General features: G+C 61.2%; 215 protein-coding genes, 3 tRNA genes and 1 pseudogene (1 of these 219 only partly in view). 115 read left to right on the forward strand and 104 right to left on the reverse strand.

Features of this window, described 5'->3' with window-relative positions; translation table 11 throughout:
- The 5 genes in view from E0473_RS12020 to cobA are tightly spaced (at most 1 nt apart) and all read right to left on the reverse strand, a layout consistent with a single transcriptional unit that may run on beyond the window.
- Positions 1-558, reverse strand: the 5' portion of a protein-coding gene (locus E0473_RS12020; RefSeq protein ID WP_137681135.1) for a phosphoadenylyl-sulfate reductase. It extends 240 nt beyond the left edge of the window; the window shows 558 of its 798 coding nt (coding positions 1-558); its start codon is at positions 556-558; its stop codon lies beyond the left edge, outside the window.
- Positions 551-1,003 carry a DUF934 domain-containing protein gene (locus tag E0473_RS12025; protein ID WP_137681136.1) on the reverse strand — a complete coding sequence of 151 codons (453 nt, stop codon included), beginning with the start codon at positions 1,001-1,003 and terminating at the stop codon, positions 551-553. Before E0473_RS12025 ends, E0473_RS12020 begins: the two co-directional genes overlap by 8 nt.
- The gene (locus tag E0473_RS12030) at positions 996-2,630 is read right to left on the reverse strand and encodes a nitrite/sulfite reductase (RefSeq protein ID WP_137681137.1); all 1,635 of its coding nucleotides are present in this window, start codon (positions 2,628-2,630) and stop codon (positions 996-998) included. Before E0473_RS12030 ends, E0473_RS12025 begins: the two co-directional genes overlap by 8 nt.
- Before the next feature lies 1 nt (position 2,631).
- Positions 2,632-2,931 (reverse strand): DUF2849 domain-containing protein, encoded by a 300-nt coding sequence (locus E0473_RS12035; RefSeq protein ID WP_137681138.1) that lies wholly within the window; start codon positions 2,929-2,931, stop codon positions 2,632-2,634.
- The gene (gene cobA, locus E0473_RS12040) at positions 2,928-3,695 is read right to left on the reverse strand and encodes a uroporphyrinogen-III C-methyltransferase (RefSeq protein ID WP_137681139.1); all 768 of its coding nucleotides are present in this window, start codon (positions 3,693-3,695) and stop codon (positions 2,928-2,930) included. The genes E0473_RS12035 and cobA overlap by 4 nt, the downstream gene beginning before the upstream one ends.
- Positions 3,696-3,881: 186 nt before the next feature.
- On the opposite strand from cobA, the gene E0473_RS12045 reads away from it, so the two are divergent.
- The gene (locus E0473_RS12045; protein WP_137681140.1) at positions 3,882-4,790 is read left to right on the forward strand and encodes a glycosyltransferase family 2 protein; all 909 of its coding nucleotides are present in this window, start codon (positions 3,882-3,884) and stop codon (positions 4,788-4,790) included.
- Positions 4,791-4,803: 13 nt separating this feature from the next.
- Here E0473_RS12045 and E0473_RS12050 read toward each other — a convergent pair whose 3' ends face one another.
- From E0473_RS12050 to sseA, 3 genes are read right to left on the reverse strand one after another with little or no spacing between them, the layout of a single operon-like run.
- Entirely contained in the window at positions 4,804-5,982 is a 1,179-nt protein-coding gene (locus E0473_RS12050) for a mechanosensitive ion channel family protein (protein ID WP_421721791.1), read from the reverse strand.
- Positions 5,979-7,256, reverse strand: coding sequence for a cystathionine beta-lyase (gene metC / locus E0473_RS12055; RefSeq protein WP_137681141.1), 1,278 nt, complete (start codon positions 7,254-7,256; stop codon positions 5,979-5,981). Before metC ends, E0473_RS12050 begins: the two co-directional genes overlap by 4 nt.
- The gene (gene sseA / locus E0473_RS12060) at positions 7,208-8,053 is read right to left on the reverse strand and encodes a 3-mercaptopyruvate sulfurtransferase (protein ID WP_137681142.1); all 846 of its coding nucleotides are present in this window, start codon (positions 8,051-8,053) and stop codon (positions 7,208-7,210) included. Before sseA ends, metC begins: the two co-directional genes overlap by 49 nt.
- A gap of 80 nt (positions 8,054-8,133) precedes the next feature.
- On the opposite strand from sseA, the gene queF reads away from it, so the two are divergent.
- Positions 8,134-8,592, forward strand: coding sequence for a preQ(1) synthase (gene queF, locus E0473_RS12065; RefSeq protein ID WP_137681143.1), 459 nt, complete (start codon positions 8,134-8,136; stop codon positions 8,590-8,592).
- 3 nt (positions 8,593-8,595) lie between these two features.
- Here the strand turns inward: queF and E0473_RS12070 are convergent, their stop codons facing one another.
- The 11 genes from E0473_RS12070 to E0473_RS12115 form a co-directional block, all read right to left on the reverse strand.
- The gene (locus tag E0473_RS12070; RefSeq protein ID WP_137681511.1) at positions 8,596-9,372 is read right to left on the reverse strand and encodes a sulfite exporter TauE/SafE family protein; all 777 of its coding nucleotides are present in this window, start codon (positions 9,370-9,372) and stop codon (positions 8,596-8,598) included.
- Positions 9,373-9,521: 149 nt separating this feature from the next.
- Positions 9,522-9,962, reverse strand: coding sequence for an RrF2 family transcriptional regulator (locus tag E0473_RS12075; protein ID WP_137681144.1), 441 nt, complete (start codon positions 9,960-9,962; stop codon positions 9,522-9,524).
- Positions 9,963-10,122: 160 nt separating this feature from the next.
- Positions 10,123-10,305, reverse strand: a complete 183-nt coding sequence (locus E0473_RS12080; protein ID WP_137681145.1) for a helix-turn-helix transcriptional regulator — start codon at positions 10,303-10,305, stop codon at positions 10,123-10,125.
- Positions 10,302-10,442, reverse strand: coding sequence for a hypothetical protein (locus tag E0473_RS15410; protein WP_161981584.1), 141 nt, complete (start codon positions 10,440-10,442; stop codon positions 10,302-10,304). Before E0473_RS15410 ends, E0473_RS12080 begins: the two co-directional genes overlap by 4 nt.
- A complete protein-coding gene (locus E0473_RS12085) occupies positions 10,442-10,678 on the reverse strand; it encodes a DUF2312 domain-containing protein (RefSeq protein ID WP_137681146.1) in 237 nt (78 codons plus the stop codon). The genes E0473_RS15410 and E0473_RS12085 overlap by 1 nt, the downstream gene beginning before the upstream one ends.
- Before the next feature lie 88 nt (positions 10,679-10,766).
- Positions 10,767-10,949 carry a hypothetical protein gene (locus tag E0473_RS12090; RefSeq protein WP_137681147.1) on the reverse strand — a complete coding sequence of 61 codons (183 nt, stop codon included), beginning with the start codon at positions 10,947-10,949 and terminating at the stop codon, positions 10,767-10,769.
- Positions 10,946-11,131, reverse strand: coding sequence for a hypothetical protein (locus E0473_RS12095; RefSeq protein ID WP_137681148.1), 186 nt, complete (start codon positions 11,129-11,131; stop codon positions 10,946-10,948). The genes E0473_RS12090 and E0473_RS12095 overlap by 4 nt, the downstream gene beginning before the upstream one ends.
- Positions 11,128-11,661 (reverse strand): LexA family protein, encoded by a 534-nt coding sequence (locus E0473_RS12100; protein ID WP_161981585.1) that lies wholly within the window; start codon positions 11,659-11,661, stop codon positions 11,128-11,130. The genes E0473_RS12095 and E0473_RS12100 overlap by 4 nt, the downstream gene beginning before the upstream one ends.
- 153 nt (positions 11,662-11,814) lie before the next feature.
- Positions 11,815-12,132 (reverse strand): Ogr/Delta-like zinc finger protein, encoded by a 318-nt coding sequence (locus tag E0473_RS12105; protein ID WP_137681150.1) that lies wholly within the window; start codon positions 12,130-12,132, stop codon positions 11,815-11,817.
- Positions 12,129-12,596, reverse strand: a complete 468-nt coding sequence (locus tag E0473_RS12110; protein ID WP_137681151.1) for a hypothetical protein — start codon at positions 12,594-12,596, stop codon at positions 12,129-12,131. Before E0473_RS12110 ends, E0473_RS12105 begins: the two co-directional genes overlap by 4 nt.
- Positions 12,593-12,892: a transcriptional regulator gene (locus E0473_RS12115; RefSeq protein WP_137681152.1), complete on the reverse strand. Its 300-nt coding sequence runs from the start codon at positions 12,890-12,892 to the stop codon at positions 12,593-12,595. The genes E0473_RS12110 and E0473_RS12115 overlap by 4 nt, the downstream gene beginning before the upstream one ends.
- Before the next feature lie 86 nt (positions 12,893-12,978).
- On the opposite strand from E0473_RS12115, the gene E0473_RS12120 reads away from it, so the two are divergent.
- Positions 12,979-13,638 (forward strand): XRE family transcriptional regulator, encoded by a 660-nt coding sequence (locus E0473_RS12120; protein ID WP_137681153.1) that lies wholly within the window; start codon positions 12,979-12,981, stop codon positions 13,636-13,638.
- 254 nt (positions 13,639-13,892) lie between these two features.
- On the opposite strand, the gene E0473_RS12125 is transcribed toward E0473_RS12120, so the two are convergent.
- Together E0473_RS12125 and E0473_RS12130 are read right to left on the reverse strand one after the other, a co-directional pair.
- The gene (locus E0473_RS12125; protein ID WP_338325096.1) at positions 13,893-14,906 is read right to left on the reverse strand and encodes an O-methyltransferase; all 1,014 of its coding nucleotides are present in this window, start codon (positions 14,904-14,906) and stop codon (positions 13,893-13,895) included.
- Positions 14,903-16,318, reverse strand: a complete 1,416-nt coding sequence (locus E0473_RS12130) for an ATP-binding protein (RefSeq protein WP_137681155.1) — start codon at positions 16,316-16,318, stop codon at positions 14,903-14,905. The genes E0473_RS12125 and E0473_RS12130 overlap by 4 nt, the downstream gene beginning before the upstream one ends.
- Positions 16,319-16,567: 249 nt before the next feature.
- Between E0473_RS12130 and E0473_RS12135 the strand changes: the two genes are divergently transcribed.
- From E0473_RS12135 to E0473_RS12145, 3 genes are read left to right on the forward strand one after another with little or no spacing between them, the layout of a single operon-like run.
- The gene (locus E0473_RS12135) at positions 16,568-17,005 is read left to right on the forward strand and encodes a very short patch repair endonuclease (protein ID WP_137681156.1); all 438 of its coding nucleotides are present in this window, start codon (positions 16,568-16,570) and stop codon (positions 17,003-17,005) included.
- Positions 17,002-18,387, forward strand: coding sequence for a DNA cytosine methyltransferase (locus E0473_RS12140; protein ID WP_241657490.1), 1,386 nt, complete (start codon positions 17,002-17,004; stop codon positions 18,385-18,387). The genes E0473_RS12135 and E0473_RS12140 overlap by 4 nt, the downstream gene beginning before the upstream one ends.
- Positions 18,380-19,159: an endonuclease gene (locus E0473_RS12145; protein ID WP_137681157.1), complete on the forward strand. Its 780-nt coding sequence runs from the start codon at positions 18,380-18,382 to the stop codon at positions 19,157-19,159. The genes E0473_RS12140 and E0473_RS12145 overlap by 8 nt, the downstream gene beginning before the upstream one ends.
- A 144-nt stretch (positions 19,160-19,303) precedes the next feature.
- Here the strand turns inward: E0473_RS12145 and E0473_RS12150 are convergent, their stop codons facing one another.
- From E0473_RS12150 to E0473_RS12195, 10 genes are all read right to left on the reverse strand, one after another.
- On the reverse strand, positions 19,304-19,909 hold the full coding sequence (locus tag E0473_RS12150) for an SOS response-associated peptidase (RefSeq protein ID WP_137681158.1): 606 nt from the start codon (positions 19,907-19,909) through the stop codon (positions 19,304-19,306).
- A gap of 197 nt (positions 19,910-20,106) precedes the next feature.
- Entirely contained in the window at positions 20,107-21,129 is a 1,023-nt protein-coding gene (locus E0473_RS12155; protein WP_137681159.1) for a contractile injection system protein, VgrG/Pvc8 family, read from the reverse strand.
- Complete coding sequence (locus tag E0473_RS12160; protein WP_137681160.1) at positions 21,122-21,502, reverse strand: phage tail protein; 381 nt, start codon at positions 21,500-21,502, stop codon at positions 21,122-21,124. Before E0473_RS12160 ends, E0473_RS12155 begins: the two co-directional genes overlap by 8 nt.
- A gap of 2 nt (positions 21,503-21,504) precedes the next feature.
- Positions 21,505-23,691: a phage tail tape measure protein gene (locus tag E0473_RS12165; protein WP_137681161.1), complete on the reverse strand. Its 2,187-nt coding sequence runs from the start codon at positions 23,689-23,691 to the stop codon at positions 21,505-21,507.
- On the reverse strand, positions 23,688-23,894 hold the full coding sequence (locus tag E0473_RS12170) for a GpE family phage tail protein (RefSeq protein WP_421721792.1): 207 nt from the start codon (positions 23,892-23,894) through the stop codon (positions 23,688-23,690). The genes E0473_RS12165 and E0473_RS12170 overlap by 4 nt, the downstream gene beginning before the upstream one ends.
- On the reverse strand, positions 23,819-24,169 hold the full coding sequence (locus tag E0473_RS12175; RefSeq protein ID WP_137681163.1) for a phage tail assembly protein: 351 nt from the start codon (positions 24,167-24,169) through the stop codon (positions 23,819-23,821). Before E0473_RS12175 ends, E0473_RS12170 begins: the two co-directional genes overlap by 76 nt.
- 88 nt (positions 24,170-24,257) lie before the next feature.
- A complete protein-coding gene (locus E0473_RS12180; RefSeq protein ID WP_137681164.1) occupies positions 24,258-24,767 on the reverse strand; it encodes a phage major tail tube protein in 510 nt (169 codons plus the stop codon).
- 42 nt (positions 24,768-24,809) lie between these two features.
- Positions 24,810-25,943 carry a phage tail sheath subtilisin-like domain-containing protein gene (locus E0473_RS12185; protein WP_137681165.1) on the reverse strand — a complete coding sequence of 378 codons (1,134 nt, stop codon included), beginning with the start codon at positions 25,941-25,943 and terminating at the stop codon, positions 24,810-24,812.
- Between the two features lie 29 nt (positions 25,944-25,972).
- Complete coding sequence (locus E0473_RS12190) at positions 25,973-26,302, reverse strand: GPW/gp25 family protein (RefSeq protein WP_241657492.1); 330 nt, start codon at positions 26,300-26,302, stop codon at positions 25,973-25,975.
- 5 nt (positions 26,303-26,307) lie between these two features.
- Positions 26,308-26,835 carry a phage baseplate assembly protein V gene (locus E0473_RS12195; RefSeq protein ID WP_137681167.1) on the reverse strand — a complete coding sequence of 176 codons (528 nt, stop codon included), beginning with the start codon at positions 26,833-26,835 and terminating at the stop codon, positions 26,308-26,310.
- Positions 26,836-27,678: 843 nt separating this feature from the next.
- On the opposite strand from E0473_RS12195, the gene E0473_RS12200 reads away from it, so the two are divergent.
- Positions 27,679-30,873 carry an Lcl domain-containing protein gene (locus E0473_RS12200; RefSeq protein WP_161981587.1) on the forward strand — a complete coding sequence of 1,065 codons (3,195 nt, stop codon included), beginning with the start codon at positions 27,679-27,681 and terminating at the stop codon, positions 30,871-30,873.
- A 180-nt stretch (positions 30,874-31,053) separates the two neighbouring features.
- Here the strand turns inward: E0473_RS12200 and E0473_RS12205 are convergent, their stop codons facing one another.
- Genes E0473_RS12205 through E0473_RS12225 form a run of 5 tightly spaced genes read right to left on the reverse strand, consistent with a single transcriptional unit; the run spans position 31,054 to position 34,988 of the window.
- The gene (locus E0473_RS12205) at positions 31,054-31,281 is read right to left on the reverse strand and encodes a hypothetical protein (RefSeq protein ID WP_137681169.1); all 228 of its coding nucleotides are present in this window, start codon (positions 31,279-31,281) and stop codon (positions 31,054-31,056) included.
- 26 nt (positions 31,282-31,307) lie between these two features.
- Positions 31,308-31,739 carry a hypothetical protein gene (locus tag E0473_RS12210; RefSeq protein WP_137681170.1) on the reverse strand — a complete coding sequence of 144 codons (432 nt, stop codon included), beginning with the start codon at positions 31,737-31,739 and terminating at the stop codon, positions 31,308-31,310.
- Positions 31,740-31,751: 12 nt separating this feature from the next.
- Positions 31,752-33,524 carry a gp53-like domain-containing protein gene (locus E0473_RS12215; protein ID WP_137681171.1) on the reverse strand — a complete coding sequence of 591 codons (1,773 nt, stop codon included), beginning with the start codon at positions 33,522-33,524 and terminating at the stop codon, positions 31,752-31,754.
- A 25-nt stretch (positions 33,525-33,549) separates the two neighbouring features.
- Positions 33,550-34,095, reverse strand: coding sequence for a phage tail protein I (locus E0473_RS12220; RefSeq protein WP_137681172.1), 546 nt, complete (start codon positions 34,093-34,095; stop codon positions 33,550-33,552).
- Positions 34,092-34,988: a baseplate assembly protein gene (locus E0473_RS12225; RefSeq protein ID WP_137681513.1), complete on the reverse strand. Its 897-nt coding sequence runs from the start codon at positions 34,986-34,988 to the stop codon at positions 34,092-34,094. The genes E0473_RS12220 and E0473_RS12225 overlap by 4 nt, the downstream gene beginning before the upstream one ends.
- 137 nt (positions 34,989-35,125) lie before the next feature.
- On the opposite strand from E0473_RS12225, the gene E0473_RS12230 reads away from it, so the two are divergent.
- From E0473_RS12230 to E0473_RS12255, 7 genes are all read left to right on the forward strand, one after another.
- Positions 35,126-35,536, forward strand: coding sequence for a hypothetical protein (locus E0473_RS12230; protein ID WP_137681173.1), 411 nt, complete (start codon positions 35,126-35,128; stop codon positions 35,534-35,536).
- Positions 35,536-35,934, forward strand: coding sequence for a hypothetical protein (locus E0473_RS12235; RefSeq protein ID WP_137681174.1), 399 nt, complete (start codon positions 35,536-35,538; stop codon positions 35,932-35,934). The genes E0473_RS12230 and E0473_RS12235 overlap by 1 nt, the downstream gene beginning before the upstream one ends.
- A complete protein-coding gene (locus E0473_RS15415; protein ID WP_161981588.1) occupies positions 35,927-36,079 on the forward strand; it encodes a hypothetical protein in 153 nt (50 codons plus the stop codon). Before E0473_RS12235 ends, E0473_RS15415 begins: the two co-directional genes overlap by 8 nt.
- The gene (locus E0473_RS12240; protein ID WP_137681175.1) at positions 36,076-36,552 is read left to right on the forward strand and encodes a D-Ala-D-Ala carboxypeptidase family metallohydrolase; all 477 of its coding nucleotides are present in this window, start codon (positions 36,076-36,078) and stop codon (positions 36,550-36,552) included. Before E0473_RS15415 ends, E0473_RS12240 begins: the two co-directional genes overlap by 4 nt.
- A gap of 22 nt (positions 36,553-36,574) precedes the next feature.
- Positions 36,575-36,940 carry a hypothetical protein gene (locus E0473_RS12245; RefSeq protein WP_137681176.1) on the forward strand — a complete coding sequence of 122 codons (366 nt, stop codon included), beginning with the start codon at positions 36,575-36,577 and terminating at the stop codon, positions 36,938-36,940.
- Positions 36,909-37,169 carry a hypothetical protein gene (locus tag E0473_RS12250; RefSeq protein ID WP_137681177.1) on the forward strand — a complete coding sequence of 87 codons (261 nt, stop codon included), beginning with the start codon at positions 36,909-36,911 and terminating at the stop codon, positions 37,167-37,169. The genes E0473_RS12245 and E0473_RS12250 overlap by 32 nt, the downstream gene beginning before the upstream one ends.
- A gap of 393 nt (positions 37,170-37,562) precedes the next feature.
- Positions 37,563-37,763: a hypothetical protein gene (locus tag E0473_RS12255; protein ID WP_137681178.1), complete on the forward strand. Its 201-nt coding sequence runs from the start codon at positions 37,563-37,565 to the stop codon at positions 37,761-37,763.
- Positions 37,764-37,791: 28 nt separating this feature from the next.
- On the opposite strand, the gene E0473_RS12260 is transcribed toward E0473_RS12255, so the two are convergent.
- On the reverse strand, positions 37,792-38,538 hold the full coding sequence (locus E0473_RS12260; protein ID WP_137681179.1) for an SDR family oxidoreductase: 747 nt from the start codon (positions 38,536-38,538) through the stop codon (positions 37,792-37,794).
- 140 nt (positions 38,539-38,678) lie between these two features.
- Between E0473_RS12260 and E0473_RS12265 the strand changes: the two genes are divergently transcribed.
- Complete coding sequence (locus E0473_RS12265; protein ID WP_137681180.1) at positions 38,679-39,554, forward strand: AraC family transcriptional regulator; 876 nt, start codon at positions 38,679-38,681, stop codon at positions 39,552-39,554.
- 216 nt (positions 39,555-39,770) lie between these two features.
- Here the strand turns inward: E0473_RS12265 and E0473_RS12270 are convergent, their stop codons facing one another.
- From E0473_RS12270 to E0473_RS12305, 8 genes are all read right to left on the reverse strand, one after another.
- The gene (locus tag E0473_RS12270; RefSeq protein WP_241657493.1) at positions 39,771-40,457 is read right to left on the reverse strand and encodes a phage virion morphogenesis protein; all 687 of its coding nucleotides are present in this window, start codon (positions 40,455-40,457) and stop codon (positions 39,771-39,773) included.
- A gap of 3 nt (positions 40,458-40,460) precedes the next feature.
- Positions 40,461-40,964 (reverse strand): phage tail protein, encoded by a 504-nt coding sequence (locus E0473_RS12275; protein WP_137681181.1) that lies wholly within the window; start codon positions 40,962-40,964, stop codon positions 40,461-40,463.
- Positions 40,965-40,966: 2 nt separating this feature from the next.
- The gene (locus tag E0473_RS15740; RefSeq protein WP_137681182.1) at positions 40,967-41,188 is read right to left on the reverse strand and encodes a tail protein X; all 222 of its coding nucleotides are present in this window, start codon (positions 41,186-41,188) and stop codon (positions 40,967-40,969) included.
- Positions 41,188-41,664, reverse strand: coding sequence for a head completion/stabilization protein (locus tag E0473_RS12285; RefSeq protein ID WP_137681183.1), 477 nt, complete (start codon positions 41,662-41,664; stop codon positions 41,188-41,190). Before E0473_RS12285 ends, E0473_RS15740 begins: the two co-directional genes overlap by 1 nt.
- Positions 41,664-41,852 carry a hypothetical protein gene (locus E0473_RS12290; protein WP_137681184.1) on the reverse strand — a complete coding sequence of 63 codons (189 nt, stop codon included), beginning with the start codon at positions 41,850-41,852 and terminating at the stop codon, positions 41,664-41,666. The genes E0473_RS12285 and E0473_RS12290 overlap by 1 nt, the downstream gene beginning before the upstream one ends.
- Before the next feature lie 100 nt (positions 41,853-41,952).
- Positions 41,953-42,909, reverse strand: a complete 957-nt coding sequence (gene gpM, locus E0473_RS12295; protein WP_137681185.1) for a phage terminase small subunit — start codon at positions 42,907-42,909, stop codon at positions 41,953-41,955.
- Positions 42,910-42,978: 69 nt separating this feature from the next.
- Positions 42,979-43,992 (reverse strand): phage major capsid protein, P2 family, encoded by a 1,014-nt coding sequence (locus E0473_RS12300; protein WP_137681186.1) that lies wholly within the window; start codon positions 43,990-43,992, stop codon positions 42,979-42,981.
- A gap of 54 nt (positions 43,993-44,046) precedes the next feature.
- Positions 44,047-44,892: a GPO family capsid scaffolding protein gene (locus tag E0473_RS12305; RefSeq protein ID WP_137681187.1), complete on the reverse strand. Its 846-nt coding sequence runs from the start codon at positions 44,890-44,892 to the stop codon at positions 44,047-44,049.
- 153 nt (positions 44,893-45,045) lie between these two features.
- On the opposite strand from E0473_RS12305, the gene E0473_RS12310 reads away from it, so the two are divergent.
- The 3 genes from E0473_RS12310 to E0473_RS12320 all read left to right on the forward strand — a co-directional run bounded on the left by E0473_RS12310 (position 45,046) and on the right by E0473_RS12320 (position 48,820).
- A complete protein-coding gene (locus E0473_RS12310; protein ID WP_137681188.1) occupies positions 45,046-46,869 on the forward strand; it encodes a terminase large subunit domain-containing protein in 1,824 nt (607 codons plus the stop codon).
- Positions 46,866-47,870 carry a phage portal protein gene (locus tag E0473_RS12315; protein WP_137681189.1) on the forward strand — a complete coding sequence of 335 codons (1,005 nt, stop codon included), beginning with the start codon at positions 46,866-46,868 and terminating at the stop codon, positions 47,868-47,870. The genes E0473_RS12310 and E0473_RS12315 overlap by 4 nt, the downstream gene beginning before the upstream one ends.
- Positions 47,871-47,992: 122 nt before the next feature.
- Positions 47,993-48,820 (forward strand): DNA adenine methylase, encoded by an 828-nt coding sequence (locus E0473_RS12320; RefSeq protein ID WP_137681515.1) that lies wholly within the window; start codon positions 47,993-47,995, stop codon positions 48,818-48,820.
- A 425-nt stretch (positions 48,821-49,245) separates the two neighbouring features.
- Here the strand turns inward: E0473_RS12320 and E0473_RS12325 are convergent, their stop codons facing one another.
- The 5 genes from E0473_RS12325 to E0473_RS12345 form a co-directional block, all read right to left on the reverse strand.
- Positions 49,246-50,040: a helix-turn-helix domain-containing protein gene (locus tag E0473_RS12325; protein ID WP_137681190.1), complete on the reverse strand. Its 795-nt coding sequence runs from the start codon at positions 50,038-50,040 to the stop codon at positions 49,246-49,248.
- Between the two features lie 19 nt (positions 50,041-50,059).
- Positions 50,060-51,325 (reverse strand): tyrosine-type recombinase/integrase, encoded by a 1,266-nt coding sequence (locus tag E0473_RS12330; RefSeq protein WP_137681191.1) that lies wholly within the window; start codon positions 51,323-51,325, stop codon positions 50,060-50,062.
- Positions 51,326-51,485: 160 nt separating this feature from the next.
- Positions 51,486-51,561: transfer RNA gene (locus tag E0473_RS12335), tRNA-Thr, on the reverse strand.
- A 97-nt stretch (positions 51,562-51,658) separates the two neighbouring features.
- Positions 51,659-52,546, reverse strand: coding sequence for a ParA family protein (locus E0473_RS12340; protein ID WP_137681192.1), 888 nt, complete (start codon positions 52,544-52,546; stop codon positions 51,659-51,661).
- Positions 52,543-53,859: a replication-associated recombination protein A gene (locus tag E0473_RS12345; RefSeq protein ID WP_137681193.1), complete on the reverse strand. Its 1,317-nt coding sequence runs from the start codon at positions 53,857-53,859 to the stop codon at positions 52,543-52,545. The genes E0473_RS12340 and E0473_RS12345 overlap by 4 nt, the downstream gene beginning before the upstream one ends.
- A gap of 106 nt (positions 53,860-53,965) precedes the next feature.
- On the opposite strand from E0473_RS12345, the gene E0473_RS12350 reads away from it, so the two are divergent.
- Positions 53,966-54,700 (forward strand): PadR family transcriptional regulator, encoded by a 735-nt coding sequence (locus E0473_RS12350; protein WP_137681194.1) that lies wholly within the window; start codon positions 53,966-53,968, stop codon positions 54,698-54,700.
- A gap of 3 nt (positions 54,701-54,703) precedes the next feature.
- Here the strand turns inward: E0473_RS12350 and E0473_RS12355 are convergent, their stop codons facing one another.
- Positions 54,704-55,870 carry a glycosyltransferase family 4 protein gene (locus E0473_RS12355; protein ID WP_137681195.1) on the reverse strand — a complete coding sequence of 389 codons (1,167 nt, stop codon included), beginning with the start codon at positions 55,868-55,870 and terminating at the stop codon, positions 54,704-54,706.
- 200 nt (positions 55,871-56,070) lie between these two features.
- Between E0473_RS12355 and budC the strand changes: the two genes are divergently transcribed.
- Complete coding sequence (gene budC, locus E0473_RS12360) at positions 56,071-56,859, forward strand: meso-2,3-butanediol dehydrogenase (protein ID WP_241657494.1); 789 nt, start codon at positions 56,071-56,073, stop codon at positions 56,857-56,859.
- Positions 56,860-56,929: 70 nt separating this feature from the next.
- Here the strand turns inward: budC and typA are convergent, their stop codons facing one another.
- Positions 56,930-58,750: a translational GTPase TypA gene (gene typA, locus E0473_RS12365; protein WP_137681196.1), complete on the reverse strand. Its 1,821-nt coding sequence runs from the start codon at positions 58,748-58,750 to the stop codon at positions 56,930-56,932.
- Between the two features lie 304 nt (positions 58,751-59,054).
- Here typA and E0473_RS12370 point away from each other — a divergent pair, with 304 nt between their 5' ends.
- On the forward strand, positions 59,055-61,733 hold the full coding sequence (locus tag E0473_RS12370; protein WP_137681197.1) for a TonB-dependent receptor: 2,679 nt from the start codon (positions 59,055-59,057) through the stop codon (positions 61,731-61,733).
- A 115-nt stretch (positions 61,734-61,848) separates the two neighbouring features.
- Entirely contained in the window at positions 61,849-62,304 is a 456-nt protein-coding gene (locus E0473_RS12375; protein WP_137681198.1) for a DUF805 domain-containing protein, read from the forward strand.
- A 42-nt stretch (positions 62,305-62,346) separates the two neighbouring features.
- Here E0473_RS12375 and E0473_RS12380 read toward each other — a convergent pair whose 3' ends face one another.
- Both E0473_RS12380 and E0473_RS12385 read right to left on the reverse strand, forming a co-directional pair.
- Positions 62,347-64,857 carry an ABC transporter permease gene (locus E0473_RS12380; protein ID WP_137681199.1) on the reverse strand — a complete coding sequence of 837 codons (2,511 nt, stop codon included), beginning with the start codon at positions 64,855-64,857 and terminating at the stop codon, positions 62,347-62,349.
- Positions 64,857-65,579: an ABC transporter ATP-binding protein gene (locus E0473_RS12385; RefSeq protein WP_137681200.1), complete on the reverse strand. Its 723-nt coding sequence runs from the start codon at positions 65,577-65,579 to the stop codon at positions 64,857-64,859. Before E0473_RS12385 ends, E0473_RS12380 begins: the two co-directional genes overlap by 1 nt.
- A gap of 153 nt (positions 65,580-65,732) precedes the next feature.
- Between E0473_RS12385 and E0473_RS12390 the strand changes: the two genes are divergently transcribed.
- Complete coding sequence (locus E0473_RS12390; protein ID WP_241657495.1) at positions 65,733-66,347, forward strand: arylesterase; 615 nt, start codon at positions 65,733-65,735, stop codon at positions 66,345-66,347.
- 50 nt (positions 66,348-66,397) lie between these two features.
- Here E0473_RS12390 and recF read toward each other — a convergent pair whose 3' ends face one another.
- Entirely contained in the window at positions 66,398-67,486 is a 1,089-nt protein-coding gene (recF, locus tag E0473_RS12395) for a DNA replication/repair protein RecF (protein WP_137681202.1), read from the reverse strand.
- 227 nt (positions 67,487-67,713) lie between these two features.
- Between recF and E0473_RS15745 the strand changes: the two genes are divergently transcribed.
- Positions 67,714-67,842: a hypothetical protein gene (locus E0473_RS15745; RefSeq protein ID WP_277751519.1), complete on the forward strand. Its 129-nt coding sequence runs from the start codon at positions 67,714-67,716 to the stop codon at positions 67,840-67,842.
- Positions 67,839-68,051 carry a PspC domain-containing protein gene (locus tag E0473_RS12400; RefSeq protein WP_137681203.1) on the forward strand — a complete coding sequence of 71 codons (213 nt, stop codon included), beginning with the start codon at positions 67,839-67,841 and terminating at the stop codon, positions 68,049-68,051. Before E0473_RS15745 ends, E0473_RS12400 begins: the two co-directional genes overlap by 4 nt.
- A 7-nt stretch (positions 68,052-68,058) precedes the next feature.
- Here the strand turns inward: E0473_RS12400 and E0473_RS12405 are convergent, their stop codons facing one another.
- Positions 68,059-68,796: a queuosine precursor transporter gene (locus E0473_RS12405; protein WP_137681204.1), complete on the reverse strand. Its 738-nt coding sequence runs from the start codon at positions 68,794-68,796 to the stop codon at positions 68,059-68,061.
- Between the two features lie 108 nt (positions 68,797-68,904).
- On the opposite strand from E0473_RS12405, the gene E0473_RS12410 reads away from it, so the two are divergent.
- Positions 68,905-68,981: transfer RNA gene (locus tag E0473_RS12410), tRNA-Arg, on the forward strand.
- A 203-nt stretch (positions 68,982-69,184) separates the two neighbouring features.
- A complete protein-coding gene (locus tag E0473_RS12415) occupies positions 69,185-69,376 on the forward strand; it encodes a lasso RiPP family leader peptide-containing protein (RefSeq protein ID WP_137681205.1) in 192 nt (63 codons plus the stop codon).
- Between the two features lie 502 nt (positions 69,377-69,878).
- Here the strand turns inward: E0473_RS12415 and grxD are convergent.
- The 7 genes from grxD to leuC are packed head-to-tail and all read right to left on the reverse strand — an operon-like array spanning position 69,879 to position 73,569.
- Positions 69,879-70,208: a Grx4 family monothiol glutaredoxin gene (grxD, locus tag E0473_RS12420; RefSeq protein ID WP_137681206.1), complete on the reverse strand. Its 330-nt coding sequence runs from the start codon at positions 70,206-70,208 to the stop codon at positions 69,879-69,881.
- Positions 70,209-70,241: 33 nt separating this feature from the next.
- Positions 70,242-70,475, reverse strand: coding sequence for a BolA/IbaG family iron-sulfur metabolism protein (locus E0473_RS12425; protein ID WP_137681207.1), 234 nt, complete (start codon positions 70,473-70,475; stop codon positions 70,242-70,244).
- Positions 70,476-70,485: 10 nt separating this feature from the next.
- The gene (locus tag E0473_RS12430; protein ID WP_137681208.1) at positions 70,486-70,809 is read right to left on the reverse strand and encodes a DUF1476 domain-containing protein; all 324 of its coding nucleotides are present in this window, start codon (positions 70,807-70,809) and stop codon (positions 70,486-70,488) included.
- A gap of 26 nt (positions 70,810-70,835) precedes the next feature.
- A complete protein-coding gene (leuD, locus tag E0473_RS12435) occupies positions 70,836-71,438 on the reverse strand; it encodes a 3-isopropylmalate dehydratase small subunit (protein ID WP_137681209.1) in 603 nt (200 codons plus the stop codon).
- Entirely contained in the window at positions 71,438-71,605 is a 168-nt protein-coding gene (locus E0473_RS12440; protein ID WP_137681210.1) for an isopropylmalate isomerase, read from the reverse strand. Before E0473_RS12440 ends, leuD begins: the two co-directional genes overlap by 1 nt.
- Positions 71,606-71,645: 40 nt before the next feature.
- Positions 71,646-72,143 carry a DNA-deoxyinosine glycosylase gene (locus E0473_RS12445; protein ID WP_137681211.1) on the reverse strand — a complete coding sequence of 166 codons (498 nt, stop codon included), beginning with the start codon at positions 72,141-72,143 and terminating at the stop codon, positions 71,646-71,648.
- A complete protein-coding gene (leuC, locus tag E0473_RS12450) occupies positions 72,130-73,569 on the reverse strand; it encodes a 3-isopropylmalate dehydratase large subunit (protein WP_170308146.1) in 1,440 nt (479 codons plus the stop codon). The genes E0473_RS12445 and leuC overlap by 14 nt, the downstream gene beginning before the upstream one ends.
- Positions 73,570-73,683: 114 nt before the next feature.
- Between leuC and E0473_RS12455 the strand changes: the two genes are divergently transcribed.
- Together E0473_RS12455 and E0473_RS12460 are read left to right on the forward strand one after the other, a co-directional pair.
- Complete coding sequence (locus E0473_RS12455; protein WP_137681213.1) at positions 73,684-74,109, forward strand: acyl-CoA thioesterase; 426 nt, start codon at positions 73,684-73,686, stop codon at positions 74,107-74,109.
- 50 nt (positions 74,110-74,159) lie between these two features.
- Positions 74,160-74,696, forward strand: a complete 537-nt coding sequence (locus E0473_RS12460; protein WP_137681214.1) for a sterol desaturase family protein — start codon at positions 74,160-74,162, stop codon at positions 74,694-74,696.
- Between the two features lie 4 nt (positions 74,697-74,700).
- On the opposite strand, the gene E0473_RS12465 is transcribed toward E0473_RS12460, so the two are convergent.
- The 9 genes from E0473_RS12465 to E0473_RS15420 all read right to left on the reverse strand — a co-directional run bounded on the left by E0473_RS12465 (position 74,701) and on the right by E0473_RS15420 (position 78,106).
- Positions 74,701-75,054 (reverse strand): YbaN family protein, encoded by a 354-nt coding sequence (locus tag E0473_RS12465; protein WP_137681215.1) that lies wholly within the window; start codon positions 75,052-75,054, stop codon positions 74,701-74,703.
- Position 75,055: 1 nt separating this feature from the next.
- A complete protein-coding gene (locus E0473_RS12470) occupies positions 75,056-75,463 on the reverse strand; it encodes a SufE family protein (RefSeq protein ID WP_137681216.1) in 408 nt (135 codons plus the stop codon).
- 117 nt (positions 75,464-75,580) lie between these two features.
- Positions 75,581-75,817, reverse strand: coding sequence for a hypothetical protein (locus E0473_RS12475; protein ID WP_137681217.1), 237 nt, complete (start codon positions 75,815-75,817; stop codon positions 75,581-75,583).
- Positions 75,814-76,098, reverse strand: a complete 285-nt coding sequence (locus E0473_RS12480) for a hypothetical protein (protein ID WP_137681218.1) — start codon at positions 76,096-76,098, stop codon at positions 75,814-75,816. Before E0473_RS12480 ends, E0473_RS12475 begins: the two co-directional genes overlap by 4 nt.
- Complete coding sequence (locus E0473_RS12485; RefSeq protein ID WP_338325097.1) at positions 76,095-76,370, reverse strand: hypothetical protein; 276 nt, start codon at positions 76,368-76,370, stop codon at positions 76,095-76,097. Before E0473_RS12485 ends, E0473_RS12480 begins: the two co-directional genes overlap by 4 nt.
- Positions 76,371-76,440: 70 nt before the next feature.
- Positions 76,441-76,818 (reverse strand): envelope stress response membrane protein PspC, encoded by a 378-nt coding sequence (gene pspC / locus E0473_RS12490; RefSeq protein WP_137681220.1) that lies wholly within the window; start codon positions 76,816-76,818, stop codon positions 76,441-76,443.
- Positions 76,815-77,120, reverse strand: a complete 306-nt coding sequence (gene pspB, locus E0473_RS12495) for an envelope stress response membrane protein PspB (protein ID WP_137681221.1) — start codon at positions 77,118-77,120, stop codon at positions 76,815-76,817. Before pspB ends, pspC begins: the two co-directional genes overlap by 4 nt.
- Before the next feature lie 3 nt (positions 77,121-77,123).
- Positions 77,124-77,870 carry a phage shock protein PspA gene (gene pspA / locus E0473_RS12500; RefSeq protein ID WP_421721793.1) on the reverse strand — a complete coding sequence of 249 codons (747 nt, stop codon included), beginning with the start codon at positions 77,868-77,870 and terminating at the stop codon, positions 77,124-77,126.
- A gap of 80 nt (positions 77,871-77,950) precedes the next feature.
- The gene (locus tag E0473_RS15420) at positions 77,951-78,106 is read right to left on the reverse strand and encodes a hypothetical protein (RefSeq protein ID WP_161981589.1); all 156 of its coding nucleotides are present in this window, start codon (positions 78,104-78,106) and stop codon (positions 77,951-77,953) included.
- Positions 78,107-78,257: 151 nt separating this feature from the next.
- Here E0473_RS15420 and pspF point away from each other — a divergent pair, with 151 nt between their 5' ends.
- The 12 genes from pspF (at position 78,258) to pnp (ending at position 91,048) form a co-directional block, all read left to right on the forward strand.
- Positions 78,258-79,283, forward strand: a complete 1,026-nt coding sequence (pspF, locus tag E0473_RS12505; protein WP_137681222.1) for a phage shock protein operon transcriptional activator — start codon at positions 78,258-78,260, stop codon at positions 79,281-79,283.
- Positions 79,284-79,491: 208 nt separating this feature from the next.
- Entirely contained in the window at positions 79,492-79,830 is a 339-nt protein-coding gene (locus tag E0473_RS12510) for a hypothetical protein (protein ID WP_137681223.1), read from the forward strand.
- A gap of 161 nt (positions 79,831-79,991) precedes the next feature.
- The gene (gene rimP, locus E0473_RS12515; RefSeq protein WP_137681224.1) at positions 79,992-80,552 is read left to right on the forward strand and encodes a ribosome maturation protein RimP; all 561 of its coding nucleotides are present in this window, start codon (positions 79,992-79,994) and stop codon (positions 80,550-80,552) included.
- Entirely contained in the window at positions 80,552-82,204 is a 1,653-nt protein-coding gene (gene nusA / locus E0473_RS12520; protein ID WP_137681225.1) for a transcription termination factor NusA, read from the forward strand. Before rimP ends, nusA begins: the two co-directional genes overlap by 1 nt.
- Complete coding sequence (locus E0473_RS12525; protein ID WP_137681226.1) at positions 82,185-82,934, forward strand: DUF448 domain-containing protein; 750 nt, start codon at positions 82,185-82,187, stop codon at positions 82,932-82,934. The genes nusA and E0473_RS12525 overlap by 20 nt, the downstream gene beginning before the upstream one ends.
- A 9-nt stretch (positions 82,935-82,943) precedes the next feature.
- Positions 82,944-85,535, forward strand: coding sequence for a translation initiation factor IF-2 (infB, locus tag E0473_RS12530; protein ID WP_137681227.1), 2,592 nt, complete (start codon positions 82,944-82,946; stop codon positions 85,533-85,535).
- A gap of 39 nt (positions 85,536-85,574) precedes the next feature.
- On the forward strand, positions 85,575-85,979 hold the full coding sequence (rbfA, locus tag E0473_RS12535) for a 30S ribosome-binding factor RbfA (protein WP_137681228.1): 405 nt from the start codon (positions 85,575-85,577) through the stop codon (positions 85,977-85,979).
- The gene (locus E0473_RS12540; protein WP_241657496.1) at positions 85,976-86,557 is read left to right on the forward strand and encodes a GNAT family N-acetyltransferase; all 582 of its coding nucleotides are present in this window, start codon (positions 85,976-85,978) and stop codon (positions 86,555-86,557) included. Before rbfA ends, E0473_RS12540 begins: the two co-directional genes overlap by 4 nt.
- A 19-nt stretch (positions 86,558-86,576) precedes the next feature.
- Complete coding sequence (locus E0473_RS12545) at positions 86,577-87,293, forward strand: site-2 protease family protein (protein WP_137681229.1); 717 nt, start codon at positions 86,577-86,579, stop codon at positions 87,291-87,293.
- Complete coding sequence (truB, locus tag E0473_RS12550; RefSeq protein ID WP_137681230.1) at positions 87,290-88,285, forward strand: tRNA pseudouridine(55) synthase TruB; 996 nt, start codon at positions 87,290-87,292, stop codon at positions 88,283-88,285. Before E0473_RS12545 ends, truB begins: the two co-directional genes overlap by 4 nt.
- Before the next feature lie 18 nt (positions 88,286-88,303).
- Complete coding sequence (rpsO, locus tag E0473_RS12555; RefSeq protein ID WP_137681231.1) at positions 88,304-88,573, forward strand: 30S ribosomal protein S15; 270 nt, start codon at positions 88,304-88,306, stop codon at positions 88,571-88,573.
- 198 nt (positions 88,574-88,771) lie between these two features.
- The gene (gene pnp, locus E0473_RS12560) at positions 88,772-91,048 is read left to right on the forward strand and encodes a polyribonucleotide nucleotidyltransferase (protein WP_137681232.1); all 2,277 of its coding nucleotides are present in this window, start codon (positions 88,772-88,774) and stop codon (positions 91,046-91,048) included.
- 115 nt (positions 91,049-91,163) lie between these two features.
- Here pnp and E0473_RS12565 read toward each other — a convergent pair whose 3' ends face one another.
- Both E0473_RS12565 and E0473_RS12570 read right to left on the reverse strand, forming a co-directional pair.
- Positions 91,164-92,468 carry a sensor domain-containing diguanylate cyclase gene (locus tag E0473_RS12565; protein ID WP_137681233.1) on the reverse strand — a complete coding sequence of 435 codons (1,305 nt, stop codon included), beginning with the start codon at positions 92,466-92,468 and terminating at the stop codon, positions 91,164-91,166.
- A gap of 219 nt (positions 92,469-92,687) precedes the next feature.
- Positions 92,688-93,200 (reverse strand): DUF1993 domain-containing protein, encoded by a 513-nt coding sequence (locus tag E0473_RS12570; RefSeq protein WP_137681234.1) that lies wholly within the window; start codon positions 93,198-93,200, stop codon positions 92,688-92,690.
- A 121-nt stretch (positions 93,201-93,321) separates the two neighbouring features.
- Here E0473_RS12570 and E0473_RS12575 point away from each other — a divergent pair, with 121 nt between their 5' ends.
- Positions 93,322-94,659 (forward strand): MFS transporter, encoded by a 1,338-nt coding sequence (locus E0473_RS12575; RefSeq protein ID WP_137681235.1) that lies wholly within the window; start codon positions 93,322-93,324, stop codon positions 94,657-94,659.
- Between the two features lie 131 nt (positions 94,660-94,790).
- Entirely contained in the window at positions 94,791-95,570 is a 780-nt protein-coding gene (locus E0473_RS12580) for a helix-turn-helix transcriptional regulator (protein ID WP_161981590.1), read from the forward strand.
- A gap of 308 nt (positions 95,571-95,878) precedes the next feature.
- Here E0473_RS12580 and E0473_RS12585 read toward each other — a convergent pair whose 3' ends face one another.
- The gene (locus E0473_RS12585) at positions 95,879-96,574 is read right to left on the reverse strand and encodes a GcrA family cell cycle regulator (protein ID WP_137681237.1); all 696 of its coding nucleotides are present in this window, start codon (positions 96,572-96,574) and stop codon (positions 95,879-95,881) included.
- A gap of 97 nt (positions 96,575-96,671) precedes the next feature.
- Here E0473_RS12585 and E0473_RS12590 point away from each other — a divergent pair, with 97 nt between their 5' ends.
- Positions 96,672-97,556, forward strand: coding sequence for an ABC transporter permease (locus E0473_RS12590; RefSeq protein WP_137681238.1), 885 nt, complete (start codon positions 96,672-96,674; stop codon positions 97,554-97,556).
- 33 nt (positions 97,557-97,589) lie between these two features.
- Here E0473_RS12590 and hspQ read toward each other — a convergent pair whose 3' ends face one another.
- Entirely contained in the window at positions 97,590-97,970 is a 381-nt protein-coding gene (hspQ, locus tag E0473_RS12595) for a heat shock protein HspQ (protein WP_137681239.1), read from the reverse strand.
- Positions 97,971-98,129: 159 nt separating this feature from the next.
- Between hspQ and E0473_RS12600 the strand changes: the two genes are divergently transcribed.
- Both E0473_RS12600 and E0473_RS15825 read left to right on the forward strand, forming a co-directional pair.
- Positions 98,130-98,219: transfer RNA gene (locus E0473_RS12600), tRNA-Ser, on the forward strand.
- A 339-nt stretch (positions 98,220-98,558) separates the two neighbouring features.
- Positions 98,559-99,145 (forward strand): annotated as a pseudogene (locus tag E0473_RS15825) (IS6 family transposase).
- A gap of 219 nt (positions 99,146-99,364) precedes the next feature.
- On the opposite strand, the gene E0473_RS12610 reads toward E0473_RS15825, so the two are convergent.
- On the reverse strand, positions 99,365-100,135 hold the full coding sequence (locus tag E0473_RS12610; RefSeq protein ID WP_137681240.1) for a 2-keto-4-pentenoate hydratase: 771 nt from the start codon (positions 100,133-100,135) through the stop codon (positions 99,365-99,367).
- Positions 100,136-100,325: 190 nt separating this feature from the next.
- Between E0473_RS12610 and E0473_RS12615 the strand changes: the two genes are divergently transcribed.
- The 5 genes from E0473_RS12615 to E0473_RS12635 all read left to right on the forward strand — a co-directional run bounded on the left by E0473_RS12615 (position 100,326) and on the right by E0473_RS12635 (position 105,449).
- Positions 100,326-101,342 carry a LacI family DNA-binding transcriptional regulator gene (locus E0473_RS12615; protein WP_137681241.1) on the forward strand — a complete coding sequence of 339 codons (1,017 nt, stop codon included), beginning with the start codon at positions 100,326-100,328 and terminating at the stop codon, positions 101,340-101,342.
- A gap of 120 nt (positions 101,343-101,462) precedes the next feature.
- Positions 101,463-102,095, forward strand: coding sequence for an RpiB/LacA/LacB family sugar-phosphate isomerase (locus tag E0473_RS12620; RefSeq protein ID WP_137681242.1), 633 nt, complete (start codon positions 101,463-101,465; stop codon positions 102,093-102,095).
- 60 nt (positions 102,096-102,155) lie between these two features.
- Positions 102,156-102,929, forward strand: coding sequence for a 2-dehydro-3-deoxy-D-gluconate 5-dehydrogenase KduD (gene kduD / locus E0473_RS12625; RefSeq protein WP_137681519.1), 774 nt, complete (start codon positions 102,156-102,158; stop codon positions 102,927-102,929).
- On the forward strand, positions 102,926-103,951 hold the full coding sequence (locus tag E0473_RS12630) for a sugar kinase (RefSeq protein ID WP_162848947.1): 1,026 nt from the start codon (positions 102,926-102,928) through the stop codon (positions 103,949-103,951). Before kduD ends, E0473_RS12630 begins: the two co-directional genes overlap by 4 nt.
- Positions 103,938-105,449 (forward strand): carboxylesterase/lipase family protein, encoded by a 1,512-nt coding sequence (locus E0473_RS12635; protein ID WP_137681243.1) that lies wholly within the window; start codon positions 103,938-103,940, stop codon positions 105,447-105,449. Before E0473_RS12630 ends, E0473_RS12635 begins: the two co-directional genes overlap by 14 nt.
- Here E0473_RS12635 and E0473_RS12640 read toward each other — a convergent pair.
- Both E0473_RS12640 and E0473_RS12645 read right to left on the reverse strand, forming a co-directional pair.
- Positions 105,446-105,802: a cupin domain-containing protein gene (locus E0473_RS12640; RefSeq protein WP_137681521.1), complete on the reverse strand. Its 357-nt coding sequence runs from the start codon at positions 105,800-105,802 to the stop codon at positions 105,446-105,448. The two genes, E0473_RS12635 and E0473_RS12640, sit on opposite strands and share 4 nt — an antisense overlap.
- Positions 105,803-105,930: 128 nt before the next feature.
- On the reverse strand, positions 105,931-107,265 hold the full coding sequence (locus E0473_RS12645) for a pectate lyase family protein (protein ID WP_137681244.1): 1,335 nt from the start codon (positions 107,263-107,265) through the stop codon (positions 105,931-105,933).
- 182 nt (positions 107,266-107,447) lie between these two features.
- On the opposite strand from E0473_RS12645, the gene E0473_RS12650 reads away from it, so the two are divergent.
- From E0473_RS12650 to E0473_RS12675, 6 genes are read left to right on the forward strand one after another with little or no spacing between them, the layout of a single operon-like run.
- A complete protein-coding gene (locus tag E0473_RS12650; RefSeq protein WP_137681245.1) occupies positions 107,448-110,171 on the forward strand; it encodes a TonB-dependent receptor in 2,724 nt (907 codons plus the stop codon).
- 34 nt (positions 110,172-110,205) lie between these two features.
- Positions 110,206-111,207, forward strand: coding sequence for an alpha/beta hydrolase (locus E0473_RS12655; RefSeq protein ID WP_137681246.1), 1,002 nt, complete (start codon positions 110,206-110,208; stop codon positions 111,205-111,207).
- Positions 111,204-112,826: a family 43 glycosylhydrolase gene (locus E0473_RS12660; RefSeq protein ID WP_137681522.1), complete on the forward strand. Its 1,623-nt coding sequence runs from the start codon at positions 111,204-111,206 to the stop codon at positions 112,824-112,826. Before E0473_RS12655 ends, E0473_RS12660 begins: the two co-directional genes overlap by 4 nt.
- A gap of 18 nt (positions 112,827-112,844) precedes the next feature.
- Positions 112,845-113,855 (forward strand): TRAP transporter substrate-binding protein, encoded by a 1,011-nt coding sequence (locus tag E0473_RS12665; protein ID WP_137681247.1) that lies wholly within the window; start codon positions 112,845-112,847, stop codon positions 113,853-113,855.
- Complete coding sequence (locus tag E0473_RS12670) at positions 113,852-114,334, forward strand: TRAP transporter small permease (RefSeq protein ID WP_241657499.1); 483 nt, start codon at positions 113,852-113,854, stop codon at positions 114,332-114,334. Before E0473_RS12665 ends, E0473_RS12670 begins: the two co-directional genes overlap by 4 nt.
- Entirely contained in the window at positions 114,334-115,623 is a 1,290-nt protein-coding gene (locus E0473_RS12675) for a TRAP transporter large permease (protein WP_137681248.1), read from the forward strand. The genes E0473_RS12670 and E0473_RS12675 overlap by 1 nt, the downstream gene beginning before the upstream one ends.
- Here E0473_RS12675 and E0473_RS12680 read toward each other — a convergent pair.
- The gene (locus E0473_RS12680) at positions 115,620-117,116 is read right to left on the reverse strand and encodes a UxaA family hydrolase (RefSeq protein WP_137681249.1); all 1,497 of its coding nucleotides are present in this window, start codon (positions 117,114-117,116) and stop codon (positions 115,620-115,622) included. The two genes, E0473_RS12675 and E0473_RS12680, sit on opposite strands and share 4 nt — an antisense overlap.
- A 146-nt stretch (positions 117,117-117,262) precedes the next feature.
- On the opposite strand from E0473_RS12680, the gene uxaC (E0473_RS12685) reads away from it, so the two are divergent.
- The 4 genes from uxaC (E0473_RS12685) to E0473_RS12700 all read left to right on the forward strand — a co-directional run bounded on the left by uxaC (E0473_RS12685) (position 117,263) and on the right by E0473_RS12700 (position 121,860).
- Positions 117,263-118,663, forward strand: a complete 1,401-nt coding sequence (gene uxaC / locus E0473_RS12685; protein ID WP_137681250.1) for a glucuronate isomerase — start codon at positions 117,263-117,265, stop codon at positions 118,661-118,663.
- Between the two features lie 446 nt (positions 118,664-119,109).
- On the forward strand, positions 119,110-119,250 hold the full coding sequence (locus E0473_RS12690) for a DDE-type integrase/transposase/recombinase (RefSeq protein ID WP_137681251.1): 141 nt from the start codon (positions 119,110-119,112) through the stop codon (positions 119,248-119,250).
- Positions 119,251-119,404: 154 nt separating this feature from the next.
- Positions 119,405-120,640, forward strand: coding sequence for an alpha/beta hydrolase (locus E0473_RS12695; RefSeq protein ID WP_137681252.1), 1,236 nt, complete (start codon positions 119,405-119,407; stop codon positions 120,638-120,640).
- Between the two features lie 53 nt (positions 120,641-120,693).
- The gene (locus E0473_RS12700) at positions 120,694-121,860 is read left to right on the forward strand and encodes an alpha/beta fold hydrolase (protein ID WP_161981591.1); all 1,167 of its coding nucleotides are present in this window, start codon (positions 120,694-120,696) and stop codon (positions 121,858-121,860) included.
- Positions 121,861-121,880: 20 nt separating this feature from the next.
- On the opposite strand, the gene E0473_RS12705 is transcribed toward E0473_RS12700, so the two are convergent.
- Entirely contained in the window at positions 121,881-122,543 is a 663-nt protein-coding gene (locus E0473_RS12705; protein WP_161981592.1) for a TetR/AcrR family transcriptional regulator, read from the reverse strand.
- Between the two features lie 100 nt (positions 122,544-122,643).
- The gene (locus E0473_RS12710) at positions 122,644-124,137 is read right to left on the reverse strand and encodes an alpha/beta hydrolase domain-containing protein (RefSeq protein WP_137681255.1); all 1,494 of its coding nucleotides are present in this window, start codon (positions 124,135-124,137) and stop codon (positions 122,644-122,646) included.
- A gap of 278 nt (positions 124,138-124,415) precedes the next feature.
- Between E0473_RS12710 and E0473_RS12715 the strand changes: the two genes are divergently transcribed.
- From E0473_RS12715 to E0473_RS12745, 7 genes are all read left to right on the forward strand, one after another.
- Entirely contained in the window at positions 124,416-126,038 is a 1,623-nt protein-coding gene (locus tag E0473_RS12715; RefSeq protein ID WP_206663441.1) for a carboxylesterase/lipase family protein, read from the forward strand.
- A 55-nt stretch (positions 126,039-126,093) separates the two neighbouring features.
- Entirely contained in the window at positions 126,094-127,563 is a 1,470-nt protein-coding gene (locus tag E0473_RS12720) for an amidase (protein ID WP_137681257.1), read from the forward strand.
- Positions 127,564-127,884: 321 nt separating this feature from the next.
- On the forward strand, positions 127,885-129,582 hold the full coding sequence (locus E0473_RS12725) for an amidohydrolase (protein WP_206663442.1): 1,698 nt from the start codon (positions 127,885-127,887) through the stop codon (positions 129,580-129,582).
- Positions 129,583-129,652: 70 nt separating this feature from the next.
- Positions 129,653-132,052, forward strand: coding sequence for a TonB-dependent receptor (locus tag E0473_RS12730; RefSeq protein ID WP_137681259.1), 2,400 nt, complete (start codon positions 129,653-129,655; stop codon positions 132,050-132,052).
- A gap of 275 nt (positions 132,053-132,327) precedes the next feature.
- Entirely contained in the window at positions 132,328-133,479 is a 1,152-nt protein-coding gene (locus tag E0473_RS12735; RefSeq protein WP_137681260.1) for an ornithine cyclodeaminase family protein, read from the forward strand.
- Between the two features lie 41 nt (positions 133,480-133,520).
- Entirely contained in the window at positions 133,521-133,946 is a 426-nt protein-coding gene (locus tag E0473_RS12740; RefSeq protein ID WP_137681261.1) for a RidA family protein, read from the forward strand.
- Positions 133,947-133,987: 41 nt separating this feature from the next.
- A complete protein-coding gene (locus E0473_RS12745; protein WP_241657500.1) occupies positions 133,988-135,292 on the forward strand; it encodes an NAD(P)/FAD-dependent oxidoreductase in 1,305 nt (434 codons plus the stop codon).
- Positions 135,293-135,386: 94 nt separating this feature from the next.
- Here E0473_RS12745 and E0473_RS12750 read toward each other — a convergent pair whose 3' ends face one another.
- The 6 genes from E0473_RS12750 to E0473_RS12775 are packed head-to-tail and all read right to left on the reverse strand — an operon-like array spanning position 135,387 to position 140,405.
- Positions 135,387-136,400 (reverse strand): fumarylacetoacetate hydrolase family protein, encoded by a 1,014-nt coding sequence (locus E0473_RS12750; RefSeq protein WP_137681262.1) that lies wholly within the window; start codon positions 136,398-136,400, stop codon positions 135,387-135,389.
- A gap of 5 nt (positions 136,401-136,405) precedes the next feature.
- Positions 136,406-137,047: a maleylacetoacetate isomerase gene (gene maiA, locus E0473_RS12755; protein WP_137681263.1), complete on the reverse strand. Its 642-nt coding sequence runs from the start codon at positions 137,045-137,047 to the stop codon at positions 136,406-136,408.
- The gene (locus E0473_RS12760; RefSeq protein WP_170308144.1) at positions 137,044-137,616 is read right to left on the reverse strand and encodes a VOC family protein; all 573 of its coding nucleotides are present in this window, start codon (positions 137,614-137,616) and stop codon (positions 137,044-137,046) included. Before E0473_RS12760 ends, maiA begins: the two co-directional genes overlap by 4 nt.
- Position 137,617: 1 nt before the next feature.
- Positions 137,618-137,815, reverse strand: coding sequence for a DUF2783 domain-containing protein (locus E0473_RS12765; protein WP_137681264.1), 198 nt, complete (start codon positions 137,813-137,815; stop codon positions 137,618-137,620).
- Positions 137,812-139,419 (reverse strand): FAD-dependent oxidoreductase, encoded by a 1,608-nt coding sequence (locus E0473_RS12770; RefSeq protein WP_137681265.1) that lies wholly within the window; start codon positions 139,417-139,419, stop codon positions 137,812-137,814. Before E0473_RS12770 ends, E0473_RS12765 begins: the two co-directional genes overlap by 4 nt.
- A gap of 26 nt (positions 139,420-139,445) precedes the next feature.
- Positions 139,446-140,405 carry an MBL fold metallo-hydrolase gene (locus E0473_RS12775; protein WP_206663443.1) on the reverse strand — a complete coding sequence of 320 codons (960 nt, stop codon included), beginning with the start codon at positions 140,403-140,405 and terminating at the stop codon, positions 139,446-139,448.
- Positions 140,406-140,614: 209 nt separating this feature from the next.
- Between E0473_RS12775 and E0473_RS12780 the strand changes: the two genes are divergently transcribed.
- Positions 140,615-141,163, forward strand: coding sequence for a MarR family winged helix-turn-helix transcriptional regulator (locus E0473_RS12780; protein ID WP_137681266.1), 549 nt, complete (start codon positions 140,615-140,617; stop codon positions 141,161-141,163).
- A 15-nt stretch (positions 141,164-141,178) separates the two neighbouring features.
- Positions 141,179-142,609, forward strand: a complete 1,431-nt coding sequence (locus E0473_RS12785; RefSeq protein WP_206663444.1) for an aldehyde dehydrogenase family protein — start codon at positions 141,179-141,181, stop codon at positions 142,607-142,609.
- A gap of 70 nt (positions 142,610-142,679) precedes the next feature.
- On the opposite strand, the gene E0473_RS12790 is transcribed toward E0473_RS12785, so the two are convergent.
- The 5 genes from E0473_RS12790 to E0473_RS12810 form a co-directional block, all read right to left on the reverse strand.
- Positions 142,680-143,705 (reverse strand): phosphotransferase enzyme family protein, encoded by a 1,026-nt coding sequence (locus tag E0473_RS12790; RefSeq protein WP_137681268.1) that lies wholly within the window; start codon positions 143,703-143,705, stop codon positions 142,680-142,682.
- Positions 143,702-144,979, reverse strand: coding sequence for an aspartate aminotransferase family protein (locus E0473_RS12795; protein WP_170308145.1), 1,278 nt, complete (start codon positions 144,977-144,979; stop codon positions 143,702-143,704). The genes E0473_RS12790 and E0473_RS12795 overlap by 4 nt, the downstream gene beginning before the upstream one ends.
- A 102-nt stretch (positions 144,980-145,081) precedes the next feature.
- Complete coding sequence (locus tag E0473_RS12800; RefSeq protein ID WP_161981595.1) at positions 145,082-146,053, reverse strand: AraC family transcriptional regulator; 972 nt, start codon at positions 146,051-146,053, stop codon at positions 145,082-145,084.
- A gap of 63 nt (positions 146,054-146,116) precedes the next feature.
- On the reverse strand, positions 146,117-147,133 hold the full coding sequence (gene qhpR, locus E0473_RS12805) for an AraC-like transcriptional regulator QhpR (RefSeq protein ID WP_161981596.1): 1,017 nt from the start codon (positions 147,131-147,133) through the stop codon (positions 146,117-146,119).
- Between the two features lie 207 nt (positions 147,134-147,340).
- Positions 147,341-148,138, reverse strand: coding sequence for an SDR family oxidoreductase (locus E0473_RS12810; RefSeq protein ID WP_137681271.1), 798 nt, complete (start codon positions 148,136-148,138; stop codon positions 147,341-147,343).
- Between the two features lie 138 nt (positions 148,139-148,276).
- On the opposite strand from E0473_RS12810, the gene E0473_RS12815 reads away from it, so the two are divergent.
- The 5 genes from E0473_RS12815 (at position 148,277) to E0473_RS12835 (ending at position 158,688) form a co-directional block, all read left to right on the forward strand.
- Positions 148,277-149,464: an MFS transporter gene (locus tag E0473_RS12815; RefSeq protein WP_338325098.1), complete on the forward strand. Its 1,188-nt coding sequence runs from the start codon at positions 148,277-148,279 to the stop codon at positions 149,462-149,464.
- 390 nt (positions 149,465-149,854) lie between these two features.
- Positions 149,855-152,362 carry a TonB-dependent receptor gene (locus E0473_RS12820; RefSeq protein ID WP_161981597.1) on the forward strand — a complete coding sequence of 836 codons (2,508 nt, stop codon included), beginning with the start codon at positions 149,855-149,857 and terminating at the stop codon, positions 152,360-152,362.
- A gap of 90 nt (positions 152,363-152,452) precedes the next feature.
- On the forward strand, positions 152,453-154,186 hold the full coding sequence (locus tag E0473_RS12825) for an amidohydrolase (RefSeq protein WP_137681274.1): 1,734 nt from the start codon (positions 152,453-152,455) through the stop codon (positions 154,184-154,186).
- A gap of 100 nt (positions 154,187-154,286) precedes the next feature.
- Positions 154,287-155,945: a carboxylesterase/lipase family protein gene (locus E0473_RS12830; protein ID WP_161981598.1), complete on the forward strand. Its 1,659-nt coding sequence runs from the start codon at positions 154,287-154,289 to the stop codon at positions 155,943-155,945.
- 244 nt (positions 155,946-156,189) lie between these two features.
- The gene (locus E0473_RS12835; protein ID WP_241657501.1) at positions 156,190-158,688 is read left to right on the forward strand and encodes a TonB-dependent receptor; all 2,499 of its coding nucleotides are present in this window, start codon (positions 156,190-156,192) and stop codon (positions 158,686-158,688) included.
- Positions 158,689-158,942: 254 nt separating this feature from the next.
- Here the strand turns inward: E0473_RS12835 and E0473_RS12840 are convergent, their stop codons facing one another.
- Both E0473_RS12840 and E0473_RS12845 read right to left on the reverse strand, forming a co-directional pair.
- Complete coding sequence (locus tag E0473_RS12840) at positions 158,943-160,604, reverse strand: amidohydrolase (protein ID WP_161981599.1); 1,662 nt, start codon at positions 160,602-160,604, stop codon at positions 158,943-158,945.
- A gap of 89 nt (positions 160,605-160,693) precedes the next feature.
- Entirely contained in the window at positions 160,694-162,358 is a 1,665-nt protein-coding gene (locus tag E0473_RS12845; RefSeq protein WP_161981600.1) for an amidohydrolase, read from the reverse strand.
- Positions 162,359-162,626: 268 nt separating this feature from the next.
- On the opposite strand from E0473_RS12845, the gene E0473_RS12850 reads away from it, so the two are divergent.
- Complete coding sequence (locus tag E0473_RS12850) at positions 162,627-163,253, forward strand: helix-turn-helix transcriptional regulator (RefSeq protein WP_161981601.1); 627 nt, start codon at positions 162,627-162,629, stop codon at positions 163,251-163,253.
- An 85-nt stretch (positions 163,254-163,338) separates the two neighbouring features.
- On the opposite strand, the gene E0473_RS12855 is transcribed toward E0473_RS12850, so the two are convergent.
- Positions 163,339-163,944: a MarR family winged helix-turn-helix transcriptional regulator gene (locus E0473_RS12855; protein ID WP_137681280.1), complete on the reverse strand. Its 606-nt coding sequence runs from the start codon at positions 163,942-163,944 to the stop codon at positions 163,339-163,341.
- A 97-nt stretch (positions 163,945-164,041) separates the two neighbouring features.
- Here E0473_RS12855 and E0473_RS12860 point away from each other — a divergent pair, with 97 nt between their 5' ends.
- From E0473_RS12860 to E0473_RS12880, 5 genes are all read left to right on the forward strand, one after another.
- Positions 164,042-166,411, forward strand: a complete 2,370-nt coding sequence (locus E0473_RS12860; RefSeq protein WP_161981602.1) for a TonB-dependent receptor — start codon at positions 164,042-164,044, stop codon at positions 166,409-166,411.
- The gene (locus tag E0473_RS12865; RefSeq protein WP_137681282.1) at positions 166,381-167,589 is read left to right on the forward strand and encodes a serine hydrolase domain-containing protein; all 1,209 of its coding nucleotides are present in this window, start codon (positions 166,381-166,383) and stop codon (positions 167,587-167,589) included. Before E0473_RS12860 ends, E0473_RS12865 begins: the two co-directional genes overlap by 31 nt.
- A gap of 17 nt (positions 167,590-167,606) precedes the next feature.
- Complete coding sequence (locus E0473_RS12870) at positions 167,607-168,782, forward strand: serine hydrolase domain-containing protein (RefSeq protein WP_137681283.1); 1,176 nt, start codon at positions 167,607-167,609, stop codon at positions 168,780-168,782.
- On the forward strand, positions 168,767-170,059 hold the full coding sequence (locus E0473_RS12875) for an MFS transporter (RefSeq protein WP_137681284.1): 1,293 nt from the start codon (positions 168,767-168,769) through the stop codon (positions 170,057-170,059). The genes E0473_RS12870 and E0473_RS12875 overlap by 16 nt, the downstream gene beginning before the upstream one ends.
- A 110-nt stretch (positions 170,060-170,169) precedes the next feature.
- On the forward strand, positions 170,170-171,117 hold the full coding sequence (locus tag E0473_RS12880) for a helix-turn-helix domain-containing protein (protein ID WP_137681285.1): 948 nt from the start codon (positions 170,170-170,172) through the stop codon (positions 171,115-171,117).
- On the opposite strand, the gene E0473_RS15545 is transcribed toward E0473_RS12880, so the two are convergent.
- Positions 171,105-171,338: a hypothetical protein gene (locus E0473_RS15545; RefSeq protein WP_206663445.1), complete on the reverse strand. Its 234-nt coding sequence runs from the start codon at positions 171,336-171,338 to the stop codon at positions 171,105-171,107. The genes E0473_RS12880 and E0473_RS15545 overlap by 13 nt on opposite strands.
- Positions 171,339-171,371: 33 nt before the next feature.
- Here E0473_RS15545 and E0473_RS12885 point away from each other — a divergent pair, with 33 nt between their 5' ends.
- From E0473_RS12885 to E0473_RS12915, 7 genes are all read left to right on the forward strand, one after another.
- Positions 171,372-173,723 (forward strand): TonB-dependent receptor, encoded by a 2,352-nt coding sequence (locus E0473_RS12885; RefSeq protein WP_161981603.1) that lies wholly within the window; start codon positions 171,372-171,374, stop codon positions 173,721-173,723.
- 64 nt (positions 173,724-173,787) lie between these two features.
- The gene (locus E0473_RS12890) at positions 173,788-175,332 is read left to right on the forward strand and encodes an alpha/beta hydrolase domain-containing protein (protein ID WP_137681287.1); all 1,545 of its coding nucleotides are present in this window, start codon (positions 173,788-173,790) and stop codon (positions 175,330-175,332) included.
- A 38-nt stretch (positions 175,333-175,370) separates the two neighbouring features.
- On the forward strand, positions 175,371-175,844 hold the full coding sequence (locus E0473_RS12895) for a hypothetical protein (RefSeq protein ID WP_137681288.1): 474 nt from the start codon (positions 175,371-175,373) through the stop codon (positions 175,842-175,844).
- A 685-nt stretch (positions 175,845-176,529) separates the two neighbouring features.
- On the forward strand, positions 176,530-178,083 hold the full coding sequence (locus E0473_RS12900) for a carboxylesterase/lipase family protein (RefSeq protein ID WP_241657529.1): 1,554 nt from the start codon (positions 176,530-176,532) through the stop codon (positions 178,081-178,083).
- Between the two features lie 295 nt (positions 178,084-178,378).
- Positions 178,379-180,634, forward strand: coding sequence for a TonB-dependent receptor (locus tag E0473_RS12905; RefSeq protein WP_137681290.1), 2,256 nt, complete (start codon positions 178,379-178,381; stop codon positions 180,632-180,634).
- A gap of 122 nt (positions 180,635-180,756) precedes the next feature.
- Positions 180,757-183,486 carry a glycoside hydrolase family 2 TIM barrel-domain containing protein gene (locus E0473_RS12910; protein WP_241657502.1) on the forward strand — a complete coding sequence of 910 codons (2,730 nt, stop codon included), beginning with the start codon at positions 180,757-180,759 and terminating at the stop codon, positions 183,484-183,486.
- Positions 183,487-183,623: 137 nt separating this feature from the next.
- A complete protein-coding gene (locus E0473_RS12915) occupies positions 183,624-184,388 on the forward strand; it encodes a sugar phosphate isomerase/epimerase family protein (RefSeq protein ID WP_161981604.1) in 765 nt (254 codons plus the stop codon).
- Positions 184,389-184,424: 36 nt separating this feature from the next.
- Here E0473_RS12915 and E0473_RS12920 read toward each other — a convergent pair whose 3' ends face one another.
- A complete protein-coding gene (locus E0473_RS12920; protein WP_137681292.1) occupies positions 184,425-185,306 on the reverse strand; it encodes a sugar kinase in 882 nt (293 codons plus the stop codon).
- Between the two features lie 37 nt (positions 185,307-185,343).
- The gene (gene manD / locus E0473_RS12925) at positions 185,344-186,552 is read right to left on the reverse strand and encodes a D-mannonate dehydratase ManD (protein WP_137681293.1); all 1,209 of its coding nucleotides are present in this window, start codon (positions 186,550-186,552) and stop codon (positions 185,344-185,346) included.
- Between the two features lie 103 nt (positions 186,553-186,655).
- On the opposite strand from manD, the gene E0473_RS12930 reads away from it, so the two are divergent.
- The 6 genes from E0473_RS12930 to E0473_RS12955 are packed head-to-tail and all read left to right on the forward strand — an operon-like array spanning position 186,656 to position 193,023.
- Complete coding sequence (locus E0473_RS12930) at positions 186,656-187,405, forward strand: FadR/GntR family transcriptional regulator (protein ID WP_137681294.1); 750 nt, start codon at positions 186,656-186,658, stop codon at positions 187,403-187,405.
- 38 nt (positions 187,406-187,443) lie between these two features.
- Positions 187,444-188,853: a glucuronate isomerase gene (gene uxaC / locus E0473_RS12935; protein ID WP_137681295.1), complete on the forward strand. Its 1,410-nt coding sequence runs from the start codon at positions 187,444-187,446 to the stop codon at positions 188,851-188,853.
- Complete coding sequence (locus tag E0473_RS12940) at positions 188,850-190,223, forward strand: mannitol dehydrogenase family protein (RefSeq protein WP_241657503.1); 1,374 nt, start codon at positions 188,850-188,852, stop codon at positions 190,221-190,223. Before uxaC (E0473_RS12935) ends, E0473_RS12940 begins: the two co-directional genes overlap by 4 nt.
- A gap of 37 nt (positions 190,224-190,260) precedes the next feature.
- Positions 190,261-191,265, forward strand: coding sequence for a TRAP transporter substrate-binding protein (locus E0473_RS12945; RefSeq protein WP_206663446.1), 1,005 nt, complete (start codon positions 190,261-190,263; stop codon positions 191,263-191,265).
- Positions 191,258-191,743, forward strand: coding sequence for a TRAP transporter small permease (locus E0473_RS12950; protein ID WP_137681297.1), 486 nt, complete (start codon positions 191,258-191,260; stop codon positions 191,741-191,743). The genes E0473_RS12945 and E0473_RS12950 overlap by 8 nt, the downstream gene beginning before the upstream one ends.
- Complete coding sequence (locus E0473_RS12955) at positions 191,740-193,023, forward strand: TRAP transporter large permease (RefSeq protein ID WP_137681298.1); 1,284 nt, start codon at positions 191,740-191,742, stop codon at positions 193,021-193,023. Before E0473_RS12950 ends, E0473_RS12955 begins: the two co-directional genes overlap by 4 nt.
- A 29-nt stretch (positions 193,024-193,052) precedes the next feature.
- Here the strand turns inward: E0473_RS12955 and E0473_RS12960 are convergent, their stop codons facing one another.
- The gene (locus tag E0473_RS12960) at positions 193,053-194,093 is read right to left on the reverse strand and encodes a LysR family transcriptional regulator (RefSeq protein ID WP_137681299.1); all 1,041 of its coding nucleotides are present in this window, start codon (positions 194,091-194,093) and stop codon (positions 193,053-193,055) included.
- A gap of 29 nt (positions 194,094-194,122) precedes the next feature.
- On the opposite strand from E0473_RS12960, the gene E0473_RS12965 reads away from it, so the two are divergent.
- The 13 genes from E0473_RS12965 (at position 194,123) to E0473_RS13025 (ending at position 206,836) form a co-directional block, all read left to right on the forward strand.
- Positions 194,123-196,555, forward strand: coding sequence for a TonB-dependent receptor (locus E0473_RS12965; protein ID WP_161981605.1), 2,433 nt, complete (start codon positions 194,123-194,125; stop codon positions 196,553-196,555).
- Positions 196,555-197,538 carry an MBL fold metallo-hydrolase gene (locus tag E0473_RS12970; protein ID WP_206663447.1) on the forward strand — a complete coding sequence of 328 codons (984 nt, stop codon included), beginning with the start codon at positions 196,555-196,557 and terminating at the stop codon, positions 197,536-197,538. Before E0473_RS12965 ends, E0473_RS12970 begins: the two co-directional genes overlap by 1 nt.
- Positions 197,539-197,541: 3 nt before the next feature.
- Entirely contained in the window at positions 197,542-198,657 is a 1,116-nt protein-coding gene (locus E0473_RS12975; RefSeq protein WP_137681301.1) for an FAD-dependent oxidoreductase, read from the forward strand.
- A 26-nt stretch (positions 198,658-198,683) separates the two neighbouring features.
- A complete protein-coding gene (locus E0473_RS12980) occupies positions 198,684-199,586 on the forward strand; it encodes a VOC family protein (protein WP_137681302.1) in 903 nt (300 codons plus the stop codon).
- A 4-nt stretch (positions 199,587-199,590) separates the two neighbouring features.
- Entirely contained in the window at positions 199,591-200,748 is a 1,158-nt protein-coding gene (locus tag E0473_RS12985; RefSeq protein ID WP_137681303.1) for an alpha/beta hydrolase family protein, read from the forward strand.
- Positions 200,749-200,776: 28 nt separating this feature from the next.
- Positions 200,777-201,961 (forward strand): MFS transporter, encoded by a 1,185-nt coding sequence (locus E0473_RS12990; RefSeq protein ID WP_137681304.1) that lies wholly within the window; start codon positions 200,777-200,779, stop codon positions 201,959-201,961.
- On the forward strand, positions 201,958-202,650 hold the full coding sequence (locus E0473_RS12995) for a glutathione S-transferase family protein (RefSeq protein WP_137681305.1): 693 nt from the start codon (positions 201,958-201,960) through the stop codon (positions 202,648-202,650). The genes E0473_RS12990 and E0473_RS12995 overlap by 4 nt, the downstream gene beginning before the upstream one ends.
- A gap of 32 nt (positions 202,651-202,682) precedes the next feature.
- The gene (locus E0473_RS13000) at positions 202,683-203,249 is read left to right on the forward strand and encodes a cupin domain-containing protein (protein ID WP_137681306.1); all 567 of its coding nucleotides are present in this window, start codon (positions 202,683-202,685) and stop codon (positions 203,247-203,249) included.
- Positions 203,246-204,223 carry a fumarylacetoacetate hydrolase family protein gene (locus E0473_RS13005; protein ID WP_137681307.1) on the forward strand — a complete coding sequence of 326 codons (978 nt, stop codon included), beginning with the start codon at positions 203,246-203,248 and terminating at the stop codon, positions 204,221-204,223. The genes E0473_RS13000 and E0473_RS13005 overlap by 4 nt, the downstream gene beginning before the upstream one ends.
- Before the next feature lie 67 nt (positions 204,224-204,290).
- Positions 204,291-205,067, forward strand: a complete 777-nt coding sequence (locus E0473_RS13010; RefSeq protein ID WP_161981606.1) for an acetoacetate decarboxylase family protein — start codon at positions 204,291-204,293, stop codon at positions 205,065-205,067.
- Between the two features lie 95 nt (positions 205,068-205,162).
- Positions 205,163-205,567, forward strand: coding sequence for a hypothetical protein (locus E0473_RS13015; RefSeq protein WP_137681309.1), 405 nt, complete (start codon positions 205,163-205,165; stop codon positions 205,565-205,567).
- Positions 205,568-205,741: 174 nt separating this feature from the next.
- Positions 205,742-206,611: an SDR family oxidoreductase gene (locus tag E0473_RS13020; protein WP_137681310.1), complete on the forward strand. Its 870-nt coding sequence runs from the start codon at positions 205,742-205,744 to the stop codon at positions 206,609-206,611.
- Between the two features lie 39 nt (positions 206,612-206,650).
- Positions 206,651-206,836: a DUF3008 family protein gene (locus E0473_RS13025; protein ID WP_137681311.1), complete on the forward strand. Its 186-nt coding sequence runs from the start codon at positions 206,651-206,653 to the stop codon at positions 206,834-206,836.
- A gap of 664 nt (positions 206,837-207,500) precedes the next feature.
- Here E0473_RS13025 and E0473_RS13030 read toward each other — a convergent pair.
- Both E0473_RS13030 and E0473_RS13035 read right to left on the reverse strand, forming a co-directional pair.
- The gene (locus E0473_RS13030; RefSeq protein ID WP_241657504.1) at positions 207,501-209,621 is read right to left on the reverse strand and encodes a beta-glucosidase family protein; all 2,121 of its coding nucleotides are present in this window, start codon (positions 209,619-209,621) and stop codon (positions 207,501-207,503) included.
- A 159-nt stretch (positions 209,622-209,780) separates the two neighbouring features.
- Positions 209,781-212,051: a TonB-dependent receptor gene (locus E0473_RS13035; RefSeq protein WP_241657505.1), complete on the reverse strand. Its 2,271-nt coding sequence runs from the start codon at positions 212,049-212,051 to the stop codon at positions 209,781-209,783.
- A gap of 159 nt (positions 212,052-212,210) precedes the next feature.
- Between E0473_RS13035 and E0473_RS13040 the strand changes: the two genes are divergently transcribed.
- The 8 genes from E0473_RS13040 (at position 212,211) to E0473_RS13075 (ending at position 224,347) form a co-directional block, all read left to right on the forward strand.
- The gene (locus E0473_RS13040) at positions 212,211-213,284 is read left to right on the forward strand and encodes a LacI family DNA-binding transcriptional regulator (protein WP_161981607.1); all 1,074 of its coding nucleotides are present in this window, start codon (positions 212,211-212,213) and stop codon (positions 213,282-213,284) included.
- Complete coding sequence (locus E0473_RS13045; RefSeq protein WP_206663448.1) at positions 213,277-214,836, forward strand: carboxylesterase/lipase family protein; 1,560 nt, start codon at positions 213,277-213,279, stop codon at positions 214,834-214,836. The genes E0473_RS13040 and E0473_RS13045 overlap by 8 nt, the downstream gene beginning before the upstream one ends.
- A 236-nt stretch (positions 214,837-215,072) precedes the next feature.
- Positions 215,073-216,500, forward strand: coding sequence for an AMP nucleosidase (locus E0473_RS13050; protein ID WP_137681316.1), 1,428 nt, complete (start codon positions 215,073-215,075; stop codon positions 216,498-216,500).
- A gap of 314 nt (positions 216,501-216,814) precedes the next feature.
- The gene (locus E0473_RS13055; protein WP_137681317.1) at positions 216,815-220,309 is read left to right on the forward strand and encodes a CHASE domain-containing protein; all 3,495 of its coding nucleotides are present in this window, start codon (positions 216,815-216,817) and stop codon (positions 220,307-220,309) included.
- A 105-nt stretch (positions 220,310-220,414) separates the two neighbouring features.
- The gene (locus E0473_RS13060) at positions 220,415-220,786 is read left to right on the forward strand and encodes a response regulator transcription factor (protein WP_162848948.1); all 372 of its coding nucleotides are present in this window, start codon (positions 220,415-220,417) and stop codon (positions 220,784-220,786) included.
- Positions 220,783-221,916, forward strand: a complete 1,134-nt coding sequence (locus E0473_RS13065) for a DUF6584 family protein (protein WP_137681319.1) — start codon at positions 220,783-220,785, stop codon at positions 221,914-221,916. The genes E0473_RS13060 and E0473_RS13065 overlap by 4 nt, the downstream gene beginning before the upstream one ends.
- Positions 221,913-222,923 (forward strand): HEAT repeat domain-containing protein, encoded by a 1,011-nt coding sequence (locus tag E0473_RS13070; RefSeq protein ID WP_137681320.1) that lies wholly within the window; start codon positions 221,913-221,915, stop codon positions 222,921-222,923. Before E0473_RS13065 ends, E0473_RS13070 begins: the two co-directional genes overlap by 4 nt.
- Positions 222,920-224,347, forward strand: coding sequence for a glycosyltransferase family 2 protein (locus tag E0473_RS13075; protein ID WP_137681321.1), 1,428 nt, complete (start codon positions 222,920-222,922; stop codon positions 224,345-224,347). Before E0473_RS13070 ends, E0473_RS13075 begins: the two co-directional genes overlap by 4 nt.
- Positions 224,348-224,850: 503 nt before the next feature.
- Here the strand turns inward: E0473_RS13075 and fumC are convergent.
- The gene (gene fumC, locus E0473_RS13080) at positions 224,851-226,233 is read right to left on the reverse strand and encodes a class II fumarate hydratase (RefSeq protein ID WP_137681322.1); all 1,383 of its coding nucleotides are present in this window, start codon (positions 226,231-226,233) and stop codon (positions 224,851-224,853) included.
- Positions 226,234-226,272: 39 nt separating this feature from the next.
- Positions 226,273-226,881: a flavodoxin family protein gene (locus E0473_RS13085; protein ID WP_137681323.1), complete on the reverse strand. Its 609-nt coding sequence runs from the start codon at positions 226,879-226,881 to the stop codon at positions 226,273-226,275.
- Between the last annotated feature and the right edge of the window lie 60 nt (positions 226,882-226,941).

The raw sequence follows: 226,941 nt of genomic DNA on the forward strand, positions 1-226,941 counted from the left end.
CTTGGTCCAGTCGCCCAGGGGATTGATCTTGAGGCGGCCTTCTTCGACCTCAAACCGGGGCAGGTTCTGTCGGGTGACCGACTGAAAAGCCTTGCGCCCGGAAATCCACGCATCGAGCCCGGACTTGGCACGCGCCAACGGCTCCACCTTGCGGATTTCGCAGCAGCCATCGGGATCGTAGGACCAGCGCAGACCGCTTTCGTCCTTCTCCGCCAACACCTCGGGCTTGGGCTCGACCACCTGCGAATTGGTCAGGCCCAGGTGCTTCACCAGTGTCTCGCGATAATCCAGCGTCTCGTCGAACATCTTGAGCGTATCGACAAAGATCACCGGCACGCTCGGGTCGGCCTCGGCGACCAGATGCAGCAGCACCGCGCTTTCGGTGCCGAAGCTGGAGACCACGCCCACCCGGCCGATCGCTTTCTCGGCGAACAGCGTAGCAAGCATCTCCTGCGTGGACATCTCGGCAAAGCGCTCGTTCAGCGCGTCGGCATCCGCCTGAGTAAAAGCGGGGCCGGTGTCGATACGGTCAATCTGGCGGGCGGCGGTGTTACCCATGCCGCTTCTGCCAGATCGGTGCGCGGCCGTCGGTGGTCTTCTGATAGACATTGTCCCAGAGGCCAAAGGCACGTTCCGCGTCGGTTTCGTCAAGCATATCAGCAGGCGCGAAGGCGTCGAAACCGCAGCGGCGCATGATCGCGAGCTGGTCGATCAGCACTTCGCCCACGGCGCGGATCTCGCCCTCGTAGCCGGCTTCGCGCAGCACGCGGGCGGCGGAATAGCCGCGTCCGTCCATGAAGCCGGGGAAGTTCACCTCCACCAGCTTGATGCGGCCAAGATGCGGCAACAGTTCGCGCGTGTCGTCGCCCGGTTCGATCCGCACCGCGGCGGCGTTCGACTGGTCGAGGAACGAATCGACGGTAACGGCCGGATGATCGACCACCTCATCTTCGCGGAAGCGGAACTGCACTTCGTTGGGGCTGGTGCCGAGATTATCAGGCATAAAGTGCCTCCTTGAACGGGTCCATGCCGATGCGGCGGTAGGTATCGAGGAAGCGTTCGCCGTCCTCGCGCTGGGCCAGATAGACGTCAGCGGCCTTCTCAACCGCGTCGACAATGCCAGCCTCATCGAAGCCGGGGCCAGTGATCTTGGCGAGGCTGGTATCCTCCGCCTCGCTCCCGCCGAGCAGCAGCTGGTAGTTTTCAGTGCCCTTCTTGTCGACGCCGAGGATGCCGATGTGGCCTGCATGGTGATGGCCGCAGGCGTTGATGCAGCCCGAGATCTTCAGCTTGAGCTGGCCGAGCGTCTCGCCCTTGCCGTTCTCGGCAAAGCGCTGCGAAATCTTCTGCGCGACGGGGATCGAGCGGGCATTGGCCAGGCTGCAATAGTCGAGGCCGGGGCAGGCGATGATGTCGCCGATGTGGTCGATATTGGCGGTGGCAAGGCCAGCTTCGGCCAGCTTGCCATAAAGCTCGTTCAACCGGCCGATCTCGACGTGCGGCAGCACGATGTTTTGCGCATGGGTGACGCGGCACTCGTCGAACGAATATTCCTTCGCAAGGTCAGCCATCACATGCATTTGCTCTGTGCTGGCGTCGCCGGGAATGCCGCCGACAGGCTTCAGGCTGATCGTCACCGCGACATAGCCAGGGGTTTTGTGCGGCATACAGTTGCTGTCGACCCAGCGCGCGAAGTTCTCGTCCGAACGATCAGCCTTGTCGGTGAGGCCGGTCTTGAATTCGGGGTCCTGGAAGTAGGTCTTGATCCGCTCCAGCTCGGCCAGCGGCGGCTCGATGCCCTGTTCCAGCAGATGCGCGAACTCTTCCTCGACCTGACGCGCATATTCGTCCTTGCCCATCTCGTGGACGAGGATCTTGATGCGCGCCTTGTACTTGTTATCGCGCCGACCGTAGCGGTTGTAGACCCGCAGGCAGGCTTCAGAATAGGTGATCAGCTGGTCAAGCGGGACGAACTCGCGGATCAGCGGAGCAATCATCGGGGTGCGGCCCATGCCGCCGCCGACGTAGAACGCGCAGCCGATTTCGCCCGCATCATTCTTCACGATCTGGATGCCGATATCGTGCAGGCGCATAGCCGCGCGGTCGGTATCCGAAGCGATCACGCAGATCTTGAACTTGCGCGGCAGGTGCAGGAATTCCGGGTGGAAGCTCGACCACTGGCGCAGCAGTTCGGCATAGGGGCGCGGGTCGACCAGCTCGTCGGCGGCAGCGCCGGCGTACTGGTCCGAGCTGATGTTGCGGATGCAATTGCCGCTGGTCTGGATCGCATGCATCTCGACCTTGGCGAGATCGGCAAGCAGATCGGGCGCTTCTTCCAGCTTGATCCAGTTGTACTGGATGTTCTGCCGGGTGGTGAAGTGGCCATAGCCGCGGTCGTACTTGTCGGCGATGTCGGCCAGCGCGTGCATCTGCGTGGAGTTCAGCGTGCCATAGGGCACGGCCACGCGCAGCATGTAGGCGTGCAACTGGAGGTACAGGCCATTCTGCAGGCGCAGCGGCTTGAACTGGTCCTCGGTCATCTTGCCTTCGAGGCGCCGGCGCGTCTGGTCGCGGAATTCGGCGACGCGGGTGTCGACCATTTCCTGATCGTAGTTATCGTACTTGTACATGTCAGATCACCCAGTTGAGAGCTTCAGGCTCGGCGGGTTTGAGGGTCAGGTCGGGGCGCACCGTGGGGCCGAGTGCGCGCACGCGATCCTTGATGTGGGCGGGGCGGACCTTGCCTGCCTCGTCGCGGGTCGCCTCGATGGCGTAGCTGGCATTCACCCGGCGCGCGGCTTCCTCGCGGGCGAGGATCGTTTCGGCTTCGTCGCCCACGTCTACTGCGTCGTCGACATGGGGCGACCAGCCTTGGCCGTCCCACCAGGTGACGAGGCCGGTCAAAAGATCGTTTCCGGTCAGGATTTTCACTGTGCGGCCTCCAGAGCCAGTTGTGCGAGAGCAGCGTCACCGCGTGCGGTAACCTCGCCGATGATGATGAGGGCGGGGCTTTTCACAGCCTCGCGCGAAACGAGATCGGCCAGGCCGGCGAGCGGGGCGCGCAGCACGCGCATATCGGCGCGGCAGGCCTTCTCAACCACGGCGAGCGGGGCATCGGGCGCGAGGCCATCGTCCATGAGCTTTTCGGAAATCTGCGCGGCCGTGGAAACGCCCATGTAAATCACGAGCGTGCGGCCCTTGCCGGCAAGGCCTGCCCAGTTCTGCGCGGCAAGGCCCTTGCACTGACCCGCCACGAAGCTGACCACCGACGCATCTTCGCGGTGGGTGAGCGCGATCTGCGCGGCGGCGGCGGCACCGTTGGCGGCGGAAATGCCGGGGACTACCTCGACTGGGACGCCAGCGGCCTGCGCCGCTTCCATTTCCTCACCCCCGCGGCCGAACACGAAGGGGTCGCCGCCTTTCAGCCGCACCACATCGTTGCCCGCCATAGCCTCACGCACGAGCAATTCGTTGATCGCGTCCTGCGGCATCGTGTGGCGCGCACGAGCCTTGGCGACGCTGATCAGGCGTGCGTCGGGTCGCGCCATATCCAGGATCGCGGGATCGACCAGCCCGTCGTGAACGATCACGCGCGCTTGCGAGACCAGCCGCGCGGCGCGCACAGTGAGCAGCTCCGGATCGCCCGGCCCAGCGCCAACGAGATGGATCGTGCCGATATGATAGGTTTCAGCCATGCCATGCAGATGAACGTTCGCCCGCAGCTATTGAAGCGAGAATGCCTTCACGAGAGGGTAGGTCAGCTTTAGCACGCTGCTCGCGCTTCATTGACCTTTAAGCGGCAACCGATATGGACGGGGCTTCTAACCAACAGGTTTTGCGCCGCATTCCGGCACCTTGGCCTACACCGAAGCGGGGACATCATGGCAGAGCCGGTGACGATCTGCATCTGCACCTATCGCAGGCCTTCACTGTTCAAGACGCTCGCCTCGATAGAGCAACTGCGGCTGAGCAATGTCGAGGTGACCGCCGTGCTGGTGGTCGATAACGATGTGGCCGACGCGTTGCGGTCTCAAGTGGACGAAAGAGCCGGCAACTACCGGTTCCCGCTGCGTTACTGCCATGCCCCGGCGCAGAACATCTCGATTGCGCGCAATGCCGCGCTCGATGGCGTCGAAACGCGCTGGGCCGCCTTCATCGACGATGACGAGGTTGCGAGCCTCGACTGGCTGGAAGAGCTTTACGCCGCTGCCGATGAGGCAGAAGCCGTGATCGGGCAAAGCGTGGCGCAGTACGGTTCGGCGCTGCCCGGCTGGGCCGCGCGGTGCGATTTCCACTCGAACAGGATTACCGGCCGGGTGGACAATGCCTACACCTCGAATGCGCTGATCGATGTGGACTTCCTGCGCCGCAACGCCATCCGGTTCCGCGAAGAACTGGGGCGCACGGGCGGGGAGGATACACTGCTGTTCCGTCAGTTGACGGAGAGCGGCGGGCGCATCGTCTATCGCCCGGAATCGGTGGTTTACGAAGAGGTGCCGCAATCGCGCGCCTCGATGACATGGGTATTCAGGCGTATGTATCGCGCCGGTCAGACGCATGGGCTGCTGTCGCGTGAGTACGATGCCAAGGGCTTTTCCCGTCTCGGCTTTACCGCCGGGGCCAAGGCGCTGGTAAGCGCGGCGATGACGGTCGCCAGCCTGCCGGGCACCGATGCCTCGCGCCGATGGGCGGCACGCGCGGCGTTGCATCTCGGTGCCCTCAGCTACCGGGTGCGCCCGACGATCCTCGAAGAGTACGGGGCCACGCCCGCGACCAGCCCATCAAAGTAGCGCTGTCGCGGCCTCACTCCTCTTCGTTTTTCTTCTCCACCCGCTGCGCAATGGCGGCCACAAGCTGTTGAAATTGCGCATTGTCGCGCAGGTTGAGGTCGCGCTGGGGGAAGGGGATCTCGATCTCGTTCTCCTCGAACAGGTCCCACAGCCGCTTCAGCACCGCCGAACGGACATTGCCCACGCCCTCTTCGGGATCGACGATCCAGCAGTGAATCACGAAATTGACCGAGTTGTCGCCATATTCGCTCATCCATACGGTGGGCGGCGGCACCTTGAGCACGCGCGGGCAATCCTTGGCGGCCTCCAGCATCAGCTTTTCCGCCAGTTTCATGTCCGCGCCGTAAGAGATGCCAACCTGCACCTGCATCCGCACGTTCTTGCTTGAGTACGACCAGTTCTCAACCTGATTGACCATCAGGTTCTCGTTCGGAATCAAATATTCCTTTTCGTCGCGCGTCACGATGGAAACGGCGCGGATGCCGATGCGGCGGATCTGGCCGAAACTCTCGTTGCCCGCCTGATCGGCGATGGCGATCACGTCGCCGGGTTTGATCGACTTGTCGAGCAGCAGGATGATCCCCGCGATCAGGTTGCCGAAGGTTTTCTGCAAGCCGAAACCGATGGCGAGGCCGAAGGCACCGGAGAACACCGTCAGCGCGGTAAGGTCGATCCCCAGCATATCGATGCCGATCAGGATCGAAGCGGCCCATACGAGGATGGTCAGCAGCTTCTCGCCCAGCAGCCTCTGCGAAGGATCCAGCTTGGTCGCGCGATCCAGCATCGCGTGGGACAGCCGCGAAAACAGCCGCGCGGCGATGATGACGCCCGCCACCACCATCACCACCACCAGCACGCTCCACACCGAAAAGCGCGTGTCGGCCACGGTGAAGCCCCAGCTGTCGAGCTTCTCGATCAGCCCGGCTATGGTGACGCTTTGCTCGGCCACAGCGTCTTTCAGCGCATCGGCCCCGGAGACGCCATCGTCTCCGGCGGGGAAGTCAGAAGGTACGCCGGAGGGGGTGTTCGCCCCAGACATTTCAATCGCTTCGCGCGCGCGTTCGACGGCTTTTTCAGCCTCTTGCAGCGCGACCGCCGCCGCCGTTGCATCGGGCGTGGGTGCGGTGGCAGCGGCATTGGCAGCCTCGGTCGGGCCTGTCGGCAGCGTGGAAAGCTCGTCTGTAGCGCTCATGATCCCCCCATGGCGGCAAATCCGCGTTCCAGATCGCGGATAAGGTCGCCAGCATCCTCTAGCCCGATAGCGAGGCGCAGGCCAAGCCCGCTGCCCTCGTCGATGCCGGGCGGCCAGGGGCGCAGCGTGTGCAGGCTGGCCGGATCGATCGGCAGGGCGAGGCTTTCATAGCCGCCCCAGCTGAAGCCAATGCCAAACAGCTCGAGCGTATCGAGCAGGCGCGCGCGCGCCTTCTTGTCGGCACCTTCGGCGAGGACGAAGCTGAACAGGCCGCAGCCGCCCGAAAAGTCGCGCTGCCACAGGTCGTTGCCCGGCGCGCCTTCGAGCTGCGGGCACAGCACCGCGCTGACCTCGGGCCGCGTGGAGAGCCAGCGTGCGACCTCGGTCGCCGTGGCGCTGGTGCGTTCGAGCCGCAGCTCCAGCGTGCGCAGGCCGCGCAGCGCCAATGCGGCGTCGTCGGGCGAAACCACCTGCCCGAGCATTTGCGCATAGCGGCGGATTTCGCCGAGCTGCGGCGCGCGGGCGGACACCGCGCCCATCATCAAGTCCGAATGGCCGCCCACATGTTTTGTCAGGCTCATCAGCGTCACGTCGCAGCCGTGGACAAGGGCGGGAAAACCGAGTGGCCCGGCCCAGGTGTTGTCGATCACGCTGACCACGCCCTTTTCGCGCGCGATAGCGGTGAGTGCGGGAATGTCGCTCACTTCCATGGTCAGGCTGCCCGGGCTTTCGAGCATCACGACCTTGGTGTTCGGCCCGATCATCGCGGCGAAGCCCTCAAGGTCGAGCGGGTCGAATGCGCGGTGGGTGATGCCATAACCGGCCAGCATACCGGCGGCGATATTGCGCGTCGGCTCGTAGGCATTGTCGCAGACCAGCAGTTCGTCGCCCGGCTTCAGCAGTGCGAGCAGCGTGGCGGCGATGGCGGCGACACCGCTCGGGAACAGTTCGGTGCCTTCAGCGCCCTGTTCCAACTCGGTCAGCGCGTCGGCCAGTGCCCACTGGGTCGGCCCGCCACGACGGCCATAGAAGAAGTGGCCGTGCGCGTTGGGGCGGCCCCGGGCGAGGTCTTCGGCGGTTTCGTAAAGGTGGGTGCTGGCGCGCCAGACCGCCGGGTTGACGACGCTGCCGGGTTGGCCTGGCACACTGCACCACTGCTTGCGCCGCCCAGCCTCGACCAGACGGGTGGCATTAGCGTGGCTTGGTGAATTCGCGGTCTTGTCGCTCAAGCGGCTGGTCCTGTTTGCTTGGGGGTGGCGGGATCGGTGCCCCATTCGGCCCAGCTTCCATCGTAAAGCGCAACGTCGCTTTTGCCCGCAAGCGCCAGCGCGAACAGCAGCACCGCCGCCGTCACACCGCCGCCGCAGGTTGTCACCAGCGGGCGATCGAGGTCGACCCCGGCCTTCACAAAAGCAGCGCGGATTTCCTCGGGCGACTTGTAAGTCTCGTCGGCGTTGAACAGGTGATCGAAGGGAAGGTTGCGCGAGCCGGGAATATGCCCGTCGGCTACGTCGGGCCGGAAATCGGGCATTTCGCCGGTGAAGCGTTTGGCCCCGCGTGCGTCGACCAGCTGTTCGGCCTTGCTGTCGAGATTGGCGAGCACATCGGCCTTGGTCCGCACGGCGAGGTCGCCGGGGGTGGCGGCGAAGGAGGAAGCCTCCACATCAGGCGTGCCGCTCTCAACCGGTCGGCCTTCGCTGCGCCACTTGGGCATGCCGCCGTCGAGCAACGAGACATTGGGCATCCCGTGCAGACGGCAGATGAACCACGCGCGTGCGGCGGTTTTTACATAGCTGTCGTCATAGAGCACGACATGGTCGGTTTCCTGCACGCCGAGCGCGGCCATCCGCTGCGCGAATGTTGCCGGATCGGGCAGGGCGGCGGGCACCGTGCTTGCCGGATCGACCAGCGTGGCAAGGTTGAGAAAGCGCGCGCCGGGGATATGCGCCTGGGCGAACTCGGCTTTCGGATCGCGGCCGGCATCTGGCAGGTGCGCGCTCGCATCGAGCACCACGAGATCGGGCGCGCCGAGATGGTCGGCCAGCCACTGGGTGGAAACGAGCATGGACATGTCAGTCAGCCTAGCCCGCGCATGGTCGGCCGTAAACGCCGCACTTGCCCGCGCGCGCAAACGGAGGCATCGCATTTTTCATGAGCGACAATGCAACCCCTCTGCACCTTGGCCAGACCAGCAGCCTGCCCGCCTCTCCCGAAGAGGCCGTGCTCGACTACGTGCCCAATCCGCGCCCGCAGGCGCTTTACATGGTGCGTTTCGCCGCGCCCGAATTCACCTCGCTGTGCCCGGTGACCGGCCAGCCCGATTTCGCCCATCTGGTGATCGACTATGCGCCGGGTGAGACCATCGTGGAATCGAAGAGCCTTAAGCTGTTCCTCGGCAGTTTCCGCAACCATTGCGGGTTCCACGAGGATGTGACCGTGGGCATCGGCGAGCGCCTGTTTGCTGAAATGTCGCCGCGATGGCTGCGCATCGGTGGATATTGGTATCCGCGCGGCGGCATTCCGATCGACGTCTTCTGGCAAAGCGGCACCCCGCCCGAGGGGCTGTTTCTGCCCGATCAGGGCGTGGCCTCCTATCGCGGTCGGGGTTAGCGTTCAGAATAGCGGCCAAGCTTTGTAGACGTTGTAGGCGCTGGTCACGATCAGCACGATAGACACCGCCAGTAGCAGGTAGCGCGGCTTGATCCGGCGCGCGAAGATCGCCCCGAACGGCGCGGCGACCACCCCGCCGATGATCAGGCCCACGGTTGCCACGGTGAAGGCTTCGAGCCCGATGGTGGCTATGAAGGCAACCGAGATCGCCGTCGTTATCAGGAACTCGGCTGAGTTCACCGTGCCGATGGTCTTGCGCGGATCGCTGCCTTGCACCAGCAGGTTGGAGGTGACCACCGGCCCCCAGCCACCGCCACCGGCCGCATCGAGAAACCCGCCCGCTGTGGCCAGCGGGGCAGTATACTGCGGGTCTTGAACCTTGGGCGAGGGCTGGCGAATCGCTTTGGCGAGCAGATAAACGCCAATGGCGGCAAGATAGATCATCACGAACGGCCGGGCGACCGAGGCATCGATGCTGGACAGCAGATAGGCCCCGCAGACCCCGCCCACGATTCCGAACGGCACAAGGCGGCGAAACAGGCCCCAGTCGATATTGCGTTGCCAGATATGGCTCGCACCCGATGCACCGGTGGTAAACATCTCGACCAAGTGGACGCTGGCGGAGGCAGCGGCGGGTGGCATCCCCAGCACCGCGACCAGCAAGGTCTGCGAGATGACGCCAAAAGCCATCCCCAGTGCGCCGTCGATCATTTGCGCGGCAAAGCCCACCGCGATGAAAGGCAGCAGGTGGTAGATAGTGATACTTGCGAAGTCGAACATGGCAATGCTCTCCGGAAGGGCGTCCTGCCCGCGCAGGCTCGCTGTCACCACGCTTTATTCTCTATCAAATAAGTTGAGAATATGGCGGAGCGCAAACATTTTGCTTGGCGCTCGAAAGCCGAGGTTTTGTTGCTATCGGTCCGCGGAGATTATTCGGATGTTTCGTGATCGGCCGGGACAAGCGCGATCGGGTCGGACAGCTTGACCGCATCGAGCAATTCGGCGGTGCGGTCGCGCACCTCCAACATCAGCGCGCGTGTTCGGCAATCGCCCTCGGCCACGCAATTCTTGCATTTCTCATGCGCGAAGCGGCTGGCGCAGGGGACCAGTGCAAGCGATCCGCGCATGATACGAATCAGGTCGCCATAGCTTATGTCCACCGGCGCGATGGCCAACCAGTAGCCCCCGTCGCGCCCGCGCTGCGAATCGACCAGCCCGAAGCGGGTAAGCTCGGACAGGATAACGGTGAGAAACTTGGGCGGGATATTCTGCCGCTCGGCGATCTCGGCCAGCTGCACGGGGCCCTGGCCGTAACGGTCGGCCAGATCCTGCATTGCACGGATCGCATAGCGGGTTTTCTGCGACAGCATCGGGCAGTTATCTTGCCTCGTCGAATCGCAGTCAAGCGAGGGGTGTGGTGCCGGCTGCAGGCTTATGAGGTTGCGAGTAAACATCTGATACACCGTTATAAAAAAGTGAGAGGCCAACTCAGTGCCCCTGCTAGTGCCCCCATCTGAGGCAAAAAAGGGCTCAACAGATCAGCTGACTATCCACCCATTTGGCGATTTCTGACGACTTCCAGAGCGATTTACGCACACCGATCAGGCGCACTTGGCGAGGGAAGTTACCCGTTCTGATCCGCTTGTAGATCGCCGCTCGCTTGATTCCCACGCGGCGTTCGACTTCGGCGATGTCGAGAAGGTGTTCGCTCATGACGATGCTCCTACGATCATGCCGATAAGCAATGCGGTTGCGAGTGCCGCCATCAGGGTCAGTTGGCGGGCGTGCTCCCAGAAGCGCTGGCGGCGGCGACGCTGTTCGAGCGTGATGGGGGTACGGAGCGCGCGCATTAGCCGAGCCCCAGCGCGGCTTTGTAAGTGTCGAGCACCATCTCCATCTCGGAGCGGTCGTTCGGGTCCATCTTCCGCAGGCGCACGACCTGACGGATGATCTTGGGATCGTAGCCCACCGCTTTGGCTTCGCCGTAGATGTCGCGGATATCGTCGCCGATGCCCTTCTTCTCTTCTTCGAGGCGTTCGATGCGCTCGATCAGCAGGCGCAGGCGGTCGTCGGTGGCTTCAGCCATTGAATGGTCTCCTAGTAATGCTTGGCCAGCGCGATCGCGGTGGCGATGAAGGTTGGGGTGACGGGGAGGTAAGGCGGGTGAATTGCCATCAGCTGGCGTTCCGCGCGGCATAGTGGGTGATCCTGGCCGGGATCCGCAGACCACCCGAATAGGTGAATCCGACGTCGGGTTGGTAGCGGCCCGCGTGCTGATGCCCTTCGGTGTCGCGCAGCAGATGATGCTTGCCGTTGCGAGCGCCTGCATCGATCGGGACGAAGCGGAGCGGGTTCATCGCTGCAGCCTCCACAGCGCAGCCTGCGGCATCTTGGCCGGGCGGTTGTCGATGAGGAGCAGCTCGGCGCGGATCGCGCGCCACTTGGCGAGAGCTTCGAGACCCGAGCGCCACACGACGAGGATCGCGAACCCGGAGATTACGCCGAACCCAAAGGCGAGGACGATTGCGACAAGCATCACGCAGCCTCCAGCTCATCGAGCGAAGGATCGCAGGTCGCCGCGGCGAGGCTTGCGAAGGTCGCGAAATCGAATGGGAAGACCGCGCGCTCCTTAAGCTGGCGTGTCAGCCGACCATAGTCGCCGGGCTGATTGCTCTCGAGCGCGGCAAGATCCTCGGCGGCGTGGACGCGGTCGGCGTGGATGGCCGCAATCTGCGCGGCGCATTCGGCAATGCTCTTCCCGGCAGCAACGCGGCATTTGCGCAGGTATTCGCCGGGCGTCTGTTCGGGCGCGATGGAATAGCCCAGCGCGATGCCGTAGCGATTGCGCCAGTTCGGGCGAGCGGTGAGCAGCGAGATGTTGCCGCCACGATCGCGTGCAATCCAACCTCGTTCTTCAAGGTCGACAATCACCTCATGTGCGTTCGACTTCGACTTGAGGCCGAGGCTAGCCGCCAATTCGGCGCGTGATGGCATTCGCCCGCGCGCGGTGTGAAAATCGTGCAGGAACAGCAGAGCGTCGCGCTGCCTTTCGGTGACTGAGTAGGGCATCGGAAACCTCACGTGCCTTTCGGGCAAAGCTCGGGCGCATCCGGAAGAGAGCCGGAGCGCGGGGTTGTCAGGGAGCGGATGAGGGCGGGCGGTGGGTCGCGTTACGCCCGCCCTCGGGGGGTGCCGCGGCATGGAGGACACCGCGGCGGGAAATCAGGGCGGCATCTGCCCAAAGTCGAAACCGGGCGGCTTGGCCTGATCGACCTGCATGGGCCGAAATTCATCGCCCACGCCGCTGGGCGAAATCACCCTCTCGAAGGAGAGGCTGGCCTGCCACGTCATGCCGCACTCGATGTTCGAGCAGACGTAATAGAGGCGGCGATAGGTCGGCGAGATTTCCTCGGACGAGCGGCACAGGCCCCTCTGCCCACACACCGGGCATTTGACAGCCGGAGTCTTCGAGTAGGAGCGCACCGGGCGCCGATCCTCGCGCCTCTCGTCTTTGGCGGGAATGGATGCAGCCATGTTCATTGCAGCACCGCCTCGCTGACGCGGTCGAGCCCATCGAGCGCGGCAATGCCGTTCTTAAGCGCATCGAGCGCCTCTTCCAGCTCGCGCCGCGCCGTGCGGCGAGCACTGGCCGAAGTGGAGTTCGCCGCCGCATCGATCATTGCGGCAACGGCCTCGCCGGTCTCCTTGGCGGCGGCACTGGCAAGGCTGGCCATGGCGCTGGCGGTGACTTCGCGCGTGGCGATATCGAGCCGCAGGGTGAACAGCCGCTGGAACGGGGCGTGATCGCCGCCATGTTCGAGGAAGGCGCGATCAAGCCGTTCGGCATCGATCATGCGCACTTCGGTTTCGCAATCGTGATCCGACCAGTTCCGCACCGCCCGGGTGCTGACCCCGCAGATCGCAGCGCAGCGATCCCAGCCCAGCAGGGCTGCAACGCGGGTGAGCGTGTGCTGATAGGTGAGGGGCTCGCGCAGTTTGGTCATGCGGCGGGCGCCTGCATTTCGTCGAGGCGATTGAAAGAGACGCGACTGGCAGCCCGGTCTACGCCGAGGAAGCGCGGCGAGACCGGAGGGTAGATATCGGGGCGAAGATCATGACGAGAGACGCCCGTGGCGGCTTCTACCTTCAGGACATGTTCCGCGGGCAGTCTTTTGGCGGACTGAAGCCATTTCCAGACGGCGGGCTGACCGACGCCGCAGATGTTCGCGAACGCGGTTTGGCTTCCTGCAATCTCAGTTGCTTTCCGAAGGGCTTCATAGGGCGTGTTTCCGGTCTTCATTCGGCCAGTTATTCTAAAAGGAATAATCTAGTCAATAGCAAATCGAAGGTATCGTGTAATTCCAGTTGGAATAATCCTTCTCTCCTATGCGCGTAGGAGAAAGAATCGCTGAGCGGAGAGCTGCCTTGGGCTTGTCCCAATCCCAGCTGGCCAAGCTGGTGGGGCTGTCGCAGGCCACCATCGGTAAGCTCGAAAGTGGCATAAGCTCTGGATCATCGCACTTATACAAAATTGCGAGAGCACTTGAGACAACCAGCGAATATCTGACTGGGGAGATCGACGACCCCACAGAAGGGTATGTTCCCGCCCCTTCCAGCCAAGCGGTGGCTGAGAGCCTAGGCCTGATCCCAGTGCGAGAGCTGGACCTGAGCTTCGGCATGGGATCGACCTATCTCGACGTGCCGGTGACAGAGGAAGTGCGCCACTTCTCGCGAGACTGGTTGCGGCAATACACTCGCTCCGATCCGAATGACCTGGTCTTCGCTCGCGGGGCAGGGGACTCGATGATGCCCACGCTGCTCGACAGCGACCTGGTGCTGATCGACTGTGCCCAGAAGACCCTCAACATGAGCGACAAAATCTGGGCCATCGCATACGCCGAGTTCGGGATGATCAAACGGCTGCGGCCAGTGCCCGGCGGAGGCGTAGAGATCCTCTCCGACAATCCAAGCGTACCGACAGCAACCGCCTACGACGGCGAAATGCAGGTTCTTGGGCGCGTGGTTGCGGTCGTTAGGAAGATTTGAGGGGTGTTTGGAACAGTCCCGCGCTGGCGGCCGTTGACGCTACCATCGGGCAGAAGCACGTGATCCCGGCAAACCGACTAGGTTGTGTTCCCTTTGCTATTCCAAGCGCAGATGAGAAGTCTGGCGAGTAGACCGACGAGCCTAATCGCCGCTTGGTTTATTCTGCTCTCTCCAGTGTCCGCGTTAGCGATGGTCTGCTTACGAAGCGACACAGAAAACTCTTAAATCTCTCTTCTGCCCAATATTGCCTCGCTCTAATCGAGCGAGACGAAATTCGGATAAAATCGTAGAAGGTTGCCGTATTTTTCGAGGTAAGCTGCGGTTTGCTCTCTGGTGCGATCTTCGAAGAGATCGAATTTCAAATCCTGAATGACCTTTCTCGCCGGTACGGTCGGTAGTAGGCGATCAAGAAGTTCTCGCTCACGACCGGTCAAGGTTGCGATGCGCAGGTCGTGCAATTCGTCCCAATTTTGTGAGACAAGGGGCCAATTTTCCAGTCCGGCGGCTTTGCGAACATCTTCGCCCGATTCAGCGTCCGACGCGACGGCGACAGTTGCAGCAAGCATCTTATGACCATCGGCATAGGTCACGATCGACAAAGGGATGATTTTGGAGCTGGATCGAGCGGATCTTCCCGATACAATGCGGAGCATTCTCGCCAATAGCTTTGGATAACCTTCATCAGAAAGATCAGCCGGCGCAGCGCTTTCGGGGAGGAAGTTTCCGAGGTTGTGGCGCAACCAATTGAAGCGTGCTTCTTGTTTCTGGACGCGTGACATGCCCTCTTTTTCACCCTTAATCGCTTTGTAATTGGCGTTTAAAGTGATGCGGATGATGTCGTAGTGATCTGAGCTATTTATTAGTGTTGAGAATTCATCAAGCTGGGAGCGTAGCTCTGCCGGCTTCGTGTAGTCTAACCAGACGATGTGGTTGGCGCACCCCTTAATCCCAGCTTTTGCATACGCAGCCTGTGGGTTATCGACAAACTCAGACATGGACATCGCAAGGCAGCGACATTGTTTCGTTGGACGATTGAATAGTTGCCGAGGCACGGTGCCGTGATTTTCCTCCAAACTCAGTAGCTGGCGAAGTCCGAGTACTCGGTGGACCTTATGGTGGTCTACCATAGGATAACCACCCATGGACACGTAGACGTGATCATCAAACGCGCACCAGCGCTCCATCCGCCTCAAGAGATCAACAAAAAGGCTCCGGTCAGCAGTTTTTGCTGTGCGAAGGTGGTACGGGATAGAAGCGCCTTGGCTCATCTCGCGACGAACCCTGCATCAGCTAGAACCTCCTCGAATGCGAGCCTCCCTACCTCGCCAGTTTTCAATTCCGGATCCTCGAAGTACTCCCTCAGTGCATCGATTTCCGACTTCTCAGCGGCGAATGAGACTTGGGAAAGGCGGCTCGTGCTCGGAGGCTTTGGAAGTTCCGGGCGAAAAACTTCCAATCCTTTGAACTGACCTGACGTCACACTCTTGGTTCCGTCGAATTCTCGAAGCATTGCGAGACTGCAGGGTTTGACCTCACCTAGCGGCTCCCTCCGCGCTTCCTTTGTTTTCCAGCTGTTTGTGAAGGACGTTAATTTCTTCGTGGCTTCGCGCATGACATCCAATAGCTTGGCATAAACGATAGTCGAAGCGTCGAGGCCACGTTTCGTTGTTGTCAAAGGAAGCTCGCTTACATTGTCTGACGAAAGCAGGGCGATGCCCGAGACGACCGTATATTGGCCATGGTATGAGGGAACGCCTGCCGTCCCCCATCCGGTCAGATAGGTTCGATCCTTGGATACGACGACACGATCATTGCAAGCAATGGTCCACCCCGCTTGCGACCTTCCTTCCTGCTCACCTTGCCGCTCACTCAACTCGTCTTCACGAAGCGGAGGTGCCAGAAGCCCTGCATAAACCTCAACCGTCACCCCCTCGAATGTACCTCGGTAAACGAATGGCTGAACGCCATCGCCACCAAGTTCGCCAGAGACCGCGAGGTAGAAGGGAGCCGGGGTAATAGGGTCTTTCGAAATCCCCTTAGCTTCGATTCTGACTGAGAAGCCCTTGCTGATGATGATGGCGTAGTGATCGGAGATGTACTGCCGCAGATCCTCTATCCAGGCGGCTTCTCCAAGTTTGCTCGCTATTCCAGGATTTAAGTCCTCGACGGTAATAGTTGTGCCGGAAGCTGCACCTTCCGGAAGCTCGATGGCCTGGAGTTCTAGCGGCTTCCATTCATCAGAATTTAGCCAATCTGGTTCGATATCGACCCTGAAAGGCCTATCGCCATATGACACGACGCTGGAGTCGTTTCCAAGTTTGAAAATGGCGCGCTTCATCCCGATCCCATAGACGCCCACGGTGCGATGACCGTCCGCGGGATCCGTGCTTGGAGGTCTACCCAATCTAAAGGCTCTGGTTTTGGCGATTTGGTAAGGAATACCGCCGCAATTGTCCTCGAGTTCGAATCTCTCTGGCGAAAGCCGAAGCACGGCTTCGTATCCATCGTAAGGCTTTTCGCCTTCGTTGGGCTCTGATCGGATTACGCCGTCGATGCAGTTATCGAGAAGATCGAGAATGGCGTCGTCCAACTCGATGTCTCGCGTGAGCATAGACACGAAAAAGGTCTTGGCGGGTGTGGTATTTGCTGTCTCAACCTGGGACGATTCTGGGTCGGTCATTCTATACTTTCCCGTTTTGGAGGACCGGTGCTTTGCAATTATGGTTCAGCAAGGTTCCCAAAGAGCTAATGACAATTTGTTTGCGGTGTGTCGGAAGCACAAAGCATGAGTCGGTGCACCTGGGTCGATCATGATGAACGCAGAAGATGACCTTGAAGATTTTTCCACCGTGCAGAATTGCCACAATCATCGCCGCCATTGTTGAATCTGTCGAGCGACTTTTCAATCGGCGGCCGCTAAGGTCTCCTAATGGCCGACACTCGGACAGCCTCCCAGAGACGCAGTATCATGAAAGCTGTGCGCACCAAGAATACAGGTCCGGAGATGGTCGTTCGCCGACTTCTGACCGACCTTGGCTACCGCTATCGCCTCCACCGGAAGGATTTACCGGGAAGCCCCGACATAGCCTTCATCGGGAAAAAGAAGGCGATTTTTGTGCATGGCTGCTTCTGGCACGGGCACGAGTGTCAAAAGGGCAGAGCACCCAAGTCTCGCCTGGAATACTGGGGGCCGAAGCTGGAGGCGAACCGCCAACGAGATGCGAGAAAATCGCAAGAGCTTCGAGCCCTAGGCTGGTCGGTATTGACCATCTGGCAGTGCGAACTTGGCGATGGCAACCGGCTCTCTCAGCGCCTTGTCGATTTTCTGGGTAAGCCTCCAAGCTGGAGCGAGACGGGAGACCTTTGATCCGCTATCTCCGAAGCGAAGAGAACCTGGCGGAGAATATCGAGTTGTCACGGCCAATCGGAGTTGACCTTTTTGCGGGTGCGGGCGGCCTGAGTCTCGGGTTCGAGCAGGCTGGCTTCGACGTTGCCGCGGCAGTCGAGATCGACCCGGTCCACTGCGCAGTTCACGAGTTCAATTTTCCGGACACTGCCGTCATCCCCCGCTCGGTCGCGGAGCTAAGAGGATCGGATATTCGACTGGCTGCGGGCATCGGCAACAGGCCGGTCGATTGCGTTTTCGGTGGGCCGCCGTGTCAGGGATTCTCCATGATCGGACAGCGCGTTCTTGAAGATCCCCGCAATCGGCTCGTGCTCGATTTCGTCCGGATCGTCGCCGAACTAGATGCGAAGACCTTCGTATTCGAGAACGTGAAGGGTCTGACGGTCGGCAAGCACCGCCAGTTCCTCGATGAACTCGTGGAGGCTTTCGACGCGGCGGGTTACCAAGTGCGGAAGCCTTGGAAAGTTCTGGACGCTGCACACTTCGGGGTGCCGCAGCATCGCGAGCGGCTGATCCTGATCGGTTCGAAGAAAGGTCTGCCACTGCCCGAGTATCCCGAAGCCTCGACATCGCCTGCGGACGGCAAGCGGGCTGTGGAAGGCTTGGCTATGGGGCCAACCTGCTCCGACGCCTTGGACGACTTGCCGGATGCCGACAAATTCACCGCATTAGAATCCGGCGATGCTGTTGCGACCAAGAAGTTTGGGAAGCCGAGCGATTTCGCGGCCGAGCTTCGCGGTTTGACGAATGACGCTTGTCACTTCGGGTATGTGCGGGACTGGAAGCCGGGTGTTTTGACATCCAGCGCCCGAACCAACCACACCGAGATCTCACGACGGCGTTTCGGCGAAACAATGCCAGGGACTGTCGAGCCAATCAGCCGTTTCTATCGCCTTCCCCCTGACGGGCTTTCGAACACACTACGTGCAGGGACAGACGGCGCGAGAGGCGCGTTCACGAGCCCCAGACCGATCCACTATAAATACGACCGCTGTGTTACCGTCCGAGAGATGGCGCGGCTTCATGGATTTCCCGATTGGTTTAGGCTGCATTCAACTAAGTGGCACGGCGCTCGACAGATCGGAAACGCGGTTGCACCGCCCATGGCAAGAGCGATCGCCGGCAGGATCGTCGAGGCACTAGGAGTGGCACCGGAGCGCCCCGAACGAACGGTCGGATTGGGCGATCCTAAGCTGTTAGAGATGGATATGTCCCAAGCGGCAGCCCATTTTGGTGTGCCGGCGCCGAATTCTCGCCGTGACCGCAAGAGTGGAGCCAAGAAGCGGAAGCAGGAGGAAATCGAGGAGGCGCGGCAAGCTGTGCTGAGGAGCGCCCATGGCTAGTAGATATGTAAAGCTGATCGAAGCGATCTTCTTTGATCACTACGAGGCCGGTCTCGCAGAGTTCGAGTTTTTGCGGACGGAAATGGAAGGGCAAGCTGCAGCGATTGGGATCGGCCTGCCAAGAAATCTTGGCGACGTAATCTACTCTTTCCGCTTTCGGAACCCTCTCCCGGACTCGGTCCTGGCGACACAACCGGAGGGACGGGAGTGGATTATAGAAGGCGCCGGTCACGGTCGCTATCGTTTCAGGCTTGTGAGCGCCAACCGTGTGCAGCCTCGCGACGACCTCGTTCGTATCGCGATACCCGATGCCACCCCCGAGCTGATCCGCATGTATGCGCTAGATGACGAGCAGGCGCTGCTTGCGATCGTGCGGTACAACCGACTGATCGATACCTTTCTCGGCCTCACGACCTATAGTCTTCAAAATCACCTGCGCACCACCGTGAAGGGCGTGGGGCAGATCGAGATCGACGAGCTCTATGTGGGCCTCGACAAGCGGGGCTGCCACTACGTCATTCCCGTTCAGGCAAAAGGCGGGAACGACCAAATCGGCATCGTGCAGACGTCCCAGGACATCCGTTGGGTCGAACAGAAATATCCCGACATGAGTTGCCGGGCGATCGCAGCGCAATTTATGGCTGATGACGTGGTGGCGCTATTCGAGCTCATGCTTCAAGATGATGAAGTTCGGGTAGTTGACGAGAAGCACTATAAGCTAGTGCCTTGGCGCGAACTCGATGCACGAGCAATTTGCTCGTATCGGGACTAGGTTATCGTTGGTTACTCATATCGAAATGGTGCCGTACAATCGATTGACCCTAAGGCAAGCCTTGTGGCGCAAGTGCGGCGGGAACGAATTCCGCTATTTACCCTGTGCGCTCCGGTGCTCGAAGTGCAGGGGACGGAATTTCATCTATCGCTTGCGCGCCCAGGACTCTGACGTTTGATTGATCGTCAGTGTGCCCGAGTAGGGTACGCAGAGCGCCTTAGCCTCGTCCACGCTTCCAGACTTCCATGTGCCATAACTGTCGGGCTCAAGGATAACCGGCATGCGGCTATGTACCTGCGCGGCATCCCCGTTCGCATCGGTCATAACCATCGAGTAGCAATCGCCCCATTCATCGCTTTCGCGCCAGATCCCTGCAACCGCAAATAGCTCCCGATCTGGAAGGCTCAGCCACGTCCGCGTCATGCCTCCCTTAGGCCCCTGCGCTTCAGCCCAGGCGGTGAGGGGAATTAGGCAGCGCCGCTCCGCAAAGCTGTTGCGCCACATGTAGCTATCCAGCTTGTCGGTGCGCGCGTTATTCACCGGCTTGGGCTTCAAGGGTTGGCCCGTCTTCTTGCTCTTGAGAGTGAGGGGAAAACCCCAGACCATCGAGCGCAGCTGGTTGTCTGCAATCACGGCGCCGGGATAGCCCGGATAGACCTCCTCGGCGAAGTTGGCCCGCATTTCAGGGGATACGCCGAACAGGCTCGCAATCTCAGCTGATGATTTCTGGTTTTTGTAGAGGTTGCACATGCGGAGCAAGTTTGTCGTGCTTGAAGTCCGAGTCAACGCAACACTGGTGAGACCGGCCATGTCGTTGGCAGCACCGACATGGTCGATGAGGCGTCCTGTGGCTTAAGCGGCTTCATTGCTACTGACCTTGCCAATCAGGCGAGAATCTCGATCACCAAGCCTGACACATGCATCGACACCTCGGCCGATTTGCATGCTCAGGAAGCAGCCTCCAGCGAGAGACCGGTGACAAGCCCGCCGCTGCCATCCATCGTGTGGGTGCATTCGGCGACGATCCACCTGCGCGCGTCGATCTCGGGCTTGAAGCCGGAGAGCGCAATCGGCCGCTCAGGGAAGATGTCTGGTCGACCAAAGCACAGCTTGATCGTCATCTTAGCGAGCTGCCGCGATAGGCGGCTGTTCTCGGCGATGGCGGCCTGCCGCGCATCGGCTTCGCTGGCATAGACCTGGCGCAGCCGCACCGGGCGGCCTTCGCCCTTGCCACCGATGGTCACCGTCTCGCGGGTGCCGGTCTCGCGGTTGTGCCAGCGCGCGGTCACTCCCGCGCGGTCGTTCTGATCGACGCGAGAATATTCGCCGCTGCCGTCGGTGTCCGAGCGCGTCAACATTTCGACCGGCAGCTCAGAGCCACCAGCGGTGCGCCCGCTGCCGATGGCGGCGAAGATCAGCGTGGCGGCCTTGATCGTGGCCACTGCGTCGAACCGGTCGCCCAAAGCCTTCAGCAGGGCGGCATCGCTCTTTGCGCCGTGGCCCAGAGCAGGAACGATCTTCGCGCCGAGATTGGCATCGACCTTGGCGGCCAGCCCATTGGCGGCGGCGATGGTCTCGACGATGGTCTTCACGCTTTGATCGACGAAGCTGCGTTCGCGCCGCACGCGCAGCGCGTCAGTCATGTCGGCCGAGCGGGCGGTGATGGAGATGGTGTCAGGATTGCCGCGCCAGGTCACCTCGTCGACCACGTAGGTGCCCTTGTCGATCAGGCCGATCGGCAGGCCAGTGCCCTGTTTCCAGCCCAGCTGCACCTTCAGCGTGGCGCCCTTTCGGGGGATCTCGATCAGGCCATCGGCATCGCTCAGCGTGATGTCGAGCTGGTCGGCCTCGTCCCCGCGCTTCTCGGTGATGGTGATCGCGATCAGGATCGGGGCGAGCGTGTCGGTGAGATCGCGGCCATCGAGCGTCACCTTCCAGGCCGCGACGGGCATCTTAACCGGCTCAGCCATCGGCGCGCTCCAGCGTGAGCGCGAAATCGCCTTTGCGCGGTGCTCCGTCGACGAAGAACAGCTCCTGGCGCAGGTCGAGCTTGCGGATGAAGAAATCGCCCAGCACCTCGCCGGTGCCCGCGACGAGCACATAGGCATCGCCCTTGTCGGCCATGTCACGGATGGTGGCGAGCGAGGAATAGGCGCCGATGTTCTCGCCGGGCCAGAGCGCGCCGGTAAGCTCGATCGTTTCCGCGCCGGGGCCGATGAACTGCGCGGCCGGGCGCGCGGCGAACCGCTCTGACTGGGCATGGCGCCATTCGCACGCGTGCTGCAGCGCGGTGAAGGGCAGGGTGCCGATCTCGAAGGCGAACATGTCCAGCGCCATCAGCATGGTCAGAAATCCCGCAATGAGGAGCGGCGGGCGGCGGCGGCGCGGCGCTCCAGCTCGGTCGCGACGGCCTGGGCGATGTCCTGCGGGCTCTGCCCGGTGGCGGCGTGAATGGTGATCGGCGCGTTCACGGTGACAGGGCCGCCTGTCGTTCCGCCACTGCCGCCTGCCGCCATGGCAAGCGAGGCACTGGCAAGGCTGGCGCCTGCCACCCCGCGCGCCATTGATCGCGCAGCGCGCACCGGCGCGCCGCTGGTGCCATCGATGCCGCGCGCCAGCCCTTCGTTGAGATAGCCGCCCATGCTGATCATGAGCCGCGAAGGGCTCCTGATGCCGAAGTAATCCTTGAAGGCCTTGACGCCGAGGCGCGCGACGCTGAGCAGGCGCTCGGCCAGTGCCAGCGGATTGATGGCGCTGAGCAGGCCGGTCATCATCATTGCGCCGATGTTTTTCAGCCAGTCGGGCAGGCCCGAGATCTTCTCTTTGACCCAGGATACCCCGGTCTGGAACGCGGCCGAAATCGTGTCCCAATGCTTGTAGATCATGTAGCCCGCGAAGGCGACGGCGGCGACAATTGCCGCAATGATCAGAACAATCGGGTTTGCCAGCATCATCGCCCCGGCGCGCAAGAAACCCTTGCCGAGGAACAGGGCCGCGGTGCGCATCATCCCGAAGGTGCGCACCAGCATCGGCCCATTGGTCCCGACCAGCCGGAAGATGGTGGAGAACGGGCCAAGCGCGAGCCCCAGCACGACCTTCAACGCGCCAACCCCGGTGACAAGCCCCGCCGCCGCTGTCCAAGCCATCAGCAGGCCCTTCGCGAGGCCAGGATGTTCTCCCGCCCAATCGCGCACGGTATTCGCTAGCCAGACGATCTTTTCGGACGCGGCCGAGATCGTCGGCAGCAGCATCGTTCCCAAGGTGACGTTGACGGCCTTGAGCGCGTTGACTGCCAGCCCGGTCGCGCCTTCGGTGGTGGCGATGCGGGTGAGGTATTCCTTCTGCATCGAGCCTGCGTATTGCGCCTCATCGCCCACCAGCGCGAAGTTCTTTTCCAGCTGCTCGAGGTTGGTCAGCAGGGGCGCGATCGCGGCCACGCTTTCCGATCCGAACAGCTGGGTGAGGGTGGCCGCGCGCTGACCCTCGGGCAGCTTCTGCAGTCGCCCCAGTAGATCGGTGATCGCGCCGCCGGCATCGTTCTGCATCGCTTCGGCGACGCCCTCCGCATCGAGCCCCAGCGCGGCGAAGGCCTTTTGCTGGGCCTTGGTCGCCGCGGTGCCCTTGGTCATGGCCAGCATCATGTTCTTGATGCCGGTCGCGGAGATTTCCTCTTCGACGCCGACCGCATTCATCACCTGGCCCATGGCGGCAATCTGTGGGGCGGCAAGCCCTGCCACATCGCCGAGCGCGCCGATGCGGGTGGTGATCCCCGCAATTGCGCCCACGTTGCCGCCGTAGGTGTTGGTCAGCGCGTTGATCTGGTCGGCGAGCGAACGGACATCGTCCTGGCCCATACCGAAGGCGGTGCGCCACTTGGCCATCATGGCGCCGGCATCTTCGGCCGTGCTGTCGAAGGCGATGCCCATCTGGGCTGCATCGTCGGCGAAAGTGAGCAGTTCCTTGCGGGCGACACCGGCGCGCCCGGCGGCAGCGACAATCTGGGCAAGGCCTTCGCTCGACATCGGGATCTTCGTTGAGAGGTCGAGGATGTCCTCGCTCATCTGCTTGAACTGCTGCGGCGTTTCGAAATTCACGACCTTGCGCACATCGGCCATGGCGCTTTCGAAGGTCATCGCATGCTTGGCTGCCAGCACGGCGGGCGCGGCCATCGCGACGCCGGTCATGATATTGCCGGTGCCGGAATTGCGCAGATCCTCGCCGCGACTGCGCATGGCATCGGCTCGCGCGTTGATTTCCGGCAGCCGGGTCTGCCGCTCCATGCGGTCGTTGGTGTGTTCAATCTGGCGCGCCAAGTCGCGCTCGCGGTTCATCAGCGCCGTGACATTGCCTGTGGCGCGCGAGGTTTCAGCCCGCACGTCGCGCAGCTCCTTGTCGAGCTGGCGCGCCTCGCGCTTCATCGCCGACAGCTTCTCGCTGCCGCTCTGGCCGAGTCCGACGATGTTCTTCAGCGAGCCCGACAGCCGATCCGAACTGGCGAAGGAGACGAGGAGGCGGAGATTCTGGCTGCTCATCGGTCCTTCGCCTTGTTCATCTGGTTCCAGCGATCCACGGCCAGCGTGTGCCAGTGGATCAGGTCGTCAATTTCCAGCGCGAGCAGCTCGCCCAGCGGCCAGTGGAACACCGCCGCAATGTCGGCGATCAGGCTCGCAACATCTTCTTCATCTGGGTCCGATCCGCCGGGGTCAGAAAAAAATCGATGATCGCTCCTGAGCAGGCGGCCAGATCCTCAGGCTCGAGCGCGTCGGCTTCGGGCTGGGTGATCGGCGGCATCGTGATGCGCGGCAACAGGTCGAGCGTGGCCGTGGCGCGCGCGTTCATCAGCTCCTGAATCGAGAGCCCGCGCAGCTCGCCCGCCTTGGGTTTGCGCAGCACGAGTTCGGTGATGCTGGTCTCACCGCGCACGATAGGCTCGGCCAGAGTGATCGAGTCGGAAAGCTTGGCATTCGGTGCGGCGGCCTGCGCAGCTTCAGGAGCGGACTTGTCGGTCATCGGTGTTCCTTCGAGGTTGAGCGGATCGGTTCTCCGCCCCGGCGCGTCCGCTCGATGCACGCCGGGGCGAAGCTGGAATGGGCAGAGGTCAGATGCCGAGCGCCGCGCGCTGGGCGGCAAGGCGATCGATGCCGTTCACGATGAAGAGGAGGTTCATCTCGTCCTTCTCGATCAGCACGCGGCCATCGACGATCAGCTTGTAGTAGCTGCAGATCGTCTTGATGGTCTGCTCGGTATCATCGCCGGGCTTGCCGGTGCCGGGGTCGATCTCCTGATGGCGGCCACGCACCACGATCTCGACCGACTTGTATTGGCCGCTCGCATCGTCCTGATAGGCACCGATCCAGCGCAGCAGCAGGGCGTCATGGGTGGTGGCGCCGAACTGGCCGAAGATCTGCTCGATTAGGCCGCCGGCCTTCCACTCGAACTCGATGGTTTCGCCACCCATGTCGATCTGAACCTCGGCATCCATGCCGCCGCCGCGGTAACCTTCGAACTTGCGCGCCAGCTTCGGGATCGAAACCTCGGGGCAAAGGCCGAGATAGCTCACGCCATCGTTGGAAAGGGTCATGTTCTTGAGCTTGGAAGGCAGGGCCATCGAGACTTACTCCAGTGAGAGGGAAGGGCACGGGCGGCCCGGTCAGGCGGCGAGCAGCTGGGCGTAGAAGCTGTCGGTGATCCGCTGGTTGAGCGTGATCGCCTCGGCCGGAGCGCAGGGCGTGAAGCTGTAATCGAACACCAGCTTGCCGGCGGCGATGTCGGCCGGAGGGTTATCGCTGTCGCGGAAGATCGCCTCGGCCCCGATGATCCGGCCCTGCGCCAGCAGCGCGCGGAACTTGGCGTTGATGGTTTCGAGGATGTCGCGGATCAGGCCCTTGGTGATCGGCTTGTCGATCGCCCAGGTGAGCCCTTCCGCGATCGTATCCTGCAGCACCTGCGCGGTGCGCACTGCTGTCTCGAAGGCAAACAGCGGTTCGTCGCTGCAGGTGCGGTTGCCCCAGAAGCGGAAACCGTCGAGCCGGGCGAGGGTGGTGACCTCGGCATCGTTGAGGATCCCGGCGTCGGTGGTTTCGCTGGCGAGGATCGAGAAGCTGATGCCGCGATCGATGCCGGTTACGCCATCGATGGCCACGTTGCTCAGCGACTTGTGCCAGCCCGTCTCGGTATCGATCCGGGCGCGCAGCCCCATGGCGCGCGCCACTGCGCTGCCGGGGAAATCACTGAACTCGGGCCAGATCAGCATCAGCTCACGCGCGGCGAAGTTCTGGCGATAGCCGGTCACCTCGGCAACGGTGTCGCCCACGGCAGCCGCATAGGCGAAGGCACGCAGCTCACGGGCAATGGCTGCAAGCTTGGTGGTAACGGCCTGGCTATCATGCCCCGGCGCGCCAATGATACGCGGGCGCAGGCCCAGCAGCGATTCCGCATCGAGCAGCGCCTGCAGCCCGGTGCGCGTGCCTTCGGCGGTTACGGTGCCGATCACGTTGGTGTCGGTCGCGTCGGCGTCCGCGCCTTCCTCGACGCGAACCACGATCACCGGCGGGCTCGCCTGATCGGCAATGGCAGTGAGCACCTTCGCCAGTGTGCCGGTGGAGCCAGCCTTGCCGATCGCGCGGCTGACATCGGAGAGCAGCACCGGGGTATCGAGCGGGAACACCGCAGCGTCGGCATCGCTGGCGGTGGCGACCAGGCCGATCACCGAGGTGGCGACATCGGCGATCGGGCGCGCGCCCGCGCTGATCTCGTTGACCGTGATTCCGTGATAGTAGGGCATGCCTCGGGCCTTTCTGGTGAAGTCGGTAGTTAGAGCGGGATCGAAAGCTGCAGCCGCTGATTGGCCGGAACGTCGGTGCGCCGCCCGGTCAGCGAGGCGGTGACCCGGCCAGCGCCATCGACGGCGAGTGCCACCTTCTCGAGCTGCAGACGCGGCTCCCACCGGCGCAGCGCCCCGGCGATGGCAGCAATGAACAGCAGGCGCGTGGCAGCGCTGAGCGGCGCGTCGACCAGCTCGAACAGGCGCGAGCCATAGTCGCGCAGCATCAGGCGGGTGCCGATCGGCGTAGTGAGGATATCGGCGATCGACTGCGCGATATGCGCTTCGCCGGTCAGTGCGGCGCCGGTCTGTTTGCTCATGCCGGTCATTGCGGCTTGCCCGTAAGCGCCGAGCCAGCAGCGACGCCGCCGTGCTTGTGATCCTTCAGGCTGACGCTCGCGCCGACCACGTCGGTTTCGGCGGTCATCGTGCCAGTGACGCTCGCATCGCCCTCAATCGAGACATGGCCGGTGATTGCAACATTTCCCTCGATCGTCACATCACCCGGCGCGGTGATCGTGAGGCCATCTTCGGTAAGCGTGATCACCAGGCCGGCCGCGCCGTGGATCTGGTGCGAGGCGTCGCTTGCGGGCGCCGGGGCGGCCGAGGAATAGAGCCCGCGCACGATCACGCCAGCAGCGATGTCTGCCTCTGGGCACAGCAACAGCACCTGCTCGCCAGCGGAGGGTGGGGACCAGGAGCGAAAAGCGCCTGCCCATTCAAGCCAGGGCAGGGGCGGAGAAGTCAGGTCACCGGCGCGGAAGACAGCCGTTGCCGCAGCAAGATCGACGCTATTGATCGTGCCCAGGCGGATCAGGTCGCCGATGCGGCCGTGGATGTCGCTTTCTTCCATGGCCGCAGCATCGCGCTAGCGGGGCAGGGCAGCCACGGCGTGCGCTTGTAGTGTGGGCCATAACAAGCGGCGGTGATGGCCGCGTGGTCCAGTGATATAGCTTCCGCCGATGACGGCTTTGCGCCCCATCTCGGTCATTGGAGAGGTCTGCGTCTTGGCCCGAAAGCTGCCGTTTAGCCGAAGCAGGTCCGATAGCTGCTTTGCACCCCAGTTTCGGCCGTACGATCACTAGCGGCCTGCTCTCAGCCCCTGCCATTCGTTCAGGTGACACAAGAAAGTTCAGCACTCGCCCCAGATCCATTTATTCTGACGGTCTAGTTGGGAGTGGAGTTTGAAACGATCAGGGAGGTGGTCGGAACTGACTAGCTTGGGCACGGCCTTGACTGTGATCATTCGGCAAAGTGTGCTTGTAGTTGCGGACAGCAATTGTTCATGACTAGGAGGGCCGAACGGGTCAATCCCGTCTTATGGAGATTTCTCAAGACCAGCCGATCGTAGAAGTAAGAGCGGGCAAGGTGCGGGGGCGCTCATCGGGGATGTTTGAATGCTAGAATTCGGCAACGGGACATTGAAGTTCCTCCGCAATTACAACTCGGACGTAATACTTGGTCTGCACTAGAACAGAAATGTCATCAGGGAAATCTCTCCGTCAATTCCTTGCAGCGGCAGGCGCTTTCTTCCATGCCGTTGACAAATCAGGCTGGAAAGGAATTTTCGGAAGAATCCCTTCGGTCCCGCGATTGTGAAACTGGCGCCACAACGACCGCCCGGTACCGACACCGACTTTACAAGTACTTCCAACCATGTAGGTTGAAGCATATTCAAGCAATGGGGGTTGCGCGGATGAACTTCTCGAACCTGACGAGACTACTCGTGGCGGTTTTTTATGCCGGTTTTCTCGTCGCTTGCAATCCCGAAATTGACCGTATCGTTCCGCTTTACAGTGTGCCGGAAGGTGGCGGCGAAATTTCAATAGAGGGCGATAATCTCGACAAGCCAGCCACACTCGTGCTCGCCGATGATCAGCTAGAAATCCTATCACAGGATAAGAAACGGATCGTTGCGGCCATTGCCCCGGGTAAGGTCGGACAAACGCAACTGACAGTTTCGGTCGGCAAGACTTTCACCGAAACGCACCCGTTCAAATACGTTTTCATCCGGATCGTGACAGTCGACGATGCGCGGGACGGCGAGGCACTTGCACGCGCTTCCCTAGTCGATCGCAAGGACGCTGTACTCGCCACGGTCCGGCCACTAGGGGTCGAACTGATCTCCGACCAACCCGATCTTCCGACTATGGTGCTGGGCGCACCGTCGCTGGAAGCGCTACAGGCAATTGAGACGCACCCACAAGTGAAAGGGTTCGATAGCCCGCGGCCGATCCGCACTGACGCGACCGAAAGCCTGCCGATCATCAACCATGTCGAAGCGATGCGCCTTTCCGACCTCGTCGGTCCGAATCCCGGCATCGGCACCAGTGTGCTGGTCCTCGATACCGGGATCGACTGGCGCAACCCCTTCTTCAACTGCCGTACTCTGACCTCGCCGGAGTGCCGGGTCGCGGCGATGGTCGAATTCGGCCCCGACGACGGGCGGGCGGAAGACGGTACGTTTCACGGTACGAATGTATCCGCGATCGTCCTGTCGGTGGCGCGTAACACCAAGGTTATCGGCGGCGACGTCATCGGCCCGGCCACTGATTCCTCGATGATTGCAGAAGCGGTGCAATGGGCAGTCGAAAATCGCGACACCTACAATATCGCGGCGATCAACATGAGCATCAGCGTACCGGGAACCGAGAGTACGGGGCCGTGCTACAACGACCCGATCGCCGCAGCGATCAGATACGCACGCTACAACGGGATCGTCGTCGCGACCTCGACTAGCAACGACTTCCTCTCTGACCGGATGCCGACCCCGGCGTGTTCTCCGCTGTCGGTGCGCGTCGGCGCAACGGGCGATGCGGGAGACACTCTCGACAAGGAAATGGATTTTTCGAACGCCTGGGCCAACGCTTTCATGGTTGCGCCGGGTAGCTTCATTACGGCCGGCGGGCATACGATGCAGGGGACCAGCCAGGCCTCCCCCCACGTCGCCGGCGCTGCAGCAATCATGCGCGCCGCCTTTCCCGACGCGTCGACTGAATTCATCGCCAACCGGCTTCAATATACCGGGCCACTGATCGAATCGAAAAACGAACGCGCCGGGCCGCGGCGACTGGACCTTTATGCCGCATTGGTCGACCATACTTTCCGGCCGGCGCCGATGCCGCCGCATTACGAATGGACCTGGACGGGAACCCGCGACAGCACGCGCCGTCCGGTATCAGACAGGCCGAAGCTGAAGGTCAAAATCAACCCCAGGTATGTTGCCGATCTCAACACCGGGCTGGAGTGGGTCGTGGTGTCGGAGGATCACCTTCCCGAGCCTGCCGAAATCCGGACAGCGCAGGGCATTTGTCGTAGGGTGCTGGGGCCGGCGCATTACCGGCTGCCGACCAGGTCTGAACTCATGACTCTGTGGGATTGGGAAGCACCGCGATCAAGCCGGCTAAACGTGCCGGAGTTGGGGGCGGTAGCAGAGGGCAATTTCTGGACCATGTCTCCGGCGGACGACTATGACGAGGATGGTTTCTTCGTATGGACCGGCGAGGACGGATATTTGTATCGCGAAACCGCGATCATTCCCGATTTCGCGCGCACGCCGAAAAACGTAGCGCTGTGTGTCAGCTCCACCTTCCTCGTCCCGCGCGAGGTACCCGAACGGCACTTTACCGACGAGGGTGGCTGGGTTCACGACACCGCCTCAGGCCTGCGCTGGCTCAAGAAAACCGCCCCGCACCAGACCTTCGCCGAAGCGACCGACTGGTGTGCCGCGCGCACTGATGGAGGCAAGCACTGGCGGCTGCCGTCTGCGCGCGAGGCGATGTCGATCGTCGACGTCGTCGAGCGCGACGGCTCCTATATCGACAGGTCGCTGTTCGGCGAGGAGGAACCGCGCGTCACGATGAGCGATTTTCCGAGCGATCCGGGTAGCGCCTCTCCCTACGAATGGTGGTACTTGGACGAACGACATGGTCGCCTGCTGCAGGGCGGGGGTTCAGGGCACGTGCGCTGCGTCGAAAACCTCGATCCGGCGGCAAGCCACGATGGTGTGCATGTCGGCGATGTCGAAATTATTGGCGACGACGCCGACGAAGATTACCAACGCTTCAAGCGCAGCGGGTTTAGGGAGATTCACGGCGACCTGCTGATCAACGCGCCCGAACTACCGCGGGTCCTGTTGCAGCGACTCGAAAGGGTCGACGGCAATGTCGTCATCAGCAATCTCGACAAGGCCGATTTCGTTGCGTTGCCGTTCCTCTCCGAGGTGACGGGCAATGTCGAAATCGTAAAGACCAATGCCCGGGAGATCGACCTGCGGCGGCTCAAGATCGTCGCGGGAAACTTCGTGCTGGATGAAAACCGCGAGCTCGGCGTCGATCAGTCGAGCGGCACGAATGGCGACGGCCTCGATGCTCCGATCCAGTTGCGCAACCTCCAGGCGATAGGCGGCGAGCTGAGAATCCATCGCAATGCCAAGCTTAAGTCCTTCGGTTTCAACCAGCTGCGAAGCGTGGGACACGACTTGGAGGTGTCCTCGAACAACAGTCTTGAGCGGTTCGGGTTCTTCATCCGGACGATCGGCGACAACTGCCCGCAGGTCGGTTCGTGCGGCAGCCTGTGGGTCAGTGGCAACCCTGTCATGGGCAATTTCACGATGACCGCGCTCGAGAAAATTCGCTGGGGACTGGATGTTCAGGCGAATCGGAATCTTGAATTCTATTCGGCGGTCGCCGAAATGAACGGGCTGTATCGCGTCGAAGGAAACCCGTCGCTTTGCGCCTACGACCGCGTGGATGGGGGGCTGCGGGCAAGCTTAAATCGGCGGATCATGTCCGAAATCTCGGTGACGCGCAACAAGCTTGACACAGTTTACAAGCGATGCAGCAGCCGCTGCCCGAACGAGGATCGTTGCGATCTCTGGCCTAGTCCCTGACTATTGCTTCGAACGCGCAGACCCGCAGATCAAGTGCGCTGAAAGTCAAGTCAGAGGTAGCGGCGGTAGTGTCGAGGTTACGAGACCTACGAATTTTGAAATTGCGGATGATAGTCCGCTTCAATCAGCTGCCGAACCGAAACCGGACCGTCTGCAATCGGCCCAACTACAGTCGCTCGGCTACGGCGCAGCATTCGCCTCAGGTGGCTCGGCGAAGAGCCCAATTGCAATCTTGTGCTCGACGCCGCGCGCCACGTCATCGACCCGTGCTGCGGTCGCTGTCTTGTCGTAACCGCCATTCTCGGTGAGGCAGGCGTTGACCGGGCGCCGATGGGTAATGCCTTCATGGTCGAAGGTCACCAGCACGGTGCCGGTTGCGCTGTCGAATTTGCCGATAGTGATCTTCATGCGGACGGTCCTTGTTGCGGAAGGTGTCAGTCGAATTCGGGCCAGAGCGGGCTGCCTTCGATCATGAAGGCATCGAGATCGGCGGCGCTGGTCTCATCGAGCAGCTCGCCGATCCGGTCGCTCGCGGCCCGGATGGCATCGATCCGCTCGAACCGGCGCGCGCCTTCTTCACTCGGTTCGCGCTGGTCGTTGCTCTGTCGCCAGAGCGGGCTGATCTGCACAATCCTTCGGCCTGCTTCGCTCTTGATCGCCTCGTGCAGTGCGGCCCGTCGCTCGGCCGCCGGGGGGCGGCGCAGGGTGGGCCTGCCATCGTTGTCAGGCATGATCGTGGCACCCTCGCTTTGCCCGGCGAGCAGCCGGGCGTGAAGCGCTTGCGTGATGGCGACGGCATCGTCGGGGATGGCATCGCCATGAAAAGCCGGATCGTAGAACCCGTTGGTTGACGCTGCATAGAACATGGTAACTTGCCCTCAGTTGCCGATCGCGATGATGCAGACGGTCGATGAAGAGCCGCCGCCGTTGTTGCCGTAGGCTCTTCCTCCAGCGGTGGAGATATTGGACAGATAGGCAGAGTAGGATCCGGAATAGCCGAGCCCCTGCCGCCCGCCCGGCACCGCCGCGAACACGGCATTGGGGAACGCAACTGGCCAGCTGAAATTTGATGTGCCGCTGGCTGAGCAGGAGACGTTCACCCATTGCAAAAGCATGCCGTTCGACAGCCAGAGGCGGCCATTCGTGCTTTGGCTGGAGCCGATGTCTCGCAAAAAGTCCGACCCGTGCAATCCGTCCAGCAGGTCCGCGTCCAACCCACTACCTGCGCCGTCATTGCCGACGTGCCAGAGCATATTTCCGTTGGAGAAAGCATTCCCGGTCATGTGGACATTGCCCACGATAATATCGCGACGCTGGTTGGTAATGTCGCCTTGCGCAGCAAACACGAACCGGTTCAGGGCATCGTAGTAGATACGACCGGCCCCCCTGCCTCCCCAATGGAAATTCAGGCCCGGCGCATAGGTTTCGGCACTCTGCGAGTTGCCGACAAAGCCAGCCTCTCGCAGTTCCAGGCCGCCGAACGCATCGTTTGACGGTCCGCTGCGCGCAAGCGTGATGTCGCCTCCCATTTGCCGACCCATCGCGAGAAACAGCGAACCGGAGGTGCCGTGGAGCAGGTCCGCGTCCAGACCACTGCCTGCGCCGTCGTTGCCAGCGTGCCATGCAGTTGCGCCCAGGATTGTTATCGGGACGTTGAATCCGAACGGCCCGGAGTTGCTCGCGATACCCCATATCGGCACAGAACCGCTACCGCGGTCGGTGTAGAACACGACGTTGCCGTCATCCTGCGAAACGATGCGTGCGTTCACCAAGCCCACGCGGTGCGCTGAGATTGCTGCCCCGCCGCTGGTCTTCGCCACCGCAATATCGCCGCTAAAGGTGTCTCCCGCCCTGTTGGCTGGTGTATAGCCAAGGCGCGCGGCGATGTTTGTGTAGAAGCTGCCGTGCTGCCCATCGAGCAGGTCGGAATCCATACCCGATCCCGCACCATCTACCGTGCGCAGCCTGGCGAGAATGTCGGCGGCAGTGTAATTTGCCCCGAGCACGAAAGCAGCCGCCTGCTTCCCGTCCAGCAAGTCCGCATCGAGGCCGCTGCCCGCGCCATCGTTGCCGGGGTGCCAGATGGCCGAATTGTTCGCGCCAAAGCGCGCATCCAGCCATGCGGTGACAGCATCCTTGATCGCTTTTGCCGTTGCGGCGCGCTCGGTGTCAGCGCCTGCGATTGCCTCCACGCTGGTCAGCAGTTCGACCACACCTGCGCGCTCGGTCGTGGCGGGCGGGTTGAGGAAATTGGCATCGCCGAAGGTCAGAAGGGCGGCGTCGATATCGGCGAAGATCGCATCGATCGAGATGGCCGCGATGCTCTGCGCGGTCTTCTCGAGGAACGGGTCGGTCTGGCCATAGATCGCGAACAGGGTGCCATCGCCAAGGTAGAGCGCGAAGGAACGCAGCGCATAGGTATCCTCACCGCCATCGGTGACGTTGACGTGAATCGTGTCCGCCGCGACCACATCGCCAGCGACGCCCGCAATGCGCTTGAATTCGCCGGGCAGGCTGATCGCCGTGGCGGAAGGCACCACTGCGGTTTCGGACAGTCCGATTGCGGCAATGATCACCGGCGTAGTGCCGGTGTTGCTGGCATTTACCAGCGCGGCGCGGCCAGCGTTGGTGACTTTCATGGTCAGCGACATTGAACTGGCTCCGATTGGGAAGGGATCATGCGGCGATCGCCCGGATCCGGGTGTTCACCATTGGCCGCGCCACGGCGCGCAGGCCGATGGCAGCGCGCGCGTTCTGCGCTGTGGTGAAGGTGAAGTGGCTGCGCGCAGGCTTGGTGCGCGCCACCTCGGCGATCACCGCATCGATGAATTCCTGCGAGGGTACGGCTTCCGACTGGCCGCCGAGCGACACCGAAAGGCTGAAGGTGTGCGGCGCAGCCGGCGGATCGACCTCGAACCATTCGCGCACCACCACCGCGCCGCCGAAGCTGTCGACAACATCAATAACCGATTGCGTGGTGCCCTTGATGCTCTGGATCGCAATGGCGCTGGCAACGCGGGCGCGGCGGATATGCAGCGGCCAGTCTGACGACCACTGGTCGATCGACAGTGCCCAGGCGAGCCAGGGTAGCAGATCCTCCGGACAGTTCTCGGCCGACCACAGGTCGCGCAGCGGCACATCGATGGCGCCGATCCGCGCATCGACCAGCTGTTCGAGTGCGCGCTCGAGCGCGACGGCGTTGGGCGGCAGCAGCGAGGTCATTCGCCGACCCCGGCATCGGTGAGGGTGACACCCTCGCAATAGCCGCACTGCTGGCGCGTCAGCACGAGATCGGCAGGGGGCTGGGCAAGCGTGATGTTCTGCACGCCTTCCGGGTGCAGTGCCGCAATGATGCCCGCGCGAGTAACATCGCGGCCGAGCCGCAGGGCATTGGCCAGATGATCGGCAAGCCGCGCCCCGGCTTCGGCGAGGACCACCGATCGATCCGGCCCCGAAAGGAACGTGATGCTGGCGGCAATGGTGAAGGGCACGATCTGGGCCGATTGCACGGTGACATGATCGGTCAGCGGGCGAACGCTGCTGTCGGTTAGCCTGGCCTCGACCGCGGCAAGCACCGGTGCCGATGCCGTCCCGTCGCCTTTGCGCGAAAGTACGGTCACGACGACCTCGCCGGGTGTCGGGCTGATGGCGGAGGCATCGAGCACGTCAGAATTGGCCGACAATGCGTGGAAGATGTACGCACCTTCCGGCCCGGCCACCGAATAGCCCTCGGGCGCGAGCACCATGCGTCGGCGCAGGCTGTCATCGCTCTCGTAGGTGGGCGCGATCCCCAAGGCCGGATTGCCCGGATCGATGATGAAACGCTCCACGCCCAGCAGCGCGGCCAGTGCATCGAGATCTGCACCCAGGGCAAAGGCGGGCATCACCGCGCGGGCCGCATCGTTCACCCGCTGGCGTAGCAGCAGTTCGCGATATGCAAACAGCTCGATCACCTTGATCAGCGGATCGCTTTCCAGCGTGGGATCGAAGTCAGGGAAGTAGGTGGCGAACTGCGCCAGCGCGTCAGCGCGGATGGCCGCGTAGTCGAGCTGCTCGATCACGCTCGGCGCGGGCAGGCGCGAGAGGTCGACCCCGGTAAAACTGTCCGATGCAATTGCCATGGCGCGATCAAGCCCGCCGCACGCCGCGCAGGCGAGGGGCCGCATTTGTTGTGGCGCACACTACAAGTCCACGCACTGGCTCAGCCAGCCTCGCGCGCAATGGTGGCGCATCTGCAATGCGAGGAAGCGACGTGAAGGCGATCGAAATCTATGCCGACGCTATCCGGTGGTGGGGCTTCATGGCCGGTGTGATCGGCCTCGACGATATCCGTCGCCGGGCGGTGACGTTCTGCCGCGATAGCCGCTGGCAGTCGGCCCAGCGACTGTGCGCCGATGCCTGCGCCGAGGTAACGCTCTGCGCGCTTCTGGCCATCGTCGGGATTGCAGTCCCGCTGATCGGCCATTTCACGCCAGTCGAGGTGAACTCGCCCATTGTCCTTGCCGCTCTGTGGACGGCGTGGGCCTGCGTGAGTGTGGCAGGCTGGGCCTATGTCGTCAGCCGCGCCGTGCGCGAGCCTCTGCTGCTGGGCTGCGCGGTGCTGGCGCTGTCGTGCTGCATCCTGGCCGCCATCGCGGCCTCTTTCGCCACCGGGGGGCAATAATGGTCAGTGGAACCGAAACCGCGATCAAGGTCGCGCCGCCGATCATGATGGCGGCCATCTCCAGCGAGGTCGACCTGCTGTGGCTGATCGTGATCCCGGCCGGGCTGGTGATCGGGACGATGGCGCAGGCCGGGCTGCTGGTGAAAGCGGGCACGGCGCACGAGGAATTCCGCAAGCAGATGCTGGCCTCGGTGCTGGTGGGGCTGGCCAATTGCGTGCTGGCGGGTGTTATCATCTGGTCGCTTGGGCTCAACTACGTGCAGGGCCTCGCTGCCGCGACGCTGTGCGCATTCGGCGGTGTCGGCTCGATCGAGACGGCCTTCGCCTGGGCCTATCGGCACCTGCTCCAGGATGCCGCCGCGCGCGGTGGCCGCAGCAAGGGTGATGGCGATGTCTAATCCGCGCGCACCGCTTTTCGCCGCGCTTGAAGCAGCCGCTCCGCCCGGCCTGCTCGATGATCCGGGCAATGTGCTGGCCTTCAACAACCTGCTCGATGCCTTCGGCGTGGCGCGAGAGCAGCCTGATCAGGGAGAGCCTGCGTGACGCGCCTGAGCGAACACTTCCACCTTTCGGAATTCACCCGCAGCCAGGAGGCCGCGCGGCGCGGGATCGACAATTCCGCGCCCGCCTGGGCGGTGCGCAACATGGCGCTGCTGTGCCAGCATGTGCTGGAGCCGACCCGCGCCCATTTCGGGCAGCCGATTGTCTTGAGTTCGGGTTGGCGCGCCCCGGCGCTCAACAGCGCGATCAAAGGATCGAAGGACAGCCAGCATTGCAAGGGCGAGGCGGCGGACTTCGAGATCCACGGCATTTCCAATCTCGAAGTTGCGCGGTGGATGCAGCGCAATCTGGCCTTCGATCAGCTTATCCTCGAATTCCATGTGCCGGGCGATCCGAATTCGGGCTGGATCCATGCCAGCTACCGCGAGCCGTGCCGCAAGGAGGCATTGACCGCTGTAAAGAAGCGCGTCTTCGGTCGGCTCAAGACCGTGTACCTGCCGGGGTTGGTCGCGTGAGCCCGCGCGGGCGGCGAACCTGATGCGCGGGCTTGCCGATCTGCTCGGCGTGCCGCGCTGGTTGGTGCTCGCCGCCGCAGTCGCTGTGCTCGTCGGCGGCAGTGCGCTGCTGGTGCGCTGCCACGATCGCGGTGTGATCGATGGTCACGAGAAAGCGCGCAGCGCCCGGCAGGCTCGCGCCGCGAGTGAGGCCGACCGCACCGCAATCGCGAACGATGCCCAGCGCGCCCAGGTCCGGGCGGCTGACAGCCATAAGATGAGGGAGGCCATCGACCATGCCGAAGCGATCGATCCGCAAGCTGTGCGTCAGCCCGCTGGCCCTGCTGTGCGCGCTGCTGCCGACAGCCTGCGCGACCGTGCCGAAAGATCCGGCGGCACCGCCAATTGAATGGAGCGAGCCGGTCGCCTGGCCCGAATTGCCGCCGGGCGAAGCGACATGCCCGGCAGGCGATGCGGTCGGCAGTGCGATCCCTTGCTTGTCCGACCGGCAAGCAGCGCAGCTGATGGCGGGGCTGGCCGATGCGCTTGACGAAGCCAACGGTAGGCTGGCGAACCTGCGCGACTGGTTCGCGGCCTATGGCGCTGCCAGCGGGCAGAAGCTGGCGAGTTCGCGATGACCAATTAGATGGCCAATATTGGTGTGGATTGCGGACTTATGAACACGAGGGACAGCTTGCGTCGTTGCGATACGATCCTAGAACTAGGCCACGATGATTGATGAACATCCTATTTGGCAGTGCGTGATGTGAGAGAGAAGCGCGTTGGCTTCTTGCTCCTGCTTCTCGTATCGGCATTGGTCGTAGGCAGCGGCTACTTGTTCGCTGGACCTTATTTTTTTATAGCTCTTCTGTCCTTCGACAATCCGATCTTTTCGTCGGTTTTCATCGCGCTAATTGTCTCTCCGCTTGCTTACCTATGGATTGGACGCAGCCAATGACGAGCGTCCCTGCAACAGTTTGCGGGTGGTTTTCTGCCATTGCGGCCCCGGCGGATCGCCTTCTGGTGTGCTCATGAGCACTTCGCCTACCAGCGTCGGACTTGGCGGGGACGGTGACGAGATTGTGGCCATCGACGACATTGAACGCTCCTTTGGGGTCAAGCTTGATAAGTCCCACGCGGCACAATGGCACACTGCTGGCGATGTGTTCGCATCGCTCTGCCAAGCGCTGCCTTCCGACAATGGTGGGGAAGACCAGTGGCCGCGCTTGTGAAAGCGAACGTCCAATGGTCGGCGGTTCCTCAATCCCCGTCGATCATGCGTGCTACGATCTCGCGCACCTTGTTATCGCGTTCGGCGAAGCGGAACGGCTCGACCTCTTCCACAACGATCTCGTCGGCTTCCGGTTGTTCGTTCAGGTGCGCCATTACATCATCCGCGAACTTATTGAGCGGCACGCTATGGGGGGACTCTTTCAAGCCTTCCAACAGGTCGGTCGCGACTTGCGGGGGGATGATCTCTATAACCTGTGCATCCCCTTCCAGCAGAGCGCGAAGCGCCACCACGTAGGAGTGGACCGCCGCCTTGCTCGCTGAGTAGGTTGCCGCTGCGGGATAGGGGACGAACCCGGTGCCCGAAGACACCACGAGGATTGCTGAATCAGGCTGGTCCTTCAAATGGTCAACCAGCGCATCGATAACCCGGATAGGACCGAGCAGATTGGTCTCCACGATTTTTTCCGCACGAGAAAGATCGCGAGCAGTCGTCGGATCTTCGGCTCCGGAAATTCCGGCGCAGTTGAGTAGGACGTTGAGACCGGGATGGTCGGCTATCACCCCTTTGGTCACGGTTTTGACCGCAACGGGATCATCGACGTCCAGCTCGTAGAACGTCATTCCGTCCCGACCTGCGACAGCCTCTTCCAGTGCATCGCGTCGTCGCCCGGAGACGATGACCTCGTTGCCCTGGTCATGCCAGCGGTGGGCGAGTGCCCGTCCGATGCCGGAACTACCGCCGGTGATGAAGATCGTGTTGCCGCTGCGTTTCATGTCTGCTCCTGCGCGTGAATGGCGAAAATAGGTAGCAGACGCCCGACCGCCATGCCCAATCCTGGCGCATTCTTGCCTATTCCTGCTCAATCCCTATCCCATCGGTCTCTCAGATGATTCGATCGCGAGGATAGGCGCCAATGGACCCAATGGTTGCAAAGCTGGGATGCGCCGCCACCAGACATGCCTGCGAAGGTCTCGTCACCACGCCGATTGCGAATTTCGGCCTTCTCAAGGTCAGCCGGGAAACCGATCTTCCGCCGGAAATCTACCGACCCGTCGTCAGCCTCATTGTTCAAGGTGAGAAACAGCTTACGATCGGCACACAGGTTCTGACGTATCGCGCCGGAGATACCTTCACCACATCGCTGGACCTGCCGGTGTCGGCGCGGATCACGAGGGCCAGTCCCGAAAGACCCTATCTCGCAATCAGTTTCGCTATCGATGCGGGGCTCGTCGGGGATATGTTTCTTAACATGCCGGATCCTGCCGAGCCCCTGCCCGAGCGGGGCTTCGCTGTCGATCGGGCAGGATCGCAACTGCTCGATGTATACGGCCGGGCTTTATTCTTGCTCGATCAACCGGAAGACGCGTCGGTCATGGCGCCGCTTCTGGAGCGCGAACTTGTATATCGGCTCCTAAAAGGTCCGCAGGGTGCGGCGTTGAGACGGCTCGTAACCGGAACCCACGCCATCGCTGGCGTGCGAGAAGCAATCGAAAGGATTGGCCAGAGTTACAAAGATCCGTTCAGCGTTGAAGAGATCGCCAGGGCGGTCGGCATGAGCGCGTCTGCCTTTCACCGGCATTTCAGAACCGCCACGGGCATTACGCCGCTCCAATACCAGAAGACCCTTCGGCTCTACGAGGCGCGGCGCTTGCTCGTGACGCAGTCAGTCACCGTCGGTTCGGCCGCCTTTTCCGTGGGATACCAGAGTGTATCGCAATTCACGCGTGAATATCGGCGAATGTTCGCAGCACCACCGGGCCGAGATACCCGCCCGCGGTCATCGGTTTGATAGCACGACAATAGCAATTGTTGCCGCCACCGGATCTGAAATCCAATTGTTTCATCACCCATCACTGGCGAACCAGCCCCCGAACCGATCGACGGCTATCGGTGAGCTAGGTTTTAATGATGTATGTCCAATAATAGAGTCGGAAACTGACTGGCAGCTTTTAGCGAACTGAGCGGTATAGAGGATCGGTCTGTCCGCTAGCGAAGTCCCGCAAATCTAAGTCAGTGACTTGCTTTCCAGATGCTCGATCACGGCATCGAGTAGCTGCTCGCGTTCGCGCGCGGTCATCCCCAGCAGCTCGCGCCGCGCATAGCGCACCTCACGCGATTGCCGCGCGGGGCGGTCGCGCAGGCCAAACTGGTGAACCGTGGCGACCGCCGCGACGCTTCCGGCAAAGCCGATCCACGCCTCGTTGTCGTTCTGCCCGGTGTGCAGCACGCCAGAGCGGCCGATCTTGCGGAACATGCGGCGGTCGCGGATCTTGCTCCGCTTTCGGATCTTGCCGCCGCCTGCGTTGTCTTCCTCGGGATCGACCCGCAGCCACTTGATCACCTTGGCATATTCGAAGCTGCGCAGGCCGCCCGCCTCGCGGTCGAAGCCGGTGAACACCGGCCCCTGCTTTTCCCAGCTCTTCATGAACACCAGGCGCGGCGTGCCCGATCCGCCCGAGGGATAGAGGAACTTGACCGCATAGTTGCCCGGCACCGGCTCGGGCGGGGCCTTGCGCCTTGCAAAGTCGGAGCCATCGGGGTTCTTCTGTGCGCGGATGCGCTGCTGGTTCGCGCGGCGCATCTCGGTCGCCACCTTGCGGAACAGCCGCCGCCTTGCCTTTGGCTCAAGCGACTTGAGCATCCCGCCGACAAAGGCTTCCAGCTCGGCCAGATCGCCGTCGATCTCGGCCATCGGTCAGGTCTCCTGCTGCGGCACCAGCAGTTCTTTCGCGCTGCCGCCGGGAGCATAGATCTCGCGTAGTAGGGCGAGCTGCTCGCTCAGCGGTTCTGTTCCGGGAATGGCGGGCTCGGGGCGGGGAGCGACGGCATAGCCACCGTCGCCGCCTGGCTGGACATCGACGGCCTCGCTCAGCGGCAGCGTGATCTGCACGTCGACTGCCTGATTGTCGATCGGATCGACCTCGAAGCCGATATCGCTGACACCGGCCTGATGGTTGAGCAGCAGCTCGATCTGGTTCTCACCGATCCACACCAGCAGCGGCAGGAAGATCTGCCCCGGATCGCCGCGATAGTTGAGCAGCACGATCTCCGCCTTGTAGCGATATTCGAAGCCGAGGCTGGTGCCGATGCGCGCCGCGAGCGTGCCGCCGGTCACATAGATCGTCAGCGCATCGGGTTCACGCTGCAGCTCGGGCAGGGCGGCGGTGAGGTGCGCGCGGAGGCTGTCGGGTTTTCGCATGCTTAGTCCCACAGTTGGATGATGGACCGCTCGGGCGTGAAGCTCTCGGGGATCGCCGGAATGGTGACGAGCTGCCCTTCGGCGAGCGTGGTTGCGCCGTCGGCCAGGCCCCGGTTCAGCTCCAGCACCTGCTCGACCACGCCGCTGGTGCGGCCAAGCAGCCGCCAGCACAGCGCGTCGATGGTCTCGCCTTGCAGCGCGCGGGCCTGATGCCGGGCCGCCATCAGATCAGCTCGACCGCCGTGCGGCCGACGCCCTTGATATCGCGGATAGCGTGGACGGCATTGCGCCGGTGATCCTCGGCGCTCATGTCGAGCAGCTCGCCGCGCGATTGACCGGAGCCGGTCGCGGTCAGATCGCCATGGGTTTCGCGCAGGTCAGCCGTGGCATGGGCATAGACCGCGCGCCGCCAAAGCTTTACGAGGCGCGTCTCGTCGCCGATCATGGCAGCGGGCACGTCTGTAAGGCGTGTCCGCCCGAGATCCTCCTGCCCAGCACGCCATGCCGCCAGATCGCCGTCGACGGTGAGCACGGCACCGGACAGCGCATCGATCAGCCGGTTGTCGGGGATCAGCGTGCCGCCGATCCTCTGCACATCGCGAAAGTGGTTGATGTCGATGTCCGGCCAGAACGGGCCGAGCTGCAGGATCGTGCCCGGTGCGGTCACATCCGGCGCGGGGGAGGAGATGAAGCCTGCCATCAGTCTGCCAACCAGTCCATTTTTTGCTGGGGAGTATGGTCGGTGGCATCGCGGTCATGCATGACCGCGTAGCGTGTGCAACCGGGCAGCATGTCGGCGATGTTCGCCTTGTCTGCTTCCGTCAGCTCAATCGCGAGGGGTTGGCCCGGCTCGGCTTCGTACCAGGTGTTTCCGACCTTCACTCGCATCTGATCCTCCTGAAGAAAGTGGGGGGTGGGGATCGGGAGCGCGGTGAGGCCGGGCCTGCCGCGTTCCGTCACCGCCCCCCGGCGCCGGTGGGCGAGCTCGTCAATTGTCGGCTTGTTTCTGACCGCCCTCGGCAGGCGGGGCGGCCTGCTTGTCGAGCCAGCTGGTCAGCCGTTCGATTTCCTTCTTCACGCCGACCTTCGGCGCCAGCGCAATGGCGCGGCGCAGCTCGGCCAGAGCGGCGGTGCGGGCATGGCCTTCGGCGCCGGCGGCGGCATTATCGCCGGCAGCGCTTTCGCGGTCGGCTTCGCGCACCAGCTGCAGGCCGATGGCCTTGTGCAACTTCGCGCGCACCTGATCGGGCATGTCCTCTGCCGCCGTCAGCTGCTGGGTGCGCTGGAGCACGGCCAGATCGAAGTCGCCATCCTGCCCGATTTGGGCCAGCGCGGCATGGGCGATCTCCTCTGCCACCACGCAGCCGGTGGTGCGCTCGAAGCGCTCGGGCAGGCGCAGGCCGAAGCGCAGCACATGCTCGGCCATGTCGAGCGCCTGATCGAATTCGCCGATGTCGATGTGCCAAAGCATCATGGTGCTGATGATCTCGTCCTGCACCGCCTTGCCCGCCACGGCGGCGGCTTCGATCGAGGCGAGAACGTGCGGGCGATAGGCATCGACCATCTTGCGCTTGGCCGCGATCTTGCCCTCGGTCGACTGGATCTGGCGCAGGCTGGCGAGGTCCTCGCCCAGCGCGGCAAGCAGCAGCTGATATTCGGTCGCTTCGGCGCCGTCGCTGTCGCGTTCCGGGGCTACTTCGGCGGCGGAGCTGCTGTCGATTGCCTGCCGCGCCAGCTTCGCCCGGCGCACGATCTGGGCGGGCGTGCGGCGGCGCGGTTCGGTGGTGGCTGCCGCAAGCGTGGCGGCGGTGATGTCGAGCTGAGGGGCGGGGCGTGCCACCTTGGTTGCCGACTTGGCCCGGTCGATCTTCTGCGTCTCGGCTTCGGCCTGCGCGGCAGCGATCCTGGCGAGTTTTGCCTGCTTGATCCGGAGAGCGTGCGACATGGGCGGATTCCTCTGAAAGCCGGGGTGGGCGGGATCAGGCCGGCAAGCCGACAAGTCCCGCCCTTGGGGTTATGTTGCGAACTCGATGTTCTCGATCAGGCAGGCGAAGTCGTAATCCTCGATCACGTAGGCATCGTTCGAGGATTGGTAGTCCTCGATGCGGTCGCGTTCGGGCACGTCCTTGATGTGGCGGCGGCGCTTGCCGTCCTGCTCGTAGATCGAGAGGTTGTCGTAGCGGGTGATGAAGATCGACCCGGCCGGGAAATAGGGCACGCGATCTGCCGGAAGTCCGCCCAGACGCTTGGTGCTGGTGATCACGTCGCGGGCCAGCTGCTCGGTCGGTGCCAGCTCCTGGTTCACCAGCGGGAAGTATTTGTCGTGCAGCAGATCGCGCGAGACGATGGCGACGAGCTCGGTATCTTCCGAGGCCCAGGAGGGCAGCAGATTGGCCGTGGCATCGTAAACCAGCGCGTCGAGCGAGGCATAGTCGCCCGAGGGGCCATAGGTGACCTTGCCCGATGCGCCGACGACTTCGTCGAGCACCTGCGCGGGCTTGTCGGTGCGCAGCTTCTGCAGCCACCCGATGTTCACATCCTGCCGCAGCGGATTGGCCACCGGGTCGCTGGTGGCGGCGTGGCTGGTGCCGTTGAAGCCGACCAGGATATTGTCGAGCGCCTGGCGCTTGACGATCTGGTTCTGGATCCGCTGCTCGAAGTCGGGGAACTTCGCCCACATGTCGAGCAGCGCATAGCGAATGTGCGTGTCCGAGTTGTTCTGGAAGCACTCGTAGCCGTACTCGTCCATGGTGCTGGGCGAGGTCGTCTGGCGGGTGCCTGCGCCGCTGGTGTCGGTGTTCGAGATCAGCGGCGAGCCGACGGAGAGGCCGAGCAGCGCGCCCTTCATCTCGGGGACGGTCACCACGTTGATGCGCTGCAGGAACGCGCTCGACTCCTGTTTGCGGTCGACCAGCTTCTGCTGAACCGAAGGCTCGACGCTGAACTTGTTGCTGGCCGATTCGACCTGATTGATCTCCGCGATCCGCTCGCAGAATTCGTTGAAGAGGAGGCGGGTTTGGTTACGCATGAGAGGCTCCGGTTGATGGGCGAGCGATTGGGGAAGCGAGCGGAAAGGGTAAGGTCAGCAATCCGCGCGGACGCGGTCTGCGCCGCCGGTTCCGGCCGGGCGCTGGGTGTAGCTCTTGCTCGGTTGCTGCTCGATCGCGGCCTGTAGCGCGGCCATATCCTCGCCCAGCTTTCCGACCTTGACCGCAAAGGCCGCGTTGTTCGCGTTCAGCGCCGTTTCAAGCTTGGCGAAATGCTCCGCCATGCCGCTGGCAAAGGCCGCAATCTGATCGCTCTCGGCATCGGCAGCGGGCGGGGCGGCCGGGGCTGCTTCCGGTTCCTTCGGCGCGGCGAGCTGCGAGAAGAAATTGCGCATTGCGGCGAAAGCGCCGGTAACCTCGCTCTGGTCGGCGCCGCCACCTGCGCGATCCTCGAACTCGATCGCGAAGGCATCGGCCAGCGCGATCAGGTTATCCTTGCGCGCTTCCTCGCGGGTGCTGAACTTCAGCAGTTCGGTGCCAAGGCTCGCCGGGCTATCGGTGAGCGCGAGGCCGACGAGATATGCCTTGCCGGTGCCGGCGAAGTTCGGGTTGATCTCGACGCTGGAGAACACCTTCTGATCGGCCTTGGTCAGTTCCTTGGCCTGATCGTTGACCTCGAAGCTGGCGAACAGCGCGAGGCGTTTTTCATCCTTCCCGCCAAGTTTGAGGGTGATCTCCTCGGTGCGCACCTCGGCGACGCTGCCATAGGCATTGAACGGCGGGACGGGAGAATAGCCGCGCAGGTGCTCGCAGTTGATGCGCGCGGTGTAGGTGGCCGGATCGTAGGTCGCCGCCATCTGCTCGATATGCGCGCGCTCGATCTGGCGGCCATCGACAGTGGCGCCCTCGACGGCAACGCGGAAGAACTTGGACTTGGCCATGCTGGCAGCTCCTGGGTCGGTGTTCGGGACTTAGAATGACCCGGCCATTCCGGCCCAAGCGGCCCGTTCGGGCAACGTGGCGCGCTTGTTGTGGCGCACACCACAAATGGCGCGCGATGAACCGCGCCTCGCTCGCCCGCACCATGCGCGCGCATGGCCGACCAATCTGCGCCCTTTCCGATCCCCTATGACGCGCGCCGGGTGGCGCGCGGCTATTACTGGCGCGGGTGGGGCGTTAGCGAGATTGCGCGCGAGCTGAACCTCAAGCCCAGCACGGTGCAAAGCTGGAAGGACCGCGAAGCCTGGGACGATGACCCGGTCATCCGCCGCGTCGAGGACAGCCTCGAAATGCGGCTCAACCAGCTGATCTTCAGAGACCAGAAGAGCGGGGCTGACTTCAAGGAAATCGACCTGCTCGGCCGCCAGATCGAACGCATGGCGCGGGTGCGCCGCTACGAGGCACCCGGCGGCCACGAGGGCGACCTCAATCCGAACGTGGCCAAACGCAATGCCAAACCGAAGAAGCCTGCGGCCACGAACCTGCTCACGCCCGAGGATCTCGCGCAGCTGGAGGCGGCCTTCCTGGGTGGGCTGTTCGCCTATCAGGAAGGCTGGTGGGACAACGTCTCGCGGCGCACGCGCTTCATCCTCAAGAGCCGCCAGATCGGGGCGACCTTCTACTTCGCCCGCGAGGCGCTGATCCACGGCCTGAAGACCGGCAACAACCAGATCTTCCTCTCGGCAAGCCGCAATCAGGCGAACATCTTCCGCGCCTATATCATCGATTTCGTCTTCACTGTCACCGGCAAGCAGCTGAAAGGCGAGCACCTTACGATCCAGCGCGGCGAAGATGCAGAGGGCAACCGGCTCGAGCCGTTCACGATGTACTTTCTGGGCACGAACTTCCGCACCGCCCAGGGCTATCACGGCGACGTCTACATCGACGAGGCGTTCTGGATCCTCGGCTTCGAGCAGCTCGCCGGCGTCGCCGCGGGCATGGCCAGCCAGAAACGCTATCGCCGCACTTATTTCTCAACGCCCAGCACGCTCGCCCACGACGCCTATGGCAAGTGGAGCGGCGAGGAATTCAACAAGGGCCGGGCCAAGGACCAGCGCGCGAAGATCGATATCTCGCATGGCGCGCTGAAAGCTGGCGCGCTCGGCGATGATGGCATCTGGCGCCAGATCGTCACCATTTACGATGCCGAGGCGGGCGGCTGCGACCTGTTCGATATCGAGGAGCTGCAGCGCGAATATTCGGTCGAGCGGTTCGAGAACCTGTTCCTGTGCGACTTCATTGACGACAGCCAGTCGAGCTTCCCGCTCTCGCTGGTTAAGCCCTGCATGATCGATGCGTGGGAGGTGTGGCAGGACTTCCACCCCTATGCGCTGCGGCCCTTCGGCGATTTCGAGGTGTGGATCGGCTACGATCCGGCCGAAAGCGAAGACGGCGATAACGCGAGCTGCGTGGTGGTCGCGCCGCCAATGCCCGGTGCCAAGGGCGCTGCGGGCAAGTTCCGCGTGCTCGAAAAACTCCAGTTCAAGGGCAAGGACTACGAACAGCAGGCGGCCGAGATCCGCAAGCTCACCCGCAAGTACCGGGTGACCGAGATCGCGATCGACGGCACCGGCATGGGTTCGTCGGTGTTCCAGCTGGTCGCCAAGTTTTTCCCGATGGCGCGGCGCATCGACTATTCGCCAATGGTGAAGACCCAGATGGTGCTGAAGGCCAAGAACGTCTTCGCGCGCCGCCGGATCGAATTCGACGCGGGCTGGACCGATCTCGCCTCGGCGCTGATGTCGATCCACCCGCAGCTCACCAAGAGCCAGCGCCAGCTCACCTATGTCGCGCGTCGCAGCGCCGAAACCGGCCACGGCGATCTCGCCTGGGCGCTGCTGCACGCGCTGTTTTGCGAACCGATGGACGCCACCGATGGCAGCGGCGTCCGCAAATCCAGCGTGGAGGTTAACCGATGACAGACTTGATCGAGGCTTCGAAGCCGGGGGTGACCGCCTTCGCGCTGGACGATGCCACCTCGGTAATGGATCGGCGCGAGCTGCTTGGATACGTCGAGTGCTGGTGGAACGGGCGCTGGTACGAGCCGCCGGTCAATCCGCGCCAGCTGTCGCAGCTGCTGCAGGCGAGCGCGCACCACGGCAGCGCCATTCGCGTGAAGCGCAACATGCTGGTGAAGCACTTCGTGCCGCACCGCCTGCTCAGCCGAGATGAATTCTCGCGGTTCGCGCTCGACTTTCTGGTGATGGGCAACGGCTATCTCGAGCAGATCCCCAATGCGGTGGGCGGCACCGCGCGGCTCAGAAATTCGCTGGCACTCAACACCCGCCGCGGGCGCGACGATGTCTACTGGTTCGTCGAGAGATATTACGAGGCCCACCGGTTCGAGCCGGGCCGGATCCTGCATCTGGCCGAGCACGATGTCGCCCAGGAGCTCTACGGCAAGCCTGAGTATCTCTCGGCCTTGCAGTCGTTGCTGCTGAACGAGAACGCCACGCTGTTCCGCCGCCGCTACTACCTGAACGGCGCCCATGCGGGATTCGTGTTCTACCTTTCCGAAACCTCGATGACCGACACCGACGTCGACCAGATCCGCAAGGCGCTGCGCGATGCCCAGGGCAAGGGCAATTTCCGCAACCTGTTCCTCCATGCGCCGGGCGGCAAGAAGGACGGGGTGCAGATCATCCCGATCAGCGAAGTGGCTGCGAAGGACGAGTTCCTCAACATCAAGAATGTCACGCGCGATGACATTCTCGCCGCGCACCGCGTGCCGCCGCAGCTCTTGGGCGTGATCCCGCAGAACAACGGCGGCTTCGGCGATGTGCGCACGGCCAACGAGGTGTTCTTCATGAACGAGATCGAACCGCTGATGGAGCGCATCCGCGAGATCAACACCATGCTTGGCCAGGAGGTGATCGGCTTCACGCCATACGAGCCACTCGGCCCGAGCGCCGCCGCCTGAAGAGGCGGGGGCAGGGGCGTTGGCGCGCCCCATGCCGACGGACAGCACCCGTCATGACCCCGACGGCGCCGAATCGGTGCCATCCCGCCTTCCAGCTGGAAGCGGAACAATTAGAGAACGTCATGACAGAGTCCAGCCTTGAATCTATCCTGCCCGGCAAACTTGAGCCGGTCGCCCCGGTGAGGCCGATCGCGCCCTATATCGGCGGCAAGCGTAACCTTGCCAAACGCCTCGCGCAGCGCATCGGTGCGATCGACCACGTCACCTATGCAGAAGTCTTTGTGGGGATGGGCGGGGTGTTCTTCCGCCGCGACCTGCGGCCGAAAGCCGAAGTGATCAACGACTGGTCGGAGGATGTCTCGACGCTCTTCCGGGTGCTGCAGCACCACTACGCCGCGTTCATGGACATGATCCGCTATCAGATCACGAGCCGCGCCGGGTTCGAGAAGCTGCGGGCCATGGACCCCGCCTCACTGACCGATCTGCAGCGGGCGGCTAGGTTCATCTATCTCCAGCGGCTTGCCTTCGGAGGGAAGGTGAGCGGGCGGCACTTCGGCGTCGACGCGGCATCCGCCGGGCGCTTCGATGTGGGCAAGCTCGCGCCCATGATCGAGGCGGTGCATGAACGCCTGGCTGGCGTCGTCATCGAGCGGCTGCCCTGGGCGCAATTCATCGAACGCTACGATCGACACAACACCCTGTTCTATCTCGATCCTCCGTATTTCGGCTGCGAGAAGGACTACGGCGCGGATCTCTTCGATCGTAGCCAGTTCGAGCAGATGGCCGAGCTGCTGCGCGGCATCCGCGGCCGGTTCCTCCTGTCCCTCAACGATCACGCCGAAGTCCGCCGCCTGTTCGCGGGCTTCGACATCGAAGAGCAGTCGGTGACCTACACCGTGGGCGGTGGAGCCCGCGCCCGGCCAGCGGGCGAACTGATCATCTCCAACTAAGGCACGCACCTCGCGTCGCCAGTCAGGGCCGCCGCGGCACGTTCGCGGCGGCCTTCTTCGTGCGCCAGCCCCATGCGCAGGAACCGCCGCGCCTGGACCCCGCGCGCCGCGCTCAGCTCCCCCCCTCGCCTGCGCGCTTTATCTATCGGATTTCACGCAAGCTGCCGCTTTTGACGCGGTGCGATTGCCCTCGGCGCTCCGCTCCACGCTGGCCATAAGGCGCTTCGCGCATTTTCGCGCACCCGGACCACCATTTCCGCTCCATGCGGCATATGGTCGGGCGGTTGGCATCGACCTTGCGCTTGCCCCCCGGCAAGCCCGCCCGGCGCATGCCGGGCTGCACGAGGGTTCCTCCTCGTGGTTCTTTCCTGATTTCGTGACCCCCTGGCGACCGGGACACCATCAAAAAAGCGCGTGGGGAGGTCTCAACCTCCCCACTCCTTATTTATCTTGATGGTGGAGGGGGGATTCAGACCAGTTTCTGAACTCGCCGCTCCGGCAAGCGAAGGGGTGGCCATTTCGATGTATTCTCGCTGTTGCTCAGGTTGGCCGGGGTAGAGGGCGGCCGCCCGCTCGCCGGGTGTCTTGGCTGCCGCCAGCGCTGCGGCGAGGTTGTCACGCCTTGTGCGGGCCGACAGGGCGCGTCGCTCGCGCAGGCTCACGTAGGGCTTGGGTGGGTAGCGCGGAGGGTCGAAGGTCTTGCCCTTGCGCCGGAGCTTTTCCTTCAGCCACTTGAAGCAGCGCTCGGGCAGGCGGGCCATGTCGAAGAAGTAGGCATTCGACACCTGCCGCACCTGCGGCCCTTCGCCCGGCGCATTGCCGGTGCGTTCGGTACGCCGGATCCAGTCGATAAAGCCGTGGGCGTTGAGCTGCTTCAGGCAGCGCACGATCGTCGCGCGTGATAGCTTGGTCAGACGCATCAGGGCATCAAGGCTGGGCTCGCACAGGCCCGTCTTGAAGTTGATGCACTTGCGCAGGATCGTCGCCAGCACCGTGCGGCAATTGGCGTTCAGCTCGTGCTGCTCACCCTTGCGCTTGATCAGGTTGCGCCAGTCATCGAACACATCGAGGTAACGGTCGACGAAGGCGATCCCGTGCTGGAGGGGCCTGAAAACCTGCGCACGCGGATCGTTGATGTCGAAGCTGTCGCGCCGCACCGGTTGGCCGGTGAACTTCTTGTGAAACAGCGCGTGCGGGCGGGAGCCTGCCGCCCCGCTCATGCTGCACCTCGCGCGCTGGTTAGTGGCGCGGTCCTTCGAGGAGTTCGATCGCCGGCACGAGGTTCGCGCTTAGAAGGTCCGCCCACTCCTGCGCTAGTTGTCGCCTTCGCGGCATGTAGGCTGCGCGGTTGTATCGCGACTCTACACCTTGCGGCTTGTGGGCGAGCATCAGGTCGATAATGGCCCGGTCGCCGGGTCGATCGAGTTCTGCCGCGCGTTCGTTCATCACAGTTGAGAAAGTCGAGCGCCAGCCATGCGGAACATGGTGCCCGCTGAATAGCGGGGAACGACGATAGGCCACGCTCAGTCCGTTCTCGCTGAGTGGCAGCAGTGCGCGGTGAGCTGAAGGAAACAGCCACTTCCTGCCGGCAGAAAGGGCGAGGGCGGCCTTCACCGTCTCCACTGCTTGGCATGAGAGCGGGATCGTGAAGGCAAAGTTCGCTTGTTCGCTTTCCGCGCGCTCTAGCTTGAGCTTGGCGGCCGGGATGATCCAGATCGGCTCTTCGCCATCCAGATCGTGAAATTCGGCCGCCTGAGCAAACCGCACCGGGCCGGGTCGGGAAGCGGTCAACGCGAGGAGCCGTGAGGCGAGCTTTGTTGCCGGCCAGTGGGGCTCGGCTTCGAATGCCTTCAGGGCAGCGGCAGCCTGCTTCAGCGACAGGATGGCGGGATACTTGCGCTTCGTGATCGGGCGAAGAATGGCAGATAGCGAAGCTGCCGGATCCGTTGACGTCTTGCCGTCGACAATCGCCAGCTGGAAGATCCTCGAAATTCGCTGCAACATCCGGTGAGCCTGGTCCACAGCTCCACGGTTCTGCATAGTTTCCACGATCGGCCGGATGTCCGCAGGCAACAGATCCGCCAGCGCCCGCTCGCCGATAGAGGGGAAGGCCTCGGCTTCGAGTGCATGCCGCACCTGCGTTGCATGATGCGGCTTCCAGCCATGCGATTGAAGCTCGTGCCAACGCAGGGCAGCTTGCTTGAAGGTGTAGGCACCAGCGTTGGGTGAGGTTCGCCGGGCGCGAATTTGCCGAATGCGGGCACCTGGATCTACCCCGTCGCGCAGTTCCTTGCGCGCAGAATCCCTGCAATCCCGAGCTTCGGCCAGCGGCACTTCGGGAAACTGGCCGAACGTGAGCTGCTTCTCCTTCCCGCCGAAGCGGTACTTGAGACGCCAGCTCTTCACACCGGACGGCAGAACAAGCAGATGGAGACCACCACCGTCGAACAGCTTGACCGGACGTTCGCCCGGCTTCGCGTTCTTGCATTCGGTGACGGTCAGCATTCGATGCCCCCAGCTCGGAATTCTGGTGCCCTGACAATGCCCCCAGAGGAAGGGATTTGCAGGGGCACGCCAATACACGGCGGTAGACACTCGTATCGGGAGAAATTGGCGGTTTGGCAAGGTGTTGGTGCTTGCCAGTAACCGCCAAAAGACTGGAAAATGGTGCCGGCTGCAGGAGTCGAACCCGCGACCTGGAGATTACAAATCAACTGCTCTACCAACTGAGCTAAGCCGGCGTACCTTATTGTCTGCCCTACCGCTTCGCTGCTTGAGGGCGTTGCATTCGCCCTAACGCTGCGCTGCTTTAGGGCAAGTCAGGCGCGGCCCTTTGCCCTAGCCGACGCCAAAGGTCCAGCCCTCGGTGCGCGCAATTTCATCCGTAAGACCCACAGGGTGCCACAATTCCTCGCGCAAGGCAGCGCGGCGCAGCCATGCGGCGGTGAGCAGTGCGTCGGAAGCGTGGTCGCTGATTGGCCCGCTGCCGACAACGGGCGCGGAGCCGACTGCCGGATGATTGAGCGCATCGTTCAATTCCTCGAACGTGCGAATCTTCGTGGCCGAGGCCTTGCGGCCCACCGCCAGTGCGGGGATCGCCGTGTACATCTCCACCAGCAGCGAGCCGGTGCCGGGGTCTGCATCGAACGGCCATACCGGCAGTGCGCCTTCAAGCCCGTGCAACACCCGCATCCCCGTCAGCGTGGCCTTGCCGACCTGTCCGCTGCCAACCAGCTTGAAATTGCTGTGCGGACGGCAGCCCATGGCGCGCTGGGCATGTTCGGTCACGCGCAGGCGGCCGTTTCGGTGCTCGGCCCCGTCGCAGCGGTAGTGCGCGCCCATCTGCGCGCCATGGTGAAAATATTCGCGCAGTTCGGGATGGGCGACAAAGCTGGAGGCGGCGAGGTGATCGTCCTCGCGGCAATAGTGCTCGACCAGCTGCCACAGCGCCTTGGCATCTGGCGGTGTTTCGGCCCAGCCGGGGAAGAACGCGCCGCAATCGGAAAAGGCGAGCGAGGTGCCCAGATCGAGCCCGACCAGCGTCTTATCAGGCAGGCCGTGCTTGAGCAGATCAAGCACATCGCGCCGCGACCACGCTCCGGCTGGCGGCGTGGTGAGCGTCGGTGCATCATCGCCGAGTCCGCACGCGGCCACCGCAATCGAGCCGTGCCGCTCCCCTTTCGCGCCCGACCAATCGATGGCAACGAAATGGCAAAACCGGCTCAAGCCCGCTCCTCGCGCAGCCGCTGCCAGTAGTCGAGCCGCTTGCGCACCTCGCGCTCGAACCCGCGCTCGACCGGCTCGTAGAATGTCTGCGGGGTCATCTCCTCGGGCCAGTAATTGTCGCCAGAGAACCCCTCTTCGGCATCGTGATCGTAGGTGTAGCCCGCGCCGTAGCCGACCTCTTTCATCAGCTTCGTCGGCGCGTTGACGATGTTCATCGGCGGCATCAGGCTGCCCGTCTCACGGGCGGAGCGCGAGGCCGCCTTGTAGGCCTTGTAGGCCGCGTTCGACTTGGGCGCGGTGGCGAGATAGATGCACGCCTGCGCCAGCGCCAGCTCGCCCTCGGGGCTGCCGAGGAACTGATAGGTCTCTTTCGCCGCCACGCACTGGGTCAGCGCCGCGGGGTCGGCCATGCCGATGTCCTCCACCGCCATGCGCACCAGCCTGCGGGCGAGGAACAGTGGCTCTTCGCCTGCCACCAGCATCCGCGCCAGATAGTAGAGCGCCGCCTGCGGATCGGACCCGCGCACCGCCTTGTGGAGCGCGGAAATGAGATTGTAATGCCCCTCGCGGTCCTTGTCGTAGACCGCCACCCGGCGTTGCAGGAAATCTCCCAGTTCGCCCGGCCCGAGCGGCTCGGTAATCTTCGCGGCATAGAGCGTTTCGGCCTGATTGAGCAGGAACCGCCCGTCGCCATCGGCGCTGGCGATCAGCGCCTCGCGCGCCTCTGTGGTAAGGGGGAGGGGGCCTTCCAGCTCCTCCGCCTTTTCGAGCAGTCGGGCGAGCGCCGCCGCATCGAGCCGATGCAGGATCAGCACTTGCGCGCGGCTCAGCAGCGCGGCGTTGAGTTCGAAGCTGGGGTTCTCGGTGGTCGCGCCGACCAGCGTCACCACACCGCTTTCGACAAACGGCAGAAAGCCATCCTGCTGCGCGCGGTTGAAGCGGTGGATCTCGTCCACGAACAGCAACGTGCGCTGGCCGCTGGCGTCCTTCATCTTGCGCGCAGCTTCGAAGGCCTTTTTGAGATCGGCGACGCCGGAAAAGACCGCGCTCACCGCCTCATAGCGCATCCCTACGCTGGCCGCGAGCAGGCGAGCGATGGAGGTCTTGCCGGTGCCCGGCGGCCCCCAAAGCACCATGCTGGAGAGTTTTCCCGCCGCCACCATGCGCCCGATTGCGCTCTCGGGGCCGGTCAGGTGTTCCTGCCCGATCACCTCGTCGAGCGCACGCGGGCGCAGGCGTTCGGCCAGCGGGGCCTGATCGTCGGGCGCCGAACTGGTGGCGGGGGCAGGGTCGTCTTGGAACAGGTCGCTCATCGCCTTGCTATGTAGCGCGCTGCGCCGCGATTGCATCCCGGCTCTTGAAAGCGACCTTGTAAGATATATCTTTCTATATCGTGGGATGCATCTTCAGGAATTTTCTATGACAGACGACAATCGCAACAATGACGACTACCGCGACGACGAGCATTCCGCCGAACGCGGAGGCAGGCACCGGCGGCGCGGCCGCGATGGTGATGCTTTCGGGATCGAAGGTGTGCTCGGCCCGGACGGTATCTTCGGGCCGCAGGGCTTGTTTGGCCCCGGCGGGCTATTCAATCAGGCTGGTCGCCGGAGCGGCATCAACATCAACGTTGGCGGTGGCAGGGGCGAGCATCGCGGGCGCGGAAATGATCGGGGCCATGGCGGCGGACGCAGGCGCAAGATGTTCGCGCCCGGTGAGCTGCGGCTGGTGCTGCTGGCTCTGATCGCGGAAGAACCACGCCACGGCTACGACTGCATCCGCGCGATGGATGAGGCCACTGACGGTGCCTATACCCCGAGCCCCGGCGTGATCTACCCAACGCTGGCGATGCTTGCCGACGAGGGCCTGATCGCCGCGCAGCCGAGCGAGGATACGCGCAAGGTGTTCGAGGCTACCGAGGCAGGCCACGCCGAACTGGCCGAAAACACCGAGGAGATCGAGGCGCTGCTCGAACGGCTCGGCAAGCGCGGCGAACGGGCGCGGGCGGCCAAGTCGTCGGACATGATGCGCGCGCTCGGCAACCTTGCCAGCGTGCTAACCAACCGTGCGGCGGCGGGGCGGTTTAACTCCGAGAACAAGGCGCAGATCGTCGACCTGATCGACGAACTCGCGCGCAAGATCGAGAAGCTCTGAGCCTCAGGCGGCGGCGCGCTCTGCCAGCAATTTCCGGTAGATCGCGCCGACCGCGAGGTTGATCGTCTCCCAGTCGTAGGCCGCAGCGGCTTCGGCGGCGGCGGCTCCATGCGCCTTGCCTAGTGCGGGATTCTCGCAATAGGTGGCCAGCGCATCGGCAAAGCCTGCAATGTCGGTCGGATCGACCAGTCGCCCGGTGCGGTCGTCTGCCACCAGCCCGCTCGATCCGGTCGCCTTGGCGGCGACTACCGGAACCCCGGCGGCCATCGCTTCGAGCGTGACGTTGCCGAAAGTCTCGGTGACGCTGGGGTTGAACAAGATGTCCATGCTGGCGACGGCGCGGCCCAGGTCTTCACCCGCGAGGAAGCCAGCGAAGGCGGCGCCGGGGGTGTGGTCGGCAAACCAGCTCTTCGCAGGGCCTTCACCCACCACCATCACCTGATGCGGCACCCCCCGCTTGCGCAGCTCGGCCAGCGTCTCGGCGAACACGTCGAGGCCTTTTTCCAGCACCAGCCGCCCAAGGAAGCCGATCACCGGCGGCTCGTCGGCCAAGCCGATGCTGCGCCGCCATTCCAGATCGCGTGCGCCGGGATTGAAAATCTGTTTTTCGACGCCGCGCGACCAAACTTCCACCCGGTCGTTCATGCCTTGATCTTTCAGGACGCCGATCATCGTCGGGCTGGGGCAGAGCAGGATGTCGCAGCGGCGATAAAGCTTGCGCAGCCATGCCTCGACCAGCCCCTCGGCAAAGCCGAAGCCGTAATAGCGCGGGTAGGTCTCGAACCGCGTGTGGATCGTGCAGACGACCGGCTTGCCGTGCTTGCGGCCCCAGGCAGCAGCCTGCCGCGCGGCGCGGTCGGGGCTGGAAATATGGATTACGTCCGGATCGAACCGCTCGAGATCGGCGCGCACCTTGGCCGAGAGGCCGATGGGAATGTGATACTCGCTGCGCCCGGGGATAGCGAAACTGGGCAGCGAGACGAGCGGCCCGGTGGGCGGGAACGGCGGGTTGGGGATGGTGGGCGCATAGACCCGCATATCCGCGCCGTGTTCCATCAGCGTGCCGACAAGGCGGTTCTGTGCCTTGTTGGCGCCATCGCGCACGTAGTTGTAATTGCCGCTGAACAGAGCCACGCGCAGGCCGGCAAGGTCGGGTCGGGTATCTGCCATTGGCGCTGCCTTAGGCGAGGTGGCTGAATATGGCGAGAGGGGCTGGGCACCGGCAATGGCTTTTTCGCCAGATCCGCTCCCCTGTCCGAGCGGCGATCCGCCTATACGGCGGCCCGGCTCCGGGCATGGCGAGCGCTGGAACCATTGCGCGAGGCGACCGCTGATCTTGCGAGACAATTAATCAGACAGGAAAGCGCAATATGACCACATCACCCATGCAGCGGTTCGAAGGAAAGACCGTGATCGTAACCGGTTCGTCGAGCGGGATGGGCCTTGCCACCGCCCGCCGGTTTGCAGCCGAAGGTGCGAACGTCGTGCTGAACTCGCGCAACCGCGACGATCTTGAGAAGGTCATCGGTGATTTCGATAAAGCGCGCGTCCTGATCGTGCCGGGCGATGTCAGCGAACGCGATTTTGCGCCGAGCCTGGTTGAACAGACAGTGAAGGCGTTTGGCAGGCTGGACGTACTCGTCAGCAATGCCGGGGTAGCCACTTTTGGAATGCTAACTGATACTGACGAAGACGACATCGACACCGTGATCGACGTGAATGTGAAAGGTTCGCTGCGCGTGATGAAAGCGGCGATTCCCGAACTGGCGAAGACCGAAGGCTCGATCGTGTGTACCTCAAGCGTGTCGGGAACCGGCGGTGACTGGCTTCTGCCGGTCTATTGTGCCTCTAAGGGCGCGGTGACCAACTTGGTGCGCGCGATGGCATTGCAGCTTGGCGAGCAGCGCATCCGCGTTAATGCCGTGTGTCCCTCGCTTACGCGCACGCAAATGGCGGACGGGGTGATCGAGAACGAGCCGCTGAAGGAGCAGTTCATGCAGCGCATCCCGCTCGGGCGCGCTGGCGAACCGGAAGACGTGGCCGATGTGATCGCCTTTCTTGCCAGCGACGATGCCCGCTTCGTCAACGGGGTCAACCTTGCGGTGGATGGCGGTCTGAGCGCATCGAACGGGCAGCCCAACATGGCCGCCTACCAGTAGCCGCCAACGAAAGGGCCGATGTCCCCCAATGCGGAACATCGGCCCTTACGCGTTAGCGATGGCTGTTGGCTCAGTCTTCGTTCTTGCGCGCGTGGCGCTTGCGCTCGTGCGGATCGAGATAGCGCTTGCGCAGACGGATCGACTGCGGGGTGACTTCCACCAGCTCGTCGTTCTGGATATAGGCGATGGCCTGTTCCAGCGTCATCCGGCGAGGCGGGGTCAGGCGGATGCCTTCATCCTTGCCGCTGGCGCGGAAGTTGGTCAGCTGCTTCGACTTGAGGGGGTTGACCTCCATGTCCTGCGGCTTGGCGTTCTCGCCGATGATCATGCCTTCGTAGAGCTTTTCGCCCGGCTTCACGAACAGCACGCCGCGCTCTTCGATCATGTTGAGCGCGTAGGCTTGCGCCTCGCCCTGTTCCATCGAGATCAGCACGCCGTTCTGACGGCCTTCGATCTTGCCCTTGTGCGGGCCATACTTCTCGAACAGGCGGTTCATGATGCCGGTGCCGCGGGTGTCGCTCAGGAACTCGCCGTGGTAGCCGATCAGGCCGCGTGAGGGGGCCGAGAAGATGATGCGGGTCTTGCCGCCGCCGCTAGGGCGCATGTCGGTCAGCTCGGCCTTGCGCTGCGCCATCTTGTCGACGACGGTGCCAGAGAATTCATCGTCAACGTCGACCACGACCGTTTCATAGGGCTCTTCGCGGCCATCGGGGCCATCGCGGAACAGCACGCGCGGGCGGCTGATCGACAGCTCGAAGCCCTCGCGGCGCATGTTCTCGATCAGCACGCCGAGCTGCAATTCGCCGCGGCCGGCCACTTCGAAAGCGTCGCGCTCGGCGCTCTCGGTGATGCGGATGGCGACGTTGGTTTCGGCCTCGCGCTCAAGCCGGTCGCGAATCACACGGCTCTGCACCTTGTCGCCTTCGCGCCCGGCATAGGGGCTGTCGTTGACCGAGAAGGTCATCGACAGGGTCGGCGGGTCGATTTCGGAGGCGGCGATCGGCTCGCTCACTTCGGGCGCGCACAGTGTGTTGGAAACGGTGGCGATGGTGAGGCCGGCGATGGCGACGATATCACCCGCCTTGGCGGTTTCTACAGGCACGCGCTCGAGGCCATCATAGGCGAACACCTTGGTGGCGCGGCCGGCTTCGATCTGCTTGCCGTTCACGTCGAGCGCCTTGATCGGCATGCCGACTTCAAGCTTGCCGCTCTCGATACGTCCGGTGAGGATGCGGCCGAGGAAGTTGTCGCGATCGAGCAGAGTGGCCAGCATGGCGAACTCGGCGTTCTCATCGAGGCCCGGCGCCGGAACGTGGTCGCGGATCAGCTCGAACAAAGGCTCCAGCGTGCCTTCGCGCGCATCGGGATCGCTGCTGGCATAGCCGTTGCGGCCCGAGGCGTAGAGCACCGGGAAGTCGAGCTGCTCGTCATCGGCTTCGAGCGCGACGAACAGATCGAACACCTCGTCGAGCACTTCGACGTGGCGGCCATCAGGACGGTCGATCTTGTTGACGACCACGATGGGCTTCAGGCCGAGGCCGAGCGCCTTGCCGGTCACGAACTTGGTCTGCGGCATCGCGCCTTCCGAGCTGTCGACCAGCAGGATCACGCCGTCGACCATGCTCAGGATGCGTTCCACCTCGGCGCCGAAGTCGGCGTGGCCGGGGGTGTCGACGATGTTGATGCGCAGATCGTTCCACACGACCGAGGTCGGCTTGGCGAGAATGGTGATCCCGCGTTCCTTCTCGAGATCGTTGCTGTCCATCGCGCGTTCTTCCACGCGCTGGTTGTCGCGGAAGGTGCCGGACTGGCGGAACAGCTGATCGACGAGCGTGGTTTTGCCGTGATCGACGTGAGCGATGATCGCGATATTGCGAAGCGCGGAAGACATTGACGATTTTTCCCGGGTTGGCTGGGCGCAATCCGTGCTGCGCCTGCGAAGATTTCCGCGCCCGTAGACGATAGGGCCGCCGCCTGCAAGCTGTGCATTGACGCTCGCTTGCCTAACGTATAGGTTAGACCTATGACCTAAACTGTGATCTTGGCGCAACAGAAACGCAAAGAAGCGCGCAGCCAAGGGCACAAGGTCAAATGCGAAGGGTTTATTGAAGAGGCAATTGGGCCGATAAAAATGCGGTCGCCGGGCGGTACGTGCAGCAACAAGCACGATCTCTGGCAGGAGAGGATAAAGATCTATGACCACCAAGTTTGCCGGTCGTGCCGGCCTGTCGCGTCTAGTGTTGTGCGGAGCTTCGAGCATCGCGCTTTGTGTTCCGGCTCTGGCTCGGGCGCAGGATACCGAAACCAGCGCCGATATCGCCTCGGGCAACGCCATCGTCGTAACCGCTACGAAGCGCGAGCAGACCTTGCAGGAAGTGCCCGTCGCGGTCACCGTCACCACCGGCGAGATGCTGGAGCGTGAGCAAATCCGCGACCTGAAGGACTTGCAGACGATCGTTCCCTCGCTGCGCGTCAGCCAGCTCCAAAGCTCGGCCAACACCAATTTCATTATCCGGGGCTTCGGCAACGGGGCCAACAATGCAGGGATCGAGCCTTCGGTCGGCGTGTTCGTCGACGGCGTCTATCGCAGCCGTTCGGCCTCGCAGATCAACGATCTTCCGAACGTCAGCCGGATCGAGGTGCTGCGCGGGCCGCAATCGACGCTGTTCGGCAAGAACGCATCGGCCGGCATCATCTCCATCGTCACTGCCGAGCCGAGCTTCACGCCCACCGGCAGTGTCGAGCTGTCCTATGGCAACTACGATGCGCTGGTTGCCAAGGGTTATCTCTCCGGGCCGGTCAGCGACAACCTTGCGTTTTCCATGGCAATGGGCGTGAACAAGCGCGACGGTTATGTCGACGATCTCGCCATTGGTGGCACGACCAACGAGCGTGATCGCTATTTCGTGCGCGGTCAGGCGCTTTACGACAATGGCGAAAACCTGAAATTCCGCCTTATCGCGGACTATTCGAACCTCGACGAGAACTGCTGTGCGGTGGTCAACGTGCAGCCTTCCAGCTTCACGCAGGCGCTTCAGCTAATCGGCGGTCAGCTAAACACTCCTGCCGATGCCTTCGCCGATCAGGTCTACAACAATCTGGCCTCGAGCAACGATGTCACCAACAGCGGTATCTCGGGTCAGCTCGACTATGATCTGAACGACAACCTGACCTTCACCTCGATCACCGCCTATCGCGAGACGCGCGGCGATTTCGCGCAGGACGTCGATTTCACCTCGGCCGACCTGCTGCGCCGTTTCAACGACCAGAAGTTCGAAACCTTCACGCAGGAAGCACGTCTGACCGGGGAGTGGGATCGTTTCTCAGGCCTCGTCGGGCTGTTCTACTTCGACGAATCGGTGAAGGAGAACCAGCGCGTCGCCTATGGCGATGACTTCCGCCCCTACGCCAATGTGCTGAGCAATCAGTTGCTTGGTCGGTCGCTGGTTCAGGCAGAGGGTTTGCTGGGCCAGCTTAACTCAGGCAATCCGGGTGAGTTCATAGGCACCTTCTTCGCCCCTGGCACGGTGGAGCAGGGCACCTTCACGCTCGACAACCAGGCACTGTCGATCTTCGCCCAGCTCGATTTCGAGGTGGTCGATGGCCTGACGCTGACTCTCGGCGGCAACTATACGATGGACGACAAGACCGGTACGACCGACTATCAGTCGGTCGGTACCTTCTCGAATATCGATCTTGTTGAACTGGGCAATCGGGCCATCGTGGCGCAGGGTGTGGCCACTCAGGTGGGTGCGGCGCTATCGCTCGGTCGTCCGGCGACGCAGGCGGAAATCCAGGCCTTCGCCACGGGCGCCAGCCCCGCCGGTGCGGCTGGCGTTGCTGCCTTCCCCACCATTCAGGCGGGCGTCCAGGCGTTTGCCGATGCCAACGAGACAAATCCCGCAGTCAATTCGCTGCTCCAGGCGCAGGCCTTGCAGAACTTCCCGCGTTTCGTGAACATTCCCAACAGCGTGGAAAGCGGCGAGACGAGCGACGACAACTTCTCGTACACTGTGCGCCTCGCCTACGACATCTCGCCCGACCTTAACGTCTATGCGAGCTATGCAACGGGCTTCAAGGCCAGCTCCTTCGCCCTGTCGCGCGATAGCCGCCCGGCACCGGGCGATGCCGCCGCGCTTGGGGAGGCGGGCCTGCTCTACAACAACCAGACCTTCGGCAGCCGCTTCGCTGGCCCTGAGGAATCGGAAGTTATCGAGATCGGATTCAAGGGCAGCTGGGGCAACTACACGGCCAATCTCACCGGCTTTCGGCAGGATATCAACGGTTTCCAGTCAAATGTGTTCACGGGCACCGGCTTCTTCCTCGCCAACGCGGGCAAACAGCGCACCTATGGTGTCGAATTCGACACCATGGCCAATCCGATCGACCCTTTGACCCTGAACCTCGCGGTAACCTGGCTCGATCCGAGCTACGAAAGCTTCCCGCAGTCGCCCTATGGCGATATCACGGGCACGCGTCCGGCGGGCATCCCCGAGTGGACCGTGGTGGTGGGCGGCCAGTGGGCGCAGCCGATTGGCGACAACACATTGATCCTGCGCACCACATACCACTTCGAAAGCGATGTGAAGATCGTCGAAGGTCTGCCCGGCTTCCTCGATCCCACGCTGCCCGATGGCGGCACGGCGCAGGCGCTGGCCGCGGCGGAACCTTTCCGCCGCGAGGTCAACGATCTCTCGGCTTCGATCACCTATGTGTTCGAGAACGAGGGGCTGGAACTGTCGGTGTGGGGCCGCAACCTCACCGAAGACCGCTATTTCCAGTCGATCTTCGACAGCCCGGCACAGCCCGGTTCAATCTCGGCCTATCCGAACCAGCCGCGCACCTATGGCGGCACGGTGCGCTACAAGTTCTGATCGCGCGCACCACGCGAAGGGGGGAAGGGGCTGCCTGCGGGCGGCCCCTTTTTTCTTGCGCGAAGATGGTCCATGTGACTGCCTTCCTGGAAGCAACCGTAAAGAGGAACATGGTATGGAATGGATGCTGATGCCGCTGCGCAAATATGCGCAATTTTCAGGGCGTTCGCGGCGAAAAGAGTTCTGGATGTTCGCTCTGTTGAACATGATCGTTTACTCGGTCGTCATTGGTTTGATGGTCGCAACATCCGGTGCATCGGCGTTTGCAGGCGCCAATTCAGCAAATCCCCTGGCGATTTACACCAGCTTGTTTACCGGCGTCGGATTGCTTCTGGCAGTCTGGGCGCTGGCAGTATTTATCCCGTCCATCGCCGTGTCCGTACGCCGGTTGCATGATCGTGACATGTCGGGCTGGTGGTATCTTGGGTTCATCGTGGCATCGATGATTCCGTTTATCGGCCTTATCGCTTCGATCGCGTTCATTGTGATTATGGCATTGCCGGGAACGCCGGGCCCGAACCGCTACGGCCCCGATCCGAAAGATCCGGGCAGCGCGGAAGTTTTCCGCTAAGCTGATTTTGCGGCGGCGGGGCGATGGCTCCGCCGCCGCCTGTTAAAGCGCGCGCAGGCTCTGTGCGGGCCGCGCGCGCAGCAGCGGCAGCGAGGCTCCGATGGCAAAGCCGAGCACCAGCACCAGCCCTGCGCCCAGCACCATGATGATGCGCGGCCAGTCGGGCAGCCAGTCGAAGTCGAACACCTGGGTAATCACCAGCCAGGCTAGCCCCGTGCCCAGCGCCAGCGCCACCCCTGCGAGCACCGCCGCAAGCAATCCGAACTCGGCCAGCAGCAGCCCCAGAAGCTGGCGGCGGCTGGCCCCGAGCACGCGCAGCACCACCGTATCGTAAGTCCGCGCGGCGCGCGCGGCGGCGATTGCGCCGAGCAGCACGGCGAGGCCCGCCAGCACGGCCACCGCAGCAGCCGCGAGAATGGCCAGCGCAACCTGATCGAGAATCGCGCGCGCCTCGGTCAGGATCGGGCCGACCTCGATCACGCTCGCGCTGGGAAATGCGCCAATCAGCAGGCGGAGCAGGCCGCTGCCGCTTGTGCCTTCGGGCAGATCGATGGTGGCGGCGAAGTTGTGCGGGGCATCCTCAAGCGCGTTAGGCGAGAATACGAAGACGTTGTTGAAACCGAGGCTTTCCCAGTCGATCCGCCGGAAGCTGGTGATGCGCGCAGTCCGCTCCACCCCCAGCAGCGACACCGTGAGCGTGTCACCGATCTGGAGGCCGACGGCCTCGGCCAGTTCCTCATCGACCGAAACTTCCGGCTCGCCGCTGTGGTCGGCAGCCCAGAACTTGCCCGACGTTACCGAATTGCCCTCGGGCAGAGTGTCCGAATAGGTCAGGCCGCGCTCACCGCGCAGCGCCCAGGCACCGTCGGGCAGTTCTTTGAGGTCCTCCACCCGCGTCTGATTATCGTCAGGGCCATAGGCGATCACCGCGCCGCGCAGGGTGGGCACGGCGGTAATCTCGCTGCCGGGAGCGAATTTCTCGATCGTCTGGCGGAACTCCGCAAGGCCCGCCTTGGGCACATCGAGCACGAAATAGTCTGGCGCGCGTTCTGGCACCGAGCGGGCGATGTTTCCGGCAAGGCTGGTCTGAACAGCCGCAAGCAGCACGAAGGCGGACAATCCGAAGCCGAGCGCGGTCACCAGCGATCCGGTGGCAGCGCCGGGGCGATGGAGGTTGGCAAGGCCCGAACGCAGGATCGGGTCGGACGGGCGCGGCGCTTTCGCAGCGGCGCGGCGGATGGCGAGGCCGAGCAGCCATAACAGCGCCAGCAGCACGGCGGCTCCTGCCAGGAACAGCGCCGATTGCAGCGGGGTAGGCGAGCCGATCAGCGTCAGCGCCACGATTCCGGCAAGCCCCAGCCCCACCGGCAGGGCATAGGTCTTCCACGCCCGTGCCAGCGGCGAAACGCGCGAACGCATCAGCGCCATCGCGGGAAAATCGCGCGCACGCAGCAAAGGCGGCGCGGCAAAGACCAGCGCCACCAGCAGCCCGAAGGCCAGCGCCCGTGCCAGCGCGAGCGGATCGAACACCAGCCCAGTCTCGACCGGCAAGAGGTCGCCCAGCGCGCTCGCCAGCAGCGGCGTTACCGCGAAACCCGCCAGCAGCCCCGCCGCTGACCCGACGAGCGCGGCGGCACCGATCTGCAAGCCGTAAATCGTGACAATGTCGCGCGAGGTCGCGCCGAGAATTTTCAGCGTGGCAATCGCGCGTCGGCGTGCTTCGAGATAGGAATTCACCCCCAGGCCGATGCCGATGCCGGCAATCACCAGCGCCGCCAGCCCCACCAGCGTGAGAAACTCGCCCAGCCGCGAGACGAACCGCTCGGCTCCCGGCGAGGCGCGCTCGGCGGTGCGAAAATCGTATCCGCGTCCCGGAAATTTCTGCGCGATCGCCCCTTCCACGCCCTCGCCATCGTAGGGCGCGTTGAACGCGAGGCGGGTCTTGCTTTGATACATCGAGCCCGGTGCAACCAGCCCGGCGGCTTCGGGCAGGTCAAGCGGCACGATCACCGTCTGGCCCAGCTGGAAACCTTCGGAAAGCCGGTCAGGCTCGTCGGCGATGATCCCGCCCACACGCACCGTGCGGGTGCCGAGCGTGAAACTGTCGCCCACCTTTACACCCAGCCGCTCGGCCGCGCCGGGGGCGAGCCATGCGGTGCCCGGCGGCGGCGCGCCGACCTGCTCGCCGCTTTCCAGCACCAGCGAGCCGACCAGCGGCCACTTCACGTCGACCGCCTTCAGCTCGACCGGCGCGGCAGCATCGGCAGTGCTTGCCATACCCTGCAAGCGCAGCCCTTCGGACAGCGTGCCATATTGCCCGATAAAGGCCTTCTCGTCGTCGGTGAGCAACCGCTGCCACACCTCCACTTCGAGATCGCCGCCGAGGATCGTGCGCCCCTCGGCCTGAAGCTGGCTGCGGATTGCGCCGGTCAGGCTGCCAATCGCGGCCAGCGCGCCGACGCCGAGGAACAGACAGACCAGCAGCAGGCGCAGCCCCGAAAAGCGCGCCGACAGGTCACGCCGGGCGATGCCCCATGCGGCGCTAAGCTGCATCAGGCGGCACCTGCGCGTTCGTCGCTGACGATCAGCCCGTCGGCCAGCCGCACGATCCGGTCGCAGCGATGGGCCAGGTCCTCATCATGGGTGATCATGACCAGCGTGGCCCCGGTCTCTTCGCGGCGAGTGAACAGCAAGTCGATGATCGCTTCGCCAGTGGACTGGTCGAGGTTGCCGGTCGGCTCGTCGGCGAACAGCAGCGGCGGGCGTGGGGCAAGGGCGCGGGCGATGGCCACACGCTGCTGCTCGCCGCCCGAAAGCTGGGTGGGATAGTGGGTGAGGCGGTGCCCGAGGCCGACCGCTTCGAGTTCGGCCCCGGCGCGCTCCCACGCGTCCTTTTTGCCCGCAAGCTCCATCGGAGTGGCGACGTTTTCCTGCGCGGTCATAGTCGGCAAAAGGTGGAAGGCTTGCAGCACAATCCCGATCCGCCCGCGCCGCGCGAGCGCCAGCGCATCCTCGTCAAGCGCCGAGAAATCGGCCCCGGCCACGTGCAGCACGCCGCCCGAGGCGCGTTCCAGCCCGGTGAGGACAGCCATCAGCGAGCTTTTGCCGCTGCCCGATGGGCCAAGCAGTGCAAGCGTCTCACCGGGCATAACGCGCAGCTCGATACCGCGCAGAATCTCGGTGGCGGCACGCCCGTCGCCGAGGGTCAGGCGCAGGTCACGGGCATCGATAACGGGGGAGGCGGCGGCCTGAGAAAGCGGTGTGGGGCTTGTCAAAGGGGCTCCATGGCATAGCTTGGCCAGATGACTATCGCAGTGCCGGAGCGGCAAGGAAGCATCATGCGGCTGATAAAGTTGGGTTTGGGGGCTGCCTCATGTTTTGTGCTTATCGCATGTGGGGAACAATCCGCCCCGCCTCAAGGCGAGCAGGTGCAACAAATTGTCGCAGATGCGCCGCAAGATGCGGTGGTCGAGGGGCCGGAGCGGGTCATCCTCGCCTTCGGAGACAGCCTGTTTGCAGGCTATGACCTCGAAACGGACGAGGGTTATCCTGAAGAGCTGGAACGGGTGCTGCGCGCACGCGGGATCAACGCGCGGGTGATGGACGCGGGCGTTTCGGGTGATACCACGGCGGCGGGTCTGCAACGGCTCGATTTCGTGCTCGACAACCTGCCGGACGAGGTCGACCTCGCGCTGGTGGAGCTGGGCGGGAACGACCTGCTGCGCGGCATCGCGCCCGAACAGACAAAGGCGAACCTGTCGCAGATTCTGCAAAAGGTGCAGGCGCGCGGGCTGCCGGTGGTGCTGATGGGAATGCGTGCGCCGCCCAACGGCGGGCCGCAGTTCCAGCAGCAGTTCGATGCGATCTATCCCGCGCTGGCCGACGAATATGGCGCGACGCTGGTGCCGTTCTTCATGCGCGAGCTGGCGGAGAACCCGTCGCTGTTGCTGGAGGACCATATTCACCCGACGGCAGATGGCGTGAAGGCGATGGTGGCAGCGCAGGTCGATACGATTGTCGGGGCGTTGCCGGAGGAAGATTAAGCTCAAGGATGAGCGGATGCAGGGATTGGTCCAGACCGAGCGGGGTGGGTCTAAAAAGGCTCCACCGCGCCGCCACTGACTCGCCAACACGCCGCCTCCTGCAAAATCCCCTCAAACGGCGCAGGCTCGGTCCCAGTCAGCCAAACCTGCGTTCCACTCGCGCGCAGCCGGTCGAACAGGGCCTCGCGTCGCACCGGGTCGAGATGAGCGGCTACCTCGTCGAGCAACAGCACACTGGCGCGCCCCCGCGCCGCCAGCGCGGCATGGGCGAGCGTGATGGCGACCAACATGGCCTTTTGCTCTCCGGTAGAACACTGCGCCGCCGGAGCCTGTTTGCCCGCCATGGTCACCGCCAGATCGTCGCGATGAGGCCCGGTAAGCGTGCGGCGCGCGGAGATGTCGCGGCTGCGGCTGGCGGCGAGCGCCTCCGCCAGTTGACCTGCGCCCAGCGGGCCGCCCGCCTCGTAGGCGAGCAGGGGGCGGGCGAAGGGTTCATCGGGTTCCAGCGCCAGGGCTTCGGCCAGAGCCTCGACCAGCGCAGCACGGCGGCTCGCAAGCGCGGCTCCGGCTTCGGCCAGCTGCGCCTCGTTCGCCGCCAGCCAGCCGCGGTCGGGGCCGCGTTCGTCCGCCAGCATCCGGTTGCGCTCGCGCAGCGCGGCTTCGAACCTGCCGGAAATGCGGGCATGATCGGGGAAGATCGCCAGGGCCAGCCGGTCCATATAGCGCCGCCGCTCGCCGGGGCTGGCCATGAACAGCCCATCCATCGCCGGGGTCAGCCAGCCCATGGCGATCCATTCGGCCAGCGCGGTGGCACTCGCATTGGCGCCGTTGATCCGAAGCAGACGGCGACCCGGCCGGTCGGCGGCAATGCCGGTGCCCAGCGCGAGCGGCTCGCCGAGGTCGCTCGCAGGCGCGAGCGTGGCGCTGACCGCAAAGCTGCCATTGCCGCCAGCCAGTGCCATGTCGGGCAGGGCCGCGCGGCGCAGCCCCCGACCGGGAGCAAACAGCGAGATCGCTTCGAGCACGTTGGTCTTGCCCGCACCGTTTTCGCCCACCAGCAGGTTGATGGCGCGCGCACCGTCAAGCCGGGTTTCGGCGTGGTTGCGGAAAGCGGTGAGAAGGATGCGGTCAAGCGCCATGGGACGGCCCCGGCATTAGCCGAGCAGGGCGGGGCAGGTCATGCAAAAAGTCCTTCGCCATCACTTGGGAATTTTTCCCAAGTGTTGGTATTGGTGCAGATCTAAGCTTGCGGCGCGATGAACGAAAACGGCACGTTTCCGCCGTTTTGCGCAAACTGGCACGCCCCCTGCAATGTTGCTGGCATCGAGCGGATGAGCCGCTCGGATAACCAACAAGGGGATTTATCATGTTTGCCAATTCGGAACTCGCCAATCGTTTCTTCGCCGCTTTCGGCGCACTTGCGATCACCACCGGCCTGCTGGTGGCCAGCTTCGCTCCGCCCGCCACGACCGCTGCCACGATGGTGCTGGCATGAGCGAATTGAATATGCAGAACAGCCCGCAGGCTCCGCGCAAATTCCACCTCGACAAGGGCGACAAGCTGATCGGCGGTGTCTGCTCGGGAATCGCCAACTACACCAATGTCGACCCGCTGCTCGTTCGGTTGATCTTTGCCGTCGGCGCGGTGGTGGGGTTCGGGAGCCTTTTCCTCATCTACCTGCTGATCTGGCTGCTCGCCAACTGAGCGAAAGTCAGGAATGCCCGAAGGGGGAGAAATCGGTCTGTTCGTCGAACACATCGACCCCCTCGCGGCGCTTCAGAAAGTTTACCGCCCAATAGGTGAAAGGGGTGAGCAGCGCTTCCCAGGCAGTCTTGATCGCCCACTGGGAGAGTATCACCTGCCACAGCTGCTCGACCGGCCAACCCGCCAGCCCGTAAAACGCGAGCGGGTAGAAGATCAGGCTATCGAGCCCCTGTCCGACCACGGTTGAACCAATTGTGCGGGTCCATAGCATCCGTCCTTTGGTCAGCAGCTTCATTTTTGCGAGCACGAAGGCGTTGGCGAACTCGCCCGCCCAGAACGCCGCCATCGAAGCGAGCACGATGCGCCAGCTGTTGCCGAACACGAATTCGTAAGCCTCCTGCCCCGGCCATCCTTGAGCCGGCGGCAGCGCCACCACTACGGCGGACATGAAGGCCATGAAGGCGAGCGCGGCAAAGCCGGTCCAGATCACGCGCCGCGCGTTGGCATAGCCATAGACCTCGGTCAGCACGTCGCCGATGATGTAGCTGATCGGGAAGAACAGCACGCCCGCACCGAAGGCCCACTGCGCGCCGCCGGGGAGCGCCAGATAGCTGGGCTTCGATGCGCCGATGATGTTGGAAAGCAGCAGGATCGCGACGAAGGCTGCCATCACATATGGATAGTAGCGGAAGGCCTCGGCCCTGTGGCGGTTGGCAGCGGTGGGGTGTGGCGCTTCGTCATCCATCGCGGGAAGTTAACGCGAGCGGCCCGCAAGCGGTAGAGGGCGGATAGCGGATTATGCGACGCTGCCGATTTGCCTAGCCCGCAAAGATCGCTAAGTGCCATGGCCAACGCGCCCATAGCTCAGCTGGATAGAGCACGGGACTTCTAATCCTGAGGCCGCAGGTTCGAATCCTGCTGGGCGCGCCAATCAGCTTTCTCCTCTGATCGTCCAAGCGACCTGTGCCCATTCGGGACGGGCGTCGGGATTCCGCGAGTGACCAAACAATAGATATTCTCGGAAAGTTAAGACGGTGGTAACCATCTTTTGCTCGCGACTCGTGCTGACCGGATCGCAACACGCAAAAAGAAAAACAGCGTAGCAGTGTCAGTCTTTATTATAGGATTGTCTTATGTCGGAAACTCTTCAAGCAGAGAGCTTTTCTAATACCGGCCTGCGCGTTTACGAAGCTCCGGTTTTGGAAAGGGTCGGTCGTTTCGAAACTCTCACCCGCGGTGGGGTGGACGGTAACTTCACCGATATGGTCTTCCCTGCTGGCACTCCTCGCGGAGATATCACGTTTTACGATCCTACATTTTCGTGATCTGCCAGAAGTATTTACAACACTTTATTTAAGGTCGTCCGGTCGGTGTTCCAAAAGCGCCGACCGGTACGCGATGATTAAGAATATCAGCGTAAAATCCTGTGATCTGGCCCCTAGCGCACGGCTGGCGCGCGCCTGATTTTGCCGCTCACGATCTGGCTCGATGAACGATGTCGGATTTTTTGACAGCCCGCGCTGCCATTAACATTTTGAGAACCATCGTCTTGCGCTGATTTTACGGTTTCGCCCAGACTGGCACGCGCCATGCGTCTTTTCTGATGTACCTTTCGAGGTCTTCGTTAGAGGCGGGGCCGTTTCCCCATGGTCCCCACCTGTCTCCCGGCCCCGCCTCGCCCGAGCTTTTCCCAAATCACCGATCCCGCAGCCGCTGCCAGGCGCAGCAAGAACAATTGCCGTGACGCAACGAAAAATCCGCTGCCGAGCGTGAGGCCGGGCAGCGGATTTGGAATAGTCAGTCGGCCCCAAAAGGGGCGGGCAAATATCAGGAAGCTTTCGCGACCTTCTTTTCATCGAGCAGGGTCTGCAATTCGCCTGCTTCGTACATTTCCATCATGATGTCCGAGCCGCCGACAAATTCGCCCTTCACATAGAGCTGGGGGATGGTCGGCCAGTCGGAAAAGGCCTTGATGCCCTGGCGCACTTCCATGTCCTGCAACACGTCGACGCTGTCGAAGGCGACGTTGCAATGGTCGAGGATTGCCACGGCGCGGCTGGAAAAGCCGCATTGGGGGAACAGCGGCGTTCCTTTCATGAACAGGACGACATCGGAATCGCCGACGATCTTGGTAAGGCGGGCGTTGATATCAGACATGGGGGCACTCACTGGTAAATTCGATCATGACAATCACTTGGGCACGGCGGTGGTCACTTGCAAGGCGTGCAGTTCCCCGCCCACCCGCTCACCGATCGCGGCATAGACCATCTTGTGCTGCGCCACGCGGCTCTTGCCGGCGAAGGCGGCGCTGGTGACGCGCGCGTGCCAGTGATCGTTATCGCCTGCGAGGTCGATCATTTCGACTTCGGCATCGGGCAAGGCGGCGCGGATCAGCGCCTCGATTTCGGCAGCAGGCATCGCCATCGCGCAGGCCTCAGCTTTCGCTCATCAGCTGGCGACGCGCTTCGACCGCGCTTTCGCCAAGCTGCGCGCGCACCGTGGCTTCTTCGACATCGCAGCCGGCCTGGGTCAGGTCACCGAGCACCTTGCGGATCACGTCCTCGTCACCCGCTTCCTCGAAGTCTGCTTGGACGACCGCCTTCTTGTAAGCTTCGGTTTCCTCGGGCGTGAGGTTCATCAGTTTCGCCGCCCATTCGCCCAGCAAGCGGTTGCGGCGTGCGGCGATGCGGAAGGCGGTGTTCTCGTCCATGGCGAACTTGGCCTCCTCGGCGCGTTCGCGGTCGTTGAAACTGGTCATGCGTGCGGTCCCCTCAAGGAAAAAAGCTAGGCGGCAGCCTTCGTGCCGCTGGCCACCCACGGTTGCTCGCGGCGCAGGCGGTCCTCGAAAGCGCTGATTACGGCATCGCTTTGCAGCGTCAATCCAACTTCGTCGAGCCCTTCGAGCAGGCAGTTCTTGCGAAACGGGTCGATTTCAAAGGTCCAGCGGTCCTGGAAGGGCGTGCTCACGCTCTGGTTCTCCAGGTCGATGGTGATGGAATCGGTCTGGGCGACTTCCATCAGCCGGTCGACCGCTTCTTGCGGCAGAGCGACGGTAAGAATGCCGTTCTTGAACGCGTTGCCACTGAAAATATCGGAAAAGCTCGGTGCGATAACGGCCTTCACGCCCATGTCGAGCAGAGCCCAGGCGGCATGTTCGCGGCTTGACCCGCAGCCGAAGTTATCGCCCGCGATAACGATCGGCGCACCGGCGAACTCGGGATTGTCGAACACCGAATCGCCATCTTTGCGCAGCGCCTCGAACGCACCTTCACCAAGCCCGTCACGAGTGACGGTCTTGAGGAAATGGGCGGGGATGATGATGTCGGTATCGACGTTCTTCATCCCGAACGGATAGGCGCGGCCTTCGACTTCGGTGACCTTCTCCATCAGTCGGTCTCCGGCGCTTCGCCAGAGGGGATCGGCGGCAGCTGCTCAGGTTCGTCGACCGTTTTCTTCTTGCGCGAGGTGAACAGGAGCGCCGCGGCAATCGCGGCCGAGCCGATGGCAGCGCCTGCAATGGCGGCCGTTGTACCGGGGATCTTTGTCTTGGTCATAATGAGGCCAAATGCGCGTGCGGCGGCCCGGTTGCAAGGGTCAGCCGAGAAATTTGCGCAGAGCCATCCAGCGCTCGATCTTTTCCGCAAGCGGCATGGCGGCATAGGCGGCGCTGGAAGAGGGCAGATCGACAAGCTGCGGTGCGGTGTGCCCAGCCAGCTGTTTGCGCCCGATCTTGGCCGACTTCGCGCCGTTGAAGGCGAGAGCGCGAAGCTGCGGCAGGCTTGCGGCAAATTCGGCCAGCGGGTTTGCCTCGTGCGCGCGGATCGCGGTGTCGAGGCTGCCGCTGCGCTCGGCCGATGCCACCGTATCCCACAGGCCGATATGATGCGCGCGCAAGGTGGCAAGGCGGGCCTCGTATTCAAGCGAGGCCAGATCGCAGCCGATCACCGCGCCGACGAGGTGCCAGAAGCCATTGCCCGGATGCGCGTAATAGCGGCGCTCGACGAGCGAGCGTTCACCCGGAAGCGAGCCGAGGATGACGAGGCGCGTGTCGCTATCGACGACCGCGCCGAAGCCGCTCTTACGCAGGCTCACGCACCAGTTCGCGCACGTCGGTAAGGCGTCCGGTGACTGCCGCCGCCGCCGCCATGGCGGGCGAGACGAGGTGTGTGCGCGCTCCCGGACCCTGCCGGCCGACAAAGTTGCGGTTGCTGGTCGAGGCCGAGCGTTCGCCCGCCGGCACCTTGTCGGGGTTCATGCCAAGACAGGCCGAGCAACCGGGTTCGCGCCATTCCAACCCTGCTTCGGTGAAAACCTTGTCCAGCCCCTCAGCCTCTGCCTGAAGCTTCACGAGGCCCGAGCCGGGCACCACGATGCCCCACTTGATGTTCGGGTGGACCTTCCGCCCGCGCAGCACTTCGGCGGCGGCGCGCATGTCCTCGATCCGGCTGTTGGTGCACGAGCCGATAAAGATGTTCTGCACCTCGACCTCGGCCAGCTTCTGACCCGGCGCGAGGCCCATGTAGTCAAGGCTCGCCTGCGCGGCGCGCTGCTTGTTCGGATCGGCAAAGCTCATCGGGTCGGGAACCGCGCCCGAAATACCCACGGTGTCCTCGGGACTGGTGCCCCAGGTCACGGTCGGCTCGATCACCGAAGCATCGATCACCACAGACTTGTCGAACGTTGCACCTTCGTCTGTGTGGAGCGTCTTCCAGTAGGCGACGGCCTCGTCCCACTCGGCACCCTTGGGAGCCAGCGGACGATCCTTGAGATAGGCGAAGGTCGTCTCGTCAGGCGCGATCAGGCCTGCGCGTGCGCCGCCCTCGATGCTCATGTTGCAAACGGTGAGGCGCGCCTCGATGCTCATCTGCTCGAAGACCTTGCCGCGATACTCGATTACGTGGCCGGTGCCGCCCGCAGTGCCGATGGCACCGACGATGTGCATGATCAGATCCTTGGCGGTGACGCCGGGGCCGAGATCGCCCTCGACGCGCACTTCCATCGTCTTCGACTTGCGCAGCTGGAGCGTCTGTGTGGCGAGCACATGCTCGACCTCGCTGGTGCCAATCCCGAAGGCGAGGGCACCTACGCCGCCATGGCAGGCGGTGTGCGAATCGCCGCAGACGATGGTGGTGCCCGGCAGAGAGAATCCCTGCTCGGGGCCGACCACGTGAACGATGCCCTGTTCGCGCGCCGTGGCGCCGAAATAGCGAATGCCGAATTCGGGCGCGTTCTTTTCCAGAGCGGCGAGCTGCTGCGCGCTCTGCGGATCGGCGATGGGAATGCGCTTACCCGCCGCATCCACACGCGCCGTGGTGGGCACGTTATGGTCAGGCACGGCCAGCGTCAGCTCGGGGCGGCGCACCGTGCGGCCGGCCATGCGCAGCGCCTCGAACGCCTGCGGGCTGGTCACCTCGTGAACGAGATGGCGGTCGATGAAGATCAGGCAGGTGCCATCCTCGCGCTGAGCGACGACGTGGGCATCCCAGATTTTTTCGTAGAGCGTTCTGGCGGTCATGATGCGGGGCAGATAGCGATCCTTTGCTCCCTCGCCAAGTCAGCGCTCGCCACCATGGTGGTGATCGCGCATAATAGACACCTTGGCAAAAGCGCCTCCGGTAGCTATTTGAAACTTATGCCTGCAAACTCCCACACCATGCCGATCACTATCGAAGCCGGCGACATCGACTTCATGGGGCACGTCAACAATGCCCGCTATCTGGGCTGGGTGCAGGATGTGGTGCTGGCGCACTGGAACAAGCTGGCCCCGGCCGAAGAAGCGGCACGCATCGCGTGGGTCGCGCTCAAGCACGAGATTACCTATCGCAAGCCAGCCTTTCTGGCCGACGATATCAACGCCACCACGGTGCTCGAAAAGGTCGCCGGCGCGCGCGCGTTTTACAACACCGTGATCGCGCGCGGTGAAGACGTTCTGGCCGAAATCAAGAGCATGTGGTGCTGTCTTGATAAGGACAGCCTGCGCCCCTCGCGAATCGACCGTGACGTGGCCGAGCAGTATTTTGGCCTCCCGCGCAAGCAGGACACCTATCGCGGCGACTGACGCGCCGCCTGTGTCTGGCAAGGCTGGACGCTTGCGCCTATAACGCTCTGATGACCGATATTCTGCTTCCCGCGCTGATCGTGCTGGCCACTGTGGCGTGGATGGAGTGGGTCGCCTGGGCGAGTCACAAGTATATCATGCATGGTTGGGGCTGGGGCTGGCATCGCGATCATCATGAGCCGCATCACAATGTCCTGGAGAAAAATGACCTCTATGCCGTGGTCGGCGCGGCGATGAGCATTGCGATGTTCGCGCTCGGTTCGCCGCTGGTGATGGGGGAGGGTGCCTGGTGGCCCGCCACTTGGATCGGGCTGGGCATCCTGTTTTATGGCATCATCTACACGCTGGTTCACGACGGGCTGGTCCACCAGCGTTATTTCAAATGGGTGCCCAAGCGCGGTTATGCCAAGCGACTGGTGCAGGCTCATCGGCTCCACCATGCAACCGTGGGCAAGGAAGGCGGAGTGAGCTTCGGCTTTGTCTGGGCGCAAGACCCGGCCAAGCTCAAGGCCGAACTGCGACGTCAGCGTGAGGCGGGCATCGCTGTGGTGCGCGAGAGTGCGCAGCCGGTGGGGCGCAACCTTTAGCGGCTCACGCTTCCTTGCGGGTCCAGAGCCATGTCGCCACGGCCGCAAGGCAGGTGAGCGGGATCAGCGCAACCGGAAAGCCGACCATGGCGGTGGTGATCGCCCCGGCAATGGCCATCGCAATCACCGCCGACTTCTTGGCCTTGCGCGAGATTGCACGCCGCTCGCGCCAATCGCGCAGGGGAGGGCCATAGACCTTGTGATTGAGCATCCGCTCGGCCCATTCGGGATGGCCGCGCAGGAAGCAGAACAGCGCCACCAGCAGGAATACGAAGCCCGGCATCAGCGGCAGCACGATGCCGATCCAGCCAAGGCAGAAGAAGAACGCTCCGGCGAGGGTCCAGAGCCGGCTGTGCATGTCAGGCGCTCGCTATTCGCGCCGCATGTTCGCGCACCAGCGCGATCATGTTGGGGACGCCCTGCGTGCGGTTGGAGGACAGCTGGTTCTTGAGGTCGAAAGGTTCGAGCGCGGCGGAAACGTCCATCGCGGCCACTTCCTCTGCTGGCTTGTCCTGCACCGCCGATACGACCAGCGCGACGATCCCCTTGGTGATCGCAGCGTTGCTGTCGGCGAGGAAATGCAGCTTTTCGGAATCGCCCGTGGGATAGACCCAGACCTGCGCCGAGCACCCGCGCACCAGCGTGGCGTCGGTTTTCAGCGCGGCGGGCATTTCTTCCAGCTCGCGGCCCAGCTCGATCAGCAGGCGATAGCGTTCGTCGGCGTCGAGGAAGTCGTATTCCTCATGAATGTCTTGAAGGGATCGCATGGGCACCTGTTACCGCTCATCCTGAGCTTGTCGAAGGATTGTCTTTCAGTTTCCACGTTGCGCTAGAAGAAAAGGCAATGCTTCGACAAGCTCAGCATGAGCGGGGAGGGTGATTGATCACAGATCGACCCCGCTGGCGATGGCTTCGAGCTTGCGGATGCGCTCCTTCAGGTCGGCGATCTCGATCCGGGCCGCGCCTTCGCGCGATCCGCCGAAGTGCTCGGGCGCAATGCGCCCCGTCTCCAGTTCGCGCAGCTTCAGCGCCAGCCAGCCCTGCCACATCATCAGCGCCGCGCCGGCCAGGATCGACAGCGACAGAACCGCACTCAGCGCGATCAACATCGGCTCGCTCATTGCGACTTGCTCCTTTCGTCACGCAATTGTTCGATTTCGCGGGCGAGGCTGAGGCTTTCGCGATCCTCGGTGGCGATCCGCTCGAGCACTTTCACCCGGTCGCGCAGCTCGGCCAGCTCGCGGGCCATTTCCTCTTCGCGGGCCGAGTTACCGCTGCGGTCGATGATCGGTTCGCCCATGCTGTCACGAACGATACCGTGTCTGGCGTCGTGATGGTGACGCCAGGCGGCAAAAATCATGCCGCCGATCGCCAGCAGGAAGATCATTGTCCACAGGCTCATTGTGCGCGCTCCTTCACCGGCATGGTGAGCGGGGTGCCATAGTCGCTATCCTCAACCTTGCGGGTATCGCGAAGGGCATCGATCTGGGTGGCGACATCGTAGCCGCCGTCGGTCACGATCCGTTCGAGCACGCGCACCCGGTCCTCCAGCTTCTGAACCTGCGAGGCATATTGCGCGGCGCGTTCGGCGGTGTCTTGCGCGGTAGTTTGAAGCTGGAGCTCGGCGATCTTCTGCTTGTGCTTGGTCCAGATCCTTACGATCGGAATTGTCATTCCAACCAGCGGTATCAAGATCCAGATGGTATCGGGTCCCATTGTAATCCCCTTGATTGCGTGATCCGCCTCAGCGCAGCCGCTCGATTTCGGCGGACAGGCGCGGGTTGCTCGATACGTAGTAGCTTTCGACCTCGGCCAGGCGGCGATCGATATCCTTCATCCGGGCACGGATTTCGCGCGCGGTACGCTTCGGGCTCTGTCGTACGGACTGCCAGTAGCGAGTCTCTTCAGGCTCGGCGTAGAGGTAGGGAGGCTTCTTGTTCAGGATGACGCTGGCGATGACATAGGCCGGGATCGTCCACCCGCCGGTGGCAAAGGTGAGGAACACCAGAGCAATGCGCACCCAGAAGGCATCGACGCCAGTGTAGTCGGCGATCCCCGCGCAGACCCCGAAGAGCTTGCCGTTGGCCTTGTCGCGATAGAGTTTGGTGCGGGGCGAGTTCACGTGCGGGTTCCTTTCTTTTCGGCAAGCATCTTTTCGAGTTCATTCAGCGGGACGTTATCGATCTCGCGGTCGGCGTGGATGCGCGCGGGCCTGAACTCGGGGTTGTCGGAGGCGACCAGCCGTTCAACAGTGTCCATCCGTTCATCGAGGCGCTTGGCGAGCTGATAAAGCTCTTCCAGCAGAACCTCGTCGTCGGTGGTGATCGTCGCGGCGGTCTTCCACTTGGTAACGTAGTGGAGAACAATCCATGGCACGCCGATGAAGATCAGGGCTACTACGAAGAAGGGTAACAGATCATCCATGGCTTATCCTTCCTTGTCCGCGCCCTTCCCGAGCGCACGCTTCAATTCTTCCAGTTCCTCGTCGACCTTGTCGCCGCCTTCCAGTTCGGCAAATTCGTCGGCGAGTGTCTTCTTGCCCTTGCCGCCGATCTCCAGCGAATCGGCGCGGCCTTCGGCATAGTCGACCCGCCGTTCGAGCTGGTCGAACCGGGCCAGCGCTTCGTCGAACCGTTCGTTGGTCATCAGGTTGCGCAGCTTGAAGCGGTTTTCCGCGCTTTCGAGGCGGGCCGCGATCTGGCTCTGGCGGCTGCGGGCTTCGCGCAGACGGTTCTGCAACTTGGCGATGTCGGCCTCATAAGCGCGCAGGGCATCGTCGAGCACGGTGATCTCGGCCTTGAGCTGGTCCGCCATGTCCGCCGCCTTGCGCCGTTCCATTAGCGCGGCACGGGCCAAATCCTCGCGATCCTTGCTCAGCGCGAGTTGGGCCTTGTCGTTCCAGTCGGCCTGGAGCCGGTCGAGCTTGACCGTGTGGCGATGCATTTCCTTTTGGTCGGCAATAGTGCGGGCGGCAGAGGCGCGCACTTCGACCAGCGTTTCCTCCATTTCGAGGATGATCATACGGATCATCTTGGCCGGATCGTCTGCCTGGTCGAGCAGTTCGGAAAAATTCGCGGCGATGATGTCGCGGGTACGAGAAAAAATTCCCATCAAGGTATCTCCGGTATGGATCGCGCGGGCGACCGGCGTGGGAGTGGTGCGCAAACGTTCGATCTCGCGATCGAGCCGGTTGCCCTTATCGGCCTTCACGTCCGCGCTGCCAAGCGTGGCGAGGTCGAAGGGTGGCTTGCCGCTCACGCGAGCGCTGCCGAGGTAATGGGCGCGGCCATCGAGGTGGCCGAGGCGCTGGCCGGGGCGAGTGCGGTGAAGGTAACGAAGGCCACCATGGCCGCGACGCTGACGAGCGCGGCCTGACCGAGTTCGCTGGCGAAGAAGCGGGAAGGGAACATGGCGAAAACTCCTGATTGCTGTACGGCCGATGAATTGCAAAGGGTGTGCCAGTTTGCGATTTTCTGAAATTTCATAGGCTTGCGAGAAATGTCCTGCAGTCGCGATTGGTAATTATTGCCAAGGCTTGGGAAAATTCGCTAGAAATCGGTCATGGAGCGGGCGACGCAATTCATCGGGCAATCGAGTGCCTTTCTTGACGCGGTTGAGCGGGCCAGCCGCGCCGCGCCGATGCGCCGCCCGGTGCTGGTGATTGGCGAGCGCGGAACGGGCAAGGAACTGATCGCCGAGCGGCTTCACCGCCTGTCCGACCGCTGGGAAGAGCCGCTCGTCACCATGAACTGCGCGGCCTTGCCCGAAACGCTGATCGAGGCGGAGCTGTTCGGGCACGAAGCAGGCGCCTTCACCGGCGCCACCAAAATGCGCGAAGGCCGGTTTGAAGAGGCTGACCGTGGCACGCTGTTTCTTGACGAACTGGGCACCCTTTCCATGGGCGCGCAGGAGCGGCTTTTGCGCGCTGTCGAATATGGCGAGGTAACGCGAATCGGTTCCAGCCGCCCGATGCGGGTGGATGTGCGGATCGTGGCCGCCACCAACGAGGATCTGCCCGCCCGCGCAGAAGCGGGCACTTTCCGCGCCGACCTTCTCGACCGGCTGAGTTTCGAGGTGATTACCCTGCCACCTCTGCGCGTGCGTGAAGGTGATGTGCCGGTGCTGGCCGACTATTTCGGGCGGCGCATGGCTGCCGAGCTGGGCTGGGAGGAGTGGCCCGGTTATGCCGCCCACGTGGCCGAGGCGCTGGAGGACTATCCCTGGCCGGGCAACGTGCGCGAGCTGCGCAATGTGGTGGAGCGTGCGGTCTATCGCTGGGACGACTGGACGAGCCCTATCGGAGACGTGGCGTTTGATCCGTTTCAGTCGCCCTGGAAGCCGGCGCCGATGCCCTCGGCGGCGAAAACCGCTCCAGTGCAGTCAGCGAGCGTAGCGGCGCCAACGCCCGACCGGTTCGACGACATTGAGGACCTGCGTGCCGCGGTCGACGAGCACGAACGCGCCATTCTCGTCCACGCGCTGGGGCGCAACCGGTGGAATCAGCGCCAGACGGCGCAGGCGCTTGGCCTTAGCTATGATCAGTTGCGCCACTGCATCCGCAAGCATGGGATCGACAAGCAGGAGTGACCTGCGCGAGGGGCTTAACCACCTGCAAACTCTATGGCGCTAAAAACGCCTTGGTAAGCAATATGGCCGGAAACTCGACGGCCAGGGGCCGGTTCGGCCGCCGTGCCAACGAGCAGGAGCATAAGCGCAGCCAATGAGACAGCGGACGCCTGTTCATCGCACCAGTGCGAATCGCGAACTGCACGGCTCCTCCGCCTTTGGCCGGCGCGTGGCCCGGCCTGTTCCGCGCAAGGAAGACAGAAGCGGTCTGGTCCTGAGCCTTATCGCCTCTTTCGGGGCGATCTGCGTCATCGGCTGGTTCGTCATCAGCTTTGGCGATTCGTCGGGCGATGCGAGCTTCGATGCGGCGCAGGTGCAGAGCCAACCTGCGCCAGCGCCGACCGTTGCTGCAACAGTGGCTCCGCCCAGCTATCTTGACGATGGCGACCAAATTATCGAGGATGCTGCTCCGGTCGGAGACAGTGCCAGCACAGTCGAATACTGGTCCTCCGGCCCGAACCCGGACATCTTGCCCTCGCAAGATCCGCTCACCCGCGAGCACTACTAGGCGGCAATCTGCTGGCGGGAAAACTTGGCCATTGCAATTTTGGCTGCTCTCGCTTATTTCCCCTCGCATCCCGACATTGTCGTGACATGGTTTGGATGCTGGCGCCTTCGGGGGCCGGCCCGAAGGCCCATGCTGCGATGCGATCGTATTGGAAAGTCTGTTTGCCTGATCTTACGCGCCTGCTTTCGATTATCGAACCCGAAGCCGAAGCTCTTGGCTTCGAGTTGGTGCGCGTGCGGATGGTCGGTTCGGGTGAAGAGCGCACCTTGCAGATCATGGCCGAGGATCCTGCCACCGGGCAGATGATCGTGGAGCAGTGCGCCACGCTGTCGCGCGCCATTTCCAACCGGATCGACGCGATTGAGGAAGAAGAGGGCGAGCTGATCGAGGGCGCCTATATGCTGGAAGTGTCCAGCCCCGGCATCGACCGCCCGCTGACCCGCGCGAAGGACTATGCGAACTGGGCCGGGCACGAGGCGCGGATTTCGCTGGTCGAGAAGATCGGCGATATGCGCAAGCTCAAGGGCGAGTTGCTCGGGATCGAGGGCGAGACTGTCACGATCCGGGATAACAAGGCCGGAGAGATTGCGGTTCCGCTCGCAAACATTCATTCGGCCCAGCTCGAGCTGACCGACAAGCTTATCGCTGCCACCCTGCCGCTCGATGCGGAAGGCGCGGACGAATTCGAAGAGATCAACGAGGAAGAAGAGGCTAGTAACTGATGGCCAGTCCGATTTCCGCCAACAAGGCCGAGCTGCTCGCAATCGCCAACGCGGTTGCATCCGAGAAGATGATCGACAAGGCGATCGTCATCGAGGCCATGGAAGAGGCGATCCAGAAGTCCGCGCGCAACCGTTATGGTGCGGAAAACGACATTCGCGCCAAGCTTGACCCGATGACCGGCGACCTGCGCCTGTGGCGCGTGGTCGAGGTTGTGGAAGAGGTCGAGGACTACTTCAAGCAGGTCGATCTCGCCCAGGCCGAGAAGCTGGAGTCGGGCAGCAAGGTGGGTGACTTCATCGTCGATCCGCTGCCGCCGGTCGACCTTGGCCGCATCGACGCGCAGAGCGCCAAGCAGGTGATCTTCCAAAAGGTCCGCGATGCGGAGCGCGAGCGTCAGTACGAAGAGTTCAAGGATCGTGCTGGTGAAGTCATCACCGGCGTTATCAAGTCGGTTGAGTTCGGGCATGTGATCGTGAACCTCGGCCGTGCCGAGGGCGTGATTCGCCGCGATCAGCAGATCCCACGCGAGGCCGCCCGTGTGGGCGAACGTGTGCGGGCGCTGATCATGAAGGTGGAGCGTAACAACCGCGGCCCGCAAATCTTCCTCAGCCGCGCGCACCCCGAGTTCATGAAAAAGCTGTTCGCGCAGGAAGTGCCCGAGATTTACGACGGCATCATCCAGATCAAGGCCGCCGCCCGCGATCCGGGCAGCCGCGCCAAGATCGGCGTGATCTCGCACGATAGCTCCATCGACCCCGTCGGTGCCTGCGTCGGCATGAAGGGCAGCCGCGTGCAGGCCGTCGTGCAGGAACTGCAGGGCGAGAAGATCGACATCATTCCCTGGTCGGAAGACACCGCAACGTTCGTCGTCAACGCATTGCAGCCCGCCACCGTGGCGCGCGTGGTGCTCGACGAGGAAGAGGGGCGGATCGAGGTGGTCGTGCCCGACGATCAACTCAGCCTCGCGATCGGCCGTCGCGGCCAGAACGTGCGGCTGGCCTCGCAGCTGACCGAAAGCCAGATCGACATCATGACCGAGGAAGAAGCCTCGGAGAAGCGCAGCAAGGAATTTGCCGAGCGCTCCAAGATGTTCGAGGAAGAGCTTGACGTCGACGAGACGCTGTCGCAGCTGCTGGTGGCCGAAGGCTTCACCGAGCTGGAAGAAGTGGCCTATGTCGAGCTGTCCGAGCTGGCCATGATCGAAGGTTTCGACGAAGAGCTGGCCGAAGAGCTGCAGAGCCGCGCGCTCGAAGCGATCGAGCGGCAGGTCGAGACCTATCGTGCTGCCCGCAAGGAGCTGGGCGTGGAAGACGCGCTGGCCGAGATCCCGCACCTCTCCGAGGAAATGCTGGTGGTGCTCGGCAAGGCCGGGATCACCACGCTGGATGACCTGGCCGACCTCGCGACCGACGAGCTGATCGCGAAGAAGCGCGAAGCGCCGCGTCGCCGTCAGAACGCCGATGGCCCGCCGCTGCGTCGCCCGCAGCGCGAGCAGGACAAGGGCGGTGTGCTCGGCACCTTCGGCCTGAGCGAAGAGCAGGGTAACGAAATCATCATGGCGGCCCGTGCGCACTGGTTCGAAGACGAAGAACCGGCCAAGGCTGAGCCCGCCCAAGCTGAGGAGGCCGCTGATGCGGAATCCTCACAATGAACCGCTAGGGTCCGACAGCTCTGACGCGCGCGCTTCCGGTGCTTCCGGGAGCGAACGCCGCTGCATCCTGACCGGTGAGACCGGCGGGCGTGACGATCTCGTGCGCCTTGCCATCTCGCCTGAAGGGCTGGTGCTGCCCGACGCCCACGCCAAGGCGCCGGGGCGGGGCGCGTGGCTTGGCACCTCGCGGGCTGGGCTCGAAGAAGCGATGGCTGGCGGCAAGCTGAAGGGAGCGCTGGCGCGTGCGTTCAAGGGCGCACCGCTTGAAATTCCCGCCGAGCTTCCCGACATGATTGAGAAGGCGCTGATCAAGGCGCTGACCGACCGGCTGGGCTTGGAAATGCGCGCCGGGCGCGTGGTTCTGGGCTCCGATCGCATCACGAACGAAGCGCGCTCGGGCGCGATCGCGGCGCTATACCACGCCAGCGATGCGAGCGAGGATGGTTGCCGCAAGCTCGATCAGGCTTTCCGCGTCGGGCTTGATGCGGAAGGCTCGGGAATTGTTGGAGACAGGCTGCCACTGGACCGGCTAGCCCTGTCTGTGGCATTGGGCCGCGAGAATGTCGTCCACCTGGCATTGGCCGATCGCAAGTCGGCCGAGCGGGTCGCGGTTCCGCTGGGGCGTTTGCAAACCTATATGGGCGCCGCCACGGCGGCCAAGAACGGCGGGCAGGGCAAAGCGATTGGCGCTGATCCCGAAGCCGCCGCGATATGTGATTTGAAGGAATAATCGAGGCTTATGAGCGATAACGAAGACACACCGAAGCGCGAACGCAAGCCCCTTGGGCTGAAGCGCTCGGTCGAAGCGGGCGAGGTCAAACAGACCTTCAGCCACGGGCGCACCAACAAGGTGGTGGTCGAGGTAAAGCAGCGCCGTAAGCTCGTGAAGCCCGGCGAAGCGGCACCGCCGCCGCCGCCTCCGCCTCCCCCTCCGCCGCCGGCGGCCCCTAAGGCTGCGCCCGCGCCCAAGCCTGCGCCGCGCCGTCCGGCTGCGCCAGCTGGCGAAACGCCGCAGGAACGCGTCGCCCGCCTTCAGCGCGAGGCCGAGGAAGACCGGCTGCGTCAGGCGGAGGAAGCGCGCAAGCGCGAGGAAGAGGAGGCGCGTCAGGCCGCAGAGGACGAAAAGCGCCGCGCTGAAGAAAAGCGCAAGGCTGAGGAAGAAACCGCCAAACAGCGCGCCGCTGACGAAGCTGCCGCGAAGGAAGCGGCTGCCAACGCGCCTGCCGAACCTGAGGCAGAACCCGAAGCAGAGACCGCTGCCTCAACGAGCGATGCTCCGGTTACGCCGAGCCCGCGCCGGTTTACCCCGGTCAAGCGGCCCGAGATCAAGAAGCCCGAGAAGGTCGAGCGCAAGGGGGCGGACAAGCCCAAGCGTGGCGGTGCCCCTGCGGCTCCTGCCGACCGTGGCAGCAACAACGCCGGTGGCGGCAGCGCTGCGGACAAGCGTCGTTCGGGCAAGCTCACCGTTAACAAGGCGCTGAACGAGGACGAGGGTCGCCGCGCGCGCAGCCTCGCCGCGCTCAAGCGTGCGCGTGAGAAGGAACGTCGTATGCACGGCGGCGGCTCGTCCGCCCCGCGTGAGAAGCAGGTGCGCGATGTTATCGTGCCCGAGGCGATCACAGTGCAGGAACTTGCCAACCGCATGGCCGAGAAGGGCGCCGACCTCGTGAAGGCGCTGTTCAACATGGGCATGATGGTGACGGTCAACCAGACCATCGACGCCGACACTGCCGAGCTGCTGGTGGAGGAATTCGGCCACCGTATCGAGCGTGTGTCGGAAAGCGATGTCGATATCGATACCTCGACCGACACCGATCCGGAAGAGACGCTCAAGCCGCGTCCGCCGGTAGTGACGATCATGGGCCACGTCGATCACGGCAAAACCAGCCTGCTCGACGCCCTGCGCGGCACCGACGTGGTGAAGGGCGAAGCCGGCGGCATCACCCAGCACATCGGCGCCTATCAGATCACCACAAAGGGTAAGGATAAGGTCACCTTCCTCGATACGCCGGGCCACGCCGCCTTCACCGAGATGCGCGCGCGTGGTGCCAATGTCACCGATATCGTGGTGCTGGTGGTTTCGGGCGACGATGCGATCATGCCGCAGACGATCGAGGCGATCAGCCATACCAAGGCTGCTGGCGTGCCGATGATCGTGGCGATCACCAAGGCGGACAAGCCCGAGTACAACGCCCAGAAGATCCGCGAGCGCCTGCTCGAACACGAGGTGATCGTGGAGGCGATGTCGGGCGATGTGCAGGACGTGGAAGTTTCGGCCAAGACCGGTGCCGGTCTCGACGATCTGATCGACAAGATCCTGTTGCAGGCCGAACTGCTCGAACTCAAAGCCCGCCCCGACCGCATGGCCGAGGCGACCGTGGTCGAAGCCCAGCTCGACAAGGGCCGTGGCCCGGTGGCGACCGTGCTGGTCAACCGCGGCACGCTCAAGCGTGGCGACACCTTCGTGGTCGGCACCGAAAGCGGGCGCGTGCGTGCGCTGGTTGACGACAAGGGCAAGCAGATCAAGGAAGCTGGCCCCGGTATGCCGGTCGAGGTGCTTGGCCTCGGCGGTGTTCCCTCGGCGGGCGACATGATGACCGTGGTCGAAAACGAGCAGCGGGCGCGCGAAGTGGCGCAGTATCGCAAGGAAAAGGAAACCGAAAAGCGCACGGCCCTCGCGCCCACCAGCTTCGACACGATGTTCAACAAGAGCGACGTGATCGAATGGCCGGTGGTGGTGAAGGCCGACGTGCAAGGCTCGGTCGAAGCGATCGTCAACGCGCTGCACAACATCTCGAACGATCTCATCAAGGTCCGCGTGCTGCACGCCGGTGTGGGTGCGATCACCGAGAGCGACGTGTCGCTGGCCGTGGCCTCGAAGGCGCCGATCGTGGGCTTCAACGTCCGCCCGAATGCCAAGGCCCGCGAGCTGGTGAAGCGTGATGGGGCACGGATGATGTATCACGATGTGATCTATCACCTCACCGAAGAGGTCGCGAAGGAACTGGCCGGCGAGCTGGGCCCCGAGAAGATCGAGCACGTGGTGGGCCGCGCCGAGGTCAAGCAGGTGTTCCCGGCGGGCAAGAAGGACAAGGCGGCCGGTCTGCTGGTCATCGACGGTGTCATCAAGAAGGGCCTGTTCGCCCGTCTTACCCGCGACGATGTTATCGTCTCGGCCACCGTCATCCAGTCGCTTCGCCGGTTCAAGGACGATGTCGACGAGGTCCGCACGGGTCTCGAATGCGGTGTCGTGCTGGCCGACACCAACGACATCAAGCCGGGCGACAATCTCGAAGTGTTCGAGATTGAAGAGCGCGAGCGCGTGTTGTGATCGGATACCCCTCCCGTTCGCGGGAGGGGGCATTTCGCTATGGCAAAACACTCGAACCCCGATGATCCCTCGGTCCGCCTGCTGAAGGTGGGTGAGCGCGTGCGCCACATCCTCAGTGAGCTGCTCGCACGCGGGGAGGCGCACGACGAGGTGCTCAGCGCGCACAATATCGCCGTGACGGAAGTTCGTATGTCGCCGGATCTGAGGCAGGCTAAGGTCTACGTAAAACCCTTGCTCGGCGAGGATGAGAAGACCGTGGTCAAGGCCTTGCAGGTCAACACTGCGTTCTTCCAGCGCGAGGTGGCGCAGCGGCTCGGCCTGAAGTTTGCGCCCAAGCTGCGCTTCCAGGCCGATGAGACTTTCGACGAGGCAAGCCGGATCGACCAGCTGCTCGACGATCCGCGTGTGCGCCGCGATCTTGACGAGGAAGATGGCGACGAATGAGCGTCGATCTCGCGCTTCTGGGCCAGCCCATGCTGGATCACGAATGGGAGCGCGGTCTGGTCGATCTCTTGCCTTTGGCCGAAGCGCACCGCGAGGCCATGCGCGCGATTTGTCTGCCCGACGATCCGGTCTGGCCGATCTATCCGGCTGATCTATCGGGGGCCGGATTCGATCCCTATTTCGATATCTTGCTCGCCGATCCTGCCCGCCGTGCCTTTGCGATAGTGCGAGATGGTTTGTTTGCGGGCACGACCAGCTTCTTGAACATCGCGCCCGGGCGGCAGACCTTGGAGCTGGGCGGCACCTTCATGGCGCAGTCCGAACGCGGCAGCGGCCTCAATTCGCGGATGAAGCCGCTGATGCTGGCACGCGCTTTTGCCGCCGGGTTCCGCCGGGTGGAGTTCCGCATCGACCAGCGCAACGAACGCTCGCTGGCGGCGGTGCGCAAGCTGGGTGCGGTGCGCGAAGGCGTGCTGCGGGCCGAGCGGATTACCTGGACCGGCCATGTGCGCGATACCGTGATGCTGTCAATCCTCGCCGAGGAATGGGCAGAGCGGCACTTTTCTTCCGCCTCCTGAGCCCCCATGTGAGCGGCCCATGAGCGAAACCATCCTGCTAGCCCTGCTGCTGATTCCATGCCTTGTCGTGGCCATCGTCTTTCACGAGGTTGCGCACGGCTATGTCGCGCTGTTGCTGGGCGATCCCACCGCGCAGGAGCAGCGGCGGCTGAGCCTCAACCCGCTGCGTCATGTCGATCCGGTGGGTACGTTGGTTGTGCCGGGGTTGCTGGCGTTGACGGGCGGGCCGATCTTCGGCTGGGCCAAGCCGGTGCCTGTTCTCAAGCAGAGGCTCGACAATCCGCGCTACGGGATGATGGCCGTCGCCGCCGCCGGGCCGGGCACGAACTTCGTTCTCGCGCTGGTGGGGGCGGTGGTGCTTGGCCTGTCGTTGTCGCTGGGAATGACGCTCGGCTATTCCGATGGCGGAACCCCGATCATCGTCAGTGCGGATGGGAGTTTGAGCCTCCTCGCCACGTTTGGTTTCTTCATGGTGCTGGTGAATGTGTTCCTTGCTGTGTTCAACCTGCTGCCGATCCCGCCGTTCGATGGTTCACACATTGTGGAGGGGCTGCTGCCACCACGCGCCGCCCGCGCTTATGAGCGGCTGAGGCCGTTCGGAATGCTGCTGTTCGTAGGGCTGATCGCGCTCACCTGGCTGGCGCCGGGGCTGAACCTGCTCGGAAACACCATAGGCTTGCCGGTGGCATGGGCTGTCGACCAGTACCTCGCTCTGGCGGACTTGATCGCCCGATGAGCTTGCATGGCTGGATTATCCTCGACAAGCCCGTGGGGCTTGGCTCGACGCAGGCCGTGGCGGCGGTAAAGCGCAACCTGCGTGAGGCGGGCTTCAACATGAAGCTGAAGGGCGGGCTCAAGGTTGGCCATGGCGGAACGCTCGATCCGCTGGCCGAAGGTGTGCTTCCCATCGCGCTGGGCGAGGCGACCAAGCTGGCCGGGCGGATGCTCGACAGCGACAAGGCCTATGCCTTCACGATACAGTTCGGCGCCATGACCGACACGCTCGACGCCGAAGGCGAAGTGATCGAGACCAGCGATCACCGCCCGCCACGCGCGGCGGTGGCGGCGATCTGCGAGCACTTCACGGGACCGATAGAACAGGTTCCGCCCAAGTATTCCGCGCTCAAGATCGATGGCAAGCGCGCTTACGACCTCGCGCGGGCGGGCGAGGAGGTCGAGATGAAGACCCGCTCGGTGATCATCCATTCGCTCCGGCTAGCCATGGGCGAGGCGGACGAGGGCGCAGAGGTGGCGCCCTCAGCCTTTGCCACCTCGGCAGGCCGACCGGACCCTTACGATCCGCAGGCACCGCTCGAACTGGCGGACAGCGTCACGCTCGTCGCGCACGTCTCCAAGGGGACATACATCCGAAGCCTGGCACGGGACATCGCTCATGCCCTTGGCACCTGCGGCCACGTCACCTATCTGCGCCGTATCAAGGCCGGTCCGTTCACCGAGTCCCAAGCGATTTCGCTGGACAAATTGAACACAATCGGTAAGGGCGCGCCTCTTGAAGACATAATCCTGCCGCTTGAGGCGGGGCTGGACGGTATCCCGGCCCTGATCCTCGATCCCGAGAGTGCGCAGGCGGTCCGTCAGGGCCGGGTCATTTCGGGATTGCCCCATTCCGACGGGCTTTACTTCGCGAAACTGGCCGACGAGCCGGTAGCGCTTATGGAGCTTTCGGAAGGTTCGGCCAAGGTCGTGAGGGGGTTCAACTGTAGCTGATACCGCGGAGTAGAATGAATGTCGGTCACCGCCGAAAAGAAGCAGGAAATCATTTCTGACAACGCCGTCGCCTCGGGCGACACCGGCAGCCCCGAAGTGCAGGTCGCGATCCTCACCGAGCGTATCCGCAACCTTACCGAACACTTCAAGGAGCACCACAAGGACAACCACTCGCGTCGCGGCCTGCTCAAGATGGTCAACAAGCGTCGCAGCCTGCTGGCCTATCTCAAGAAGAAGGACCTGCAGCGCTACAACAACCTGATCCAGAAGCTGGGTCTGCGTAAGTAAGAGTTTCTCGAAGGGCGGCTCAAAAGGCCGCCCTTCGCACATTTGCCGGTCACAAATCTCCGGCAATGGAAAGCGGCCATCCCTTGCAATCCGGCAAGGGGGCCAGGGGCGTGAAATAGCCCCACACCGGACCGGGACGGTATCCCCGGCAGGAAACCCCGCCAAGCAATCTGGCTGGCGGGTATGATTGGATAATCCATGTTCGACACCAAAACCGTATCGATTGAGTGGGGCGGAAAGACCCTCACCCTCGAAACCGGCCGCATCGCCCGTCAGGCTGACGGCGCAGTGCTGGCCACCTATGGCGAAACCGTGGTGCTTTGCGCCGTGACCGCCGCCAAGTCCGTGAAGGAAGGGCAGGATTTCTTCCCGCTCACCGTTCACTATCAGGAAAAGTTCTCCTCGGCTGGCCGCATCCCCGGTGGCTTCTTCAAGCGCGAACGCGGCGCCACCGAGAAGGAAACCCTCACCAGCCGCCTGATCGACCGTCCGATCCGCCCGCTGTTCCCCGAAGGGTTCTACAACGAAATCAACGTGATCTGCCAGGTTCTCTCCTACGATGGTGAGACCGAGGCCGACGTGCTGGCGATGATCGCGGCTTCGGCTGCGCTGACCATCTCGGGCGTTCCCTTCATGGGCCCGATCTCGGGCTGCCGCGTTGGCATGATCGACGGCGAATATGTGCTCAACCCGAAGCAGGACACCGCGCTTGCCGATGGCACGCTCGACCTCGTCGTGGCCGGTACGCACGATGCCGTGATGATGGTGGAATCGGAAGCCAAGGAGCTGACCGAGGAAGACATGCTCGGCGCTGTGATGTTCGCGCACGAAGCCAACCAGCAGGTGGTGAAGCTGATCGTCGAGCTGGCCGAGCAGGCCGCCAAGGAGCCGTGGCAGATCGACCAGTCGGACGACAAGTCGGCGATGAAGGAAGAGCTGCGCGGTCTCGTCGGTAACGACATTGCCGCTGCCTACAAGCTGACCGACAAGTCGGCCCGCGCTAATGCCCTCAACGAGGCGCGCGCAAAGGCCAAGGCGCACTATGCTGAGGCCGATGGCCAGACGCAGATGACCGCTGGCAAGCAGGTCAAGAAGCTGGAAGCCGAGATCGTTCGCGGTGCCATCCTCAAGGACGGACAGCGTATCGACGGCCGCAAGCTCGATCAGGTCCGCCCGATCGAGAGCATGGTCGGTTTCCTGCCGCGCACGCATGGTTCGGCGCTGTTTACGCGCGGTGAGACGCAGGCGATCTGCACCACCACGCTGGGCACCAAGGATGCCGAGCAGATGATCGACGGGCTCGACGGCCTAACTTATTCGAACTTCATGCTGCACTACAACTTCCCGCCCTATTCGGTTGGCGAAGTTGGCCGTTTCGGTGCTCCGGGCCGTCGCGAGATCGGCCATGGCAAGCTCGCCTGGCGTGCGCTGCACCCCGTGCTGCCAAGCAAGGACGACTTCCCCTACACGATCCGCATCCTGTCGGATATCACCGAGTCGAACGGCTCGTCGTCGATGGCCACGATCTGCGGCGGCTGTCTGTCGATGATGGACGCGGGCGTTCCGATCGAGCGTCCGGTGTCGGGCATCGCCATGGGCCTGATCCTCGAAGGTGACGAATTCGCCGTGCTGTCCGACATCCTGGGTGATGAAGATCACCTCGGCGACATGGACTTCAAGGTGGCCGGCACCGAGGCTGGCATCACCACCATGCAGATGGACATCAAGGTCGCCGGCATCACGCAGGAGATCATGGGCAAGGCGCTGGAGCAGGCCAAGGCCGGCCGTGCGCACATCCTGGGCGAAATGCAGAAGGCGCTGGGCACCGCCCGCACCGAGCTTTCGGCCCACGCTCCGCGCATCGAGACGATGCAGATCGACAAGTCGAAGATCCGCGAAGTGATCGGCACCGGCGGCAAGGTGATCCGCGAGATCGTCGCCGAGACCGGCGCCAAGGTCGACATCGACGACGAAGGTCTGATCAAGATCTCGTCGAGCGACGTGGCCCAGATCGAAGCTGCCAAGAAGTGGATTCAGGGCATCGTCGAGGAAGCGGAAGTCGGCAAGATCTACGACGGCAAGGTCGTCAACATCGTCGACTTCGGTGCCTTCGTGAACTTCATGGGCGGCAAGGACGGACTCGTCCACGTGTCCGAAATGAAGAACGAGCGCGTCGAGAAGCCGACCGACGTCGTGTCCGAAGGGCAGGAAGTTAAGGTCAAAGTGCTTGAGATCGACCAGCGCGGGAAGGTCCGCCTGTCGATGCGCGTCGTCGATCAGGAAACCGGCGAAGAGCTGGAAGACACCCGCCCGCCGCGCGAGCCGCGCGGTGATAAGCCGCGGGGCGATCGTCGTGGTCCGCGCGGTGGCGGCGGTGGCCGTGGTGGCGACCGTGGTCCGCGTCGCGATCGTGACGGCGGCGGCAACGGTGGCGGTGGTGAAGACCACATGCCCGCCTTCCTCAAGGACGACTGAGCCTAAGCAAGCTTAGAACCCAACCAGCAGGGGCCGCGCGGTGCGAACCGCGCGGCCCCTTTGCGTTTGGGGCAAGCGCCGCGTTGCCGGTTCGCCGCGAAGGCTGGCGTGTTGATTATTTCTTCGGGATTGCCCGCAGCGGAGCAGCTGTCGCAGGAGGGGCGCTATGCCGCAGATTCGCCGCCTTGACGCAGTTGCGCCCGGCCTCCTTGGCGACATACAGCGCCGCGTCCGCCATCGGCACCAGGTCTTGCATTGAGTTTGAGGTGTCAGGTACGCAGGCCACGCCGAATGATGCTGTAACAGGTGTGCCGTGCGGTTCGGACAGGCTCTCGATCCGACCGCGCAAGACCTCTGCCTTGGCCATGGCATCTTCGAGATCGCAACCGGGCATGATCACCATGAGTTCTTCGCCGCCATAGCGCGAGACGATATCTGAAGGCCGGACCGAGGCGGTCAGTTGTGCCGCGACATCGCGCAGCACGGCATCGCCTTTGCCATGCCCATGCGAGTCGTTAATCTTCTTGAAGTGGTCGAGATCAATCATGATCACCGAGGTGGCGTTGCCATTGCGTTCGGCCATCTGGAGATGACGTTCGAGCGCATCTTCCATGTAGCGGCGGTTATAAAGTCCCGTTAGCGGATCGCGTAGCGACTGGGTGCGCAGCTTCTCCTGCAAGGAAATGTTAGCGAGTGCGAGGCTCATTGAATCGGCCAGTGCCTGAGCGATGCGCGCGATATCGCGTAACCGTGCAGCGCCGTCCTTGTCATCTGACGCGAGCATGAGGAGGCCATGGACCTTGCCTCGAGCGATCATCGGCACCTCGATCGTCGCCTTGATGCCGCCGTTGTGCTTGCAGCAAAGGCTTTCCGAATGCGGATCGTTTATTTGCACCTTTCCGCGCTTTAAGGCCCAGCAATTTGATGGCACGAGCGACCTGACGGGATCGGAGAAGCCGTCGTCCGGCCACATGGTATCCAGTTCCAGCTTATCCTGTGAATTGTTGAAGATGTAGAGCGCGCCCCGCAGATCAGGGAGTAGCCGGGATGCGGTAGCCACAAGCACCTCGCCCGCATCTTCCCGGCTGAGCGCGCTTTGCAGCATATCGGTCATGCCGAAGAGCTGTTCGATCTGCGCTCGCTGCTCTTCGACTTTGGCTGTGATATCCTCAAGGTCCGCGATGCGCTTCTGACTGATACCGCCGAGCACGATCGACGTGATAGCCTGCACCACCATCGCGAACAGGCTGATCACGGCCGCGTAATACAGATAGTCTCCACCTGCGATCAGCGCCGCAAGCAGGAAAGCGCCCGCAGTGGCATGGATAGCGCCCGCAACGACAGGCGAACCCCGCAGGAGCGCGCGAAGCCACTTTGGCAAGGCGCTTTCCGCCCGGATAACGATGCTTTGGCGAATCATTATATAGCTGACTTTAAACAAGTTTCTAATTGAGCCAATATGGTCAGCTCACAGTTATGCGAATCTGAGATGATTTACGTATGCCGAGGTTAGAGATCGCATTTTGTTAGCTTGAGCGTCGATAACCGGCGCACAGCCAAAGACGCCCGTCCATGAACACGAGAGCTGTTTACAACTTTGATTAACGCCGTTTGCGAAAAATTCGGCGCCTGCTGGGATCTATCCCTCCAACGTGCGCATTGCGCCCAAAAAGTCCATCTTTCCCAACGGAACGCCCGCTGCGCGAAGGATGCCGTAGGCGGTGGTAGCATGAAAGAAGAAATTTGGCTGACTGAAGCTGAGTAGGAAACCGGTCGGGCTGAAGGGGACCTTGTACTGCTGGAATTCGAACCGCATCGCGCCGTCGGTGAGGCTATCCAGTTCTTCCGGATCGAGCTTGCGAAGGAATTCTTCTGCTTCGGACAGCTTGGCGTGCAGCCCCTCATAGCTTGCGGGAGGATCGGCCATGTCAGGCCCGAATACCCCTGCGCGCAGGCCTTCGATCGCCCCCTTCGAATGGTGCGCCATGCTTTTGATCTGATAGGAAAAGGGGAGCATGTCCTCGATCAGACAGCCGCTTGCCAAGGCTTCCTCGTTCAGCCCGTGCGCCTCGGCTTTTTCTATCCAGCCATGCCCCGCAGCCAACACCTGAAGCATGGTCGGAACGACCGCATCATGAAGCGAAATTGGCATGGAGAACCCTCTCTTTTTGGAACAATTGTTATCCTGAAGCGAATGTCCGTGACATTTACGAGAGGCTGGGCATGATTGCGATTACAAATAACAGAAAACACGCGATGGAGTAGGAGCCACAATGGCAAGAAGCTTTACCGAGGCACTCGATGCGCAGCCGGTTCGGCCATTCCAATGGATGATCGCCGGGGTCTGCATGTTGGTGCTGGTCTGCGACGGGATCGACCTGCAGTTGCTGGGTATCGTGGCGCCGCTGGTGATCGAGAGTTTTGGCACCGATCCCAGTACTTTCGGCATTGCAGCGGGCGCGGCGCTGGTGGGGTTCGGCCTGGGCTCCTTTGCAGGGGGCGTGCTGGGCGATGCTATCGGCCGGCGCTGGACGCTGGCGATTGCCGCGCTGGTCTTCTCGCTATCGACGGTGGGGGCTGCCAGTTCTGGCGATGTCACCCAGATGGCGCTCTGGCGGCTGGCAGGCGGGCTTGGCTTCGGCGGGGCCTACGCCAATGCTCTGGCGCTGGCGGGCGAGTGGCTGCCCGAGCGCTGGCGCGGCGTAACGGTCAGCACGCTATCGGTCGGCACCCCGATTGGCGGGACGATTGTCGGCCTGATCGGTCCGGGCATGGCAGCAACCTATGGCTGGGACGGCACCTTCCTGCGCATCGGCCTTGCGACCACGCTGCTGGTGGTGGTGATCGTGGTGGCCCTTCGCGATAGCCCGGCTTTCCTGCTTGCTCTCGGCAAGCGCGAGCAGGCGCAGAAGAATGCGCGCTTCGTGCTGGATACCGATGAGGAACTGGCGCCCGAACGGCATGAGGCCGATGGTGTGGAAGGGCAACGCACCAGCGTGTTCGACAAGCGCAACCTGCGCCTGAACATCGGGATCGGGGTTGCCTTTACTGCGGCGGCGATGGTGGCCTACTCAATACTGACCTGGACGACCACGATGCTGACCGCGCGCGGTTTCACGCTGGCCGATGCAGGCGGTGCGGTGGCTCTGGCAGGTATCACCTCGATGGTTGGCTCGGTTTTGGTCGGCCTTGCCATGCGGCGCTTCGGCTCGCACCGGGTGTTGTTGACGATCAGTATCGTGCTGACTTGTGTGCTGGTGGCGCTGGCGATCCAGGTTGAGGCTTTGCCCGCAACCCCAAACGCGCTGGAGCAACAGGTCGTGACCTGGCTGGTTGGCGCTGCCGGCGGCTTCTTCAGCGCCGCGATTGCAGGCATGTATGTGCTGATGACCTTCGGCTATCCCCAGAGCTGCCGTTCCTCCGGCATAGGCTTCGGCATTTTCATGAGCCGGATCGGTGCAATTGGAGGAAGCGCATTGGGAGGAGCCTTGCTGGAGCTTGGCGGCGCGAGCACGTGGCCATTTTTTGCTATACTCGTGGTCTGTGCAATTGTGATTTCCGGAGCCTCTCTGGTCATCGACCGGCACGTCCCGCCCTTGGTAAGAGAGTAAGCAAATATTGTCGCGAGGTTGATTTTTGTAATAGATAGTGGTATCTTGGAAACATTAATTTCTATTTATATTGCTTGCCTCTTGTCTAAGATTTCAATCTTGCGCAACTGTTCCATTCATAAAGGATGCCCATGGCCCGTCTCGACGATGCCCATTCCCATGCACTCGAGGCGATCGTTGCGGCTGAAGATGTCTTGGCCATCAATGCGACGCTAAGCGATGCCTTGGCGTTGGAAGGGATATCGGCGTGCTACTTTGTCACGCCGCTCACAATCGATGCGCGGGTAGGGCGGCTGTTCACGTCGCTGGACAATTCACCGATATGGGAACGCCACTATCGCAAGTATCTCCATCGAATTGATCCTTTGCCGACCTTTTCGCTTTCAGTGGCTGGTTCTTTCTTCTGGCCTGATGCGCTGCAGCGGACAGAACTCGACCATCATGGGCAGCGGTATCTGGAGATCGCTCGCAGATATGGGCTAGGTAGGGGAATCGGCGTTGCTTGTTATGGGCCGCAGGGGCGCAACGGCTTTCTCGGTACGGCCTGGCCGCATAAGGCAAAACCTCACGTAAAAGTGCTGCAGTGGGTCAACAACGTCGCGCAGACGGCCTGGCAACACTGTTGCCAGTTGGTCCGCATGGTAGAGACGACGCCGGTCTTGTCTAACCGCGAACTCGAGGTGCTCAGCTGGATGTGCGAGGGTAAGAGCAATTCGGTGATCGCGCAGATTTTGAATATCTCGCGATCGAGCGTCGACATGTATGTGCGGCGTTTGTTCGCCAAGCTGGAGGTCACCGATCGCACGGCTGCCTGCGTCCGCGGCTATACCCTCGGGCTGGTGGCCGGACGCGACCTGCACCAACTTGTCGAGCGCAGGCGCGCCAATCCGATAATGCCATTGCCAAGCTGAATTTTACGACACTTTGGCTGTCACGCAGTTGCGTGACATGTGCGCAGCTGACCTCAAGGTTAAGAAGGCAGAAGGCATCGGCTGGCTGTTCGGGTCGCAAATCGAATGGCGGATGCTGTCCTGGTCCGACCTCACCATTGGACTTGGAGTGCCTGGCATGCGCTCTCGCAGTGCATGAAGGCCATTTCTACGATTGGCCTCCGACAGCACCCCCGTCGGAGGTCAATTGACTTCCCTCTTCACCACATTGAAAACGCCGGGAAACGACTTGCTCCCCGGCGTTCAAAATTTGTGTGGTAGGTGCGAGTTTAGCGGACGCGCGGCCCGCCAAACGGCAGCGGAGGCGGGGGACGGCGTGCGCCGCGCGGCAACTGTGCCTGATAGGCCCGTCCGCAGTGCTCCACGCAATAGGGGAAACCCGGGTTCACCTTTTCGCCGCAGAAATGGAAGTCGGGCTCTCCAGGATGGCCCATAGGCCAGCGGCACACCCGGTCGCTGAGATCGAGCAGGCTCGTCTTGTCGGCGATTTCGGGGCTGGGCTTGGCAGGCACGAGGCGACGCGGAGGGGCAGGCGGAATAGGCGCTTGCTGATCGCCGGGCCCCTGCCGCAGAAAGCCACCGGGGCCGTAGGACACGATCTTGGGCAAGTCTTCCTGCCGATCGGGCATCGGCTGGCTCTGGCTTGCGTTTGCGGGTGCTGCCGGAGCATCCTGCTCGCGCGGAGCGGGCTCGCGTGCTGGAGCGGCGGGCGCCGGGGCGGGACGCGGCTTGCTCTTGGGAGCGGCGGCTTCGGCTGCGGGCTTGCTTGCCGGAGCCTTCTTCTTCGCTTCCTTCTTGTCGTTCGCCTTCACCGGGCTGGGCCGCGCCTTCAGGCCGAGCCGATGCGCCTTGCCGATCACGGCATTGCGCGAGACGTCGCCCAGTTCCTCGGCGATCTGGCTGGCGGTGGCTCCGCCTTCCCACATCTTGGTCAGTTGCGCGATCCGTTCGTCGGTCCAGCTCATCGAATACCTTCGTTCATTGCCATTTGCGGGAAAAGGGTTTGCCGCCCAATCCGCCGGTGATCTTGCCAGCCCGCCTGCTGACGGATAATCGCAGCTCATGCCCCAGACCGAAACCGCATCCGCGAACAGCAACGCCGCGCTTACCGGCACCATTGCCGAGACGAGATTCCCGCCAAAGGGGGAGCCACAGATCACCGGTTTCAACCGGGTCGGGCTGTGGAGTCTCTATATTAAGGAGATCAGGCGATTTCTCAAGGTGCAGACGCAAACTGTCTGGGCACCCGCGATCACCACACTGCTGTTCCTCATAATTTTCACGGTCGCACTGGGGCGCGGGGGGCGCGAAGTGCTCGGCGTCTCGTTCGGAACCTTCGTGGCACCAGGCCTGATCATGATGGGAATGATGCAGAACGCGTTTGCCAATGCCAGCTTTTCGCTGCTCTCGGGCAAGCTGCAGGGCACGATCATCGATTTGCTGATGCCGCCCCTCTCATGGGGCGAGCTCATGCTCGGCATCGTCGCGGCTGCGATGACGCGCGCGGTGATGGTGGGGGCGACGGTGGCCCTCGCCATGTGGCTCTATCCCGGTGTGGAGGTTGGCGCGGCGCACGTTTGGGCGATTGTGTGGTTCGGCCTTAATGGTGCAGCGCTGCTCTCGATCGTCGGGCTGCTGGCGAGCCTGTGGGCGGAAAAGTTCGACCATAACGCGGCGGTTACCAATTTTGTGGTTGCGCCCCTGTCGCTGCTGTCGGGCACATTTTATGTGATCGACAACCTCTCGCCTGCCTTCGAGGCGATCAGCCGGGTGAACCCGTTTTTCTACCTGATCTCGGGCTTTCGCTATGGCTTCCTTGGCGAAAGCGACATTGGCAACACTGACCATGCTGTAATGGGCGCGGCGCTGGGCGTCTTTGCGCTCAACATCGTGCTCGGCTTCCTCACCTACCGGGTGCTGGCCAGCGGGTGGAAGATCAAGAGCTGAGGGCGCGGCAGCCTTGCTGCCTGCCGAGGATAATCAGTGGGTAAGGCTGGCGCGCAGACGATAGCGCCCGGCAGCGAACTGTTCGAACAGCTGGTCAACGCCCGGATGGTCGACCGGGCCGCCATCGGTGTCAATCAGCAGGTTCTGCTGGCTGACATAGGCTACGTAGCTGCTATCTTCGCTATCGGCGAGAAGGTGATAGTAGGGCTGGTCGCGGCTCGGGCGCAGATCGAGCGGGATCTGCTCGTACCATTCGTCAGAATTGGCGAACACCGGATCGATATCGAAGATGACCCCGCGAAAATCATGGCTCTTGTGTCTCACGACATCACCAATGGCGAAGCGTGCGCGAGCATGACGAGGGGCCTGGATGCGCTTTCCGGCTTGAGCCGAATAGAACTCTGTGTGTTCCATATGTCAGGAATATAGGCGGTTTGCGCCTGCGAACAAGCCGTGGAAAGCGATAATCACCGGTGGTTGTGTTCGATGGGTCTTGGCAAGGCGCATTTCATGGGCTAACGGGCGCGCTTCCTACAGCGACCGGGGCCGTGAAGGCCTCTCACCTGACCGTGCGGAGAGGTGGCAGAGTGGTCGAATGCGCTGCACTCGAAATGCAGTATACGGGCAACCGTATCGAGGGTTCGAATCCCTCCCTCTCCGCCAGTTACCTTCCTAAAGACTTGAAAAGTGTTAGAAATTTGGCGGCATTTTAGGTCGGCCCATGCTTCAGCCCATTCGAAGGCGGTCCTTTGCGGGTTCACAAATCCCGTTTTAATTTTGCTTGGGATTATCGTTGCTTGCCTCACGAAACCGCCGAGCCATCTCAAACAGGCTTTCAAAATGGCGCTTGAACCGCCCGTTTTCCCGATAGAATTGCTCGGCCCGGTCGCACGCTCACATGATTGTCGGCTGACGGCGCCGCAACTTCTGCGCTATCTGACAATACGGTGCTGTCAGAGCAAATGCACCTGCTGGTGACGTTTGACGGGGCAGAGCGGTAAGGTGCCGCGCAAAAAGCAACCTGCCAGCCCGCTCCGGTATTTCAATTCATCGCCAGAGGTGATCCGATTGGTGGTGATGATGTACGTCCGCTTTCCATTGAGCCTAAGGAACGTCGAAGGACCTTCTGGCGAAGCGCGGGATCGACATCTGTCACGAGACCGTGCGGTATTTGTGGAACAGGTTCGGCCCGCTGTTCGCTGCCGACGTCAGAAGGTAGCGGGTGAGCCGGATGAGAGGCTTCCGCCAGTGGAAGTGGCAACTCGACTAAGTCTACGTGAAGATCAATGGCGAGATGCATTACCTCTGCCACGCGGTCGACCAGGAGGGTGAGATTCTTGAGAGCTATGTCACGAAGATACGGCATAATAAAGGCCGCCTTGGATGAGCTTGGCGACCAAGAGAAGCAGGGGGTGGGTCGCTGGGCCAACAATCGGGTTGAAAACAGCCACCGCTCGTCTCGAAGACGAGAACGCGCGACGCTGCGGTTCTGGCAGATGAAGAGCTTGCAGAAATTCGGCTCTGTCCATGCTAACGTCCACAACCACTTCAATCTCTACCGCCACCTTACCGATCGCCAGACCTGCTAAGCAAAACACTCGGCCGCCCTGGCCGAGTAGCAGAACCACAGCACGCGGGGAGCGCGACAGTTCCGCCACCTGGAGACAAGTTGTGATTAGACTGAAGAATCGCCAAAAATCACGCTGATTTATATCTATTTTTCGACATTCCTGCCTATTGACGCTTCCCGCGTTTTTGCAGCGGCAGAAACCGAGATAACCTTTGAGTAAATTCCGATGGCCCGGAAGCTACGAGGCAATTGTTAGAGAGACCTCGCCAAGGCCCTCGAAAATGGCAGTGACAGGTTGGCCGGGCGCAACCTCGTGCACGCCCGTGATTGCGCCGCTTGATATCCACCATCCCGGCTGCACAGCGATGCCGCGCTCGGCAAGGTTGGCCAGCAGAAACCGAACCGCGCCAAATGGGCCGTCGAGCATCGTGGCCGTGCTCGCGGTGCCGACAGTGACTCCTTCAATCTGCGTTTGGACTTGGATCTCGTCCAGGCGGTTCCACTCCGCCGGATCAACTGGCTTCCCCAGAACAATGGCCGCATTGTTGCCGTGGTCGGAAATCGTCACGCAGGGGCCATCGGCATTGATGCCGGCATAGGGCGATGAGGCCAGTTCGATGCCAATGCGGATCTGGCTAACCCATTTCATGGCCTCGGCATTGGTTTTCGGCAAGGAACCGACCTGCGGATTCAGTTGCAGCATGAACTCCGCTTCGGCTGCGGCAAACCCGCCATGGAAGATCGGCAAACAGGGAATGGTGCCATCGGACCGATGGACAGTGTCAGCGAAGACCGGACCGGCCAGCCTGTTCGCGCCAAGCCGGTCGCTGTCGGGCGGATTGATCTTTCCAACTTTCCAGCCGCCTATTTCTCGGTCCCAGATTGCCAGGGCTTCGTCCTGAATAGCATAGGCGGTTTTCAGGTCAGCAGGCCGCGATCCGGGGTACTGCTGGATTGACCGCCCCGTACGCCGAGCATCGACAAATGTTGCAGCAATCAACTGAATCATAAGCTGTCCTGATGATATCGCATGGCCCTTCGGCGCTGCTTTGACAAAAGAGGTAACCGGTGTCAAAGATAAAGTATACTGCTCGACATGGCGCAAGCTGTGAGCAATTCGCTTTCGGATGAGGTCTTGTGCTTGCAATTCGCCTTGCCTTGGCTGACGCAGCTTGTGCGTATGGATAAGGCGGGGAAGTGTGAGTAAGACTCCGACGATCAACGACGTCGCGCGGACTGCCGGTGTCTCTAAGAAGACCGTGAGCCGGGTGATTAACCGGTCGCCTTTGCTTAAGGAGGGGACGCGCGAGAAGGTCGAAGCGGTGATAGCCGAGCTTGGCTACGTGCCTAACCCGCAAGCGCGGGCGCTTGCCTTGCGGCGCAACTTTCTCGTTGGTTTGTTGTACGACAATCCCAACGCGCAAACCGTGCTGAACTTTCAGGAAGGCGTTCTCGATGCCATCCGCGATACCGAGTTTGCGCTGGTGGTTCGGCCAGTCGATCGGCATTCTCCCACCGTTCTCGACGACATTCGTGATTTCCTTGAAAAGCAGCGCTTATTCGGGGTCATGATCCTGCCTCCGATTTCGGAGCGTGACGAGATCGCCGAGATCTGCCGCGAGCTGAAGTGTGAGTATGTTCGCATGGGCTCAGCCGAATTGGACAGTCCGGACCACATGGTCGAATCGAACGACAAGGAAGCTGTCTTGCGAGCGATTGATCACTTGGTTTTACAAGGACACCGACGGATTGGGTTCATTACCGGACCAGATGGCTTCCGCTCCGCGCGGGAACGCTATGAAGGCTTCCTCGATGCCATGGCGAACAATGGCCTTGATTGTAACGGCGAGCTGATTGCCAAGGGTGAATACACGTTCGAGTCAGGCAAGCGGGCGGCTGCCGAACTGTTGCGGGCAAAGGTGCGCCCGACGGCAATATTCGCCAGCAATGACGAGATGGCAGCGGGTGCCTTGCATGTGGCAGAGGAACTCGACCTGCATGTGCCGCGCGATCTTTCGCTGTTCGGTTTCGACGATTCGCCCACCGCGGCGCATGTCTGGCCACCGCTGACAACGGTGCGTTGGCCAATCAGGGCGATGGCGAAGGCAGCGGCGCTCAAGCTGATCAACCCTCCCGGCATGGAACCGCAGCCGCACCGGTTTCTCTCGGATCTGGTGCTGCGTTCTTCCGTGGCGCCGCCCCGCGATGAAAAGTGAAGTGCAAGGTTGAATGTGCGCCCCAAAACGGTCTATTACCCTTTATGACACCGGTTTCCCAAATGCCACGGTATGACGGCAGGCAAACCGGCCGCCGTGACCAGACAGGAGAGTGACATCATGAAAATTGCCCTGATCATAGAGAACAGCCAGGCTACAAAAAGCACCATCATCCACGACGCGCTGACTTCGGTCGCCGAACCGCTGGGGCATCAGGTCTTTCATTATGGTATGTATTCGGCGGAGGACGATGCCTCGCTTACCTATGTGATGAACGGGCTCATGGCTGGCATCCTGCTTAATTCAGGCGCAGCCGATTTCGTGGTGACCGGGTGCGGCACCGGTATGGGCTCGATGCTTGCCTGCAATAGCATGCCGGGCGTATTCTGCGGCTTGGTGATCGATCCGACCGACGCCTTCCTGTTCAGCCAGATCAACGCTGGCAACGCCATGTCCATGCCCTATGCCAAGGGCTTTGGATGGGCGGCCGAACTCAACCTGCAGGATTGCTATCGCAAGCTGTTCGAGACTGAGCCTGGCCTTGGCTATCCCAAAGAGCGCGCCGCTGTCATGAAGACCAATCGCGGCATTTTGGCAGACCTGAAGGCCGCCAGTTGCCGCGATATGATCGAGGTCCTGAAGGGTGTGGACCAGGACGTGCTCAGGGCGACGATCGCCGGCGAGCGTTTCGCAGAGCATTTTTACGCCAACTCGCAGGACGAAGAAATCAGCGCCTATCTGCGCAGTCTCTAGCCCGACGGCTTGCCTCGGCTGCAAGCGGGGCTCAATCTTTCTCCTATCTGCGAGGACATGATGACGACTGGACCTTTCGATCTTTCTGGCAAGGTGGCCCTTGTGACCGGCGCAAATACCGGCATCGGGCAAGGCATTGCCGTCGCACTGGCAAAGGCTGGCGCGGATGTGGCGCTGGTTGCACGCCGAGATCCGGCCGAAACCCGCGAACTGGTCGAGGCTGCGGGCGTTCGCGCGCACGTCATCATGGCCGACCTCTCGTCGATCGAGCCGTGTCAGCGGATCGTGGATGACGCGGTGGCTGCGCTTGGCCGGATCGATGTGTTGGTCAACAATGCTGGGGTCATCCGCCGTGCCGACGCGCTCGACTTCTCGGAAGAGGATTGGGATGTGGTGATGGAGGTAAACCTCAAGGTCCTGTTCTTCCTCAGCCAGGCGGTCGCCCGTCATATGACCGGCTGGGCCAGCCAGACTGGAGAACGAGGCAAGATCATCAACATCGCGTCGATGCTGACTTTCCAGGGCGGAATCCGTGTTCCCAGCTACACCGCCAGCAAAAGCGGAGTGGGCGGCCTGACCAAGCTGATGGCTAACGAATGGGCACCCAAGGGCATCAACACCAACGCCATTGCGCCCGGTTACATTGCTACAAACAATACCGCTGCCCTGCAGGCTGACCAAACGCGCAACCGGCAAATCCTCGAACGCATTCCCGAGGGGCGCTGGGGCGATCCGTCGGACATCGGCGGCGCGGCGGTGTTTCTCGCCAGCCATGCTGCCGATTACGTGCAAGGCCATGTGCTTGCCGTTGACGGCGGTTGGCTGGCGCGGTGAACAGTCCTCCGAAAGTGGGGCGGGTAGTCTGCTTCGGCGAAATCCTGCTGCGTCTTTCGCCGAAGCCGGGAACGCCGCTGGCGTCGGCCAATTGGCTGGATCTGGCAGCAGGCGGTGCCGAGGCGAACGTGGCGGTGGCCCTGGCGAGCCTTGACCAGCCGACACGAATGTTGACCGCGCTGCCCGATAACCCGTTGGGGCGCCGAGCGATCATGCAACTGCGCGCCGCCGGTGTGGATGATCGCTTCATCGTCAAGCGCGATGGCAGGCTTGGCCTGTACTTCTTTGAGCCGCCCAGTGGTCCGATTGGCGGGCGTGTGACATATGATCGCGCGGGCAGCACCTTTGCCAATGCTCTGCCTACTGACTTCGATTTCGCTGAAGCGCTGCACGGTGCATCGCTGTTGCATCTCTCCGGGATCACGCCAGCGCTTGGCCCTGCCGGGGTGACGCTGGCGCAAGCAGCTATCGGTGCCGCCGCCGAAGCGGGGGTGCCGATCTGCTTTGACGGAAACTACCGCGCCAATCTGTGGGAGGCCTGGGACTGCGATCCGCGCACCATCCTGACCGGGCTCGTGGCAGAGGCGAGGATACTGATCGGCAACCATTGCGATATCTCGCTGTTGCTTGGCAGGACCTTCTCGGGAGACGGCCCGGACCGTCGCCGGGAAGCGGCCGAGGCGGCCTTTGACGCTTTCCCGAAGCTTGAAGTGATTGCCTCCACCGCGCGGACGGTGGACAGCGCGACCGCCCATCGGCTCGCAGGGCGTGTCGATCTGCGCCGGTCGCACTGGCAGACGGGCGAAGTGACGATCGCGCCTATCGTCGATCGCATTGGTACCGGCGATGCCTATGCGGCAGGCGTGCTTCTGCAATGGCTGCAAGGCGGCTCGGCGCAGGACATGGCCAAGACCGGCCTCGCGCTGGCGGCGATGAAGCACGGGGTCCCCGGTGACATGATTGCGATCACCCGCGACGAACTGGAGAATTTCGATCCGGCCGGGGCCGATGTCCGCCGCTAAGGGCTGGACGCGGCGCGCCGCTTTGGCGGCGGGAGCGGCCACGGTGCTGGCGAGCGCAGTTCCCGCGCGGGCCGAGCCGATCACCTTATCCGTCACAGCGCCAGACGGCGAGTTTCACCGCGCCGGCAAGCACGAAGCTGACACGGCCCGCGCGTGGGATTTTGTCGGAATTCGGTATGCGACGGCGCAGCGCTTCCAGCCGCCCGTTCCTGTGACCAGCGCGCAGCAAATGCCCGACGGTTTCGGTCCCGCCTGTCCGCAGCGTGGCAGCGCCTACCTGCCGCAAAGCGAGGATTGCCTGTTCCTCAACGTCTGGCGGCCGTCCGGCGAAGCCGATCCGCGTCCGGTCATGGTATACTTCCACGGTGGTGCCTATTCGGCAGGCTCGGTTACCGATCCCGTCAATGACGGTGCGAGACTGGCCGAGCGGGGCGACGTGGTGGTGGTGACAGTGAACCACCGGCTCAACGCACTTGGCTATCTGTATCTGCCCGACCGCTTCCCGAGTAGCGGCAATAACGGCCAGCTTGACCTGATTTGCGCTTTGCAGTGGATCCAGCGGAATATTGCTAGCTTCGGTGGCGATCCGGGCAATGTGACGGTGTTCGGCCAGTCTGGCGGCGGGGCCAAGATCGCTACTTTGATGGCGATGCCGGAGGCTGCCGGGCTGTTCCATAAGGCCATCACCATGAGCGGGCAGCAGGTTACCGCCAGCGGCCCGCTCAATGCCAGTCGCCGAACCAAGGCCTTTCTAGCTCGCCTGGGCGAAGGAGTGGATCCGGCCACGGCTCCGGTCGATACCCTGCTGGATGCGCTGGCGGCAACCGATCCGGTTCTTGGCGGCGGGGTGTATATGGGGCCGGTGCTCGACATGCTGCACCTGATGCGCCATCCGTTCTGGCCCGATGCACCGGCGCAGTCCGCCGCGATCCCGATGCTGCTCGGCAATACGGTGATGGAGACACGGGCGTTCTATGCGCCGGAGGGACGTCAACTGGCTGGCCTGGATTTCGGCAATCTGGCCGAGCGCATCGCGCCCGAGATGCGCGTTGATATCCGGCCCGACTGGGTCGTCGGGCAGTTCCGTGCGCGCTATCCAAGGGCTGGCGCGCTGGAATTGTTCCACCGCATCGTTACTGCCGCGCGCAGCTGGCGCGGGCAGGTGGAAGAGGCCGAGGCACGGGCGCGGGCTGGTGCACCGGCGGCCAAACGCACCTGGGTTTACCAGCTCGACTTCGAGCAGGCCAAGCACACTGACGATATTGGTCTGGCGTTTGGCACCGTTCCTTCACCATCTGCGGCTCAGCAAGCGATGAGCGACCGGGTGATGGATGTTTACGTGCGGTTCGCACGGACCGGCGATCCGGGGTGGACCGCCTATGATCTCGACCGCCGGATGACGATGGTGTTCGATACGGAAAGCCGAGAAGTAAGCGATCCGCGCGCGTGGGAGCGGGAGCTGTTTGCAAGGGTGCCCTATATCCAGCCGGGCAGCTAGCCTTGGGGCGATGGCGCAACTGGGTAGGCAATAATCAGCGCGAGCGGTTCCTCACCTGTCTGCCGGATGCCAACAACTGCACCTTCATAGAGGTATGCCGCCATGCCCGGTCTGAGCACGGCTTCCACACCATCGGATATAACCACGCCGGTGCCGCTGGTTACATAGTAGACCTCGTCATGGGCGATCGGATGTGCGCCGATGGCTGAGCCGGCGTCGAGCACCCGACGCCGGAACTCCATCCGCCGGGGTTGCGGAGCTGCATCGCTGATCCGGTAGGCTGTCGACATGCCGATTGCGCCATGCGGAGGCGATTCTCGGACCATGACATCATTTTCGTCGACAACGACCATGGCAAGGGAAGACTTCAGCCCTGTTGGCGGGGAGGCGGTCGCACAGCCTCCCAACCAGCATTCCAGCAACAACATGCCGACAATGACGGCAGGGCGTGTCACTGGTCCGCCTGTCACTGGTTCGTCTGTCACTGGCTCGATTGCCGCATCAATTTGTCGCGGGGTGAAAGGAATTCGCGGGGTTCTTCGGTCTGACCGGGCCAACGGCCTGAGACGGGAGTGAGCGTCGCCATGTTCCAGGCATTTTGATCGAACGGTGCGGCAGTCGCTTCGAATGTCGGATAGCCTCCGACTTCTTCTTCGGAATCGATCACCTGGCCGCGCCCTTCTGCGATGTAGAACAACACCCGTGTCTCCATCTCGCTGCGATCCCAAGGGCGGGCACCGGCGGTGGCCAGCAGGATCGTTTCAACTTCGGCAGCGGGCAAGATGTCGTAAGCGGAAAAATCTTTCAGAGGCGCATCCTGAACGCGGATCTCCGCATCGGTGACTCCGTAGCGCCCGAACATCGGCAGCTCGTTGCCATGGCGGTCAACGGCGATGTTGTCCTCGCCATAATAAAGCAGGTCGCCAACGCCGCCGATCATCAGGAAGGGCAGGCCCGGATCGGTGCTGTTACCGCCGCGCATGACATTGCCTACCGCGGTCAGCCTGCCATCCACATGCGGATGATCGCCCCATTCGAGATCCATCAGATTGTAATGCACCGCCCGCAGTTGCGGATCGTAGATAAAGTTGTTGATCATCAACGCTTCGGCTCCGCCCTTAAGCAGCGGCGAGCGTTCGACATTGTGTGCCCAGATATTGCGTTCGAAGACAATGCCGGTGGCGTTATCGTGAATCAGCGAGCCTTTTGAATGTTCGCCCTTGGGATGGGTCGAATCAGCCAGACCTTCGGCTGCTAGGTTAAGCCGGAAGACGATGTTGCGACTGGTGCCTTCCTCCCATTCTTCGACAGTGTCCCCGGTGAAGCGCGGGCCGGAGGCGGACATGTTCTCGTCCACCGCCCAGAAAAAGCTGTTGTTCTCGACCAGCACGTTGTGAGCTGAGCGTGTGGAGAAGGCATCAGCCTCCCACCCGGATCGACGTGGTTGTCCGTCGCTGCCAACGACCACGCGCAGATGCTGCAGAATCACGTCGTGGGTGTTTACGTCGATGCCGCCGCGCATGATCGTGATCCCGGGCGAGGGGGCCGTCTGGCCGGCAACTGTCACTTCTGGCTCTTCGATTGTGAGTACCGAGCGTTCGAGATCGATTGTGCCGCCAACCTCGAAGACAATGATCCTCGGTCCCGGTTCGGCAAGTGCTTGCGCCAGGCTGCCAGGCCCATCCTTGCTGAGAGTGGTGACGCGTATAATCTTTCCGCCTTGCCCGCCATCTGTAGGGCGGGGAGATTGCGCATATGACGGCACGGCGGTGAGAATCATGGCAGCGATTGACAGGCAAAAGCGCAACACAGTCATAGAAGTTTCCTCTCTCTTCGAAAGGAACTTGACACCATGGCGGACACAAGGCAAGTCATAATGACACCGGTTACCAAAAGCCGGGTTCGGGAATGTGAAGGTGTCTGTGAGAGCATTGTCAGCCCAGTTGGGCGTGATTCTCCTCAATCAAGACACCGGTGTCATTTGAGGAGAGGATAGTTATGTCGGCGAAGTCCTGTATCGAGCGCTCGAAAGCGTTTTTGCTTGCTGGCGGTGCGTTGTTGATGTTGCCTGTATCGGCAGCTGCGCAGGATGCCGCAGGCACCGCTGGTGAAGAGAACACCATCATCGTTTCGGGCTTCCGTGCCTCGCTCAACGAAGCGGTTGCGACCAAGCGCGAGACCACGGGGCAGGTCGATGTGATCGTCGCCGAAGATATCGCCAACTTCCCCGACACCAACCTGGCAGAATCGCTGCAGCGCATCCCCGGTGTGGCTATTGAGCGTGATGCTGGCGAGGGTCGTCAGATCACTGTGCGCGGCCTCGGCGGGCAGTTCACCCGCGTTCGCGTCAACGGTATGGAGACTATCGCGACATCGGTTGATGGTGCCTCGTACAACCGCGACCGTTCGTTCGACTTCAACGTCTTCGCTTCCGAGCTGTTTAATTCGATCGTGGTCAACAAGACCGCTTCGGCGTCGCTGGCAGAGGGGTCGCTTGGGGCCGTAATCGACCTCAATACCGGAGCACCGCTCGCATTTGGCGCGGGCACCCGTATCGTTGGCTCGGCGCAAGCGCGCTACAATGATCTGAACGAGAAGATCTCTCCTCGCCTCGCAGGCCTGTTTGCCTGGAATAATGATGACGAGACCTTTGGTGTTTCGCTGTCTGCGGCGTGGTCGACCTATGAAACCGCTGAGCTTGGCAATAATTCGGTGCGCTGGGCCAACGACGCCGCTTTCCGGTCAGTGGACGGCGTCAACTGTGCAGCCAATCCGGCCGATGCCGGTTGCGTGGAGGTGAGTGACGCCTTCCATCCTCGGATCCCCCGCTACGGGCTTGTCAATCACGATCGCGAGCGCCTTGGCCTGACCGGTGCGATCGAGTTCCAGCCGAGCGAAAGCACGCACTTTCAGGTCAGTGGCCTCTATTCCAATTTCTCGGAAGACCGGGATGAGTATTGGGGGGAGGTCCTGCTGCGGTCGAACGAGAAAAGCATCGACCTCTCGAACTACACCATTGATGGTGACAACAACGTCATCAGTGCTGATCTGACTAATGCGTGGATCCGCAACGAACGTTACCATCGCGAGAGTGAAACCGAGTTCTACCAGATCTCGGCAAGCCTTGAGCAGGCCATCGGAGACAGGCTTACTGCCACACTGTTTGGCGGCATTTCGAAGAGCGACGCGCAGATCCCGGTTGAAACCACTATCATCTTCGATGATCGTGATGGCGTTTACAGTTACGATTACACCAACATGTTGTCGCCGGCGCTGGCGTTTGGGACCGACGTCACAAACCCAACCAACTTTCAGCTGGCCGAATTTCGCGATCGGCCCAGCAAGGTCGAGAACGATTTTAAGACGGCTTCGCTCGATCTCGTCTATGAGGTGAGTGACAGCTTTAGCTTCTCTGGCGGTCCGTTCTACCGCAAGTTCGAGTTCTTCACGACTGGCGCACGCCGAGACAGCACATATTGCGCTGCCTTCACTTGCGCTGCGGATGCTTATGGTGCCCCTGTGACGGCAGATCTTGCCGAGCTTTTCGAGTTGGGCGATGCGGGCCAGCCTGCCGGTAACACCAACAGCTGGGTGGTTCCCGATCTGGCGGCCTCAGTGGCTTTCCTCGACCTTTACAATCGGGCTGCCGTCACTCAGCAGGGTGACGAGCGCGGCGTGACTGAGGAGGTCATGGGCGGCTATGTTCAGGCCGACTTCGAGCTGGACATGGGCGTGCGCATTTTCGGCAATGGCGGTGTACGCTACGCAAATACCGACCAGGCCTCGCAAGGCTTTGTCAGCGGTCAGTACGTGAACGTCGAGCGGAGCTATGACGACTTCCTTCCTTCGGCCAATATCAACATCGAACCGGTCGAAAACTTCATTGTTCGCGGTGCGGTGGCAAAGGTAATTACCCGCCCATCGCTAGGAAGCCTGACCCCGGGTGGTTCAGTAGACCAGTTCAACTTCCGGATCAGCTCGGGCAATCCTTACATCGAGCCCTATCGGGCCTGGAACTACGACCTCTCGCTAGAGTGGTACTTCGCGCCGGGTGCGATCTTCTCGGTGGCTGGCTTCATCAAGGATATTGCCAGCTTCCCGGTCGGGGATTCGCTTCAGATCACATATGCCGAAAGCGGTCTGCCGACCTCGCTCCTGACGCCGGGAACGCCCGCTTATGAGGCGGTCGTTGGTGGCGCTGACGTAAATCGCGAATTCGAGTTCCGGACCACGATTAACGGTGAAGGAGCTACGATCAAGGGGGTCGAAATCGGGCTCAACCTGCCGTTCTCGGCATTTGCGCAGGGCGCGCTCGAAAACTTTGGCGTGCTCGGCAACGTGACCTTGGTTGACAGCAACCAGGACGTGACTTTCGGAGGACAAACCTTCCAGACGACGTTCCCCGGTGTCTCGGATCTTTCCGCAAACGGCACGCTCTATTACGACAACGGTCGCTTCTCTATCCGTGTGTCGGGAGCCTATCGCAGCGACTATAATACTGGAGGTAGCGGCAACGGCAACTTCCTCGAAGGCTTCAGCTCCAGCTTCAATCTCGATGCTGCGATCCGTTACAGTCTGACCGACGCTATCCAGTTGACGCTGGATGCCAGCAATTTGACCGACGACTACCGTTATCGTTGGGCCGACGACGATGCGCGCCGGAACTACGAGAACAACCACTTCGGTCGCAACATCATGGCTGGTGTCCGGATCGAGTTGTAATCGCCACGTCTGGCAAAGCAATGGAGGGCCGCAGATGAGAAGCGATCGCAGATCACTACTTGTTGGGGGGCTTGCCCTGTCCAGTCTGGGAGCGATGCGTGCCTCAGCGCAGACAGCACCGCCTCAGGCCGATGGCAACATGCCGGAGGGGCTGCCGCAGCCGACCGAGACGATCGATCTGTGGCCCCACGGTGCGCCGGGTATGCCCGCAACCCGGCCGGTCGAGCAGACCGTGGAGCGTTCGGAAGATGGCCTGGTGACTGATCGCGCCGTGCTGGGCATTACCGTGCCCCGCCTTGCCATCTTCCGGCCCGACCGGCCCAATGGCGCGGCCGTCTTGCTTACGCCCGGCGGTGGTTATCGCCATGTCGTGGTCGACAAGGAAGGCTATGAAATGGGCCGCTGGCTCGCGGCGCGCGGCTTCACCGCCTTCGTGCTGTTCTATCGCCTGCCTTATGACGGGTGGACCGCAGGGCCGGATGTGTGCCTGCAGGATGCCCAGCGTGCCATGCGTGTAATCCGGCATCGCAGCCAGGAATTCGCGATTGCGCCCGAGCGGGTGGCAGCGATGGGTTTTTCGGCGGGCGGACATCTGTGCGCCGACCTTGCCACGCGCTTCGCGGTGCAAACGTATTCCGCGCAGGACGAGGCGGACAGACTTTCCGCCAAGCCTTTCTGCGCTGCCCCGATATATCCGGTTGTTTCGATGAGCCTGCCGGTCGCGCATCCCGGTTCACGCGAAAAGTTATTGGGTGCGGATTCTCCCTTCGCACTCGAGGCGGCGCATTCGCCGGACCGCAATGTCCCGTCGGATGCGCCGCCATTTTTCGTGCTGCACGCCGAAGATGACGATGTCGTCCCGGTTGAAAATGCGATTTTGCTGCGTGCGGCGCTGAAAGCTCAGGGTATCGCGGTGGAGACCCATCTGTTCCAGCACGGTGGGCATGGCTTCGGCCTGCGCAAGGCCGTTGGCAAGCCGGTGGAGGCATGGCCGGATATCTGGCGCAGCTGGGCGCGGGCCATCGGTTTCGCATGACGGTAAATCGGCGCGGCCTTCTGCGCGTGGTTGGCGCTGCCGGCGCTGCGAGACTGTTGGGCTCGCCTCAGGCTGCGCGGGCGCATTTGCCGTCCGTTCGGGTGCCGGCTTACGGGCGTGGATATGACAACCAGCGGATTGCCGATCTTGGCGACGGGACTTTCCTCAATCCGGTAGTTTCCGGGGATCGTCCCGATCCTGCGGTGTTGAAGGACGGCGAGGACTACTACCTTACCTTTTCGACCTTCGATGCCTACCCCGGCCTCACCATCTGGCACTCCCGCGACCTGGTGAACTGGCGCCCGCTCGGGCCAGCGCTCCACCGCAACATCGGTTCGGTTTGGGCACCGGGTCTTCACAAGGATCGCTCACGCTACCTGCTTTACATCCCCGTCAAGGCGCAGGGTGGCAACGAGATTTTCGTCAGTTGGGCAGAGGATATCGCAGGACCGTGGAGCGCTCCGTTACCACTGGGTCTGCCCGATCACATCGATCCCTGTCACGCCGTGGCCGAGGACGGCTCACGCTGGCTTTTTCTTTCCGGCGGTGACCGCGTGCGATTGTCGGAAGACAACCTCTCGCTCGCAGGTGCAGTCGAGCATGTTTACGATCCGTGGCGTTACCCCGAGGATTGGATTGTAGAGGGCTTTTCTCCCGAAGGGCCGAAGATCCATCGGATCGGAGATTGGTTCTATATGCTTACCGCAGTCGGCGGCACTGCGGGGCCACCCACCGGCCACATGGTGATCGCCGCGCGCTCGCGATCGCTACACGGGCCTTGGGAGCACCATCCTGCCAATCCGCTGGTCCGCACGACCAGCGTCGATGAGGCTTGGTGGTCGCGCGGGCACGCCTCGCTGGTGGAAGCGCCGGATGGCAGTTGGTGGTCGCTCTATCACGGTTATGAGAGCGGCTTCTGGACGCTTGGCCGCCAGTGCCTGCTCGATCCCGTCGCATTCTCCGCCGATGGCTGGTTCCATATGACCGGCGATGATCTTGCCGCGCCGCTCGCCAAGCCGGGAGGCGGTGAAGCGCAGATGCACGGAATGGCGCTATCGGATGATTTCTCCGGCCCGCTGGCACTGGGGGCAAAATGGGCCTTCTTCCGGCCCGCAGCGGACGACCACGCACGGGTACGCACCGATGGCAGTGCTCTCCACTTCGCAGGCAAGGGCACCGCGCCCTCCAGCGGGTCTCCGCTGTTGCTGACCGCGGGAGACCGATCATACCGCTTCGAATGCGATATCGAACTGGCACCAGGTGGCACGGCAGGGCTGGTGCTGTTTTATGACGACCAGCTTTATTGCGGTCTTGGCTTTGATGCGGAACGGTTTGTGACTCACCAGTACGGGATCGAGCGCGGGCGCCCGGCGAATCCGCACGGCGTCCGTATGCGCATGCGGGTGACCAATCGCCACCACATTGTCACCTTTGACACCAGCGGCGACGATGGAAAGACGTGGCACCGGTTTAATCGCGGGATGGAAGTTTCGGGTTACCACCACAATGTTCGCGGTGGCTTCCTGATGTTGCGACCGGGCCTTTATGCCGCTGGGCCCGGCGAAGCGACGTTTCGTGATTTTCGCTTCACAGCGTTGAAAGAAGAGGGCGACGCTTGATCGCTCGGGAGAGGAAACATGAAAGGCCGAGCCTTGATCGGGCGTCGTAAGGTGCTGGTTGGAACCGGCGCGCTGGCGGCCAGCTTGCTGCTGGGCGGGTGTGAGGCGCGGATGTCAGGCCTGCTTACCAGTTCGGATACCCATCCGGCCGATTATCCCACGGTCAGGGCCGTGGAATTCATGGGCCGGTTCCTTTCCGAACGGACAGGCGGGCGACTAGGCATCAAGGTCTATTCAGGGGGGCAGCTGGGCAGCGAGATCGATACGCTGGAAATCACCAGCTTCGGGGGGCTCGATTTGAACCGGGTGAACCTTGCTCCGCTCAATTCGATGGCGCCGCTTTCGATCCCGCCGTCACTTCCGTTCATTTTCAACTCAGTCGATCACATGCGCCGCACACTCGACAGCGATATCGGAGACGAAATCCTCGCTTCGCTGACCGACAACGGCCTGATTGGTCTGTGCTTTTACGACTCCGGCGCACGCAGCTTTTACAACACACGCGGCCCGATCTACACGCCTGCCGACATGCGCGGGCTCAAGCTGCGCGTGCCGGCCTCCGATGCCTATGTCGCGATGGTCAATGCGCTTGGGGCCAACGCCGTGCCAATCCCGTTTGGCGAGGTTTATCAGGCATTGGCGCAGGGCGTTATCGACGGCGCGGAAAACAACTGGCCCAGTTTCGAAAGCGCGCGGCATTACGAAGTGGCGCGCCATTTCAGCCTGACCCACCACCTGCTTACACCCGAGGCGCTGGTGATGAGCAAGATGAAGTGGGACAGCCTCTCGCCCGCAGACCAGGCGCTTGTGCGCGAGGCGGCGCGGGCCTCGGTGCCAGTGATGCGCAAGCTGTGGGATGCGCGGGTGAATGCCGCGCGCGAAACCATCATCGCCAGCGGGGTGGAGGTGAACGAAGTCGATACCGCGCCTTTCGCCGCGCTCATGCGCCCGGTGTGGGAAGAGTTCGCGGCCTCGCCGCAACAGAGATCGCTGGTTGAACGGATTGTGGCCGCAGGAGAGCGCAAGTGAGTAAGACCTTCTCCGACTGGCTAGTGCGGCTCGGCGCCGTTGGCCTTGTTGCCATGGCGGCGATCATCGGTTGGCAGGTGTTCGGGCGCTTCGTGCTAGACTCCAGCCCCTCGTGGACCGAGCAGGCCTCGCTTTTACTGATGATCTGGTACGTAATGTTTGCTGCCGCGGCTGGCGTGCGCGAGGGCTTTCACATCCGCATCGCGCTGCTCGAAGAGCGGATGGGCGAGCGCGGCCGCGGCTTGCGCCGTCTGATCGCGGGAATTGTGGCGATCATGGGCCTGGTCTTCGTGATCTACGGTGCGCAGCTTTGCTGGAGTGTGCGGGCCAATGTCATTCCCTCACTCGGGATCAGCCGCGCCATTGCCTATGTCCCGCTGCCAGTTTCCGGCCTGCTGATGGTGCTGTTCGCTATCGAACGGCTATGGACTGGTGCCCCCGACGGCCATGACAGCATGGAACTCGAGGAGGACTTCTGATGGAGCTTCTTATCCTCTTTGGCGGGTTGTTCCTGCTCCTCGCGCTTGGTGTACCGGTCGGCTATTCGCTGTTAGGTGCGGCGCTGGCCTGCTTCGCCAGCATGGGGATTCCTCCGATCGTGGCGGTGCAGCGCGTGGCAGCCGGCATCTCCGTGTTCACGCTGATGGCCATTCCCTTCTTCATTTTCGCTGGCGACCTGATGTACCGCGCAGGCATTGCCGAACGGCTCGTTCGCGTGGCCGATGCCGCGGTTGGGCGGATGCGTGGCGGGCTGGGCCTCGTCGACGTGGGGGCGTCGATGATGTTCGGGGCCGTCTCCGGTTCAGCCATTGCCAGTGCGTCTGCCATCGGCTCTACCATGGTGCCGCTGATGAAGGAGAAGGGCTACCCCGACGATTTCTCCGTCAACGTCACAGTGACCGCCGCCATTGTCGGGCTGTTGATCCCGCCTTCGCACAACATGATCATCTATTCTGCGGCATCCGGGCTGGGGGTCTCGATCGGAGATCTGTTCCTCGCGGGCATTGTCCCCGGCTTGCTGACCGGTTTCATGCTGATGTTCACCACCTGGCTGGTCGCGCGGCGGCGCAATTTGCCACGGGGCAGCTTCCCTGGCTGGCAGGCATTCATGCGCGCGGCCGTGTTCGCGGTGCCTGGCTTGATGACTGCGATCATCATCATGGGCGGTATTCTCAGCGGCATTTTCACCGCAACCGAAAGCTCTGCAATCGCCGTGATCTACACGGTCCTGATCAGCGTGCTGGTCTATCGCTCGCTCGGCTGGGGAGGCTTTTGGGAAGCGGCGCAGAAATCGGTGCGGACAGCGTCGATGGTGCTGTTCATTATTGCGGCCGCCACGGCCTTCGGCTTCGCGCTGGCGCTGCTGGAAGTTCCGGCTGCGCTTGCCGGGCTGATCGGTGCCATCACCGAGAATCCGATTCTCACCCTGCTGATCATCAACTTAATGCTGCTGGCGCTGGGCACATTCATGGATATGGCGCCGCTGATCGTGATCACCACGCCGATCTTCCTTCCGGTGGCAATGGGTGTTGGCGTTGACCCGGTGCACTTCGGCATCATCATGATGCTCAACCTCGGTATCGGGCTGGTGACGCCACCGGTAGGATCGGTGCTGTTCGTGGGTTCAGCAGTGGGCGGGGTGCCGCTGGCAAAGCTGGTGCGCACGATCTGGCCGTTCTATCTGACCTTGCTCGCGGCACTGGCGCTGATCACCTATGTGCCGGCGCTTTCGCTCGCCCTGGTCGAGTACTTGGCGAGCCCGGCCTAAAGCGTGACACCGCGCTTCCATAGGGAGATCACGCGTTGGCCGCTGCGTTCTGCGGCAGTTCGCTCTCCGCTTGCAATGGCCAACAGCTTGCGGGCAAAGTCGTCACTTACCGCTTCGGCACCTTCGGCGAGCACGCGCCCGGCATCGAAATCTATCCAGCCGGATTTGCTGCCTGCCAGTTGCGAATTGGAAGAAACCTTTATGGTGGGAACCGGAAAGCCCAGTGGCGTCCCGCGTCCGGTGGTGAACAGCACCAAGGTCGCTCCGGCGGCTACCAGCGCGGTTGAGGAAACCGCATCGTTTCCAGGAGCCTCCAACAGCGTGAGACCTGGCAGTTCGGCGGCCTCGCCGTAGTCGATCACATCGACCAGTGGCGCGCTGCCCCCCTTTTGCACCGCTCCCAAAGACTTCTCTTCCAGCGTGGTAATGCCGCCCGCGATGTTGCCGGGGGAGGGGTTTTCCGAAACCGGCTGCCCCTGATCTAGGAAGTACCGCTTGAAGCGATTGAGCAGTGTGCCGGCTGCATCGAAGACCTCGCGCGAAACGGCCCGGCCGAACAGGGCGCGCTCAGCGCCGAAAATCTCCGGAATTTCGGTGAGGACAGCCTTGCCGCCGCTGGCTGCGAGTTGATCGGTGAAGCGCCCCAGCAGGGGATTGGCGGTGAGCCCTGACAGGGCATCGGAGCCACCACATTTGAGGCCCACGGTCAGAGCGGAGGCGGGGGCCTCTTCGCGTGTCACCGGAGCCAGTTCCTCCACCAGCTCGGCGACCAGTTGCAGTGCGCGCTCACGTTCATCGCCCGGTTCCTGCGCGCGCATGATCCGCAGCTTCTTGCGCGATCTGGCGGGGATCAGCGCGGCAAGTTCATCGAGTTGATTGGATTCGCAGCCAAGGCCGATCAGCACGACACCCCCGGCATTAGGATTGTCGCACAGGCCCGCCAGCGCCGCGCGTGTGCCCGCCAGATCGTCACCAAGTTGCGAGCAGCCATGCGGATGGCCGAAGCCGACGACATCATCAACCCGCCCTGCATGAAGCGCGCGCGCTTCGCGGGCAATGTCCTCCACCAGCGGAGCGACGCAGCCAACAGTCGGGAGCAGCCAGATTTCGTTGCGCGTAGCCCAGCGGCCATCTTCCCGGCGATAACCTTGCCAGTTGGGCAAAAAGGCTGGAGCGGTTGAGCGCATTTGGCTGCGATCTTCGGTATAGGTCACTTCGCCGACCAGCGCCGTGACCAGATTGTGCGAATGCACATGTTCGCCAGCGCTGGCGCTGGCCGTCATCCGGCCAATCACGGCGCCATAGCGCTTGACACCAGCCCCGCATTCCAGCGGATGCAAGGCAAACTTGTGACCAGCGGGAATGTCGCTGACCAACATCACCTCGGCGGAGCCGATCGCGATGCTTTCCCCTTGCGCAAGGGAGCGCATGGCAACAGCCACATCGTCTGCCTCATGGGCGCGGATGGCATCGGGCAGGGCGGCATGGTGCATGATCGACAGTCTACGCGAAGGAGCCTTGCACCACAAGCGCAGGAATTCGTGAAAATTCCCGGAATTCAGTCATTGATACCGGTTACCAACTGCTCGCAAACTGACTTTTCAGGTGGTAAGGAGGTGCCTGAAGAGGAGAATCTGCCATGGCCCGACCGCTTTCCTTGCATCCTGATCGCCTGCTGCCAGGCGAGCCGGGCATACGTGCGCTCGCGCGAGATCTTTATATGAGCGTGAAGTCGCTACCGATCATCAGTCCGCACGGTCACACCGATCCCTCGTGGTTTGCCGCGAACGAGAACTTCGGCAACGCTACCGAACTGCTGCTGGTGCCGGATCACTATCTTTTCCGCATGCTCTATTCGCAGGGCGTCCGGCTGGAAGACCTGGGTATCGCCGGCCATCAGGCGGACCCGCGCAAGGCCTGGCGCGTGCTGGCCGAAAATTTTCACCTGTTTCGTGGTACGCCGTCGCGCATGTGGCTCGACTGGGTCTTCGCCGAGGCATTCGGCATCGATGTGCGGCTCGATGCGGAGACGGCGGATTTCTACTTCGATACAATCACCGAGAAGCTTGCGAGCGATGCTTTCCGCCCGCGCGCACTGTTCAATCGGTATGGGATCGAGCTTCTGGCCACCACCGAAAGCCCGCTCGACACGCTCGATCATCATCGGGCGATTGCGGCCAGCGACTGGGGCGGGCGGGTTATCACGGCCTATCGCCCTGATCCGGTGGTTGACCCCGAATTCGAAGGCTTTGCCGAGAACCTGCTCCGGTTCTCAGAAGTTTCCGGCGAGGATTGCAACAGCTGGCAAGGCTATCTCGCAGCTCATCGCACCATGCGCGCGATCTTCAAGGAAGTGGGCGCCACCTCGACCGACCACGGCCACCCCACCGCCGCTACCGCCAACCTTTCGTCGGCGGAGGCTGAGGCCCTGTTCAACCGGGTGCGGGGTGGCAAGCCAAGCGCCGAGGATGCCGAGCTGTTCCGCGCGCAAATGCTGACCGAGATGGCCGGGATGAGCCTTGATGACGGGTTGGTGATGCAAATCCACCCTGGCAGTTTCCGCAATCACAACCGGAAGCTGTTTGAAAGCTTCGGGCGTGACAAGGGCGCAGATATCCCGACCCGCACTGATTATGTGCATGCACTCAGGCCGCTGCTCGACCGCTTTGGCAGCGAGAGCGAGCTTTCGATCATCCTCTTCACGCTGGATGAAAGCAGCTATGCCCGCGAGCTTGCGCCGCTTGCGGGGCATTATCCGTGCCTCAAGATCGGCCCTGCCTGGTGGTTCCACGACAGCCCCGAAGGCATGCGTCGCTTCCGCCAGATGACCACCGAAACTGCTGGCTTTTTCAACACTGTCGGCTTCAACGATGATACGCGTGCCTTTCTGTCGATTCCGGCGCGCCACGATGTCGCGCGGCGCATTGATTGCGGCTTTTTGGCGCAACTGGTCGCCGAACACCGGATGGAGGATTGGGAAGCGGCCGAGGTGGCTACCGACCTGGCCTACAATCTGGCCAAGCAGGCCTATCGTTTGTGAGGCTGGCTCCGGGCGCTATCGGGCATCTCCCGGAGGACATCGTGCGATCGGAATGCGCAGAAGATCGGGATCGTCCACCTCGGCCTCGGCGCGTTCCGCCAGCCCTGACCACGGTGTTGTCAGACCGAACGCACTCGCTGGCGAAAGGTGTTTAATCAGTTAGGGCAGGGCGATGCGCAGACCCCGAACACCCGCCAGCCCATCCGGTTATTTCGATTCATCGCCTGCGATCATCCGCTTAACGGTAGTGATGTACGTACTATTCCGACTGTCGCTGCGACAGGTTGGGGAACCTGCTGTTTGAACGGCGTATCGACATAAGCAACGAGACAGTGCGGCGCTGGTGGAATTGGTTTGGCCCGATGTTTGCCGGTGCTGTCAGACGCCAACGGGTCAGCTGAATGAACGGCTTCCGGCAGTGGAAATAGCGCCTCAACGAGGTCTATGTGACGATCAAAGGCGAGATACCTTACATGTGGCGAGCGGTCGACCAGGAAGGCGAGGTATTGGATAACTGCGTCACTAAAGCCAGCGACAAAAAGGCAGCTCTGCGGTTCATGAAGGAGGCGCTGAAGCGCGACGGCTGAGGCAACAACCGCCGGAACTCTAACCTAACCGGTGGACCACCCTCATGGGGCAGGTCAATCGGTCTGTTCCTTCGGTGGCCGCATTTGCCATGCTTTCTTCCTAAGAAACGTATAAAAAGCTAGCAAGTTTCGGTGGAGAGGAGCTATATTCAGGATGTCCTTGCGCAAGTCCTTAGTCGGCCTGTTGGCTATCTCCATCATCGGCTTTGCCCTGCCAGCCAAATCGCAGGAGGCGGCTGCACCGCAAAACGAAGCTTTGGCCGCACAACACGACAATGCTTTGCCGCTAACGCCTTTTTACGATCTTCAAGGCGCGGATATTTCGCATGCAGGCGATCTTGTCCGTTCCGAACCCGGAACGGGGTACGAACTGCCGGGCGGCGTAACCGCGACCCGGATTGCCTATGCCTCGCGCAATGAAAGCGGCGATCCGGTGCTTGCAACCGGCGTCGTTCTGGTGCCGCCGGGCGAGGCGCCGGAAGGCGGCTGGCCCATCGTGGCATGGGCACACGGGACTGCTGGCGTCGCGCGTGTTTGCGGGCCTTCGTTGATGAAGGACGTATATTACGGCTGGGAAGGCCTCTTCCTTTATCCGCTGGCGGGGTATGCCGTTGTCGCGACGGACTATGCCGGCCTCGGCGGGCCGGCTCCGCATCAATATATGTGGGGCAGGGCGAACGGCAACGATGTCGCCTATTCGGTTCCCGCCGCGCGTGAAGCGGTGCCCTCGCTAGGGGAGAAATGGGTTGCGATCGGCCATTCTCAGGGAGGCTACGCCGCGCTGAGAGTGCAGCATATGGACGCAGAGGCAAAGGCAGGCTTCCTCGGCAGCATCCCGTTGGGCAGTGGCGCTAACGTTAGTGACATCTGGGCAGCTAGCGACCCAATGATGCGGACCGTCGGGGCGACTATCCCGATGATGGCGCTGAGCATTAAGTCGGTATACCCCGATTTGGATCTGACCAAGATGCTCGGGCCGGCAGCTCTCGAACGTCTCCCGACAATTCAGAACGAAACCTGCTATTTCGCAGCAGAAGAAGCGATGCGCGGTGTTACCCGCGAACGGGGACGGGTGGAAGGCTGGACAGATGTAGCCGAAGCGGTAGCGTTTACGGACAGAAACCGGATCTTCGATGGACCATATGATGATCCGATCCTGCTGATTGTCAGTGCTGGCGATTATTTCATGCCGATGCAATTGCGCGAGAACATCTTTGTCGAGCTGTGCCAGGTCGCCAGCCGGGCAAGCTATCTCGAACTGTCCGGGGTCGATCATGAAGGCACCATAAACGGTTCCTTCCACCAGCAGCTGGACTGGTTGGCGGACCGCTTTGCTGGCCGCGAAGTGCCGCAAGGTTGCACCGCCGCGAAAGAGTCAGCAGGCCGATAAAACGGAGCCAAGACGTCATGAAAATCACGGGTTTGTTTACCTCCGTCGCCCTGATGCTTGCGACGACCATGCCGGCTGCGGCTCAGGAGAGCACTGCTCCGCAAGGCTCAGCGCTGGAGGCGCAGCGTGCCAACGCACTGCCGCTAACATCGTTTTACGATCCTGACGGTGCCGACCTGTCCGTGCCGGGAAAGCTTATCCGCACCGAAGCCGGGATGGGCTACGACCTGCCTCACGGGATCGTTGCGACGCGCATTGCCTATTCCTCTCGCGATGCGAGCGGCGTTCCGGTGATGACCACCGGCGTGGTGCTGCAACCGCCCGGCGAAGCGCCCGAAGGCGGTTGGCCGGTTATCGCCTGGGGCCACGGGACGGCAGGCGTGGCGCGCCCGTGTGCGCCCTCGCTGATGAAAGACTTGTATTATGGCTGGGACGGCATCTTCATCTACCCGCTGATGGGTTATGCGGTGGTTGCCACGGACTATTCCGGGTTGGGAACGCCGGGCCCGCACCAACTGCTCGCACTCGAAGCGCAGGGGCAGGATGTCATCAATTCGGTGCCAGCCGCGCGCGCCGCGGTGCCAACACTTGGCGATGATTGGGTGATGGTCGGCCATTCACAGGGCGGCGCCACAGCGATCCAGGTGTCCGCCATGGAGCACGGGATCGACGACCCGACCTATCTGGGTGCGATCTCGATTGCGCCGGCAACGGATTATCACGCGATGTGGAAGCTGTTTCCGGATGGAATGGCCAGCGGGGGCATGGCGCTGGTGGCTGCTGGCATCAGAGCGGCAGATCCTTCCTTCGATCCGGAGACGATGGTGGGGCCGCAGATTGCGGAAGTGTTGCCGGAGCTTGAGCAGGAAGCCTGCTTCGGCGCGGCGATGGAGCTTGTCGCCAGCCTGCCCGGCGCGCGACAGCCCAGCAATTGGCCCGATGCGCCCGGCGTGCGGCGCTTCACCGACGCAAACCGCCCTTATCTCCAGCCCGGGCGAGGGCCACTGCTGGTGTTGCTGGGCGAAAACGACCCCGCGATCCCGCTGGACATCACCAAACGCGCCATCGGTGAGCGTTGCAAGCTTCAGGACGAGGTTTCGCTCGAGACCTATCCCGGGATGGATCATGCCCAGGTGATCCATGCCTCCTTCCCGCGCCAGCTGGAGTGGATCGCTGATCGGTTTGCGGGGCGCCCTGCCGAGCGTAACTGTCCGGGCTGATCCGAAACCCGCGTGAAGCGTCAGCCTTCGCCGGCCGCGCGGTCAAGCGCGTGGTTTATCGCAAGGACGAAATAGCGCGCCGTCTCGTGTGCAAACTGCTCTTGTGAAAGATCGGTGCCCGAATAATCGTGCGCCAGGCTCGTCGTCAGATGGCCATGCAGCCAGAGGAACACAAACTCCAGCCGCGATATCTCATCTCGTAATAGCGGGGTCTGCCGCTCGGCTGCGAGCCGCTCAAAATACCGACCGGATACGTAGCGACCAAACGCGATGATCGGCTTCCAGATATCTTTGCCGGCGAGATGGTAGCGCATCGCTGTTCTCAGTAGTCCAGCATGTTCGCGATAGTTGGCCAGCGCGCCGCGGGCTATCGCTTCCGGCAGATCGGCGGTCGCCGTTTGCGCGAATGTTCGGTCCACGCCCTCGCGTCTTTTCTCCAGCATGTTGTGGATCAAGGCGGCAAACAGCACGTCCTTGCTGCCGAAGCGATGATAGAAGGAACCGATAGAACATCCTGCCGCATCGCTCAGGTCGCGGATCGAGATGTCGTCGAAATCCTTCGTCCGGGTCAATTGCGTGGCCGCAGACATGAACCGGTCATGCGTCCGCAATGCCCGCTCCTGAACTGGCGGGCGAACGCACAAGGCACTTTCATGGTCTGCGGAAAACCGGGAAATCTCCATTGCGCAATTGTAGACCATGGCAATTTGTAGCTGCAAGGCTCATCGATTTCGCGGGCAGGGCATCATGCATGAAGTCGGCGACGCCCCCGCTTGCGGCCTCTCAGTCATTCATCAAGGAGGCTGCGTCAGACGCCTGACGCAGCAGCGCCTGACCATCCTCCGGTTCGATCCACCGCTCGGCTATCAAACTATCGACGCTCTGGCGAAAACGTGAAAGATAAGCCTCTCGCGTGGGGTAGAGCGCTTCGAGAACGTCCGCAGTAAATGGCTTGCGGTAACCCCACAGCTCGCAAATGCCGGGGCCGGTCATGCGATGGTAGTAGCGCGCGACGGGCACATCGACCTGCGGAGTGCGCACGCCGCCAAGGGCGTTTCCGAATTCATCCGTCAGCACCTGCGCATCGGGCGTGCCGGGTTTATCCACCTCAAGCGGTTCGCCGCGAGGCGGGGGCACGCCCTCGCGCGACCAGCGATCAAGGTTGCGGAACGCTCCGCTCAGCAACATCGCGAAGGGTACATCGTTGCCGGGCATGTCTTGCTCCTGGCAAGCATTGGCATTGTCGAAGACTGCGCCGCTTGTTCTGGCGGCATCGATGGGCGAGGGGCTTCCAGCTTCGCCGCCTTCGTGAATGTGCGAGGCGCCAGCCACCTCGTATCCGCGGAACAGATCGGGCCCCAGATCGCTGTCGGGTCGGCGCCGCAGCGAGCCAATTTCCGATTCCGAAACCATCACGATGACCGGCACGCCAACGTCCGCAATCCTCATTCGCGGATCGTCAGTCGGCAGCGGATTTGCACATTGGTTAAGGGGAGTGCCAGGTCCACTGGCAACCGCAGCAAGGTAGCCATCGTAAAGCGGGGTTCGGTCTTGGCCGAGCGCGTACTGATGGATGAAATTCGCATAGGTGAGGACAAAGGCCCCGGACTGGGAATCGCCCGCCATGTACATGCGCGAGACATCGAAGCCCGCTAGCGGCCCGCCGTGCTTTCCATTTCTTGCCAGCGCCGCCACCTGGCTAAGCACATCCCAGATGAGCCCATTCTCTGTCGCAGGTGAAGATTCGGGCGGCAGTCCGCCCCGAGGCAATGGCAACTGATCTTGCCCGCATGTGAGCGAGGCCGGAACGGGATTGGGAAATTCGAGAGCCTGATAACGTCGGGAATCGAATTCCTTCAGCGTGGCAATCGCAACCGGCTTTACCGTCACACCGATCCAGATGTCCCCATTGCGGATATAGCTGGCGTGGGATTCGCCCCACATGATGGGCAGGTCATAGCGGATCGAGGGGTTCAATGGTTCGACCACCACGGTGCCGCTGAACTCTGCTGGGTGCGCGGGCCGACGTACCAGAATGCGCGTGGTATAGGGGCCTTGGGCAAGGCTTGTCAGGCTTGCTTGTTCGCCCATGTCGAAAACACGCGCCGTCCCTGTGATGAAATATTCTTCCTCGACATAGCCATGGGCCGAAAGGTCGATCGGCGAGACTGCGCGATCCGCAGCCGCCCAAGGCCATGATTTGTCCGTTACGGGGATGGCATTGGTCGCTTCGGGGATCGGGACTACCGCAGGAGCGACCCGAACAGCCTCCTGCATCGCTGGCGGCGAAGCCAGGGCCGGTGACGCGAGAGCACAGGCAAGGGCTGCCGAAAGGGCTGGGCGTTTCAGGCTGCCCGTAGCTCGCTTGAAGATTTCCGCAATATCCATGGTGCTTCCTTCCCGCTTCGTTCGAAGTGCGCCGGCCACTGCCGAACCCGGTTGACGGATAATTAGAACATCATACTAGTATTGCAATCGGATCTCGGTCTCTAGGGTCTTTCGCCATGGCGAGGGCAGCTGTAGGCGAAAACCGGGGCAAGCAAGGGAGAATGCTGATGGCGAACCGCCGAGATTTTATGGCCCTGAGCGTTGCGTTCGCGGCATTTCCGGCCTTTTCCGGCGCGCGCGCTCAAGGTTCGCTCGGTGTCCCGGTGGAGACAGCCAGCGGCAAGATCCGTGGCTTCCTAGATGATGGCGTGAACGTGTTCCGCGGCATCCCTTATGGCACGGCAGAGCGCTTCAAGGCTGCCGTTTCACCGGAGCCATGGACGGGGGTGCGCGACATGCTCGGCTGGGGCTTCGATGCGCCGCAAGGTCGGTCTGCGCCACATCAAAACGCCTTTTCGCTCGTCGCCTCCGACAAGTCGCTTCAACAAGCGCAATCGGAAGACTGCCTGGCGCTCAACGTCTGGACCTCAACCCTCGATGCGAATGCGAGGCGGCCGGTAATGGTGTGGCTGCACGGCGGCGGCTTTGTATCCGGTTCAGCTTCGACCGCCGTTCATGACGGGCGCAATCTCGCCCGCGATGCCGAAGTTGTGGTGGTGAGCCTCAATCATCGCTTGAACGTGCTGGGTTTTACTCACCTCGACGATCCAGAGTTTGCCGATTCCGGCAATGCCGGAATGCTCGACATCACCCTGGCTTTGCGCTGGGTGCAGGAGAACATTGCCCGGTTTGGCGGCGATCCGGATAACGTCACGGTGTTTGGCTATTCGGGCGGAGGGCAGAAGGTGTCCACCTTGCTGGCGATGCCCGGCGCGCGCGGTCTGTTTCACAAGGCGATTGTGCAAAGCGGGCAAAATCCGCTGCTCCTGTCGCGCGACCAGGCCGCGGGGAACACCCGCGCACTCTATGCTGAGCTGGGCCTCACGCAAGGCGATGCCAGAGGCCTGCAATCGGTGGCGCTGCCCTCGCTGATGGCCGCGTTTTCGCGTGTCTGGACCGCCCCGCCGCGGCAGACGTGGGGGTTTCCCGCCCGCTTCTCGCCATTGGTCGATGGCCGCATCGTACCGGCCCACCCCTACGAAGCGGTGGACCTTTCGGCGGATGTTCCCCTCATCATCGGCAGCATGCGAGAGGAAATGGCCGGCTTCACGCTCATGATGGATCCTGAGGCCTTCCGGATGAGCCTGGCGGATCTTGCGGCAAGGCTGGAGCCGTATATGGGCACGGAAACGGCGCAGGTCATCGAGGGCTACCGGGCGATCTATCCCGACTTCTCTCCTTGGGATCTTTACGCGCTGATCTCCGCTGATGCGCCCACCCGGATCAACTCGATACTTATCGCGGAAAGGCGCCATGCCCTCGGCGCTGCCCCCACGTTCATGTACCGGGTCGATTGGCAGACCCGGGTATTTGACGGTCTGATGAAGGCCCCCCATGGTCTGGAAGTGCCTTTGGTTTTCAGGAACGTGGAGGAGGATAGCGGCCTTAACGGAGGCGGCGAGGATGCGTTTGCTCTATCGCAGGACCTGAGCGATGCCTGGGTGAGCTTCGCGCGTTCCGGTCGCCCCGACACGCCGCGCCATCCATGGCCAGCATATGATTCCTCAACCCGGTCGACGATGTTGTTCGACCGGCAAACGCGCGTTGAAAGCGATCCGGGCGCCGCAGAGCGCCGCTTGCTTGACGGGTTTGCCCGGCGCCAGCTTGCCGAGGCTAGCCGCGCAACATGATGTTCAAGCTTGCCGGTGTGAAATATCCACGCGGGCGGTATGAGTGGAGCATGCGATGATTTCCAAGGAAAACGAACAGCCGATCTACTATCAGACCGCCACGGACTTGCTTGAAAAGTTGGGAAGTGGCGCGATCAGCAGCGTTGAACTGACCGAGCAATTCATTGCGCGGATCGAGGCGCTGAACCCGGTTATCAACGCCGTCGTCGTGCAAACCTTCGATGATGCCCGAACCGAAGCTCGTGCAGCGGATGCCGCAAGGCACGAGGGACGCCCGCTCGGCGCGCTGCACGGTCTGCCGATGACTATAAAGGAGAGTTTCGGCCTTGCTGGGACGCCTACCACTTTCGGCATCCCCGACTTTGCGCAGAACATCGCCGCCGCAGACTCCGAAGCTGTTGCTCGCTTGCGTGCGGCAGGGGCGATCATTCTTGGAAAAACTAATGTCCCTCCTGCTCTGATGGACGGTCAGAGCGTCAACCCGATCTATGGTCGCACGGTAAATCCATGGGATACTGATCGAACGCCCGGCGGCTCTTCAGGTGGCTCGGCTGCCGCGCTCGCGACTGGCTTTTCAGCACTCGACTATGGCAGCGACATCGCATCTTCGATCCGCAATCCTGCGCATTATTGCGGGCTCTATGGGCACAAACCGAGCTTCGGGCTGTCGCCTTCCGGGGGGCATACGCTGGGAGAACACGACCTTGCCCCGGATATCGGCGTAACTGGTCCCCTAGCGCGCAGTGCCTTCGATCTTGAGCTGGCGCTTAGCGTGGTGGCCGGGCCCGAAGGCCCCATGGCCACCGCCTACCGGCTTGAACTTCCCACCCCACGTCGCTCCCGGCTCGAAGATTATCGGGTAGCGCTTGTAAGCAACGACGACTTCGCCGAAGTCGATGGGGAAGTCGGAAGCCAGATCGAGGCGCTGGGTGACTTCCTGGAAAAGGAAGGGGTGCACGTTTCCCGCGCTGCGCGCCCCGCGTTCGATAGCCAGGAGCTCCACGCGCTTTATCTTGTGCTGCTTCGCGCCGCGACGGCCAATACCGTAAGCGATGAAGAGTTTGCGGCTGCGCAATCGGCTGCGGGCGGTGCAGGATTGTATGCACGGGATATGGCCACGCTGAACGCATATGGGGTATCGCTATCCCACCGTGATTGGTTGCGTCTGCATGCGGAGCGGGAGCGGCTGCGGCGCGCGTGGCGTGCATTCTTTGACGATCATGACCTGATGCTTTGTCCGCCGCTATCGACGGCGGCCTTTCCGCACAGCGATGTCGCTCCACAAGCCCGCAGATTGGAGGTGAACGGACGTGACTTTCCATTTGAGAACCAACTGTTCTGGGCTGCCTATGCCGGCCTGCCATATCTGCCCGCCACCGTTGCGCCGATAGGGCTAACCCAATCCGGCCTGCCCGTCGGCGTCCAAATCATCGGTGCAGACTTCCGCGACCTCGAATGCATCCACTTCGCGCAGTTGCTTGAGACGCGTTATCGAAGCTTTGTCGCTCCGCCGCGTTTTCCCTAGGCTTCGTTGAAACACGCTTTCGCGTTCGGCCTGATGTCAACTCGACGGTAGTTGGGCCGGTGGGTGAGCTGCGGGGTGCGCAGTGCATTCCCGGGATTCCCAAATTGGCCTAAGATGCCAAGCTGGGGCAAACTTCTCTACTCACTATGCAAGCAGAAAAGTTCTTAGGCTCAAGCTGGAGAATTTATTCGCAGCCGGCGGGTAAAGTCTGCGGCCTCAGCAAGGCTGGATAGTTCCTTGCTTCACAAAGCCAAGTTCTTGGACCGGGGGGTCGCTCGAAACTTTTCGATCGACTGAGTAATGACCTTGTGGGGGTGGACCATGCATTTCAAGAAACTTCTTCTGGCCGGAATTTTTCCGCTTCTGGCGGTGCCTGCTCACGCGCAATTCAACCAGCCCAACGAATATCCTCTTCCGAGCGCCGATCTGGTGATCGAGGATGCCAAGATCTACACGCCTAACGGCTGGGCTAACACAATGGCCATTTCCGATGGCGTGATCGTCGCTGTGGGAAGTGAAGGCGATATCGCTCCTTACCGCACTGTTTCGACCATGGTTCTGGACCTTGACGGGCGCATGGTCATGCCCGGATTGCACGATATGCACGTGCATCCGATGGGTGCAGGAATGGCTCAATCGGCCTGCGATATTCCTCACGGATCGAACGCCGAGGCCGCCCTCTCCGTGGTGCGCGAATGTGCCGAAGCGGCAGAGCCCGGCGCATGGATAACCGGCGGCGGTTACGACAACAATTCGCTCGGGGTGCCTCCGACCCGCGAGTTGCTGGATCAGGTCTCGCCTGACAATCCGGTTTTGTTGCGCGATATTAGTGGGCACACCGCTTGGGGAAATTCGCCGGCCTTGGCGATCGCCGGGATCGACGCCAGCACGCGCGATCCCGAAGGTGGCATCATTGAGCGAGATGAGAGCGGCGAGCCGACGGGCGTGCTGCGCGAATCGGCCGGTTCGCTGGTTTCCGGGCGCATTCCCGAGCCTTCGGTGGAGGAGGGTGCCGCGGCGCTGGCGTGGTCGCTCGGCGAGATGGCCTCTTTCGGGATCACGGCATTCGACGACGCAGGCGTATCGGAGACGACGGCGAGGGCATACGACCTCCTTGCCGACAGAGGTGATCTGGACTTGCGCGTGCGTGGCTGTCTCTGGGGCGGCGATCAAGGCCTGCTTGGCCGACACATGGAGTTCGCGCGAGAGAAATTCTCACCCACTTGCGTCAAGCTCGTTCTCGATGGCGTCCCGACCGACGGTCATACGGCGGCAATGATTGAGCCTTATGTCGATACGGGGCACGCTCAACATGATCAGACCGCCCGTGAGCGTGGGCTGCTGCTGGTCCCGCAAGATGAACTCAACAATCAGGTCGCCGAGCTCGACCGGCGCGGCTTCACGGTGAAGTTCCATGCCGCAGGCGATGCAGCTGTTCGCGCCGGATTGGATGCGATTGAATACACGCGCAAGATGAACGGTTTTTCCGGCCAGTATCACAATGTCGGCCACAACAGCTTCGTGCAGATGAGCGATATCGGTCGCGCGCGCGACATGTTCGCAAGCTTCGAGTTCTCGCCATACATCTGGTATCCGTCGCCCATCATCGGAGATATCCGGCGCGCGGTTGGCGAGGAGCGAATGGAGCGGTGGATTCCCGTCAAGGATGCGCTCGATTCCGGTGCGCTGGTCGTGCCGGGTTCGGACTGGAGCGTGGTTCCCTCAGTCAATCCCTGGATCGCGATCGAGACCTTGGTCACGCGTCAGGTGCCCGGTGGCGGTGGCGAGATGCTGGGCGCGCAGGAGCGGATCACGCTCGATCAGGCGGTGGACATCTTCACGCGCACCTCGGCCCAGCAAATGAATTTCGGCAACGCAACGGGGACGATCGAAACCGGAAAGCTGGCAGACATCATCGTCCTCGATCAAAACATCTTCGACGTGCCCATCACCAAGGTGCACGAGACAAAGGTGCTCATGACGTTCGTCGGCGGAGAGATGGTCTACAAGGCTGAATGAAGGAGACGTCTTGGCGCGATAGCGACCGATTTGATTGCCAGCGTTAAAATTTGTGAAGGAGGTCCGGGCCATGAGACTTGCCAAGTTTTTCCTCGTCGCCGCCACTGCAGCTCCCGTGGCCCTCGTGCCCCAGCTCGCTCTGGCTCAGTCAGCTTCGCAGGCCGGGCCAAGCGGCCCCGGTCGCGAAGCGGGGCCGGCAAGCTCCGGCGCTATTGGCCAGATCATCGTTACCGCGAACAAACGCGATGAGAATGTGCAGGATGTTCCGATCTCGATCACCGCATATTCCGGTGATCAGCTAAACGCCCTTGGCATTACCGACACGACTGGGATCACCGAGCAAATCCCGGCGTTGAGGGTCAACCAATGGTCGCCGAGCCTGACGATCTTCAGTCTGCGCGGCGTCTCGCAAAGCAACTTCACGGATAACCTGGAAGCGCCGGTCGCGGTATACTTCGACAATGCCTATATGGGTTCGATCAACGGTGTAAGCGGCCAACTTTTCGATATCGAACGTGTCGAGGTTCTGCGTGGGCCGCAAGGAACACTGTTCGGCCGCAATGCGACCGGCGGGCTTATTCACTATCTGTCTCGCAAGGCGGATCGCGACGCACCCAACGGATATGTCGAGGCTGGCTACGGGTCTTACAATGACGTTTTCGTCGAGGCCGCCCTCGGTGGAGCGATCGCGGAAGGGCTGCGTGTGCGCGCCGCGGGGCGTTTCGAGCAGGCCGATGGCTACGTTATCTCGACCGACACCGATCCGGACGCGGGGCTCGTCGCGAGCGGGCAGGATCTCGGCGGCAAGGACGGCTGGGCCGGGCGCATCACAGCCCAGTGGGATCTGTCTCCCGATGTACAGATAAACCTGTGGTACAAGCACGCTGAAGACAACCGCGTCGATACGGGTGGATATGTCTTCGATAACTGCGAATTTCTTGCCAATGGCTATTGCTCGGTTGATCGCACGGGCCTGACCAACAGCCAGAACGGAGTGATCAACGGAATTACCGGAGAGCCGGCGTCGCCGTTTCAGAACTTTTCCGACCGTGCAGGATATCTCGATCGGACTGTCGATATCTATCAGGCGGATCTGGAAGCAGACCTTGGAGATGTGACTGTCACATCAATCACCAACTTCACGGATTTGTATAAGGCCTATGGCGAGGATGGCGATGCTATTCCCGCACTCGTTATCAACTTTGACAACACCAACTCCTACGAACAGTTCTCGCAAGAGTTGCGCTTGTCTGGCAACGCGGACTTCATGAACTGGCAGGTCGGGGCATACTATCTCGACATGGATATGCTGGGCACGATCACCTTGCAGGGCGTGCCGGTTCTCGGTCTCGCGCTCGACGTCAATGGCGACGCGGTCGATCCGATCATCAATCAAACCTATGGGATAAACTCTGAAAACTGGTCGGTCTTCGGGCAAGCCGATTTCTTCCTTTCCGATGAGCTGACTTTCACAGCCGGCCTGCGCTATTCAGAAGATAGCAAAAACCTCGATTATCTGGCGGTGCTGAGCGACCCGGCCGTCGCTGAAGATTTGATTACCGGTTCCAGCGCAATGTTCGAAGCCACCGTTCCCGGGGTCAATGATATCGCTTATGGCGATTGGGCTGCACGCGCTGTGCTGAGCTATGAACCAAGCGAGGATCTGCTGCTGTTCGCATCCTGGAACCGCGGGATAAAGGGAGGTAACTGGTCTCTCGGCGCCGACGTAACAGCCACGGAAATCAAGCATGGTGCAGAGACGCTGAACAGTTTCGAAGCAGGTTTCAAAAGCACGCTTGCGAACGGCACTTTGCGGCTCAACGGCACGCTATATCACTATATCTACGATGATTATCAAGCGTTCGCTCTTACAAGCGCCGTGCCGTTCGTCAGCAATTCGGATGCGCACTCGACGGGCGCTGAACTGGAAGCGTTCTGGTCGCCTTCGCCCCGGTTCGATGCCGTGTTGGGCGCGACCTGGCAAACTTCCTCCATCGACGAAGTAAGAGGGGTGGGCGAACAGGTCGGCCCCGAATTCTTCCCGGGCGCGCCTGACGCCGAATATTGCGCAAATCAAGGCGGCTTCTTCTATTGCGATTATCCCGACGACATCATTGAGAACGCCGAGTTCGCCAACGCACCCCGCTTTAGCTTCAATTATCTTCTACGCTACAATGTTGATGTCGCGGGCGGAAACTTTGCGGCACAAGTGGACGGAGCTTGGTACGATGACCAATATCTCGAGGTGACAAACGGCCTTTCATCGCTGCAGCCCGCCTACAACGTCACGAACGCCTCGCTCGCATATGAGGAAGCGTCGACCGGGATCTCGGTGCAAGGCTGGGTGAAGAACTTGTTTGATAAAGAGTACCGGGCCTACACGCTCAATCTCGGCATTCTTGGCACCACGTCATTCTTCGCGCAGCCGAGAACTTATGGTGTGACAGTGCGGGTGCCGTTCGGAACCTGAGCAAGACTGGTCGCAGGAACCGGATAGGCCCGCTCGGATGGCGCTGAAAGGTTTGCACCTGCAAGTGGCTCGATCCGTAGGTTCGAGAGGTATGCCAATAATCTCTGGCAGGTCGCCAAAGGCGGGATTTTGCGCGCACTCGTGAGCCCGCGTGCCACAGATCGCCCAGTCGGTTATCAAGGGCGAATTTTCATGGCCATCTGGCCGCGATTGCAAAGCATGCAAGGTGATTACGCTAAAAAGGCGCACCGGAGAGATGGCGAAGGAATTGATCAATGCCTGAGAATGCAAGTTCGTCTGCTGCAATTGACTTTATCTATCTGAATGAAGCTCAGATGATTGAAGCTGGCGTGACCGATATGGCCAGCTGTGTGGATACGATGGAAGAGATGTTCGCCCTCTTGCACAGGGGCGATTATCGAATGCCTGGCGCGAACAACTCATCGCATGGCTCGATGATTACATTTCCCGACGACAGCCCGTTTCCCGACATGCCCAAAAACACTGCCGATCGGCGCTTTATGGCGATGCCCGCTTATCTTGGCGGCAATTTCGGGACGTCAGGCGTCAAATGGTACGGCTCCAATATCGCCAACCGGGAAAGAGGGCTTCCCCGGTCGATCCTCATGTTCATTCTCAACGACACCGATACCGGTGCGCCGCTTGCCTTCATGTCGGCGAACTTGCTTTCCGCTTACCGCACCGGCGCGATCCCGGGCGTTGGCGCGCGCCATCTGGCGCGGCACGACTCGCGAGTTGTTGGGATCTGCGGACCGGGTGTCATGGCCCGCACGTCGCTCTCGGCTTTTATGGCTACCTGCCCGGCAATCGATACGCTCAAGGTGAAAGGCCGGGGCGAGAAGAGCCTCAAGGGCTTTCTCGAATGGGTTGCCGAAACCTTTCCCCAAATCACCACCGTCGAAACCGTAACAACGGATGAGGAAGTTGTGCGCGATTGCGATATCGTGAGCTTCTGTCAGGCAAGCCAGACGGGCGATGTTTCCTTCTATCCGCGGATTGAACGCGAATGGGTGAAGCCCGGGGCGTTCTTCGCGATGCCCGCGGCGGTGAACTTTGCCGATGAATTCCTCGGAGCAGATGTTCGCAAGGTGTTCGACAACACCGGGCTCTATGAAGCGTGGATGGAAGAAGTGCCGCGCCCGGCGCACAACATCATCCCGCTGGCCGGTGTCCAGTGGCTCGATCAAGTGGAGCAGGGCAAGCTCGATCCGACCAGCCTTGAGGATCTCGGCGCGATCGTCGCCGGAGACAGCGTGGCACGTCGCAACGAGGACGAGATCATTATCCTTTCGGTGGGCGGAATGCCGGTTGAAGATGTCGCTTGGGGAACTCAGATTTATCGCAATGCGATCAAGCTCGGGATCGGCACCAAGCTCAACCTTTGGGATCAGCCCGCACTTAGGTGAGGGAAAACCGTCCCAACACAAGCATTCATGGAAAATTTCACATGACGAAAATTACCAAGGTCAAGACCGGTTCTCCCACCGAACAGCACGGGAGCTACTCTCGCCTTGTTGCGGTGGATGACTGGATCTTCGTGTCCAACACTGCTGGCCGAAATCCGGAGACAAAGCAGATACCCGAAGATCTCGCGGAACAGACCAATCAGGTGCTCGACAACATTAGCAAGGCGCTTGAGGCTGTCGGTGCGTCCCTGGCCGACGTTGTATCCGCAAAGGTGTTTATCCAGGATCCCGACGACCTTCAGGAAGTGGTGACAGCATACGGAGCAAGGATGCGGGGCATTGACCCGACATTGACGCTTACATGTCCGCCACTGGGGTTGCCGGAATACAAGGTGGAAATCGAGGTGACAGCCTATCGCGGCGCGTCTGAGGCCGAGATCGTAGAGATCGATCTCAGCGCCAAATAGCCTGGCGCTTCAAGCGTTTCAAATCTATCTGAGGGGTTCTTGTGATTAGCCAGCCTCCTGCGATCAATCCGGTAGTATCCAGCACCGCCGTGCCAAAAGCCACGGAAGTCGTCGTGATCGGAGGCGGAATTATCGGCCTGACTGCCGCGCTCACTCTGGCTGAGCGCGGCATACCGGTCACAGTACTGGAAAAGGGGCGTTTGGCAGGCGAACAATCGTCGCGCAATCTGGGCTGGGTGCGCAAGACCAATCGGGCTGCCTTGGACCTTCCACTCTCGATCGCAGCCGATCGTCTCTGGGCCGAGATGCCCCAGCGGACTGGCAAGAGTGTGGGTTTTCGTCAATCAGGCATCATGTTCACGGCCCGCACAGAGGCAGAACTTTCTCTCTATTCGCAGTGGTACGAGAACGTCGGCCGCGAGTATACCGATGCGCAGATGCTGAGCGGGAAAGAGATTGCATCTCTGGTGCCCGGTGGGCGCGAAAATTGGCTGGGGGGCATCTACACCGCGTCGGACGCTTGTGCAGAGCCGACCATGGCGGCTAGCGCGATCGCGAATGCGGCAATCGCCAAAGGTGCTGTCATCGTCGAAAACTGCGCCGCACGCTCGCTGTCGACGAGCGGGGGCAGGGTCTCCGGAGTGGTGACCGAGCATGGCGAGATTGCCTGTCAGCAGGTTATTCTGGCCAGCGGGCTTTGGAGTCGGCGGTTTCTTGGCAATATGGGCATTGATTTTCCGATGCTGCCGCTGACCGTGTCCGTGCTGCGTACCGTGCCGATGAACGGCCCTACAGAGATTGCGGTGGGAGGCCCGAACTTCTCGTTCCGCAAGGACCATACCGGCGGCTATACGATCATGCATCGCGCTGCGCTCGTGGCGCCGATTACGCTGGATAGCGTGCTGCTGGGACCGAAATACATCTCTTCCCTGAAGGCTTTCTGGAAAGCGATGCGTCTGGAGCTTGGGTCTGAGCTGTGGAACGATATCCGCACACCGCGCAAGTGGCGGAATGATGCGGTTACCCCATTCGAGGCGACACGCACGAAGAACCCGGACTATAATCCGCAGATCAATGCCGAAGCCATGCGCAACGTGGCGGCAGCCTGGCCAGCCTTCTCCGGCGCACCGATTGCAATGAACTGGGCCGGCATGATGGACATGACGCCGGATTCGCTTCCGGTGATCGACAATGTGGAGGCGGTGCCCGGGCTCAGTCTGGCCACGGGATTTTCCGGCCACGGCTTCGGCTGTTCACCTGCCGCGGGGCAGTTGGCTGCGGAGATCGCAACGGGCGCGACGCCGATCGTTGATCCGTCGCCCTATCGGTGGAGCCGTTTCAGCTAATAGATAAGCGCTGCTGGTCCGGGCCAGCAAGGCGCAAAGTTCATTGGGTCGCTGGGCGCGACGCCGCCGATGCAGCGCCGCGCCCAGCGCTGCATCATTTCGCGGCAACCACGGTCTGGTTGATGGTGCCGAAGATTGAATTGCCGTCGGCGTCATTCATGCTCACGCGGACCTTGTCGCCGACAGTCATGAACGGGGTCTTGGCCTCGCCGTCATAGATCGTCTCGATGGTGCGGATTTCGGCAATGCAGCTGTAACCCGCTCCTCCTTCGGATACGGGCTTGCCTGGCCCCCCGTCTTCACCCTTGTTGCTGATCGTGCCGCTGCCGATGATCGTCCCGGCGCCCAGCTTACGGGTTTTGGCCGCGTGGGCCACCAGATCGGCGAGGTTAAACGTGGCGTCCTGGCCGACCTCAGCCCTGCCGAAAGGCTCGTCGTTGTAATCGACCATGAGCGGGTGATGGATGACATTATCACGCCAGGCATCACCCAGTTCATCGGGTGTCACCGCAACGGGGCTGAACGCACTCGCGGGTTTTGACTGAAAGAAGCCGAAACCCTTGGCAAGCTCGCCGGGTATCAGCCCACGCAACGATACATCGTTCACGAGCATGAGCAGCTTGATGTGATCGGCGGCGTCGGCGGGAGAGCTGCCCATCGGCACGTCGTCGGTAATGCAAGCCACCTCGCCTTCCATATCGCAGCCCCAGGCTGGGTCGCCCAATGGGATGTCTTCATGCGGAGCAAGGAAGCCGTCGCTGCCACCCTGATACATCAACGGGTCGCTATAGAAACTTTCCGGAACTTCTGCATTGCGCGCCTGCCTCACCAGCTCGACGTGATTGATATAGGCCGAGCCATCAGCCCATTGGAAGGCGCGGGGAAGCGGGGATAGGGCTTGGGTCTCATCGAAGGGCTCGCTCTTCGCGGTGCCGTCCTCAAGCTCGGCGTATAAGGCTTCAAGGCGGGGGGACAATGTGGCCCAATCATCCAGCGCAACTTGAAGCGTGCTTGCAATGTGGTCGGCCGCGACGCAGCGACTCAGGTCCTTTGACACGACGACGAGTTTGCCGTCTCGGGTGCCGTCTTTCAGAGTAGCGAGTTTCATGGCGATCAGCCTTTCTTGGGAGTATCGGGTTGGTTGTCTGGATGCGCGGCAGCAAACGCCGGCAACTGCAAGCACGCGGCTTCGATCCGGGTGATGTGCGGCGATTGCGAAAGGTCGTAGTCGAAGCGCCGTGCATTATAAATTTGCGGGATGAGCACGGCTTCGAACATGCCTGGGCTATCCAGCAGAAAGTCTCCAGCCCCCAGCTGCGCAAGTCGCCGTTCGACCGGCTCGAGTGTGAGGCCAAGCAAGTGCCGATACCACTGATCGACGGCATCCTGATCCTGTTCGAACTGCGTCTTGATGTAGTGCAGAACCTTCAGATTGAGCGGCGCGTGCAGTTCAGTGGCAATGGCATAGGTGAGTTCGCGCACCGTAAACCGTGCATCGGTATCATCGGGCAATAGCGGCGGTTCGGGAAACCGCTCTTCCAGCCATTCGATAATCGCCATGCTTTGTGCGCGATCGCGCCCTTCGGCCTCCAGCATGGGAACGCCCCCAAACGGGTTGCGCGCGCGATACTGATCTTCCTTCTGCTCGGAACGAAGGAGATTGACGGGCACAAGATCGTAATCAAGGCCCTTGAGATTCAGCGCAATTCTAAGGCGATAGGAAGTCGAGCTGCGGTAGTAACCGTAGAGCTTCAATTTCCGTGTTCCTTGCGGGCAAGTTCGTGCAGCCAGTCGGCATGGCGCGGCGCCTTTTTCGTCTGACTCCATTCCTCCAGCATTAAGGGGGCTACACGTTTCAGCTCTGCATATTGTTCGTCGGTTCCTATGTCGGCGGCCAGCTCGATCCGGTGCCCATTCGGGTCGAAGAAGTAGATCGACTTGAAAATGCCGTGATGGGTGGGGCCGAGCACAGAGACGCCTTGGGCTTCGATATGCGCCTTGGCAGCCACCAATTCCTCTTCCGAACCAACCTTGAAAGCAAGGTGCTGCACCCAGGCAGGTGTATTTGTATCACGGCCCATTTCGGGCTGGTTCGGCAATTCGAAAAAAGCCAGCACGTTGCCGTTCCCCGCATCGAGGAAGACATGCATGTACGGATCGTATTCCCCTGTTGACGGGACGTGATCTTCGGCAAAGGCAGTGGTGTAATCCATGCCGAGGACTTTCGCGTACCATTCGACAGTCTGCTTGGCATCCTTGCAGCGGAAAGCGGTGTGGTGAACCCCGGCGAGCTTTATGGGGGTGTCAATTGTCTCGGTGGTCATTTCATGCCTCCGTCAAAAGCGCAGCGCGCTCTATTGCTTCGTCGATGACTTTCCTGTCACCGATGTGGTTGATCAGCAGCAGGACAAGCCGTGCGCTGGCGCGCAGGGCCTTTTCCGGCTCATGGCTTTCCAGCATTGCGATCAATTTCTCATAGATCGCGTCAGGATCTTCGAGGTTGGTTTCCAGTGTCAGGCTCATGCCTGTTCTCCCATTGCACGTGCGAGAGCGTCTGCAATCGCAGCCCCGGTTGGCTGACGAAAACGCGCCGCGACATACTGATCGGGCCTAATGAGATAGGCACCGCCGCCCTGCAGATCATACCGTTCGCGCAGCAGACCGTTGGCGGGCTCTTGTGCAATGTCGAGCACGTCGAGCCCGGAGGGAAGGTCTGCGAAAGGTGTGGTCGTCAGCAGGACGAACCGCCCTCCCAGCTTTTCCAAAAGCCAACCATTGTCCAGAGGGGCATCCAACGCCGGTGAACCGGGTGCGATACCTCCGCTCCATACATCGGCGTCGGCTGTGCTGAGTGAACTGTCAGGGTAGCTGATGGCTGTCGACAGCCGCCCAGAATTCACGAGAGCACGGGCGAACGGATGGTCTTCCGCAAGATCGAGCACTGCATCGCGGAATGCACGGCTGATATCGCTCTTGGGAGTTAGAAAATCCGTCGAGCGGGTCGAGTTGAGAATATTCTCATCGGCCGTGACGATCGCCTCGCTGTCGTAGCTTTCCAATATATCGAAAGGAGCCTTACCTTCGAGCACCAGATCGAGCTTCCAGCCGAGGTTATCTATATCTGCGAAACCGCCATTGCATCCGCGCGCGCCAAAGGGTGACACGAGGTGCGCGCTGTCGCCCGCGAAGATGACCCTGCCGTGCCAGAAGTGTTGCATCCTGCGACATTGAAAGGTGTAAACACTGTACCACTCTTCCTCGAACTCAACGTCGTCTCCGAGCATCGCGCGCACCAGAGGATTTACATTCTCCGGCTTGATGCAAGCCTCGCGATCAATGTTCCAGCCCAGCTGGAAATCGATCCGCCACACATCGTCAGGCTGCTTGTGAAGCAGAACAGACTGGCCCGGATTGAACGGCGGATCGAACCAGAACCAGCGTTCCGAAGGGCGATCTTCCTTCATCTTCACATCGGCGATGAGAAAATTGTCTTCGAAGATCCGGCCTTCGAAATCGAGCCCCATGAGATCGCGTACGCTCGACTTGTTGCCGTCACAGGCGATCAGCCATTCGGTTTCGATACGATAGGCACCATCCGCACAGTCGACAGACATGATGGCCGACTCTTCACTTGTATCGAGGGCCGTCACCTCGTGACCCCAGCGGATCTGGACGTTGGGAAGCTGCTTCAGCCGATCGAGGAGAATATCCTCCATGTGATACTGCTGGATGTTGATGAAGCCGGGCATCTTCTGGTTCTTCACCGGCAGCAGATCGAACTTGTAAACCGGGTCGCTACGGTCTTTCCAGAACACCTTGCCGATGTTCCAGCTTACCCCCTTTTCCACCGCTTGCTCGCCGCAGCCGAGGCGATCGAGAATATCGAGCGATCGCTTCGAGAAGCAAATGGCCTTCGATCCGGCGGGCACGAAATCGAAACGGCCCAGCACGATCACCTCGTGGCCGCGCTGCCCCAGATCGATGGCCATGGCCAGCCCCACCGGACCAGTGCCGACGATGACGACCCTGGCCTGCTCGAACTCCGTCTCCGGCTTCGGGCTTGGTTCAAACGCACGCCAGACAGGTATTGTCTCGCGCCAGGCTGCTTTGCCAGTTTCGACATTCATGCCGTCTTCCCCTCCAGGCCTAACGCTCAGTCCTGCAGCTGGTCCCAGACCTGCCGGTCGAGTTCCATGGTCCAGATTTCGGGCCAGTCCTTGCCGTTAAACTCGTCCCACAGGCGTTTGACGTCGAAGGGAAGGCAATGCTCGAAAATCGGCCAACGGCCATATTTCGGTTCGAGCGTACGGTGGCAGGCTTCGAATGCTTCCTTCAGCGTCCCTCCGCGCTCGTGCACGGCCTGCGTTTCGCGGATCATTGTCTTGAGGAAATCGCGCGATTGTTCGATTGCCTTGTCGGTCGCTTCAACGCCCTTGGCGACTGCGCCGCGCCCGCCAACCAGGTTTTCCGAACGGAATGCCTTGACGTTGTCGAGGGTGTGCTTGCTCCAGTCGAAGTGGAAAGCATCGCCGGTATAAAGCGCGGCTTCTGCCTCTACCAGGTCGCCGGTAAAGAGGGTTTTGGACTTCTCGTGCCACACCACGATATCGCCTGCGGTATGGCCGCGTCCGCAGAACTTGAGATCGAGATGGCCACGGTCGCCGCCCAGTTCGATCCGCATTTCGTCCTTGAACGTGATGGTCGGCCGCGTCAGGCCGGGAATGCCATCGGGCTCCTTGAAGAGCCGCGGCATACGACCGTATTCGCTGTCCCAATCTTGCTTTCCGCGCTCCTCCACCAACTGGCGCGACACGTCCGACATGATGATGTTCTCTGCCTCGAAAGCAGCGGCCCCGAGAACGCGCACGGCATGATAGTGCGTGAGAATGAGGTGCTTGATCGGCTTATCGGTCTTTTCGCGCAGCTTGGTGAGCCAATCGCGCGCCGCGGCGGGCGTTGCGCGTGCTTCGATGCAGACGACGAAATCCTCGCCCTCGATCGCGCCGACGTTCGGGTCACCTTCTGCGGTCAGGGCGTAGACACCGTCGGCCAGTGTTTCGAGGGTTTCTGACTTTTCCGTCAGGTCGGCAGATGATGCGAAGGGCTTTGCCACACTGTTTCTCCAAGGCTTTATTTCGCGCACCGAGGGCGCCGGATCCGTTTCCGCACAGCGACGTGGGGACGTTCCCGGCATGGTGGCGACTCTCACCATCTTTCTATGCGATCATCTTCTCATTTGCAACCGTTGCAAATGAGAAGATGATGCTCTTAGAGATCATGGGGTAGGCGGCCCGGCGAAGTTCGTGCGGTCATGGTTGAGAAATGAAAGGTTCCTCTGGTCGGGAGGAACTCGCCGATTATGCTTGGACGCTGCCGCCGTGGCGAGCGATGCCATTTGCGAAAGAAAGCTGCATGTTCGATCTGGAAGAATTCATCCCTTATCGCCTTTATCAGGCGACAGAAAAAAGCTCACAGAAGTTCCGGCAGGTCTACATCTCCGAATATGGCATCACACGCGCGGAATGGCGGGTTTTGTTCAACGTGGGGCTTTATGCGCCGATCGGTTCCGGTGAAATCGTAGAGCGCACATCGCTCGACAAGAGTAAGATTTCCCGGGCGGTACAGCGGCTGGTAGATCGGGAATGGCTGACCCGCAGTGACCATCTTGAAGACCGCAGGCGCCACAGGCTGGAGCTTACGAAAGAAGGAGCGCGCGTTCTCGCCGACCTTTCGGCACGCGCATCGGAACACAACCAAGCGATTATTGACCGGATCGGCCATGAAAAGGCGCGTACTCTTCTCCAGATTCTTTTTGAAATCGAAGCCATGGATTCGGCTGCCTCGCACCGTGGGGTGACAAGTTCGGACTAGGCAATAGCATGGGATATGGATGGCATGACGCAAGGCGAGCAATTTCACATGTTCGTAGACGGGCAACATAAGCAGGCGGAAGAATCGCGCGAAGTGCGAGATCCCGCCACCGGTGAGGTGATCGGTCTCGCGCCGGTGGGAACGCGATCTGACCTTGACGCGGCAGTGGCCGCGGCCAAACGCGCGCAGCCGGGCTGGGCGCAGCAGTCCGACGAGGTCCGCGCGCAGGCTTGCCGCAAGCTGGCGAATATTATCGACGATCACAGTGCCGAACTCGCGCAGCTTCTGACCAAGGAACAGGGCAAGCCGCTGAAGGGGATCGGCTCGGAGTTTGAGCTGGGAGGTTGCTCGGCCTGGCTCAATGCGACAGCGCAGCTTGCGCTTCCGGTCGAGGTCATTCAGGACGATGATGCGGCAAGGGTTGAAAAGCGCTACGTTCCTCTCGGCGTTATCGGCTCGATAACACCGTGGAACTGGCCACTTCTGATCGCTATCTGGCACATCGCGCCTTCGATCCGGGCGGGCAATACTGTGGTCATCAAGCCATCGCCTTACACCACGTTATCGACGCTCAGGATGGTCGAATTGCTCGCAGCAGCATTGCCTCAGGGCGTGCTCAATGTAGTTGCCGACGGGGAAGGGGTCGCGGAAGGGCTGACGACGCACAAGGATGTCGACAAGATCATCTTCACCGGCTCAACCGAGACGGGCAAGAAAATTATGGTAGCCGCAGCGCCAACCCTGAAGAAGCTCACGCTCGAAATGGGAGGAAACGACGCTGGTATCGTTCTGCCCGACGTCGATCCGAAGGCCGTGGCTGAAGGCATCTTCTGGGGCGCTTTCATCAACAATGGACAGACCTGCGCTGCACTGAAGCGTTTGTATGTTCACGATGATATCTATGATGAAATTTGCTCCGAACTTGCTCAATTGGCAGAAACCATGCCGATGGGCCCCGGGCTGGACGAGAGCAACGTGCTTGGCCCTATCCAGAACGAAATGCAGTTTCAAAAGGTCACCCGCCTGGCCTCGTCATCTCCCACAGAGGGCGGGCGGGTGATCACGGGCGGGGCACCACGGGAAGGGAAGGGCTTCTTCTTCCCGATCACTCTTATTGCAGATGCTCGGGAAGGCATGGCATGTGTGGACGAGGAGCAGTTCGGCCCGCTTTTGCCGATCATTCGTTTCACCGAAGTCGATGATGCGATCCGCCAGGCAAACAGCCTCGATGTCGATCTTGCGGCTTCGGTTTGGAGCAAGGACATCGACAGAGCGCTTGCCATTGCCGAGCGCCTTGTCGCCGGTACGGTCTACATCAACAAGCATGGCGAAGTCGCACCGCACATTCCCTTCGGCGGTGCGCGCTATTCCAGCATGGGTGTGGAATTTGGGATCGAAGGACTGAAGTCCTGCACCAATATCAAGGTGTACAATATCGCCAAATAGCCCGGCGACAGCGACCGGCGGCGAGATGGGGGAGACCCTTTACTCGCCGCCGATCAGCTAGAGCGATGCGTTATCCGCAGCTCTTGCGGTAAATCTCGCATGCGGAACACGCCTGCTCGATCAGGAAAGGTGTCAATTCGCGCGCTGTTTCCGTTTCGCGGCGGGTGGATACCCAGCCAAGATATGTGGTTCCGCGCAACATCATAAACAGCGGAAGGGCATCGACTTCGCTTTGCGGCAGCGGGCGTACCTCGCGATAGCCCGCGATCAACGCATCTCGCAGGTCCTGAAAATCCGGCTGCCGGTGATGGAAATAGAGCGTCGTGGCAATGTCGAACATATGCCAGCCGTGCCCGGCATCATCGAAATCGATCGGCTGAAGCCTGTCCCCGGCAACCATAACGTTGTCGGCGATGAGGTCGGCATGAATGAGGCCGGAGTTGTCCCCGTTGCGAGGGTGCTTGGCGAGGGCTCGCGCGCCTTCCTCCCTTGCACCGAGCATCATCTGTCTCTGCTCCTGATCGAGGTCCGGCAACTCCCAGAACCGTCCCCAGATGGGATCGGCGCCGACCAGCGCGTCGGTGTACCAGTTATGGCGTTCGAAGTCGGACGGGGTGGCCCACTCTGCGCCATGTTGGTGCAACTGGGCCATCAGGCCGCCGAGGAGGCGATAAAGCGCGGCCCGCTCGCGCGTTGGAAGGCTTCCCTCATCTTCGAGTTGGGACAAGGGCACCCCATCGACCCAGCATAGCAAATCGGCCCGGCGAACTTCCGGCACCGCAGGAGCGGAAGCCAGGGTGATCAATTCTCCCTTGGTGTTGCTTATCACCTGGGGAACCGGCAGCCCTTGCCGTTCGAGCGCTTCCATCCAGGCAACCTCGGAATTCAGGGCAGCGTCGGAGTGATAGTTTGGCCGGTGGATACGCAGGGCGAACCGGTTTCCGTCCGAATCCCGTACGGAGAATATCGCATTCTCGCGATACTTGACCAATTCGGGAACGCCGTAAGCGCCCGGGTACTGTGCAAGAGCATTCTGAGCCAGGACGGTCAGCGATGCGATCTGTTCTGCCTGCGAGGCGTCGTAAAAGTTGGTCATTGGGCCAAAGTCTCGATGGTGCTGGAGAGGGCGTCTGCCAATAAATCGACTTCTTCTCTGCCGAGGCAGAGAGGCGGACGAATCTTCAACACGTTATCGGCAGGCCCGATCTTGCTGATAAGGATCTGCCGGTTGCGCATTTCGTTTATAATGGCCTTGGCGAGCCGGGCGTCAGGTTGTTTGTCGTCCCCCACGAGTTCGACAGCGGCGAAGAGACCCCGTCCACGGACATTTCCGGCGCAGCTGAACTTGTCAGCAACGTCGGCCAGGCGTTCCTGCAGGTATTGTCCCACGGTTGCGGAATGATGCATCAGGTTTTCGCGCTCGATCACGTCGAGGACAGCATTGCCGGCAGCAGCGGAAACGGGGTTCCCGCCAAAGGTGTTGAAATAGAGCGCATCGCCGGTGAAGGCGTCGGCAAGCGCGCTGCTGGTAACAACCGCTCCGACCGGATGGCCGTTACCCATAGGCTTGCCCATGGTCACGAGGTCTGGCGTTACACCTGTGCTTTGAAAACCCCACATCGCATCGCCCATCCGGCCGAAACCGGGCTGCACCTCGTCGGCGATGAACAAACCGCCGGCGTCACGAACCCTTTGTGCAACGCCCTGCACATATGCCGGTGGAACATCGAGCAGGCCTTCGGTGGAGAAGATGGTGTCGAAGATGACTGTGGCGACACCGAAGCCGGCCTCGTTCAAAGACTCGATAGCCTCGTCAACCAGGGCAAGATGGTGAGCGACCATCTCATCTTCCGAACCGTCCCAACGGTAGGGGTCCGGTATCTTTAGCGAACGGACGAAATCCGCCATGGGTTCGGGATGAGGCAGCCCTGTGGTCAACTCGGCAAAGCCGCTCGAATTGCCATGATAGCTGAAGTCGCTGACCAGAACCCCACGGTTGCCTGAGGCATAGCGCGCAATTCTCAGCGCCAGTTCGTTGGCCTCTGTCCCGGTGCAGACGAACATGGCGCGGTCGAGCTGCGGAGACGGGAGCAAGCCTGTGAGGCGCTCGGCATATTGGAGGACGACCTCGTTGAGGTAACGGGTGTGAATGTTCAGTGTGCCCGCCTGTTTGCACAGGGCTTCGACCACATGCGGATGGCAGTGCCCGACATGCGGCACGTTGTTGTAGCAATCGAGATAGCGGGTTCCGTCCGCATCCCACATCCAGCATTCCGAGCCGCGCACCATGTGGAGAGGCCGGTCATAAAATAGCGGAGCGTTGGGACCGAACTGGCGCTCGCGACGCTCAAGGATATCTGGCGAAATCATCTCGCTGCCTTCGATTGTTCTGCTGAAAAGATCCCTGACTGTCGGCCATCGAGAAATAAACCCGACGAAAGTCTAAGGAATCGTGGATCCGGCCCACGCGCATCAGGCTGACATGCCCTGAGCGGGGGCTCGGCGGTACGAATTGGGCGTCATTCCGGTCACCTTGCGAAAGGCGCGGGTGAAACTGGAACTCTCCGAGTATCCGAGCATGAGGGCGATATCGACAATCGGGCGATCGGTTGCCAGTAACATGCGTCTGGCGCGAACCATCCGCTCTTCCAGCGCGAGCTGGCGAAAGCTCTTTCCCTCCGCCTTCAACCTGCGGAACAGTGTGGACACTGACATGCGAAGTTCTTCGGCAACGTCTGCCTCCCTGGAAAGGCCGCCGCCTAGCAGCATCTGAACTCTGCCGGTCAAATCGCATACGGTCGCCTCGTTGCGCGACGAACGCGCGAAGTGTTCGGAGATCAGTTCCGCAAGCATTGGGCGACTTGCTGGATTGCGGTGATTAAAACCTTCGCGATCATAGATCAGCCGGTTCGTCGGCTGGTCGAAGAACACATCGCAGCGGAAGTAATTCTGATAATCGGCATAGGTGCCTTGGCAGCTGTGTTCGAGGTGGACCTCGCGTGGTCTCAGTCGTCCCCCTGAAAACGCATCGACGAAGCTCGTATTGGCAGCGATTGAAAACTCTGCATCTTGGCGCCTGGTCAGTATGCTTGCATCAAGAACGCGATATTCAATCTCGGCAGTATCCCCGCAAAGCGTCAGGCGGTTGAGAGTGCCCTCCTGCATAACGTGCAGATGCTGGGTAAAGTAATTCAGCGCGTCGACCAGTGACGGGGCGCTCATGAACAATGTGCCCATCAGCCCCAGGTTGGCAGGATCCTCGATCTTCCCGATCTTCAGTCCCAAATGTTGTATGCCCGTTGCCTCTGCGGCCTGCTCGAAGAACGCTACGTAACTGGCGAGAGGCACGAAATCCTGAGCTTCGTCGACCAGAGCGAGATCGATACCTGCGGCGTTGAGCGCAGCATCGACTTTAACATTCCGCGCGCGCAGCCAATCGACCACATGCCCGAAAAGGCTAAAGGATATGCGGGGTAGGGCAAGTGTCACAAGCGATCGCGGTTTGGTTCAAATCCGGACCAGACGGGCATCATCGCCGCGCGATACACCGCGAAGGTAAGCCTGAGGGGGAATGCCCATACAGCGCGAAAAGGCCCGACTGAAAGTGCTGTGTTCAGAATAGCCGAGCCGCAAGGCGATTTCCGAAATCGATACCGAGCTTTGACGGGTAATTTCCAGCACGGCCTGGCGGATTCGGCATTCATCGACAATCGCCTGGAAACTTGTGTTGTCGGCTGCCAATCGCCGTCGCAAGGTTCGATCCGAAAGCCCTAACTCCGCAGCAACGACCGATTGACACACTCTGCTACGCCCCAGGCGACTGTAAACAGTTGCGCGCACCTTATCCTCTATCGGCTTGGCTCGGCGCTTTTCCTTCAGCGATGTGGCGAGGCCGGAAAGCTTTGGAGGCTCGAACGGCCTGCCCGGTCTCATGGGAAGGGCAAGACACCTCGCCGGAAAGCGAATCATGTTGGACTCAGCACCGGGATGGCACGTAAGACCGGATGCGCGTTCAAGTTGCTCGGCCAGCGTTCGGTCGGGCGTTTCGAGGAATATCTCTGCCTCATTTTGGGGGAAGTCACAGGCGCTGAACATGATACGCGCCTTGATGGCCAGCGTATAGATTGCGTCCTGGTGTCGCGGCCAGATGGTGGGGTCGAGGATGCGATATGACAGGGCAACAAACTCACCCTCATCGATAAGCCTTAACTCCGTCAGATCCTGCAGCAGATCGAAGTAGGTGCACATCTGCCGAAGCGCGGCCCCCAGCGTCTGGGCAGAGCCCACCGCTCTGCCGATATCGCCGTAGTGCGGGAGATCGACAGCTTCTCCGACCTTCCATCCCAGCGCTTGTACTCCCGCCGAGCCGGAGATGGCTTCGAGGGTGCCCACGAAATCGACCAGCGCCATGGTTTCGCCGAAATCAACTACTGGTGAGGTGGGGCAGCTCTCAACGAAATCGCAGTCTGCAAACACCTGCTGCCAACCGTGGAGAGCGGAGCGGAGGACTTGCGGCTGATTCATTCGATATCGAACCCCTTTCTGTATGTAACAGATTAGAGGCTGGATCACCGTTGTATAGACATATTCCGTCAGTAATTGACACTTTATGTCAGCAAAGCGGTTTGGGGAGGAAGTGGCTTTTCTTGGCGAAAGCAGCCAACTGGCGTTTCCCCTCAGCATCGAGCGAGAGAAAAATCTCGCTACTCATGTCGTAACAGATGGCGCTACTCAGGGCATGAGCGCGCTGTTCTCGGGGATTAGCGCGCCGCCATCGACGACAATGGTCTGCCCCGTCACGAAGGCAGCCTGGTCCGAGGCGAGGTAGAGCATGGCATAGGCGATATCTTCTGGAGCACCCAATCGCTTGAGCGGTATCGAAGCTGCCATCTCGCGCGCCTGCTGTTCGTCACCAAGAGCGCCCATCGCTTCGGTAGCAATAAGGCCAGGTTCGACCCCGTTCACTGTGATCGAATCCTTGGCGAGTTCCATGGCCGCCGCGCGGATAAAGCCGTTCAGGCCCGATTTCGATGCGGCATAATGCGCAAGCCGAGGAAGCGCGACCCGCGGGCCCGTAACCGACGAGGTAAACAGCATACGGGGCGAAGGAGCTTTTCGCAGGTGCGGTAGCGCAGCCTGAGTCAGCCAGAAAGCCGACATAAGATTGACCGACATCACCTCTTGAAGCTGCTCAAGCGTAATTGCCTCGATTTCGATTTGCGGAAAAATTCCTGCGTTGTGAACGAGAATGTCTAGCTTGCCATATTCGCTCGCGGCCTGTGTGACTGCCGCAATGCAGGCGCTCTGGCTCGCAAGATCGGCGGAGATCAGGCTGGCGCGCCCGCCACGAGCGACGATCGCGCTCTGCGTTTCTTTTCCGGCTTCTTCGCCCCGGGTCACGATAACTACATCCGCACCCGCATCGGCGAACACCAAGGCGATTGCGCGCCCGATACCTCTTCCTGCGCCCGTAACAACAGCTACGCGGTCGGTAAGAGTGAATGGCTTATGATTTCGTTCGATAGTCATCGCACGCAACCATCGTGTTTTTGCCGGTGATGCCAATGGCCGATTCGGCCAAGTTCTCTATCCCGGAATCGATAGGTTGCCGTGAATTAAGCGTGCGCCAGCAAGGCAATCGTTCAATTTAGGTGGGGTCAGTAGTCTATGCAGCGTAAATCTTCGAAAGAGGCTGATTCAACCGTAGCGGCGATCATTCTTGGCACGATTGGCGTGCTGAGTTTTATCGTGCAACCGGGCCTCGTTCAGGGATTTGTCACTGAATATGGTTCGACCGAAGCTGTGGCGAATGGATTGGCCTTCGCCGAGATGCTTGGCATCGCTTCCTCTACGATCTTGGCGGCTTTGATTTCAGACCGGTTCAGCTGGCGATTGCAGGCCAGTCTGGCGCTGGTCATCGCAGCCGCGGGATATGCCCTGTCGGGCCTCGCATCTGGCGGAGATATGCTCTCGATAGCCCGGTTCATCGCCGGGTTCGGTTCGGGTATCGTAATCTCCATCAGCTTCGTCGTTGTTGGGGCCACCGCGCGAGCGGAGCGCAACCTCGCGCTCTATCTTGTGCTTCTGCTTACCTATGGTGCGCTTGGCCTATGGGCCATGCCAACCATCCTCGATACCGTCGGGCTCGATGCGGTTTTCTACGGCTGGGCCGTTATGTGCTTGGCGGCCATCGCGGCTGCCTTGCAATTGCCGGCCCACGCATCGAGTGGCGGCCAGAGCGATGGTCTTCAGACCGAAATGTCCTCCGCCCGAGCGCCATGGTTGGCCATCATTCTCACCCTTGCAGGCATACTGGTCTACAATGTCTCGGTGGGTGTGGCCTGGGCCAATCTGTTCCTGATCGGCATTGATGCCGGGCTTGATGAGCAGCCAATCGCCGATGCGTTGCTCATTTGCCAATTCACGGCCGTCGGCGGGGCGCTGGGTGCGGTTTGGTTCTCGGAACGCGTTGGCAATTTCTGGCCGGTTCTAGTCGGGCTGCTGGGTGGGGCGGGAGCGATTGCGCTCACCCTTGGGCAGCCCGACTACGCGGCGTTCCTCGTTGCACTCATCGCGTTCAACACGCTGTGGAACTTCGCCATGCCGTTTATTCTTGGCCTCGCCGCCAGTCTGACGCCTTCGGGGCGATTGATGTCGACGGCCATAGCATTTCAAATGCTTGGTCTTGCCTTTGGTCCGCTTGCCGCAAGTGAGCTGCTCGGTGAAACATCCAGCTTCGAGCCGGTAAAGGCGCTTTCGATAGCTACGATGCTCATTCCTCTAGCGCTATTGGCCTGGCCTCTTTTGCGCCGTGGGCGTCCCGCTGACGAAGGTGGGGCTCAGTTTGCGAAGTGAGCTACTCGCGTTGGCAGAGAATCCCGGCATGACCTCAAGTGTCTTTGGGTGTCCGATCAGAGAAGGCGGGGTGTTGAAGCAAGTCAGGTTGTAGCCTGTCTCCGTCGCCTTCATCGCTGAACCGGCAGCTCCTTCTCGCAAGAAGAATGCTGAGCACATTCCAGTATTCGGCGTAATTTTCGAAATAGACGAAACTTTGTCCGCTTTCGCAAAGCAGAAGGCGTTGGTGCGGGCATCCTAATTCCTGCGTCAGACCCGCTGTAACCGACAATAGATCGGGCGGTGACGCGTGCCCAAATTAGCAGGAGGGCGCCGCAGAGTTGGTTCAGGGGCCATCAGTTCAGGGTTTGGGCGTACCCGTGGTGAGGCCACTCAGGAATGGGGTGCGAAATGACTTTCTGTAAACATATCAAGTTGCGCACGTTGACGGCTGGCGTTGCGATGACAGCGATAGGCTGGTCCTCTTTGGTTGCTGCTCAGGACGCTGAGGCTGGAGCGAATTCGCCCGAAGGATTTGCCGGCAACTCAATCGTCGTTACAGCTCAGCGTCAGGCGCAGTCACTCGATGACGTTCCGATCAGTGTTGCCGCTTTCGACACTCGCGCGATGGATGAACGCGGTGTTCGCAGTATTGATGACCTCTCGCAGATTTCTCCCGGTCTGGTCATTCAGCGCAGTGACACGCGCAATGCTTCGGCGGCGCGGATTTCGATCCGGGGTATCAATTCCGCGGCGGGCGCGGCGACGACAGGCATTTATATCGACGATGTTCCGATTCAGGCGCGTAGCTTGGGCTATTCCAGCTACAGTGTCTTTCCTCAGGTGTTCGACCTGGAGCGCGTAGAAGTTTTGCGCGGTCCACAGGGCACACTGTTCGGTGCGGGTGCGCAAGGTGGTGCAGTGCGTTTTATTACGCCCGCCCCCTCGCTTAACGACCTGTCGGTCTATGGGCGGGGCGAAGTTTCAACCACGGAAAATGGTGACGAAAGCTGGGAGCTGGGCGCTGCTGTTGGCGTACCGCTGATCGAAGGGAAACTCGCGCTGCGCGTAAGTGCTTGGCACCGGTTCGAGGGTGGATATGTCGATCGCATGATTTACGATCGGCCAAACGGTGGTGGTCCCTACATATCGTCGTTCTATCTCAATCACCCATACTACCAAGCGGCTTATCCTGGTTTAACGCCAGTTGACGGCACGCCTGAGCCCACCACGGGCACTATCGTCGAGGAAGATTCCAACTATCTTGAAACCGATATCGTCCGCGCGGCGCTTCGATTCACGCCGATTGATGAGCTCGACATTACCGCTTCTGTTTTTTACCAAAATACCTACAGCAACGATTCCGGAACTTACTGGCTGAACCTTTCCGACGTCGAAAATCATGATTTCGTTCAAGGCAACAACCAGGCCCAACCTAGCAGTGACGAATTCTACATCCCTTCGTTGGAAGTAGAATATGATGCTGGCCCGTTCTCGATCGTCTCGACTACTTCCTATTTCAAGCGCGATCAGGAAGCGTTCAACGACTATACGTCGTTCGAACATGCTATCTATTTCGGTTCCTATCTCTCAGATCTCGATGAATCGACGGACGCCTATCAGTTCAACGAGCAGGAGAATTTCACGCAGGAGCTGCGCTTCCAGTCCAATGGGGAGGGGCCGGTAAACTGGGTGCTCGGCTTCTTCTATACCGATAACAAGCAAGAAGCGCGGCAATACAACGATATCAGCACACTGCCCGTGCCATTCCCCGAGGCGGGCTGCCCGCCCAGCCCGGTGCCTCCCTTCGTTGTCACCCCGCCATTCTGTTATGGTGCCCCAGTCGAGGGAAGCGATCGCTCGCCCGTTGATGGGGCGGTTCTTGGCAATGCGCTCGACCCTATGACACTCGACGAAACCCAGGCGGCGGTTTTTGCGCAGGTCGACTACGATATCACGGAACGCCTCACGCTGACTGCGGGTGTGCGCGTAGCAAAGACGGACGTCGACATTTCGGCGACCAACTACGGACCGATTGTTGGACCGGAGCCCGTGATTGCCGAGGCTCAACAAAGCGAAACGCCGATTACTCCGAAATTTGGCCTGAACTATCAGATCAACGATGACACGCTCGTTTACGCGAGCATTGCCAAGGGGTTCCGGACCGGGGGTGGTAATCCGGAAATCGGCCAGGGCTGCAACCTCAGCCTGTCACAGAATGGCTTGAGCTTTTATGATTCTGATAGCCTCTGGAGTTACGAAGTCGGTGCCAAGGGCGGGCTGTTCAATAACCGACTGCAGATCAATGCGAGCGGCTATTATATCGAATGGGATAACATCCAGCAGAATATCGGGCTGCCTTGCGGCTTCCAGTTTGTCATCAATGGAGGCTCAGCGATCAGCAAGGGCTTCGATGCAGATATAACTCTTTGGCCAACAGATAATCTGATGCTGAGCACTGCGGTAGGCTACAACCACGCCGAGTTTGGTGAAGACGTGCCGAACCCGGCGGGTGCGGGCAACCTGCTTTCAGATGGTGACCGTGTCGCAGGTTCGCCTTGGCAGGTGGCCACCAGCGCAATGTACGAAGTGCCCATGGGTTCAGTTGAAGGATATTTGCGCGGCGATTGGAATTACGTTTCCGCCTGGCCGGACGAGCTCATCAACCAAAACCCCGACAACACCAGCTTCAATGCGGCCCTTCGCTCCCAACCTGGCTACCACCAGGTGAACCTTCGTGCGGGGGTGAGAATCAACACGTTCGATGTCTCGCTGTTCGTGCGCAACGTGTTCAATGATGCGCCTGAACTTGGCTACGGCCAATCTCCCTCTGTGTTCAGCGCGGGCGGGCCGGACCTGTATCAGGCGGTAACGGTGCGCCCGCGAACCTTCGGTCTCACGCTTGTGGGTCGGTACTGACGAAACAGGGATAGGGGGCGTCGCAGAGATGCCCCCTTTCTGTGTGTTAGAGCACACGACAACTTTTCCACGCTATTTGCAGGGCCTCCAATGACAAAGAACATTTCTTCTCTCGCCGCTTCGCTATGTCTTGCTGTTTGCTGGAATGGGTCTGCTGCAGCACAGCCAAATGTTGCGAGCGATCCGAATTCGAGCCTGGTAATCGTGAATGGGCGCGTGATGACGCCAAACGGTTTCGAAGAGGCTGTCGCGATCGAAAACGGCATCATCGTATCGGTCGGGTCGACCGAGGATGTGATGCAGCGTGCACAGTCTGGCGTGCGAATTCTGGATGCCAATGGTGGGGCGGTTCTGCCTGGCTTGCATGATCTGCACGTCCACTCCATCGGTGGCGGAATGGCGCAGAGCTCGTGCGGCTTCAGGCCGGCCGCTCCGCCGGAAGAGATCCAGCAGGCCGTGGCGGCCTGTGTGGCGAAAGCCAATGATGGCGACTGGATTCAGGGCGGCAGCTGGATTTCCAATGTTTTTGCCGAAGGCCAGCAAACAAAGGCTCTGCTCGACGAGGTCTCGCCTAATAACCCGGTCTTGCTGTTCGACGAATCTCACCATAGCGCCTGGGTGAATTCCGCCGCCCTGGAAGCGGCCGGATTGACCGCTGATACCCCTGATCCTGTCAACGGGCGGATAGAACGCGGAGCGGATGGCGAACCGACCGGCGTGCTGCGAGAGGCGGCGATGGGTCTTGTTTCGGGAGTGGTTCCTCCACCTACCGCCGCTGACATGACCCAGGCGCTTGGCATCGCTACCGATCTCATGCTGTCATATGGCGTCACGTCCTACACGGATGCAGGGCTCGATCCCGTTAGCATGCAGATCATGTCAGATGCGACTCGTTCCGGCGCCGTGAAGAACCGCATACGCGGGTGCATGATGTGGAACCCGAACACGCCAGACGGCGGTGAAGCTGCCTTGGCGCTGATTGCCAGCCGCCATCGCTATGCCACAGATCGCTTCCAGCCCGATTGCGTGAAAACCGGCCTCGACGGTGTTCCCACGGAAAGCCACACGGCTGCTATGCTGGAACCCTATGCGCACTCGGACGAGACCGGGATGAACAGCATTTCATCGGATGTTCTTCTCCCTGCGGTCGTCAATTTCGACCGGCAAGGGCTCCATGTAAAATTTCATGCCGCGGGAGATGCCGCTGTTCGCAATGCGATCAATGCCATCGAAGCGGCCCGGAAAACAAATGGGCTGGGCGGACCTTTCCATGACGTAGCGCACGCCAGTTTCGTCTCACCCGCCGACGTTGCCAGAATAACCGAGCTCAATGCGAGCTGGGAGTTTTCCCCTTACATCTGGTATCCGTCGACAATCACGCGAGATATCGTCGAGGCGATTGGTCCCGAGCGGATGAAGCGCTGGATTCCGATTGCCGATGCGCTGGAAGCTGGTGGTCTTGTCGGGGCCGGTTCGGACTGGTCTGTCGTCCCCTCTATCGACCCTTGGCTGGCTATCGAAACGATGGTCACCCGGCAGTTGCCCGGCGGCAGCGAGGAGGCTTTGGGTGCCTCGCAAGCTGTTTCGCTCGAGCAGGCGTTGCAGATTTTTACGCTCAACGGTGCTCGCATTATGGGCCATGCGGACGAGGTGGGGACGATCGAGCCAGGCAAGTACGCTGACATCTTCGTAACCCAGCAGGACCCGTTTACGCTGCCGATTACCCAACTCCACGAGGTGGAAGTGCGCTGGACCTTCGTCGAGGGTGAACTGGTCTATGACTCAGAAGCGCCCCCTGCCTCGCTTGAAGGAGTGAACCGTTAATGGCGTAGGCCCGGTGCCTTCCCTCACAGGATAGGCGGCAACCGCGAGTCAGGAACCGGCAGTTATGGCAATCCCTAACATCACCCGCAGATCTGCACTTATGGGTTTCGGCAAGGCCGGGATGCTGGGAGCATTGCCAGTTGCCGGAGCCTTCGCGGCACCGCTCAATCCCGATCCTGCGGCGATTGTGGAGACTAGTGCCGGGAAGGTCAGGGGTGGGCTCGTTCGCGGAGTGCACCTGTTCCGCGGGCTCCCATATGGAGAACCAACTGGCGGAGAAAACCGCTTTCGCGCACCGCAGCCACGGAAATCGTGGGCCGGGGTGCGCGATTGCCTGACGTGGGGTGATCGGGCGCCTCAAGAGTTCATAACTCTGGACGCCGCTGGAGGCTCCAGCGATCTTCGCCGCGATGTCGAGGATACCATGCCGACGTATCGGGATGGTATGAGCGAGGACTGCCTCAATCTGAACCTGTGGACTCCGACATTGGAACGTGGTGCCGGACTCCCGGTGCTAGTCTGGCTGCATCCGGGCGGATTTGAGTTCGGGAGCGCAAACCTTGCCTTCAGCGACGGCACGAACATCGCCAGACGCGGAGATGCCATCGTCGTTGGAATCAATCATCGCCTTGGCGCGCTGGGCTTTCTCCATCTAGAAGATCTCGCCGGTGCAAACTCGTCGTTCGATGGCAACCTCGGACTTCACGATATCATCTTGGGCTTGAAGTGGATTCGCGAGAATATCGAAAGTTTCGGCGGCGATCCGGAACGGGTTATGATTTTCGGAGAGTCCGGAGGCGCGCGCAAAGTATCCACTTTGCTGGCGATGAAGGAAGCAGAGGGGCTCTTTTCGCGGGCAGCCATTCAGAGCGGGCCGGGCATTCGCTTTCCGTCCAACGAAAATCAGACCAGGCGCACGCAGTTCCTGCTTGAGGAGCTCGATCTTTCGGCGGGCGAGCTTGAGCGTCTGCGAGACGTTCCACACGAACTGATCGTGCGCGCCGGGGTGCTGGCGGGGCAACGCATTCGGGCCGAGCTCGAGCCCGGCGTACCATTTTATGAGACCTATGGTTTTGCTCCAGTCATCGGTAGCGGACTCGCAGGTCCACCTTTCGATCCTGCTGCACCCGCGACCGCCCGCCATGTTCCGATATTGATCGGTACAAACCGGCACGAAATGTCACTGTCCTACACGGCGGACAAGCGGTTCGACGTAGTGGACGACCGACAGCTCGCCGCAGAGGCGCAAAAGATTGCCGGAAACCATGCCAATATTCTTTTGGAGGGATATGGCCGGAGCTATCCGGGGGCATCGAACCGGGAATTGCTCCTGATCATGACTGCCGATCATTCGCATCGAAAAGACTCGATAACGTTGGTGGAGCGCAAGCTCCAATCGGGAGGTGCGGATGTTTTCATGTACCGTTTCGACTGGGGGAGCCCGGTCTTTGATGGTCTTATGAAGGCCGCCCATACCTACGAAATTCCGCATGTCTTCGACAACACGCAGCTATGTGCCGGAATGACCGGCGGCACTGCCGATGCCCTGGCGCTTGCCGAAAAGATGAGTGATGCCTGGGTTGCCTTCGCGCGTGACGGCAGCCCGCAAACGTCCGGCCTGCCGAACTGGCCGGTTTACGACCTTACCAGTCGCAATACGATGCTGTTCGATGACGACTGTCGTGCGGTCTCCGATCCGGGCCGGGAAGAAAGGTTGATCTGGCGACAGATCGAACGCGATCAAGGCCTCTGGTCCTGAGGTCAACGCTTTGGCAGCAAGGGCTGCGAGCCTTCGCGGATCATATCTTCTGAGGCCGAAATCGCGGCTTCTTTTTCCCTGCGAACCAATAAGCTGGGCGCTGGACGGATCAGGCTGCGTCTTTGTCCTCATATGACAAGTTCGCGCGCCACTCGTGTCTACTCTTTGCCCCCGAGCGGGCCTCCGAACCGCTCACAGACAGCCACCAGATTGGGCGTCGGCAAATCAAGTAATGAGGGAATCAATGAGCAACAGTTTCTGTATCCGAAATCGGCTCGCTGCTGGAGTTGCGTTAAGTGTTCTGGCGATGCCCGTCGGGGCATTTGCACAAGCCACGGAAGATGCGCCGGGTGGTAGCCGCTCCAGAGCCGCGCCGAGCAACGAAATCGTCGTGACCGCCACCCGCCAGGAAGAGGTCCTCAGCAGAGTGCCCGTCAGTGTTGCCGCCTTCGGGGAAGAGCAACTGGACGAGCAGGGTGTGCGCAATATTGACGACATTGCCCTTATTGCGCCGGGCCTTCAGGTGAACCGGACCGACTTCCGCAACGCAGCTGCTGCACAGATATCCATCCGTGGCATCAGCTCAACTGCTGGGGCATCAACCACCGGTATTTACATCGATGATACGCCGATCCAGTCGCGCAGCCTTGGCTACACCAGTTACTCCGTGTTCCCTCAGGTATTCGATCTCGAGCGCGTCGAAGTCCTTCGTGGCCCGCAGGGAACGCTGTTCGGTGCCGGCTCGCAAGGCGGAACGGTTCGTTTCATTACGCCCACGCCGTCGCTTTACGATTACAGCGCATATGGCCGGGCCGAAGTCTCGACGACCGAAAATGGCGCAGAAAGCTGGGAGGCCGGCGTCGCCGTGGGCGGCCCGATTGTGGAAGACCTTCTGTCGTTCCGTATCAGCGCGTGGCATCGCCGCGACGGGGGCTATGTCGATCGTGTAAACTACGATCGGCCCGGCGGCGGCGGGCCCTATGTGTCGGCTTTTTACCTTCAGTTTCCCAATTTTCAGGCCACCTTTCCCGGCCTGACCCCCTCCGATACCTTGTCGGAGCCGACCACGGGCACCGTGGTGGAGGAAGATTCGAACTATCAGGAGGTGGATGTCTTGCGCGGCGCCTTGCGGTTTGCGCCCAGCGAGAATCTGGACATCACCGCCTCGGTGTTCTGGCAGGACATTTATAACAACGATTCCGGCTCCTATTGGCTCAACCTCTCAAACCCAGACGAGAACGAATATCGTCAGGGCAACAACCAGGCCCAGCCAAGCCACGACGAGTTTATCTTGCCGTCGCTGAAAATCGAATACGATGCCGGCCCGGTAACGATCGTCTCGAACACATCCTACTTCGACCGCAAGCAATCTGCTGTTAATGATTATACTGCTTTCGAGCGGGCAATTTACTACGGATCGTATCTCAGCGATCTGGACGATACCACCACATCATATGTGTATAACGAACAGCAGAACTTCACTCAGGAACTGCGTGCCGAAGCCAGCGATCTGGGCGGTCTCGATCTCGTGGTTGGACTGTTCTACACTAAGAACGATCAGCTTGCCCGCCAGTTCAACGACATCTCGACGGTCGATGCTTCATTCCCCGATGGCGGGTGCCCGGCAGGGCTAACCCCGCCGATCTGCTACGGCGCACCGGTGACCGGTGGCCCCAACGCACCGCTCGATGGCGCGGTGTTTGGTAATGTGCTGGATGCAGCCACTCTCGATGAAGAGCAGCTGGCCGGTTTTGTTCAGGCGGATTACGAGATCGCCGAAGGTCTCACGCTGACGGCAGGCCTGCGGGTTGCCGATACCAGAGTGGAAATCGGCTTTGACAACTATGGTCCGATCGTCGGGCCGGTTCCTGTCAACGCCAGTGCCGTTCAGGAAGAGACGCCGGTTACCCCCAAGTTCGGTCTCTCCTGGCAGGTTAACCCGGATCATCTCTTCTATGTTAGTGCCGCCAAGGGCTTCCGGACCGGTGGCGGTAACCCCGAGATCGGTCAGGGTTGCGGCTTCTCGTTGAATGCCAATGGCCTTGGTACTTACGATTCCGACAGCCTCTGGAGCTATGAGGCTGGAGCGAAAAACAATCTGTTCGGTGGGCGCCTGCGTGTGAGCACCAGCGCCTACTATATCGACTGGCAGGACATTCAGCAGAACATCCTGCTGCAGTGCGGCTTCCAGCTCGTGGTCAATGGTGGTTCAGCCATCAGCACAGGCTTCGACAGCGAGATTGCGCTGGAGGTCACCGACTTCCTGACCCTGTCCAGCGCCATCGGTTACAATCACACAGAGTTTCAGGAGGATGTGAGAAATCCCACATTGCCTGGCACAAACCTGATTTCCGAAGGCAATCAGGTGGCGGCTCCCAGCTGGCAGATTAGTTCCAGTGCTGCTTTCCGCTATCCGATCGGTGCCAACGACGCCTACTTCCGGGCCGATTGGCAATATGTTTCTGACTATCCGGACGATCTGACTTACCTGGACCCGCAGAACGCGGCATCGTTCAATCGGTCGCTCGGTGTCGTTGGGGACTATCACATCGTCAATCTGAGGGCTGGAATTGCCCTTGAGAATTTCGATGTTTCCGTCTTCGCCAAGAACCTTACTAATTCGAATCCTGAATTGGGCAGGTTCGAATCTGTGGACGCGTTCAGTGGAGCCGGGCCGAACCTGGTCTCCGGGTTTACGTTGCGCCCGCGAACCTTTGGTTTGACGGTAACCGCCCGTTATTGAGCCTAGTGTGTAGGGGGACAGGGCGGATCGACGCCCTGTCCCCCATATATGTTAACCGACCGACAGGCCGAGGTGGCATTCGCCACCTCGGCCTTTTTCGCGTCGGCTTTTACGACTGAGACCGGAGTGGTATTTCCGGTTTCGGCATGCGCCCGGGACTGGGCGACAAACAAACAAAGGCCTGCGCTTGGAAACCAAGCGCAGGCCTTTTTCAGGTAAGTGTTGTCAGACCTATAGTCCGACTAGCATGCCTTTTATTCGCCCCCGTTGAGGTTCGGATCGCCCATTACGAATTCGCCTGCGAGCATTGTCGCCAGAACCTTGGTGCTGTGAACCGTTTCGATGGGAACCTCAAAAATGTTGCGATCGATGATGATCAGATCGGCGATCTTTCCAGGCTCCAGCGTTCCGACCTTGTCGGACCGGTACATGTGCCGGGCGGCATTGATCGTAAACATGTCGAAGGCCTCTTCGATCGTAATCGCTTCGCGGCCGCCGACCTGCGGCCCATCGGTGACGCCGGGCGGGCGGCGGGTCACCAGCGTTTCCAGTGCCAGCCAGGGATTGACCGAAGGCACCACGTTCCAGTCAGAGCCTGCCACGGCGAAAACGCCAGCATCGATCGCCTCGCGAACCGGGGTAAAACGCTCGACGCGCTCCGGCCCGACGGCCTTGATTATGCCATCGACAATGGGTGAATCGAACCAGATATAGGGCGAGAACTCCAGCACCGCGTCAATCTCAGCGGCCCGAACGAGGTCTTCCGGCGCCACGAAACTGTTGTGCGAGACATCGTGGAGAATGCCGGTCAGGCCATTGGCTTCCCTTGCCGCCGCGATCGCATCGAGGCTCTGCCGGACGGCAGCGTCTCCCGCTGAATGGAGCTTTACCGTAAGGCCCATCGCATCATAGCGTATCATTTGCTGCTCAAGCGACTCGGTTTCCACAAACAGCATTCCGCGATCGCTGCGTTCGCCATGGCCGGCGTGGGTATCGGCATAGGATTCGAGCATGGCCGCGGTGTGGCTGTCTGTCGGAACGCCATCGGTGATGAGCTTGACGCAGGAAGGCGAGAAACGCTCGCGCGCGTAGACTTGCCTCATCGCGATCAGCTCCTGATCGCGGCCGATCATACAGCCGCGAACATAGGGGAGCATATGACGGCTGTCCGCAAGGTCGGCATAGGCCTGAGCGACGCTGCCCGAGACGAGTGCATCTTCCATGGAGGTGATGCCAAAGCCAAGGATGTAATCCAGAGCGGCACCCAATGCCTGGGCGCTCTGTTCCCTGGTTGCGGGCGGAACCAGCCGAGCCACTAGCTGGCTGGCGGATTCGCGCAGGACGCCGGTCGGATCGCCATTCGCGTCGCGCTCGATAATGCCTCCTTCGGGATCGGGCGTGTTGCGATCGATGCCGGCCATTTCCAGCGCCATACTGTTGGCCCAGGAGCTGTGAATGCTGACGTCAGTGAGCAGGACCGGGTTTTCAGGAGCGACACGATCGAGCATTTCCTTGGTCGGCGTGACCCCGAGCGCGGCCGGTTCGTAGGCGCGTCCGGTGATCCATTCTCCCGGAGACTTCTCCGCTACGCAACCGCTCACGGATTCGAGGGCTTGGTCGAGTGTGCTATCGGGATGGACCTCACACTGCATCGAAGCCATGCCGCCACTAAGCGGATGGACATGCATGTCGTGAAGACCCGGCAGGACCGTACGACCGGCAAGGTCGATCACGCGCGCTCCGGGGGCAGCCACGGCCCGAACGGTTGCCTCGTCTCCCATTTTGAGAATGACTCCGTCCCGGAGCGCCATCGCTTCGACCCAGGTGTCGTCCATTCGGATCTCGCCATTGAAGAGGATCATGTCGGCACTCGGGGCTTCGACCGAACCACCTCCGAGCTGAGCATATGCGGGCATAGGCGCGGCCAGGGACAGCATGGATGCCGTACAGGCGAGAAGCAGTTTACGCGGGATCATTGGGCAGTACCTCCGAAAATATGAGCGACTTATTGGTCGGAATTGAAAACCTTCTCGCCCTCGATATAGACTTCCAGAACGGTGGTTTGATGCACCTGAGAAATGGGCACCTCGAAAATATTCTGGTCGAGGATGAGGAAATCGGCGAGCTTGCCGGTTTCCAGCGTTCCCAGAAATGACAACTCGCCGCGGCTTCTGGCCGCATCATGGGTGAACAGATCGAACGCATCCTTCAGGCTAATACGCTCGGCCTCACCCAAAACAGGGCCGCTGCCTCCCGGTGCTTGCCGTGTGACCAGAGTTTCGATTGCCAGCCATGGGTTTGCCGATGGCGTCACGGGCCAGTCCGAGCCTGGAACCGAATTGGCACCTGCTGCCAACGCATCGCCAACCGGCACCCAGCGCTGCATGCGCTCGTTGCCGACGGCACGCTCGATATCGACCGTAATAGGCGAGGGGAACCAGATATACGGCGAAAATTCGAAGGTCGCGCCGACTTCGCGGGCGCGTTCGATATCGGACATTTGCGCGAGGCTCGTATGACCAACGTTGTGCATGTGGGGAGTGAACCCGTTTGCATCGCGAGCCGCTGCAATGGCGTTCACGCCGGCGCGCACCGCCGCATCGCCAGCGGCATGAAATTTGACGGTCAGTCCCTCTGCGTCGAGTTCCGTAACTAGGTCGTCCAGTTCGTTCTCGGGTATCATGAGCAGGCCGCGCTCGCGTCCTTCGAAGCCCGCATTATCATGTGGCATGTACGGTTCGACCAAAGCGGCGGTGTGGCCGTCCGTGGGCACCCCGTCGAGCATGATCTTCACGCAGGACGGATCGAAGCGCGCGCGCTTGAAAAGCGCGCGCTCAGCGATGAGGTCGGCATCGCGCACCATCATGCATCCACGCACGCGTTGCTTGAGCCGCCCCTCGTCGGCGAGCTGGGAATAGGCCAAGGCTCCTGCGCGCGAGACACCGGCGTCGTCGAAACTGCTGATCCCGTAGGCGAGCAGGTGATCCAGGCCCCAGGCGAGCGCCTCTTTGTTCGCCTCCAACGTCGGACCGGGAATTTGCGAGAAAACCAGCCGCGAGGCGCTTTCCCGCAGGATGCCCGTAGGCTCGCCATCGGGGCCGCGTTCGATCACGCCCCCTTCAGGATCGGGCGTATCCCGATCGATGCCGGCAATCTCCAGCGCGCGCGAATTCGCCCAGGTGGAATGGCCGCTGATATCGAAGAAGAGCATCGGCTGGTCGCTAGAAATCTCGTCGAGCATCTGGCGGTTCGGCGGGGTATCTCCGAAGGAGGCGTTATCGTGGCCGTTGCCGACCACCCATTGATCGGCTTCCTTGGAGGCCGCACAGGCGCGGATTGTGGCAAGGGTCTGATCTTTGCCGCCTCCCTGGACAATCGCGCAATTGCGAGCGTTGAGGCCAGCGCCCATTGGGTGGACATGCATGTCGTAAAGCCCGGGAACGATGAGGCGCCCCCCGGCATCGACTATTTCCGTGTCCGGAGCGAGGAAAGGCTCGACATCGGCGCGTGTCCCGATTGCAACGATGGCTCCGTCCCGAATTGCCATGGCTTCTGCCCACCCGTCGGCGGACAAGATGCGGGCATTGTTCACCAACAATTCTGCCCGAGGAGCCGGGACCGGTTCGCCAGGACCGTGAAACTGGGCCGCAGCGCCGCTCGCCATCAACATCGCGCAGCCGGCGGCAAGGTATTGTGGCGCTCTCATTTTCAGGTCTCCTGCTCTTCAAATTTGCGCGAAGTTTGCAGGCATCTCGTCAAGCGACTACTCGACTAAAGACTTAGGTTCCTGCGTCTCCAACTTTGGCCGGATATACAAAGCGGCGAAGCGCGATCTGTCGGTAAGCCCCATGTCGTAAGAGGGGAAGCGCAGAGGGCCAATGGTGCAGCCAATACCAGGAACAGTCGTCGATCAATTGCTTGCTGCTATCCGCGACCTCATGCCTATCGCCGGAGCCAGCTGTTATTTTGTAGATGAGCAGGGGCGGCCCTTCGGCCATCGCCTCAATGGTCTTTCGCGTGAGCAATTGCAGGAATATCGGCACGATTTCTGCGAGCGCGATCCCTTTTTTCCGGCTCTGCATCAGCCATCGGGAAAAGACATTGTCGCCTTGGAAGACATTTCAGGCCAGCGCGATACTGCGGGCTACCTGGAGGGGTTCCTGCATCGCTATGGCTATTGCGATGAAGTAGAGATGTTCTTCAGAAGGCCGGACGGGCGCATTGCCATGGGCGTAGGGATGATCCGCGATGAACGGTCCGGAAGATTTCGCGCTAGTGAGCTTGAACTGATCGCGAAGGTGAAGCCCTTCCTGCATCTCACTCTCGCTGCCTACCTCAACACTAACGCCGAAGGCCTGCAGTGGCGCACCTCATCGTTCGCGAGCCAGCTCACGACGCGCGAAGTTGAGGTTGTGGAGCATCTTCTCGGCGGAGCAAGCAATCGGGAAATCGCCAACCTTTGTAATGTTACTATTGCTACAGTGAAGGCTCATTTCTTCAATATCTTTGACAAGACTGGGGTCACATCCCGTACGGAACTGGTGGCGCGAATACTTACCCAGTAGGCGGGCCATATCGGTCATATGGAGTTTGCGCCTCTGGGATAACCATGTTGTCGGGCGCACGCCGTGCTGGGCAAGATTTTCCTTATTACATTCGCGATTTAAGTGCGAACTGGCGAAACATATTTTCGCCGTCTTTGTCAGTGGATCGCAAGGTCGCCACCATCTTTTGTAGGTGGCGCCTGAGCGCCATGACCTCGTCAAGTTCGAGCTCTGACATTGCGAAGCTTGCGACACGGCGGGATTCGGGTCGCATCTCTTCCGCAAGCTTCATCCCGGCCTGCGTTAGTCTGAGCGGTCGTCGGCGACGGTTTGCTTCATCTTCCCTGGCAACAATCCGGCCTTGCTTCTTCAGCTTCGTAACGGCCCTGTTGATGGTCATGATACTGACGCCGATCGTGTCAGCAAGTTCACTAGCGGTGACCTCGCCCAACTCACTTATCATCAGGAGCGTCCGATGCTCGTTGAGTGTCAGATCGTGCCGTATGCCCAGATGCTCGCTGTATGGGGCGGTGAACAGATTGCTGAGCTCAAGCACCAGAAAGAGCGTCTCCTCCGCGATCCGTGCAGGATCTTCGGTCTCGGCTGAAGCCATCAAAATAGGATCTTCCATCGCATCAAACATCTCAAAGCCTTCCAATAGACCAATCTCAAGGCTTGGCAAACGGGCGCCTGCCGTCAGAATATGTAACATGTGAAATGTTAACGGCGGATTTTCGCTCTAGACTCTAGGTTTTTTTGTCTCATAATACATATCAAGTGATATATAAAAGATCGCTTGGGAGATGATGATGAACAGACCGATCCGGAAAGCCGTTACAGTGCTCCTGGCGACCACGTCAGTGCTCGCAGCGGGTGAGGTTTTAGCACAGACATCCGACAGCTCGGTCGGGCGGGTTGAAAACGAAGACCAAATCGTCGTCACCGCGCAGTTCCGTGAGCAGGCCTTGCAGGATACCCCAATTGCAATCACGGCGATGAGCGCTGACTTGCTTGAATCCCGAGGTCAGGAAACGGTCGCGGATATTGGAAACTTCACTCCCAATGTGAAACTGTCCCAGTCGTCTTCGCTGGTCGGAAATTCGCTGATCGCCTTCATCCGCGGTGTGGGCCAGTTTGACTCGAATTTCGCGCTTGAGCCGGGGGTCGGAGTCTACGTCGACGATGTCTATTACGGTACAACCTTCGGCGCCGTTTTCGATCTCAGCGATCTTGAGCGGGTCGAGGTATTGCGCGGCCCGCAGGGCACTCTTACCGGCAAGAACTCGCTGGGCGGGGCGGTTCGCTTGATCACGCAAAAGCCTGATGGCAATGATACTGGCTACGTCGAAGCTGCATATGGCGCTTATGACCGGATGGAGCTGCGCGCTGCTGGCTCGATAACGCTGGCCGAAGGGCTCTATGCCCGGGTTTCAGGCCTAATGAAGCGCGCCGACGGCTACATGACCTTGCTTGATTACGGATGTGCCAACCCTGGCTCTGGTATCGCGCCGAGCCCTGCAGCGGGCAATGGCTGTGAAATCGGCACCGAAGGCGGCCAGGATGTAAAAGCGCTGCGTTTAAACGTCCGCTATGCACCTGCTGGCTCACCAATCGAGGTCAACCTGTCGGCTGACATTGCCAGCGATACTTCCGAATCCGTAGCCACCAAGCTGCTGTTTGCAAGCAATCCCGGCGTGCGTTCTTATGATGCCGATAATCCGGCCGGTGGTGTCCCGTTCGACGATCGCTTCATTACTGGTCCGGAAAGCTACATTTCCTATGCCGATTATTCGAGCGGCGGCAACTACACGACCAATTTCGGCACTCCCCTTCAGGTCCTGCCGGGAACTTTCGATGCAGAGCCGCGCAGTGAAGCCAACAGCTTCGGCGTTTCGGCCAATATCGTTTATGAGATGTCAGAAAATATCAGTCTGACGTCAATCACCGCCTATCGCGAAGCCGAAGGCTATGCCGGTATCGATATTGATGGCTCTCCGCTTGCTGTCCTGACGCAGGCCTACGATCTTTCGCACAAGCAATTCACGCAGGAATTGCGTATTTCGGCCGCAATCGGGGATATGGCCGATTTGACGGTGGGCGGCTTCTACTACGAAGCGGACGACCTCCTGGCGAACCGGACCAAGATTCCCACGGTGCTGTTCGACTTCCTCAGCAACGATCCCGTCGAGACGACAAGCAAGTCTCTTTTCGCGCACGTCGAAGTTCGCCCGGTTCCCGATCTCACTTTGATCGGCGGGCTTCGCTATACCGATGATCGCAAGACGTACGAATTCAGCAGGCGCAATCCGGACGGTTCGCTTCCTTCCGGAATTCCGCTGACCACCAATTTCCTTGTGGCGGGGCTGGACGGCGAGGTGGGTGTATTTGACGATGATCGGCTCGATTATCGCATTGGCGTGAACTATCGTTGGAGCGACGCGTTGATGACCTATGCGCAGGTCGCCACAGGCTTCAAGGGCGGCGGGGTCAATCCGCGTCCCTATGTGGCGGATCAGGTTGTGCCGTTCGGTCCTGAAACGCTGACCAGCTACGAAATTGGCTTCAAGAGCGATATTGCCGGACGTGTGCTCCGTTTGAATGGAGCCGCTTTCCTGAACAAGTTCCAGGATATTCAGATCGCGCTGCTGCAATGTCCGTTCAGCGCGAGCGTGATTTGCGGTCTGCCGGCAAATGCCGGCGATGCGGATGTCAAAGGCCTTGAGCTGGAAGCTGTCCTGCAGCCCGTTGCCGGGCTCCGCTTCAATGGCGCGCTTGGTTATCTGGATTTCGAATATACCGATGTCGATCCGCTGACCGGCGTGACCGAAGATATGGTCGCCCCGTTCGTAAACGAATGGCAGGTATCTGCCGGTGTGGAATACGAGGCCGCTCTGGGCAGCGGATATCTCACGCCGCGGCTTGATTGGACCTATCAGTCGAGCTTCTATTTCAATGCGGTTAATAGCGCGGACAATCTGGTGGACGGCTACAGTCTGTTCAACGCCCGTCTTTCTTATGAAAGCGGGAACGGCAACTGGACCGTGTCTGCGGCGGTGACCAACCTGTTCGATAAGTTCTACTATATCGGTCTCAACGAGAACATTGCCGCCTACGGCGTGTCTACCGGGATTGTGGGACGTCCGCGCGAGTGGTCGATATCGCTGCGGCGCAACTTCTGAGGCCGGTGAACATGCAACTTTCCAACGCTCCCACCGCTTCAGCCCCCGCATCCGAGGAGATACAACGGCTGCGTCGGGCGGTTTTCGAGGGTGAAGACAACCTCTTGCTCAACCGCTCGATCGAGCACCTCTTCAACGTCTCGCCAGTAGCTGCCGGTGATGATGTCTGGACGTTGCCGCGATACGACGGGCCCGCCGATTTTACCTATGAATACGATGGGGAACTGCACCCGGCGCATGATGTGATCGAGAACACCTTTACCGACGCGCTCATCGTTATCCGGAACGGTCGCGTGGCAATGGAGGAGTATGCCAACTTCGCGCGGGAAGACACCCGGCTGCTGTCTTTCTCGATGGGCAAGATCCTCAACGCTGTGCTTGTCGGGCTGGCCATTGCCGATGGCGCCATCCAATCGGTTGACGACGAGATGACCACGTATCTGCCGGAATTTCGTGGCACAGACTGGGAGGGAACCACGCTTCGGCATATGCTGCTGTTCCGCACCGGGATGGAATGGGACGATTACCCATACAAGCCTGGCGAAGCGCGGGATTCGCACGAGAACTCCTTCATTCGAACCGTCGCGCATTATCACGCGCCAGCCCGCAACCTGGGCCGAGCGCATCCGCCGGGCAAAGTCTTCAATTACAGCAGCCTTGAGACTTCGCTGATGGGTGCATTGCTGGAAAATGCCTTGGGCGAGCGGTTGAACGGATACTTCTCACGAAGACTCTGGCAGCCTGCGGGAATGGAGGCTGAGGCGTTCTGGGTGCTTGATGGCGACCCTGAAATGGGCGGGCGCGAAATCACCGGTGGAACCTTCAACGCTGTTCTGCGCGACTACGGACGCGTGGCGCTGATGCTTGCCCAAGGCGGAAAAGCGAACGGCAAACAGATCCTGCCGCAGGCGTGGGTAGAAGAGATGATGAGGCCAGGCGGGACGGAAACGTTCGAGATGAACCCGGGCCACAATTACGGTTATCAGACCTGGACGATCGACGGGACCGAGGCGATTGCCAGCATCGGTTCGGGCGGTCAGTTCCTCTATGCCGATCCCGCAAGCGATACAGCGATCGTGAAGATGAGCCACGCGCCCCAGGCCTATCCCGATTTCAAGCCATCCGCAGAGGAGACGCAGGCATTTCTGCTCGCAGCCTCCGCCTGGCAACCCCGATAGACACGCAAGGTTTCCCAATGCCCAATCTCTCAAAAGTCGAAATTAGCGAACAGAAGAACCAGCCTGCTCCACCTGCATTGCAGGAATTGCGACGCCGGATGTTCGATCCGGACATTGCCACTCTCACAAACCGCACGGTGGAACTGGTTTTCGAAACGCGTCGCGTGGAAAACGGGCAGGACGTCTGGGAGCTCCCCTATGCGTTGACCGAGCCGGACTTCACTTACGACTATGCAGGCAAGACCTGGAATGCCGCAGATTTCTACGAGAACACGGCCACAGACGCGCTGATCATCCTGAAGGACGGCGCAATCGTTTGCGAAAAATATTTCAACATGGTCCAGCCCCACACGCACTGGATTTCCTATTCGATGGGTAAGTCGTTCAGCGCCATGATGCTCGGGGCGGCCTTGAAGGGAGGCTTGGTAAAATCGATCGAGGAACCGATCGATCGATATATTCCCGAGCTTAAGGGCAGTGCATACGAGGGTATGGCGATCCGCCATGTGCTCCAGATGCGTTCCGGGACAGACTGGGTCGATTACCCTTACGATCCTGGCCCGGCACGCGACATTCAGGATGCCGCGTTCATGCAGAATGTCGAGCGCTTCTATACACCGACGTTTACCGCCACGAAGAAGCATGAGCCGGGCGAAGTGTTCAATTACAACACGCTGGAATCGTCTCTGATAAGCCTCCTGTGTGCTCGCGTTTCGGGCAAGACCTTCAGCGAGTTCATGAGCGAGAAACTCTGGAAGCCTGCCGGCATGGAGAGCTATGGCTTTTTCGTGCTCGACGGGCCACCGGACGTCGGGTTCGAATTCACAGGTGGTGGCTTCAATGCGGTGCCGCGCGATTATGCCCGGGCCGGGCAGATGATGCTGAACGGCGGCGTTGCCAATGGTCATCGCATTATGGACGAGGACTATGCGCGGGCTTGCGGCGTACCCGGCTCTTCCGACACCTGTGAATGGAATCCGGGCTACAACTATGGCTATCAGTTCTGGACTCTTGACGGCACAAACGCGTTCACGGCCATCGGCGGTGGTGGCCAGTGGATATTTATCGATCCCGACACCCAAACCGTCCTCGTCAAACTAAGCCACACGCCGGGGACCATGCCCGAACATCAGGAGACGGCGGACGAGACCCATGCGTTCTTGCTGGCGGCATCGGCATGGTCGCCGGCCTGACTTCGGAGCGCGTAAGGCCTTTTTCGGGCTGGAGAGTGTTGGCAGCGCTTTGGCTGCTGATGATCCTCAACGAGGCGTTGCCGCTCATCACGCTGACGAACCTTGCGCCTTATATTACCGAAGAATTCGCGTTGCCGCGCAGTCAGGTGGGGCTGATATTTGCCTTTTACAGCCTGGCTCTGGGCCTTTCGGGGCCTTTCTGCGCCTATTTCATCGCGCGGATAGGTGTCCGCTGGACACTCGTGATCGGCAATATTGTTCTGCTCTGCGCCGCCTTGGCGATCACGACCCTTCAGACAGGGTCGGCATTGCTGCTTCCGATATTGGTTCTGCTGATCGGTATCTCCGCCGCATTCGGCAGCGCCATTCCGGGGCAGACGGCGGTGACGCGCTGGTTCGTTCGCCACCGAAGCTGGGCTATCGCGATCTTTCTGGCAGGCGGGACAGTCGGCGGGCTCATTTCGCCGCACATAATCCGCTTGGTGGTGGAGGCCGAAGGTGCCGGCTGGCGGGCCGGGTGGATGGTGGTGGCCGCAGCAGCGGCTGTGGCGATTTTCGTGGCGATTTTCCTGGTCATCGACGATCCGGAAAAGGTCGGTCAAACTCCCGATGGAGGCCGGGAGGCCGACGCCTCCCCCGACATCGCCGCGGCCCCTTGGGAGAGCGAATGGACTCTTCGCACCGCCTTTTGCAATCCAGCCATGTGGGCGGTGTTGATAGCAGGCTTCGGCTTCATCGTGATCTATCACACTTTCAACAGCCACGGGGCGCTGCACATCCGTGATCTCGGGTTTTCACAATCCATGGTTGCAACGTGCTTTTCCGTCGCGATCGCAGCCGGTTTCAGCGGGCAGATGCTGGCCGGTTGGGTTGGCCAGAAGATCAGTCCTCGCTTGATTTGGGCGATAGCCTTGATTGCCGAGGCTGCCGGCATCGTTCTGTTTTCATGGGCCACAAGCGCTGCGACCTTGCTTCTGGCCGTTGCGTTGATCGGCGGCGGGGGCGCAACCTCGATGGTGTCGATGATTACGACGATTGGGAACTGGTTCGGCCGGATCATCTACCCGGCGATCTATGGAACGGTGAATGCCATTCTTTCGATAGCGGGTGCGCTCGCTCCCATCCTTGCCGGCACCTGGTTCGATGTAGCGGGAAGCTACCGGATGGTCTTCTATGCTTTTGCAATCATATGCTTAATCGGCGCTCTGGTCATCTTCAGGGTGTCGAGGCCCGAGCCCCCATCAAAACGGAAAACAATCGGGGAGGGGCAGGAATAGCCACCGCACGTAGCCGCAGGAGCACATGGCAAAGCAATTGACCAGTATTGCCAAGTGCTCCGCGTCCTCGCCCTCAAGGTAATCTCCCGCCATGGTAATGGAGTCTCTCGATGCCGTTTCCGAAGCCGGGTCTGTGCGACGGATCAAGCGTTCTGGACCTGAGCGATTTCGCTCCACACAGCCGCACGCTCGCATGGAAGGGGCGGGTTGAGACAATCTTTCCCGGGCTATCGGTCGAATCAATCTCGAACGCCAGTCACGGAGAGGTCCGACTGACGCAGACCGCCTGCGGCTCTGTGTGCTCGATCAAATCGTCCCCCGCATTTGTCCGATATTGCCCGAAGCCTCATGCGCAGGTGGAACAGATCAGTGTGATGCTACAGGTTCTTGGAACAACAAAACTGATACAAAAAGGGCGTAATTGCGAAGTTCCAAGCGGCTGCATCAGCATGCTGGATGAAACCGAACCCTTCGCCATCGACGGACCGGGCGACAGCGAGATCGTTTTCTTACGCCTTCCGCGCAGCGCCGTGGCGAGCCGTTATCCCAGACTTTTGCCCAAAACGGCGATGACCTGGGACCCGGCGCACCCCGGTGCGAGCCTCGTGCGTTCCAGTTTATCGGAGATATTGGCTGTTATGCCAAAGCTTGCAGAACATGAACGCGGTGTGGTCCTTTCCAGCTTCGCCCAATTGCTAGGCGTTCTGGAGCCGGAAGCGGAATGTTCGAACGATTGGCGGGTTACGGCGGCATTGCAGTATATCGAAGCACATTTCTACGATCCCGAACTGCGAGCGGTACAGGTGGCTTCCGCCCAGCGCATCAGCCGCAGGCGCCTTGATTCACTCATGGTGGATGCCACTGGAATGGCGGTTGCGGCGCAGATTTGGCAACGTCGCCTGAAGCAGGCGGCCCAAGATCTAAGAGATATGCGATATCGCGATCGCTCTATTGCACATATTGGCCATGCCAACGGCTTTAGCCAGCCTGCTCATTTCACTCGTGCTTTCAAAGCTCGCTATGTGGTCACGCCGCTGCAGTATCGTCAGGCAAACTGAAGTTCGTCCACCTCAATCAAGCCAATAGTCCGGCAGGAATAAAGCATCGCCACTCTTTGGGATGTACTGAAAGCATTCAGCTTCCAGACGAGCTCAGCTCCAATATGACGGGCAAGTCGGTAGCCAGTTTCGGCCCTTGCCAAGGGCAAAATAGAAAATGGGGCAGGAGACGCGAGATTTCGACTTGCCGCCATGCGCGGCGATTCCGAGGCGATATCCAATTCCTGTTTCCGCGAAAAAAGGAGAGGCACGGCATGAGGAACTCAGGTTTCGGGAACGCCAGCTACATTCTGCTATGCGGCGCCGTCTTGCTTCCGGGCCAGGCATTAGCGCAGACAGAGCAGGGTGGTGGTACGCGGCAAACGGCAAGTGCCAGCGCCCCTGATGAAATCGTTGTTACTGCGACGCGGCAGGTCAGTTCGATCAACAGAGTGCCGATCAGCATTTCTGCATTCAATATGGAATCGCTTGATAAGCAGAATGTTCGGCAAGTGGATGATCTTGCCAGGATATCTCCCGGTGTGACCTTCAACAGATCTTCGGGCGGCAACGGAAACCAGACGAACATCGCCATCAGAGGCATCAGCTCGACCATTGGAGCGTCGACTACCGGCATCTATATCAACGACACGCCTATTCAGGTCCGAACTATCGGGGTCACGGCTGCGACCGCTTATCCCAGAATCTTCGATCTTGAGCGCATAGAAGTTCTCCGCGGCCCGCAAGGCACGCTCTTTGGTGCCAGTTCGCAGGGCGGCGCGATCCGCTTCATCACTCCGCGCCCGGATATGCATGATGTCTCGGTCTATGGAAGGTCGGAGATTTCGGCAATCCAGAGTGGAGGGGGGAACTACGAGCTTGGTCTGGCAGGTGGGGCACCTATCGTTGAGGGCGCGCTCGCCTTCCGCGCCAGCGGCTGGTTCAGGCATGATGGCGGTTGGGTGGACCGGGTCGGCCCTTTGACCGAAAGCGGGTTTGACCCCGGCAAGATAGACACGAATATCAATAGTCAGGATTCGTACGCCTTGAAGGCAGACCTGTTGTGGGAACCTGGGCCCGGTATCAGCTTCCTTCCTTCGGTCTACTACCAGGAGGTCAAGAGCGACGACATTACCCAGTTCTTTCGCCGCACTTCAGACCCTGATCAACTTGAATACAACACGCCTAACCAGCTCGAGCTGCCGTCCGATCAAACCTTCCTTCTCGCCAGCCTGACCAGTGAAGTCGAACTTGGGAGCGTCGAGCTCATATCGAACACGGCTTACTTTACGAGCGAGCTCAATCAGCTGTTTGATTACACCTATCAGTCTGCCGAACAGAATAGCACTCTAGTTCCCTACATAACTATTCCGGGTCAGAACGAATATGCTGTTCATTTCGATAAACAGAAGTCGTTCACTCAAGAGGTGCGGCTCCAATCTCGCCGAAACGAAACATTCAACTGGGTTCTGGGTGCATTCTACATGCATTCGCGGCAGACATCGGCTCAGGACATTGTCTCCCCGTTTGTCGAGCGACTTATTCAGCAGGTCACTGGCAATCCCAATATAACCATAGCCCAGATTTTCGGTGGTCCGCTGCTCCCGGGAGACAGATTTCTTACGGCTACGACAGAGGCTGTCGATGAGCAGATCGCAGCGTTTGCCCAAGTGGATTACAATATCACCGACAAGCTCACACTCACAGCTGGGCTGCGGGTGTCGAATACAAGCTACGATGCAGAAATTGTCGCGGACGGTCCTCTCAACGGGGGGCCGACCCGGCGCGAGGTGGATCAGCAGGAAACCCCCCTGACGCCCAAGTTCGGCCTATCCTATCAGGCAGATCCAACTCTCTTGCTCTACGCCTCAGCGTCAAAGGGATTTCGGCCCGGCGCCTCTCAACCGGAGAACAATTCTCCACGCTGTGTGCCAGACCTCGATGCGCTGGGGTTGGAAAGGACGCCCACCAGCTATGGTTCCGACAGCCTGTGGTCTTACGAGATCGGTGCGAAAAAGCGGATCGGGGCCGTCAATATCCAGGCGAGCGGCTACTTGATCCACTGGGATGACATCCAGCAGCGCATTGTTCTCCCGACCTGTGGCCAAGCGTTCATCGTCAATCTCGGTTCCGTCACGTCGCGAGGTTCCGATCTGGCTGTTTCCGCGCAGGTCACGGATGGCCTCTCATTGAGCACCGCGCTCAGCTATACAAAGGCCGACTTCGACGAAACAGTTTACTCGGTGCCCCCTGTTGTCGTGCGCGCCGAGGGATCAGATTTGCCGATTATGCCATTTTCGGTGACAGCGTCGGCGCAGTACGACATTCCCCTATCGGCTCGATCGCATGCTTACATCAGAGGCGACCTGCAATATCTGGCTGAAAGCCCGCGAGGAAGTTCTCAGGATTTCGGCTACGACCCCTTGGTGGATCCCATCCCTGAATCGACCAACGTCGATCTGCGGCTGGGATGGCAGGATGGCAGTTTTGACGTCAGTCTTTTTGCGACCAACGTTTTCAATGAGAAGCCACTCCAGTATTTCAGAGTGGCTCGCAATTCCGAGCTGTTCCGGGCGCAGGCGCCCCGACCGAGGACGATCGGGCTCAACATGACCTTCAGGCGTTGAGGCTGCCATGGACAAGGATTCGCAGATGCGCCGAAAGATGCCGTGCCGACGAGGGAACGAGGATATGAAAGTGATCAGACACAACACCTTTTGGTCGCTCGCCGCAGTCGCACTTGCGGTGGCATCGCCTGCGCATGCGCAAGTAACCGATGTGCAAGGCCCGATCCCGTTCGGCGAAGACAACCCGATGTTCGGGCCAGCCGATGCGGCAGGCGCGAATGTCGGCGTCAACCTCAAGAGCTTCGGCTACATTGAGGAGGAGTATTTCGTTACTGGCAGGGCCGCGGCCTATGAACACTCCACAGAAGGTCCCCGGCAGCGCACCGATAAACTGCCTTATGTGACGCGGATTGTCATACGTCGACCAGCGGATCCTTCCGAGTTCAGCGGCGTGGTTCACTTCGAACCTGCGCATCCAACGCATGGGTGGAACGGGCATTGGCTGGTGCTTCGCAACTACGCGATGTCGCGGGGTGACATCTATGTCTTTGCCAATGTCGGCGACGCCAGCCAGGGCTGGTCCGGAAGCCCGCAATACGATCCTCCTGCGAGCCCGACCGGAGCGAACGTGATTTTGAAATGGTTCAATCCTGAGCGGTATGACCCGCTCGAGTGGCCGGACGAAGAAGGAATCCGCTATGAGATGATGGCCGATATCGCTCGAATGCTGCGCAGCGATGATGCGGAAAACCCGCTCAAGCAATTCGAAATAGAAGCGATGCTGGTGGGCGGATGGTCCTATACCGGCAGCATTCAGAGGACCTTCATCAACGAGGGCTTTCACGAACAGATGCGGTTGTCCGATGGCGGGCCGATTTTCGATGGCTATCTGATTGGGGTCTCGTCTGAACTGAATGAGCCCGGGTACTTGCCGCTGTATAACGACGAGCCTTTCGTGCCCATAGACAGCCCGCGCCGTCGCCCGCGTGAGACGGACGCCAAAATCATCGAGTTTCTGACCGAGAGCGAAGTCGAATTGGCTGACAACACCCTGCCTTATGCTCGTCCTGAGGTGGAGGGGCGGCGGGTGTATGAGCTCGCCGGGGTCGTGCACACCGACAACCTTTATGGCCCGACCTTGGCGCGCAAGCAGCCCCCGATCATGGCGCAGCTTGCCGCCCATGGATACCAATTCGCTACGGTGTCGACCGTTTCCGTCGACCAATGCGATTTGCCCGCGAGCGACATCCCGGAGGATGCCTTCGTCCGCGGCGCAGTGAACGCTCTCAGGCAATGGGTAGTCGACGGCACTTCACCGCCTGAAAGCGTTTTCCTCGAGCAGCAGGGCGGTGACCGTGTCCGCGACGATGTGGGAAATGCCAGAGGCGGCATACGCGCCGCCGAATTCGAGGCACCGCTGGCGCGTTATGGCCGCTATGATGGGACGCAATACCCGGGCTGCCGCGCCGACAATCTCTATCCGAGTGTCTTCATGGTTCGCGACGATCTGCCGGCCGAAGAACTCGCGCGGCTTTATCAGTCTCCACAGGATTATCTGCGGCAATATGACGGGCAGATCGACCAACTTGTCGGCGAGCGACGGTTGTTGGAAGAGGACGCGCTACGCCTGAAGGCGATAGCGCGTGAGAGGGTGGCAAACGGCTTCTGACCAACCAATGCGCGGCAGACCGTAGGGCAGGCATAGACATGCTTCGTGCCGAATGTCTGCGGAAGTGTATCGCCGGGAGCACACCGGAATGGTGCGCGAGCATATTCCAGGCGAAGGCCCCCCGGCTTTCGGCGATGGCCCCCCGAACGCTCGCCAACTTGTTACCTTCGGCTCGTACGAATTGGTCGGGCGCTTGGAGGATATCCGTCGGGCTGAGCCAGCCCCAACATGAGATCGAACGGGATCCGAGCCAGCTTTCTAGCTATGTCCCGCCCTTTAATGGGACGCCGGCGGGCAGCTTCTTCTCCGACCCCGTGCTGCACGGTGGGTTCGTGCGGCCTATTACTGAGGAGCAGCGTGAGGAATGGGGCACCGAAGGCGCCGAATACATCCGATCGCAGGTCGCTTCATTTGATGTGAAGGGGATGCTCGAAGAGCTGCGCAAACGCGACGAATATACCCGCGTACTCGAAGAACGTTACGGTGATCTCCTGCCTCGGTTTGACCGCTAGCTCCGCAGCTCGAAAACGCCCTGAGGGTTTTCTCCCAACCAATTGCTCGGGGCGTTTTTTCGCACGGAACACGGCAAGCTCTTCGGCAGGATGGGGGCGAGGGGTGAGGTGGTCGAAGACTGCGTCATCTCTCCCCTCTTTCATTGGATATGTCAGTCTCCGCTCCAGCCCTGGAAGGCACCGGTTTGCTGTGCTGCCCAGGATGTTCAACCCACTGAGCGCGTGGCAATTAGGCGTGACTTAGATTTCGATGATTAGCGCTCTGGTCTGCCCCCATCTCGATCTCCATCTCAACGGTCTTCATAATTGCAACGGCGTCGCTGCGGCGTTGTCGGGTGCCACCGGCGCGACGCCTGTCGTAAAACGCCCGGTTGATGACCGTGGCTACCTCATGCCCGCGGCAACCTAGCGGGTGCGTGTGCAGAAGGGACGTTCAATCCCGGCGTAACGCTGCAACGGCTCCGAAAGGGATGAACAGACCGGCAAGCGAGAACGCGCAGTACCGAGAAGCTCAAGCTAAATGCATCAATTTGATTGATGATGCGCGATCACTCGAACTCATTTCTCTTGCGAACCGAGGGCGTCTAAGATTGGTCTGTCCGATCTGGCGACCGACATAATACATAAACTTGGGAGAGTTAGAGTGAATAAGGCCTGCCGCATGGTCATTGCTGGAGCTCTGGCCATGGCATCTGCATCACCTGCGATTGCGCAAAGCCACTCGGCTGACAAAGTAGAGACCGTCAGTGGTCCGGTCGACGGCGTAGCCCTTGCGACTGGTGTTGATGCCTATCTAGGGATTCCCTACGCAGCTCCCCCGGTGCGCGAACTTCGATGGCGTCCTCCTGTTCTGCCAGAGAGCTGGTCCGAGGTCCGGCACGCGGATCGGTTCGGGCCGCAATGCATGCAGCCTTTACGCGGCCCCATGACAAATCAGTACTCGGGCGCCGAAGTCATGAGTGAGGATTGCCTCTATCTCAACGTCTGGACGAAACCCGATCTGAGCGATGCGCCGGTCATCGTCTATATTCACGGCGGAGCATTTTTCGTGGGTGCCGCGAGCATGCCTCTCTACAGCGGCGAACATCTGGCCGAGCGCGGCGTTGTCGCCGTCAACCTGAATTATCGGCTCGGCGCGCTGGGTTTCCTCGCACATCCCGAGCTTTCTGCGGAATCGGATCAGCGATCATCAGGCAATTACGGCCTTCTTGACCAGGTCGCTGCTCTGGAATGGGTGCGCGATAACATCGAGAACTTCGGAGGCGACCCGGATAACGTAACGATAGTCGGCCAGTCGGCGGGCTCGATGTCGGTGCTCGCACTGCAAGCTAGCCCATTGGCGAAGGGTCTGTTCGATCGCGCGGTGGGCATGAGCGGCGCGTTGATCGGTGATACCGGCCCGATGGCTATGTCCTCGCTGGCTGAGGCGGAGGCCGACGGTGTCCGTTTTCAGGAACTCTGGAATGCATCTTCAATAGACGAGATGCGCGGTCTGGCTGCCGATCGGATGCTCGATCTGCCCCGTTCACCCGGTTCGCCGCGGGTGGGGCTGATTCAGGACGGCTATTTCCTGCCAAAATCGATCGATAATGTGTTTGCGGATGGCGAGCAGGCCGATGTTCCGCTCATCGTCGGGTTCACGAAGGATGAGTCGTTCGGTGGACTTGGCCGCGTCACTGGTCTCGCGGACTACCGTGCGAAGGCGCAAGACAAATTCGGGGCAAGGGCGCAGGAATTTCTGTCGCTCTATCCGGCTTCCACTGACGCAGAAGCCGTCGCGCAAGCCAGACTGGCGGACCGCGACGGCACTATGGCGCTGGGAATGTACGAGTGGGCGAGGTCGCAGCAAGAAACCGGATCGGCCGCAGTATTCGGCTATGAGTTTGCCCAAGCTCATCGCTATCCCGAAGGCGTGCAGATCGCAGGCCATGATGTCCAGAACGCCGGTGCCTATCATACGTCCGAGGTTCCGTTCTGGCTCGGCACGTTAGAGGGCTTCAACAAGTTCAGGCCTACGCGTGCATGGCAGGATGAGGACAGAGCGCTTAGCCAGGCGATGCAAGCCGCGCTAATATCCTTTGCGACGACCGGTACGCCGGACATTACAGGATTGGACTGGCCAAGCTTCGACGAGAACGATCCGCTGCTGATCTCACTTGCATCCGGTGATGTGAGCATAACGTCGTGGCCTTCGCCCAAGCGGCTCGACTTCTTTCACGCTGTCGATTCAGGCCAGTGACACTCGTCAGCATCTCAAGCGAACGATCCACCGGGGTGTCGCAATGGGGCTTCGGGTGCGTCGCGCTCAGAATGGTATGACCATATCCGTGTCGAACCCAATAGAATGCAGGTGGATTTCAATTTCCGACAAACTCTGGGTCTGAGCTATTCAAAACAAAATATCTTTTAATCAATGTGATGGAAGAATCAGATTGACAAGTCCAATTCTATCTTGTGGTAAGACCAATCTTGTGGCAAGTTAAGCCAAAATCCGGGCATCCGAAGATGACGGATATCACCAAGGGAGAGATTTCATGATTCGTACGGTTCGCCCAAATTTGAAGAATGCTGGATCGGCAATTGCCACGGCTGGCGTTCTTGCTCTTGCTGCAATGGCGGCCCCGGCTCACGCGCAAGATCAGGCTGCGGAAGCGGATGATAGCGTCATCCTGGTCACGGCCCAGAAGCGCGAGCAGAACATTCTTGAGGTGCCGGTTGCGGTCAGCGCAATCGGTGAGGACGTCCTTGATGCGGCCCAAGTCAATGACTTCGAGGACCTGACTCTTGTCTCGCCGTCTCTCACCATCACCTCCGGCGGCAGCCAGGCTGGGCACTCGATCGCTCTTCGCGGTGTCGGTACCGTCAGCTTCTCGACCGCTGTGGAGTCTTCCGTTCTGGTGGTGGTCGACGATGTTGCCCTGCTTCAGGCCGGTCAGGCGTTTTCGAGCATCAGCGATCCTCAGCGCGTGGAAGTGTTGCGCGGCCCGCAGGGTACGCTGTTCGGGAAGAATGCATCTGCCGGTGTCGTCAACATCGTGACGCAAGACCCGACCGACTATTTTACCGGCTATGGCCAGTTTTCGCTCACCGATGATCAGCAGTACCGGGCTGAAGGCGCTATTTCCGGCCCGCTGAACGACAATGGCGGCTTCCGCGTCAGCGGCTATTTCTCCGACTATGATGGCTATATCGACAACCTCACCACGGGTTCCACGCTCGGTGGCGAGAACACCTGGGGGATGCGCGGCAAGGTCCGTCAGGAGCTTGGTGATGTGACCTTCACGCTGATTGCCGACTACGGAGAGGCAACCGACAGCATGTTGCCCGACACCTATCTGCGGGTCGACACGACCGATGCCGATGGCAACCCGTTGAACGAGGATTATGCCCTTGCCGGAATAACGCCGGGCTTCGGCAACAACGTTGTGCGCAACGATACCGATCGGTTCGGCGAGAGCAACCAGCTGGTTACCGCGCTAAAGGCAGATATCGACCTGGGTTTTGCAACCCTGTCGTCTATCACGAGCTTCCAGGACTGGACTTACAACTCGACCAACGATCAGGATGGCGAACCCGTACCCACGATCCGTCAAGACACCACTTACAACGCCAAGCAGTTCTCGCAGGAACTGCGCCTGACGTCGCCCACGGATGGTGTGTTCGACTATATTGTTGGCTTGTACTTCGCTGACGGTAGCACCGACCGTACCTTTGTCCGTACCACTACGATTCCTCCCATTCGGCAGAACTGGGATTCGACTGCGGATACAACCAGTTACGCCGCTTTTGCCCAGCTTGGCTACGACATCACGCCCGACACGCTCGTCACTCTGGGCGGTCGCGTGAATCATGAAAAGATTGGCGTCTATTTCGCGGACAATCGTGGAGCGACGCCTATCGAATACACCGGCGACGACTCCGAGACAGCTGTTACGGGCAAACTGGCTTTGCAGCATTTCTTCGGTGGCGGCCTCATGGCCTTTGCTTCCGTAGCCACCGGCTACAAGGGGCAGGCCTATGACATTTCGTCGGGCTTCGATCAGCGCCGCGCCGATAATCCGATCGCTTCCGAAAGCAGCATGAATTACGAAATCGGCCTCTCCGGTAGCGCCCTTGGCGGCGATGCGCAGTTCCAGCTGGTCGGCTTCTGGACAGACTACGACGATTTCCAGGCGCAGGGCGTGAACGCGCAGCTTCTTGTCCCGCAGTTCGAGCTCACCAATGTCGGCAGCCTTCGTACTCGGGGCGTCGAGTTCGAAGGGGCTTACAGCCCTTCGGACAACCTGACGCTCTTTGCATCGGCTGCTTATGTCGATGCGCGGATCAGGGAATTCCCCGATGCGCAGTGCTACTTCGGGCAGACGGAGGAGCAGGGCTGCGTCGTGGATCCGGAGACCAACCAGCCGGTGCAGGATATCGCGGGCGAGAAGCTCGGCAATTCGCCGGACTTCAAGTTCAACGTCGGGTTCAATTTTGATCAGCCGATCACGCCGAGCCTCGCACTGTTCTTGCAGGGTAACTATACCTGGCAGAGCGATGTGAATTTCTCGCTCTCGCAGAACCCGCGCACGGTGCAGGATTCCTATGGGATCGCCAATGCTGCGATCGGCATCCAGGATCCGGACGAGAACTGGCGCCTGTCGCTTTTCGTCAACAACCTGTTTGACAAGGCATATGCTTCGCGGATCATCGATGACACCAATCCGCGTAACGATCCCTTTGTCCTCACCCAGCAGTTGCCGCGAAATTACACGCGCTACATTGGCGTAAGGGCCCGCTTCGGCTTCTGATCTCTCCCTGGCGCTCTGCATCTGCTTGCATGATGCAGGGCGCCAAACATATGCGGGCCTGGTCATGTGGTAAACACGGCCAGGCCCATAATGGCGAAAGAACTAACGGATAGGATAGCAACATGGTCGGCATGATCGCGCGCAACGCTCTCATCGGGGTGTCCATTATCGGCTTGGCGATTCCGTCATTAGCCGCTTCGCAAGAAAACAGGCCCTCGCTTCCGGCAGCGTCAGCCGACAAGAGCATCGCATCGCCGCAGCGCCAGCGGATCGAGCTGTCGGACGGCTGGCAGTTCAATCTTGTCGGCCCTTATAGCGACGATGGTGCGCTGGATTTCCCGCAGGCAGAAGAGTGGGAAACCGTTTCGATCCCCCACTCCTGGAACCGCGTGGGCTATTATCTCTCAGACCCCGAAACCCATATCAACACGCCCGAGAACATCGAGAAGACACAGGGCGTAGGTTATTATTACAAGACCTTTGACGCACCGCAGCTGAATGACGGCCAGCGCATGTTCCTCGAATTCGATGCCGTGAGCCGGACCGGCGAAGTCTGGCTGAACGGGGAATATCTTGGCGGTCATCGCAACCCGTTCGGGCGTTTCAGGCTGGATGCGACAGCGCTCGTGAAACCAGGCGAAGCGAACGAGCTTTACGTCAAGGTCGACAACACCCAGCCAGCCGAAGGCAACAGCACGGCTGATGTCTTGCCCATGACCGGAGATTTCTTCGTGCGTGGCGGCATCTATCGTCCCGTCACCGTTGTGGTGACCGAACCGGTCCATTTCGACATGCTCGATTATGGCGGGCCGGGCGTTTACGCCGCTACTACGGACATTGTCGGTGGCGACGCCGAGATCAGCCTGAGCGGGCGCGTCACCAATTCAAGCGGCTCTGATGCTGCCATAACCGTGGTTGCAAGCTTGCTGGACGATCAGGGCGAAGTCGTCGGAAGCTGGCAAGAGGAGGCGGTCATCGCGCCGGGCGCGACGAGCGAGCTGGAAGGATCGATGCGCGCCCGATCCCCGCGCCTTTGGGACGGGCTGTCGGATCCTTATCTCCACACGCTTCGCTACGAGTTGCGTGCCGCGGATGGCACTGTCCTCGACACGATCGAGCAGGCCTTCGGCATCCGCAAGATGGAGCTCGATCCTGAACACGGGTTCCTGTTGAATGGCAGGCCTTACAGGCTGGTTGGCGCCGGTTTCCATCAGGACACCGAAGAGTCCGACTGGGCTGTTTCGCCCGAGCAAGTGGATGAATCGCTGCGCATCATGCTCGACATGGGCGCCAACTCGCTGCGTCTCTCACACTATCAGCACGGCAGCCCCGTGCACGATCTGGCAGACAAGTACGGCATCGTCCTGTGGAGCGAAATCGGGTTGGTTACTGCCTGGACCAATGCGCGCGATCAGGTGGAAGCGCCGCAGGGCATCGTCGACAACGCCCGCCAGCAATTGCTCGACCTCGTTCACCAGAATTACAACCACGCCTCCGTTGCCGCCTGGGGCATTGCCAACGAAGTGGACTTCGGCCCCGGACGCCCCGATTTCCTCGGCCGCCCGCCCGAGGTGGTTGCCGACCCCATGCCATTGCTGAACGAGTTAGCCGACCTGTCGCGTGATCTCGATCCTCATCGGCCAGTAGTGCTGGCCAATTGCTGTGAGGATCGGGGCATGGTCGATGTGCCCGTAGTAGCCGAAGCGGTGGATGCTGTTGGTGCCAACCGCTATTACGGTTGGTATTATGGCGAGCCCGGCGAACTTGGCGAGCATCTCGATGGCCTGCGCCTGAAGCACCCCGAAATCCCGCTTTCGGTGAGCGAATACGGAGCAGGCGGCGCGCCCAACATGCACACCGACGATCCGCTGGGAGGGCCGATCGATATGGCCGGGCGCACGCAGCCGGAAGAGTTCCTGACGTGGTTCCATGAGGAAAACTGGCGCGAACTTGCGCACCGCGACTACCTGTGGGGGATCTGGCTGTGGAATGCATTTGATTTCGGCACCACCGTTCGTGCTGAGGGCGATGCGCAGGACATCAATACCAAGGGATTGGTGACCTATGATCGCGACATTCGTAAGGATGCGTTCTACTTTTACCGTGCCATCTGGTCTGACCAGCCGACCGTGCATGTGCAAGGTCGGCGTTATGTTGATCGTGCCTATTCCGTCACCGATGTGCGCGTGAATTCCAACGCTCCTTCGACGACCCTCATTGTCAACGGTTCCGAACTGGCCCCGCTGAGTGACTGCGACCAGAATGTCTGTGTGTGGCAAGACGTGCGTCTTGCTGCTGGCGAGAATGCCATCGTCGCACGCGGCAGTTTTGATGGTGGACCGGTCGAGGATGCCATCACCTGGCAGTTGGATGAAGAGCAGCACCATGCCTTCCGCATCGACAGCGGCGCGGTGGTCGCGGCGTCGGCAGAAGTGCAGTTCGGCTCGGACGATTTCTTCGTTGGCGGAACTGCCGGCAGCACCGACCAGCGTGGCGGACGCGGGCGGCAGGCGGTTTTCGCGGATATCGAGAACACCGACCGCCGCGATATCGTCTCCAGCTTCCGCCAGGGCGACTTCAGCTATCGCATTCCTGCGGAAGAAGGGCGCTACCGGGTCACGCTGACATTCGTGGAGCCAGGCGAGCAAGCAGGTGCACGCGTGTTCAACGTGTCAGCGAACGGCGAGACCGTTCTTCCATCGTATGACATCAATCAGCGCGCTGGCGGAACGTTGAAAGCAGTTAGCGAGACGTTCGACATCGCAGTTGATGACGGCGGTATCGAACTGGATTTCTCTCCGGTCCAAGGTCAGGCGCTAGTCTCGGCCATTGAGATAGTTCCTCAGGATTAGGACCGATCATGATCCTGACGAGACTTAGCAGGCGCGAGTTCATCGTCGGGATCGCCGGGCTCGCGGCGGCGGGGTGCACACGCGATGCCCTGCCTCCCCGACTTGCGCGCCAGCCGCTGGGGCTGGCCCATCTCACCGTGGCAAGGGAACTGGCGCTCGATTACGCCGGGACGCTTCGCCGTGCGAGAGAGCTTGGATATACGCACTTCGGTTTCCCGCTCGGCGCGCAATCCCCGCGCCATGATGCGCCGCGCGATCCGGTAGAGGTTGCTGAACTTTGCAGGCATGCCGGGCTGGCCGTGGGCACCGTCCGCCTCGCTTACGCGCCGGATTATGGGCGGCAGATGCAGCTTGCGCGAAGTCTTGGCGCGCGCATCGTCGCACAGTCCGCGGCTGACGTGTTCTTTACCGGACCGACACCCGGTGAGACGACGCGCGCGGCATTCGAAGACTGGATGCTGCGCCTGGAAACGATGGCACAAGCGGCACGGGACGAGGGCGTTCGCCTCGCCTATCATAACCACGACTGGGATCACGTGCCGCTGGACGGCAAGACGCCCCTAGAACTGATTGCGGAGGATTTCGCACCTGGAGAAGTCGACTTTGAAATCGATATCGGATGGGCGGCCGTTGCCGGTGTCGATCCGGTTGCATTGGTACGAGACCTTGGACCGCGGGTGCTTTCGCTTCACCTGAAGGATGTGGATCGAAGTTGCCTCGCGAACGATTGCAGGCGCTTTGTCGCTCCGGGCGAGGGTGACCTCAGCTACTCCGAACTTATGCCTCAGATTCGCGAGCTATCTCATGCCATAGGCTATGTCGAAGTAGACGATCCCGTCGACGGCTTGCAATCGGCCGCTCGCGCGGCGCAAACCCTTCGCCCGTCTCTTGCCGCGCGATAGTGGGTCTGCCGTGCGCAGCAGCGTCCTTATCGATTATTACGCGCCAGTATAAGGCGAAGCGGAATCTAGCGGCGGAATGGCTCCTGCGCGCATGATCGTCCAGGCCGCCAGGGTATTGCCTCTGCGTGCAGCCTCGTGAGGATCGGCACCGCTGAGCCGGGCCGAAAGATAGCCGGCATTAAAGGCATCGCCTGCGCCGCTGGTGTCTACAGGGCTAAGGATTGCATCGGGAGCTAGCAGTTCGCCATCGGGCAGTCTGCACCCCCTTGCTCCCAGCTTCACCACGATCTCCGTGCATCCGAGACCAACCCAATGCGCGGCGACCTTTTCCTCGTCGGTAGGGCCGCAGATCAGCGCTTCATCTTCCAGGGTGGGCAGGCCGTGCGTCGCAACCGCGATCGCCTTATCCCGCCATCTCTCAGCCGTCTGCGAATTGGCCCAGAGGTTAGGTCGATAATTGGCATCGAAGACAACATTGGATCCGTTCTGTCGCATCCGCATGGCAAGTGAGATGAGCGCTTCCTTCCCGGCATCCGGCAGAATAGCGAGCGAGATCAGCGAGAAGGCCAGCGTTGCGGACGCTTCGATCTGCTCAACCAAATCTGCGGTGCCGGGTAGGGCGAACACCTGACGCGCGGCGCTGTCGCTTCTCCAGTAAGTGAAGCTGCGTTCTCCCGCATCATCAAGGGAAATTGCATAAAGGCCGGGCTGGCGTGTCGGGTCGGTAAGGATCGCGGAGCAGTCGAGGGCTTCTTCGCGCCATGCGCATCGAAGACGCTCGCTGAAATTGTCCCCGCCCAGCGCGGTGGCGAACGCCACGTCATGGCCGGACCGCGCCATGTGAATAGCCGTGTTCAGCGTGTCACCGCCGTAGCCAAGCCGATATTCGTCGCCGTCGGCCTGACGCAGTTCAGCCATGCCTTCGCCGACGAAAGTGACGCGGCCCGTTGCCACCTTACCAGTTCCACATGCTGCCGTCTTCCAACCGGGCGACCGGAAGGTAGGCAGGCTTGTAGGGATACTTCGCGGCCAGCTCCTCGTCTATGTCGACCCCGTGGCCGGGCGTCTCGCCGCAGTACAGATGTCCGTCAGCGAAGCTGTAGTCGTGCGGGAAGACCTCGTCCGTCTCCTCGGTATGGCGCATGTATTCCTGGATACCGAAATTGGGCACCCAGGTGTCGAAGTGCAGCGCACAGCCCATCGTGATAGGCGAGAGGTCGGTCGCCCCGTGGCAGCCGGTGCGAACCTGGTACATGCTGGCAAGATCGGCGATGCGACGCAGATGGGTGAGGCCGCCAGCGCCGACCACCGTGGTGCGGATATAGTCGATCAGCTGGTTCTGGATGAGATCCTTGCAGTCCCAGATCGTATTGAAAATTTCGCCAACCGCGAGCGGGGTGGTGGTGTGCTGGCGCACCAGCTTGAACGCTTCCTGGTTTTCCGCCGGGGTGCAGTCCTCGAACCAAAACAGCTGGAACGGTTCCAGCATCTTGCCGAGGTTCGCCGCTTCCTGCGGCGTGTAGCGATGGTGGCCATCATGCAGCAGGTGATGATCGTAGCCATAGGTATCGCGCAGCTTTTCGAAGAGCTTGGGAACATAATTCAGCGCCTTGCGCGTGTCCCAGCCGGTGACGGAAGGCAGCTCCGCGTCCGCCGGCTCGTAGTGCAGTGTGCCGCGGCCCACGCCATAGGCATCCTTGATGCCCGGCACCCCCGTCTGGGCGCGGATCGCCTTGTAGCCCATATCGATATACTTGCCGACGGCATCCACCGTAGCCTCGATGTCGGCACCGTTGGCATGGCCGTAGACCATCACGCGGTCGCGGCTGCGGCCGCCCAGAAGCTGATAGAGGGGCATGCCGGCCATCTTGGCCTTGATGTCCCACAAGGCCATGTCCACTGCCGCGATGGCGCGCATCGTCACCGGGCCCCGGCGCCAGTAGGCACCGCGATAGAGATATTGCCAGATATCCTCGATGCGTTGCGGGTCGAGGCCGATCAGGCACGGGATTACATGGTCCTCGAGATAGGACACTACGGCAAGCTCGCGGCCGTTCATGGTCGCATCGCCGATCCCGTAAACGCCCTGGTCCGTTTCGATCTTGAGCGTGACGAAATTTCGTCCCGGACAAGTGACAATGACTTTTGCAGCGACAATTTTCATGCAAGACCCCGGAAGTTCGCGACAGACTGTAGGCAATCCTTGACGCTGCTGATTTGGTCTGTCAAGTTTCCAAAATCGGTAAGTCCAAAAGGTAGAGCTCGATATGAAGGCGCAAGCAAGTCCCCGTCTCTACAAGGAGGTGGCTGCGAAGCTGCTGCAGGAAATCCAGTCGGGCAATTATGCCGTAGGGGCCCGCCTTCCTGCGGAGAGGGACTTGGCCGTCACGTACGATGTTAGTCGGCCGGTTATTCGAGAGGCCATTATCGCGCTCGAAGTGCAGGGCCTTGTTGACGTGCGCGTCGGCTCGGGCGTTTATGTGCACTCCGCCAGCGGTCAGAAAACGATCCCTGCCGGCGATGTTTCGGCAATCGAGCTCACCGAAGCGCGGCTCCTTGTCGAAAGTGAAGTGGCTGCGCTTGCCGCTTCACAAATTACCGGCGAGGAGCTGGCCGAACTGGAGGCGCTTGTTCGCCAGATCGAACAGGAGAATAAAACGCCGGGTGGCAAAGAAGAAGCCGATGCGGACTTCCACCTCGCCATTGCCAGGGCCACGAAGAACAGCGCCCTTGTCGAGTCCGTTGAGCGTTTGTGGGAGTTGCGCAATACGTCGCGCGAAGCGGTGTTGCTTCACGAAAAGGCGCGCCACGCGAATATCAAGCCAGTCGTGGACGAGCATACGGCCATCCTGAACGCCTTGCGGGAGAGCGACCCAGCCGCAGCGCGCGCAGCGATGCGCGCCCACCTGCTCAAGGTTCTCGACAGCCTCCTCTTCGCGACCGAGCAGCGCGCCGTCGACGAAGCTCGCCGCAATGTGCAGGCCAAGCGCGAACGCTATTCTCAGCTAACGGCCTAATGACGGCCTGAATAATGTCGAGAGAGATTACCTGAATCATGCATAAGCTCAGTCTCCACCCTGACCGGCTATTGCCGGCGCACGATGCAACTCGCGCCATCGCCCGTGAACTGTACGAAAGCGTGCAGGGCTTGCCGATCATTAGCCCGCATGGACACACCGATCCCTCCTGGTTCGCCGACAACGCAAATTTCGGCAATGCGACCGATCTCTTGCTCGTCCCCGATCATTACGTGCTGCGCATGCTCTATTCGCAGGGCATCCCGCTCGAGGCGCTCGGTGTGGCCGAGGCATCGGGTGCGCCTCGCGCCGACCCACGCGAGGCATGGCGATTGTTCGCCGACAACTATCACCTGTTTCGCGGAACCCCGTCGCGTATCTGGCTGGACTGGGTGTTCAGCGAGGTATTCGATCTCGACACACTGTTGTCCGGAGAGACGGCGGACAGCTATTTCGACACGATTACCGAGGCCCTCCAGCGCGACGACTTCCGGCCACGCGCCCTGTTCGATCGTTTCGGGATCGAGGTGATCGCTACGACTGAAAACCCTCTCGACACCCTTGAAAGTCACGCGAAGATAAGGGCGAGCGGGTGGAACGGGCGAGTCATCACCGCCTACCGTCCCGATCCCGTCATCGATCCTGAATTCGAGGGTTTCCGCAAGAATCTCGATGCTCTGAGTGATCTCACGAATACAGACTGCACATCCTGGGATGGTTACCTTGCCGCGCACCGAAAGCGCCGGGAATTCTTCCGCGAAATGGGCGCGACGTCCACCGATCACGGCCACCCCACACCGGCAACGGCAGATCTGTCGAAAGCAGAGTGTGAGGACCTGTTCCGCAAAGTCCAGGCAGACAAGGTCGATCCTGCAGATGCCGAACTGTTCCGCGCCCAGATGCTGACGGAAATGGCGACGATGAGCCTGGATGACGGGCTGGTCATGCAGATCCATCCCGGGTCTTTCCGCAATCATAATCCGGCTCTGTTCGATCGCTTTGGCAGGGACAAGGGAGCAGATATCCCGGTGCGCACCGAATATGTGCGAGCCTTGCAACCGCTGCTGGCAAAGCATGGCAACGATCCGCGCCTGTCGGTGATCGTCTTCACGCTGGACGAATCCACCTATGCACGTGAACTCGCGCCGCTTGCCGGGCATTATCCCGCGCTGAAGCTGGGACCTGCCTGGTGGTTCCATGACAGCCCCGAAGGAATGCGCCGCTATCGCCGAATGGTCACCGAGACCGCGGGCTTCTACAACACCGTTGGTTTCAACGATGATACGCGGGCGTTCCTCTCGATCCCGGCCCGGCATGATCTGGCAAGGCGGATCGACTGCGGTTTCCTTGCGGAGCTGGTGGTCGAACACCGGCTGGAAGAATGGGAGGCTGCCGAGCTGGCGAAGGACCTCGCGTACAATTTCGCCAAGACGGCCTACAAGCTGTGAGGCTCTCTGCAGAGAACGCCGGCCAGTTGCCCGGCGACGTTTCGCGTCCGGGCTACGACCGGGGCCAGCCCGTCGGTATCGTGCATTTCGGCATCGGCGCGTTTCATCGCGCGCACCAGGCTGCCTTTACCGATGCCTGTATGGAGGGCGGCGAACCGGGGTGGATGATTGCCGGGGTGTCAATGCGCTCGGCTGCCGTCGCGGAACAACTCAATCCACAGGACGGGCTCTATACACTGACTGTGCGGTCCGCAGGTGAGAGCCGCACGCGCCTGGTCGGTTCGGTTGCCCAAGTTCTCGTCGCTGGATCCGACCGCGAGGAAATCGTCGCATGTCTTGCGTCCCCCGATTGCCATGTCGCAAGCTTCACCGTTACCGAAAAGGGCTATTGCCGGAAGCCGGACGGATCGCTTGATCTCGCAAAAGCGAAGGATGGGTTTTACCCCATCTTGAGCGACGCGCTGGTCATGCGGCGCGATGCAGGCCTGCCAGGCCTTTCGCTTCTCAGCTGCGACAACCTCTCGGGTAACGGCAAGCAACTCCGGCGTCTGATGCTGGAGTGGATCGATGATAATGCGGCCGATCTGCGCGACTGGTTTCTCGGCAATTGCACAACGCCGGACAGTATGGTGGACCGGATCGTGCCTGCATCTTCCGGTGCCGATCTGGACGGTCTTGAGCAGCGCATCGGGATGCGCGACGAAGGTGCGGTGTTCACGGAAGCTTTTACCCAATGGGTAATCGAGGACGATTTCGCGGGGCTGCGGCCTTCGTGGGAGGATCACGGCGTCCAGATCGTTTCGGATGTCGCGCCTTTCGAGACAGCCAAGTTGCGAATGCTGAACGGCGCCCACTCGCTGCTCGCCTATGCCGGGCAGGACCGCGGGCACACTTTCGTCCACGAGGCGATTGCGGACGATCAGCTCCGCCACCTCGTGCAGCGGCTTATGATCGAGGAAGCAGCGCCTACTATCGCAGCAGGCGATGGGCAGGATCTGGAAGCCTATGCCGGCGACTTGGTCGCGCGTTTCGAGAACCCTGCGCTCAATCACCGGCTGGCGCAGATCGCGATGGACGGCAGCCAGAAGATCGGCCAGCGCTGGCTCGAGACGCTCACGATCCAGCAGCAGCGCGGCAACTCCTGTGAAGCGATCCTGACTGCGATTGCGCACTGGCTGAACCATATCAGCGGCGATGCGCGCGAGGTCGAGGATCCGCAGGCCGACGCCTTGCGCGAAGTGTGGCAGCGGGCAGGGCATGATGGCATCGTCCAAGCAATATTCGGCACGGGCGGCCCCTTGCAGTCCGACTGGACGCCGAGCCAATCTGACATGGCATACATCAACGCGAAGTTGCAGAGCCTGCGATGACCATTGTCAGGAGGCATTCTTTGGCGGGTGCGACAACGTGCTTCGCCTGAACCGACGCACGGCTTTGCTGGCTGGAGGGGCTTTCGGCGCGTCCGCTTTGCTTGGCGGGTGCGGGCAGGCCAGCCGTGCCCTCCTGGCCGCGGACAGCCAGCCGGAAAACTATCCCACCGTCGCAGCACTGCGCTTCTTCGCGGCTGAGCTATCCAGACTTACGGGCGGCAGGCTCAATGTCGATGTCTATCCTTCCGAACAGCTGGGCAGCCAGAACGACACGCTGGAACTGGCGCAACTTGGCGGCATCGACTTCGTGCGCATCAATTCTGCGCCGTTGAATGTGCTGGTGCCCGAAACCCTTGTTCCCTCGCTGCCCTTCCTGTTTCGTTCCATCGACCACATGCGCGAAGCCATGGATGGCGAACCCGGGCGCGCGATTCTTGGCGCGCTGGAGGAGCACGGTCTGATCGGCCTGGCCTTCTACGAAAGCGGCGCGCGCTCGATCTATACCGTCGACCGGCCTGTTCGCGAACCGCAGGACATGGCCGGCCTGAAGATCAGGGTGCAGACCTCGGACCTGTTCGTTTCCATGATCGAGGCCATGGGCGGCAATGCCACTCCGATGGCCTATGGCGAAGTGTATCAGGGCATGGTCCAGGGCGTTATCGACGGCGCGGAGAACAACTTTCCCTCCTACGAGAGTTCGCGCCATTTCGAAGTGGCTCCGGTCTACAGCCTGACCCGGCACGTGATGGCCCCGGAGATCTTCGCCATGTCGAAACGGAGCTGGGACAAGCTTTCACCGGCGGACCGCGAAGCGGTGCTGCAGGCGGCGCGCGCTTCCGTTCCGGTTATGCGCGAGATCTGGGACCGGCGCGTTATCGAATCCCGCGAGATAATCACCTCGGCCGGAGTGCAGTTTATCGAAGACGTCGACCGCAACGCGTTCAGCGAGCGGATGCAGCCTGTCTGGGATTTCTATGCCGATACGCCGAGGCTGAGCATGCTGGTGGAAGATATCCGCAACATGGGCGCAAGCAATGATTGACCGTGCAATCCGCTGGGTGAGCCATTCGCTGCTCCTAGCCTCCGCGCTATCACTGGCACTGATGGTGAGCATTCTCACTTGGCAGGTGTTCTCCCGTTATGTGCTGGATACCAGTCCGGCCTGGGCTGAACAAATGGCGCTCTTGCTGATGATCTGGATGACCTTTCTCGGCACGGCATCGGGCATTGCCGAAGGCTTCCATATCCGCATCGTTGAAGGTGTGACCAGCCTCGCGCAGCCATGGCGAGGGCGCGCCGTGGGTATCGCGAACCTCCTGATCATATTGGCCGGCATCCTGTTCCTCGTGCTCGGAGGCCAGCTTGTCGATGCGACTTGGAACAACGCGGTTCCCACCCTGCCGCTGACGCGCGGGATGGTCTATCTTGTCATTCCGCTTTCCGGCGCACTGATGGCCCTCTTCGCATTAGAAAAGCTGGTTAGAGGTGAGGAGATCACCGGAAGTGCAGGCAGCGCATGACACTGATCCTGCTGTTACTGCTAATGCTGGCGGTGATGCTCTATCTGGGCGTGCCGGTGGCTGTATCGCTGTTTCTCTCAGCGTCGGCGATCCTGCTCGCGCTAGATATCCCGCTCGTCGTCGCTGCCCAGCGCATGTCGGCAGGGGTCAACGTCTTCACCTTGATGGCGATTCCCTTGTTCATCCTCGCGGGCGAATTGATGACCCAGGCGGGCATAGCCCGTCGTCTGGTGAACCTGTCGGAATCTACGCTCGGTTCAGCGCCGGGCGGCTTGGGGCAGGTCACGATCCTTTCCTCGATGCTGTTCGGGGCAATTTCGGGCTCGGCGCTTGCGAGCGCATCTGCCATGGGTTCGGCAATCGGGCCTGAAATGCGCAAGCGTGGGTTCGACGCCGATTACACGGTGAACGTCTCTACCACCGCATCTATCACCGGCTTGCTGATCCCCCCGTCGCACAACATGATTATCTATGCCACGGCAGCGGGGACCGGAATTTCCATCGGCGATCTCTTTCTTGGGGGCGTCGTGCCGGGCATCCTGACGGGTCTGGCATTGATGGTGGTGGCGGCTATCGTGGCCATCCGCCGCGGTTATCCGCGCGGGACCTTTCCCGGCCTGCGCCCGCTGATCCGCGCAGCGATCACGGCGACACCCGGCATCCTGACTGCCGTCATCATTCTGGTCGGAATTCTGGCCGGGATATTCACCCCCACCGAAAGCGCCGCAATCGCCTGTGCCTATACCTTGCTGATCGGCATCTTGGTCTACCGCGATCTCGATCTTGCTGGTCTGCGTGCCGCCTTCATGAACAGCGCGCGAACCACCATCATGGTGATGTTCATCATCGCCACGGCGTCGCTGTTCGGCTGGGTGCTGGCGGTGCTCCAGGCGCCAACGCAGCTTGCCGAGCTGCTGGCGCCGGCAATGGCCAGCCCGTTGCTTACCCTGATCCTGATCGCCGTCATGCTGCTCGTGCTGGGCACGTTCATGGACATGGCCCCCCTGATCCTGATTACCACGCCGATCTTCCTGCCGATCGCCACCGAGGTTGGGATGGACCCGGTACAGTTCGGCGTCATGCTGATGCTGGCTCTGGGTATCGGGCTGCTGACCCCGCCGGTAGGTTCGGTGCTGTTCGTGGGTTGCGCGGCGCAGGGCATACAAATCGGTCAGGCGTTGAAGACCATCTGGCCGTTCTACATTGCTCTTCTGATTGCGCTTCTGCTTGTGATTTGCGTGCCAGGGCTTTCGCTCTGGCTGCCCGCAGCAGTCGGCTAGGGCAGGGAGTTTGCCGAGGGTCGCGCTCGTCAGAGCATTACGGCGGCCCTGCCGATCCTCTCACGCAGCCACAGAAGGCCGGGATCTGCTTCCCGCGTGGCATGGAACTGCATCATCTCGCGCATCGGCGGCATCGCAAAAGGCATCTCGAGCACGCGCAGCGGAAGGCGCGTAGCCATCAGCCGCGCCAATCTTTCGTGCATCACGCACAGCAGTTTCGTCTCGGGCACCAAGTGAGGCGCTTGGATGAACGAGGGGGCACGCACCACGATACGCCGCTCGATGCCCTGGCTCCTGAACCATTGCTCCGCGAATGTGAACTGACGGCCGACGCTGACCGCCACGTGGCCGGCGTCTTCGAAAGCCTGTTTCGAAAGAGGGGCATCGATCGTGGGATTACCGGTCCAGCCCACGGTCACGTGCTGCTCCTCGAAAACCAGCTCGCACGGGTGATCGGGGTGCACGAACGCTTCCGGCGTCAGCAGCAGGTCCAGCTCCCCATTGCCAAGCGCAACTTGCTGAGCCGGGCTCGGTAGTTCGAAGCTGAAGCCAATGCCCGGCGCTTCCGACAGGAGCGTGTTCACCAGTGGTGCAAGCAGCACAGTCGTCACATAATCTGACGCGGCAACACGGAAATGGCGTTCGGAGCGACTGGGATCGAACCGGCCCTGGCGGGCGATCAGGGCGCGCAGTTCGAAAATTGTCTCCGCGATTTCCGGTTGCAAGGCCAGCGCGAACGGCGTGGGGATCAGCTTTTTGCCGTATTGCGACAGAATGTCGTCTTGAAAGCTCTCCCGCAGACGTTTCAGCGAAGCGCTCATCGCCGACTGCGTGACGTTCAGCCGATTGGCAGCCCGTGTCACGCTCTGCTCCTGCATGAGGATATCGAACGCGACGAGCAGGTTCAGGTCGAAATTGTCTAGTCGCATAAACCATCGATACCAGTGATGGATTTCGATGAAAACAAAAGATTGGACTAAACAACCGCTCGGGTGAGAAACGTTGGCGACGAGGCGCTTAGAAGCAGCCTCACCGGGAGAGACACATGCAGAAATTTCTAGTCGCCACATCGGCGATAGCGATCGCGTTAACGAGCCAGATGGCCCTGGCGCAAGACACGCAGGCTGAAAGCGCAGGGGCGGAGCGCTCAGCCGGGCTTAACGTCATCACCGTGACCGCGCAGCGCCGTGAAGAGAGTTTGCAGGACGCGGCAATTCCAATCAACGCTGTAAGCGGCGATGAGCTGGAGCGGACCGGCGTCGTCGACGCGACCCAGCTGAACAAGGTCGCGCCCGCACTCTACGTGCCCGAGGCGGGCGGCGCCAACGTCGGCTACTTCATCCGCGGCGTCGGCAACTTTGCCAACAACGGCTATACGAACCCGGCGGTCGCCTTCAATCTGGACGGTGTCTATATTGGGCGCCCGTCATCGACCGTGGCCTCGTTTCTCGACGTCAACAGGGTCGAAGTGCTCAAGGGCCCTCAGGGCACGCTTTACGGTCGCAATGCGACCGGCGGTGCGGTCAACGTCATTCCCAACGCGCCGCGCCTCGGTGTGCTGGAAGGTAGCGTGAGTGCGCAATACGGCAATTACGAAGCGATAGAGACGACCGGCGTCGTCAACCTGCCCGTGGGCGACCGGGTGGCCGTAAGGATGGCGACCACATATTCGGAGCGGGACGGATATTACGACGACGGAACGGGCGAGAAGGAAGACTTCGCCCTGCGCGGACAGATATTCTTCGAAATCTCGCCAGCCGCCGATATCCGCCTGTCGGCCGACTATTCCACGCAGAAAGGCACCGGCCCTGGCGTCGATGTCGATGGTGTCTACACATTCGCCCCATTCACGCCCGATGCCACTGTGCCTAACTGGCAGTTCATCGCTGCCCCGCCTTCGGTGCGCGAGCCATTCACTGGTCTTTTCTCACCAGAAACGCTTGAATTCATCGAGGACAACGCCACCGCTGCGCCGCTGTACTCGCCGGTGGAGGGGTATGATTACCCTTATCGGGACGATAAATACTGGGGCGTCAACGCCGAGTTCAACCTCGATCTCGGCGGGGTCGACCTGGTCGTCGTACCGGCCTATCGTCTGTCCGAACTCGACAACCAGTTCAACGGCGCGCCGTTCAAGTCTGGTCTCAACAAAGACAAGGCCGAACAGTTCAGCATCGAAGGGCGGCTTTCTGGCGATTCCGGTCCGCTCGAATGGCTACTGGGCGCGTACTACTTCGACGAAAGCGTCGAGGGGTTGAATTCCTACAACCAGTTCTCGACGGTTTCCTTCCAGGATTTCGCCAGCACGACCGAATCCGCCGCAGTATTCGCGCGCGCGAGTTACAGCGTCACCGAGGATTTCCGCGTCGTCGGCGGAATACGCTACACCGACGAAAGCCGTTCGATCGACGCGCTTTCTATCAGCACGACCGGCGTTTGCCTGAGAGAATCCGCGTTCGGACCGCCCAGTTGCCAGCAAGTGCCCACCATCCCTGTCGGCCTTACCTTGCGCGACAGTCTGGAGCAGCTCGATCCGGCGCTCTTCCCTGCGGGTTCTCCGCTTGACCGCCCCGTGCCCTACGGCGCTTTTCCCTACGGGCCGTTCGGCCCTACGGGTCCGCAGGCGCTGCTCATCAACACGCCGACCGAGATCGAGCGCACTTCGGGCGATGACGAGATCACCTGGCGCGCCGCGCTGGAATATGACGCGACGCCCGATAACCTCATCTACGCCAGCTTCGAAACGGGCTTCCGCGCCGGCGGGTTCAACCTCACTTTCGGGCAGGAAGAGTACGATCCGGAATACATCGATGCCTACACGATCGGATCGAAGAACAGCTTCTTCGACAATCGCCTGCAACTGAACTTTGAGGCATTCTATTGGGATTATCGCGGACAGCAGCTTGCGGCCCTCGGCGTTGATGATCGCGGCAACAATTCGTTCTACACTCGCAATGTAGGGCAATCCTCGATCAAGGGGGCGGAGGTCGATTTCCAGGCTTTGCTGACGGAAACGACCCTGCTGCGCGGCGGTGTCCAATATCTCGACGCGACGTATGATACATTCGTCTATGATCAGGTGGATCTTTCCGACGATACCGATCCGCCCAACTTCCTGACGCCGATCACCGGTTGTGACTACACCCAGAACCTGGGAGCGCAGCGCAGCTTCACCATCGATTGTTCGGGCAGGCCCGCTCTCAATGCGCCCGACTGGACGATCAACCTTGGAGTGCAGCAGACCTTCGAGATGCGCGATTTCGAGGTGATTGCCACGCTCGACGGGCGCTATCGCAGCGAGAGGGTGATCGGCTTCAACTATCTGCCCACGGGCAATGCGGACGAAGACTTGACGATCGACGCGAGTATCTCGCTGGTGCCATACGACAAGGGCTTCACGGCCAGCGTGTTCGTGCGCAACCTCACCGACGAGGCCATGCGCTCGCTTTACCAGCTTGGTGCCGCCAATGTGGCCTCGCCGAAGTTTGAGCCGCCGCGTACCTTCGGTGTCCGGGTCGGGTACGATTTCTGATGATGAAAGAGTTTACACAACTCCTGGCCGCAACCGCGGCGCTGTCGCTGTCTCTCACTCCGGCGACAGCACAGGATGCGGCGCAGGATGGCGACGGCACCTGGATCACGCTCGGTACGGCGGCAGGACCGGTGACCAGTTCGACCCGCTCCCAGCCCGCGAACCTGCTTCGTTTCGGCGGGCGAGATTACCTCGTCGATGTCGGCGACGGGGCGGCCGGGCAGAGCGGCAAGGCTGGCGTGCAGACCAAGATGATCGACGGGATATTCCTCTCCCACCTGCACTTCGACCACACGGCTGGTCTGATGGGGATTTTGGGATTGCGGTTCCAGACCAATGGCAGCGATCCGCTGACGATATATGGCCCGCCCGGAACGCAGCATTTGGTCGACGGCATCCTAACCGCAATGGAGCCGGGGGCGACGGCGAACTATGGTGTTGCGGGTGCGGCGCCGGTCGATCACCGCGCTGGTATCCGCGTGGTCGAACTGCGAGACGGGGACAGTGTCGAGACAGGCGGCATGACCGTGACCGTCCGGCAGAACACGCATTACAGTTTCCCCAAAGGCAGCGAGCTTGCAGATCGCTTTGAATCGCTGTCCTATCGCTTCGACCTACCGGACCGATCCATCGTTTACACCGGCGATACGGGGCCGAGCGATGCGGTGGAGCAGCTGGCAAGCGGCGCCGATCTTCTGGTCGTGGAAATGATGGACATCCCGCTTACGATCGAACGGTTGCTGGAGGCCAATCCCGGCATTCCGGCAGCCGTTTCGCGGGCCATGCAATCGCACCTTGCCGATCATCACCTTTCGCCCACGCAGGTGGGCGATCTCGCCGCTCGTGCCGACGTCGGTTCGGTCGTCGTCACGCACTTCTCGGGCTGGGAAAAGAACCAGCCCGCACACATGCGCTATCTCGAGGAAATCGCAGAAACCTATGATGGGGCCTTCCTGATAGCCGATGACATGGATGCATTCTGAGTTATGAAAAACCTCGACATACTAATCATTGGCGGCGGCATCGGCGGGTTGACCTCGGCGATTGCGCTGCGCCGCGATGGCCATTCGGTCACCGTGATCGAGAAGGATCCTGAGTGGGCCGTATACGGCGTGGGGATCATCCAGCAGAGCAATGTCCTGCGTGCCATGAAGGCGCTCGACTTGCTCGACGATTACATGGATGCAGCGGTCGGCTTCGATTTCGTTGCCATCCACGCGCCAGACGGAACGCAGGTCGCCAAGGTGCCGAGCCCGCGGCTGGTGGAGGGCTATCCCGCCAATGTCGGCATCGGTCGCCCCGCGCTGCACAAGGTGCTGGGCGATCGCACGATCGCAGCAGGGGCGGACGTTCGCCTCGGTGTAACCGCCGAGAGTATCGATGACGATGGCGAGGGCGTCACGGTCCGCTTCTCCGATGGCAGCGAGGGGCGTTACGACATCGTGATCGGCGCCGATGGCGTCTATTCGGATACCCGGCACAAGGTCATGCCCGACGCCGAAAAGCCCGAATACACCGGGCAGGCTGTGTGGCGCTACAATTTGCCGCGCCCGGCCGATCTCGATTCACTGCATGTCTATAACGGCCCGACCGGGATTGGCCTTGTGCCGATCAGCTCTGAGCTCATGTACATGTATGTGACAACGCCGGAGCCCGGCAATCCGTGGTACGACAAGCAGGGGCTGGCAAAGATCATGCGCGAGAAGCTGGCAAATACTGCGCCCACGATCCGCGAAATGGCAGAAGCGATTACCGACGATGAGGGCGTGGTCTATCGCCCGCTCGAAGGCATGATGCTTTATGGCCCATGGAGCAAGGGCCGGGTGGTGCTGCTCGGCGATGCCGTCCACGCCACGACACCACATCTGGGGCAGGGCGCCGGCATGGCAATCGAGGACAGCATCGTGCTGGCTGAAGAGCTGGCGAAGGCGGACACGCCGCAACAGGCCTTCGAAGCCTACCGCGAGCGCCGTTTCGAGCGCTGCAAGTACATCGTCGAGAGCTCGCTCGCCATCTGTCACGGGCAGCTGGGCAAGGGCCCGGCAGTCGATAACCACAAGGCCACCGCGGAGATGTTCGAAATCACCGCGGAGCCGATCTGAACTTCATTCTATCGAGGGACTTAGTAATGAGCCGAGTAACTGAAATCCGCTACGTCGGATATGGCGTCGAGAACTTCGACGCCGAGCGCAAGTTCTATGCCGAGGACTGGGGCCTCGTTGAGGTCGCCGATGCAGACGGCATGGCCTGGTTCAAGACCCATGGGCATGACGAACACCACGTCGTGCGCCTGCACGACACCGGCACCAATTGCATCGAGGTGATCGCGCTGGCGGCGGACAGCCGGGACGATGTCGACAACCTGCACACCAAGGTTTCCGAAGCAGGCTGCAAGATCGTTCACGAGCCGCGCGCAATCGACGGGCCGGGCGGCGGCTATGGCTTCCGCTTCTTCTCCCCCGACGGCCTTCCGTTCGAGATTTCGGCCGATGTCGAGAAGCTCGACAAGCGCGCCATGGAGCGGTGGGAGGGCCTGCCGGTGAAGATCAGCCACATCGTGCTGCATTCGCCCGATCACCAGGCGGCGGTTAAGTTCTTCACCGATGTGCTGGGTTTCAAGGTCAGCGACTGGCTGGGCGACTTCATGTGCTTCCTGCGCTGCAACAGCGCGCACCACCGCGTCGCCTTGCTGCCGGGGCCGCCCTGCCTGAACCACGTTGCCTACGATATGCTGGGCGCGGATGACATGCTGCGCGGGGTCTCGCGCCTCAAGCAGCGCGACATCGACATCAAGTGGGGGCCGGGACGCCATACCGCGGGCGACAACACCTTCAGCTATTTCTGCACGCCGGGCGGGTTCGCAGTGGAATACACCGCCGAGCTGGAGGAGGTCGATTTCGAAACTTGGGAGCCGACCGTATACAAGCCGGAGCCGCGGGTCATGGACCAGTGGGGCATCGGCGTGGGTGGCCCGCAGACCATGCCCAAAGCGGCGCCCGATCCCTGTCTCTTCAAGCCGGCGGAGGTTTGATCGCGTGGCACTTTACTCTCCTTTCAAGAACTATATCTGGAACCTCAGTGTCGCCATCGCGATGGAAAGCGGCGGGCGCATCGGCGAGATCGTCGACATGTGCCAGCCGATCCTCGATGCGGCTGACAACGGCGCCGATGCCGGCACGCCCGAATTTATGCGGGCCTGGGCCGCAATGGGCCACAAGCTGCTCGAACTGGCGAAGGAGGATGAGGAGAAGGGCCGCGCCTTCTCAGCTTCCGACAAGATGGAACGCGCCTCGCTTTACCTGCTGGTGGCCGAGCGGATGCAGGGCCACGGCACCAAGGGCCGCGAGGAAACCTACGCTCTCGCTCGCGAGACTTTCGATCGCTCTACCCAGCTAGGCAACATCAATCGCGAGCGCGTGGAAATTCCGCTCGAGAAGGGGACGATGTCGGCGCTGTTCACCCGCGCGCCGGGCGAGGGGGAGCGGCCCTGCGTGGTCTATTGCAACGGCCTCGATAGCTCCAAGGAGCTGCTTTACTGGTCTCGCTTGCCAGAAGCGCTGGCGCGCCGTGGTATTTCGACACTCTGCGTCGATCAGCCCGGCACTGGAGAGGCGCTGCGTCTGCAGAACCTCCCCGTCGATCCGCATTCCGAAAGCTGGGCCAGCAAGGCGGTCGACTGGCTCGAACAGCAGCCGGAAGTCGATAACGCCCGCATTGGCATGACCGGTATCTCGCTGGGCGGGCACTTTGCCCCGCGCGCGGTTGCCTACGAACCGCGATTTGCCAGCGGAGCCGTATGGGGCGCGAACCACAACTGGCGTGAGGTGCAGGACAAGCGGATGGAACGCGAAGGCGAGAACCCCGTCCCGCATTACTGGGCACACGTTCACTGGGCATTTGGCGCGAAGGATCAGGACGATTTCCTGGAGAAGTCGACTGACATGAACCTCAACGGTCACATGGACCGGATCAAGGTGCCCTTCCTCGTCACTCACGGCGCGCATGACCGGCAGATCAACCCCAAATACGCCGACGATCTCTACGACCAGCTCGTCAACTCGCCGCGCCGCGAGAAGGTGATCTTCACCGAACGCGAGGGCGGGGTGGAGCATGTCGGCGCCGACAATATGAGCTATGGCTGCAGCCTGATTGCGGACTGGTTCGCCGAAACGCTGGGCGGCCATACCGCATAGCGCAATGGCTGGGAGAGGACCTTACGCCATGATCGACAAACACGAGGCGCGCGAGGCAGGAAAGCGCCAAGGCTTCATCCTGCTGGCAACCGCTGTGTTGCCGATCATGGCGATCGTGTCCCTCATCCCTGTCCTGCCCTTGCTGTTGGGCGAATTTGCGAATGTGCCCAACAGCGAGTTTCTGGTGCCGATGGCACTCACCATTCCAGCGCTGTGTGTCGCCTTGTTCTCGCCGCTGGCGGGGTGGCTTGCGGACAAGATCGGACGAAAGCAGCTGCTGGTTTGGTCGCTGATCCTCTACGCCGCCTTTGGCATCTTGCCGTGGTTCCTAGACGATCTGTTCCCGATCATTGCCGCCCGCTTCGGATTGGGCGTGGTGGAAGCCGTCATCATGACACTCGCGACGGTTCTGATCGGCGATTATTTCTCGGGCGAGCAGCGTGAAAAGTGGATTGCCTCGCAAATCGCGGTGGGCAGCATTGCCGCGATCGTGCTGATCGCGATTGGCGGCCTGCTTGGTGAGGTGCTTGGTTCGAGGGGGCCGTTCCTTCTCTACCTGCTGGCCCTGCCGATTGCGCTGGTGGCGGCGTTAGGATTGTTCGAACCGAAGACGGCCGAAGTCGAGACCGTACACGGGTCGCAGAGATTTCCGCTGCGGACGATCCTGCCTCTTGCTGCGATAACCTTCGCAGTAGGGATCGTGTTTTACACCGTGAGCGTCCAGATTGGCCCGATCATGCAAGCTTCGAGGCCAGTGTCGCCGGCGCAAATCGGATTTGTTGGCGCCATCTGCAATCTTGCTGTCGCGCTCGGCTCTCTGGCCTTTCATCGGGGAAGCAAGAATGCAGGGCCGAAGCTATTAGCGATCGGCCTTGTGCTTGCGAGCCTGGGCTATGCCGGCGTAGCTTTTGCGCCCAATCTCTTGATCCTGGCAGCCTGTGCCGCACTGGTTTCTTTTGGCAGTGGGTTGATGTTGCCCAACATGCTTGCCTGGACGATGCGATCGCTTCCGGCAGCTATGCGCGGGAGGGGGATGGGCCTGTGGACCGGCTTCTTCTTCCTGGCTCAGTTCCTTGCTCCTCTGGTTCTCGCCGCATTCTCCGATGTCTCCGGCACCCTCACGCTGGCCCTTGCCGTCTATGCTGTTGCCGCCGGTGTCGGTGCTGTGTTGGCATCGATTAAGGCTCGGTCGAGCAAGAGGTTGGCAGCGTGACGCGAAAGCCTGTCCTTTGGTTTGCTCCGCAGACTTGCGCCCGAGTCACCCTTACCGCGCTTGAAGAGATCGGGCAGCCGTTCGATACACGTTTGATTGCCTTTATGGCAGGCGAACACCGCCAACCGGATTTCCTGTCCGTCAATCCTTCGGGCAAGGTTCCTGCGCTGGAAACCGGCGACGGCGTAATTGTGCAGAACGGCGCGATCCTCAGCTATCTGGCGGACATGTTCCCGGAGGCGCGATTGCTGCCGCACCCCGTTGATGCACGGGAACGCTCGCGGATATTGGCCGAACTGTTCCGCTGTTCCAGCGACCTGCATCCGCTGGTGACCCGGTTCGTGATGTCGCCCACGATTTCCACCGATGCCGCCGACGCTCCGCGCATCCGAGCCAAGGCCGGCGAAGCACTAGCGCTGCAACTCGCTCCGTTGGAGCGGCGGCTGGACGCGCAGCCTTGGATGCTGGGGCAGGATTGGTCGATTCTCGATGCTTATCTTGCCTGGATATGGTTTCGCATAACCGGCGTCGGTTTCGATCAGCGCGATTATTCCGCGCTGCAAACACATTATGCCAAGGCTTGCGAGCGTCCGAGTGCAATTGCCGCACTTGCGCACGAAGCGAAAGCGCAGACCGAACTCAAGGCGCGGGGGTTGTTCTTTCAGCCTCCGCCAGCCGACAAGGCATGAGCTGAATATAACTCGATGAAAAGGTTGAGATAATGTTGACAGGACCAACCCGGCGCATCGTCACCGGACACAATGCGAGCGGCCAGGCGATCATCCAGGAAGACGGACCGGTGCCACGCTACCAAAAGATCGGCGGCGAGAGCGGCCCGATGTTCCACGAGGTTTGGAACACGACTGAAACCCCCGCGCATATCGATGCAGCCAGTGGCGAACCGGCGGAAGAAGGCATCAAGCTGGCTCCGCCGAAGAACGGCACGCGCATCCGTGTGCTCGATATCCCGCCCGACGATCCGAACATGGCGAACAAGACGCCGGAAGAAGCGCGTGCGCATTTCGAAGAAATCGGCGCCGCCGACGCATCCTCTCACACAGGTGCCGGTTCACGACACGCGCACATGCACCGCACCCAGACCGTGGACTATGGCATCGTGCTGGAGGGCGAACTGGTGCTGATCGTTGACGAAGGCGAAACTGTCTGCCGGGCAGGCGACATCATAATCCAGCGTGGCACCAATCACGGCTGGGCAAACCGGACGGACAAGAACTGCCGCATCGCATTCATCCTTATCGACGGCGCTTTCGAGGAGGGACTCGCATGAGGCTGGCCACGCGCGAAAACGGCAAACCTGACGGAGAGTTGGTGGTCATATCTGCCGATGGCTCGCGCTGTCTTGCGGCTGGTCCGCAACTGCCAAGTCTGCTTGCCGCGATGGAGGATTGGAAAGCCGCTGAACCGACGCTCGCCCTGCTGGCGCAGCGACTGGAGCAGGGGGAGGGCGAAACTCTCGATCCGGTGCAATTGCTGGCACCCATGCCGCGCACCTGGCAGTGGCTGGACGGTTCTGCCTTCCAGAACCACGCCGACCTGATGCAGATCGCTCTCGGTCACGATCCCATCGAGAACGACAAACCACTGATGTATCAGGGGATGTCTCACCGTTTCCTTGGTCCTACCGAGGATGTGCCCTTACCTAGCACCGATCACGGCATCGACTTCGAGGGGGAATTCGGGGTCATCGTCGACCATGTGCCGATGGGCACGACGCCAGCCGAGGCGATGAAGCACATCAAGCTGATCGTGCAGATCAACGATTGGTCGCTTCGCACTATCGCGCCTGTAGAGATGAAGACCGGCTTCGGCTGGGTGCAGGCCAAACCGGCCTGTTCGATGGCACCCTTCGCCATAACGCCCGAACATCTCGGGGCAGGATGGAAGGATGGCCGGGTCTGCCTCGATCTCGAGATCGACTGGAACGGCAAATGGTTTGGCAGGGCCAACGGCCGGGAGATGAGCGTGGGCTTCCACGACCTCGTCGCGCACGCCGCTTACACCCGTGATCTGGCCGCCGGCACGATTATCGGATCGGGCACGGTCTCCAACGCAAACTACGCCGAAGTCGGCTCCAGCTGCATTTCCGAAGTGCGCGCGATCGAGATGATCCGTGACAAGGGACCTGCTTCCACCTCCTTCATGACGTATGGAGACAAAGTTCGCATGGAAGGCCGCGGCGTGGACGGCAATTCCACGTTCGGTGCGATAGAGCAGCAGGTCGTCGACGGCTCGGCTCGGTGAGTGCCGTTTTCGATCACGCGGTCGCATGATGCCAAACGGGGATCAGAGCCTAGATCCGAAGTATCGTATGCCGCGACACTTCGGTCCCGCGCCGGGGCCTCGCAATCTGCCGGCCGACCAGCGTCACAGACGGTACGAGAAGGAGGTCGTCTCATATACGATTTCCGCGCGCACAAAGGCGGAGCGGTTGGGTGCTTTCTTGCATGATGGCCTGAGGCTGGATGGCGAGCCTCGCATCGAGGTCTGTATCATGAGCTTCTCCAAGATCGGCTGGCTTGCCGGTCGTGGCTACGACATTCTTATGGTCCGCATCCCCGCGAAGTGGATTGAGACAGAGACGCGATGCGCCGGTCATTTCGTACCGGTTGTCTGGGAGAATATGGCTGACCCGATCATCACTGGACGGGAAGAACTGGGCTGGCCCAAACTGTTCGCTGACATTTCGGTTTCGGATTTTTCAGAGAAAAGCGCGAAGGTCACGTCGTCGTGGGATGGGCACCGCTTCTTCGACTTCCGCGCGTCCGGCTTCGAGCCTCTGGTGCAGGCACCTGCGCCAAAGCCCATGGTGTTCGAAAAGTATATTCCTGCGACAGGTAAACCCGGCTACTCGGACGCGCATTATCTCACCATAACTGTTCCGGACGGGCCTGAACCGCAAGTCCAGTCAACCGAAATCGGGGAAGGCCAATTCGCCTTCACGCAGGCGAGTTGGGAGCAGATGCCAACCCAGTATCCGATTGTAAACGCTCTCTCCGACCTTCCGCTCGACGATTTCAGCCCCGTGATAAAGACCGCCTCGATCTTTGGCGGAGACGGTAGCGCGCAGCGGAAACTGAGGATGTGAATTTGGCTTGAGCGGGTTGTCGATTAGCCAAGATCAACAATGCTAAATGGCTACGTGCTCACGCCGCAGTTCGACGGGTCGTGTAAACGTCGGACGTGGTGTTCATCACCGGCAGCGTGCCGGAAATCGAGCAGGATGGCTATTTCATGGCCAATGCGTTTGTCCAGCTGGAGATCAATGATCGATTTGCGTTGCAGGCGGGCGTCATCAGTCTGTTCCACAAGGATTACCTGATTCAAGGCAACGTCTCATTGGGCACTCTTGGCTATGCAGAGAAGATTTATGCGCGGCCGCAGGGGTGGGGCCGATCTATGTTTCGGCAGAAAGCCGATTTTTCAACCGCAGCGACCCCGTCTAACGGCAACGGTCTAGAGATGCTTGAGGTGATCGCGTTGTGGAGCGGATTGCCGAAAGGAAGTAAGGCCTCGGGCTCGCTTGCCGCGAAGGCATTTTGGGGATGGCAGTGCGGGAGCCCGCTGCGCGTTTCCATACAACGCTAAGTGGCAGTGGCGAAACAGCATTGTCCAACTTCTGACCCTTAGCTCAACAACTTATCGCCATTCGTCGTGCGACAGGCACGTTTGGCACCATTCGGGAAACCCCTTTGCCCGCGCTCCCGTTGGGGTGACGAATCCTCTCTCAGCGATTAGTTGATGATCGGAAAGGCAGCTCCCATGACTGAAACCAAAACATTCCAGCCAGAAATCGACGAACAGCCACGTATGCCTGGCGCTGAAGCCGAGATGGACGACAAGCCCGATTGGCATCCGCGTTTTCCCGGCTCTGGCCGACTGGATGGAAAAGTTGCCATCGTGACCGGCGCGGATAGCGGCATTGGCAGAGCTGTTGCGGCGCTGTTCGCTCGCGAAGGTGCGAATATCACCATCGTCTATTTCGCCGATGAAGAGGCTAAGGATGCCGAAAAGACCAAGGCCATTGTGGAAAGTGAAGGCCAGCAGGCGATCTGCTTGCAGGGCGATCTCGGGCGGCAAGAGTTCGCCAGCCAGGTGGTCGCCGCCACGATAGACCGGTTCGAGCGGCTGGACATCGTCATCAACAACGCCGGCGAACAGCACCCTGACGATAAGATCGAGGATATCACGCAGGAGCAGCTGAAGCGCACGTTTCAGACCAACATGTTCTCGATGTTCTTCATGGTGCAGGCCGCCCGTCCGCATCTCGGCAGGGGCAGTGCAATCGTCAACTGCACGAGTGTGACGATGTACAAGGGCTCTGCAAATCTGCTCGATTATTCGGCCACCAAGGGTGCGATCACCGCTTTTACCCGGTCGCTATCCGAGAACCTGATCGGTGATGGTATCAGGGTGAACGCCGTCGCTCCCGGCCCGATCTGGACTCCGCTCAACCCGTTTGGCGGCCAGCCACCCGAGGCCATGGACGATTTCGGTAAAAACACTCCCATGGGCCGTCCGGGCCAACCAAACGAGGTTGCGCCTGCTTTCCTGTTCCTCGCTTGTGAAGATGCCAGCTATATGTCGGGCCAGGTGCTGCACCCGAATGGCGGGATTATCGTCACAAGTTGAGATCGGGACCCAGACAAGCGAAAGAGAGAGGAGAAATCGATGCCTGCCCAATCGAAAGCCCAACAGAAAGCCGCAGGAGCCGCGCTGAGCGCTAAACGTGGCGATACCAAGGTGAGCGAACTTCAGGGTGCATCCAAAGAGATGTACGATTCGATGAGCGAAGACGAGCTGGAAGACATGGCGAGCACCGAACGCAAGGGTAAGCCCGAACACAAGGGCGACTGAGGCCGGGAAATGGACGAGCCGAAATCAGCAAAAGCATAGAGAGCTTGTTAGCCAATGCGACGGCCAAGCGAGAGCGCAGTGTGTGCCAAGAGTGACCGGTTTAAATTACGTGCCCGCCGACACATACTTCGTCTAGGTTGATGGCGACTGCGGCATTGGTTTAGCCGTTGTTCGCAAAGTTTCCGACGCCGGGTTGATAGGAATGGCCGCGTCTTGCTGGCGTCCGTCGCGTTGCTGGGCCGTTCTGCCTGGGTGGTCTCAGCCTGCTCTAGTGCCGGCTGGCACCTAACCCCAATCGTTATCGCCGAGGCGGCGACCGGAAACTTTTGCGCTGCTCTCTCCCGAAGAAGGTTGCCTTGCGGAAGCTCATTGCAAGCGTTTCTCATTTAGACTGTGATACAGACCAATTCTTCGTTTTCGTCGAAAACCGTCGTTAGCGTGAATGTTTGTTACGGTTAGACAATCTCGTTCTCGAACCGCCCGTGGCTTTTGATGTGCTGTTAAAGGACCGAAGCGTGACGTTGCTGTGCCTGCGCGACACCCGCATGAGAGGCGCCAGGCAACGCGAATGGCCCAACGATCCGAGCGCCGGCACCTCGCCAGCCTGCTTCGCCCAATAGCTTCGGCAAGGCAGGCAGCGAGGTGTCTGTTCGGCAGTTCCCGTTCAGTCTGTCCAGCTGCGCTCCGGCAACTGCACGTCTACGCTCTGGCCGAGCGTTTCGGCGTCACTGCCGAGGGCGAAGCTGTAAACACCCTCCGCGATGGTCCAGCCATCACCATTCCAGTCGGCCAGCAGGCGCGGGTCGATCTCGACGTTCACCGTCGTCTCGGCGCCGGGTTCCAGTTCCACCCGTTCGAAGCCGACAAGCCGCTGGCGCGCTTCGCCATCGCGGCTGACCAGATAGACCTGACCGACCGTCGCCCCGGCACGCTCGCCGGTGTTGCGCAGGGTGAAGCTGGCGCTTGCTCCATCGGTCTCCAGATCGGAGGAAGCAAAGCTGGTGTAGCTGAGACCGAAGCCGAACGGGAACAAGGCTTCCTGCTGCTGGCGCGCATTCCAGCGATAGCCGAGGTCCGATCCCTCGATGTTGTAATCCGTGAACAGCTTGGAATCGGGCGAGGGCGGGTTGCCCGCAAAATCGGGGTCGTATTCCAGCATGCCAGGGATGTCTTCACGGGGCAGCTGGGCCACGTTGCGGGGGAAGGTAATCGGCAGACGCCCGCTCGGATTGACCTCGCCGAACAGCACCCCGGCAATCGCTTCTGCGCCGCCCTGACCCGGATACCAAGCCTCGATCACTGCTGCCACGTCGTCGAGCCAGGGCATGTCTACCGGTCCGCCAGTTTCCAGCACCACGATCGTGTTGGGATTGGCCGCCGCGATCCGGGCAATTGCGGCGTCCTGACCGTCGGGCAGACTGAGGTCGCTCACGTCGACGCCTTCGGTCATCCACTGCGTGGCGAACACGATAACAACGTCGCTCTGCGCAGCCAGCGCGGCCGCATCTGAGGAATAGCGGCCCGGGCGAAAGCGCACGCTGCCTTCGGGCTTGCGCGCGCGGATCGCGTCAAGCGGCGCGCCGCGCTGGTATTGTTCGGAGATGAATCCGCTAAAGGCGCCTGAATCGCTCAGCGGGCGGCTCACAGCAGGTCCGCCTTCGGGATGAGTCTGGCTGGAGCCACCGCCGGACAACACGCCGCTGTCGGCATAGCCCCCGACGACCAGGATGGACTCGGCATTTGCGGCCAGCGGCAGGGCATTGCCTTCGTTCCGCAGCAATACGATGCCCTGCTCGGCAGCTTTCCGCGCCACCGCGGCATTGGCGTCCCAATCGATGTCGCCACCAGTGGCAACCGGGTTTTCGAGCACGCCGGTAGCGATCAGGCCGGTGATCACGCGCGCGTTCATATCGTCGAGCCGCTTCATGTGGTCGCTGTCGGCTTCGGCAGCGGCCAGCAGCTCGTCGTCGAAGAACGTGTCGGGGTCGAGCTGAGAGCCGGATTGCTGGTCAAGCCCGTTCCACGCAGCATAGAGGCCGGGCACAGCACCCCAGTCGCTCATCACCCAGCCGCGATAGCCCCAGTCCTGCTTAAGCACCTTGTTGAGTAAGTAATCGCTGGCACAGCCCTGTTCGCCGTTCACACGGTTATAGGCGCACATCACCGAGCCCGGCTGGCCGATCTCGATCCCGATCTGGAAGGCCAGCAGGTCGCTTTCGCGCGCTGCCGTATCGCTGATCTGCACATCGACGAACTTGCGCCCGGTCTCCTGCCCGTTGAGAGCAAAGTGCTTGATCGTGGAGACAATTTCGTTCGACTGGACCCCGGCGATGTTCCAGCCGATCAGCTGGCCGGTCAGCAGCGGATCTTCCGAGATGTACTCGAAGGTGCGCCCGTTGCGCGGGTCGCGGGCGAGGTTGGCGCCTCCCGCCAGCAGTACGTTAAAACCCTTGGCGCGGGCCTCGGCCCCGATTGCGTGGCCCTGAGCAAAGGCGAGGTCACGGTTGAAGGTGGCTCCCATGGCGATTCCGGCGGGCATGGCGGTGGCATAGTCGCCGCGCAGGCCGAGCGCGTAGGCCACGCCAAGCGGGCCGTCGGTTTCGGTGAGTGCGGGAATCCCGAGGCGCGGCACCCCGGGCACGAAACCAGCCGACATGAGGGCTTCTTCAGGTATTTCTGCGCCGGGAACCAGCGGCAGGGCCAGGATGCCCATCGTCAGCCGGACTTTTTCTTCCGGCTGCATCTGCGCGACGATGGTTTTTGCCTCCTCGTAGGCGGCATCCATGTCTTGCGCGGTTACCGGTCGCTGGCGATCCTGTGCGTGAGCGGCGGAAGCGCAAAGCGCGGTTCCTAAAAGGAGGGCGGTGCCAAGGCGGGTAAGCATGTAAGTTATCCTTGAAAAAGACGGCTCGCCCATCGGGGAGGGCGAGCCGTTGGATGGGCGCTAGAAGCGGAAACCGGCTCGAATTCCGTAGGTTTGCGGATCGGCGAAAGCGGCAACTCCGTCGCTTCCTCGGTTACCGTAGCCGGCGCTGGTCAGAACCACCTCGTCCTCGATATTTTCGATGAAAGCACCGATGTAAAAGGCGTTTTCGGCCGCGTTATAGGTGATCGAGGCATCGGTCTTGGTGAAGCTGGGCTGATAGTAAGCGATCAGGTTGGCGATGTCGGTCAGGTCGTAACGATCGCTGAAACGGGTGCCGACATCAAAGACCAGATTTGCCCCGCCGTTTAGGTAGCGGGTATAGCTCAGCCCAAGATTGCCGCTCCATTCCGGACTGCGCGCGAGGGGGCGGTCGGAGAAGTCGAGCGTGATCGCATCGGCGCGGACCACGCGGCTTGGGGTGTAGTCGCTGTAATGCGCGTCTAGCCAGTTCAGGCCGAAGCGGACCAACAGGTCGTCCACTGGCTCCCAGCTTCCGTCCATTTCGACGCCGTTGATCTTTGCGCCGGCGGCGTTGGTGGTCAGCTGGCAGTTGCCGCAGCCACCGAAGTCTCCGATCTGCGACAGTTGCAGGCCGCTGTAATCGTAATGGAAGCCGGTGACGTTCAGGTTGACGTCACCGAAGCGGAACTTGGCGCCCGCTTCGTAAGCGGTGATAGTTTCGGGCTGATAGAACAGCTCGTCCTCGGTGTAGACACACTGCGGCGATGCGTCCGGCCCGGCAAGGCAGCCGTCGTTGAAGCCACCCGCCTTGTAGCCGGTGGAGACCGAGGCATAGAGCAGGCCCACGGGGCTGTCGTAATCGACGCCCAGGCGCCAGGTCACCTTGTCGAAAGTGCGTTCCGCATCGTTGATTTGCAGCACCACCCGATCGCCCGGAACGGCACCGGGCGTGGTGTCAAATACGGTGGCGCCCACGCGCGACTTCTTGTCGTTTGAATAGCGAATGCCGCCGGTCAGACGCAGGTTGGGGACGATCTCGTAAGTCGCCTGACCGAATGCCGAACGGTTGATGGCGATGGTCGGGTCCTGCGGGAAGCCGAAGCGCGTGGCAAAAGGTGGGAAACCGAGGTTCTGCGGATCAAGGATAAAGAAGGCGATGCCCGACTCTTCCTTGAAGTAGTAGGCCCCGACCTGTGCCGAAAACGGGCCATCACCACCGAAAGCGAGGCGTGCCTCTTGCGAGGTCTGCCAGTAGTCTCCTTCGAAGGTCGCCGGGTTCACGCCGCCGCCGATAGTGCTGTGTGCGTCGCGCGTGCTTTCCCGATAGCTGCCGAGATAAGTAAAGGTTGCCGGGCCGAAGTCCCAGTTCAACTCGGCGGAAATGCCTTTGTCGCTGTTGTTGTTGTACGGCTCCCACTGCTGGATCGTGGTGTTGGTCCGCTGCGCCTCGGCGTCGCTGTCGAAGTAGGCTGGCACGTTGGGCCCGGTATCGTTGCCAGCCGGATCGACCGGAGCCGCGCCGGTGAAGAAATTCGTTGTCGGCACGGTGTTGACGCGGGTGCCCTTCAGTTCGGCGTAGTCGCCAACAACCAACAGGCTGATGTCGGAAGTCGGCTCCCATAGCATCGAGACGCGCACTGCCGCGTTCTTCTTGTAAGGATCGTAATTGTAGTCGTCGCCCGATCCGTTGATCACGAAGTTGTCGCGTCGGTCGATGTTGCCCGCGAGGCGCACAGCAAGCGTATCGTTGACGGGCAGATTGACAAAGGCGGTGGCGAACAGGCTGTCGTAATTGCCATAGGTCAGGTCCAGGCCGCCGCTCAGATCGAACTGAGGACGGGTGGTGATGAGGTTCACGACGCCGGCGGTGGAGTTGCGCCCGTAAAGCGTACCCTGCGGTCCGCGCAGCACTTCGACGCGCTCGATGTCGAAGAAGCTGACTTCCTGTGCCTGCGGGCGGGCGATGTAGACACCGTTGACGTTGAACGCCGCCGAGGGATCGCCCTTCTCGGTGCCATCGGTCGAGGTCACACCGCGGATAGTGATCTGCAAGCCGTTGCCGCGCACGATCGAAAGGTTGGGGACCAGTTCGCCGAGCTGGGTGGGGTTGGTTACACCCGCCTCGGCCAGACCGTCGCCGCTCACCGCGGTGAGCGCGATCGGAGTGCGCGAGGCCAGCGTCTCGATGCGGTTGGCGGTAACGATGATGTCGCGGCTAGTCGGCTCTTCGCGTGCGACCCTGTCGTCGGGCTGGGTATCCTGTGCCAAGGCTGGCGCGGAGCCGAAAGTCAGGACAGCGGCAGCCCCCGCCAAAAGCGAGTATTTCATAATCATCCTCCCAAATGAACGGCCTATTTTAGGTCCGGTTTCTTGTTCGCCGTCATGCTTGACGGCAATAGTCAGCGCTGTCAAGACAGCGCTGACAAAAGTCGGGTGAGGGCGAAAAGTGAATTTGCGATGTGCTTTGATCGCACTATGGTCACGTCGATGAACGTGTCTGGCTCCCAGCGTGCAACGATGCTTGATGTCGCCCGTCTCGCTGGGGTTTCGGAGAAAAGCGTGTCGCGGGTGGTCAACCGCGAGCCGCACGTATCGCAGAAGCTGCGCGATAAGGTCGAGGCGGCGATTGCCGAGCTGGGCTACGTGCCCGATCCCGCGGCGCGCTCGCTTGCCGGGGTTCGCAGCTTCACGGTGGGTCTTTGGATAGATACCCGCGGGCTGCACTATTCAATGAAGCTCATGGAGGGCGCCTACGAAGCCTGTCGGGCGCACGGATATCATCTTCAGGTGGAAAACCTGGGCTCGAAAATCGACGATGCAGCGCAAGTCGCACGTCTCGACAATATCCTGCGCACCAGCCGCCTCGATGGCGTGATCGTCACCCCGCTGTTTTCGGACAATTCGGCGGTGATGGACTTCCTCGAGTCGCAAGGGATGCCCTACGCGCGCGTCTCTCCCTTCACGCACTATGGGCGAGCGCCTGCCGTCTTCATGGACGATGCGGCTGCCGCTGGCGAGGTGGCCGACTTGTTCGTGCGCAACGGCCATCGGTTCATTGGCCTGGTCACCGGTTCGCCGCGTCATGGCGCAGCGGTTGCTCGCCGCACCGGTTTCCTGGAGCGGATCGCGATCATCGCGCCTGATGCCGTGATCACCGAAGCCGAAGGGAATTTCGCGTTCGAGGCGGGCATAGCCGCCGGTCGTCAGCTGCTGGACGTTGCCGACCGTCCCACCGCGATCTTCGCCACCAACGACGATTCCGCAGCCGGGGTGATGACCGCCTGTGCCCAGCTCGGCCTCACCGTCCCAGACGACGTGTCGATCTGCGGCTTTGACGACAACCTTATGGCGAAGTCGGTGTGGCCCTATCTCACGACGGTTCACCAGCCGATTGCGGAACTGGCGCAGCAGGCGGCGCTCTTGCTGATCGATCGCCATGCCGACAAGCGACAAACAGCCGACGTCCTGCTTCCGCACAGGCTGGTGGAGCGCGACACGATCAGGGACTTGCGGACGAGCGAAAAGGTTTGCCGTCCGGCAATGGGAGATGACGATGCTTAAGAAAACGATTGTTTCGCTGGCCGCAATGACGGCTGCCTTCGCAGCCCCGGCTATGGCTCAGGTTGTGACCATCGATGTGGGGCAGGTCGAAGGAGCGACGGCAAGCGGAATAGAATCGTGGAAGGGCATTCCCTTCGCTCAGCCGCCTGTAGGCGACCTGCGCTGGCGGGCGCCGCAACCGGTGGAGGCGTGGGATGGCGTCTACGAGGCGAACGAATTTTCCAACGATTGTATGCAGATCCCCTTTGCTGCCGATGCTGCACCGCTTGGCACGCCGCCTGCCGAGGACTGCCTCTATCTCAACGTCTGGCGGCCAGAGGGAACCAGCGCCGACGACCGCCTGCCGGTGATGTTCTGGATCTACGGCGGCGGTTTCGTAAACGGCGGCTCGTCGCCTGCGGTTTATGATGGGTCCGAGCTGGCGCGGCAGGGCGTGATCCTGGTCAGCTTCAATTACCGGCTCGGCCGTTTCGGCTTCTTCGCGCATCCTGCGCTGACCGATGCGAACGAGGATAACGGCCTGCTCGGCAATTATGGCTACATGGATCAGGTCGCGGCGCTGCGCTGGGTTCAGCGCAATATCGCGGCCTTTGGCGGCGATCCGGGCAATGTGACGATCTTCGGCGAAAGCGCGGGCGGCGGTTCGGTCAACATGATGATGACCAGCCCGATGACGCGCGGCCTTTTCGCCAAGGCCATCGTGATGTCGGGCGGCGGCCGTGCGGGCCTGCGCTCGACCACGCCGGTTCATTCTGACGACGGGCCGGACGGGGAAGACGCCGGGCTGGCCTTTGCCGAATGGGCCGGGGTGGAAGGCCAGGGCGCCGATGCACTGGCCGCCTTGCGCGCACTGCCCGCTGACGTGCTGACGACGGGCGTCGGCCTCGCCCAGCAGCCCGTTGCTCCGCATTCCGGCCCGTTGATTGACGGAATGGTGGTGCTGCATCCGTTCGACGAGGTCTACGCGGCTGGCGGCGCTGCCCCGGTGCCGTTCATGGCCGGTGCCAATACGGCGGATATCGGGTTCGGCCCTCCGCTGGAAGGCGATGTGTTTGCCGCGCATTTCGGCGCCCATGCCGACCAGGCGCGCGCAGCTTATGCCGATCTTTCACCGGAAGCCTTGCAATCCGCCATTTATGCCGATGAAATGATGGTGGAGCCTGCCCGCTATATGGTGCAGCGCATGGCCGCCAGCGGCCAGACGGCCTGGCATTATCGTGCAGGCTACGTGCCAGAAGTCATGCGCGAGGAATGGGCCAGCGGCCTGCCCCATGCCACTGAAATTCCGTTCTTCTTCCGCACCATCGATGCGCGCTACCCGGGTGAAACGACAGCGGCGGACCATGCCGCTTCTGCTGCCATGAGCGCGGCCTTCGTCAATTTCGCCAAGACGGGGGATCCCAACGGTGCGGGGGCTCCGCAGTGGCCAGTTTACGATGATGCGACACGCCCGGTCATGCTGTTCGGCCTCGACGGTAATCACGGCGGGGAAGACCCGTGGCGCGCGCGTCTCGACGTGGCCGAAGCACTGGCGGAAAGCGTCGGAGACTAACGGGCAAGGGCGGCGAGGTTCGCGCTGCGGCTGGCCTGCGGTGGCGTAGGCTTGCGCGACATGTTGGGAGATCCTGCCAGCCGCGAGGGCGCCTTCGCTGGCCGTTTCCTTTGGCACGGCGCGAGCCACGACATGATCGTGACCGATGCGAAGGATAGGGTAAGGTACGCCGTGTATTTGCTCGGCGTCATCGAAAGCGTCGCCAGACAACCTTTGCCCTCGGGAGAACAACGCCCATGAGTATCGACACCGCCGCCATCATCGATCAGCTGGAACAGCGCTATCAGGCGGCGCTTGACGAGCTACGCGCCGCCGTGGCCGCCTATATTGAAGATGGCAAAGCGCCCACGGCAGCGGAGCGGGCTGCGGGCCTCTTCGCCTATCCAGAACTGCGCATCCGCATCCTTGGCGAGAGGGCTGGGTCCACACGCAGGCGGGCCGTCAAGCGCGTTCTGGAAGCGGGGGACTATGCGATTTCGATCACCCGACCCGAACTGTTCAGGCGTTACCTTACCAGCCAGCTAGATGCGCTCACGCGCGATCACGAGATCGAGGTGGAGATTGCCACCTCCAGCGTCGAAATCCCTTTTCCCTATGCGATTGACGGTCTGGACCTTGAAGACGTGCGGCCGGCAGAGCTGGCGACCGTCCTGCCGACCACCGAGCTGGCGCTGGTTGGCGATCATGTCGCCGATGGCGCGGTGCGTCAGGCCAAGGTTCGTCCGCTAGGGCATTTCGACGCGCTGCGCACCGACTTCAGCCTTGCGCGGTTAAAGCATTATACGGGCACCCCGCCCGAGCATTTTCAGCGCTATGTGCTGTTCACGAATTATCACCGCTATGTCGATGCCTTCGCGGCCTGGGCAGGCGAACAGCTTCAGAGCGAAGGGCACTATAGCGCCTTCAGCTCGGCCGGAGGCGCCTATTATGAGCGCGCCGAGGAAATGGACGAGCACGTGGCGGACAGCGCTTGGCGCCGCCACCAGATGCCCGCCTACCATCTGATCGCGCCGGACGGGGAGGGCATCTCGCTGGTGAACATCGGGGTTGGCCCCTCCAATGCCAAGACGCTGACCGACCATCTCGCAGTGCTGCGGCCCGAAGCGTGGATCATGATCGGGCACTGTGGCGGCTTGCGCTCGAGCCAGGTCATCGGCGATTACGTGCTTGCCCATGCCTATCTGCGCGACGATCATGTCCTTGACCGGGTGCTCTCACCCGAAATGCCAGTGCCGCCAATCGCGGAGGTTCAGCAGGCCCTTCACCGCGCGACCGCGATCGTTACCGGTGAGGATGATGCAGGCGTCCGCGACCGGCTGCGCACCGGCACCATCGTCACCACCGACGACCGGAACTGGGAACTGCGGCACGATGAATATGCGCTGCGCTTCAACCAGTCGCGCGCCGTGGCCATCGACATGGAATCAGCAACAATCGCTACACAGGGCCAGCGTTTTCGCGTGCCTCACGGAACGCTGCTGTGCGTTTCGGACAAGCCGCTTCATGGCGAGATCAAGCTGCCAGGTCAGGCCAACCGCTTTTACGAGCAGGCGATCCGCGAGCATATCGCCATCGGCATCGAAACGGTCGCGCAGCTGCGCAAGGCCGGGTCACGCCTGCACAGCCGCAAGCTGCGCGCATTCGACGAGCCGCCTTTCCGCTGACGAGGAGAGCCGCTGCCTTCTCGATGTAGGGGAGCTAGGGCCACATAAGCCGACTTCGGAGACGCTCTGCCGACGATGCAGATCGCGGTCGGACTGGTGGTTACCAGCCATCGCGCTGTGCTCTTGGCGTTCTCTGATTATCTGGTGTTGTGTGACGCAAAGCGCTGGATCGTCGTGCCGACAACGAGAGCGGCTCGTCGTCGCCAACCTGCTGCACCACTGCGTTTCTCGCCTGCTCCTGAACTCCACTTTCGAACTCATTAACTTCCTTCGCTTATCGGAAAGCAGGTCGGATCAATCTTTGGGCGCAATGCATGACAGCGCTAGTTTCAGAGCACTCGGCGAAATTGGCTTTTCTGCGCCCAAAAACGCCAACATTGCTTTGGCTGCGCGATGTTGTGCTTTTGGCCATCGGCTATTTTGTCGCAGGCTATGTTGGGCTCGCACTGGCGATTCCCCCCGGTTACGCAACGATCATATGGCCCGCCTCTGGCATTGCGCTGTGCGCCTTGTTGCTTCGAGACCGGACGATCTGGCCCGGGATTTGGCTCGGCTCATTTGGCATCAATCTGTTCAATAGCGGTGATGGCGTCAGTTCCGCGCAATCCTTGTTGCCGGTGGCCATGGTCGCGGCCGCAATCGCCGGCGGTGCGTGCATCCAGGCGTTGATAGGCCATACCGCTGTGCGCAGGTTTGGGCCGGTACTTGAACTGTCGTCGCCCCGTCAGTTTGTGCGCTTCCTTGTGCTGGCTATCCTGTTGCCGTGCCTCGTCTCGTCCGCCGTAGGGGTGGCGGCGTTGGCGGTGGCCAATCTGGTGACGATCGAGACGCTCGCTGGCAACTGGCTGATCTGGTTGACAGGAGACCTGTTGGGCGTTGGTTTTATTCTGCCCGTGCTCATCTTTTCCAGCCATTCTCCGCTGCCCGTAAGATGGCGCGGGCGACGCTTGCCAAATGCAAGTTCGGGGATCGCGCTTTCGATTGCCGCAATGCTTCTGCTTACCGGTTATAGCTGGAAGCACATGGCAGAGCGCGAGTATGAGCTATCGAGCGTTGCTTTCGCCGCCTTGGCGACCGATACCGAGCGGGCGCTCTCCAATCGCATCGCAGTGTACGAGCGCGCGCTGGACGCAAGTGCAGCTTTCGCGGCCAACTCCGACAGCATCTCACCGGCGAAATGGGGAAATTATGTCGAGAGGCTCGGCCTTGAGGACCATTATCCGGGGATGCGCGGGATTGGCTTCTTTCGGCTCGTACTCGAAGACGAGATGCCCGCGTTTCGTGAACAGTTCGCTCATGAATATGGCGACCGATTTTCGATCCACCCAGAGATTGAGCGCGAAGAACACTTCATAATCAATCGCATCGAGCCTCTCAACGGGAACCTCGCCGCCCTCGGACTCGACCTGGCCTTCGAGGAAGGCCGCCGCGCGGCGATTGCGCGCTCGCTTCGGAATGGGGCCGCCACGATGACCAGGCCGATTGTCCTGGTTCAGGATGCCAAACAAGGTGTCGGCTTTCTGTTCATGAAACCTGTTGGCGATGAAAGCTCACCACAACGCGGGCAATGGATTGTTGCACCTCTTGTGGCAGAAGAATTCCTTGGAGACCTGACCCCAAGAGAAGGGCAGGATTTTTCACTGGAGGTCTATTTCGGAGCAGAGCTTGCGCCCGAAAATCTTATGTTCGCGACCTCGCTGCAACAAAATCGAACGCCCCGCTTCGAGGATGTTCGTCGAATTGAAATGGCTAACCAGATCGTTACTCTGCGTTGGCGAAGCCTGCCGGCTTTCGACAAGCGCGTCAGCAATCAGGGCGACACGCTGGTCCTGATTGGCGGCATCATTATCTCGGCGCTGCTAGGACTGGTTCTGATTGCCTTCACCCGGCGGGAGGGAATGGTTCTGCGCAAGGTCGAGGAAGCGACAGCCGAGCTCGAGAGGCACAACGCGATGCTTGAGCTGGCCGAGGCAACTGCACACGTCGGCCACTGGCAGTTCGATACGATAAGCCAGACCATTTACTGGTCTGACGAAGTCTATCGCATTCACGGGCGCGCAGTTGGTAAGCCAATCGGGCTTGAGGAAGCCATAACGTATTACCACCCCGACGACCGTAAGATTGTGACCTCCTCGCTCGAAGAAGCAATGGTCACCAAGTCGGCCTATCGTTTTTCTGCCCGCCTTATCAGAGAGGATCGCGTGCTTCGGCACGTGGAAGTCATCGGGCAGGTGCAGTCGAATGAAGAGGGCGAGGTCTCGTCGATACTTGGCGTGATAATTGATCGCACCGACGAGATAACGATGCGCGACAGCCTTACGAAGGCGCGTGACGAGGCCCAGGCCGCCGACACTGCAAAGTCGAATTTCCTTGCCAATATGAGCCATGAAATTCGCACGCCGATGAACGGTGTGATCGGTTTTACCGAACTGGCTTTGAGCGAAGAGAAAGATCCGGCGCAGCGTCGACGGCTGCAAATGATTTCGGATTCGAGCGCAGCCATGCTTCGCCTGCTCAACGACTTGCTCGACTTCGCGAAGATCGAAGCGAACCAGATGGCGATAGTTGAAGAAGCGACGAACCTGCGACGCCTCTTGCGTGGTGTCGTCCGTTTGATGGAGCCAATTGCGGACGCGAAAGGCCTCATTCTCTCGCTCGAAATCGATATGCGACTGCCGCAGTATGTCCTGATCGACAAAATGCGCCTGCGGCAGGTGGTTCTCAACCTTGTAGGCAACGCCATCAAGTTTACCGAAAAAGGCATGGTCAAGGTTGTCGTATCGCTAGTGGAGCCAGCCCAGGGATCGCCAGCTCGGCTGAGCCTTGCGGTGAGGGATACCGGGGTTGGAATACCGGCCAACCGGCTCGCATCGATCTTCGATAAGTTCACTCAGGCTGATGATACGATTGCTCGCAAGTACGGCGGAACGGGCCTGGGCCTGCCGATCAGCGCCCAACTGGTCGATTTGATGGGCGGGACAATACGCGTGGAGAGCGAACTGGGCGAAGGCTCTCGCTTCGTTGTCAGCTTGCCGTTGCAGGAAACCGATCTGCCTGACGAAGCCGCTGTGACAGATGCGCCGCAGCCAAGTGCGGGCGATCCTGTCGCGCTGCGCATTCTTATCGCGGAAGACAATCCTGTGAACCAGGAAGTGACGATGGCGATGGTCGAGAAGGTCGGGCACGTTTGCGATCTTGCGCGCAACGGCAGGGAAGCGGTGGATATGGTCATGCGCGCGAAGCGCAACGGCTCGCCGTTCGACATGGTGCTGATGGATATGCAGATGCCACTTCTCGACGGTCTTGGCGCTGCGACCATGATCCGCGAGGCAGGCATTTCGCCCGAGGAACTGCCGATTATCGCCGTCACGGCGAATGCATATGCCGACGATATTCACCGCTGCCATGAAGCTGGAATGCAGGCGCACGTCGCCAAGCCCTTGCGGCTGGCGCAGCTCAACAGGGTGCTGGCCGGGTGGTCCAAGCGCGGAGCGGAGCCTGACTTGTCACCCGCCACCGAGCTGGAGCAGGAAACCGACCCGCGGCTAAACCGGATGTTCGATGAACGCGTCAGCGGAGCGTTGGAAGCTATTGATGCCGTAATCGCACGTAATGACATGACGGAGGAAGAGCGGACCGAGATCGCAAGTCTCCTGCATCAGATCGCCGGGGTTGCAGGCTACTTCGGCCGCTCTGAACTTGGCGAGAAATGCCGTGATGTTGAGCGTTGCCTGCTGGCTGATCCCGCTCACAGCGCGGGTCTCGACCTCTTGGCTGAAATCCGTGAGGAGATCGCACGGCAAAGCTAGAGAAAAGCCGTTGGATGCTCTCGCGGTGCCAGGTGGCGCGGTGCTGAATTTAGCAGTTATTAAGGAAAATTACGGTAGTCTTCGCATTAAGTAACGGAGAGTATCATGGCCAATATCCTGATAGCGGACGATGATCCGATCCTGGTGGAGCTGGTCAAGTTTCGTCTCGAAGGCGCGGGCCATGTGACTAGTGTGGCCAGCAACGGCGAAGAAGCCCTCGATCAGATCAAATCGGACAAGCCCGATCTGGTGGTGCTCGATGCGATGATGCCTATCGTCTCGGGGCCCGAAGTGCTCAGGGCCATCAAGTCCGATCCAGAAACCAAGGATATCCCCATCGTGATGCTGACCGCGCGCAAAGGGGAGGCCGATGTTGTTACGGCGATCAGATCTGGCGCTGCCGAATATCTGACCAAGCCGTTCATCCCTCAGGAACTGCTCGTGCGGATTGAGAAGCTGCTCAAAGAGGTGCAGTGAAGCGCGCCCTTTGCCTGACGTGCCTCGCGCTCGTCGTGATGGCCAAGCCTGCTTTAGGGCAGGATGTCGCTGTTTCTCGCGAAGAACAGTTGGAGCGGGTGGAGCGTGACCGCGCGGAGGGCGACCTTGCCGCGGCAGGCGAGGGGCTGGAGCGGTTGCTCGCCCGGTATCCTGACGATCCCGATTTGCTCCGTCGTCTGGCGTCGGTGCGGGCGGCACAGGGCGATCTCGACCAAGCGCAGACGGTGATCGATCGTGCCTTGGCGCTCGCTCCCGAAGATCTCGATATTCAGCTGGCCCGCGCCAACATCCTGTTGTGGCGCGGGCAAAGGCTAGCGGCACAGCAACAGGCCGAGGCCATCGCATTGGTTGCTCCCGATTATCCCGAGCTTGGCTTGCTGGAGGCAAGGCTGGCCCAGGACGACGAAGAGCGAGGTATGCGGCTAACCGCGCTCAATATCGGCGGTGGGGTTTCCGAGATTTCTTTCGATAATCGCTCGGGAGAGGTCTGGTCTTCCCAAATTGCGAGCCTTGGCCTTTCCTTGGGCAGCGCTTCGGGTGCCAGCGTGACTCTGGAGCGAGAAGAGCGCGCCACCACCGACGTGCGGCTCTCGGCCCGTCTCGATCGGCGGTTTGGACGACACGCTGCATACATCTCTGGCAGCGTCGTGCCCGATGCAGACTTTCGGGAAAGCTGGAGCATCGGCGCTGGAGGGGAGCTTGCTCTGAGTGACCGTCTGACGGCTTTGGTCGACATGCGATATGCCGATTATCGCGACAGGACCGTTTTCGCGTTGCAACCGGGTGTGCGCTTTGTGTTCGGCGATGCAGTCTCGCTTACCGCGCGGGCAATCAATCTGCTCGGCGGTGGCGAAGACTATCGGCTTGGCGGTTCGCTCCAGTTCGATTACCGGCCTGAAGATCGGCTCGGTGGCTTCGTTGTACTTGCCAGCTATCCCGATGTGGAGGCGGACGGCGTGCGCCAGCTCCGAAGCGCAGCGACCGGGCTGCTGGTTCCGCTCGGCAATGGGATCACGCTGTCAACGGTCGGTGCTTACGAGGATCGCGAAAACAGCTATCGCCGCCTGTCTGGAACGCTCGTGCTCGGCTTTCGCTTCGGTGCGCGATGATCTCTTCGTGGATGTTCTATAACACGATCATCGGCGGATCTGTCTGGATGGCGGGCGTGGTCATCGCGATATTCGGGCTGCTGGTCCTGCGCCGCTATATAGCCGAGCGCAGAATGGCGGCGAACAAGCGGATCGATGCGGCGATCACGCGCAGCTATCTGCGCAGGGTGGCAGGCCATCGCCCGGAGGGGGATGAGAAAAGCTGGACCGGCGAGCGCAGGCTGGCCGCGGTCAGCCAGATTCAGGCGCTGCTTCGCGGCGGTGAGCGGGATCGGCTTATGCAGATTGCCGAACTCGACGGTTTGTTGGCAGCGACGCTGCGTCGCTCGCACAGCTGGCGCCGATCCGAGCGTGTGAGCGCAATCCGGATGTTGCAGCGTTTCGGCAGCGAAGCCTGTGTTGCACGCCTTCGCGAGATGCTTGCGCGCGATCATAGCCAGAGGGTCAGGGTCGAGGCCGCCTTCGCGCTCGCCGCTGCCTATGCGCTCCCTCCACCGCGCGAGACCATGCGCATACTGGGGATGACGGCGCGGGCTCCCAGCAAGCTCGACATTGCGCTCCTGCGGGCGAGCGCACCCGAATATCCCGAGCAGCTCGCGCTGTTGCTGGAGGATGATCTGAGCCCGGTCTGGCGCGCGCAGGTGATCGATTCACTCGGGTGGAGCGGCAATGTCGGCTTCATAGGACTGCTTGAGGAAGCCGCTCGTCAGGAGGACGTCGAAGTCCGCTGTGCCGCCATGCGCGCTTGCGCCAAGCTCGGCCATCCGGGCGGCCGCGAATTCATCATTAGCGCCTTGCACGATCCTGCTGCCACGGTCAGGACGCAGGCCGTCAGCGCCTGTTCTGCGTTGGGCCTGAAAGAGGCCGAGGGCGACATTCGCCGCTTGCTCTGCGACCCTGAGCTTTGGGTCAGGCTGCGCGCTGAACAGGCTCTGGAGGCGCTTGCTGAAGGGATCGGTGCTGCGAGCAGCACCTTCAATCACAACACAATGATGGACTACGGATGACCTGGGCCGGATTTCAGGATGCTGCCGCGCAGGCTGTTATCGCGGTGGCGTTTTTCTGCTTCATCGTCGTGTTCTTGCGCAATGCCATCGGCCTGGCGCAGCTATTGATTGCCGGTTGGGTGTTTGGAACGCGCATAGAGCCGAGTGAGGGCGCGCGCGAACTTTGGCAGCGCTACGCCGATCTTGCGATGCCGATTACCGTGATCGCGCCAGCCTACAATGAAGAACTGTCGATTGCCGAAAGCGTCAAGGCGCTTCTTGCGCTCGAATATCCGGACCATGAGGTTATCGTCGTCAACGATGGATCGAAAGACGATACGCTGGGCGAGCTTCTGCGTGTCTTCGAGATGGAGAAGTGCGATCGCAAGCAGATCGCCAAGCTTCAGCAGACGGAAATACGCGAGACCTATATCTCACGCCGTTTTCCGAACCTGCTCGTTGTCGACAAGGAAAATGGGCGCAAGGCGGATGCGGCGAATGCTGGCCTGGGCTTTGCCCGCACGCCCCTGGTTTGCGTGATCGACGCCGACTCCATTATCGAGCCCGATGGTTTGTTGCGCGCGGCCGAGCCCTTCATGCACGACGATGGCCGTCTGGTCGCGGTGGGCGGCGCAATACGGATCGTAAACGGAAGCACGGTCAAGGGAGGATCGCTGCAAGAGATCAGTGTCGCCAAAGGCCTGGTGCCACGTTTTCAGGTGGTCGAGTATCTTCGCGCATTTCTTACTGCCCGTGTGGCCAATGCACACACCAATACGCTGATGCTGATATCCGGCGCGTTCGGGCTTTTTCGTCGCTCCACGCTGGTCGAAATCGGCGGTTACAGGCATGACACTGTGGGAGAAGACCTTGAACTGGTGGTGCGGCTGCATCGCCACCTGCGAGAGCAGAAGCGAGATTATCAGCTTGCCTTCGTGCCCGACATCGTGTGCTGGACCGAGGCGCCGGCGGGTCTCAAGGGGCTCGATAATCAGCGCGCCCGCTGGCAGCAGGGTTCGCTTGAGACCTTGCAGCGTCATCGGCGCATGATCTGTAATCCTCGGTACGGGCGGATCGGCCTGCTAGCCATGCCGCACATCGTGCTGGAAGACATTCTCGGCCCCCCCGCCGAGCTTGTGGGCTACCTCGTCCTTCCGGCGGCTGCGCTGCTGGGCTTGCTGGACCCCATGATGGCAGTTGCATTCTTCTTCGTATCTATTGTGTTCGGCAGTGCCCTCAGCGTGGGAACGCTTGTTCTGGAGGAGCAGCAATTGCGCCGCACGCCAACGGCAAAGGATCTGCTCAGGATTGGCTGGGCCGCTTTGATTGAGAACTTCGGATATCGCCAGATCAACCTTTGGTACCGGCTTCAGGGAGTGCTGCGGTTCGTGAAAAAGGATAACACCTGGGCAGCCGTCCCACGGGCAGGGTTCAACGCGAACTGAACGTGTGGTGCCTGCAGGCCACTAGGCCAGCGAGAAACTCGCATGTCCTCTCGGCGCAAGCCGAAGTGTTTGATTAATCATGGACCTTGGAAAATGGCCTGATCAGTTCTTTGCGCGGTGCATCAGATCATTGCGGCGGCGGGAAGCAATTGATACGCTTGGTATCTTCTGACGCGCGATCATCGCCGCGGCAGGCGCACGGCCCGTCATCCTGCCAACTGCTCTTCTCCCGCGCGCTCGGCCTGAAGGGCCGCCGGCAGCAATGCGACAATTTGCCAGATCCCGCTTCAGCCGTTCCAGATCCGGCCCACCGGGATCGCCTTCCATTGGGCTTTGGAGATTGAATAGCAGGGTGGGGTGGCGGGTTCGGTTGTAGGGCGTCCATTCGGGGAAGATCGCGCTGCGCGGTAATGGGCAACGATCGCTTCCGCATCCGGCGCGAAATTCTCGATCACGCCCATGGTGCCGAATCCGCCGATCTCAGCGAAAATGTGAGGCCGTTCTCAGGTCATGGTTTCGGGTCGCACCAGCCGGTCGAATCTTTCCGGTTCCACCAGATCCAGCTCAAGTGCCGCTTCGCGCAGCGTCAGCCCCTCGGTATGAGCGTGATGGGCGATCCTTGCCGCATTGTCGTAGCCGATCTCCGGCGCAAGGGCAGTAACCAGCATCAGCGACTGGTCGACCAAGTGCGCGATCCGCTCCCGGTTGGGCTCCATTCCTGTCACACAGCGATCCGCGAAACTTTCCATGCCTGTTGCGAGAAGGTCGATTGAACGAATTGTGCCTGCGCCGATCATCGGTTTGAACACGTTAAGTTCAAGCGCACCTTGCATACCGCCTACGCTCGCAGCCTGTTGCTGGCCCAGCACCTGCGCAGCCACCATCGTCAGCATCTCGCACTGGGAGGGATTAACCTTGCCCGGCATGATCGAGCTTCCCGGCTCGTTAGCCGGCAGGATCAACTCGCCGAGCCCAGAGCGTGGGCCGGAGGCCAGCCAGCGGATATCGTTCGCAATCTTAGTAAGCGAAACTGCGAGCGCGCCGAGCGCACCCGAAAGCCGCACGAGGGCATCGTTGGCCGCAAGCGCAGCGAAAGAGTTTGGGGCAGGGGTGAAGCTCTGGCCAGTGATGGCGGATATTTCTTGCGCCATATCTGCGGCAAAGCCGGGCGGGGCGTTGAGGCCTGTTCCAACGGCCGTGGCCCCCTGGGCGAGCTTTCTTACATCGGCGGCGGCATGGCTGATCGCGGCCCCGCCTTCATCCAACTGCGCCACATAGCCCGAAAACTCCTGACCGAGCGTGAGGGGCGTTGCATCCATCAGGTGCGTGCGCCCGATCTTGACGATGTCGTCCCAAGCCTGCGCCTTGTCTGCCAAGGCATCGCGGAGCTTGCCCAGCGCAGGCATTAGCTTGTTTTCCAGCGCCAGCGTGGCGGCGATGTGCAGAGCGGTGGGGAAGCTGTCGTTCGACGACTGGCCCCGATTGACGTGGTCATTGGGATGAACAGGGCTTTTGCCGCCGATCTTGCCGGTGAGCAGTTCGTTCGCCCGGCTGGCAATCACCTCGTTCACGTTCATATTGCTGTGGGTGCCGCTGCCTGTCTGCCAGATCACCAGCGGGAAGTGGCCATCGAGTTCGCCGTCTATCACCTCGCGCGCCGCGCTCTCGATAGCGTCCGCCAGCGCGGCATCGAGGCCATGCTTGCGGTTGACGCGCGCGGCGGCCAGTTTGACCACGGCCAGCGCGCGACTGATAGCGAGCGGCATACGTTCGCTCTCGCCGAAAGGAAAGTTCTCGAGGCTTCGCTGTGTCTGTGCGCCCCAGTATCGGCCTGCCGGAACTTCGACTTCGCCGAGGCTATCGGTTTCCGTTCGCTTGTCGGTCACATCTGGCTTTCTTGATCAGGCAGCTAATTACTTTTCCGGCTAGCCCGGGTAGGGTGCAGACTTGAGCAAACCGGCGAGATGGCTGGCGTTGGAAGCCACCATGGCGGCAGTCTGCGTCACTTTCTCCGGCACCGCATCGAGTTCCATGAAATCGGTGCTGCCCATCGCTTCTCCCACCCAATAGCATGCAGCAACGGCGGGAATGGTGAAGCCCACATCGTTGAGCGACTGGAACAGTTGCGCCGACGAGAAATGCGCGCCGTCCTCATTGCCCACGATCGCGGCCACCGCGACCTTCGAATAGCTCGGCATGCGGCCCTGGTCGTCGGTTTCGGAGAGGAGTGCATCGAGCCGTTCGAGCACACGCTTGGCCACGCTGCTAACTTGGCCCATCCAGATCGGCCCGCCGAAAATCAGAATGTCGTGATCGAGCACCTCCTGGCGCAGGGCCGGCCAGTCGTCTCCATCGCCTTCATCCGATGTGACGCCCGGCTTGATCTGCAGGGAAGCGACGCGGACGGTGCGGGTGACATCGACTTCATGGCTGGCGAAGGCACCTTTAAGGACCGAGATCATCGCATCGGTGGACGAGGCCTCGTTCGGGTCCGATTTGAGGGTGCAGTTAAGGGCAAGGGCTTTGAGTGGCATGTCGTTACAACGGGGCCCCCGATGCGATGTTCCGCGCCTTGTTCTGATAGATCCGCGCAA

It is taken from the genome of Aurantiacibacter suaedae (assembly GCF_005434915.1).
GTDB lineage: Bacteria > Pseudomonadota > Alphaproteobacteria > Sphingomonadales > Sphingomonadaceae > Alteraurantiacibacter > Alteraurantiacibacter suaedae.

What these genes read in the sequence shown, in the direction of transcription:
- E0473_RS12655 (WP_137681246.1), top strand. Translation starts at nt 110,206, where the DNA reads ATGAGAAGCGATCGCAGATCACTACTTGTTGGGGGGCTTGCCCTGTCC.
- hspQ (WP_137681239.1), bottom strand. Translation starts at nt 97,970, where the DNA reads ATGGAACACACAGAGTTCTATTCGGCTCAAGCCGGAAAGCGCATCCAG.
- infB (WP_137681227.1), top strand. Translation starts at nt 82,944, where the DNA reads ATGAGCGATAACGAAGACACACCGAAGCGCGAACGCAAGCCCCTTGGG.
- E0473_RS12285 (WP_137681183.1), bottom strand. Translation starts at nt 41,664, where the DNA reads ATGGCAGGCTTCATCTCCTCCCCCGCGCCGGATGTGACCGCACCGGGC.
- E0473_RS12815 (WP_338325098.1), top strand. Translation starts at nt 148,277, where the DNA reads ATGCAGCGTAAATCTTCGAAAGAGGCTGATTCAACCGTAGCGGCGATC.
- E0473_RS12465 (WP_137681215.1), bottom strand. Translation starts at nt 75,054, where the DNA reads ATGCACAGCCGGCTCTGGACCCTCGCCGGAGCGTTCTTCTTCTGCCTT.
- E0473_RS12720 (WP_137681257.1), top strand. Translation starts at nt 126,094, where the DNA reads ATGATTTCCAAGGAAAACGAACAGCCGATCTACTATCAGACCGCCACG.
- E0473_RS12810 (WP_137681271.1), bottom strand. Translation starts at nt 148,138, where the DNA reads ATGACTATCGAACGAAATCATAAGCCATTCACTCTTACCGACCGCGTA.
- E0473_RS12665 (WP_137681247.1), top strand. Translation starts at nt 112,845, where the DNA reads ATGAAAGGCCGAGCCTTGATCGGGCGTCGTAAGGTGCTGGTTGGAACC.
- leuD (WP_137681209.1), bottom strand. Translation starts at nt 71,438, where the DNA reads ATGGAGAAGGTCACCGAAGTCGAAGGCCGCGCCTATCCGTTCGGGATG.
- cobA (WP_137681139.1), bottom strand. Translation starts at nt 3,695, where the DNA reads ATGGCTGAAACCTATCATATCGGCACGATCCATCTCGTTGGCGCTGGG.
- E0473_RS13010 (WP_161981606.1), top strand. Translation starts at nt 204,291, where the DNA reads ATGCCGCGACACTTCGGTCCCGCGCCGGGGCCTCGCAATCTGCCGGCC.
- E0473_RS12320 (WP_137681515.1), top strand. Translation starts at nt 47,993, where the DNA reads ATGACAGAGTCCAGCCTTGAATCTATCCTGCCCGGCAAACTTGAGCCG.
- E0473_RS13020 (WP_137681310.1), top strand. Translation starts at nt 205,742, where the DNA reads ATGACTGAAACCAAAACATTCCAGCCAGAAATCGACGAACAGCCACGT.
- E0473_RS12825 (WP_137681274.1), top strand. Translation starts at nt 152,453, where the DNA reads ATGACAAAGAACATTTCTTCTCTCGCCGCTTCGCTATGTCTTGCTGTT.
- E0473_RS12725 (WP_206663442.1), top strand. Translation starts at nt 127,885, where the DNA reads ATGCATTTCAAGAAACTTCTTCTGGCCGGAATTTTTCCGCTTCTGGCG.
- E0473_RS12345 (WP_137681193.1), bottom strand. Translation starts at nt 53,859, where the DNA reads ATGAGCGACCTGTTCCAAGACGACCCTGCCCCCGCCACCAGTTCGGCG.
- manD (WP_137681293.1), bottom strand. Translation starts at nt 186,552, where the DNA reads ATGAAAATTGTCGCTGCAAAAGTCATTGTCACTTGTCCGGGACGAAAT.
- E0473_RS12955 (WP_137681298.1), top strand. Translation starts at nt 191,740, where the DNA reads ATGACACTGATCCTGCTGTTACTGCTAATGCTGGCGGTGATGCTCTAT.
- E0473_RS12960 (WP_137681299.1), bottom strand. Translation starts at nt 194,093, where the DNA reads ATGTGGCGACTAGAAATTTCTGCATGTGTCTCTCCCGGTGAGGCTGCT.
- E0473_RS12485 (WP_338325097.1), bottom strand. Translation starts at nt 76,370, where the DNA reads ATGACAATTCCGATCGTAAGGATCTGGACCAAGCACAAGCAGAAGATC.
- E0473_RS12910 (WP_241657502.1), top strand. Translation starts at nt 180,757, where the DNA reads ATGGTCGGCATGATCGCGCGCAACGCTCTCATCGGGGTGTCCATTATC.
- E0473_RS12475 (WP_137681217.1), bottom strand. Translation starts at nt 75,817, where the DNA reads ATGAGCGAGCCGATGTTGATCGCGCTGAGTGCGGTTCTGTCGCTGTCG.
- E0473_RS12585 (WP_137681237.1), bottom strand. Translation starts at nt 96,574, where the DNA reads ATGAGCTGGACCGACGAACGGATCGCGCAACTGACCAAGATGTGGGAA.
- E0473_RS12300 (WP_137681186.1), bottom strand. Translation starts at nt 43,992, where the DNA reads ATGCGTAACCAAACCCGCCTCCTCTTCAACGAATTCTGCGAGCGGATC.
- E0473_RS12440 (WP_137681210.1), bottom strand. Translation starts at nt 71,605, where the DNA reads ATGACCAAGACAAAGATCCCCGGTACAACGGCCGCCATTGCAGGCGCT.
- E0473_RS12570 (WP_137681234.1), bottom strand. Translation starts at nt 93,200, where the DNA reads ATGCCAATTTCGCTTCATGATGCGGTCGTTCCGACCATGCTTCAGGTG.
- E0473_RS12575 (WP_137681235.1), top strand. Translation starts at nt 93,322, where the DNA reads ATGGCAAGAAGCTTTACCGAGGCACTCGATGCGCAGCCGGTTCGGCCA.
- E0473_RS15740 (WP_137681182.1), bottom strand. Translation starts at nt 41,188, where the DNA reads ATGGCGGCCCGGCATCAGGCCCGCGCGCTGCAAGGCGAGACCATCGAC.
- E0473_RS12400 (WP_137681203.1), top strand. Translation starts at nt 67,839, where the DNA reads ATGAGCGAATTGAATATGCAGAACAGCCCGCAGGCTCCGCGCAAATTC.
- truB (WP_137681230.1), top strand. Translation starts at nt 87,290, where the DNA reads ATGAGCTTGCATGGCTGGATTATCCTCGACAAGCCCGTGGGGCTTGGC.
- E0473_RS12895 (WP_137681288.1), top strand. Translation starts at nt 175,371, where the DNA reads ATGCTTCGTGCCGAATGTCTGCGGAAGTGTATCGCCGGGAGCACACCG.
- E0473_RS12175 (WP_137681163.1), bottom strand. Translation starts at nt 24,169, where the DNA reads ATGACCGACAAGTCCGCTCCTGAAGCTGCGCAGGCCGCCGCACCGAAT.
- E0473_RS12860 (WP_161981602.1), top strand. Translation starts at nt 164,042, where the DNA reads ATGAACAGACCGATCCGGAAAGCCGTTACAGTGCTCCTGGCGACCACG.
- E0473_RS13040 (WP_161981607.1), top strand. Translation starts at nt 212,211, where the DNA reads ATGAACGTGTCTGGCTCCCAGCGTGCAACGATGCTTGATGTCGCCCGT.
- E0473_RS12780 (WP_137681266.1), top strand. Translation starts at nt 140,615, where the DNA reads ATGAAAGGTTCCTCTGGTCGGGAGGAACTCGCCGATTATGCTTGGACG.
- E0473_RS13075 (WP_137681321.1), top strand. Translation starts at nt 222,920, where the DNA reads ATGACCTGGGCCGGATTTCAGGATGCTGCCGCGCAGGCTGTTATCGCG.
- E0473_RS12425 (WP_137681207.1), bottom strand. Translation starts at nt 70,475, where the DNA reads ATGGCGATGCCTGCTGCCGAAATCGAGGCGCTGATCCGCGCCGCCTTG.
- E0473_RS15745 (WP_277751519.1), top strand. Translation starts at nt 67,714, where the DNA reads ATGTTTGCCAATTCGGAACTCGCCAATCGTTTCTTCGCCGCTTTCGGC.
- E0473_RS12085 (WP_137681146.1), bottom strand. Translation starts at nt 10,678, where the DNA reads ATGGCTGAAGCCACCGACGACCGCCTGCGCCTGCTGATCGAGCGCATC.
- E0473_RS12790 (WP_137681268.1), bottom strand. Translation starts at nt 143,705, where the DNA reads ATGACCAACTTTTACGACGCCTCGCAGGCAGAACAGATCGCATCGCTG.
- E0473_RS13060 (WP_162848948.1), top strand. Translation starts at nt 220,415, where the DNA reads ATGGCCAATATCCTGATAGCGGACGATGATCCGATCCTGGTGGAGCTG.
- E0473_RS12305 (WP_137681187.1), bottom strand. Translation starts at nt 44,892, where the DNA reads ATGGCCAAGTCCAAGTTCTTCCGCGTTGCCGTCGAGGGCGCCACTGTC.
- E0473_RS12680 (WP_137681249.1), bottom strand. Translation starts at nt 117,116, where the DNA reads ATGCACCATGCCGCCCTGCCCGATGCCATCCGCGCCCATGAGGCAGAC.
- typA (WP_137681196.1), bottom strand. Translation starts at nt 58,750, where the DNA reads ATGTCTTCCGCGCTTCGCAATATCGCGATCATCGCTCACGTCGATCAC.
- E0473_RS15415 (WP_161981588.1), top strand. Translation starts at nt 35,927, where the DNA reads ATGTCTAATCCGCGCGCACCGCTTTTCGCCGCGCTTGAAGCAGCCGCT.
- E0473_RS12265 (WP_137681180.1), top strand. Translation starts at nt 38,679, where the DNA reads ATGGACCCAATGGTTGCAAAGCTGGGATGCGCCGCCACCAGACATGCC.
- E0473_RS12080 (WP_137681145.1), bottom strand. Translation starts at nt 10,305, where the DNA reads ATGAGCGAACACCTTCTCGACATCGCCGAAGTCGAACGCCGCGTGGGA.
- rbfA (WP_137681228.1), top strand. Translation starts at nt 85,575, where the DNA reads ATGGCAAAACACTCGAACCCCGATGATCCCTCGGTCCGCCTGCTGAAG.
- E0473_RS12470 (WP_137681216.1), bottom strand. Translation starts at nt 75,463, where the DNA reads ATGCGATCCCTTCAAGACATTCATGAGGAATACGACTTCCTCGACGCC.
- E0473_RS12290 (WP_137681184.1), bottom strand. Translation starts at nt 41,852, where the DNA reads ATGCGAGTGAAGGTCGGAAACACCTGGTACGAAGCCGAGCCGGGCCAA.
- E0473_RS12315 (WP_137681189.1), top strand. Translation starts at nt 46,866, where the DNA reads ATGACAGACTTGATCGAGGCTTCGAAGCCGGGGGTGACCGCCTTCGCG.
- E0473_RS12245 (WP_137681176.1), top strand. Translation starts at nt 36,575, where the DNA reads ATGCGCGGGCTTGCCGATCTGCTCGGCGTGCCGCGCTGGTTGGTGCTC.
- qhpR (WP_161981596.1), bottom strand. Translation starts at nt 147,133, where the DNA reads ATGAATCAGCCGCAAGTCCTCCGCTCCGCTCTCCACGGTTGGCAGCAG.
- E0473_RS12635 (WP_137681243.1), top strand. Translation starts at nt 103,938, where the DNA reads ATGTCCGCCGCTAAGGGCTGGACGCGGCGCGCCGCTTTGGCGGCGGGA.
- E0473_RS12700 (WP_161981591.1), top strand. Translation starts at nt 120,694, where the DNA reads ATGCTTGCGACGACCATGCCGGCTGCGGCTCAGGAGAGCACTGCTCCG.
- E0473_RS12610 (WP_137681240.1), bottom strand. Translation starts at nt 100,135, where the DNA reads ATGATTCAGTTGATTGCTGCAACATTTGTCGATGCTCGGCGTACGGGG.
- E0473_RS12125 (WP_338325096.1), bottom strand. Translation starts at nt 14,906, where the DNA reads ATGAGCCAAGGCGCTTCTATCCCGTACCACCTTCGCACAGCAAAAACT.
- E0473_RS12270 (WP_241657493.1), bottom strand. Translation starts at nt 40,457, where the DNA reads ATGGCCGAGATCGACGGCGATCTGGCCGAGCTGGAAGCCTTTGTCGGC.
- E0473_RS12710 (WP_137681255.1), bottom strand. Translation starts at nt 124,137, where the DNA reads ATGCAGGAGGCTGTTCGGGTCGCTCCTGCGGTAGTCCCGATCCCCGAA.
- E0473_RS12835 (WP_241657501.1), top strand. Translation starts at nt 156,190, where the DNA reads ATGAGCAACAGTTTCTGTATCCGAAATCGGCTCGCTGCTGGAGTTGCG.
- E0473_RS12480 (WP_137681218.1), bottom strand. Translation starts at nt 76,098, where the DNA reads ATGAGCCTGTGGACAATGATCTTCCTGCTGGCGATCGGCGGCATGATT.
- E0473_RS12970 (WP_206663447.1), top strand. Translation starts at nt 196,555, where the DNA reads ATGATGAAAGAGTTTACACAACTCCTGGCCGCAACCGCGGCGCTGTCG.
- E0473_RS12880 (WP_137681285.1), top strand. Translation starts at nt 170,170, where the DNA reads ATGCCGTTTCCGAAGCCGGGTCTGTGCGACGGATCAAGCGTTCTGGAC.
- E0473_RS12150 (WP_137681158.1), bottom strand. Translation starts at nt 19,909, where the DNA reads ATGTGCAACCTCTACAAAAACCAGAAATCATCAGCTGAGATTGCGAGC.
- E0473_RS12325 (WP_137681190.1), bottom strand. Translation starts at nt 50,040, where the DNA reads ATGAGCGGGGCGGCAGGCTCCCGCCCGCACGCGCTGTTTCACAAGAAG.
- E0473_RS13050 (WP_137681316.1), top strand. Translation starts at nt 215,073, where the DNA reads ATGAGTATCGACACCGCCGCCATCATCGATCAGCTGGAACAGCGCTAT.
- E0473_RS12715 (WP_206663441.1), top strand. Translation starts at nt 124,416, where the DNA reads ATGGCGAACCGCCGAGATTTTATGGCCCTGAGCGTTGCGTTCGCGGCA.
- pspF (WP_137681222.1), top strand. Translation starts at nt 78,258, where the DNA reads ATGGAGCGGGCGACGCAATTCATCGGGCAATCGAGTGCCTTTCTTGAC.
- sseA (WP_137681142.1), bottom strand. Translation starts at nt 8,053, where the DNA reads ATGTCCATGCTCGTTTCCACCCAGTGGCTGGCCGACCATCTCGGCGCG.
- E0473_RS12735 (WP_137681260.1), top strand. Translation starts at nt 132,328, where the DNA reads ATGCCTGAGAATGCAAGTTCGTCTGCTGCAATTGACTTTATCTATCTG.
- nusA (WP_137681225.1), top strand. Translation starts at nt 80,552, where the DNA reads ATGGCCAGTCCGATTTCCGCCAACAAGGCCGAGCTGCTCGCAATCGCC.
- E0473_RS12025 (WP_137681136.1), bottom strand. Translation starts at nt 1,003, where the DNA reads ATGCCTGATAATCTCGGCACCAGCCCCAACGAAGTGCAGTTCCGCTTC.
- E0473_RS12965 (WP_161981605.1), top strand. Translation starts at nt 194,123, where the DNA reads ATGGCCCTGGCGCAAGACACGCAGGCTGAAAGCGCAGGGGCGGAGCGC.
- E0473_RS12905 (WP_137681290.1), top strand. Translation starts at nt 178,379, where the DNA reads ATGATTCGTACGGTTCGCCCAAATTTGAAGAATGCTGGATCGGCAATT.
- E0473_RS12455 (WP_137681213.1), top strand. Translation starts at nt 73,684, where the DNA reads ATGCCTGCAAACTCCCACACCATGCCGATCACTATCGAAGCCGGCGAC.
- E0473_RS12355 (WP_137681195.1), bottom strand. Translation starts at nt 55,870, where the DNA reads ATGGCAGATACCCGACCCGACCTTGCCGGCCTGCGCGTGGCTCTGTTC.
- E0473_RS12415 (WP_137681205.1), top strand. Translation starts at nt 69,185, where the DNA reads ATGTCGGAAACTCTTCAAGCAGAGAGCTTTTCTAATACCGGCCTGCGC.
- E0473_RS12050 (WP_421721791.1), bottom strand. Translation starts at nt 5,982, where the DNA reads ATGAGCGCTACAGACGAGCTTTCCACGCTGCCGACAGGCCCGACCGAG.
- E0473_RS12830 (WP_161981598.1), top strand. Translation starts at nt 154,287, where the DNA reads ATGGGTTTCGGCAAGGCCGGGATGCTGGGAGCATTGCCAGTTGCCGGA.
- E0473_RS12155 (WP_137681159.1), bottom strand. Translation starts at nt 21,129, where the DNA reads ATGGCTGAGCCGGTTAAGATGCCCGTCGCGGCCTGGAAGGTGACGCTC.
- E0473_RS12740 (WP_137681261.1), top strand. Translation starts at nt 133,521, where the DNA reads ATGACGAAAATTACCAAGGTCAAGACCGGTTCTCCCACCGAACAGCAC.
- E0473_RS12540 (WP_241657496.1), top strand. Translation starts at nt 85,976, where the DNA reads ATGAGCGTCGATCTCGCGCTTCTGGGCCAGCCCATGCTGGATCACGAA.
- E0473_RS12705 (WP_161981592.1), bottom strand. Translation starts at nt 122,543, where the DNA reads ATGGAGATTTCCCGGTTTTCCGCAGACCATGAAAGTGCCTTGTGCGTT.
- E0473_RS12990 (WP_137681304.1), top strand. Translation starts at nt 200,777, where the DNA reads ATGATCGACAAACACGAGGCGCGCGAGGCAGGAAAGCGCCAAGGCTTC.
- E0473_RS12070 (WP_137681511.1), bottom strand. Translation starts at nt 9,372, where the DNA reads ATGTTCGACTTCGCAAGTATCACTATCTACCACCTGCTGCCTTTCATC.
- E0473_RS12210 (WP_137681170.1), bottom strand. Translation starts at nt 31,739, where the DNA reads ATGTTCTATGCAGCGTCAACCAACGGGTTCTACGATCCGGCTTTTCAT.
- E0473_RS12180 (WP_137681164.1), bottom strand. Translation starts at nt 24,767, where the DNA reads ATGGCCCTGCCTTCCAAGCTCAAGAACATGACCCTTTCCAACGATGGC.
- E0473_RS13035 (WP_241657505.1), bottom strand. Translation starts at nt 212,051, where the DNA reads ATGAAATACTCGCTTTTGGCGGGGGCTGCCGCTGTCCTGACTTTCGGC.
- E0473_RS12875 (WP_137681284.1), top strand. Translation starts at nt 168,767, where the DNA reads ATGGTCGCCGGCCTGACTTCGGAGCGCGTAAGGCCTTTTTCGGGCTGG.
- E0473_RS12870 (WP_137681283.1), top strand. Translation starts at nt 167,607, where the DNA reads ATGCCCAATCTCTCAAAAGTCGAAATTAGCGAACAGAAGAACCAGCCT.
- E0473_RS12730 (WP_137681259.1), top strand. Translation starts at nt 129,653, where the DNA reads ATGAGACTTGCCAAGTTTTTCCTCGTCGCCGCCACTGCAGCTCCCGTG.
- kduD (WP_137681519.1), top strand. Translation starts at nt 102,156, where the DNA reads ATGACGACTGGACCTTTCGATCTTTCTGGCAAGGTGGCCCTTGTGACC.
- queF (WP_137681143.1), top strand. Translation starts at nt 8,134, where the DNA reads ATGAGCGACAATGCAACCCCTCTGCACCTTGGCCAGACCAGCAGCCTG.
- E0473_RS12130 (WP_137681155.1), bottom strand. Translation starts at nt 16,318, where the DNA reads ATGACCGACCCAGAATCGTCCCAGGTTGAGACAGCAAATACCACACCC.
- E0473_RS12770 (WP_137681265.1), bottom strand. Translation starts at nt 139,419, where the DNA reads ATGAATGTCGAAACTGGCAAAGCAGCCTGGCGCGAGACAATACCTGTC.
- E0473_RS12900 (WP_241657529.1), top strand. Translation starts at nt 176,530, where the DNA reads ATGGCATCTGCATCACCTGCGATTGCGCAAAGCCACTCGGCTGACAAA.
- E0473_RS12885 (WP_161981603.1), top strand. Translation starts at nt 171,372, where the DNA reads ATGAGGAACTCAGGTTTCGGGAACGCCAGCTACATTCTGCTATGCGGC.
- E0473_RS12260 (WP_137681179.1), bottom strand. Translation starts at nt 38,538, where the DNA reads ATGAAACGCAGCGGCAACACGATCTTCATCACCGGCGGTAGTTCCGGC.
- grxD (WP_137681206.1), bottom strand. Translation starts at nt 70,208, where the DNA reads ATGTCTGATATCAACGCCCGCCTTACCAAGATCGTCGGCGATTCCGAT.
- E0473_RS12545 (WP_137681229.1), top strand. Translation starts at nt 86,577, where the DNA reads ATGAGCGAAACCATCCTGCTAGCCCTGCTGCTGATTCCATGCCTTGTC.
- budC (WP_241657494.1), top strand. Translation starts at nt 56,071, where the DNA reads ATGACCACATCACCCATGCAGCGGTTCGAAGGAAAGACCGTGATCGTA.
- E0473_RS12675 (WP_137681248.1), top strand. Translation starts at nt 114,334, where the DNA reads ATGGAGCTTCTTATCCTCTTTGGCGGGTTGTTCCTGCTCCTCGCGCTT.
- gpM (WP_137681185.1), bottom strand. Translation starts at nt 42,909, where the DNA reads ATGTCGCACGCTCTCCGGATCAAGCAGGCAAAACTCGCCAGGATCGCT.
- E0473_RS12215 (WP_137681171.1), bottom strand. Translation starts at nt 33,524, where the DNA reads ATGTCGCTGACCATGAAAGTCACCAACGCTGGCCGCGCCGCGCTGGTA.
- E0473_RS12650 (WP_137681245.1), top strand. Translation starts at nt 107,448, where the DNA reads ATGTCGGCGAAGTCCTGTATCGAGCGCTCGAAAGCGTTTTTGCTTGCT.
- metC (WP_137681141.1), bottom strand. Translation starts at nt 7,256, where the DNA reads ATGGGGCACCGATCCCGCCACCCCCAAGCAAACAGGACCAGCCGCTTG.
- E0473_RS12205 (WP_137681169.1), bottom strand. Translation starts at nt 31,281, where the DNA reads ATGAAGATCACTATCGGCAAATTCGACAGCGCAACCGGCACCGTGCTG.
- E0473_RS12110 (WP_137681151.1), bottom strand. Translation starts at nt 12,596, where the DNA reads ATGACCAAACTGCGCGAGCCCCTCACCTATCAGCACACGCTCACCCGC.
- E0473_RS12405 (WP_137681204.1), bottom strand. Translation starts at nt 68,796, where the DNA reads ATGGATGACGAAGCGCCACACCCCACCGCTGCCAACCGCCACAGGGCC.
- E0473_RS12310 (WP_137681188.1), top strand. Translation starts at nt 45,046, where the DNA reads ATGGCCGACCAATCTGCGCCCTTTCCGATCCCCTATGACGCGCGCCGG.
- E0473_RS12920 (WP_137681292.1), bottom strand. Translation starts at nt 185,306, where the DNA reads ATGGCTGAACTGCGTCAGGCCGACGGCGACGAATATCGGCTTGGCTAC.
- E0473_RS12750 (WP_137681262.1), bottom strand. Translation starts at nt 136,400, where the DNA reads ATGAAACTCGCTACTCTGAAAGACGGCACCCGAGACGGCAAACTCGTC.
- E0473_RS12580 (WP_161981590.1), top strand. Translation starts at nt 94,791, where the DNA reads ATGGCCCGTCTCGACGATGCCCATTCCCATGCACTCGAGGCGATCGTT.
- E0473_RS12135 (WP_137681156.1), top strand. Translation starts at nt 16,568, where the DNA reads ATGGCCGACACTCGGACAGCCTCCCAGAGACGCAGTATCATGAAAGCT.
- recF (WP_137681202.1), bottom strand. Translation starts at nt 67,486, where the DNA reads ATGGCGCTTGACCGCATCCTTCTCACCGCTTTCCGCAACCACGCCGAA.
- E0473_RS12430 (WP_137681208.1), bottom strand. Translation starts at nt 70,809, where the DNA reads ATGACCAGTTTCAACGACCGCGAACGCGCCGAGGAGGCCAAGTTCGCC.
- E0473_RS12275 (WP_137681181.1), bottom strand. Translation starts at nt 40,964, where the DNA reads ATGCGAAAACCCGACAGCCTCCGCGCGCACCTCACCGCCGCCCTGCCC.
- E0473_RS12460 (WP_137681214.1), top strand. Translation starts at nt 74,160, where the DNA reads ATGACCGATATTCTGCTTCCCGCGCTGATCGTGCTGGCCACTGTGGCG.
- E0473_RS12100 (WP_161981585.1), bottom strand. Translation starts at nt 11,661, where the DNA reads ATGCCCTACTCAGTCACCGAAAGGCAGCGCGACGCTCTGCTGTTCCTG.
- E0473_RS12045 (WP_137681140.1), top strand. Translation starts at nt 3,882, where the DNA reads ATGGCAGAGCCGGTGACGATCTGCATCTGCACCTATCGCAGGCCTTCA.
- E0473_RS12185 (WP_137681165.1), bottom strand. Translation starts at nt 25,943, where the DNA reads ATGCCCTACTATCACGGAATCACGGTCAACGAGATCAGCGCGGGCGCG.
- E0473_RS12820 (WP_161981597.1), top strand. Translation starts at nt 149,855, where the DNA reads ATGACTTTCTGTAAACATATCAAGTTGCGCACGTTGACGGCTGGCGTT.
- E0473_RS12975 (WP_137681301.1), top strand. Translation starts at nt 197,542, where the DNA reads ATGAAAAACCTCGACATACTAATCATTGGCGGCGGCATCGGCGGGTTG.
- uxaC (WP_137681250.1), top strand. Translation starts at nt 117,263, where the DNA reads ATGGCCCGACCGCTTTCCTTGCATCCTGATCGCCTGCTGCCAGGCGAG.
- E0473_RS15420 (WP_161981589.1), bottom strand. Translation starts at nt 78,106, where the DNA reads ATGTTCCCTTCCCGCTTCTTCGCCAGCGAACTCGGTCAGGCCGCGCTC.
- E0473_RS12765 (WP_137681264.1), bottom strand. Translation starts at nt 137,815, where the DNA reads ATGAGCCTGACACTGGAAACCAACCTCGAAGATCCTGACGCGATCTAT.
- E0473_RS12380 (WP_137681199.1), bottom strand. Translation starts at nt 64,857, where the DNA reads ATGCAGCTTAGCGCCGCATGGGGCATCGCCCGGCGTGACCTGTCGGCG.
- E0473_RS12165 (WP_137681161.1), bottom strand. Translation starts at nt 23,691, where the DNA reads ATGAGCAGCCAGAATCTCCGCCTCCTCGTCTCCTTCGCCAGTTCGGAT.
- E0473_RS13000 (WP_137681306.1), top strand. Translation starts at nt 202,683, where the DNA reads ATGTTGACAGGACCAACCCGGCGCATCGTCACCGGACACAATGCGAGC.
- E0473_RS13005 (WP_137681307.1), top strand. Translation starts at nt 203,246, where the DNA reads ATGAGGCTGGCCACGCGCGAAAACGGCAAACCTGACGGAGAGTTGGTG.
- E0473_RS12855 (WP_137681280.1), bottom strand. Translation starts at nt 163,944, where the DNA reads ATGTTACATATTCTGACGGCAGGCGCCCGTTTGCCAAGCCTTGAGATT.
- E0473_RS13055 (WP_137681317.1), top strand. Translation starts at nt 216,815, where the DNA reads ATGACAGCGCTAGTTTCAGAGCACTCGGCGAAATTGGCTTTTCTGCGC.
- E0473_RS12565 (WP_137681233.1), bottom strand. Translation starts at nt 92,468, where the DNA reads ATGATTCGCCAAAGCATCGTTATCCGGGCGGAAAGCGCCTTGCCAAAG.
- E0473_RS13045 (WP_206663448.1), top strand. Translation starts at nt 213,277, where the DNA reads ATGCTTAAGAAAACGATTGTTTCGCTGGCCGCAATGACGGCTGCCTTC.
- E0473_RS12930 (WP_137681294.1), top strand. Translation starts at nt 186,656, where the DNA reads ATGAAGGCGCAAGCAAGTCCCCGTCTCTACAAGGAGGTGGCTGCGAAG.
- E0473_RS13025 (WP_137681311.1), top strand. Translation starts at nt 206,651, where the DNA reads ATGCCTGCCCAATCGAAAGCCCAACAGAAAGCCGCAGGAGCCGCGCTG.
- uxaC (WP_137681295.1), top strand. Translation starts at nt 187,444, where the DNA reads ATGCATAAGCTCAGTCTCCACCCTGACCGGCTATTGCCGGCGCACGAT.
- E0473_RS13030 (WP_241657504.1), bottom strand. Translation starts at nt 209,621, where the DNA reads ATGGATGCCGCCTACGAGGAGGCAAAAACCATCGTCGCGCAGATGCAG.
- E0473_RS12375 (WP_137681198.1), top strand. Translation starts at nt 61,849, where the DNA reads ATGGAATGGATGCTGATGCCGCTGCGCAAATATGCGCAATTTTCAGGG.
- E0473_RS12760 (WP_170308144.1), bottom strand. Translation starts at nt 137,616, where the DNA reads ATGACCACCGAGACAATTGACACCCCCATAAAGCTCGCCGGGGTTCAC.
- E0473_RS12640 (WP_137681521.1), bottom strand. Translation starts at nt 105,802, where the DNA reads ATGGTCGTTGTCGACGAAAATGATGTCATGGTCCGAGAATCGCCTCCG.
- E0473_RS12590 (WP_137681238.1), top strand. Translation starts at nt 96,672, where the DNA reads ATGCCCCAGACCGAAACCGCATCCGCGAACAGCAACGCCGCGCTTACC.
- E0473_RS12115 (WP_137681152.1), bottom strand. Translation starts at nt 12,892, where the DNA reads ATGAAGACCGGAAACACGCCCTATGAAGCCCTTCGGAAAGCAACTGAG.
- E0473_RS13070 (WP_137681320.1), top strand. Translation starts at nt 221,913, where the DNA reads ATGATCTCTTCGTGGATGTTCTATAACACGATCATCGGCGGATCTGTC.
- E0473_RS12145 (WP_137681157.1), top strand. Translation starts at nt 18,380, where the DNA reads ATGGCTAGTAGATATGTAAAGCTGATCGAAGCGATCTTCTTTGATCAC.
- E0473_RS12120 (WP_137681153.1), top strand. Translation starts at nt 12,979, where the DNA reads ATGCGCGTAGGAGAAAGAATCGCTGAGCGGAGAGCTGCCTTGGGCTTG.
- E0473_RS12200 (WP_161981587.1), top strand. Translation starts at nt 27,679, where the DNA reads ATGAACTTCTCGAACCTGACGAGACTACTCGTGGCGGTTTTTTATGCC.
- E0473_RS12785 (WP_206663444.1), top strand. Translation starts at nt 141,179, where the DNA reads ATGGATGGCATGACGCAAGGCGAGCAATTTCACATGTTCGTAGACGGG.
- E0473_RS12620 (WP_137681242.1), top strand. Translation starts at nt 101,463, where the DNA reads ATGAAAATTGCCCTGATCATAGAGAACAGCCAGGCTACAAAAAGCACC.
- E0473_RS12235 (WP_137681174.1), top strand. Translation starts at nt 35,536, where the DNA reads ATGGTCAGTGGAACCGAAACCGCGATCAAGGTCGCGCCGCCGATCATG.
- E0473_RS12850 (WP_161981601.1), top strand. Translation starts at nt 162,627, where the DNA reads ATGCCTATCGCCGGAGCCAGCTGTTATTTTGTAGATGAGCAGGGGCGG.
- E0473_RS12950 (WP_137681297.1), top strand. Translation starts at nt 191,258, where the DNA reads ATGATTGACCGTGCAATCCGCTGGGTGAGCCATTCGCTGCTCCTAGCC.
- E0473_RS12090 (WP_137681147.1), bottom strand. Translation starts at nt 10,949, where the DNA reads ATGAACCCGCTCCGCTTCGTCCCGATCGATGCAGGCGCTCGCAACGGC.
- E0473_RS15410 (WP_161981584.1), bottom strand. Translation starts at nt 10,442, where the DNA reads ATGCGCGCGCTCCGTACCCCCATCACGCTCGAACAGCGTCGCCGCCGC.
- E0473_RS13085 (WP_137681323.1), bottom strand. Translation starts at nt 226,881, where the DNA reads ATGCCACTCAAAGCCCTTGCCCTTAACTGCACCCTCAAATCGGACCCG.
- E0473_RS12195 (WP_137681167.1), bottom strand. Translation starts at nt 26,835, where the DNA reads ATGGAAGAAAGCGACATCCACGGCCGCATCGGCGACCTGATCCGCCTG.
- pnp (WP_137681232.1), top strand. Translation starts at nt 88,772, where the DNA reads ATGTTCGACACCAAAACCGTATCGATTGAGTGGGGCGGAAAGACCCTC.
- E0473_RS12220 (WP_137681172.1), bottom strand. Translation starts at nt 34,095, where the DNA reads ATGACCTCGCTGCTGCCGCCCAACGCCGTCGCGCTCGAGCGCGCACTC.
- E0473_RS12660 (WP_137681522.1), top strand. Translation starts at nt 111,204, where the DNA reads ATGACGGTAAATCGGCGCGGCCTTCTGCGCGTGGTTGGCGCTGCCGGC.
- E0473_RS12695 (WP_137681252.1), top strand. Translation starts at nt 119,405, where the DNA reads ATGTCCTTGCGCAAGTCCTTAGTCGGCCTGTTGGCTATCTCCATCATC.
- E0473_RS12980 (WP_137681302.1), top strand. Translation starts at nt 198,684, where the DNA reads ATGAGCCGAGTAACTGAAATCCGCTACGTCGGATATGGCGTCGAGAAC.
- pspB (WP_137681221.1), bottom strand. Translation starts at nt 77,120, where the DNA reads ATGGATGATCTGTTACCCTTCTTCGTAGTAGCCCTGATCTTCATCGGC.
- E0473_RS12370 (WP_137681197.1), top strand. Translation starts at nt 59,055, where the DNA reads ATGACCACCAAGTTTGCCGGTCGTGCCGGCCTGTCGCGTCTAGTGTTG.
- E0473_RS12890 (WP_137681287.1), top strand. Translation starts at nt 173,788, where the DNA reads ATGAAAGTGATCAGACACAACACCTTTTGGTCGCTCGCCGCAGTCGCA.
- E0473_RS12105 (WP_137681150.1), bottom strand. Translation starts at nt 12,132, where the DNA reads ATGAACATGGCTGCATCCATTCCCGCCAAAGACGAGAGGCGCGAGGAT.
- E0473_RS12840 (WP_161981599.1), bottom strand. Translation starts at nt 160,604, where the DNA reads ATGCCCGCATATGCTCAGCTCGGAGGTGGTTCGGTCGAAGCCCCGAGT.
- E0473_RS12075 (WP_137681144.1), bottom strand. Translation starts at nt 9,962, where the DNA reads ATGCTGTCGCAGAAAACCCGCTATGCGATCCGTGCAATGCAGGATCTG.
- E0473_RS12255 (WP_137681178.1), top strand. Translation starts at nt 37,563, where the DNA reads ATGAGCACTTCGCCTACCAGCGTCGGACTTGGCGGGGACGGTGACGAG.
- E0473_RS12350 (WP_137681194.1), top strand. Translation starts at nt 53,966, where the DNA reads ATGACAGACGACAATCGCAACAATGACGACTACCGCGACGACGAGCAT.
- E0473_RS12190 (WP_241657492.1), bottom strand. Translation starts at nt 26,302, where the DNA reads ATGAGCAAACAGACCGGCGCCGCACTGACCGGCGAAGCGCATATCGCG.
- E0473_RS12845 (WP_161981600.1), bottom strand. Translation starts at nt 162,358, where the DNA reads ATGTTGATGGCGAGCGGCGCTGCGGCCCAGTTTCACGGTCCTGGCGAA.
- E0473_RS12525 (WP_137681226.1), top strand. Translation starts at nt 82,185, where the DNA reads ATGCGGAATCCTCACAATGAACCGCTAGGGTCCGACAGCTCTGACGCG.
- E0473_RS12795 (WP_170308145.1), bottom strand. Translation starts at nt 144,979, where the DNA reads ATGATTTCGCCAGATATCCTTGAGCGTCGCGAGCGCCAGTTCGGTCCC.
- E0473_RS12030 (WP_137681137.1), bottom strand. Translation starts at nt 2,630, where the DNA reads ATGTACAAGTACGATAACTACGATCAGGAAATGGTCGACACCCGCGTC.
- rpsO (WP_137681231.1), top strand. Translation starts at nt 88,304, where the DNA reads ATGTCGGTCACCGCCGAAAAGAAGCAGGAAATCATTTCTGACAACGCC.
- E0473_RS12160 (WP_137681160.1), bottom strand. Translation starts at nt 21,502, where the DNA reads ATGCTGATGGCGCTGGACATGTTCGCCTTCGAGATCGGCACCCTGCCC.
- E0473_RS12330 (WP_137681191.1), bottom strand. Translation starts at nt 51,325, where the DNA reads ATGCTGACCGTCACCGAATGCAAGAACGCGAAGCCGGGCGAACGTCCG.
- E0473_RS12645 (WP_137681244.1), bottom strand. Translation starts at nt 107,265, where the DNA reads ATGACTGTGTTGCGCTTTTGCCTGTCAATCGCTGCCATGATTCTCACC.